Annotated in this window: 215 protein-coding genes, 4 tRNA genes and 1 pseudogene (2 of these 220 cut by a window edge); 163 read left to right on the forward strand and 57 right to left on the reverse strand. The window is 64.9% G+C overall.

From position 1 onward, the window contains the following. From CIMIT_RS01295 to CIMIT_RS01335, 9 genes are all read left to right on the forward strand, one after another. Positions 1-996 carry the 3' portion of a glutamyl-tRNA reductase gene (locus tag CIMIT_RS01295; protein WP_084674234.1) on the forward strand. Its footprint begins 330 nt before the window's first position, so the window shows 996 of its 1,326 coding nt (coding positions 331-1,326); its start codon lies beyond the left edge, outside the window; the stop codon is at positions 994-996. Continuing rightward, complete coding sequence (gene hemC, locus CIMIT_RS01300; RefSeq protein WP_038588031.1) at positions 996-1,880, forward strand: hydroxymethylbilane synthase; 885 nt, start codon at positions 996-998, stop codon at positions 1,878-1,880. The genes CIMIT_RS01295 and hemC overlap by 1 nt, the downstream gene beginning before the upstream one ends. A 188-nt stretch (positions 1,881-2,068) precedes the next feature. Continuing rightward, a complete protein-coding gene (locus tag CIMIT_RS01305; RefSeq protein WP_038588034.1) occupies positions 2,069-3,787 on the forward strand; it encodes a bifunctional uroporphyrinogen-III C-methyltransferase/uroporphyrinogen-III synthase in 1,719 nt (572 codons plus the stop codon). Positions 3,788-3,820: 33 nt separating this feature from the next. Then, on the forward strand, positions 3,821-4,819 hold the full coding sequence (hemB, locus tag CIMIT_RS01310; protein ID WP_095066799.1) for a porphobilinogen synthase: 999 nt from the start codon (positions 3,821-3,823) through the stop codon (positions 4,817-4,819). A gap of 5 nt (positions 4,820-4,824) precedes the next feature. After that, a complete protein-coding gene (locus CIMIT_RS01315; RefSeq protein WP_051904695.1) occupies positions 4,825-5,436 on the forward strand; it encodes a hypothetical protein in 612 nt (203 codons plus the stop codon). 9 nt (positions 5,437-5,445) lie between these two features. Then, on the forward strand, positions 5,446-5,943 hold the full coding sequence (locus tag CIMIT_RS01320; RefSeq protein WP_038588038.1) for a hypothetical protein: 498 nt from the start codon (positions 5,446-5,448) through the stop codon (positions 5,941-5,943). A gap of 9 nt (positions 5,944-5,952) precedes the next feature. Beyond that, entirely contained in the window at positions 5,953-8,514 is a 2,562-nt protein-coding gene (locus CIMIT_RS01325) for a heavy metal translocating P-type ATPase (protein ID WP_038588041.1), read from the forward strand. A gap of 25 nt (positions 8,515-8,539) precedes the next feature. Then, positions 8,540-9,586 carry a uroporphyrinogen decarboxylase gene (gene hemE / locus CIMIT_RS01330; RefSeq protein WP_038588044.1) on the forward strand — a complete coding sequence of 349 codons (1,047 nt, stop codon included), beginning with the start codon at positions 8,540-8,542 and terminating at the stop codon, positions 9,584-9,586. Positions 9,587-9,602: 16 nt separating this feature from the next. Then, positions 9,603-10,985 (forward strand): protoporphyrinogen oxidase, encoded by a 1,383-nt coding sequence (locus tag CIMIT_RS01335; RefSeq protein ID WP_038588047.1) that lies wholly within the window; start codon positions 9,603-9,605, stop codon positions 10,983-10,985. 111 nt (positions 10,986-11,096) lie between these two features. On the opposite strand, the gene CIMIT_RS01340 is transcribed toward CIMIT_RS01335, so the two are convergent. Continuing rightward, positions 11,097-12,407: an MFS transporter gene (locus CIMIT_RS01340; RefSeq protein ID WP_038588050.1), complete on the reverse strand. Its 1,311-nt coding sequence runs from the start codon at positions 12,405-12,407 to the stop codon at positions 11,097-11,099. Between the two features lie 59 nt (positions 12,408-12,466). Between CIMIT_RS01340 and CIMIT_RS01345 the strand changes: the two genes are divergently transcribed. The 9 genes from CIMIT_RS01345 to galE are packed head-to-tail and all read left to right on the forward strand — an operon-like array spanning position 12,467 to position 21,739. After that, positions 12,467-13,975, forward strand: coding sequence for a CAP domain-containing protein (locus CIMIT_RS01345; RefSeq protein WP_038588053.1), 1,509 nt, complete (start codon positions 12,467-12,469; stop codon positions 13,973-13,975). 33 nt (positions 13,976-14,008) lie between these two features. Then, positions 14,009-14,722 carry a DedA family protein gene (locus tag CIMIT_RS01350; protein WP_038588055.1) on the forward strand — a complete coding sequence of 238 codons (714 nt, stop codon included), beginning with the start codon at positions 14,009-14,011 and terminating at the stop codon, positions 14,720-14,722. Positions 14,723-14,747: 25 nt separating this feature from the next. Further along, on the forward strand, positions 14,748-16,079 hold the full coding sequence (gene hemL, locus CIMIT_RS01355) for a glutamate-1-semialdehyde 2,1-aminomutase (protein ID WP_038588058.1): 1,332 nt from the start codon (positions 14,748-14,750) through the stop codon (positions 16,077-16,079). After that, entirely contained in the window at positions 16,072-16,674 is a 603-nt protein-coding gene (locus tag CIMIT_RS01360) for a histidine phosphatase family protein (RefSeq protein WP_038588061.1), read from the forward strand. The genes hemL and CIMIT_RS01360 overlap by 8 nt, the downstream gene beginning before the upstream one ends. Before the next feature lie 14 nt (positions 16,675-16,688). Next, positions 16,689-17,273, forward strand: a complete 585-nt coding sequence (locus CIMIT_RS01365) for a TlpA family protein disulfide reductase (RefSeq protein ID WP_038588064.1) — start codon at positions 16,689-16,691, stop codon at positions 17,271-17,273. Next, positions 17,236-18,054: a cytochrome c biogenesis CcdA family protein gene (locus CIMIT_RS01370; protein ID WP_051904697.1), complete on the forward strand. Its 819-nt coding sequence runs from the start codon at positions 17,236-17,238 to the stop codon at positions 18,052-18,054. Before CIMIT_RS01365 ends, CIMIT_RS01370 begins: the two co-directional genes overlap by 38 nt. Continuing rightward, positions 18,055-19,683: a cytochrome c biogenesis protein ResB gene (locus CIMIT_RS01375; RefSeq protein ID WP_038588070.1), complete on the forward strand. Its 1,629-nt coding sequence runs from the start codon at positions 18,055-18,057 to the stop codon at positions 19,681-19,683. A 39-nt stretch (positions 19,684-19,722) separates the two neighbouring features. Continuing rightward, complete coding sequence (gene ccsB, locus CIMIT_RS01380; RefSeq protein WP_038588073.1) at positions 19,723-20,745, forward strand: c-type cytochrome biogenesis protein CcsB; 1,023 nt, start codon at positions 19,723-19,725, stop codon at positions 20,743-20,745. 13 nt (positions 20,746-20,758) lie between these two features. Continuing rightward, positions 20,759-21,739 carry a UDP-glucose 4-epimerase GalE gene (gene galE, locus CIMIT_RS01385; protein ID WP_038588076.1) on the forward strand — a complete coding sequence of 327 codons (981 nt, stop codon included), beginning with the start codon at positions 20,759-20,761 and terminating at the stop codon, positions 21,737-21,739. On the opposite strand, the gene CIMIT_RS01390 is transcribed toward galE, so the two are convergent. Beyond that, positions 21,736-21,993, reverse strand: coding sequence for a hypothetical protein (locus CIMIT_RS01390; RefSeq protein WP_038588079.1), 258 nt, complete (start codon positions 21,991-21,993; stop codon positions 21,736-21,738). The genes galE and CIMIT_RS01390 overlap by 4 nt on opposite strands. A gap of 39 nt (positions 21,994-22,032) precedes the next feature. Here CIMIT_RS01390 and CIMIT_RS01395 point away from each other — a divergent pair, with 39 nt between their 5' ends. Then, on the forward strand, positions 22,033-22,341 hold the full coding sequence (locus CIMIT_RS01395; protein WP_070763416.1) for a DUF4229 domain-containing protein: 309 nt from the start codon (positions 22,033-22,035) through the stop codon (positions 22,339-22,341). A 16-nt stretch (positions 22,342-22,357) separates the two neighbouring features. On the opposite strand, the gene CIMIT_RS01400 is transcribed toward CIMIT_RS01395, so the two are convergent. Then, complete coding sequence (locus CIMIT_RS01400; RefSeq protein WP_038588084.1) at positions 22,358-23,272, reverse strand: AEC family transporter; 915 nt, start codon at positions 23,270-23,272, stop codon at positions 22,358-22,360. Between the two features lie 86 nt (positions 23,273-23,358). On the opposite strand from CIMIT_RS01400, the gene CIMIT_RS11980 reads away from it, so the two are divergent. The 3 genes from CIMIT_RS11980 to CIMIT_RS01415 all read left to right on the forward strand — a co-directional run bounded on the left by CIMIT_RS11980 (position 23,359) and on the right by CIMIT_RS01415 (position 25,892). After that, complete coding sequence (locus CIMIT_RS11980) at positions 23,359-23,886, forward strand: hypothetical protein (RefSeq protein WP_051904698.1); 528 nt, start codon at positions 23,359-23,361, stop codon at positions 23,884-23,886. A gap of 11 nt (positions 23,887-23,897) precedes the next feature. Continuing rightward, a complete protein-coding gene (locus tag CIMIT_RS11985; RefSeq protein ID WP_144311790.1) occupies positions 23,898-24,203 on the forward strand; it encodes a hypothetical protein in 306 nt (101 codons plus the stop codon). Positions 24,204-24,740: 537 nt separating this feature from the next. Continuing rightward, on the forward strand, positions 24,741-25,892 hold the full coding sequence (locus CIMIT_RS01415; RefSeq protein ID WP_157727797.1) for an HNH endonuclease signature motif containing protein: 1,152 nt from the start codon (positions 24,741-24,743) through the stop codon (positions 25,890-25,892). On the opposite strand, the gene CIMIT_RS01420 is transcribed toward CIMIT_RS01415, so the two are convergent. Beyond that, positions 25,831-26,823 (reverse strand): 1,4-dihydroxy-2-naphthoate polyprenyltransferase, encoded by a 993-nt coding sequence (locus CIMIT_RS01420; protein ID WP_051904701.1) that lies wholly within the window; start codon positions 26,821-26,823, stop codon positions 25,831-25,833. The two genes, CIMIT_RS01415 and CIMIT_RS01420, sit on opposite strands and share 62 nt — an antisense overlap. 48 nt (positions 26,824-26,871) lie before the next feature. Here CIMIT_RS01420 and CIMIT_RS01425 point away from each other — a divergent pair, with 48 nt between their 5' ends. The 4 genes from CIMIT_RS01425 to CIMIT_RS01435 all read left to right on the forward strand — a co-directional run bounded on the left by CIMIT_RS01425 (position 26,872) and on the right by CIMIT_RS01435 (position 37,902). Then, positions 26,872-27,747, forward strand: coding sequence for a hypothetical protein (locus tag CIMIT_RS01425; RefSeq protein ID WP_038588090.1), 876 nt, complete (start codon positions 26,872-26,874; stop codon positions 27,745-27,747). Between the two features lie 267 nt (positions 27,748-28,014). Then, positions 28,015-29,061, forward strand: a complete 1,047-nt coding sequence (locus tag CIMIT_RS12690; RefSeq protein WP_051904702.1) for an adhesin domain containing protein — start codon at positions 28,015-28,017, stop codon at positions 29,059-29,061. Further along, positions 28,943-34,543, forward strand: coding sequence for a G5 domain-containing protein (locus CIMIT_RS01430; protein WP_158407424.1), 5,601 nt, complete (start codon positions 28,943-28,945; stop codon positions 34,541-34,543). The genes CIMIT_RS12690 and CIMIT_RS01430 overlap by 119 nt, the downstream gene beginning before the upstream one ends. 179 nt (positions 34,544-34,722) lie before the next feature. Further along, a complete protein-coding gene (locus CIMIT_RS01435) occupies positions 34,723-37,902 on the forward strand; it encodes an alkaline phosphatase (RefSeq protein ID WP_051904704.1) in 3,180 nt (1,059 codons plus the stop codon). Positions 37,903-37,909: 7 nt separating this feature from the next. Here the strand turns inward: CIMIT_RS01435 and CIMIT_RS01440 are convergent, their stop codons facing one another. After that, positions 37,910-38,623 (reverse strand): hypothetical protein, encoded by a 714-nt coding sequence (locus CIMIT_RS01440; protein ID WP_038588094.1) that lies wholly within the window; start codon positions 38,621-38,623, stop codon positions 37,910-37,912. A gap of 95 nt (positions 38,624-38,718) precedes the next feature. Continuing rightward, positions 38,719-39,867 carry an o-succinylbenzoate--CoA ligase gene (menE, locus tag CIMIT_RS01445; RefSeq protein ID WP_038588097.1) on the reverse strand — a complete coding sequence of 383 codons (1,149 nt, stop codon included), beginning with the start codon at positions 39,865-39,867 and terminating at the stop codon, positions 38,719-38,721. Between the two features lie 67 nt (positions 39,868-39,934). Between menE and CIMIT_RS01450 the strand changes: the two genes are divergently transcribed. The 8 genes from CIMIT_RS01450 (at position 39,935) to CIMIT_RS01485 (ending at position 48,420) form a co-directional block, all read left to right on the forward strand. Next, on the forward strand, positions 39,935-41,083 hold the full coding sequence (locus CIMIT_RS01450) for an ATP-binding protein (RefSeq protein ID WP_038588100.1): 1,149 nt from the start codon (positions 39,935-39,937) through the stop codon (positions 41,081-41,083). Between the two features lie 27 nt (positions 41,084-41,110). Then, complete coding sequence (locus CIMIT_RS11995; protein WP_144311791.1) at positions 41,111-42,178, forward strand: sensor histidine kinase; 1,068 nt, start codon at positions 41,111-41,113, stop codon at positions 42,176-42,178. Continuing rightward, positions 42,175-42,825 (forward strand): response regulator transcription factor, encoded by a 651-nt coding sequence (locus CIMIT_RS01460; protein ID WP_038588103.1) that lies wholly within the window; start codon positions 42,175-42,177, stop codon positions 42,823-42,825. The genes CIMIT_RS11995 and CIMIT_RS01460 overlap by 4 nt, the downstream gene beginning before the upstream one ends. 53 nt (positions 42,826-42,878) lie before the next feature. Beyond that, on the forward strand, positions 42,879-43,589 hold the full coding sequence (locus CIMIT_RS01465; protein ID WP_038588106.1) for an ATP-binding cassette domain-containing protein: 711 nt from the start codon (positions 42,879-42,881) through the stop codon (positions 43,587-43,589). After that, on the forward strand, positions 43,586-45,004 hold the full coding sequence (locus CIMIT_RS01470) for an ABC-2 family transporter permease (protein ID WP_038588109.1): 1,419 nt from the start codon (positions 43,586-43,588) through the stop codon (positions 45,002-45,004). The genes CIMIT_RS01465 and CIMIT_RS01470 overlap by 4 nt, the downstream gene beginning before the upstream one ends. 157 nt (positions 45,005-45,161) lie before the next feature. Continuing rightward, positions 45,162-46,496: a PepSY-associated TM helix domain-containing protein gene (locus CIMIT_RS01475; protein WP_051904706.1), complete on the forward strand. Its 1,335-nt coding sequence runs from the start codon at positions 45,162-45,164 to the stop codon at positions 46,494-46,496. 75 nt (positions 46,497-46,571) lie between these two features. After that, the gene (locus CIMIT_RS01480) at positions 46,572-47,933 is read left to right on the forward strand and encodes an AAA family ATPase (RefSeq protein ID WP_038588113.1); all 1,362 of its coding nucleotides are present in this window, start codon (positions 46,572-46,574) and stop codon (positions 47,931-47,933) included. Positions 47,934-47,967: 34 nt separating this feature from the next. Then, positions 47,968-48,420 (forward strand): hypothetical protein, encoded by a 453-nt coding sequence (locus CIMIT_RS01485; RefSeq protein ID WP_141757822.1) that lies wholly within the window; start codon positions 47,968-47,970, stop codon positions 48,418-48,420. A gap of 4 nt (positions 48,421-48,424) precedes the next feature. Here CIMIT_RS01485 and CIMIT_RS01490 read toward each other — a convergent pair whose 3' ends face one another. Beyond that, entirely contained in the window at positions 48,425-49,357 is a 933-nt protein-coding gene (locus CIMIT_RS01490) for a 1,4-dihydroxy-2-naphthoyl-CoA synthase (protein ID WP_038588120.1), read from the reverse strand. Between the two features lie 74 nt (positions 49,358-49,431). Between CIMIT_RS01490 and CIMIT_RS01495 the strand changes: the two genes are divergently transcribed. From CIMIT_RS01495 to CIMIT_RS01540, 10 genes are all read left to right on the forward strand, one after another. After that, a complete protein-coding gene (locus tag CIMIT_RS01495; protein WP_051904708.1) occupies positions 49,432-49,689 on the forward strand; it encodes a FeoA family protein in 258 nt (85 codons plus the stop codon). Then, positions 49,686-51,653, forward strand: coding sequence for a ferrous iron transport protein B (gene feoB / locus CIMIT_RS01500; protein ID WP_038588123.1), 1,968 nt, complete (start codon positions 49,686-49,688; stop codon positions 51,651-51,653). Before CIMIT_RS01495 ends, feoB begins: the two co-directional genes overlap by 4 nt. Next, entirely contained in the window at positions 51,654-51,902 is a 249-nt protein-coding gene (locus CIMIT_RS01505) for a FeoC-like transcriptional regulator (protein ID WP_038588126.1), read from the forward strand. A gap of 11 nt (positions 51,903-51,913) precedes the next feature. Beyond that, complete coding sequence (locus CIMIT_RS01510) at positions 51,914-52,876, forward strand: o-succinylbenzoate synthase (RefSeq protein ID WP_038588129.1); 963 nt, start codon at positions 51,914-51,916, stop codon at positions 52,874-52,876. 145 nt (positions 52,877-53,021) lie between these two features. Next, the gene (locus tag CIMIT_RS01515; RefSeq protein ID WP_038588133.1) at positions 53,022-54,602 is read left to right on the forward strand and encodes an SLC13 family permease; all 1,581 of its coding nucleotides are present in this window, start codon (positions 53,022-53,024) and stop codon (positions 54,600-54,602) included. 39 nt (positions 54,603-54,641) lie between these two features. Then, positions 54,642-55,223 (forward strand): hypothetical protein, encoded by a 582-nt coding sequence (locus CIMIT_RS12000; protein ID WP_051904709.1) that lies wholly within the window; start codon positions 54,642-54,644, stop codon positions 55,221-55,223. A 22-nt stretch (positions 55,224-55,245) separates the two neighbouring features. Then, positions 55,246-56,862 (forward strand): 2-succinyl-5-enolpyruvyl-6-hydroxy-3-cyclohexene-1-carboxylic-acid synthase, encoded by a 1,617-nt coding sequence (menD, locus tag CIMIT_RS01525; RefSeq protein ID WP_038588135.1) that lies wholly within the window; start codon positions 55,246-55,248, stop codon positions 56,860-56,862. Beyond that, positions 56,862-57,278 carry a DUF3592 domain-containing protein gene (locus CIMIT_RS01530; protein WP_038593682.1) on the forward strand — a complete coding sequence of 139 codons (417 nt, stop codon included), beginning with the start codon at positions 56,862-56,864 and terminating at the stop codon, positions 57,276-57,278. Before menD ends, CIMIT_RS01530 begins: the two co-directional genes overlap by 1 nt. A gap of 63 nt (positions 57,279-57,341) precedes the next feature. Continuing rightward, a complete protein-coding gene (locus CIMIT_RS01535) occupies positions 57,342-58,541 on the forward strand; it encodes a glycosyltransferase family 4 protein (RefSeq protein WP_038588138.1) in 1,200 nt (399 codons plus the stop codon). Between the two features lie 21 nt (positions 58,542-58,562). After that, on the forward strand, positions 58,563-59,279 hold the full coding sequence (locus CIMIT_RS01540; protein ID WP_038588141.1) for a metal-dependent transcriptional regulator: 717 nt from the start codon (positions 58,563-58,565) through the stop codon (positions 59,277-59,279). Here the strand turns inward: CIMIT_RS01540 and CIMIT_RS01545 are convergent. The 3 genes from CIMIT_RS01545 to CIMIT_RS01555 are packed head-to-tail and all read right to left on the reverse strand — an operon-like array spanning position 59,185 to position 61,696. Then, the gene (locus tag CIMIT_RS01545) at positions 59,185-60,054 is read right to left on the reverse strand and encodes a metal ABC transporter permease (protein WP_038588144.1); all 870 of its coding nucleotides are present in this window, start codon (positions 60,052-60,054) and stop codon (positions 59,185-59,187) included. The two genes, CIMIT_RS01540 and CIMIT_RS01545, sit on opposite strands and share 95 nt — an antisense overlap. Then, a complete protein-coding gene (locus CIMIT_RS01550) occupies positions 60,051-60,791 on the reverse strand; it encodes a metal ABC transporter ATP-binding protein (protein WP_038588147.1) in 741 nt (246 codons plus the stop codon). Before CIMIT_RS01550 ends, CIMIT_RS01545 begins: the two co-directional genes overlap by 4 nt. Further along, positions 60,788-61,696: a metal ABC transporter substrate-binding protein gene (locus tag CIMIT_RS01555; protein WP_038588150.1), complete on the reverse strand. Its 909-nt coding sequence runs from the start codon at positions 61,694-61,696 to the stop codon at positions 60,788-60,790. The genes CIMIT_RS01550 and CIMIT_RS01555 overlap by 4 nt, the downstream gene beginning before the upstream one ends. A gap of 123 nt (positions 61,697-61,819) precedes the next feature. Between CIMIT_RS01555 and CIMIT_RS01560 the strand changes: the two genes are divergently transcribed. Next, complete coding sequence (locus CIMIT_RS01560; RefSeq protein WP_038588154.1) at positions 61,820-62,509, forward strand: demethylmenaquinone methyltransferase; 690 nt, start codon at positions 61,820-61,822, stop codon at positions 62,507-62,509. Positions 62,510-62,516: 7 nt separating this feature from the next. On the opposite strand, the gene CIMIT_RS01565 is transcribed toward CIMIT_RS01560, so the two are convergent. Beyond that, positions 62,517-63,737 (reverse strand): geranylgeranyl reductase family protein, encoded by a 1,221-nt coding sequence (locus tag CIMIT_RS01565; protein ID WP_038588157.1) that lies wholly within the window; start codon positions 63,735-63,737, stop codon positions 62,517-62,519. Positions 63,738-63,904: 167 nt separating this feature from the next. Here CIMIT_RS01565 and CIMIT_RS01570 point away from each other — a divergent pair, with 167 nt between their 5' ends. From CIMIT_RS01570 to rplL, 17 genes are all read left to right on the forward strand, one after another. Beyond that, a complete protein-coding gene (locus tag CIMIT_RS01570) occupies positions 63,905-64,921 on the forward strand; it encodes a polyprenyl synthetase family protein (RefSeq protein ID WP_051904710.1) in 1,017 nt (338 codons plus the stop codon). Between the two features lie 83 nt (positions 64,922-65,004). After that, positions 65,005-65,087: transfer RNA gene (locus CIMIT_RS01575), tRNA-Tyr, on the forward strand. 308 nt (positions 65,088-65,395) lie between these two features. Next, positions 65,396-65,468 (forward strand) — tRNA-Thr (locus CIMIT_RS01580). A 34-nt stretch (positions 65,469-65,502) separates the two neighbouring features. Then, positions 65,503-65,574: transfer RNA gene (locus CIMIT_RS01585), tRNA-Met, on the forward strand. 76 nt (positions 65,575-65,650) lie between these two features. Beyond that, positions 65,651-65,726: transfer RNA gene (locus CIMIT_RS01590), tRNA-Trp, on the forward strand. A 24-nt stretch (positions 65,727-65,750) separates the two neighbouring features. Continuing rightward, on the forward strand, positions 65,751-66,071 hold the full coding sequence (gene secE / locus CIMIT_RS01595; RefSeq protein WP_038588163.1) for a preprotein translocase subunit SecE: 321 nt from the start codon (positions 65,751-65,753) through the stop codon (positions 66,069-66,071). Between the two features lie 138 nt (positions 66,072-66,209). Continuing rightward, entirely contained in the window at positions 66,210-67,154 is a 945-nt protein-coding gene (gene nusG / locus CIMIT_RS01600; protein WP_051904711.1) for a transcription termination/antitermination protein NusG, read from the forward strand. Between the two features lie 182 nt (positions 67,155-67,336). Then, complete coding sequence (gene rplK, locus CIMIT_RS01605) at positions 67,337-67,765, forward strand: 50S ribosomal protein L11 (RefSeq protein WP_038588169.1); 429 nt, start codon at positions 67,337-67,339, stop codon at positions 67,763-67,765. An 86-nt stretch (positions 67,766-67,851) separates the two neighbouring features. After that, a complete protein-coding gene (rplA, locus tag CIMIT_RS01610; protein WP_038588172.1) occupies positions 67,852-68,562 on the forward strand; it encodes a 50S ribosomal protein L1 in 711 nt (236 codons plus the stop codon). Between the two features lie 288 nt (positions 68,563-68,850). Continuing rightward, positions 68,851-70,395 carry a TIGR03773 family transporter-associated surface protein gene (locus CIMIT_RS01615; RefSeq protein WP_144311792.1) on the forward strand — a complete coding sequence of 515 codons (1,545 nt, stop codon included), beginning with the start codon at positions 68,851-68,853 and terminating at the stop codon, positions 70,393-70,395. Next, entirely contained in the window at positions 70,392-71,924 is a 1,533-nt protein-coding gene (locus CIMIT_RS01620; protein WP_038588175.1) for an anchored repeat ABC transporter, substrate-binding protein, read from the forward strand. Before CIMIT_RS01615 ends, CIMIT_RS01620 begins: the two co-directional genes overlap by 4 nt. Beyond that, the gene (locus CIMIT_RS01625) at positions 71,925-72,791 is read left to right on the forward strand and encodes a choice-of-anchor M domain-containing protein (RefSeq protein ID WP_038588179.1); all 867 of its coding nucleotides are present in this window, start codon (positions 71,925-71,927) and stop codon (positions 72,789-72,791) included. After that, on the forward strand, positions 72,792-73,565 hold the full coding sequence (locus CIMIT_RS01630; RefSeq protein ID WP_038588182.1) for an anchored repeat-type ABC transporter ATP-binding subunit: 774 nt from the start codon (positions 72,792-72,794) through the stop codon (positions 73,563-73,565). It begins immediately after the preceding gene. Further along, on the forward strand, positions 73,558-74,424 hold the full coding sequence (locus tag CIMIT_RS01635) for an anchored repeat-type ABC transporter permease subunit (protein ID WP_038588185.1): 867 nt from the start codon (positions 73,558-73,560) through the stop codon (positions 74,422-74,424). Before CIMIT_RS01630 ends, CIMIT_RS01635 begins: the two co-directional genes overlap by 8 nt. Next, positions 74,425-76,743, forward strand: a complete 2,319-nt coding sequence (locus CIMIT_RS01640; RefSeq protein ID WP_051904713.1) for a choice-of-anchor M domain-containing protein — start codon at positions 74,425-74,427, stop codon at positions 76,741-76,743. A gap of 220 nt (positions 76,744-76,963) precedes the next feature. Next, positions 76,964-77,485: a 50S ribosomal protein L10 gene (gene rplJ / locus CIMIT_RS01645; protein ID WP_038588188.1), complete on the forward strand. Its 522-nt coding sequence runs from the start codon at positions 76,964-76,966 to the stop codon at positions 77,483-77,485. Positions 77,486-77,549: 64 nt separating this feature from the next. Then, positions 77,550-77,939, forward strand: a complete 390-nt coding sequence (gene rplL, locus CIMIT_RS01650; RefSeq protein ID WP_038588191.1) for a 50S ribosomal protein L7/L12 — start codon at positions 77,550-77,552, stop codon at positions 77,937-77,939. 162 nt (positions 77,940-78,101) lie between these two features. Here rplL and CIMIT_RS01655 read toward each other — a convergent pair whose 3' ends face one another. Continuing rightward, a complete protein-coding gene (locus CIMIT_RS01655) occupies positions 78,102-83,210 on the reverse strand; it encodes a Rib/alpha-like domain-containing protein (RefSeq protein ID WP_038588194.1) in 5,109 nt (1,702 codons plus the stop codon). A 501-nt stretch (positions 83,211-83,711) separates the two neighbouring features. Between CIMIT_RS01655 and CIMIT_RS01660 the strand changes: the two genes are divergently transcribed. The 3 genes from CIMIT_RS01660 to CIMIT_RS01670 all read left to right on the forward strand — a co-directional run bounded on the left by CIMIT_RS01660 (position 83,712) and on the right by CIMIT_RS01670 (position 92,661). Further along, the gene (locus CIMIT_RS01660; RefSeq protein ID WP_038588197.1) at positions 83,712-84,638 is read left to right on the forward strand and encodes a PorA family protein; all 927 of its coding nucleotides are present in this window, start codon (positions 83,712-83,714) and stop codon (positions 84,636-84,638) included. Between the two features lie 407 nt (positions 84,639-85,045). Then, positions 85,046-88,543, forward strand: a complete 3,498-nt coding sequence (rpoB, locus tag CIMIT_RS01665) for a DNA-directed RNA polymerase subunit beta (protein WP_038588200.1) — start codon at positions 85,046-85,048, stop codon at positions 88,541-88,543. 110 nt (positions 88,544-88,653) lie between these two features. Then, entirely contained in the window at positions 88,654-92,661 is a 4,008-nt protein-coding gene (locus tag CIMIT_RS01670) for a DNA-directed RNA polymerase subunit beta' (RefSeq protein ID WP_038588203.1), read from the forward strand. A gap of 440 nt (positions 92,662-93,101) precedes the next feature. Here the strand turns inward: CIMIT_RS01670 and CIMIT_RS01675 are convergent, their stop codons facing one another. Beyond that, positions 93,102-93,731 carry a DUF1707 SHOCT-like domain-containing protein gene (locus CIMIT_RS01675; protein ID WP_038588206.1) on the reverse strand — a complete coding sequence of 210 codons (630 nt, stop codon included), beginning with the start codon at positions 93,729-93,731 and terminating at the stop codon, positions 93,102-93,104. Positions 93,732-93,949: 218 nt separating this feature from the next. Between CIMIT_RS01675 and rpsL the strand changes: the two genes are divergently transcribed. The 5 genes from rpsL (at position 93,950) to CIMIT_RS01700 (ending at position 99,527) form a co-directional block, all read left to right on the forward strand. Beyond that, entirely contained in the window at positions 93,950-94,321 is a 372-nt protein-coding gene (gene rpsL / locus CIMIT_RS01680; RefSeq protein WP_038588209.1) for a 30S ribosomal protein S12, read from the forward strand. A 6-nt stretch (positions 94,322-94,327) separates the two neighbouring features. Beyond that, complete coding sequence (rpsG, locus tag CIMIT_RS01685) at positions 94,328-94,795, forward strand: 30S ribosomal protein S7 (RefSeq protein ID WP_038588212.1); 468 nt, start codon at positions 94,328-94,330, stop codon at positions 94,793-94,795. 245 nt (positions 94,796-95,040) lie between these two features. Beyond that, entirely contained in the window at positions 95,041-97,161 is a 2,121-nt protein-coding gene (gene fusA / locus CIMIT_RS01690; RefSeq protein ID WP_038588215.1) for an elongation factor G, read from the forward strand. A gap of 350 nt (positions 97,162-97,511) precedes the next feature. Continuing rightward, positions 97,512-98,702 carry an elongation factor Tu gene (tuf, locus tag CIMIT_RS01695; RefSeq protein WP_038588218.1) on the forward strand — a complete coding sequence of 397 codons (1,191 nt, stop codon included), beginning with the start codon at positions 97,512-97,514 and terminating at the stop codon, positions 98,700-98,702. Between the two features lie 129 nt (positions 98,703-98,831). After that, positions 98,832-99,527 (forward strand): hypothetical protein, encoded by a 696-nt coding sequence (locus CIMIT_RS01700; RefSeq protein ID WP_038588221.1) that lies wholly within the window; start codon positions 98,832-98,834, stop codon positions 99,525-99,527. A 174-nt stretch (positions 99,528-99,701) separates the two neighbouring features. On the opposite strand, the gene CIMIT_RS01705 is transcribed toward CIMIT_RS01700, so the two are convergent. The 6 genes from CIMIT_RS01705 to CIMIT_RS01730 all read right to left on the reverse strand — a co-directional run bounded on the left by CIMIT_RS01705 (position 99,702) and on the right by CIMIT_RS01730 (position 103,020). Beyond that, entirely contained in the window at positions 99,702-100,262 is a 561-nt protein-coding gene (locus tag CIMIT_RS01705; RefSeq protein WP_038588223.1) for an Asp23/Gls24 family envelope stress response protein, read from the reverse strand. Beyond that, complete coding sequence (locus CIMIT_RS01710; protein ID WP_197697015.1) at positions 100,259-100,978, reverse strand: Asp23/Gls24 family envelope stress response protein; 720 nt, start codon at positions 100,976-100,978, stop codon at positions 100,259-100,261. The genes CIMIT_RS01705 and CIMIT_RS01710 overlap by 4 nt, the downstream gene beginning before the upstream one ends. Next, positions 100,962-101,915: an Asp23/Gls24 family envelope stress response protein gene (locus CIMIT_RS12005; RefSeq protein WP_051904714.1), complete on the reverse strand. Its 954-nt coding sequence runs from the start codon at positions 101,913-101,915 to the stop codon at positions 100,962-100,964. The genes CIMIT_RS01710 and CIMIT_RS12005 overlap by 17 nt, the downstream gene beginning before the upstream one ends. Beyond that, positions 101,915-102,115: a hypothetical protein gene (locus CIMIT_RS01720; protein WP_038588226.1), complete on the reverse strand. Its 201-nt coding sequence runs from the start codon at positions 102,113-102,115 to the stop codon at positions 101,915-101,917. The genes CIMIT_RS12005 and CIMIT_RS01720 overlap by 1 nt, the downstream gene beginning before the upstream one ends. Positions 102,116-102,211: 96 nt before the next feature. Then, complete coding sequence (locus CIMIT_RS01725) at positions 102,212-102,514, reverse strand: hypothetical protein (protein WP_038588229.1); 303 nt, start codon at positions 102,512-102,514, stop codon at positions 102,212-102,214. A gap of 2 nt (positions 102,515-102,516) precedes the next feature. Further along, on the reverse strand, positions 102,517-103,020 hold the full coding sequence (locus CIMIT_RS01730; RefSeq protein ID WP_051904715.1) for an Asp23/Gls24 family envelope stress response protein: 504 nt from the start codon (positions 103,018-103,020) through the stop codon (positions 102,517-102,519). Between the two features lie 639 nt (positions 103,021-103,659). On the opposite strand from CIMIT_RS01730, the gene rpsJ reads away from it, so the two are divergent. The 18 genes from rpsJ (at position 103,660) to glmS (ending at position 117,609) form a co-directional block, all read left to right on the forward strand. Next, positions 103,660-103,965, forward strand: a complete 306-nt coding sequence (gene rpsJ / locus CIMIT_RS01735) for a 30S ribosomal protein S10 (protein ID WP_038588232.1) — start codon at positions 103,660-103,662, stop codon at positions 103,963-103,965. A gap of 43 nt (positions 103,966-104,008) precedes the next feature. Next, positions 104,009-104,665, forward strand: a complete 657-nt coding sequence (gene rplC / locus CIMIT_RS01740; RefSeq protein WP_038588246.1) for a 50S ribosomal protein L3 — start codon at positions 104,009-104,011, stop codon at positions 104,663-104,665. After that, positions 104,662-105,330 carry a 50S ribosomal protein L4 gene (gene rplD, locus CIMIT_RS01745; protein WP_038588249.1) on the forward strand — a complete coding sequence of 223 codons (669 nt, stop codon included), beginning with the start codon at positions 104,662-104,664 and terminating at the stop codon, positions 105,328-105,330. Before rplC ends, rplD begins: the two co-directional genes overlap by 4 nt. Then, on the forward strand, positions 105,331-105,633 hold the full coding sequence (gene rplW / locus CIMIT_RS01750; protein WP_038588252.1) for a 50S ribosomal protein L23: 303 nt from the start codon (positions 105,331-105,333) through the stop codon (positions 105,631-105,633). It begins immediately after the preceding gene. Positions 105,634-105,659: 26 nt separating this feature from the next. Further along, a complete protein-coding gene (rplB, locus tag CIMIT_RS01755; protein WP_038588255.1) occupies positions 105,660-106,499 on the forward strand; it encodes a 50S ribosomal protein L2 in 840 nt (279 codons plus the stop codon). Positions 106,500-106,515: 16 nt separating this feature from the next. Next, entirely contained in the window at positions 106,516-106,791 is a 276-nt protein-coding gene (rpsS, locus tag CIMIT_RS01760; RefSeq protein WP_038588258.1) for a 30S ribosomal protein S19, read from the forward strand. 3 nt (positions 106,792-106,794) lie between these two features. Continuing rightward, positions 106,795-107,154, forward strand: a complete 360-nt coding sequence (gene rplV, locus CIMIT_RS01765; RefSeq protein WP_038588261.1) for a 50S ribosomal protein L22 — start codon at positions 106,795-106,797, stop codon at positions 107,152-107,154. Beyond that, positions 107,154-107,894 (forward strand): 30S ribosomal protein S3, encoded by a 741-nt coding sequence (rpsC, locus tag CIMIT_RS01770; protein WP_038588264.1) that lies wholly within the window; start codon positions 107,154-107,156, stop codon positions 107,892-107,894. The genes rplV and rpsC overlap by 1 nt, the downstream gene beginning before the upstream one ends. Before the next feature lie 4 nt (positions 107,895-107,898). Further along, positions 107,899-108,315 carry a 50S ribosomal protein L16 gene (gene rplP / locus CIMIT_RS01775; RefSeq protein ID WP_038588267.1) on the forward strand — a complete coding sequence of 139 codons (417 nt, stop codon included), beginning with the start codon at positions 107,899-107,901 and terminating at the stop codon, positions 108,313-108,315. Then, positions 108,315-108,545 carry a 50S ribosomal protein L29 gene (rpmC, locus tag CIMIT_RS01780; RefSeq protein ID WP_038588270.1) on the forward strand — a complete coding sequence of 77 codons (231 nt, stop codon included), beginning with the start codon at positions 108,315-108,317 and terminating at the stop codon, positions 108,543-108,545. Before rplP ends, rpmC begins: the two co-directional genes overlap by 1 nt. 2 nt (positions 108,546-108,547) lie before the next feature. Next, a complete protein-coding gene (gene rpsQ, locus CIMIT_RS01785; protein ID WP_038588273.1) occupies positions 108,548-108,832 on the forward strand; it encodes a 30S ribosomal protein S17 in 285 nt (94 codons plus the stop codon). A 101-nt stretch (positions 108,833-108,933) separates the two neighbouring features. Continuing rightward, positions 108,934-109,299: a DsrE family protein gene (locus tag CIMIT_RS01790; protein WP_038588276.1), complete on the forward strand. Its 366-nt coding sequence runs from the start codon at positions 108,934-108,936 to the stop codon at positions 109,297-109,299. Between the two features lie 11 nt (positions 109,300-109,310). Further along, positions 109,311-110,897, forward strand: a complete 1,587-nt coding sequence (locus tag CIMIT_RS01795; RefSeq protein WP_038588281.1) for a sulfurtransferase TusA family protein — start codon at positions 109,311-109,313, stop codon at positions 110,895-110,897. After that, positions 110,897-111,139, forward strand: a complete 243-nt coding sequence (locus tag CIMIT_RS01800) for a sulfurtransferase TusA family protein (protein WP_038588288.1) — start codon at positions 110,897-110,899, stop codon at positions 111,137-111,139. The genes CIMIT_RS01795 and CIMIT_RS01800 overlap by 1 nt, the downstream gene beginning before the upstream one ends. Positions 111,140-111,208: 69 nt before the next feature. Further along, complete coding sequence (locus CIMIT_RS01805; RefSeq protein WP_038588296.1) at positions 111,209-112,711, forward strand: SulP family inorganic anion transporter; 1,503 nt, start codon at positions 111,209-111,211, stop codon at positions 112,709-112,711. Positions 112,712-112,786: 75 nt separating this feature from the next. Then, on the forward strand, positions 112,787-115,318 hold the full coding sequence (nirB, locus tag CIMIT_RS01810) for a nitrite reductase large subunit NirB (RefSeq protein WP_038588304.1): 2,532 nt from the start codon (positions 112,787-112,789) through the stop codon (positions 115,316-115,318). A gap of 19 nt (positions 115,319-115,337) precedes the next feature. Continuing rightward, the gene (gene nirD, locus CIMIT_RS01815) at positions 115,338-115,682 is read left to right on the forward strand and encodes a nitrite reductase small subunit NirD (RefSeq protein WP_051904716.1); all 345 of its coding nucleotides are present in this window, start codon (positions 115,338-115,340) and stop codon (positions 115,680-115,682) included. Positions 115,683-115,740: 58 nt separating this feature from the next. Further along, the gene (glmS, locus tag CIMIT_RS01820) at positions 115,741-117,609 is read left to right on the forward strand and encodes a glutamine--fructose-6-phosphate transaminase (isomerizing) (protein WP_038588310.1); all 1,869 of its coding nucleotides are present in this window, start codon (positions 115,741-115,743) and stop codon (positions 117,607-117,609) included. Between the two features lie 13 nt (positions 117,610-117,622). Here glmS and CIMIT_RS01825 read toward each other — a convergent pair whose 3' ends face one another. Continuing rightward, positions 117,623-118,507, reverse strand: coding sequence for a carbohydrate kinase family protein (locus tag CIMIT_RS01825; protein ID WP_038588317.1), 885 nt, complete (start codon positions 118,505-118,507; stop codon positions 117,623-117,625). 24 nt (positions 118,508-118,531) lie between these two features. On the opposite strand from CIMIT_RS01825, the gene CIMIT_RS01830 reads away from it, so the two are divergent. Together CIMIT_RS01830 and CIMIT_RS01835 are read left to right on the forward strand one after the other, a co-directional pair. Beyond that, entirely contained in the window at positions 118,532-119,803 is a 1,272-nt protein-coding gene (locus CIMIT_RS01830; RefSeq protein WP_038588325.1) for a glycoside hydrolase family 32 protein, read from the forward strand. Positions 119,804-120,115: 312 nt separating this feature from the next. Continuing rightward, positions 120,116-120,910 (forward strand): sulfite exporter TauE/SafE family protein, encoded by a 795-nt coding sequence (locus tag CIMIT_RS01835; protein ID WP_038588332.1) that lies wholly within the window; start codon positions 120,116-120,118, stop codon positions 120,908-120,910. A gap of 15 nt (positions 120,911-120,925) precedes the next feature. Here CIMIT_RS01835 and CIMIT_RS01840 read toward each other — a convergent pair whose 3' ends face one another. Beyond that, positions 120,926-121,723 (reverse strand): formate/nitrite transporter family protein, encoded by a 798-nt coding sequence (locus tag CIMIT_RS01840; RefSeq protein ID WP_038588338.1) that lies wholly within the window; start codon positions 121,721-121,723, stop codon positions 120,926-120,928. A 281-nt stretch (positions 121,724-122,004) separates the two neighbouring features. Here CIMIT_RS01840 and rplN point away from each other — a divergent pair, with 281 nt between their 5' ends. The 3 genes from rplN to rplE are packed head-to-tail and all read left to right on the forward strand — an operon-like array spanning position 122,005 to position 123,271. After that, positions 122,005-122,373 carry a 50S ribosomal protein L14 gene (gene rplN, locus CIMIT_RS01845; protein WP_038588343.1) on the forward strand — a complete coding sequence of 123 codons (369 nt, stop codon included), beginning with the start codon at positions 122,005-122,007 and terminating at the stop codon, positions 122,371-122,373. 3 nt (positions 122,374-122,376) lie between these two features. Next, positions 122,377-122,691 (forward strand): 50S ribosomal protein L24, encoded by a 315-nt coding sequence (gene rplX / locus CIMIT_RS01850; RefSeq protein WP_038588348.1) that lies wholly within the window; start codon positions 122,377-122,379, stop codon positions 122,689-122,691. Position 122,692: 1 nt separating this feature from the next. Next, positions 122,693-123,271, forward strand: coding sequence for a 50S ribosomal protein L5 (gene rplE, locus CIMIT_RS01855; RefSeq protein ID WP_038588351.1), 579 nt, complete (start codon positions 122,693-122,695; stop codon positions 123,269-123,271). A 134-nt stretch (positions 123,272-123,405) separates the two neighbouring features. Here the strand turns inward: rplE and CIMIT_RS13130 are convergent, their stop codons facing one another. The 3 genes from CIMIT_RS13130 to CIMIT_RS01865 all read right to left on the reverse strand — a co-directional run bounded on the left by CIMIT_RS13130 (position 123,406) and on the right by CIMIT_RS01865 (position 127,613). Beyond that, positions 123,406-123,861 (reverse strand): IS1/IS1595 family N-terminal zinc-binding domain-containing protein, encoded by a 456-nt coding sequence (locus CIMIT_RS13130; RefSeq protein ID WP_456236324.1) that lies wholly within the window; start codon positions 123,859-123,861, stop codon positions 123,406-123,408. 274 nt (positions 123,862-124,135) lie between these two features. Then, on the reverse strand, positions 124,136-125,761 hold the full coding sequence (locus CIMIT_RS01860) for a GTPase (protein WP_038588364.1): 1,626 nt from the start codon (positions 125,759-125,761) through the stop codon (positions 124,136-124,138). Further along, positions 125,742-127,613: a GTPase family protein gene (locus tag CIMIT_RS01865; protein ID WP_231910322.1), complete on the reverse strand. Its 1,872-nt coding sequence runs from the start codon at positions 127,611-127,613 to the stop codon at positions 125,742-125,744. Before CIMIT_RS01865 ends, CIMIT_RS01860 begins: the two co-directional genes overlap by 20 nt. A gap of 174 nt (positions 127,614-127,787) precedes the next feature. Here CIMIT_RS01865 and CIMIT_RS01870 point away from each other — a divergent pair, with 174 nt between their 5' ends. After that, positions 127,788-128,570 (forward strand): formate/nitrite transporter family protein, encoded by a 783-nt coding sequence (locus CIMIT_RS01870; RefSeq protein ID WP_038588367.1) that lies wholly within the window; start codon positions 127,788-127,790, stop codon positions 128,568-128,570. Between the two features lie 22 nt (positions 128,571-128,592). On the opposite strand, the gene CIMIT_RS01875 is transcribed toward CIMIT_RS01870, so the two are convergent. The 3 genes from CIMIT_RS01875 to CIMIT_RS12520 are packed head-to-tail and all read right to left on the reverse strand — an operon-like array spanning position 128,593 to position 130,221. Continuing rightward, the gene (locus tag CIMIT_RS01875; RefSeq protein ID WP_038588370.1) at positions 128,593-129,072 is read right to left on the reverse strand and encodes a carboxymuconolactone decarboxylase family protein; all 480 of its coding nucleotides are present in this window, start codon (positions 129,070-129,072) and stop codon (positions 128,593-128,595) included. After that, positions 129,069-129,926, reverse strand: coding sequence for a formate dehydrogenase accessory sulfurtransferase FdhD (gene fdhD / locus CIMIT_RS01880; RefSeq protein ID WP_038588373.1), 858 nt, complete (start codon positions 129,924-129,926; stop codon positions 129,069-129,071). Before fdhD ends, CIMIT_RS01875 begins: the two co-directional genes overlap by 4 nt. Then, positions 129,913-130,221, reverse strand: coding sequence for a DUF6457 domain-containing protein (locus CIMIT_RS12520; RefSeq protein ID WP_038588376.1), 309 nt, complete (start codon positions 130,219-130,221; stop codon positions 129,913-129,915). Before CIMIT_RS12520 ends, fdhD begins: the two co-directional genes overlap by 14 nt. Positions 130,222-130,351: 130 nt before the next feature. Between CIMIT_RS12520 and CIMIT_RS01890 the strand changes: the two genes are divergently transcribed. Beyond that, positions 130,352-131,068 carry a DUF2786 domain-containing protein gene (locus CIMIT_RS01890; protein WP_038588380.1) on the forward strand — a complete coding sequence of 239 codons (717 nt, stop codon included), beginning with the start codon at positions 130,352-130,354 and terminating at the stop codon, positions 131,066-131,068. 25 nt (positions 131,069-131,093) lie between these two features. Here the strand turns inward: CIMIT_RS01890 and CIMIT_RS01895 are convergent, their stop codons facing one another. Continuing rightward, entirely contained in the window at positions 131,094-132,323 is a 1,230-nt protein-coding gene (locus tag CIMIT_RS01895) for an amidohydrolase (RefSeq protein ID WP_038588384.1), read from the reverse strand. A 307-nt stretch (positions 132,324-132,630) separates the two neighbouring features. Here CIMIT_RS01895 and rpsH point away from each other — a divergent pair, with 307 nt between their 5' ends. Genes rpsH through rplO form a run of 6 tightly spaced genes read left to right on the forward strand, consistent with a single transcriptional unit; the run spans position 132,631 to position 135,317 of the window. Further along, a complete protein-coding gene (gene rpsH, locus CIMIT_RS01900) occupies positions 132,631-133,029 on the forward strand; it encodes a 30S ribosomal protein S8 (RefSeq protein WP_038588387.1) in 399 nt (132 codons plus the stop codon). A 19-nt stretch (positions 133,030-133,048) separates the two neighbouring features. Then, complete coding sequence (gene rplF, locus CIMIT_RS01905; RefSeq protein ID WP_038588390.1) at positions 133,049-133,585, forward strand: 50S ribosomal protein L6; 537 nt, start codon at positions 133,049-133,051, stop codon at positions 133,583-133,585. Positions 133,586-133,587: 2 nt separating this feature from the next. Continuing rightward, positions 133,588-133,992 carry a 50S ribosomal protein L18 gene (rplR, locus tag CIMIT_RS01910; protein ID WP_038588393.1) on the forward strand — a complete coding sequence of 135 codons (405 nt, stop codon included), beginning with the start codon at positions 133,588-133,590 and terminating at the stop codon, positions 133,990-133,992. Positions 133,993-134,032: 40 nt separating this feature from the next. Next, positions 134,033-134,668 (forward strand): 30S ribosomal protein S5, encoded by a 636-nt coding sequence (rpsE, locus tag CIMIT_RS01915; RefSeq protein ID WP_038588395.1) that lies wholly within the window; start codon positions 134,033-134,035, stop codon positions 134,666-134,668. A gap of 6 nt (positions 134,669-134,674) precedes the next feature. Beyond that, the gene (rpmD, locus tag CIMIT_RS01920; RefSeq protein WP_038588398.1) at positions 134,675-134,860 is read left to right on the forward strand and encodes a 50S ribosomal protein L30; all 186 of its coding nucleotides are present in this window, start codon (positions 134,675-134,677) and stop codon (positions 134,858-134,860) included. Between the two features lie 7 nt (positions 134,861-134,867). Beyond that, on the forward strand, positions 134,868-135,317 hold the full coding sequence (gene rplO, locus CIMIT_RS01925; protein WP_038588401.1) for a 50S ribosomal protein L15: 450 nt from the start codon (positions 134,868-134,870) through the stop codon (positions 135,315-135,317). Between the two features lie 74 nt (positions 135,318-135,391). Here rplO and CIMIT_RS01930 read toward each other — a convergent pair whose 3' ends face one another. The 4 genes from CIMIT_RS01930 to CIMIT_RS01945 all read right to left on the reverse strand — a co-directional run bounded on the left by CIMIT_RS01930 (position 135,392) and on the right by CIMIT_RS01945 (position 138,880). Continuing rightward, positions 135,392-135,967: a DUF6891 domain-containing protein gene (locus CIMIT_RS01930; protein WP_095066743.1), complete on the reverse strand. Its 576-nt coding sequence runs from the start codon at positions 135,965-135,967 to the stop codon at positions 135,392-135,394. 329 nt (positions 135,968-136,296) lie between these two features. Continuing rightward, positions 136,297-136,983, reverse strand: a complete 687-nt coding sequence (locus CIMIT_RS01935) for a methionine ABC transporter permease (RefSeq protein ID WP_051904718.1) — start codon at positions 136,981-136,983, stop codon at positions 136,297-136,299. A 3-nt stretch (positions 136,984-136,986) separates the two neighbouring features. Beyond that, positions 136,987-138,033, reverse strand: a complete 1,047-nt coding sequence (locus CIMIT_RS01940) for a methionine ABC transporter ATP-binding protein (protein WP_038588407.1) — start codon at positions 138,031-138,033, stop codon at positions 136,987-136,989. A gap of 16 nt (positions 138,034-138,049) precedes the next feature. Next, positions 138,050-138,880, reverse strand: a complete 831-nt coding sequence (locus CIMIT_RS01945) for a MetQ/NlpA family ABC transporter substrate-binding protein (protein ID WP_038588410.1) — start codon at positions 138,878-138,880, stop codon at positions 138,050-138,052. A 340-nt stretch (positions 138,881-139,220) separates the two neighbouring features. Here CIMIT_RS01945 and secY point away from each other — a divergent pair, with 340 nt between their 5' ends. The 13 genes from secY to eccB all read left to right on the forward strand — a co-directional run bounded on the left by secY (position 139,221) and on the right by eccB (position 151,115). After that, on the forward strand, positions 139,221-140,549 hold the full coding sequence (secY, locus tag CIMIT_RS01950; RefSeq protein ID WP_038588416.1) for a preprotein translocase subunit SecY: 1,329 nt from the start codon (positions 139,221-139,223) through the stop codon (positions 140,547-140,549). Further along, positions 140,549-141,100 (forward strand): adenylate kinase, encoded by a 552-nt coding sequence (locus CIMIT_RS01955; RefSeq protein ID WP_038588421.1) that lies wholly within the window; start codon positions 140,549-140,551, stop codon positions 141,098-141,100. Before secY ends, CIMIT_RS01955 begins: the two co-directional genes overlap by 1 nt. A gap of 79 nt (positions 141,101-141,179) precedes the next feature. After that, on the forward strand, positions 141,180-141,989 hold the full coding sequence (gene map, locus CIMIT_RS01960) for a type I methionyl aminopeptidase (RefSeq protein WP_038588425.1): 810 nt from the start codon (positions 141,180-141,182) through the stop codon (positions 141,987-141,989). A gap of 38 nt (positions 141,990-142,027) precedes the next feature. Next, positions 142,028-142,864: a L,D-transpeptidase gene (locus CIMIT_RS01965; protein ID WP_038588430.1), complete on the forward strand. Its 837-nt coding sequence runs from the start codon at positions 142,028-142,030 to the stop codon at positions 142,862-142,864. A 190-nt stretch (positions 142,865-143,054) separates the two neighbouring features. Next, a complete protein-coding gene (gene infA / locus CIMIT_RS01970) occupies positions 143,055-143,273 on the forward strand; it encodes a translation initiation factor IF-1 (protein WP_038588435.1) in 219 nt (72 codons plus the stop codon). A 179-nt stretch (positions 143,274-143,452) separates the two neighbouring features. Next, positions 143,453-143,821, forward strand: coding sequence for a 30S ribosomal protein S13 (rpsM, locus tag CIMIT_RS01975; RefSeq protein ID WP_038588440.1), 369 nt, complete (start codon positions 143,453-143,455; stop codon positions 143,819-143,821). A gap of 3 nt (positions 143,822-143,824) precedes the next feature. Next, positions 143,825-144,220: a 30S ribosomal protein S11 gene (gene rpsK / locus CIMIT_RS01980; protein ID WP_038588443.1), complete on the forward strand. Its 396-nt coding sequence runs from the start codon at positions 143,825-143,827 to the stop codon at positions 144,218-144,220. A 27-nt stretch (positions 144,221-144,247) separates the two neighbouring features. Then, positions 144,248-144,853, forward strand: coding sequence for a 30S ribosomal protein S4 (rpsD, locus tag CIMIT_RS01985; protein WP_038588446.1), 606 nt, complete (start codon positions 144,248-144,250; stop codon positions 144,851-144,853). Positions 144,854-144,961: 108 nt separating this feature from the next. Next, the gene (locus CIMIT_RS01990) at positions 144,962-145,975 is read left to right on the forward strand and encodes a DNA-directed RNA polymerase subunit alpha (protein WP_038588449.1); all 1,014 of its coding nucleotides are present in this window, start codon (positions 144,962-144,964) and stop codon (positions 145,973-145,975) included. A gap of 54 nt (positions 145,976-146,029) precedes the next feature. Then, positions 146,030-146,521, forward strand: a complete 492-nt coding sequence (rplQ, locus tag CIMIT_RS01995) for a 50S ribosomal protein L17 (protein ID WP_038588451.1) — start codon at positions 146,030-146,032, stop codon at positions 146,519-146,521. Positions 146,522-146,708: 187 nt separating this feature from the next. Continuing rightward, entirely contained in the window at positions 146,709-147,578 is an 870-nt protein-coding gene (truA, locus tag CIMIT_RS02000; RefSeq protein WP_038588458.1) for a tRNA pseudouridine(38-40) synthase TruA, read from the forward strand. 43 nt (positions 147,579-147,621) lie between these two features. Next, positions 147,622-149,778 carry a DUF6541 family protein gene (locus CIMIT_RS02005; protein WP_051904720.1) on the forward strand — a complete coding sequence of 719 codons (2,157 nt, stop codon included), beginning with the start codon at positions 147,622-147,624 and terminating at the stop codon, positions 149,776-149,778. Between the two features lie 62 nt (positions 149,779-149,840). Continuing rightward, on the forward strand, positions 149,841-151,115 hold the full coding sequence (gene eccB, locus CIMIT_RS02010; RefSeq protein ID WP_038588463.1) for a type VII secretion protein EccB: 1,275 nt from the start codon (positions 149,841-149,843) through the stop codon (positions 151,113-151,115). A 257-nt stretch (positions 151,116-151,372) separates the two neighbouring features. Here the strand turns inward: eccB and CIMIT_RS02015 are convergent, their stop codons facing one another. Together CIMIT_RS02015 and eccD are read right to left on the reverse strand one after the other, a co-directional pair. Next, complete coding sequence (locus tag CIMIT_RS02015) at positions 151,373-152,557, reverse strand: S8 family serine peptidase (RefSeq protein WP_051904721.1); 1,185 nt, start codon at positions 152,555-152,557, stop codon at positions 151,373-151,375. Positions 152,558-152,559: 2 nt separating this feature from the next. Continuing rightward, positions 152,560-153,843 (reverse strand): type VII secretion integral membrane protein EccD, encoded by a 1,284-nt coding sequence (gene eccD / locus CIMIT_RS02020; RefSeq protein WP_038588470.1) that lies wholly within the window; start codon positions 153,841-153,843, stop codon positions 152,560-152,562. A 178-nt stretch (positions 153,844-154,021) separates the two neighbouring features. Here eccD and CIMIT_RS02025 point away from each other — a divergent pair, with 178 nt between their 5' ends. From CIMIT_RS02025 to CIMIT_RS02035, 3 genes are all read left to right on the forward strand, one after another. Beyond that, positions 154,022-157,690 (forward strand): type VII secretion protein EccC, encoded by a 3,669-nt coding sequence (locus tag CIMIT_RS02025; protein ID WP_038588475.1) that lies wholly within the window; start codon positions 154,022-154,024, stop codon positions 157,688-157,690. Beyond that, positions 157,687-158,652 carry a type VII secretion-associated protein gene (locus CIMIT_RS12015; protein WP_051904722.1) on the forward strand — a complete coding sequence of 322 codons (966 nt, stop codon included), beginning with the start codon at positions 157,687-157,689 and terminating at the stop codon, positions 158,650-158,652. Before CIMIT_RS02025 ends, CIMIT_RS12015 begins: the two co-directional genes overlap by 4 nt. Before the next feature lie 124 nt (positions 158,653-158,776). Beyond that, positions 158,777-158,971 (forward strand): WXG100 family type VII secretion target, encoded by a 195-nt coding sequence (locus CIMIT_RS02035; RefSeq protein WP_038593726.1) that lies wholly within the window; start codon positions 158,777-158,779, stop codon positions 158,969-158,971. Positions 158,972-159,798: 827 nt separating this feature from the next. Here CIMIT_RS02035 and CIMIT_RS02040 read toward each other — a convergent pair. Both CIMIT_RS02040 and CIMIT_RS02045 read right to left on the reverse strand, forming a co-directional pair. After that, positions 159,799-160,809 carry an AAA family ATPase gene (locus CIMIT_RS02040; RefSeq protein ID WP_038588480.1) on the reverse strand — a complete coding sequence of 337 codons (1,011 nt, stop codon included), beginning with the start codon at positions 160,807-160,809 and terminating at the stop codon, positions 159,799-159,801. Continuing rightward, complete coding sequence (locus tag CIMIT_RS02045) at positions 160,806-161,540, reverse strand: hypothetical protein (RefSeq protein ID WP_144311793.1); 735 nt, start codon at positions 161,538-161,540, stop codon at positions 160,806-160,808. Before CIMIT_RS02045 ends, CIMIT_RS02040 begins: the two co-directional genes overlap by 4 nt. Before the next feature lie 829 nt (positions 161,541-162,369). On the opposite strand from CIMIT_RS02045, the gene CIMIT_RS02050 reads away from it, so the two are divergent. After that, positions 162,370-162,912: a recombinase family protein gene (locus CIMIT_RS02050; RefSeq protein ID WP_038588485.1), complete on the forward strand. Its 543-nt coding sequence runs from the start codon at positions 162,370-162,372 to the stop codon at positions 162,910-162,912. A gap of 11 nt (positions 162,913-162,923) precedes the next feature. On the opposite strand, the gene CIMIT_RS02055 is transcribed toward CIMIT_RS02050, so the two are convergent. Together CIMIT_RS02055 and CIMIT_RS12020 are read right to left on the reverse strand one after the other, a co-directional pair. Beyond that, positions 162,924-163,286 carry a hypothetical protein gene (locus tag CIMIT_RS02055; RefSeq protein ID WP_038588488.1) on the reverse strand — a complete coding sequence of 121 codons (363 nt, stop codon included), beginning with the start codon at positions 163,284-163,286 and terminating at the stop codon, positions 162,924-162,926. Next, positions 163,283-164,821: a recombinase family protein gene (locus CIMIT_RS12020; protein ID WP_084674240.1), complete on the reverse strand. Its 1,539-nt coding sequence runs from the start codon at positions 164,819-164,821 to the stop codon at positions 163,283-163,285. The genes CIMIT_RS02055 and CIMIT_RS12020 overlap by 4 nt, the downstream gene beginning before the upstream one ends. Before the next feature lie 208 nt (positions 164,822-165,029). Here CIMIT_RS12020 and CIMIT_RS02065 point away from each other — a divergent pair, with 208 nt between their 5' ends. The 7 genes from CIMIT_RS02065 (at position 165,030) to CIMIT_RS02095 (ending at position 170,440) form a co-directional block, all read left to right on the forward strand. Further along, entirely contained in the window at positions 165,030-165,314 is a 285-nt protein-coding gene (locus CIMIT_RS02065; protein ID WP_038588490.1) for a WXG100 family type VII secretion target, read from the forward strand. A 371-nt stretch (positions 165,315-165,685) separates the two neighbouring features. Beyond that, positions 165,686-166,129: a 50S ribosomal protein L13 gene (rplM, locus tag CIMIT_RS02070; RefSeq protein WP_038588493.1), complete on the forward strand. Its 444-nt coding sequence runs from the start codon at positions 165,686-165,688 to the stop codon at positions 166,127-166,129. Further along, positions 166,129-166,677: a 30S ribosomal protein S9 gene (gene rpsI / locus CIMIT_RS02075; protein ID WP_038588496.1), complete on the forward strand. Its 549-nt coding sequence runs from the start codon at positions 166,129-166,131 to the stop codon at positions 166,675-166,677. Before rplM ends, rpsI begins: the two co-directional genes overlap by 1 nt. A gap of 127 nt (positions 166,678-166,804) precedes the next feature. Continuing rightward, on the forward strand, positions 166,805-168,148 hold the full coding sequence (gene glmM, locus CIMIT_RS02080; protein ID WP_038588499.1) for a phosphoglucosamine mutase: 1,344 nt from the start codon (positions 166,805-166,807) through the stop codon (positions 168,146-168,148). A 167-nt stretch (positions 168,149-168,315) separates the two neighbouring features. Further along, a complete protein-coding gene (locus CIMIT_RS02085) occupies positions 168,316-168,636 on the forward strand; it encodes a hypothetical protein (RefSeq protein ID WP_144311794.1) in 321 nt (106 codons plus the stop codon). Then, positions 168,633-170,159 carry a hypothetical protein gene (locus tag CIMIT_RS12785; protein WP_038588505.1) on the forward strand — a complete coding sequence of 509 codons (1,527 nt, stop codon included), beginning with the start codon at positions 168,633-168,635 and terminating at the stop codon, positions 170,157-170,159. The genes CIMIT_RS02085 and CIMIT_RS12785 overlap by 4 nt, the downstream gene beginning before the upstream one ends. After that, entirely contained in the window at positions 170,153-170,440 is a 288-nt protein-coding gene (locus CIMIT_RS02095) for a hypothetical protein (protein WP_038588507.1), read from the forward strand. Before CIMIT_RS12785 ends, CIMIT_RS02095 begins: the two co-directional genes overlap by 7 nt. A 122-nt stretch (positions 170,441-170,562) precedes the next feature. Here CIMIT_RS02095 and CIMIT_RS02100 read toward each other — a convergent pair whose 3' ends face one another. Further along, the gene (locus CIMIT_RS02100) at positions 170,563-171,417 is read right to left on the reverse strand and encodes a poly(ethylene terephthalate) hydrolase family protein (protein WP_038588510.1); all 855 of its coding nucleotides are present in this window, start codon (positions 171,415-171,417) and stop codon (positions 170,563-170,565) included. Between the two features lie 83 nt (positions 171,418-171,500). On the opposite strand from CIMIT_RS02100, the gene CIMIT_RS02105 reads away from it, so the two are divergent. From CIMIT_RS02105 to groL, 10 genes are all read left to right on the forward strand, one after another. Beyond that, positions 171,501-172,160: a hypothetical protein gene (locus CIMIT_RS02105; RefSeq protein WP_038588514.1), complete on the forward strand. Its 660-nt coding sequence runs from the start codon at positions 171,501-171,503 to the stop codon at positions 172,158-172,160. Positions 172,161-172,185: 25 nt separating this feature from the next. Next, positions 172,186-173,283: an alanine racemase gene (gene alr, locus CIMIT_RS02110; RefSeq protein ID WP_038593732.1), complete on the forward strand. Its 1,098-nt coding sequence runs from the start codon at positions 172,186-172,188 to the stop codon at positions 173,281-173,283. Between the two features lie 35 nt (positions 173,284-173,318). Beyond that, a complete protein-coding gene (gene tsaE / locus CIMIT_RS02115; protein ID WP_038588517.1) occupies positions 173,319-173,816 on the forward strand; it encodes a tRNA (adenosine(37)-N6)-threonylcarbamoyltransferase complex ATPase subunit type 1 TsaE in 498 nt (165 codons plus the stop codon). A 10-nt stretch (positions 173,817-173,826) separates the two neighbouring features. Then, positions 173,827-174,333: a hypothetical protein gene (locus tag CIMIT_RS02120; protein WP_038588520.1), complete on the forward strand. Its 507-nt coding sequence runs from the start codon at positions 173,827-173,829 to the stop codon at positions 174,331-174,333. Then, entirely contained in the window at positions 174,333-175,031 is a 699-nt protein-coding gene (gene tsaB, locus CIMIT_RS02125) for a tRNA (adenosine(37)-N6)-threonylcarbamoyltransferase complex dimerization subunit type 1 TsaB (RefSeq protein ID WP_038588523.1), read from the forward strand. The genes CIMIT_RS02120 and tsaB overlap by 1 nt, the downstream gene beginning before the upstream one ends. Before the next feature lie 2 nt (positions 175,032-175,033). Next, positions 175,034-175,528 (forward strand): ribosomal protein S18-alanine N-acetyltransferase, encoded by a 495-nt coding sequence (gene rimI, locus CIMIT_RS02130; RefSeq protein ID WP_038588526.1) that lies wholly within the window; start codon positions 175,034-175,036, stop codon positions 175,526-175,528. Between the two features lie 9 nt (positions 175,529-175,537). Then, positions 175,538-176,590, forward strand: a complete 1,053-nt coding sequence (gene tsaD, locus CIMIT_RS02135; protein WP_038588529.1) for a tRNA (adenosine(37)-N6)-threonylcarbamoyltransferase complex transferase subunit TsaD — start codon at positions 175,538-175,540, stop codon at positions 176,588-176,590. Positions 176,591-176,701: 111 nt separating this feature from the next. Further along, positions 176,702-177,184 carry a hypothetical protein gene (locus CIMIT_RS02140; protein WP_231910323.1) on the forward strand — a complete coding sequence of 161 codons (483 nt, stop codon included), beginning with the start codon at positions 176,702-176,704 and terminating at the stop codon, positions 177,182-177,184. A 184-nt stretch (positions 177,185-177,368) separates the two neighbouring features. Then, positions 177,369-177,668, forward strand: a complete 300-nt coding sequence (gene groES, locus CIMIT_RS02145) for a co-chaperone GroES (protein WP_038588532.1) — start codon at positions 177,369-177,371, stop codon at positions 177,666-177,668. Positions 177,669-177,690: 22 nt separating this feature from the next. After that, positions 177,691-179,307, forward strand: coding sequence for a chaperonin GroEL (groL, locus tag CIMIT_RS02150; RefSeq protein WP_038588535.1), 1,617 nt, complete (start codon positions 177,691-177,693; stop codon positions 179,305-179,307). 73 nt (positions 179,308-179,380) lie between these two features. Here groL and CIMIT_RS02155 read toward each other — a convergent pair whose 3' ends face one another. Next, positions 179,381-179,698, reverse strand: a complete 318-nt coding sequence (locus tag CIMIT_RS02155) for a WhiB family transcriptional regulator (RefSeq protein WP_038588538.1) — start codon at positions 179,696-179,698, stop codon at positions 179,381-179,383. 379 nt (positions 179,699-180,077) lie between these two features. Between CIMIT_RS02155 and CIMIT_RS02160 the strand changes: the two genes are divergently transcribed. Continuing rightward, positions 180,078-180,665: a sigma-70 family RNA polymerase sigma factor gene (locus CIMIT_RS02160; RefSeq protein ID WP_038588541.1), complete on the forward strand. Its 588-nt coding sequence runs from the start codon at positions 180,078-180,080 to the stop codon at positions 180,663-180,665. Beyond that, a complete protein-coding gene (locus CIMIT_RS02165; protein ID WP_051904724.1) occupies positions 180,649-181,623 on the forward strand; it encodes a hypothetical protein in 975 nt (324 codons plus the stop codon). The genes CIMIT_RS02160 and CIMIT_RS02165 overlap by 17 nt, the downstream gene beginning before the upstream one ends. A gap of 87 nt (positions 181,624-181,710) precedes the next feature. On the opposite strand, the gene CIMIT_RS02170 is transcribed toward CIMIT_RS02165, so the two are convergent. Next, positions 181,711-182,091 carry a DUF5319 domain-containing protein gene (locus CIMIT_RS02170; RefSeq protein ID WP_095066744.1) on the reverse strand — a complete coding sequence of 127 codons (381 nt, stop codon included), beginning with the start codon at positions 182,089-182,091 and terminating at the stop codon, positions 181,711-181,713. Between the two features lie 117 nt (positions 182,092-182,208). Here CIMIT_RS02170 and guaB point away from each other — a divergent pair, with 117 nt between their 5' ends. From guaB to guaA, 5 genes are all read left to right on the forward strand, one after another. After that, the gene (gene guaB, locus CIMIT_RS02175) at positions 182,209-183,732 is read left to right on the forward strand and encodes an IMP dehydrogenase (RefSeq protein WP_038588544.1); all 1,524 of its coding nucleotides are present in this window, start codon (positions 182,209-182,211) and stop codon (positions 183,730-183,732) included. Positions 183,733-183,750: 18 nt separating this feature from the next. Further along, positions 183,751-184,896 carry a GuaB3 family IMP dehydrogenase-related protein gene (locus CIMIT_RS02180; protein WP_038588547.1) on the forward strand — a complete coding sequence of 382 codons (1,146 nt, stop codon included), beginning with the start codon at positions 183,751-183,753 and terminating at the stop codon, positions 184,894-184,896. A gap of 35 nt (positions 184,897-184,931) precedes the next feature. Next, complete coding sequence (locus CIMIT_RS02185) at positions 184,932-186,224, forward strand: PAS domain-containing protein (protein ID WP_051904725.1); 1,293 nt, start codon at positions 184,932-184,934, stop codon at positions 186,222-186,224. Positions 186,225-186,384: 160 nt separating this feature from the next. Beyond that, the gene (locus CIMIT_RS02190; protein WP_038588550.1) at positions 186,385-189,468 is read left to right on the forward strand and encodes a Rib/alpha-like domain-containing protein; all 3,084 of its coding nucleotides are present in this window, start codon (positions 186,385-186,387) and stop codon (positions 189,466-189,468) included. Between the two features lie 43 nt (positions 189,469-189,511). After that, positions 189,512-191,065, forward strand: coding sequence for a glutamine-hydrolyzing GMP synthase (guaA, locus tag CIMIT_RS02195; RefSeq protein ID WP_407919537.1), 1,554 nt, complete (start codon positions 189,512-189,514; stop codon positions 191,063-191,065). A 15-nt stretch (positions 191,066-191,080) separates the two neighbouring features. Here guaA and CIMIT_RS02200 read toward each other — a convergent pair whose 3' ends face one another. Further along, positions 191,081-192,199, reverse strand: coding sequence for a PspC domain-containing protein (locus CIMIT_RS02200; RefSeq protein WP_038588567.1), 1,119 nt, complete (start codon positions 192,197-192,199; stop codon positions 191,081-191,083). A gap of 122 nt (positions 192,200-192,321) precedes the next feature. Here CIMIT_RS02200 and CIMIT_RS02205 point away from each other — a divergent pair, with 122 nt between their 5' ends. Next, entirely contained in the window at positions 192,322-193,527 is a 1,206-nt protein-coding gene (locus CIMIT_RS02205) for an ATP-binding protein (RefSeq protein WP_038588570.1), read from the forward strand. A 10-nt stretch (positions 193,528-193,537) separates the two neighbouring features. Further along, positions 193,538-194,206 (forward strand): response regulator, encoded by a 669-nt coding sequence (locus tag CIMIT_RS02210; RefSeq protein WP_038588573.1) that lies wholly within the window; start codon positions 193,538-193,540, stop codon positions 194,204-194,206. On the opposite strand, the gene CIMIT_RS02215 is transcribed toward CIMIT_RS02210, so the two are convergent. Further along, positions 194,203-194,610 carry a hypothetical protein gene (locus tag CIMIT_RS02215; RefSeq protein ID WP_038588575.1) on the reverse strand — a complete coding sequence of 136 codons (408 nt, stop codon included), beginning with the start codon at positions 194,608-194,610 and terminating at the stop codon, positions 194,203-194,205. The genes CIMIT_RS02210 and CIMIT_RS02215 overlap by 4 nt on opposite strands. A gap of 114 nt (positions 194,611-194,724) precedes the next feature. Between CIMIT_RS02215 and CIMIT_RS02220 the strand changes: the two genes are divergently transcribed. Genes CIMIT_RS02220 through CIMIT_RS02230 form a run of 3 tightly spaced genes read left to right on the forward strand, consistent with a single transcriptional unit; the run spans position 194,725 to position 197,918 of the window. Continuing rightward, positions 194,725-195,426 (forward strand): hypothetical protein, encoded by a 702-nt coding sequence (locus CIMIT_RS02220; protein ID WP_038593745.1) that lies wholly within the window; start codon positions 194,725-194,727, stop codon positions 195,424-195,426. Further along, positions 195,427-196,956: a Y-family DNA polymerase gene (locus CIMIT_RS02225; protein ID WP_038588578.1), complete on the forward strand. Its 1,530-nt coding sequence runs from the start codon at positions 195,427-195,429 to the stop codon at positions 196,954-196,956. A gap of 29 nt (positions 196,957-196,985) precedes the next feature. Then, the gene (locus CIMIT_RS02230) at positions 196,986-197,918 is read left to right on the forward strand and encodes a sucrase ferredoxin (RefSeq protein ID WP_038593748.1); all 933 of its coding nucleotides are present in this window, start codon (positions 196,986-196,988) and stop codon (positions 197,916-197,918) included. Here the strand turns inward: CIMIT_RS02230 and CIMIT_RS02235 are convergent. The 6 genes from CIMIT_RS02235 to CIMIT_RS02260 form a co-directional block, all read right to left on the reverse strand. Beyond that, the gene (locus CIMIT_RS02235; RefSeq protein WP_038588581.1) at positions 197,884-198,663 is read right to left on the reverse strand and encodes an HAD hydrolase family protein; all 780 of its coding nucleotides are present in this window, start codon (positions 198,661-198,663) and stop codon (positions 197,884-197,886) included. The two genes, CIMIT_RS02230 and CIMIT_RS02235, sit on opposite strands and share 35 nt — an antisense overlap. 131 nt (positions 198,664-198,794) lie before the next feature. Beyond that, a complete protein-coding gene (locus CIMIT_RS02240; RefSeq protein ID WP_038588584.1) occupies positions 198,795-199,475 on the reverse strand; it encodes a methionine ABC transporter permease in 681 nt (226 codons plus the stop codon). After that, positions 199,472-200,503 (reverse strand): methionine ABC transporter ATP-binding protein, encoded by a 1,032-nt coding sequence (locus tag CIMIT_RS02245; RefSeq protein ID WP_038588587.1) that lies wholly within the window; start codon positions 200,501-200,503, stop codon positions 199,472-199,474. The genes CIMIT_RS02240 and CIMIT_RS02245 overlap by 4 nt, the downstream gene beginning before the upstream one ends. Continuing rightward, on the reverse strand, positions 200,503-201,393 hold the full coding sequence (locus CIMIT_RS02250; protein WP_038588590.1) for a MetQ/NlpA family ABC transporter substrate-binding protein: 891 nt from the start codon (positions 201,391-201,393) through the stop codon (positions 200,503-200,505). The genes CIMIT_RS02245 and CIMIT_RS02250 overlap by 1 nt, the downstream gene beginning before the upstream one ends. Positions 201,394-201,424: 31 nt before the next feature. After that, positions 201,425-202,318, reverse strand: coding sequence for a MetQ/NlpA family ABC transporter substrate-binding protein (locus CIMIT_RS02255; protein WP_038588593.1), 894 nt, complete (start codon positions 202,316-202,318; stop codon positions 201,425-201,427). Positions 202,319-202,418: 100 nt separating this feature from the next. Next, positions 202,419-203,441: a helix-turn-helix transcriptional regulator gene (locus CIMIT_RS02260; protein WP_051904729.1), complete on the reverse strand. Its 1,023-nt coding sequence runs from the start codon at positions 203,439-203,441 to the stop codon at positions 202,419-202,421. Between the two features lie 88 nt (positions 203,442-203,529). Between CIMIT_RS02260 and CIMIT_RS02265 the strand changes: the two genes are divergently transcribed. From CIMIT_RS02265 to CIMIT_RS02280, 4 genes are all read left to right on the forward strand, one after another. Further along, a complete protein-coding gene (locus tag CIMIT_RS02265) occupies positions 203,530-204,087 on the forward strand; it encodes a mycothiol transferase (protein WP_038588596.1) in 558 nt (185 codons plus the stop codon). Between the two features lie 33 nt (positions 204,088-204,120). Continuing rightward, entirely contained in the window at positions 204,121-207,258 is a 3,138-nt protein-coding gene (locus tag CIMIT_RS02270) for an error-prone DNA polymerase (RefSeq protein ID WP_038588599.1), read from the forward strand. A 232-nt stretch (positions 207,259-207,490) separates the two neighbouring features. Then, positions 207,491-208,003, forward strand: coding sequence for a PH domain-containing protein (locus CIMIT_RS02275; RefSeq protein WP_051904730.1), 513 nt, complete (start codon positions 207,491-207,493; stop codon positions 208,001-208,003). Further along, positions 208,000-209,352, forward strand: coding sequence for a PH domain-containing protein (locus CIMIT_RS02280; RefSeq protein WP_038588602.1), 1,353 nt, complete (start codon positions 208,000-208,002; stop codon positions 209,350-209,352). Before CIMIT_RS02275 ends, CIMIT_RS02280 begins: the two co-directional genes overlap by 4 nt. Here the strand turns inward: CIMIT_RS02280 and CIMIT_RS12025 are convergent. After that, the gene (locus tag CIMIT_RS12025; protein ID WP_051904731.1) at positions 209,349-210,323 is read right to left on the reverse strand and encodes a chymotrypsin family serine protease; all 975 of its coding nucleotides are present in this window, start codon (positions 210,321-210,323) and stop codon (positions 209,349-209,351) included. The genes CIMIT_RS02280 and CIMIT_RS12025 overlap by 4 nt on opposite strands. A gap of 103 nt (positions 210,324-210,426) precedes the next feature. On the opposite strand from CIMIT_RS12025, the gene CIMIT_RS02290 reads away from it, so the two are divergent. Next, positions 210,427-211,071: an MOSC domain-containing protein gene (locus tag CIMIT_RS02290; protein WP_038588604.1), complete on the forward strand. Its 645-nt coding sequence runs from the start codon at positions 210,427-210,429 to the stop codon at positions 211,069-211,071. A 1-nt stretch (position 211,072) separates the two neighbouring features. Here CIMIT_RS02290 and CIMIT_RS02295 read toward each other — a convergent pair whose 3' ends face one another. Next, entirely contained in the window at positions 211,073-211,543 is a 471-nt protein-coding gene (locus CIMIT_RS02295; protein ID WP_038588608.1) for a tRNA (cytidine(34)-2'-O)-methyltransferase, read from the reverse strand. Positions 211,544-211,566: 23 nt separating this feature from the next. On the opposite strand from CIMIT_RS02295, the gene CIMIT_RS02300 reads away from it, so the two are divergent. The 7 genes from CIMIT_RS02300 to CIMIT_RS02330 all read left to right on the forward strand — a co-directional run bounded on the left by CIMIT_RS02300 (position 211,567) and on the right by CIMIT_RS02330 (position 218,191). Further along, a complete protein-coding gene (locus CIMIT_RS02300) occupies positions 211,567-212,430 on the forward strand; it encodes a bifunctional methylenetetrahydrofolate dehydrogenase/methenyltetrahydrofolate cyclohydrolase (RefSeq protein WP_231910324.1) in 864 nt (287 codons plus the stop codon). Between the two features lie 4 nt (positions 212,431-212,434). Continuing rightward, entirely contained in the window at positions 212,435-212,752 is a 318-nt protein-coding gene (locus tag CIMIT_RS02305) for a DUF3017 domain-containing protein (protein WP_038588614.1), read from the forward strand. Between the two features lie 65 nt (positions 212,753-212,817). After that, positions 212,818-213,666 (forward strand): CYTH domain-containing protein, encoded by an 849-nt coding sequence (locus tag CIMIT_RS02310; RefSeq protein WP_051904732.1) that lies wholly within the window; start codon positions 212,818-212,820, stop codon positions 213,664-213,666. Next, on the forward strand, positions 213,654-214,661 hold the full coding sequence (locus CIMIT_RS02315; RefSeq protein WP_169713226.1) for an ABC transporter ATP-binding protein: 1,008 nt from the start codon (positions 213,654-213,656) through the stop codon (positions 214,659-214,661). Before CIMIT_RS02310 ends, CIMIT_RS02315 begins: the two co-directional genes overlap by 13 nt. 60 nt (positions 214,662-214,721) lie before the next feature. Then, on the forward strand, positions 214,722-215,783 hold the full coding sequence (locus CIMIT_RS02320) for an ABC transporter substrate-binding protein (RefSeq protein ID WP_038588620.1): 1,062 nt from the start codon (positions 214,722-214,724) through the stop codon (positions 215,781-215,783). A 47-nt stretch (positions 215,784-215,830) separates the two neighbouring features. After that, on the forward strand, positions 215,831-217,522 hold the full coding sequence (locus CIMIT_RS02325; RefSeq protein WP_084674242.1) for an ABC transporter permease: 1,692 nt from the start codon (positions 215,831-215,833) through the stop codon (positions 217,520-217,522). Positions 217,523-217,531: 9 nt separating this feature from the next. Next, complete coding sequence (locus CIMIT_RS02330; protein WP_051904733.1) at positions 217,532-218,191, forward strand: metallophosphoesterase family protein; 660 nt, start codon at positions 217,532-217,534, stop codon at positions 218,189-218,191. Here the strand turns inward: CIMIT_RS02330 and metX are convergent. Then, positions 218,179-219,327 (reverse strand): homoserine O-acetyltransferase MetX, encoded by a 1,149-nt coding sequence (metX, locus tag CIMIT_RS02335; RefSeq protein ID WP_038588623.1) that lies wholly within the window; start codon positions 219,325-219,327, stop codon positions 218,179-218,181. The genes CIMIT_RS02330 and metX overlap by 13 nt on opposite strands. Further along, positions 219,328-220,650, reverse strand: coding sequence for an O-acetylhomoserine/O-acetylserine sulfhydrylase (locus CIMIT_RS02340; protein WP_038588626.1), 1,323 nt, complete (start codon positions 220,648-220,650; stop codon positions 219,328-219,330). It abuts the gene before it with no gap. Between the two features lie 216 nt (positions 220,651-220,866). Here CIMIT_RS02340 and ppc point away from each other — a divergent pair, with 216 nt between their 5' ends. Beyond that, positions 220,867-223,515: a phosphoenolpyruvate carboxylase gene (gene ppc / locus CIMIT_RS02345; RefSeq protein ID WP_038588629.1), complete on the forward strand. Its 2,649-nt coding sequence runs from the start codon at positions 220,867-220,869 to the stop codon at positions 223,513-223,515. A gap of 146 nt (positions 223,516-223,661) precedes the next feature. On the opposite strand, the gene CIMIT_RS02350 is transcribed toward ppc, so the two are convergent. Continuing rightward, the gene (locus CIMIT_RS02350) at positions 223,662-224,192 is read right to left on the reverse strand and encodes an ATP-binding protein (RefSeq protein ID WP_051904734.1); all 531 of its coding nucleotides are present in this window, start codon (positions 224,190-224,192) and stop codon (positions 223,662-223,664) included. A 5-nt stretch (positions 224,193-224,197) separates the two neighbouring features. Here CIMIT_RS02350 and bioB point away from each other — a divergent pair. Both bioB and bsaP read left to right on the forward strand, forming a co-directional pair. Further along, positions 224,198-225,094 (forward strand): annotated as a pseudogene (gene bioB / locus CIMIT_RS02355) (biotin synthase BioB); the annotation flags it as partial. Between the two features lie 14 nt (positions 225,095-225,108). After that, positions 225,109-225,336: a biotin synthase auxiliary protein BsaP gene (gene bsaP, locus CIMIT_RS13135; protein WP_456236326.1), complete on the forward strand. Its 228-nt coding sequence runs from the start codon at positions 225,109-225,111 to the stop codon at positions 225,334-225,336. Here the strand turns inward: bsaP and CIMIT_RS02360 are convergent. The 3 genes from CIMIT_RS02360 to CIMIT_RS02370 are packed head-to-tail and all read right to left on the reverse strand — an operon-like array spanning position 225,333 to position 227,046. After that, a complete protein-coding gene (locus tag CIMIT_RS02360; protein WP_144311795.1) occupies positions 225,333-225,959 on the reverse strand; it encodes a hypothetical protein in 627 nt (208 codons plus the stop codon). The genes bsaP and CIMIT_RS02360 overlap by 4 nt on opposite strands. Before the next feature lie 53 nt (positions 225,960-226,012). Continuing rightward, complete coding sequence (locus CIMIT_RS02365) at positions 226,013-226,696, reverse strand: ATP-binding cassette domain-containing protein (protein WP_038588635.1); 684 nt, start codon at positions 226,694-226,696, stop codon at positions 226,013-226,015. Further along, a complete protein-coding gene (locus tag CIMIT_RS02370; protein WP_038588638.1) occupies positions 226,693-227,046 on the reverse strand; it encodes a GntR family transcriptional regulator in 354 nt (117 codons plus the stop codon). The genes CIMIT_RS02365 and CIMIT_RS02370 overlap by 4 nt, the downstream gene beginning before the upstream one ends. 346 nt (positions 227,047-227,392) lie before the next feature. Between CIMIT_RS02370 and CIMIT_RS12030 the strand changes: the two genes are divergently transcribed. Beyond that, positions 227,393-227,666: the 5' portion of a hypothetical protein gene (locus CIMIT_RS12030; protein WP_051904735.1), read on the forward strand. The gene runs 674 nt beyond the window's last position; the window shows 274 of its 948 coding nt (coding positions 1-274); its start codon is at positions 227,393-227,395; the stop codon falls past the right edge of the window.

The raw sequence follows: 227,666 nt of genomic DNA on the forward strand, positions 1-227,666 counted from the left end.
GTGGTGGGCGAGCAGCAGATCATCGGCCAGGTGCGCGCTGCCTACGTGGATGCGGCGGAGCGCGGCACGGTGGGTCCCACCCTGCACTCGCTGGCGCAGACGGCGCTGCACACGGGCAAGCGTGTCCACTCGGAGACCACCATTGATGACTCGGGTGCCTCGATGGTCACCTTTGCCCTCGACGAGGCCCGCCGCATCCTTAACATCGAGGACTTTCAAGGCCGCACCGCGCTCGTGCTGGGGGCCGGGGCGATGAGCTCGCTGGCGGCTACGCACCTGGGCAGGCAGGGGATTGACCGGCTGATCATCGCCAACCGCACGCGCTCGCGCGCCGAGCGGGTCGCGGAGCACGCGCGCGAGGCGGGGGTGGCCGCCGAGGTGGTGGACTTCAACGCCCGCGCAGGCGCGATCAGCCGCGCCGACATCACGGTGTCTGCGACCGCCTCGGACGACTTCACCATTACCCCGGAGGACCTCTCGGGCCCGACCATGCTGGTAGACCTGTCGCTGCCGCGCGATATCGACGACGCGGTGACCGAGCGCGAGGGCGTCCACCTGGTCAACATCGAGTCCCTGCACGACTCCCTGCGCGATGCGGACAGCGAGGATTCGCGCGCCCTGGTCAAGGCCGAGACGATCGTGCGCGAGGAGGTGGACACGTTTAGCTCCGAGCAGCGCGTCCGCGAGGTCGCGCCCGCAGTTACCCGGCTACGGCGCACCGCTAACGAGGTCCAAGAGCAGGAGCTCGAGCGCCTGCGGGCGCGTCTGCCCGAGCTTTCCGAGGAGGAATTTGGGCAGGTCGCCAGGACGGTGAAGCGCATCGTCGATAAGCTTTTGCACACGCCGACAGTGAAGATTAAGGAGCTGGCCGCCACCTCTGAGACGGTCAGTGTGGAGACCGCGATTGAGGAGCTCTTCGGGCTTGGCCGGTCGTCGGTGGCCGTGGACGCGCAGCGTTTGCCGCGGCCGGAAGAACTGAACGCGAAGGAGAAATGATGCTCAAGATTGGAACCCGCGGATCCCACCTCGCCACCACGCAGGCAGGGCACGTGCGCGACGCGCTCATTGCAAACGGGACCGAGGCCGAACTGCACATCGTGACCACCGCGGGTGATGTGAATATGTCCCCGGTGGAGCGCATCGGCGTCGGCGTGTTCACCACGGCGCTGCGCGAAGCGCTCGCGAGCGGCGAGGTGGACATGGCCGTGCACTCCTTCAAGGACCTGCCCACCGCCCCGGATACGCGCCTGCACCTGGTCACCCCGGAGCGCGAGGACCACCGCGATGCGCTCATCGCCCGCGACGGGCTGACCTTCGAGCAGCTGCCGCAGGGGGCGAAGGTGGGCACCTCCGCGCCACGGCGCGTCTCGCAGCTGCGCGCGATGCGTCCCGACCTGGACATTCGCCCGCTGCGCGGCAACATTGAAACCCGCATGAGCTACGTTCAGCGCGGCGAACTCGACGCGATCATTCTGGCGTATGCCGGCCTGAGCCGCGGCGGGTATGCCGACCGCGCCACCGAGGTCTTTGACCCCGACACGCTGCTGCCCGCCCCGGCGCAGGGCGCGCTCGCCGTGGAGTGCCGCGCCGACGACGCGGACAACGTGCGCGCGCTCGACGCGCTCATCGACGAGGAGGCGACCGCATGCGCGGCCGCCGAGCGACAGGTGCTCGCCACGCTACAAGCTGGTTGCACCGCGCCTGTTGCGGCGTACGCCACGCGCGCGGAAGACGGGGAGCTGACCCTGCGCACCGGGGTCTTCGCGCTCGACGGTAAGACCCAGCTCGTTGAGACCGTGACCGGCACCGATGCTATCGAGGTGGGCACCCGTGCGGCCAAGGCGCTGCTCGCTCGCGGCGCCCGGGCGCTGATGGAATAGTGTCACGAGTTTGGTTTTCAACGGTCTTCCATCTTAAGGTGTAGTTACCATACGTCGGATAGCCCCGACGCAATTGGGGGCCACACAGCGCACCGGAAGGTGCGTGCGGGTGGCTCCTTGCATGCTGCGCGCTTTTCGCGTGCGTGCGCCGGGGCCACTATTTTTCGCGCCTTAGAAAAGATCGTTCTATGACATTGCCCTCGATTACGCCCCCGCCGGGGAAGGTCATCTTCGTCGGTGCGGGACCGGGCAACCCTGACCTGCTCACCGTGCGGGCTCGCGAGGTGATGGAAAACAATTCTATCGCCCTCGTTGATCCGGAGGTCGCTCAGGGTGCCCGAGACGTCGTCGCCGCCGCTTTGCCTGTGCCGAAGGCAAAGATGGACGCAGCCGACGAAGCTTATGCACGCCTGGTTGCTGAAGCGAAGGAGGCCGGTGCGCGTCGTAAGCCGCCGCGCCCCGAGGACCCGACCGCGGCGGAGATCGAGGAGGTCGCGCTGTCCGGGGAGGCGATCGTCGCAAAGCTGAAAGCAGCGCTTGACGAGGCCGCTGCCGCGATCGAGCGCGGCGAGGCCGGCGACGGCGACGTGCTCCGGCTTGTGCGCGGCAACCCGCTCACCCGCGACCAGGTGATGGAGGAGATCTCCGCCGTCGCCGCCGCCGGGCTGGAGTTCCAGGTGGTGCCGGGGATGAGTCTGCCGTCGACGGTTCCCTCGTTTGCGGGCATCGCGCTGGGCTCGACGTACACCGAGGCCGACCTGAGCCAAGAGGTGGACTGGGACATGCTCGCGGCCGCGCCGGAGCCGCTGGTGCTGCAGGCTAGGAAGGAGCAGCTGGGCGAGCTCGCTGAGCAGCTGCTCGCGCGCGACATGTCGCCAGCCACGCCGGTGGCCGTGACCACGAACGGCACGACGCGCCTGCAGCGCACCTTCGACGCCACGCTCGAGACGGTGGGCAAGCTGGACGCGGAGCTGCCCGGCCCGCTGGTGGTTACAGTGGGGACTGTGGCTGATGATCGTTCGAAGTACTCTTGGTGGGAAAACCGTCCGCTGTACGGCTGGCGCGTGCTCGTGCCGCGCGCGAAGAGCCAGGCGGGCCCGATGAATGCCCGCCTGAGCTCCTACGGCGCGATCCCGCAGTCGGTGCCGACGATCTCGCTGGAGCCGCCGCGCAACCCGGCACAGATGGACCGTGCGATCAAGGGCATCGTGGAGGGCCGCTACCAGTGGGTGCTGTTCACCTCCGTCAACGCGGTCGACGCGGTGTGGAAGAAGTTCGAGCAGCTGGGCCTGGACGCCCGCGCGTTTGCCGGGGTACACCTGGGCGCGGTGGGGCAGAAGACCGCCGACGCGCTGCGCGCGCTGGGCATGTTCCCGGAGCTGATCCCGCACCGCACGAAGCAAAACGCCGCGGGCATGGTGGAGATCTTCCCGGAGTACGTCGAGGACATCGACCCGGTTTCCCGCGTGCTGCTGCCGCGCGCCGACCTGGGCACGGACGTGCTGGTTGACGGCCTGGTGGAGAAGGGCTGGGAGGTCGACGACGTGGTGGCCTACCGCACGGTGCGCGCCGCCCCGCCGGCCCCGGAGACCCGCGACATGATCAAGACCGGCGGCTTCGACGCCGTGTGCTTTACCTCCGCGTCCACAGTGAAGAACCTCGTGGGCATTGCGGGCAAGCCGCACCAGCGCACGATCATCGCCTGCATCGGCCCGTACACGGCCGAGGAGGCCAAGGCACAGGGCCTGCGCGTGGATGTCGTGCCCGAGGTCGCCGATGTGCCCTCGCTTATCGACGCCCTGGCGGACCACGTCGCCTCCCTGCGCGCCGCCGGCCAGCTGCCGCCGCCGCGCAAGAAGCGCCGCACCCGCAAGAAAGCAGAGCCGGCGAAAGCCTCCGGCGAGTAGGAGCGAAAAGGCGCGGGGCCTATGATGGGGGCCATGTCTACCTACGATTTGCCCCGCCGCCCCCGCCGCCTCCGTCAGAACCCCGCGATGCGAGCGTTGACGGCGGAGACGCGCCTGCACCCGGCGGATTTCATTCTGCCCACGTTTGTCGCCGACGGCATCGAGGACAAGCGCGAGATCGCGTCCATGCCCGGCGTCTACCAGCACACCACTGACTCGCTGAAGGCCCTGTGCCACGAGGCGCTTGAGGCCGGCGTGAAGTGCGTCGACGTCTTCGGCGTGCCGCGCGATGAGGACAAGGACGCCACTGGCTCGGTCGCGTGGGACGAGGACGGGGTGCTCAACCGCAACCTGCGCGCCCTGCGCGAGGAGTTCGGCGACGACCTGCTGATCATGGCGGATACTTGCCTCGACGAGTTCACCGACCATGGCCACTGTGGTGCGCTGAGCACCGACCGCTTCGGCAACGAGATCGTGGACAACGACAAAACCCTGCCGCTGTACGCCAAGATGGCCGTGGCGCAGGCCGAGGCGGGCGCCCACATTGTGAGCCCCTCGGGAATGATGGACGGCCAGATCGCGGTGATCCGCGACGCGCTGGATGAGGCCGGCTACCAGGACGTATCGATTATGGCGTACTCCGCCAAGTACGCTTCCAAGTTCTTCGGCCCCTTCCGCGATGCGGTGGGCTCCTCGCTCACCGGCGATCGCCGTACCTACCAGCAGGACCCGGCGAACATCCGCGAGTCGATCCTGGAGACCCAGCTGGACATCGACGACGGTGCCGACTTCGTCATGGTCAAGCCCGCCCTGCCGTACCTGGATGTGCTGCGCGAGATCGCCGACATGTCTCCGGTGCCGGTGGCGGCTTACCAGGTCTCCGGCGAGTACGCGATGATGGCGGCGGCTGGCCGCAACGGTTGGATCGACTTTGAGGAGACGATGATGGAGTCGCTGGTGTCGATTAAGCGCGCCGGCGCGGACCAGATCTTCACCTACTACGCCATCGAGGCAGCAAAGGAAGTTCGGTAGCACCTATGGTGAGCCTCCCGCCACAGAACCCGCAGTCGCCAAGCCACATCGCTCCGGCGGCTGCGCCGCAGCCTGACCCGCACGGGAAGAAGGGCACGCCGCCGGAGTCGGTGCGCTTCATGCTTACCTGCTGGGCCGTGATGATCGCCGGGGAGCTGCTCCACCAGATCCTCACCGTCGTGGTCACGGTGCTCGACCCGGCCGCGCTACGCGAGAGCGCGAAGCAGGCGGCGGAGGGCCGGGGCGAAGAGCTGAGCGACGCGATGCTCACCTTCGGGATCTACGGCTCGGTGGTGCTCATGGCGCTCATCCAACTGGTCATCCTGGGCGTGTTCGCCTACGCCCTGCGGACAGTGGCCAAGCGCGGGAAGTGGGCGGCGAACGCACGCCGCCTGCTGCAGGTTTTTGCCGCCTTCTTCGGGCTGCGCGTCCTGACCCTGTTCATGATGACGCCGGCCTCCGCCACCGTGCCGGTGGCGCTCTACGCCGCGGACGGGGTCATCCAAATCATCCTTGGTGTCGCGGGCGTGCTCGGGCTGGTCTACTCTACCCGGAAGGAATCGGTGGACTGGGTGGAGCCGAAGAAGACACGCGAGCCCAGCGGAGATGGTGAGTAAGGAGCGCACATGGCGGGAATGTTTCCCACCTTCGTTGCTGACCCCAACGACAGGAACCGGCGTTTTCACGGGAAGGTAGGCCCTACCTGGCCCGCCAGCCTGCGCGCCGCCTACTACGTGGCTCTCGCCGGTGCTGTATTGCTCTTGCTGACCGGCATGCTCATGCTCGCCAGCGGCGCACCAAAGGACGCGAACGCGGAGTTCGCGCAGGCTTTTACTACCAACATGCGCATCGTCGCTGGGCTGGATATCCTGCTCGGGCTGACCATCGCCGGGTGCTCGGCCTTCTTCGAACGCGGCGCGAAGGCTCCGCGCCGCGTCTTCGCCGCGGCGGTCGCCGTTGCCGTGTTTGTGAACATGGCCGGCTTTTTCATCGGCGTGGCAGGCTGGGCCGCTTTTGCGGTGACCCTGGTCTTGGTTGCCGCCCTGTTCTTGGCGTTCCGCCCGGCGGCGAACGCGTACGTGGACGAGCGCAGCGGTGACCTCTGGCGCAGCGTGGAAGGGTAAGAAAAGGAAGTGTCTGCAGAACAGCACGCCGCGCTGGAAGAATCCATCGACGCCGCCCGCGAGGCGGCGCGCGAATGCGGCATCGACTTAGATACCCCGCGCATTGGCGCGGACGGCAACCCGCAGTATCCAAACACCTCCTACGCCTTTGAGATGGAGGGGCTGGAAGACGCCCCGCAGCTCAAAGACATTGAGGAGGAACTCGAGGCGCTCGAGGGGGTCTCGGCGCGCCTGGTCTACAGCACGAAGACCGCCTGGGTGACGGTGCCTAGCACCACACCGATCGTGGAACTGGAGGACGTCTTCGCCCGCTTCGGGGTCACGGCCAAGCTCACCGACTCCACCCTGCGCCGCAGCGTGCTCGGCCGGGCGGCGGCGACGCGACCCAGCCCACGCCGCAGCGTGCGGGGCTTAAGCGGCCGCCGCCGGAGGCTGCGCCGCGACGAACAGCTGAGCCTTCGCCGCGCCCGCGCCCAAGGATTCGTGCGCAGCTCAGGCGAGGCGGCGCGCCGCCTGCGCGAGCGCGAGGACGTACTCTTTACCGCCCGCGACCTGGTCACCCCTCTGCGCATGTGGGTCGCGGTCCTGCTCACCCTGCCGGTACTGCTGCTCACCTACGTCTCCGCGCTTCAATTCGACGGGTGGCACTGGCTCTGCTTCGCGCTGACTACTCCGGTGGCGCTGTGGTGCGCGTTCCCCTTCCACCGCGCGATGGCGGGCGGGGTGCGACGCGGTATCTCGGCCCTCGACGGCGCGAGCTCGATCGCGATTCTCGCCTCCTACGTTTGGTCCGCCGCGGTGCTCGTGTTTACGGACGTCGGCAAGCTTTCTTGGCGCAACTACGGCGGCTGGCTCCCGCTGCGGATGGTGGAAGAACCAGCGCTGTTCTTCGAGGTCGCCTGCGCGGTCACCTCGCTGCTGCTCGTCGGCCGTTTCTTCAGCATGCGCGTGCGCCCGCACCTGCAGCAGGAGCTTTCCGTGCGCGCGCCCGGCGCAGAGTCGGAGTACATGGTGCGCCGCCGCTCGCGCAGCGGCAAGGTGATCGAGGAGCCGCTGCCGGCCGCGGAGATCAACCGCGGCGACGACATCGTCATCGTCCCGGGCGCGATCATCCCCGCCGATGGGGAGGTCGTCGGTGGTTCGGGCCTGCTCGAGCCAGAGCTTATCGACGCCTACGAGTCCCGCAAGCTCAAAGTCGGCAGCAAAGTCTACGCAGGCTCCATCTTGCGCAAGGGCAAGGTGAAGATGCGCGTCTCCCGCGTGGGCCACGCCACCCGCTTGTCCACGGTGAACCGCTGGCTGGAGCGGGCCTCGCACCACCAGAACGCGACCACGATGATCTCTACGCAGGCGGCGAGCATGCTCATTCCGGCGGCCTATGTGCTGGCCGTGCTGGACTTCGGCATGTGGTGGCTGCTCACCGGTAACTTAAACGCCGCCTTTGCCACGGCCCTGGCGATCCTCGCGGTGGTGGCACCGGTCGCACTTGCCATCTCCACGGCGCTGGCGATCCGGCTGGGCATTGAGTCTGCGGCGCGAAACGGCATCCTCGTGCGTGACGGTTCGACCTTCCGCATCCTGGAGGCCACCGACACCGCGGTGTTTAACCGGGTAGGCACACTGGTGGAGCCGACGATGACGGTGGAGACGGTCACCGCCGAGTACGGCGAGGACCCGGACCTCGTCTTGTCCATCGCGGGTGCGCTGTCGGTCGAGTCCGATCACCCCTCCTCCCGCGCGCTGGTCAAGGCGGCACGCGAGGCGCGCGACAAGCGCGACAAGGACGACGGCGGGCCGAGCTGGATCGAGCTGACCCAGGAGGACACCACCCCGGACGGCTCTGTGCGCGGCCGCCTGACGCTGACCTACGAGGATCAGCACACCGAGAACCTCGAGGCGATGCTGTGGCGCCCGACGAACCTTTCGCAGCTCAAGGGCCGACTCTCGCTGGCGGCAACGGCCGGGGGCACACCCGTCGTGGTGCGCTGGAAGGGTCGCGACCGCGGAGTCATCACCCTGTACGACCCACCGAAGGAGGACGCGATCTCGGCGATCGACCGACTCGAGTCCATCGGGGTAGAAACCGTGATGCTCACCCGCGACACCTACCCGGTGGCGCGCCGCTTCGCCGACTTCCTGGGCATCTCCAAGGTGCTCGCCGGCATCACCGCCCCGGATAAGCCCCACGCAGTGCGTTCCCTGCACACGAAGGGCGCGACCGTGGCGATGGTGGGCGACCACTCCGCCGCGCGCACCCTGCGCGTGGCCGACGTGAGCATCCTGTACGCCGACGACTCCATCCTGGGCGCCGAAATCGGCAAGGTGGATCAGCTGTGTAACGTGCTGCTCATCCGCCGCGATGTGACCGCGGTGCCGCAACTGGTGGAACTCGCGCGCCGGGTGTGCCGCACGATCGACTCCAACATGCTGGTCGCCTGGACGTACAACCTGGTCGCGGTGCTGCTCGCCATCGCTGGCGTGCTGCCTCCGGTGGGTGCGACGGCGCTGATGTTGGGCAGCTCTTTAGCCATCGAGTTGCGTTCGGTCCGCGTGCGTCATTTCCCGGCCTAATTTTTCCCGCGTAAGCTGGGGGACCATGACCAGACGCGACCTTTCTTCTGCCCCGTTCATTGAGGCCGCAAACGGCCGCACCCCCTCGCGCACCCCGGTGTGGTTCATGCGCCAGGCCGGCCGCTCCCTGCCCGAGTACCGCAAGGTACGCGAGGGTATCCCCATGCTCGATTCCTGCTTCATGCCGGAGCTGCTCGCCGAGATCACGCTGCAGCCGGTGCGCCGCCACGACATGGACGCGGCGATCCTGTTCTCCGACATCGTGGTGCCGCTGAAGGCGGCTGGGGTGGGCGTGGAGATCGTGCCCGGCCGTGGTCCGGTGATGGAGCAGGCGATTACGACGCGTGCGGACGTCGATAAGCTGCCCGTGCTCGACCACAACGTGGACGAGGTGGCCAAGGGCATCGAGATTATCCTCGATGAGCTCACCGACACCCAGGCCCTGATCGGGTTCGTGGGCGCGCCGTTCACGCTGGCCAGCTACCTCATTGAGGGTGGGCCGAGCAAGAACCACGAGAAGACGAAGGCGATGATGCACGGCGATCCGGAGACCTGGCACGCGCTGATGCGCCGCCTCGTGCCCACGATCACTACTTTCCTGCGCACGCAGGTCGACGCCGGCATCGACGCGATGCAGCTGTTCGACTCCTGGGCCGGCTTCCTCACCGAGGCTGATTACCGCGAGCACGTCCTGCCGTACTCGGTGGAGATCCTCAAGGAAGTCGAGGGCGTGATCCCGCGCATCCACTTCGGCGTGGCTACCGGCGAGCTGCTCGGCGCGATGAGCGAGGCCGGCTCCGAGGTGATGGGCGTGGACTGGCGCGTGCCTCTCGACGTCGCCGCGACCCGGTTCGCCTCCCCGCGCGTCCTGCAGGGCAACCTGGACCCCGCGATGCTCTTCGCCGGTTCCGCTGTGGTGGAGGAGGAGATCCGCCGCATCAAGGAGGAGGCCGCCCGCGCCATCGAGGCGGGCGACGCCACCGGCCACATCTTCAACCTCGGCCACGGCGTGCTGCCGACCACCGACGCCGGTGCGATCACCGACGCCGTCGCAATGATCCACGAAGCATAAAAGAAGGAGCGCTCCATTGAATATCGCCATTGTCGGTGCAGGCCTTGCCGGGCTGACCGCAGCGTTTGAGCTGCGCGATTCCGGCCACACCGTGGACGTCTACGAGGGCGGCGACCGCATCGGCGGCAAGCTTTACACCGTGGCTTTCGACGGCGGGCCGACCGATATGGGCGCGGAAGCCTTCATCGCGCGTCGCCCAGAAGCCAAGCAGCTTGTCGACGAGCTCGGGCTCGCCGACTCCCTCGTCAGTCCCTCCGGCATGCGCTCGCTGCTCTACGTTGATGGCGAGACCCGCGCGATGCCAGCCGGCGGGGTGATGGGCATCCCGTCCACCTCGGAGCCGGTGGCGCACCTGGTCAGCGAGGAAACAGCTCGGCGCATCGACGAGGAAGGCCAGCGCGAGGGCTTCGCGTGGACCGTCGGCGGCGATATGAGCGTCGGCGCCCTGGTGCGCGAGCGCTACGGCGACGACGTGGTGGACAACATCGTGTCTTCCCTGCTCGGCGGCGTGTACTCGTGCACCGCCGACGACCTGGGCGTGCGCGCCACCGTGCCGCAGCTGGCCGAGGAGTTCGACCGCCTGGCCGCCGACGGCCCGGTGCACCTGTCCACCGCCGTGGCCAACCTGGAGGCGGCGCGCAAGAAGGCTGCGCCTTCCTCCGGCAAGCCCGCGCCGATCTTCGCCACCTTCCGCGAGGGCTACCAGGAACTCTACGAAGCACTTGCCGAAAAATCCGGCGCCAATATCTACGTCGACGCGTTCATCTCCGCGATCAGCTGCGAGGGCGAAGGCTACCGGCTCAAGGGCGGCGAGGATACCGTCTACGACCGCGTCCTTCTGGCCACGCCGGCACCGACGACCGCGCTGCTGCTGCGCGGCATCGCCCCGGAGGCCGCCGAGACGCTGCGCGCCGTCAAGCTGGCTAATTCCGCCGTTGTCGGCCTGCGCTTCGCCACCGACGAGGGCCTGCCCGAGAACTCCGGCGTACTGGTTGGCACCGACGCGGATGACGTCCACGCCAAGGCATTCACCCTGTCTTCCCGCAAGTGGCCGCACCTCGCGGAGCGCGGCGGGGCCCTGGTGCGCGCCAGCTTCGGCCGCTACGGCGATACCGTGGCGATGACCGCCAGCGAGGACGATCTCGTGGACTGGGCGTTGGATGATCTGCAGACCATCACCGGCTTCGACGGCCGCGCCGCTGGCGTAGAGGAGATCTTCGTGCAGCGCTGGTTCGGCGGCCTGCCGCGCTACGACGAAACGCACCTGGCCACGGTGGCTAGCGTCAAGGACGCGCTGGCGGATGTCCCCGGCGTTGGCGTCGCCGGTGCCTGGGTCGCAGGGGTGGGCGTGCCCGCCGTGATCGGCAACGCGCGTGAGGCGGCCCGCGAGCTGGTGTAGGGGGCTCGTTATGTAGCCAGGCCACCGGCTAGATAGCGATAGTTGGACCTCGATTATCCTGAAAATCCGGGGACTATCGAGGTCCAACTTGCGAACTTTGGCCGCTGCAACCTACCCGAGCGGCTTGCCCTGCTGCTCCGGCAAGACGAACGCCGCGGCCGCCGCCACCGTGAACGCGGCGGCGAAGACTGCGAAGACGCCGGCGTGGCCGCCGAAGGCCAGCACCGGCGGCACGATCAACGGGGCGAGGATGGACCCGACGCGCCCGAAGGCCGCGGCGGCACCGGTGCCAGTGGCGCGGATCTGGGTGGGGTAGAGCTCCGGTCCGATGGCGTAGAGGGCTCCCCAGGCACCCAGGTTGAACAGGGAGAGCAGGCAACCGGCGGCGATGATCTGCCAGGGCGCCGCGGCGAAACCGTAGAGCCCGGCCGAGATCGCGGAGCCGGCGAGGAAGACGGCCAGGGTAGTGCGGCGCCCCCACACCTCAATCAGCCAACCAGCCAGGGCGTAGCCGGGCAGCTGGGCGAGTGTGATGATCAGGGTGAAGCTGAAGGATCGGACGAGGCTGAAGCCTTGGTCGACAAGCAGCGAGGGGATCCAGGTAAACGCTCCGTAGTAGGCGAGCGAGACGCAGAACCACACCGTCCAGAAGGCGAACGTGCGGGCGCGCAGCTCCGGGCTCCAGATGTGGGTGCTTTCGCTAGCGGGTGCATCCGGAACCTCCACGGGGGCAAGCTGCTCCGGCGCCACGCCCTCCTCAAAGCTGCGCACGACCGCCTCGGCCTCTTCCTCGCGGCCGCGCGATTCGAGGAAGCGGACGGATTCCGGCAGTTGCATGCGCACCCACAGCGCGTAGAAGGCCGGGACGGCACCGAGTGCCAGGCCCCATCGCCAGCCGTTTTCGCCCTCGGCGACGACGAAGGTGCCGATGATGGCGGCCAGGATCCAGCCCGCCGCCCAGAATGCTTCCAGCCACACCACCATGCGCCCGCGCACTTTCAGTGGCGCGAACTCGCTGACCAGGGTGGAGGCGACGGGCAGCTCCGCGCCGAGTCCGAGGCCGGTGAGGAAGCGGAAGATGAGTAGGACGGCCACCGAGCCCGCGAGTGCGGAGGCCCCCGTGGCCAGGCCGTAGAGCAGCAGGGTAATGGCGAAGACGTTGCGTCGCCCGATCTTGTCGGCGGCGAGCCCGCCCAAAGAGGCGCCGATGGCCATGCCGATGAAGCCGACGGAGGCGATCCAGCTGGTGGTGGTTTTCTCCAGATCCCAGTGCACGGCGAGCGCGGCGATGACGAAGGAGACAAGCCCGACATCCATCGCGTCGAGGGCCCAACCGAGCCCCGAGCCAACCAGGAGTTTCTTGTGTTTTGGTGTGACGGGGAGCCGGTCGAGTCGTTGCGTGCGGGTCAGTGCCTGTGTCATGGAGAAAACTCTAGACCACACCTTGGGCGGGGCTGGGTAACGACTGCTAATCTGCTGGTATGAAGAAGCATCTGGGACTCGTGTTGGCCGCGACCTGCTCGGCGGCAATCGTGGTGGCACCGCAGGCAGCGGCGGAACCCGTGACGCAAGAGCGCTGCGTCGCGCTTGTCGACGCCGTGAGCAACGCCACCGGCGCACAGCGCTCCGCCGAGGACACCGAGCGCGCAGCGCAGGAGGCGCTCGCACAGGCGCAGCGCGACGTCGAAGCGGCAGAGCAGGAGCGCGCGGCCAGCGCGAACATGGTCGCAGACGCCGAGCGCGCGCTTGCTTCCGCGACCAAGGAGCGTGACGGGGCAAAGGAGGCGGTGCCGGAGGGGGTGACGGTGGCGTCGGCAAGCAAGGGGCTCGAGGACGCGAAGGCGGGCGCGGAAGCTGCGCGAACCGCGCTCGAGGACAGCAAGGGTGAGGCGCAGACGCAGTTCGATCGCGGCTCGCTCGGCTTCTTCGAGGCGATGGGGGCCGAGGACGCCGTCGCCGAGCTGCGCACTGACTACCGCTACCCCAACCAGGATCCGTTTAGCGGGCAGACCGGGTACCGCATCGCGGACGATACGCGCATCGGCGCCGCGGACGACGCGACGCATCTGGACAACATGAAGGCAGCGATCGCATGGCTGCCGGAGGCGAACGAGCTGCGGGAAAGCGACGGCCAGCCCGCACTGCCGGTCGCGGATGTCCTGATGGCGCAGGCGCAGGTGAACATCAACTGGTCGCAGCAGCTGCCGCGCGGGCACTCGGATAACGGGTGGGACAACCTGTCGTGGAACTACGAGAATCCTTTCGACGGGTGGTTCCACCGCGAACGTCCGATCTACTTCGAAGCGCAACAGCAGGGTAGGGACCCGTTCTCTGCAGGCGCGGGCCACTACATGGCACTGGTGAACCCTGACATGCGCGCGACTGGGTTTGCGGTGAACACGGAGGAGTTCTACCACGACGGCTACCCGTGGACCGTGGCGCACGCGCAGAGCTTCGCCTACGACTGGACGCCGGATACGACATATTCGGTTGCGGAGTACACCGAGCGCTTCAACGCGTACTACGATGGGCTCGTCGATGCCATCGAGCATGGTGACGCGGCGAAGCGAAAGGCGCTGGAGCAGCGCGAGGGCGAGGTGACCCACGCGCAGCAGATCCTCGAGGCGGCCTACGCGCTGGACGCGGCGGAGCAGATCGTGACCACGCGCGCCCAGGAGCTCGCCGCAGCGAGAAAGGCGCAGCCCGCCCGCGAGGCTGCTGCCGCGGAAGCACTTAATGAGGCGAAGCAGGTCGCAACCACGCGCGCGCAGGAAGCCGAGGCAGCCCGCGCTGCCGCCGCCGAGGCCCGCGCGAAGACCGAGGCAGCCGAGTCCGCCTACCAGTCGGTGAAGCAGGAGTGCGCGAAGCTGACCGGCGCGGACAAGGACGGCTCTTCGACCGGCGGCATCATCGCCGGGGTGGTACTTGGCCTGCTCGCAGTTATCGGGATCGTGGTGGCGCTGAACCCGGGGCTGCTCCCGCAGTTCTAACAAGCAGCGCCTAAGTAGGTAGACTTCCTGCCTATGTCGAGCGAGGAACACACCGGCCCACAGGCAGAGCAGGAGTGGTGGGAGCAGCCAGGCATGCCCTGGAACGAGAAGCCCACCAAGGCCGATTACTGGTGCCTGGGCTGGTTCGGATTCGTCGGCCTGTTCGGGCTGGCGATGATCCCGCTGCGCGCCTGGCTATTGGGCCTGGACCCGCCGATTCTTCTGGCGGTGACGGGATCTCGGATTGGTGCGGCGTCGACGGGTGCGTTGGCGTCGGTAGGCGAGGCCCAGCACTGGCTCTTCTACCTGCTCATTGGCTCGCTGGTGGCGATCAAGTTCGACTGGATCTACTGGTGGGCCGGCAAGCTGTGGGGCCGCGGCATCCTGGAGGTGCAGGCCCAGAATTCGAAGCGCACTGCGAAGAATATTGCGCGGGTGGAGCAGTGGGCGATGAAGCTGGGTTGGCTGGGCATCTTCTTGGCGTACGTGCCGATCCCGCTACCGATCGCGTTTGTGGTGTTCGTGCTGATGGGCATGACGAATATGCCGCTGTGGAAGTTTTTGGTGCTGGACTTCGTGTCCAAGACGATCTGGTCGCTGGGCTACTTCGCGCTGGGCTGGTCGATTGGCGAGCCGGTGGTCTTCGTGCTGGAGCAGTACGCGCGGGTGGCGAATTGGATCGCGATCGGCCTGCTGGTTGTCATCTTCATTGGCATCTTCCGCAGGCAGGGCAAACAAGCCAAGTAAGCCGGATGGCCTAGGATTGGCGGGTATGACTACTTCGGCCAAGTACCCAACGTCCGCTCATACCTCCCGCTCCGCCGCGCTGTGGGAGCGCGCGCAGCTGACCACGCCGGGCGGGGTGAACTCGCCGGTGCGCGGCTTCGGCTCCGTGGGCGGCCAGACGCGCTTCATCGAGAGTGCGCACGGCAGCTCGCTTATCGACGTCGACGGCAACGCCTATGTCGACCTCATCAATTCTTGGGGGCCGATGATCCACGGCAATGCGCACCCGGAGATCCTCGCGGCGGTCGAAGAGGCGATGGCCAAGGGCTTGAGCTTCGGTGCGCCGACTGAGGCGGAGGTAGAGATCGCGGAGATGATCGTGGGCCGTACCTCGGTGGAGGAGGTGCGCATGGTCAACTCGGGTACCGAGGCGACGATGTCGGCGGTGCGCCTGGCGCGCGGCTACACGGGCCGGTCCAAGATCATCAAGTTTGACGGCTGCTACCACGGCCACGTCGACGCGCTGCTCGCCGCTGCAGGCTCGGGTATTGCGACGTACTCGCTGCCGGACTCGCCGGGCGTGACCGGCGCGCAGGCCGCGGACACGATCGTGGTGCCGTACAACGACATTGAGGCGGTCAAGGCCGCGTTCGCGGAGAACGAGGGCGAGATCGCTGCGGTGATCGCCGAGGCGGCAGCCGGCAACATGGGCACGGTCGCCCCGCAGGACAGCTTCAACGCGAAGCTCAAGGAGGTAGCGCACGCCAACGGCGCGCTGCTCATCCTGGACGAGGTGATGACGGGCTTCCGCACCTCGTATGCCGGTTGGTACGGCGTGGACAACGTCGCCGGTGACCTGACCACCTTTGGCAAGGTCATCTCCGGTGGTCTGCCAGCAGCTGCTTTCGGTGGCCGCAAGGAGATCATGGAGCGCCTCGCCCCGAACGGCCCCGTCTACCAGGCGGGCACCCTGTCCGGTAACCCGGTGGCGATGGCCGCGGGCATGGCCTCGCTGCGCCTGGCCTCGGAGGAGATCTACCCGGTGCTGCAGCGCAACGCGGACACGCTGGCGAACATGGTCTCGGCAGCGCTGGAGCGCGAGGGCGTGGCGCACCACGTGCAGCGCGCGTCGACAATGCTGTCCTTCCGCTTCGCCGAAGGCGAAGGCCGCAACTTCGCGGACATGAAGGCGGCGGATACCTTCCGCTACGCCCCGTTCTTCCACGCCCTGCTGGACAACGGCGTGTTTGCCCCGCCGAGCCCGTTCGAGACCTGGTTTGTCTCCACCGCGCTGACCGACGAGGACTTCGGCCGCATCGAGGAAGCCCTCGTGCCTGCGGCGAAGGCCGCCGCGCAGGCGGTGGCGCCGAGTGAGTAAAACCACTGTCCACCTCGTGCGCCACGGCGAGGTCTACAACCCGAAGAAGGTGCTCTACGGGCGCATGCCCGGCTACCACTTGAGCTCGCGGGGCCGCTCGATGGCGGCTGTGACCGCGCAGTTCTTCGCCGGGCGCGACGTGACCTACCTGGCGGCGAGCCCCTTGGAGCGCGCCCAGGAGACGGCCGCGCCGATCGCGAAGGTCACGGGTCTTGAGGTCCAGACCCGCGAGGACATCATCGAGGCGGGCAACACCTTCGAGGGCCTGCGCACGAAGGGATGGCGCAGCCAGCTTCTACACCCAGTGCGCTGGCGGCACATGGTGAACCCCTTCGAACCGAGCTGGGGCGAGGCCTACGTGGACATCTGCGAGCGCATGTGCGCCGCGGTAGAAGATGCCCGAGACAAAGCGGAAGACCACGAGGCGGTGCTGGTGAGCCACCAGCTGCCCATCGTGATGGTGCAGCGCTACGTGCAGGGCAAACGTCTAGCGCATGCGAGCCGCGAGTGCGATCTGGCCAGCGTGACTTCACTTGTGTTTGACGGCGACGTTGTTGTTGACTGGTCGTATACCACCCCCGCCGAGAAGATTTGAGAGGTACCCACGTCATGCGCAGAAGCGTCCGCCTGCTCGCGGCCCCCATGGCGGCACTGCTGCTGCTCACCGGCTGCTCGTCCGACGGCGGGTCGGAGACCTTTGCGTTCCACTCGCCGGGCGGGCAGACCGAGATCTTCTACGAAGAGGCTGAGCGCAAGCCGGTGGAGGACTTCCACGGTGAATCGCTGAGGGAGCCGGGCGAGGAAATCCGCTTAAGTGACTACGAAGGCGAGATCGTCATCCTGAACGCATGGGGCCAGTGGTGCGCCCCCTGCCGCGCCGAGGTGGACGATCTGCAGGAGACGCAGGACGAGCTTGAGCGCCGCGGCACCGGCACGGTGCTGGGAATCAACGTGCGCGACTACCAGCCGGAAATCTCCCGCGACTTCCTCACGGATAACCACACGACGTACCCCTCCATCTACGACCCGCCGTTTAAGACCGCCTCCTTCCTCGGCGGCGTGCCCAGCTCGGTGATCCCCACCACGATCGTGCTGGACGCGCAGCACCGCCCGGCTGCGGTGTTCCTGCGCGAGGTGACCGCCCAGGATCTGCTGGATGTGGTGGACAGGCTCGAGCAGGAGGACGGCGCTTAAGGTGGGCGAGACGTTTGCGGACCTCGTAGCGAGCGGCCCGCTGCTGCTGGGCATGTGTGCCGCAGCAGCAGCCGGGCTGGTCTCTTTCGCCTCGCCGTGCGTGATCCCGCTGGTGCCCGGCTACATGTCGTATCTGACCAGCGTGGTCGGCGGCGAGATGCGCATGGATGAGCACGGCCCGCAGGTGCAGTCCCGCAAGTGGGCAGTCGCGGGCGCGGCAGGGCTCTTCGTCGCCGGTTTTACCGTGGTGTTTCTCTTAGCCACGGTGTCGGTGTTCGGGGCGATCAGTCTGATTAGGCTCAACGCCGAGCTACTCATGCGCATCGGTGGCGTGGTCACCATCGTGATGGGCATCGTCTTCTTAGGCGCCATCCCGGCCCTGCAGCGCGATACGCGCATGCAGCCGAAACGCGTAGCCAGCTGGCTTGGCGCGCCGCTGCTCGGCGGCGTGTTCGCCCTGGGCTGGACGCCGTGTCTGGGCCCAACGCTCGCGGCGATCATCTCGGTGTCGGTGGGCACGGAAGGCATGACCGCGGCGCGCGGCGTGTTGCTGGTGGTGGCGTACTGTCTGGGGCTGGGCCTGCCGTTCGTCCTGGTGGCGCTGGGTTCGGCGAAGGCGGTGCGCAGCGTCGATTTTCTGCGCCGCCACTCGCGCACAATTCAAATCATCGGCGGCGTGCTCATGATTCTCGTGGGCGTCATGCTGGTGTCGGGCCTGTGGGACCTGTTTGTTGGCTGGTCGAGGCAGTGGATCGTTGGATATGGAGCGACGGTGATTTAGGTGAAGCAAGTGTGGACGTGGCTGCGCAAGGCGTGGCACTGGCTGACCAGTATGCGCACGGCACTCGTGCTGCTTTTCCTGCTCTCGCTGGCCTCGATCCCGGGCGCGCTGTTGCCGCAGCGCAACGTGAGCGAGTCGCTGGTCAACGACTACCTCGACGCCAATCCGACGATGGGGCCGATCTACGATCGCCTGCAGCTTTTCGACGTCTTCAGCTCCACCTGGTTCGTCGCCATCGTCACCCTGCTCATGGTGTCGCTGATCGGCTGCATCATCCCGCGCTCGATCGACCACTGGCGCGCCTACCGCGCCCAGCCCACACGCGCCCCGCGTTACCTCTCCCGCATGCCGCTGCACGCACAAGGCGAGGTCGTCGGCAGCCGCGAGGAGGTCGAGGCGAAGGTCCGCGGCCTGCTGAAGCGCTGGCACGTGGCCGCCTACTCGCCAGAGGAGGACCGCGCGGGCACCTATTCCATCTCGGCGGAGCGCGGGTATACGCGCGAGCTGATGAATCTGCTGTTCCACATCGGGATTGTGGGCATGATCGTCGCTTTCGCCGCGGGCCGCATGGTCTACTACGAGGGCCAGGTCATTGTGGTGACGAACTCGGAGTCGGAGTACGCGGTGCCGGTGGAGCAGTCCACCGAGTTCTGCAATACTTCGCCCGCCAACTTCGACGTCTTCCGCGCCGGCCCGCTTTTCGACGGCACCGGGCTCACCCCTTTCTGCATCGATGCCAAAAACTTCCGCGCCGAGTACCTGAACAACGGCCAGGCGAACGGCTTCTGGTCCGACATCACCTACACGGATGACCTGAGCGCGCCGAAGGAGAGCTGGCAAAAGGCCACCCTGGCGGTGAACCACCCGCTGCGCATCCACGGCGACCGCGTCTACCTGCAGGGCCACGGGTTTGCCCCGCAGGTGACGGTGACGTGGCCGAACGGGGAGTCGCGCACGCAGATGATGCAGTTCCGCCCGAATGATTTGCAGACCTTCCTGTCCTCCGGCGTGATGCGTTTCGACCCGCCGGCGGGTATGTACCCGGACCTTCAGGAGCGTCGCCAGCACCAGATCGCCCTGGAGGGCAACTTCGCCCCGACAGCGCAGTGGGGTGGCACAGACGGTGACACGCTGGGCTCCGCCTTCCCAGCCATGGATAACCCGGCGATCTCAATGGACATTTACCGCGGCGACTCGGGGCTGGACTCGGGCCGCCCGCAGAACATCTTCGTGCTGGACCAGATGCTCATCGCCGATGGTCGCCTGCAGAAGGTGGAGCGGGTCAACCTCGCCCCGGGCGAGGAAGTCACCATTGACGGCGGGGTGAAGGTGCGCTTCGACGGCGCGGCCGAGTATGCCAACTACCAGATCTCGCGCGACCCGACGCAGATGTGGGCGCTGCTCGCATCCACGATCATGCTGGTCGCCCTGGCCGGCTCACTGACTATTAAGCGCCGCCGCATCTGGGTGCGCCTTACACCGGCCGCGGGAGGCGTCACCGCCGTGGAGATCGCGGGCCTTGCGCGCACCGACCGTGCTGGATGGGGCCCGGAGTTTCGGGAGCTTGCCGCCGAGATCCTTGGGCAGGCGGAGGAAGATGACCCCGAAGAGGTGGATGACCTCGGATAACCTTGGAAAACAAGGTGTCGATAAGGTAAGTTGACAACCATGCTTGTCAACACCACCATGGCGGAGCTGTCCGATCTCACGTTTCGCACTGCATTCATCATTTACATCGTCGCGCTTTTGATGTCGTGCGTGTACTACGGCCGCGTCCTCGCGGTCGTAGACGCGCGCCGTGAGCGCAGCGAGAAGCGCATGCAAGAGCATGCGGAAGCTAAGGTTGCGGTCGGCGCGGGCGGTCCCGCGGTCGTCGAGAAGCAACTGCCCTCTGAGCAGGACCTGGATGAGGCGTACGAGGCGCGGGTGGCGAACGCCCGCAAGTGGTCGGGCATGACGCAGGCCCTGGTGTGGTTCGGTGTGGCCCTGCACCTGGTGGCTTTTGTCACCCGCGGTATCGCGGCGCAGCGCTTCCCGCTGGGCAACCTGTACGAGTACATCCTGTTTATGACCGCGGTGATTATGGTGGCTGCCGCGATCGTGATTGGGCGCAAGGGCTGGCACACGATTTGGCCGTGGCTGCTGTTCCCGATGGTGGTGGCGATGTTCCTCAACTCGACGGTCTTCCACATGAAGGCCGCCCCGGTGGTGCCGGCGCTGCAGTCCTACTGGCTGCCGGTGCACGTGTCCACGGTGTCGATCGGTGCCTCGGTCGGTATCGTCTCCGGTGTGTTCGCGCTGCTGTACCTGCTGCGCATGTGGCAGCCGAAGGGGGAGGAGCACGGCTTCATTGGCAAGATTGTGCACCCGTTGCCGTCGGCAAAGACGCTGGACCAGATCACCTACAAGACGGCGATCATTACGCTGCCGCTGTTTGGCATCGGCATCGTCTTCGGCGCGATCTGGGCCGAGGTGGCCTGGGGCCGCCCGTGGAACTGGGACGCGAAGGAAACCGTGTCCATGATCACCTGGATCCTGTACGCCGCCTACCTGCACGCGCGCGCAACCGCGGGTTGGAAGAATTCGAAGGCTGCGTGGATTAACGTGTTTGCCCTGGCGATGACGATCTTCAACATGACGTACGTGAATACGGTCATCGCCGGCCTGCACTCGTACGCTGGTCTGAACTAGGGGAGCGCAGTACATGAAGGTCCTCATTACCGGTGGGGCCGGCTTTATCGGCTCCACCATCGCGTCCTGCTGCGAAGACAACGGGATTACCCCGGTGATCCTGGACGACTACTCCACCGGCCTGCGCGTCTTCGCCGAGCGCTTCGCCCACTACGAGGGCGACATCGCGGACGTGGCGCTGCTTCACCGCATCATGGACGAGCACCCGGACATCGAAGCCGTGGTCCACTGCGCCGCGAAGATCATCGTGCCGGAGTCCGTGGCCAAGCCGCTCAACTACTACGAGAACAACGTGGGCAAGGCGACCACCTGCGTGCGCGCGCTCGCCGAGCGCGGCGTGAAGCGCGTCCTGCTCAGCTCGACCGCGGCGATGTACGCGGCCGACGAGCGCCTGCTTGTCGACGAGCACAGCGCCTGCGACCCCTCCAGCCCGTACGCTGCGTCGAAGTGGATGCTGGAGCGCGTGCTTGCCGACGCCGCCGCGGCCGGCCTCATCCAAGCCACCTCCCTGCGCTACTTCAACCCGATCGGCGCCGACCCCAAGCTACGCACGGGCCTGCAGAACCCGGCACCCTCGCACGCACTCGGCAAGATGATTTCCGCCTACCAGGCGGGCGAGCCCTTTACCGTCACCGGTGTCGAGTGGCCCACCCGCGACGGCTCCGGCCTGCGCGACTACGTCCACGTGTGGGATCTGGCGCGCGCGCACGTCGCGGCGCTGCAGGCGGACCTTGCCGACTACGAGGTGATCAACCTGGGCACCGGCCAGGGCACGACCGTCTTCGAGCTCGCCGACGCGGTCGGCGAGGCGACCGGTACACCGCTAGAGATCCGCACCGCCCCGCCGCGCGACGGCGACGTCGCAGGTTGCGCTACCCGCACCGACAAAGCAGCCCGCCTGCTGGGCTGGCGCGCGGAGCGCAGCGTGGCTGATGGGGTGCGCGATTCACTTGAGTGGGCGAAGCGCCTGCCCGAGGTGCTTGAGCGGGGCTAGTTCTCGCCGTTTTCTTCGCGCCGGCGGCGGCGTTCTTCCTCTTCCCGGCGCTTGCGCTCCGCTTCCTCGCGGGCGCGGCGCTCCTTGAAGCGGTTCTTCTCGATGTTCCAGAGGAAGTCTTCATCATCGTCGGGCCCCTTAATCTGCGGGCGCTGCTGGGCCTGCTCGATGCGTTGCTGCGAGCCGGGCCCGAACGCGCGCCACATCAGGTAGATGGCAACGACGATGAGCACGAAAAGTAGTAGCCTTCCCATAACTTCCAACATACTTGGTTGCCGTCTAGGGTTAGGTATATGCGACAACAAGCCCCCGAGCTCGACCCCGCCGCCCGTTCCCGCGCTAACAAAGCTGCCGCGGTGTATGGCCTGTGCCGACTCGGGCTGTTCATCGCGCTGACCGTGGTGATCCAGGGGGCCGCGCTGCTCATCGGCGCTCCAGTGCCGCTGATCATGTCCGCACTGCTTGCCCTGATCGTGGCGTTCCCGCTGTCCATGCTGGTGTTCAAGCGTCAGCGCATCGAGGCCACTGAGGCGGTCGCCCAGTGGCGCGAGCAGCGCAAGGCACGCAAGGAGTGGATCGCCAGCGAGCTCGCTGAGCGCTAGTCTTAGCAGACTAGCGTTATCCGAAAAGTGCGGCGATGACCAGCATCGCCGGCAGCGAGAGGAACGTGGTGAGGAAGACGGTGTCGCGCGCGACCGTCTCGCCGACGCGGTAGGTGGCCGTGTAGTTGTACACGTTCTGCGCCGTGGGCAGCGCGGAGAGGATGAGTGCCGCGTAGAGCTGCGTGCCGTTCAGTCCCATGGCCGTGCCGACGAGCAGGGCGAGGGCGGGCATGGCGACGAGTTTGAGGGTGGTGGCGGTGAGCGTCGGCAAGCGCTCTTGCGAAAGCACACCATCTCCCTTGAGCGAGGCACCGAAGCTCATGAGAATCATCGGGATCGAAGCCCCGCCGAGGATCTCCAGCGGCGCCATCACCGGCTCAGGCACCTGCCAGCCGGAGGCCGAGACGGCGAAGCCCGCGAAGGCCGCGAGTACGACTGGGGCGGTGAGACCGGCGATAAAGGAGCTGCCGATCGAGCGCAGGCCTCCGCCCTCGGCGTTAAGCCCCGCGATGATGATGGGGGAGAGCACCGCCATTTGCAGGACGAGCGCGGGGATGACGTAGGTGGCGTCGCCAATCACGTAGGTGGCAATCGGCAGGCCGATGTTGACCGAGTTGTAGTAGCTTGACGACGCCGCCCCCGCCATCGTCTCGGCAACACTGCGGCGGAAGAACAGCGCGCTGAGCCCCCAGTAGATCGCCATCGTCGCCACCGAGGCAATGGCGATGACCCCCACCACGGGCGAGGCGAACGCCGAGGTGTCTGAGGTTGCCACGCTGGAGAAGATGAGCGCCGGGGTGGCCGCCCAGAACGCGATGCGGTTGAGTTGCAGGCGCGCCTCGCCTTTGCCAATTACGCCCTTCTGCGCGAGCAGGAAGCCCACACCGATCACGGCGAAGATGATGGCGAAGCCCGTCAACACGTCCAGCACGAGAAAAACAACCTTTCGCGAGACTTTCAGGATTACGTGAACATTGTTCCCTACGCTACTGGGCAGTGCGTCAAGGAGGTGCAAGCATGAATCAGCGCACGCGGCTGCTGGCCGTGAGTATTGCGGCCGGGCTCGGTCTGGCGGGGTGCGGCAACTACGTCAACGTCGAGGTCATCGGCGCATCTGGGTTCTCCCACAACGAGCAAGGCGAGATCATCGCTCACGTGCAGACCTGCGGGGAGTCCATCAGCCAGCTCGACATCGCGGCGGATCGGCTGGGGCTGGTTGACGACGAGCCAAACGAGGTCCTCGCACGCTACTTCGCCCCTGAAGCACAGTCCGGGCACATCCAGGTGAACCTGAGCGATCCCGCGCCGTGGGCGGAGCAATTGCCTCTCGACGCCACGTACCCCGACAACCGCGCCCTCCTCCTTACCCCCGCGCCCGACGACGATGGGGGCAACGGCGTCTTCCGCCCGGAGAAGACAATTGCGTCTGCGAGTGCGACGAAACGCGAAATCCTGGAGCAGCCAGCTGGTACCGTGCTGAGCGTAAGTGCCTACGATGGGAGTGTGCAGACGTGGACGGAAGAGGAGTTCAACGCGGCGTGCTAGCCGAGTCGGTTGTGTTTGTCCTCTTCGCCGTGGTCTCAGCTGCCATGCTGCTGGCGTCATCTTTGCTTGGCCCTGCTGGGTGGGCCGTGGTGCTGCTGCTCGGCCACCCGCTTTTGTCGCTGGCGCTTGCCGCCTGGGACACGGTGCGCTCTGAGAAGGTCAATTGGCTGTGGTGTGTCGTGCCGCCGGTGGTGCAGGCGCTCGAAATCCTCGTATTCATGAACCCAACTGCGTTGCCCTTCGTGGTGCTGGTGGCGCTCGGCGGCGCGCTCGGGCTTGGGTTGGGCTACGCAATCCTGCGAGCTCGCCGGGTTTAGAGTCCGCGGCCGCGGACTGTTTTGGGGCGTCCGCGAGTCTGCGGCCGCAGACTGTTTGAGGTTCCTCATCTGCCATTTCAAACTCGCGCGGTGTGCTTAAGCGACAAATGTCTCAATTTAATCACAACATGCGCTACCTGTTGCTCTCGAATATGTGTATGTATATAACGGAAGGCAAAACCGCCCACCCAAACCGCCGCGCCGCAGAATTGAGAGACCGTCATGGACCTTGTCATCCCGGAAGAAGAAAAACTCGCTGCTCAACTAGCAAAGAATATCCACGTCAACCACGATGATTCCACTGTTGCTCGCGCTCGAATGCTTGATGCCGTCGGACAGTTCGATGAGGAGGAGTGTGCGCCGCGCCTAGGTTCGAAAACTACCGCCGCTTGGTTAATACGTGATCTACGTATCCCCCGTAGTACTGCATTCGAGTATGTATTCGTTGCCAGAGGGATACGACGATATCGCATGCTTTATGAGTCATTCGAAAAAGCGCGGATTAGTTACACCACCGTCAGGTGGCTGTTGAACTACATGAATGAGGAGAACGAGGGCGAACTCGTCGCAGCCGCCGAGGCAATGTGTTTCTCCGAGCTTCAGCAGAAGCTTGCCGGTGTGGAGCCGAACGACGATAAAGACCCCACCGAGCCCTACTTCCGGCTCAACAAGCGCAAAGACGGGATGGTCCACCTCGATGTCCTCCTGCCAGCCGTCACCGGTGAGGAACTGCTCGCCGCGCTCAAACTCGCGCAGCTGGCCAACCACGGTCTTGACGGCGCGACACCCGAAGAGTTGGACGACCCCGAAGCGCTCGACGCGCTCCTGAAACAGGTGGAAGCCACCGAAGAAGCCTGCCCGGCGACGAAAGCTGCGCCTCCAGGTGCCAACCGAAAGAGCATCTGGGAGGACATCAAATCGACCGCCGAAGCGATTGACGGGGAGCACAACGCCTCGCGCTTCGGCCCACCTGAGCCCCGCAACTTTTACTCCGCCTTCATCGCCATGATCAACATGGTGCGCACCAGCCCCTCAAGCCCGCTCCGCACCCCAGGTGCGCACGTGAACATCATGGTCACCGAGGATGGCCGGGCTTGGATGCCCAACAACCTGCAGGCCAAATCCTCCGCGGTGGAAAGCTACATCGCCAATGCGATGGTCCGCTTCCACGTGCTGGATAGCCAGGGGTTGACGCTCAACGTGAGCCGCCAACAGCGCTTCGCCACGGACGGCCAGGTCGCCGCACTCCTGGCCAGCTGGGGCCACCAATGTGCCATGCCCGGATGTACGCATACCCGCTTCCTCCAGATGCACCACATCAAAGACTGGTCCCGCAACGGAGAGACGAACATGGACAACCTGCTCCCGCTGTGCTCCTCGTGCCACTCGCTCGTGAGCAACAACTCCGTGCATATCCGGCAGCGGGGTGGCGACATCCACTACCGTTTCGCCGACGGCACCCGCTTCACCGCCTACAACCGGGCGCACCCCACAGCCCCGCCGAAACCCAGCCCCCGCACGTGCGACGCCACCTGCACGGCCTGTACGGACGAAAAACAGCCCCAACAGTCTGCGGCCGCAGACTGTCAGGGCCAGGAAAACCGACAGCGCCAAGAGCGGCGCACACCTAGTGCGTCGTGTACGGCACCACCATGCCGGAACCCCAAAGCTGTAAACCCGTCACCGTGAGGGCGGCAGCGGTGAGGATGGACCACAGCAGCATGGCACGACCGTTCATACCTAGTACCGGGATGAGGTCCTTGCCCTGAGCGCGCTGACGTTGCACGGTCAAAATAGAGGACACAGCGAAAGGCAGCGCGGCAAACGCCACGAGCGCAAGCGAGTTGCCCAAAAGCAGCGTCACCGCAAACGGCGTCAGGGTCAGCACGGTAAACAGGCGGCGCGCACGCACCTCGCCGAGGCGTACTGCCAGGGTGTTCTTGCCTGCAAGCGCGTCCGAATCCAGATCGCGGATGTTGTTGGCCAAGTTCACCGACGCCGAAATCGCGCCAACCGCGATCGCCACCAGCCACCCCTCCGTAGTTAGCCAGCCCGCCTGGGTAAATTGCGTGCCCAGCACCGCGACGAGCCCGAAGAAGACAAACACAGCCAACTCCCCGAAGCCGTAGTAGCCGTAAGGCTTCTTCCCGCCGGTGTAGAACCAGGCCGCAGCGATACATGCCGCGCCAACCAACACGAGCCACCACGCGCTCATCACCGCGAGAATCACGCCCAGCACACCGGCAATAAAGAAGGAGGCAAACGCCGCGAGCTTCACGTCCTGCGGGCGCGCCAGCCCGGAGGCGGTAATGCGCGTCGGACCGGTCCGATCATCATCGGTGCCGCGCACCCCGTCGGAGTAGTCGTTGGCAAAGTTCACGCCGACGATCAGGGCCCACGCAACTCCCAGCGCCAGCAGGGCCTTGCCCAGGTGCATGCCGCCGTTGTAGGCCGCCAGGCCCGTACCGGCGATGACGGGCGCGAAAGCGTTCGCCCACGTGTGGGGACGCGCAGCCTGCCACCAGTCGTGAAAAGTCGCCGTCGCCCCAGACCCGCCAGAGCTACCCGCCCCAGAACCAGAATGCGCAGAGTCGTTTCCATTACCCGTCGTGTCAGTCATGCCTCCCATCATGCCCCGATTTGCCTCAGTCGGCTAAAGTTTTGGCACATGTGGATCGACTATGCGCTTCGGCAAGCTCTGGGCGGGGTTGGTGCATTGCTGCGCGCACCCCAGCTTCGGGTGGCCGCGCGCAAGTCTCCAGCACGCTTCCCTCAAGAGGGCAGCACGGTCATCTCGCTGACTTCGCATGGCCCGCGATTGAAGTCGGCGGTGGTGGCGATTTCCTCCCTGCTTGTCGGCACCAAGCGCCTGCCGGTCTACCTGTGGCTGGATAAAGAGGACTTCGAGGGCGAGTGGCCCAAAGGTCTGCACGCGCTCGTAGAGCACGGCCTCCAGGTGTGCTGCTCGGACGGGCACTACGGCCCGCATACGAAGTACTACGGCACCTTTCAGGAGTTCGCCGGCACCGGCACCCGCGTGATCACTGTCGACGACGACATGATGTACCCCAAGTGGTTCGCCGAAAAACTCCTCAACGCCTCCGACGCCGACCCGAACAATGTGGTGGCCTACCGCGCGCACGAGATCGTGCTGCACGACGGCCGCTTGGCTCCCTACAAGCAGTGGAAGTCCGTGCAGGATACGGATCCGGACCCGCGTCACTTCGCCACCGGGGTATCGGGGGTGGCGTACCCGCCGGCGATGGTGGATGCGGTCGCCGCGCAGGGCACTGCCTTCCTGGAGTGTGCCCCCCACGCCGACGACATCTGGCTCAATCGCTGCGCGCTGCGCTCGGGCCACTACGTGCGCCAGGTCTTCCCGCACCCGCGCGAGTTTTCTATGGTGCCGGCTTCCCAGGGCGTGGCGCTTGTGCGGGGCAATCTGCGCGGCGGCAACGACGCCCAACTGCGCGCCACCTATGCGCAAAAGGACTTGGGCTTGCTTATCGACGCCGCGTTGTCCCTCAACGAACCAGCCCACTAACCCCCGACGCACCGGGGCACTGCGCGGCAATGCCTACCTGTCGACCGCTGAGCATCTGAGCGGCGGCATGGGCGGGGGTGTTCGCCTCGACGATACAAAAACGTATTCCTGGACTTGTGCTTAAAGCACCCCTAAAATGTGATGTCATCTATCACCTCAGCTGTTTGGGCTAAAACTCTTCGGGCGAGGTGATGTGTACATAACCAAACACTGATAACGAGCCGCGCTTGCCAGGCCCTGTTCAGCGGCTTGATTGAGGAGTATCCCATGGCCGGATCATCTCGGCGTTTTCGTAAATCAACTTCTACAGGCATCGCAGCCTCATCCATTATCGCCCTCGCCCTTGGCGGCGTGAGCGTCGTCGCCCCGGGGCCGCTGGCGCCGCACGCTGCCGCTGCATCCAGTTACACGGGCGGCATCCGCGAGAGGTCCGGCGCGGTGGAGAAGGACGCCCAGAAGGCCTCTGACCTGCCGGCCGGCTCGTGTGTTGTCGATTCAACGGATGGGAAGGGCAGCCAAGCTGGTTTCCACTGGAACACCGTGGAGCCGGCTGCAGAGAGCCCCGACAAAAAACGGTGGGGCTTGAGCGTCGCCTTTGACAATTCAAAAGACCGCACGTTCGCCGATTGGGGCTTTACCCATTCAGGCCGCATGGGTGGGTACCTCGATCGTGGTCAAGTTCCCTCTATGAAGGCTGGCGAGACCTTTCTTCAAGGCGAGGTAGTCACTCATGCGGCCGACGAAAAAATTCGTATTGACGGTTCTGGCCAACAACGAAACCTGAACCTCTTCGCAGAACTGACCGATGCGAAAGTCAAGCAGTTCGCTGAGGCTACCGACGGTAACCCGGTACGTTATGCCTGGCAAGGCTACTATACGCAGGAAAACCCCGGAGCAAATAGAGCCACCAGGGGAGCGTCCTTTTCGGCCCTCGTGAACCCGTGGCCGAGCGAAAACATCGAATGTAACCCGATCACGGTCACGTGGGAATCCAAGGAAAAGCTGGTCATCAGGAAGGGCGAGGAGCTCAAGGTCGGCAAGATCAACATCCCGGCCGTGACCGGCGGCGGAACCGATGACTCCATGTCCCGCATGGTCGTGGAGGCCTACGACGCGCAAGGTAACTTCATCGGCACGAGCGACACTGTGGCTTCTGGTGGCGGCACGTCGAGCGTGCGCATCGACCAGGAGACCGGTGAGATCTTTTTACACCATGCCGGAGTACAAGGGCACGAACCTGAGCGCTCAGCAGGGCATGCGCTTCAACGTGCTCGCCAAGCCGCGTACGGTTACACAGCTCCAGGACGCTGCTAAGAGCAACAATGAGTATCTCGGGCATGATGGAGCCTTCGAAAGCTCGAACTCGCTGACGCGCTATAACAAGCCGAACTTTATTGACAAACACCAATGGAGCTTCGACGACACTCAGTTCCACGACCCGAAGTATGACCCTGACCAGCAGGCAATCATCTCCGGCGTGGAGGACAACAAACCCACCAAGGAACGCCAGGTGGTCTCGTTCAAGGAAGCCGGGGACAAGATTACGGACCTGGTGAAGAAGCGTGAGGACGGCGGCTTTGAGGCCGAGGTCAAGCTGGACAAGAAGAACGTCTACTCAGGCTGGGACGCCAAGATGGATCCCAAGACCTATGAGGTCACCGTCACAGCGCCCCTGAACCCAGCTCCTGGTACCTTTGCTCAGCCACGCGTCATTGTGACCTACTCCAACGGCTCGCAGGATATCATCCCGTTGCTTGTGACGGTGGATCACAACCACACCCAGGTTTCGGAGCTCAAGCTCGAGACCCCAGGCACCACGAAGGGTGTTCCGGGGCAAGACATCGAAGCACAGCTGACTGTGGGCAAGGTCATTGATGACTATGGCCCCTTCACCCCGACGTCTTATGAGGTAGTGGGTGGTGTGCCGGAGGGCTGGACGGTGACCGTGGATGAAAACGGTAAGGTCACCGCAAAGTCCCCGAAGGACGCGCCGAGCTTCTCGACGATCACCCCGAAGATCAGGGCTACCTACCCGGATGGCACGATCGACGAAGTCGATGTTTCCTTCCAAGTAGTCAACAACGTGAAGGTGCCGGACTACACCGCTGTCTCCGGCAAGGCCGAGGAGGAAGTGAAGCTTCAGCCGGTCATGCCCCCGGTTGGCCTGGGTGGCAAGGAAACCGACGAAGAGCCGAACCGCTACACCTTCGAGGACGGCACCACCGAGTACAAGGTGGGCGACTGGACCGTCACCATCGATGAGGACACCGGTGAGCTGACCTCCACCATCCCGAAGTCTGCTCTGCCAGGCGCGCAGCTCACCGTTCCGGTGAAGGTGTACTACCCTAGTGGCGCGAACCCGCAGATCGCTACCGGCACCATCAGCGTTATTGGCGACGGCTCCGGCGAGGACAACGCCTTCTACCGTCCCCAGCTCACTAAGGCTGGCGAGTCGGTGAAGTCGGACATCACGACCTTGTTGGATGATCCGAAGAAGGCCACATACAAGCTGCCTCCGAAGAAGCAGTGGCCTGCTGATTGGGAGTTCTCCATCGATGAGAGCGGTACCGTTACCGCAACCCCGGGTGAAAACGTGCCGAACGGTGCTACCGTCACCATTCCGGTAGAAGTCACTTACCCTGACGGCTCCAAGGCAAGCGTGCCGGCGGACTTTACCGTTGTTGACGCATACGCCCGCGCCAATCAGCCGTCTTACCCGACGGTGACTGGTGATATCGGCACCACGGTGACGAGTAAGGTCGACCGCACGTACTTGGATGATAATGCTGAACCACGCTTCTCCCTCGTGACTGACCCGAAGGATCCTGACTACATTGCGCCGCCGCGCAACCTCACCTGGGACCAGGTGAAGATTGATCCAGTCACGGGTGAGATCACCACGCCAATTGGAGCTAACGTCCTTCCTGGCTCTTCTGCGGATATTCCAGTTCGTGTGACCTACAAGGATGGTTCGCGGGACTTCACCATCGCCACCGTCGTGGCCAAGGGTAAGCACCGCCAGATCTACGAGCCGAAGTATGAGCTGAAGACCACGAAGCCTGGCGTCGAGAAGGCTTCCCCGATTTTGGATGACACCAAGGTTCCGGAGCGCGACCTAGCCGAAGACAAGTCGAAGCGTTTCAGCGCACCCGACACTGTCGAGGGCTGGACAGTCGAGGTCGACGAGTCCGGCATCGTGACGGCGACCCCGCCGGCGGACGCGAAGGCTGGCGACGGCATCCAGGTTCCTGTGGAGGTGACATACCTGGACGGTTCCAAGGAGACTGTGTTCGCACCGTTCAAGGTGATCGAGGAGCAGAAGGACGTCAACGAGCCGTATTACTCCGTGGAAGTTACGGGCCCAGGCGTCAAGGTCGACCGACCCATCAAGCCAAACAACATCCCGGCCGGGTCCAAATTCGCCTTCAGCGTCGACGGTGACAATCCGATCACCAAGACCACCGTTGACGGGTGGGACTACGAGATCAACCCGGACACCGGTGAGATTTCTGTGACCCCGCCTGCCAACGCGAAGCCGGGCGATAAGCACGACTACAAGATCACCGTTACCTACCCAGATGGCTCGGTGGATGATGTCCCCGTCAGCACCATTGTGAAGCTGACCAATAACTGGGAGTCTGAGCCGGTTATTCCGTCGCAGACGGTGTACCCGGGTGGTACGGCGACGTCGCCGATTGGCGTCGAAAAGCCTGCAGAGATCAACCTGCACCCGGATACCCCTTACACGATCAACCCGAAGGGCAAGGGTCTGGAGGCGACAGGTGAGAACAACGAGTTCGGCAACCCGACCTACAAGGTGAAGACGGCGAACGGCGACTGGCTCGTTGGCCTGGATGACAAGGGCAACGTCATCTCCACCGCGCCGGCAACCGCTAAGGCTGGCGACAAGATCGATGTTCCGGTCATCGTGACCTACGAGGACGGCTCGAAGGACAACGCTAAGGCCGTGGTCAACGTTGAGGATGTGCTGACGCGCGAGGTTCCGTTCAAGGTTGAGTACAAGTACTCCGACGAAATCCCTGCCGGCGAGTACAAGGTTGAGACCAAGGGCGAGCTTGGTGAAGAGAAGCTGAACGGGGAGACCCGTGAGTGGGATCAAACGAAGGCTCCGGTTAACGAGGTCATCGTCATCGGCACCAAGCCGTCCGCGACTTCCCAGAAGGTCGAGTGGAAGGCACCGATCCCGTTTGAGGTTGAGACCCGTCCGAACCCGGCGCTGAAGCCGGGCGAGATCAAGGTTGTCCAGAATGGCGTCCCGGGCGAGAAGACCTACACCGCGGACTTCACCTCCAAGGGCGATGAAGCAACGGTGAAGCCGGAGGAGAAGCAGACCAAGGCCCCGGTCAACCAGATCATCGAGTACGGTCCGACCCTCGAGGACCAGACGCTGACATCGACGAAGACCCGCGAGGTTGCGTTCGAGACCGAGTTCATCGTGGACAACACGGTGCCGGTTGGGCAGACAAAGATTGAGCAGGAGGGTGAGAACGGCGAAGAGCTGATCACCTCTACCCAGAAGGTCGAGAACGGCAAGCCTGTTGGCGAGCCGACGATCACCATCGAAGAGACGAAGGCGCCGAAGAAGCAGATCGTCCGTGTCGGTTCCATGACCGATGGCACGTACGAGCTGGAAGAGAAGCTGCCGATCCCGTTCGACACCCGGATTGAGTACGACCCGGAGATCCCGGCTGGCGAGTACAAGGTCGTCACTGAGGGCAAGCCTGGTGAGAAGATCACCAAGATCACCCAGAAAATTGAGAACAGCAAGGTTGTCGAGGCCACGCGTGGTGAGACGACCAGCACTGAGCCGGTCACCCAGGTGATCAAGGTCGGTACGAAGCAGGCAACCGCATCCGACAAGGTTGAGTGGAAGCAGCCGATCCCGTACCCGACTGAGCTGCGCGCGAACCCGAACCTTGCTCCGGGTGAGGTCAGGGTCGTCCAGGAAGGTAAGGACGGCGAGACAACCTATACGGCCACCTTCACGGGCACCAGCGGTGAAGCCGCAAAGACCGAGGAATCGTCTCGTACTGAGCCGACTCCGCGGATCGTCGAGTACGGCCCGGGCCTCGAGGACAACGCGCTGGTGTCTAAGACGACCCGTTCGGTCGACTTCGAGACCAAGGTCATCGAGGACCCTAACCTCGAAGAGGGCAAGCAGGTCATCGAGCACGGCGAATTCGGCGAGGAGGTTGTGACCACCACGCAGAAGCTTGTCAACGGCAAGCCGTCCGGCGAGCCTGAGGTGACAACCGAGCGCACCAAGGAGCCGAAGAACGCGGTGATCCGCATCGGCACCAAGAAGGTTGAGCAGCCGACGCCGCCGACCGATGAGCCGGAACAGCCGACTCCGCCGACGACGCCGCCTACCGACGAGCCGACGCCGCCGACTGATGAACCGGAGCAGCCGGAGGAGCCGACGCCGGATCCGTCGGTGCCTCCGAAGGAGGTCGAGCTGCCGTTCACCACGAGGATCATCTACGACGAGACGCTCAAGCCGGGCGAGGAGATCGTGGAGCAGGAGGGTGAAAACGGCAAGGTTGAGGTGACCGTCGAAAATGGCCAGCCTTCCGTAAAGACGACTAAGGAACCGATTCAGCGGATCGTCCGCGTCGGCACCAAGCCGGCGGATGGTGTTGAGTGGAACGAGCGGATCCCGTTCGAGGTGCAGGTCAAGCTCGATCCGACGCTCGAGGCTGGCCAGCACAAGGTCGAGCACGAGGGCAAGCCGGGCCTGGTGCACCACAAGTCTGATGGCTCGGAAGAGACCCTGATTGAGAAGCAGGATCACGTCATCCTTATCGGCACGAAGAAGCCTGAGGGCGAGCCGGAGGATCCGACGCCGGTTCCTGAGGGCGGCATTGAGATCGATGTCCGTTACACCACCCGGGTTGTGTTCGATCCGAACCTGGAGCCAGGCGAAGAGGTCGAGGACGTCGCAGGTAAGGACGGCAAGTACGTCATCAAGATCGTTGATGGCAAGCCTGTCGCCGAACTGGTGGAGCAGCCGGTCGAGCGCGTGGTCCGCGTGGGCAGCAAGCCGTCGAAGCGCACCAGCTGGACCGAAGAGCTCGCCTACGACTACGAGATCGTAGAGGACCCGAACCTGGAGTCTGGCAAGCACGAGATCGTGCAGCCCGGCAAGCCAGGCGAGCGGATCCACCGCGAGGACGGCAGCGTCGTCGAGGTTCCTGCGCAGAAGCTCATCATCAAGGTGGGCACGAAGAAGACGGAACCGACTGCGCCCACCGAGCCCACCGACCCAACGGAGCCGAGCGTTCCGGCTGATCCGCAGGATCCGTCCAAGGGTTCGTCTGAGAAGGCGAAGCGCTGCGTCGCCAACGCGTTTGCGGCAAACAGCCCGATCCTGTGGCTGCTGCCAATCGGCCTGCTGGCCGGTGTTGGCTACGGCGTGAACGAGGCATTCGGCCCGCAGATCCAGCAGGCGGTTGGCCAACTCAACCGCCGCGTGCAGGAATCCCTGCCGGAGACCGACTTCGGTCGGGGCGGCCACGGCCACAACTTTGAGCAGCCCGAGTGGATGCGCGAGCTGCAGGCACAGGCCGACGCCGTCAACCGCCAGTTCGCGGGCTACGGCGAGCAGCTGCAGCCGCTGGGCATCGCACTCGGTGCCATCGCCGCGCTCAGCCTCACCGGCGTGCTCATCGCGCAGGCCTGCCGCGAGGAGGGCTTTGACAACGGCTTGACCGTGCTGGGATCCTCGGCGGAGGGCAAGACCTCCTCTGAGAAGGACGGTTCTTCCTCCCAGAAGTAATCCGCGCTAAGCACAAATAAAGGGCGCTACCCGGCTACTCGGGTAGCGCCCTTAACTACGTTTTTGTCGTCACCTAAAGTTCATCTGGGTTTTCCGTATTGGAAATTTGCTGGATTTATGGTGTGTGGCGGTTGAACAACCATCCAATTTTCTTGGCTTTTCATGTGAAGGAACCCCACATGCGTATTCCGTTTAAAACTCTGACCGCCGTGGTCAGCGCTTCCGCGCTGGCTCTGGCGAGTCTCCCCACAGCTTCCGCCGCACCGGCAGAGCAGAACTTTAACGGCAAAGAGTCCTGTGTGACCCTTGATGCTAAAGGCAACTTGGTGCACGTCCCGCAGCCGGGGGATTGCACCCAGTTTGGCAAGGGCGGGCAGGGCAACACCGACGCCCAGGCCCGCAACGTGATCTTCATCCTGGGCGATGGCATGGGCCACCAGGAGATCACCGCAGCGCGTAACTACCTCAAGGGTGCGAACGGCCGCTTCGAGGGCCTGGACGAGCTGACGGCTTCGGGTGCGTACACCACCTTCGCCGTCTCCCAGGAGGGCAAGCGCCAGTACGTGACCGACTCGGCGGCGTCCGCCACCGGCTGGTCCACCGGCGCGAAGACCTACAACGGTGCGCTCTCTGTCGACGCGGCGGGCACACCGCACGAGAACCTGATTGAGATGGCGAAGAACGCCGGCATGCGCACCGGCAACGTCTCCACCGCCGAGATCCAGGACGCCACGCCGGGCGCGATGCACTCGCACATTTCCCAGCGCGGCTACTACGCGCCGTCGGGCGAGAAGAAGGTCGTGCAGGGCAAGGAGGCGCGTGAGAACGGCGGCCTGGGCTCGATCTCCGAGCAGATCATCGACACCCGCGCGGACCTCACCCTTGGCGGCGGCCGCAAGTACTTCGACACCGAGGTGCAGGCGGGCGGCGAGAACCGTAACCCCTTCCTCACCGAGAAGCACGACGGCGGCGCGGAGTGGGAAGCCGGCAAGACTGTGCGCGAGAACGCGGAGGCCAAGGGCTACACCATCGTCGATGACAAGGCTGGCCTCGACGCGATCACCGTGGCTAACCAGGACGCGCCGGTCCTCGGCCTGTTCAACGACGGCAACATGACCCGCCGCTACGAGCAGACCGTCCCGGGCAACGCCACCGACAAGGAGCCGGAGACCTGCACCCCGCAGGACACCGGCAACGAGCCTACGGCGGCGGAGATGACGAAGAAGGCAATCGAGCTTCTCGACGACCCCTCGTCCGACAAGGGCTTCTTCCTCCAGGTGGAGTCTGCCTCCATCGACAAGGCGGACCACGCCGCTGACGCCTGCGGCATGATCGGTGAGACGGAGCAGATCGACGAGGTCATCAAGGAAGCCCTCGACTTTGCCAAGAAGGACAAGAACACGCTCATCGTGGTCACGGCTGACCACGCACACACCGCAGAGATCGTGCCGGACGGCCGTCCGTCGGTATCCGCAGTGACCCGTCTGAAGTCGCAGAAGGATGGCGGCGCGGTGATGTCCGTCGGCTTCGGCACCCAGCCGTGGTCCATCAATGAAAGCGGCGAGCTGGAGACCAAGTCGATGATGCACACCGGCACCCAGGTGCGCATCGCTGGCTTCGGCCCGGGCTCCGAGAACGTCAACGGTCAGCTCGACCAGACTGACGCTTTCTACGTCATGGCGAACGCGCTCGGCCTCAACGGCGGCACCGAGGGCGGTCAGGATCCGTGGGAGATCAACAAGGGTAACAAGGTCATGTCGCTGGCTACCCGCTCCAAGGCGAAGCCGGGCGACCAGCTGTGCTACCTCGTCTCTGAAGGTGCCGCACCGAAGGTCGGCGACTGCGCCCAGTTCGGCACCGCCGGTCAGGGCATCGATAACGCGAAGGCGAAGAACGTTGTGCTGCTGATTGGCGACGGCACGGGAGACTCCGAAATCACTGCCGCCCGCAACTACCTGAAGGGTTCCGCGGGCCGCTTCGACGGCCTGGACAACCTGGACTACACCGGCTACCTGACCACCTTCTCCCTGGACAAGGAGACCGGCCTGCCGAACTACGTCCCGGATTCCGCCGCGACCGGCACCGCCTGGAACTCTGGCGTGAAGGCCTACAATGGCGCGATTGGCGTCGATAGCAAGGGCAAGCCGGTTGCTACCCTCGGCGAGCTGGCCAAGGCGAAGGGCATGAAGATCGGTAACGTCTCCACTGCGGAGATCCAGGACGCCACCCCGGCGGCCTTTGCCGCACACGCGCTTGATCGCTCCTACTACGCGCCGTCTGGTGATAAGAAGGTGGCGCAGGGCGAGCAGCTGCGCGAGAACGGCGGCCTCGGCTCCATCTCGGAGCAGATCGTCGACCTGCGCGCCGACGTCACTCTCGGCGGCGGCATGAAGTACTTCAACACCGAGGTCGTGCAGGGCGGCCAGTGGGGCGAGGACGGCAACACCTGGACCGCAGGCAAGACGGTGCTGGAGAACGCGAAGGACAACGGCTACCAGGTCGCGACCAATCTTTCCGAGCTCAACGCCGTTGACAAGGCAGACGCAGAAAAGCCGGTGCTGGGCCTGTTCTCCGAGGGCAACATGCCGCGTACGCTGAACCAGTCCATCCCGACCACCGACGGCGGCGACATGGCTCCGGCGACGTGTGTGGCAAACCCGGAGTTCACCGCGGAGACCCCGCGTCTGGCAGACATGACCACCAAGGCGCTGGAGCTGCTGCAGAATGACAAGGGCTTCCTGCTCCAGGTCGAGTCCGCCTCCCCGGATAAGGCCGACCACGACGCAGACGCCTGCGGCCTGATCGGCGAGGTTGGCCAGCTCGACGAGGCCGTCCAGGCCGTGCAGCAGTGGGTGGAGAAGACCGGTGAGGAAACCCTCATCGTCGCGACCGCAGATCACGCACACACCGCGCAGATCACCTACGAGGACAGCAACACCGCTGGCCGCGTGACCCAGCTGACCACGGTCGAAGGCTCCACCATGGCGGTCAACTTCGCCACCTCTAAGACCAACGAGGACGAGGACGCCCTCGGCGGCCAGCAGCACACCGGTGCCCAGCTGCGCGTCGCAGCTTCCGGCCCGGGTGCGGCCAACCTGACCGGCCAGATCGACCAGACTGACCTCTTCTTCGCCAGCCTGAACGCGCTCGGCATCGACCCGATCAACCACAACCTCACCTTCGAGAACAAGATGAAGCAGGCCGACGAGCAGCCGGGTACCACCACTGGCTCCTCTGCCGAGTCGCCGTGGCTGATCGCGTTGCTGACCATCGCGGGTCTGGCGGGCCTGCTGTCCCTGATCGCCCTGCTGCTGCCGCAGCATGTAGATAGGGTGCTCGGCCCGATCGCCAAGTTCTAAGCGCTACTTACTTGCCCAGCATCGGTAGCTTCGGCAGCTTCAGGCCGAGCTGTGGCAGGGTAAGCAGCCCGAGCAGCGCCAACAGCGCTGCGACGACCCCACCGATGATGGCTGGAACGTTCAGATCTGGCTTCGCGGTGGGGTATTCCACATTCGCCTGGGTGCCCTTGGCGCAGGCTGCGGCAGCGGCGACGTCGGCGTCGCTAAGCTGCATCTGCTTGATCGCGATCTTCCCGGCAGGCGTGGTCGACCAGGCGTCGTACAGTGCGGCGTCGCTCTTCGCTACAGCGAAGGGCAGCTCGAGGGGCTTCGTCTCGGGGCCGACGTGCCAGGAATCCGTGTTGATGTCCTCCAGCGTGCGCTCCGTCGTCGGCTGGGTCTCCTTCAGCGTCTTCTGCGCGCTCGCGTACTTCTCAACGAGCTGGGCCGGCAGCACCTTGGTCCAGTCAGCCTCCTCGCCCTTGAGTGCCTTCTCGTTTTCCGCGATGACGCCGGGGTAGACGGACTCGACTGCGGCGACGAAATCGCGGGCTTGCTCGTGCTCGCCGATGGCCTTTGACTCGTCGAAAAGCGAGGAGATGAACTGCTTCTCGCCGGCAGTGAGGCTGACCGCACAGGTGCCGTCTTTGTCCTTCTCGGCGACGGTTGCGGCATGCGCGGGTGTGGCGAATGCGGAAAGCGCGATCGCGGATGCGGCGACGCAAGCGGTGAGACGTTTCATGGTGTCCTCCTTGGGTGAGGGATGGGTATGTACAGCCCAAAGTGTGCAGGACACCGTGTTGCGAGAGCGTAAACGCGGAAAAACTAGCGGAAAAACTAGCGCCCGCCGAAGAGCTCCGCCACCGCCGCGCGATCCACCTTGCCCGGGCCCAGCTGGGGGAGTGCGGGGATGGGGCGCAGCTCCTTTGGCACCTGCCAGCGGGGCAGGTCCTCGAACGCGTCCATCAGCTCGGCGACTGACGCGGAGCCGGTGTAGGCGGCGCAGATGCGCTGGCCGAAGCGCTCGTCGGGCACGCCGACGACGCAGGCACCGGTCACGCCGGGCTGGGCAAGCAGGAAGTGCTCGAGCACCTCCGGTTGCAGCTTGAAGCCCCCGGAGGAGATCACGTTGTCCAGGCGGCCCTCGACGGTAAGGGTGCCGCCATCGATGTGGCCGGCGTCGGAGGTAGTGAACCACTGCTGGCCGTCGGCGTCAGTGGTAAAGGGGTTCGGCTCCACGCGGCCGCGGTAGCCCTTGGCCACCATCGGGCCGCCAAGGATAATGCGGCCCCCGTCGACGCGTACGCGCGCGCCCGCGATCGGGGTGCCGTCGTAGACGCAGCCGCCCGCGGTTTCCGAGGAGCCGTAGGTGGTCACCACGTTGATGCGCAGCTTGCGCGCGGAATCCAAAAGGCGCGGGTTGGTGGCGGCGCCGCCGACGAGGACGGCGGTGAAGCGTCGTAAAGCATCGATGCCCTGCAGGCTCGAGGTGGCCTTGGCCAGCTGGTGGGGCGAGATGGCGGTGTAGCAGCGCTCGCCGGTCGCCGCGAGCTCCTCGGCGCGCTCGGCGAACTGGTTGATGCTGAAGCCGTGGGAAAGATCCAGGTAGGCGGGCTCGACACCCGCGACCATGCTACGTACCAGCACCAGGATGCCCGCGATGTAGGCGGCGGGCATGGAAAGCAGCCACTGACCCTGGCCGCCGAGTGCCTGGTGGGTCGCGTCCGCGCTGGAAATGAGGTTTGCCGCGGTGAGTAGGGCACCCTTGGGGCGGCCCGTGGACCCGGAGGTGGCGACGACAAGCGCCACGTCATCGTCGATAGGCTGGCCCACGCCCTGCGTGTTGCGCAGCAGGTCCGCGCGCGTCGGGTCGTCGGCGGGCACGGGCAAAAGCGCGCGCTGGCCGGTGAGCGCCTCCTCGAGGGCGGGCATAATCGCCAGCGGGTTTGCGGGGTCGACGGGCAGGATCTCAAGGCGCTTGGTCACGGAAATAGCCTAGCAGTGCTTATACCTCTTTATGACTCGGCGAGTCATAAAGAGGTATAAAGGTGGCATGCAGCCCAGCCCGTACACCCCAGGCGAAATCGCGCCCGAAGTCTTCGGCCGCGAGCAGATCCTTGAAGACATCCGCCGCGACCTCGCCTTCATCATCGTCGAGCCGCGCTTTGTCGGCCGCATCCAAGTCTTCGCCGGCCCGCGCGGCGTGGGCAAAACGAGCCTCCTGCGCGCCGCGCAAGCCGACGCCGCGGCCAAGGGCTTCGACACGCTCTGGGTCACCGCGGGCGACGGGCCGCTGCTCGGGGCGCTCGTGGAAGCGCTCGAAGAGGTCTCCAGCACCTGGCAGGGCTCGCTTGTCGACGCCCTGCGCACCCTCATTACTTCCGCAAAAGTCGAAGTCGCCGGCGTCTCCGTGAGCGGGACGGCCCCGCGCACGAGCCCGGAGACGGGCAGCCAGGGCCGCCGGCTGCAAAAACTGCTCGCCGCCGCAGGCGAAGCGGCTCAAGAGCGCTCCCGCGGGCTCGTGCTGTTCATCGACGAGATCCAGAGCGCGGACGCCGACGGCATCAAAGCGCTCGCCTACGCCTGGCAACACATGCAGTCCGAGCAGCGCGACCTGCCCATGGCCGCCTACACCGCAGGCCTGAGCCACACCCAGGACGTGGTGACGGACGCGGTGAGCTTCGCCGAACGCTTCGGCTACCAGCACCTGCACAACCTCACCCACGCGCAGGCGAGCAACGCGCTGGATAGCCTCGCCGCGGCGAAGGGGGTCCGCTGGTCCGCCGAGGCACTCGAGGCGGCACTCGGGTTCGCGGGCGGCTACCCCTACTTCATGCAGGTGATCGGTGATGAGGCATGGCGCGCCGCCGGCTTCCCCGGTCCCGGCACCGTGTTGGAAGTGCCGCAAGTTGAGGCAGCGGGCGAGGGTTTCAACCAGATGCGCCAGACCTTCTTCCGCGCCCGCTGGAAGAAGGCCACACCCGCGGAAGCGCGGATGCTGCGCGCCATGGCTGCCACTGGTGAGGCTGTCGGAGACAGGCCTGTCAAACGCAGCGCGATCGCCGAGGCAATGGGGCGCGAATCCAACGACCTGAGCATGGCGCGACGCTCCCTGCTAGACAAGGGGCTCATCGACACCTCTAGTTACGGTTACCTGGAGTTCACCGCGCCGGGTTTCGCCGAGTTCGTGCGGGGGCTGTGAGCGGTGCGGTGGCGTACGGTCGACGCAGTGCTCGCCGCACCTGCCGCAGTGCTGGCGCTGGTATACACCGTCGGCGCGTGTGCGGACCCGAGCGACGTGTTCGGGTGGGCGCAAGCTTTGTTGTCCTGGGGTTTCGTCGCGGCGTTCGGGGCGTTGCGGGCGCGGGTGAGGTGGGCGTCGGCAAGCATGATTGCCCTGAACGCGACCTGGTCGGCGGTGTGGATGCTCGCGCCGATCAACCTGGGCTACACGGTGTGGGTGCTCGCCGTGCCGGTCGCCGTGTTCGTCGCGCGGAGGTTTGCGGGCGGGCGCTTCGCTTACGGCGTGCTTGCCGCGGCGATGGCGTGGTCCTTTGCCTCGCCGTTTATGTGGACGTGGGACGAGAGTCTTGTCCTGTTCTACCGGCGCGGGATCGACTGGGGGCTCACGCTTGCGGCGCATTGGGCGGTGTGCGCGGTGGCGTATTTGGTGGCGGCGAATCTGGCGCAAGAGGATCGGGCCAAGCGGGAGCGGCTACACAAGGCGCGCGAGGATGAGCGGCTGGCCATTGCCGGCGATGTGCACGACCTTCTGGGGCACACGCTCACGCTGATCAAGGTGCAGGCCAACGCGGGGCTCGCGGCGGGCAACGAGCGCGAAACGCTGACGCAGATCAGCCAAGAGGCGGGTGCTGCGCTTGCAGACATGCGACAGCTCGTGCGGGGTCTGCGCGACGGGGGCGTAGTGCTCTCGCCGACCGCTGGCGCTGAGGAGCTGCCAGAGCTTCTGCGCCGCTTCCAGGAGGCGGGGGTCAACGTGTCGCTTGAGGGCACCCTGCCGCAGGTCCCCGCCGTGAGCAGCGTGGCTGCTTACCGCATCGTCGCCGAAGCCGTGACCAACGCCGCGCGCCACCAACAGGACCCGGAGGTGCGTGTGCGAGTCGATGCGGGGCAGCGGTGCACCGTGACCATCACCTCGACCGGGCCGATCCGTCCACGGCCCGGCACCGGCACAGGCCTCGAGGGCTGCCGCGAGCGCGCGGCGAGCACGGGTGGCACGCTTGAGACCATGCAGCACGGAAACACCTTTATTGTGCGCGCGGAGCTGGGCCGATGATTCGCATCTTGCTTGCCGACGACCAACTGCTCCTCCTCTCCGCCCTGTCCACCATCCTCTCCACGCAGCCGGATATGGAGGTGGTTGCCACAGCAAAGGACGGGGCCCAAGCGGTGGAGCAAGCGCGGGCGCACCGCATCGACGTGGCGGTGATGGATATTCGCATGCCGGTGCTCGACGGGATCGCGGCGGCGTCGGAAATCCTGCCCTTGGGCACGCGTGTGATGATGCTGACCACGTTTGACGACGACGCGCTGATCCAGTCCGCCATCGCCGCCGGCGTCCACGGCTTCCTGCTCAAAGACGCTGACCCGGAGGTGCTCGCGGACGCGGTACGCACCGTCGCGAGTGGCGAGTCCGTCCTGGCCAGCGGGGTAACGGGGCGTGTGATGCAGTGGGCGCGCGAAGGGGCAGGCGAGCCTCCGGCCAGGGCACAGATCGACGGGCTCACCGCCCGCGAGCTGGACGTGCTCGCCGAGGTCGGCCGCGGGGCAACCAACGCCGAGATTGCGCAGCAGTTGTACATCGCGGAGACCACCGTGAAAACGCACGTGTCCAGCCTGCTGTCCAAATTAGGCGCGCGCGACCGGATCGCGCTGGTGCTCATCGCGCAGCGCGCCGGCATCTCCTCCCACGGGAGGAGCTAAGTTCCGCCCGCGGGGCGATGTGGCGTCGGCGTCGGGTCGCGAGAATCGGGGGCATGACTTCATCACAGCTGGCCTGCGAGGGCGTGTCCGTTTCCTACGGCAGCCACCGCGTGCTTACCGACGTCTCCCTGCTCACCACCCCCGGCCGCGTCCACGCCCTGCTCGGGCCCAACGGTGCGGGCAAGTCGACGCTCATGAAGGCCCTGCTCGGGCTCCTCGCGCCCGACGCCGGCGAGGTCACGCTCATGGGTCAGCCCTTTGCACGGGCGAATCTGCGCCACGTGGGAGCCTCCATCAACGACCCCGCCTTCTACAGCCACCTGAGCGCTCGCAACAACCTGCGTGTGCACACCACACTGCTCGGCCTGCCCGAGTCGGAGGCGGACCGCGTTCTGAAACTTGTGGGGCTGCAGGACGCGGGTAAGAAGAAGGCGGGCGCGTTCTCCACCGGTATGAAGGGCCGGCTGGCGCTGGCGCAGGCTCTGCTCGGCGAGCCCGAGGTGCTCATTCTCGACGAACCCCAGAACGGCCTCGACCCCGAAGGCATCGCCCACCTGCGCGTCTACCTGCGCGAATACGCCGCAGCGGGGCGCACCGTGCTGGTTAGCTCCCACCAACTCGGTGAGGTCCTGCACATGGCCGTCGACGCCACCGTCATCGCCGGCGGCGAGGTGCGTTTTGCAGGTGAGCTTGCCGAGCTGGGCCCGAACCTGGAGGAGTCCTTCTTCCGGCTCACCTCCGACGGGAACGGGGGAGCCCGGTGAACTACCTGCGCTCTGAATGGATCCGCTCGCGTGGCTCGACCCTGTGGTGGCTCGCCGGGATGGGCCTACTGCTCGGCTGTGTTTTTGCCGCCTTTTCGCTCGCGGGCCAGGTCGAGACCGCGCACGACCTAATGAACTGGCAGGGGCTTTTGGTTACCGCCCTTGCCGCGCCGGTTGCGGCACTGTTTGCCGGCGTGGTGGAGGCCCGCGAGCGCAAGGCACGCTCTGGTGGGACCGATTGGCGTCCGGTGGACCCGCGCCGGGTGCGCGCGGCTCGCCTCGTTCTCGTGTGGACTGCGCTCGGTGCGTTCTGCTTCGCGGACTTCGGGGTGAACTGGCTGGTTGCCTCCGTCTTCGGACTTGATGGCGTAGGCGCGGTGTTCGCCGTCGGTGCCGCCGTCTGGGTCGGTATGTGCGGTGTGGCTGGCGTAGCTGCCGCACTGGTGCGTCGGATCGGGATGCTGCCCACCTTGCTCGTTGCGCTGCTCTACCAGGTCGAGCTCGGGTACTTCTGCGACCGCGAATGGTGGTGGGCCAACCCCGCAGCTTGGCCGCTGCGCCTCGAACTGCCACTGATGGGGCTGCAATTCAACCTGCTGCCGCTGGACCCCGGCTCTGCCCTGGACGGCCAGTCGCCGTGGGCGCCGCTCGCGCTGTGCCTCTTGCTCGCCGCGGTCGGTGCTGTGTGCGCGGTGTGGACGCCACCGCGTAGGCAGCGCATGCGGCGCAAGACCACACACGTCGTGGCCGCTCCGCAGGAGTCGCGGCATGCAGTGACGCGCCCGCCGCACGTGAGTTTCGTAGCGGCGCTGCGGGGTGTGCAAAGGGCGGGGAGTGTGGCGTCGTTAAGCGTGCTGCTCCTGCTCACTGCGCTGGTGATGCTGGTGGCGATGCGCTACCCCGTCGACGTGCGGCGCGCGTTGAGTATTTACCTGATCCTGCCGGTCGGCGCGGGACTGCTGCCCACTCTAGTGTGGCCGCGGCTGCGACCCGCGTGGCAGCTCATGCGCGTCGAACACCCGCGCGTGGCGACCGCGCTGCTGGCGTGGGTGTGCGCGGTGGTGGCGCTCGTGGTGCTGTTCGGGGCGCTGACCGGCGGAATCGGGCTCATCGGTGCTGTTATCGCGCTGCTGACGACCAGCGCGCTCGCCCTGTGTGCGCTGGCTATTACTGCGCGCTTCGGTATTGCGTGGACGCTCGCGGCGACGCTTGCGTGGACCGTGCTTTCCGTAACCATCGGCGGCGACGTGTTGGCGGGCAGCTGGTTGTGGGTGCTCGCCGTGCCGGCCTGGGCCGAGACCGCGACCAGCCCGCTGCGCGTGGGGGTCGCGCTCGTGGGCGGGGTAGTGCTTGTGGCCGGGGCGTGGGCTGGCGCGCGCCGGGTGCTGGTGGGGCAGCGGGCTGGGCGTTCATAAAGACCGCCTGCGGCGGGGGTAGGGGAGCGCTCGCTGTAAACAGGTAAAACGACGAAAGTTTACCCCCGAGGGAACCGGAGAGATGTGATCTGCGACTACTTGGTGTCCCTCACGATCAACCGAAAGTATGAATGTGACAGCACCAACAAAAGCGGCGATGCGAAAACCGGCGGAGGCTTTGAGTACGCATCGCTCACCGAGGAGCGGGCTCCCCGCCTTCGTTCGCCGCATCCACTTCTACGCAGGGCTCCTCGTCGCCCCGTTCATCCTCGTCGCTGCCATCAGCGGCGGCCTCTACGCGCTAGCTCCCACGATGGAGAACGTGTTCTACCGTGATGTGCTCACCGTCGAGACGCAAGAAACTTCCACGCCCCTTGCCGACCAGGTTGCCGCCGCGCAGGCTTCGCACCCCGAGATGGAGGTCGCGCAGGTCTGGCCCTCTTCCACTCCAACCGAGTCGACGCGCGTGCTGCTCATCGACGAATCGATCGCCGACAACGACGAGCTACGCAGCGTCTTCGTGAACCCCCACACTGGTGCTGTGATCGGCGACGAGCTGAGCTACTCGGGCGTGGGTGAGCTGCCAATGCGTCACTGGATCTCCGCGCTGCACAAGAACCTCCACCTGGGAACGCCGGGTGAGCTGTACTCGGAGCTGGCGGCTAGCTGGCTGTGGGTCATCGCGCTTGGTGGCCTGTACCTGTGGTGGCGCACCGCCGGCAAGAAGGTGTTCACTGGACTGAAAAACACCTCGGGCAAGCGCCGTCGCGTGCTGAACCTGCACGGCGTGGTGGGCACCTGGCTGCTCGTCGGAATGCTTGCCCTTTCCGCAACCGGCATCACCTGGTCCCTGTTTGCGGGGCAAAACGTGGATAAGACTGTCGAATGGCTCGGCGGCGACGCGGAGCCAATCGAGACCACGGTCAGCAGCACTCCGGGGAATCCGCTGACTGACCAGCAGGTCGCAGAGCAATCTGCTGTCGTACTGGACGCCGCCCGCGCTGAAGGGCTGACCGGGCAACTGCGCCTGTTCATCCCGGAGGACACCTCGCAGGCATGGCAGGCCAGCGAGCGCTGGACCCCCGGCCGCATTACCTCCGACGCGGTGAGCGTCAACGGGGCGACCGGCGAAGTGGTGGATAAGCTGCCGTTTTCTGAGCTCCCGCTGTTCTCCAAGCTCACGTCCTGGGGCATCTACCTGCACATGGGCGTGATGTTCGGCCTGCCGCTCCAGCTCGCGCTCTTCGCCCTGGCTGTGGGGATCTGCGCCATGATTGTCATGGGTTACATGCTGTGGTGGCGTCGCCGCCCGACGAAGGGCGCGCTCGCAGGCGTGCCCGGCCGGGCAGACCTGACCGGTACCGACTGGGCTGTGCTCGCAGTGTTCACCGTCGCCGTCGGGGCGTTCCTGCCGCTGTTCGGGGTGAGCTTCGTCGCGATGCTGGTGGCCGACCGTCTGCTGGCAAGGCGTCGGGGCGCATACGCGGCCTAGTTTCCCAACTTCTTTGTGGGGCCTGTTCCACTATGCTTCTAACGGAAATAGCCTGATGGATAAGGAGGCTGGACGTTGAGTGCGGATACAGCGCATCTCAGTGAGCTACGTTTAGGCGCTTTCAAGTCGTTCCATGATGCTGTGGTGCCTATCCGGCCTGTGACATTTCTGACGGGTCTGAACAGTTCCGGTAAATCGAACGTCTTGGATGGGCTCGAAGTGCTCGCCCGACTTGCAACAGGCCTAGACATGGTCGAGGCACTGGACGGGGCTGGATCTATTCGAGGGCCAGTGCGCGGAGGTTCCCGGGGGTGTGCGCCGCATGGAGCAAAGAGCTTTTCTATCGGCTGCACAGTGGTGAATCCTGCGACGAAGGATCAGTACGTTTACGATGTCGAGGTCCAGGTGGAGCCCGAACTTCGGCTGGTATCCGAGAAGCTGACTGGGCCGGGGTTAAGCGTGAAAAGTGGCACCAAATCGCCACATGCAAGCTTGTTTCAGACGAAGAAGCAAGAGAATGCTGCTGCGTTTATTACCGCAGAGGTTTTCAGCGGTAAGCGAGGAGCAGATCCAAGCTTCCATTTCCGCGATACCAGGCTGATCCTCGTGCAAATTCTGCAGACCCTGCCTGGCTCCAACCGAGCCGAGAAATCGGTCATTGAAGCGGCAGAGACTGTGCGGGGGGTGCTGCAGTCTGTGTACCACCTCGACCCAGTTCCTTCTCTGATGCGAAACTACGTCCCTAAGGGCAATGATGAGCTGCGGCGCACCGGCGAGAATCTTTCAGCCACGCTCCTACAGGTTCAGCAGAGTACGCCCGAGATCTTTGCGGAGATCGAGCAGCTTGTGAGCGACGTCGCCGGAAAGAACATTCAAGGATTGAGTTTCTCCAGTTCTGATCTGGGGGACGTGATGCTCGCCTTGGCTGAAAAAGCTTCGGGCCGGACACCCGCCAGAGAAATGAGCGACGGCTTATTGCGTTTTCTCGCTATTGCGACAGCGCTGAAGTCACCGACGGACAACCTGGATGTGAACTTGCCGGGAGTCGCGGTCGGAAACGGGCCCAGTCCTGCAGTGCAGCTGGTTATCGAGGAGATTGAGAATGGCCTACACCCCTCGCAGGCGCAGCGAATCATCTCGCTACTCGAGGCAGCGGTGGCAGAGAAGGGGACGCAGTGCCTGGTGACCACTCACAGTACGGCGATCCTTGACGGCATCGAGGGGCGATTCAATGACAGTGTGCTCGTCTGCTTCCGCGATGAACAGACGGGGCAAAGTCACGTGAGCCAGTTGCAAGATCTGCCCGACTACACCCGAGAGCTGTCGAAGCAATCTCTTGGCAAGGCAGTTTCGGATGGCAAGCTCATCGATGATTCATCGACTGAAACACGCTTCGCGGATCTGAATACACTATTCGGTATTAAAAGCGGGGCTTGAGATGTCCCGACGTGCGATCTTTATCGATACCAGTGTGCTGAGCAACCTTTTGCGCATACCGGGCAAGAACCAGGACATGGAGAAAGCGCAACAGGACTTTGTTGCACTTCAGGAGGATAATTCGGTTCAGTTCGTGCTACCGGTGACGACGGTCATCGAGACGGGGAACCACATCGCCCAGATCAAAAACGGTGATAGTCGGCGTGATATTGCTCAGCGATTCGGCAAAATGCTCGAGAGTATTTGTGAACGTGAAGCTCCATGGGTTCTGCACGACTTCGAGTGGGGAGAGTCGTTTCTCCGCTCTTTCCTCGACGGTGCCAATTCCCAAAGAACCTGGTACGACCTTGCCCAAGAGCGAGTCGGTGGGGGCGATCTGTCGATCCTGGTTGAAGCCAATATGTACCAGAACCGGTTGCAGATTGACTGCGAGATCTGGACTTATGACGCAGGGCTGAGGGCATACGCCCCCACCACAACTCCTTAAACCCCTAGTAGTAGAACGGGAACTCGTCCCAGCGCGGGTCGCGCTTTTCCAGGAACGAGTCGCGGCCTTCGACGGCCTCGTCGGTCATGTAGGCCAGGCGCGTGGCTTCACCGGCGAAGACCTGCTGGCCCATGAGCCCGTCGTCGACAAGGTTGAACGCGAACTTCAGCATGCGCTGCGCAGTGGGGGACTTGCCGTTGATCTCGCGCGCGACCTGGATGGCCTCGTCCTCCAACGCCCCATGATCTGCGACGATGTTCACCGCGCCCATGCGCTGCATCTCCTCCGCGCCGTAGGTGCGGCCGAGGAAGAAGATCTCGCGGGCGAACTTCTGGCCCACCATCTTGGCCAGGTACGCGGAGCCGTAGCCGGCGTCGAAGGAGCCGACGTCGGCATCCGTCTGCTTGAAGCGCGCCTCCTCGCGGGAGGCGATCGTCAGATCGCAGACCACGTGCAGCGAGTGCCCGCCGCCGGCGGCCCAGCCGCCCACCACTGCGATGACCACCTTCGGCATCGTGCGGATCAGGCGCTGCACCTCCAGGATGTGCAGGCGCCCGCCCTCCGCCTTCACACGCGCAGTGTCCACCGTCTCGGCGGTCTCGCCGCCCGCGTACTGGTAGCCGGAGCGGCCGCGGATGCGCTGGTCGCCGCCGGAGCAGAAGGCCCAGCCGCCGTCCTTCTCGCTCGGCCCGTTGCCGGTCAGCAGGATTACGCCCACGGAGGGATCGCGACGCGCGTGGTCGAGCGCCTGGTAGAGCTCGTCGACCGTGTGGGGGCGAAACGCGTTGCGCACTTCGGGGCGGTCGAAGGCGATGCGCACGATGCCGTCGGCGCGGGTTTCGCCCACGTGGCGGTGGTAGGTGATGTCGGTGAAGTCGAAGCCTTCGACGCTGCGCCACTGGGTGGGGTCGAAGGGCTGGTCAGTGGTGTAACTCATGGGGGAGAGCCTACCTACCCCCGTATGCAGGTTAGGTATTGCTTACCTAAACCATTGGGGAGTTTAATGGAACTATGAGATCCCAGACCATCACCGCAACCCCCACGCTGTGCCCGCTTTGCGACGTCCACGTCGGCCAATGCGCCACCATCTGCGCCGTCAACGCCGCACCCCAAGCAACCCGCCGACTCAGCGAGCTGGGCCTGCGCCCCGGCGCGCAAGTCACCATCGCGCAAAAGACCTCCGGCGGTGGCCGCGTGGTCAAACTTGGCAGCACCCGCTACGCGCTCGGCACCGAGGCGCTGCGCCAAATTGAGGTTGAAGCCCGATGAGCGAGCTGCACACCGTGCCCTCCTGCTGCGCGCCAGCCCCCAACGGCACGGTGAAAGGCCAGCCCACCGTCGCGCTCATCGGCGCGCCGAACGCGGGCAAGTCGACCCTTTTCAACGCGCTGACTGGCGCGAAGGTGAAGACAGGCAACTGGCCGGGCACCTCCGTAGAGGTCTCCCGCGGCGTGTGGAAGCACGAGGGTGAGGCGTTTAACGTCATCGATTTTCCGGGCGCGTATTCGCTCGATCCGCAAAGCCCCGACGAGGAGCTCACCCGCGAACTCCTGCTCGAGCGCCCCGCGACCGAGCGCCCCGACCTGGTCGTGGTGGCGGTCGACGCCTCCAATATTGCGCGCGGGCTCTACATGGTCGCGCAGCTGGCGGAAGTGGAGTACCGCATCGTGATCGCGCTGACCAAGATGGATGTGGCCGAGGCTGCTGGCGTGCCGGTGGACCCGGCGGCGCTGGCATCCGCGCTCGGCGTGCCCGTGGTCGCGGTGGATCCGCGCAAACGGGAGGTGGGAAGGCTGCGTGTAAGCGTCGAGAAGCAACTGGCCCTGCCCGCTTACACCCTGCGCCCCACCGAAGAAGCAGATGAGTTTGCCCTGGCAGACGCCCGCTTCGCGTGGGTCGATGCGGCGCTCGAGCGCGCCAAGCTTGGCGACGAGCCCCGAGAGACCACAACCGAGCGCATCGACAAACTCGTGCTGCACCCGGTCGCCGGGCCGCTGATCTTCCTCGCCGCGATGTGGCTGGTCTTCCAGATCACCACCACGGTGGCCGCGCCGCTGCAGGATGGGCTCGAGGCCTTCTTTACGGGGCCCGTCTCGGGTGTGGCCGCGAGCCTTTTGCCCGATATCGGCTGGCTGCAGGGCCTGGTCATCGACGGGCTGATCGGCGGCGTGGGCATGGTGCTCACCTTCGCCCCGCTGATGGCGCTCATGTTTTTGTGCCTGGCGGTGCTGGAAGACTCCGGTTACATGGCGCGTGCGGCCGTGGTTGCCGACCGTGTGATGCGCGCGATGGGGCTGCCGGGCAAGGCGTTCATCCCGCTGATCGTGGGCTTTGGGTGCAACGTGCCCGCCATTTCCGCGACGCGCGTGCTGGGGGATAAGCGCCACCGGCTGCTCACCGCGCTGCTCGTGCCCTTTACGTCTTGCTCGGCCCGGCTGACCGTGTACGTCATGCTGGCGGCGACCTTCTTCCCGGAGCACGCGGGCTCGGTCGTTTTCCTGATGTACCTGATCTCTATCGCGCTGGTGGTGTGCACCGGCATCGTGCTGCGCCGCGTCCTGTGGGCCACGATGGGTGCGGCCCCGCTCGTCATCGACCTGCCGGCCTACCAGCTGCCGGGCGCGCGCCTGGCGCTGAGCGTGATGTGGGTGCGCCTGCGCGGCTTCTTGGAAACCGCGGGCAAGATCATCGTGATCACCGTGGTCGCGGTGTGGGCGCTGCAGTCCACGCCCGCGAACTTCGCCGCCGACGACGCGCCCGCCTTCGGCGAGGTCGCACCCCAGGAGTCGGTCTACGGCGCAGTCTCCGAGACCATCGCCCCAGTCTTCGCGCCCGCGGGCTTCGACTCCTGGTCGCTCGCCGGCCCCTTGATCACCGGGTTCGTGGCCAAGGAGGCCGTGATCTCCAGCTGGGCGCAGACCTACGGGCTGGGCGAGCCGGTGACCGCGGGTACCAGCACCACTGAGGACGCAGCTGCGGCCATCGAGACAACTGACGCCTCGCTGGCGGCCGCCATCCGCGAGGACTTCGACGCCGCTTCCGGCGGACACGCCACCGCCGCGGTGTGGGCCTATATGCTCTTCCTGCTCGCCTACACCCCGTGCGTGGCCACGCTCGCCGCACAGCGCCGCGAGATTGGGCTGAAGTGGACCGTCTTCGGCTTCGTGTTGCAGCTCGCCATGGCGTGGGTGCTGGCGGTCGGCGCCTTCCAGATCCTCAAGGTGGTGCTGTAAATGGCGAGCCCGATGCGCGCAGTCATGTCCGCCATCGAGGACGGTGCCGTCAGCCGCGCCGACATCGCCGCGCGGGCAGGGGTGCGGCGGGAGACGGTGGACGCGGTCGTCGAAAAGCTGGAGGCCCTTGGGCATCTGCAGCGCGAGTACCTGCAGGATTCCTGCGCGGGCGGCTGCGGCGGCTGCCCGGCCAAGGGCGCGTGCCAAGCATCGCAAGGGCCGGTGGCCCTGGTGCTGGGGCGGCGCTAACATGCGAGGGCATGTTGCCCACCGCTGAAGAAATCCTGGAGCGCGCGCACGTCGTCGCCCTCCCCATGGCCGTGCGATTCCGCGGCATCACCACCCGCGAAGCCCTGCTTATCGACGGCCCCGCCGGCTGGGGCGAGTTCGCGCCCTTTACCGAGTACGGGCCGAAAGAATCCGCTGCCTGGCTGCGCGCCGGGATCGAGGCCGCATTCGAGGGCCTGCCCGAAGCCACAGGCACAGTCGAGGTCAACGGCACCGTCCCCGCCGTGCCCGCCGAGCAGGTCGAGGCGGTGCTCGCGCGCTACCCGCAAGGGGTGTCCACCTTCAAGATTAAGGTGGCCGAGCCAGGCCAGTCGCTTGCCGACGACACCGCGCGCCTTTCCCGCGTCCACGCCCTGCGCCCCGACGCGCGCCTGCGGGTCGACGCCAACCGGGCCTGGAGCGTCGACGAGGCCTGCGCGGCGATCGCGGCTTTCGCCCGCATCGCGGAGCTGGAGTACGTCGAGCAGCCCTGCGGCAGCGTCGAGGAGCTCGCCGAGGTGCGTCGGCGCGTGCGCACCCCGATCGCGGCGGACGAGTCGATCCGCCGCGCCAGCGACCCCTACCGCGTCGCCGAGCTGGCCGCGGCGGACGTCGCCGTGTGCAAGGTCGCCCCGCTCGGGGGAGTGCGGCCTTTGGCGCGCATCTCGCGTGAGCTGGGCCTGGACATCACCGTGGCCAGCGCGCTCGATACGGCGGTCGGCATGGACGCCGGCCTGGTCGCGGCGAAGCTCACCGGCTCGCGCGCGGCCGGGCTGGCCACGCAAAACCTATTCGTGGAAGACGTCGCCGAGCCGCGTCCGCTTGTCGACGGCCGCCTCACCGTCCGCCGCACCACCCCCGACCCGGAGCGCCTCCACGGCCTGCGTGCGGCACCCGAACGCGAAACGTGGTGGTTCCAGCGGGTGCGTGCATGCCTCCCCTACATACGGGGGTAGCAGGTGTGGGGTACGCGGGGGAGCCACTGCCCAAATGTTTGGTTTTACACCCGGTGCGTTAAAATTTTCAGTACAGGTGAATGTGAAAAATCACACCAAACACCCTGTAAACGCTGTATTGGAACGGTAGGAAAGTAGGTGGGGCATGTCTACCCCCGTTGTGCACGATTCTTCCGCGCTGTCGGATGGTGATCTGGCCAAAGCCCCAGAACCAGGCGAATGGCGCCGACAACTCATCGGCTTGATTGTGGGCGTGGCGCTGGCCGCGCTCATTTGGTTTATCTTCCCGGCGAACGCGCCTGAGACGGTCGCCCAGTCCTCCGGTGCTGACCCGGAAGCGGAGTACACCGCACAGGCGATGCGAGTCGTTGCAGCAACCACCGCGCTTATGGCCGTGTGGTGGATGACCGAGGCGATCCCGCTGGCTGCGACCGCGCTTTTGCCCATTGCCATCTTCCCGGTCATGGGCGTGGCGGAGTTCTCCAAGGTGTCCTCCCCCTACGCCTCCGCCACGATCTTCCTGTTCATGGGTGGCTTCCTCATGGCGCTTGGCCTGCAGCGCTGGAACCTGCACCGCCGACTCGCGCTCGTGGTGGTCAAGATCGTCGGCACCAGCCCAAAGCGCATCATCTTAGGCTTCATGCTGGCCACCGGCTTCATGTCCATGTGGGTCTCTAACACGGCAACCGCCGTGGTCATGCTGCCGATCGGCACCTCGGTGCTCATGCTCACCGCCGATTCCGTGGGCGGGATGCAGAACCAGAAGAAGTTCGCTACCGCGCTCATGCTCGCCATTGCCTACTCCGCGTCTATCGGCTCGTTGGGCACCCTGATCGGTACCCCGCCGAACGCGCTGCTGCAGGGCTACATGAAGGAAGCCCACGACATCAACATTGGCTTCGGGCAGTGGATGATCGTTGGTATGCCGGTGGCCATCGTGTTCACCGTCATCGCATGGCTGGTACTGATCACCGTGTTCAAGCCGGAGATTGACCAGATCCCGGGCGGCCGTGAGCTGATCCAGGACGAGATCCGCAAGCTCGGCCCCTGGACCTTCGCGCAGATCGCCGCCGGCATCATCTTCGCGCTCGCGGCCCTGACGTGGGTCTTCCTGCCGCTGGCGCGCGACCACTACGGGTGGGACTTCCCCTACCACGACGCCATCGTGGGCATCATCGCCGGCCTGCTCATGTTCATCGTGCCGGGCATGAAGAACGGCAAGCGCCTGCTTGATTGGGAGACCGCGAATGAGATGCCGTGGGACGTACTCCTGCTCTTCGGCGGCGGCCTGTCCTTGTCCGCAATGTTCACCTCTACCGGCCTGTCCCTGTGGATCGGTGAAGCAGCGAAGGGACTGGCTGTGCTACCGACATTCCTGCTCATCTTCGCGATCGCCGCGCTGGTGCTCATCCTCACCGAGCTGACCTCCAACACCGCAACCGCGGCGACCTTCCTGCCGATCATGGGCGGCGTCGCAGTGGGGATCGGGCTGACCGAGGCCACCGACATGAACATCCTGCTGCTGGCCATCCCGGTCGCGCTGTCCGCAACCTGTGCCTTCATGCTGCCGGTGGCGACCCCGCCGAACGCCATCGCGTACTCCTCGGGCTACGTCACCATGGGCGAGATGATCAAGGGCGGCGTGTGGCTCAACGCCATCGCACTGGTCCTGATTGCTCTGGCCACCTACTTCCTCGCAGTCCCCGTCTTCGGGTTGGTGCTGTAGATTACAACCCCGCTACAACTGGCGCGTTAGGCTATCTGCATGGATAACCAGACGCGCCAGTTTGGCGTTCCGGAGGAAGAACCGCGCAAACCCCGCCCGAAGCAGTATTTCCCGGACGCTGCCGAGCAAGCACGCCAGCAGCAGCCGGAGTACCCGCAGCAGCCCTACCGGGACCAGTACCGGGAGCAGTACTACGACTACGGGCAGTACGAGCAGCCCCAGTACACGCAGCCGAACCCGCCCGGCCCGCCGCCCGCGCCGGAGGAGCGCTCCAACACGCTGGCCACGGTGCTCGGCGTCCTGCTCGCCATCGCGCTGGCCGCCGGCATCGTCTTATTCTTCTTGTGGCGGGGCGCTTCCGCTGAGGCCTCGAAGCCGCCGGTGACCGTGACGAATACGCAGACGGAAACCATCACCACGACCGCGACTACTACGAAGCGGCCCTCGCTCTTCGGCGACCGCGACAGCAGGGACACTCGCGACGCAGACCGCGAGGAGCCACTTCCCACTGAGCTGCCCGAGGCACCGCCGGTGGAGGTCCCCGACGACGTGCGCGAGAGCGCCCAGGACATCTTTGACGAGCTGCGCCAGGGGGCCGAAGGGCTGCTCCAGGGCCAATAGGCGCGGGCTAGAATAGGCCACCATGGAATCGCTTGAGCTGGCCCGCATCATCGCCCAACGCCTGGCAGACAACGTCACCGACGTGGTCATGAGCCCGGGCTCGCGCAACTCGCCGCTCGCGTACGCACTCTTGGCGCGCCGGGACATCCGCGTGCACATGCGTATCGACGAGCGCTCGGCCGCCTTCACCGCCTTAGGCCTCGCGCGTGTGCAGCGCCGCCACGTCGGCGTGGTCATGACCTCCGGCACCGCGGTAGCCAATGCGCTGCCCGCCGTGGTGGAGGCGCACATGTCGCACACCCCGTTGGCGATCATCAGTGCGGACCGGCCCGCCCACCTGGTGGGCACGGGGGCCTCGCAAACCATTTGGCAAGACGGTATCTTCGGCCGCTACGCCGCCACCCAGCAGGTGGCAACGCGCGAGGAGGCCGAGGCCGTCTCCTTTGCCGCCGACCAGGTGCACATCAACGTCGCGCTGGACACCCCGCTCGTACCCGAGACGCTGCCCGCCCCGGTAGGCGAGCCGCGCCGGGTCGGCCCGGGCCGACTTGAGACCGCGCCTACCTGGGCCGACCACGGCGCAGTGGACGTGGATCTGACTCGCAACACCCTGGTCATCGCCGGAGACGAAGCCTGGGACGTGCCCGGCCTAGAGCACGTGCCCACCATCGCGGAGCCGACCGCGCCCGCCCCCTTCCACCAGGTGCACCCGCTGGCGGCGCGCTTCTTTGCTAAAAGTGAGGTGGCAATCTCTCACGACGGCGGCGACTTCGCCGCGGAGACCAAGCCGGAGCAGCTCATCGTGGTGGGGCACCCCACCCTGCACCGCGACGTCATGGCGCTGATGGCTGACCCGGATATCGAGGTCATCGGTATCTCGCGCACCGAGACCTTCACCGGCCAGCCGGATCGCCGCGGCTCAAGGGTCAATGCCACGGGCCAGCCCACGGACAGCTGGATCAAGATCTGCGAGGCCGCGGGCGAGGTCGGCGCCCAGACCGTGCGCGATGCGCTGCAGGAGGACAACTTCGGGCTGACAGGCATGCACGTTGCGGCCGCGGTGTGCGACACACTCGGTGTGGGCGACACGCTCGTTGTCGGCGCTTCCAATCCAGTGCGCGACGTGAGCATGGTGGGCATGCCTTTCGACGGCGTGTCGACCTATGCCGCGCGCGGAGCCGCGGGTATCGACGGCACGCTCTCCCAAGCCGTCGGCATCGCGCTGGCCACCCAGTCGCTGCACCCGGACGAGATCCGCGCTCCGCGCACCGTCGCCCTGGTCGGCGACCTCACCTTCCTCCACGACATCAACGGACTCCTCATCGGCCCCGACGAGCCACGCCCGGGCAACCTCACCATCGTGGTGGCCAACGACAACGGCGGCGGCATCTTCCACACGCTGGAGGCCGGCGCGGAGTCGGTGGCGCGCGACTTTGAGCGGGTGTTCGGGACGAGCCATGACGCGGGCGTCGAAAAGCTGGCCGAGGCCTATGGGGCGGCCTACGCGCACGCAGGCACCCTGCCGGAGTTGCTGGAGACCTTGATCGAGCTGGAAGTGCAGCCCAACCCGATCACCATTGTCGAGGTGGACACCACGCGCGCGACGCGGCGGGCGCTGGCGCAGAGGCTCACCAAGTGATCCAGTGGCAGCGGCGCGCGGGGCAGCTGGTGCTGGGGCTCTACCTGGCCGCCATGCTGGGCGCGGTGGCGATGGTCGGTGGGGCCGCGATGAACGACGCGCGCATCATGGCCGATCCCGGGCGCGGCATCGCCACAGTCACCGGGGTCAGCGCCATGCGCACCTCGATTGAGTACCAGGACGCCGAAGGCCGGCACTTTTCCCCGCCGAGCGGGCTGCTCTACCCCTCGGGGCTGGGGGAGGGCCAGCAGGTCTGGGTGACGTACGCGAAGAGCGATCCCAACCTGGTCAAAGTGGAGGGGCGCGGCTGGGCGCTCTCGCTCATTCCCGCCGCCTCGGTAGCGGTGGTGGCAACAATAGTGTTCGCGGCCGCGTGGCTGGCGGTGCGCCGCTGGGTGCCGCAGCGTTCACGTTGAGTTATCACAAAGTTTGCCAGGCGGTTGAGTGGTGTTCGCACGGACATGGGAAGGTAGCAAAGTATGCGAGTCGGAATAGTCGCGGAATCATTCCTCCCGAACATCAACGGAGTAACCAACTCGGTGCTCCGGGTGCTCGAGTACCTCAAGGCCAATGGCCACGAAGCACTGATTGTCGCCCCGGGCGCGCGCGACTTCCAGGAGGAAGTCGCCGACTACCTCGGTTTTCCCATCGTGCGCGTGCCCACCATGCGCGTGCCGCTGGTGGACTCGCTGCCGATCGGCGTGCCCACCACGAATGTCACCGCTGCGCTCGCGGACTTTGACCCGGACATCATCCACCTGGCCAGCCCGTTCGTGCTCGGCGGGGCGGGTGCGTTTTCCGCGATGCAGCTGGGCGTGCCCGCGGTCGGTCTGTACCAGACCGACGTGGCGGGCTTTGCCACCAAATACCAACTCTCCGCCGTGGCGGCACTGGCCTGGGACTGGACCCGCAACATCCACAACCGCTGCCAGCTCAACCTCGCGCCGTCTTCGGAGGCGATCCGCGAGTTGGAGGCCCACGGCATCAAGAACGTGAAGCGCTGGGGCCGCGGCGTAGACGCTGAGCTGTTCCATCCGACCAAGCGCTCGGACATGCTGCGGCACCAGTGGGACCCCACGGGCCGCAAGAAGCTCGTCGGCTTTGTCGGTCGCCTGGCCAGCGAGAAGAGCGTGTGCCGCCTGGCGGTGCTGGAGCAGGACCCGGACATCCAACTCGTCATCGTGGGCGACGGCCCGGAGCGCGACGCGCTCGAGCACCTCATGCCCTCGGCTGTCTTCACCGGCGCGCTGTCCGGTGAGCAGCTGGCCCGGGCGTACGCCTCACTGGATCTGTTCGTGCACACCGGCGAGTTCGAGACCTTCTGCCAGGCCATCCAGGAAGCGCAGGCCTCGGGCGTGCCCACCATCGGTCCGAAGGCCGGCGGGCCGATCGATTTGATCCAGGACGGCGAAAACGGCCTGCTGCTCGAGGTCGACACCTTCAGCGAGGAACTTCCCGACGCCGCCCGCTACCTGCTCGACCCCGCCCGGCTGGACGAACTCAAGCACAACGCGCGCGAATCCGTGGCGGATAAGACCTGGGACGCGCTGTGCGAGCAGCTGCTCGGCTACTACGAGGAGGCGCGCGCGGGCTACCGAAGCAACGTGGTCAACCTCTTCGGGCGCGATATCACCCTGCCGAAGTGGGCGGGGAGGCGTCGGAAATCGCGCGGGGCTTAGGGCCGGGTAGACTGGCCGACTATGTCAGTATCGGACCTGTCTGCAAGCACCCAGGATTACCTCAAGGCGATCTGGGAGCTTGAAGAGTGGTCGGACCAGCCCGCTACCACCTCAATGATCGCGAAGGCGCTGGGCGTGAAGCAGTCGACGGTGTCCGACACCGTGCGCAAACTGGCTGACCAAGAGCTGGTCTCGCACAAGCGTTACGGCTCCGTGCAGCTGACGGAGCAGGGGAGGGCGCACGCGCTGCAGATGGTGCGCCGTCACCGCCTGATCGAGACTTTTCTGGTGCAAGTACTCGACTATTCCTGGGACGAAGTCCACGACGAGGCCGAACAGCTCGAGCACGCCGTCTCCGACCTCTTAGTGGAGCGGGTGTCGGCGCTGCTGCACCACCCGACCCGCGACCCCCACGGCGATCCGATCCCCGCCGCCGACGGCTCAATCAACGCCCCCAAAGCGGTCACCCTGAGCACGGTGGAACCGGGCAGCGACGTGGTCATCGAGCGAATTTCCGACGAAGACCCGGAGCTGCTGCGCTTCCTGCACGCCCACGGCCTGAACGTCGGCTCGCACCTCCACGTGGCCGAGGGCGCGCCCTTTTCCGGGGCAGTGGAAGTGCAAAACGCGGCCGACGGCGTGACTATTCCGCTGGGGCGTGCTGCGACTGACGCGGTGTACGTGAGCGCGCCCGGGCACGCACCAGCCCCCGGGGCCCAAAAAGATACACGAGCGTAAACACGCAAGCCTGCGCGAGCACCATCATCGCCCCGGTAGCGGTGTCCAGGTAGTAGCTGCAGTACAGGCCCACCACCGCGCAGCCGGCGGCCATGGCGGGGGCGATAAGCAGCATCTTCCCAAAGGAATCGGTGAGCAGGTACGCCGTCGCGCCGGGGATGATCAGCATGGCAACAACCAGGATCACGCCCACGACCTGCAGCGCCACCACCGTCGTGAGCGCGAGCAGAGCGAGCAGCCCGGCACCGAGTGCGCGCGGGCTCAGCCCGATCGCGTGCGCGTGGATGGGATCAAAGGCGTAGAGCGTCAGATCCCGCCGCTTGAGTAGCAGCGCGCCAAACACGAGCACGGCAAGACCGATTACCTGCAGCATCTCCGCGCGGGACACGCCCAAAATGTTGCCAAAGATGATGTGGTTTAGGTCCGTGTGCGAGGGCGTGACCGAGATCAGCACCAGCCCGAAGGAGAAGAGCGAGGTAAACACGATGCCGATCGCGGCGTCCTCCTTGACCCGCGAGGTGTTGCGCACCAGGCCGATCAGGGCGACCGCGAGGAAGCCGAAGAGCACGGCGCCGACGGCGAAAGGTGCGCCCACGATGTAGGAGAGCACCACGCCGGGCAGGACCGCGTGGGAGACCGCGTCGCCCATCAGCGACCAGCCGACCAGCACGAGCCAGCAGGACAGCATCGCGCAGACGATGGAAGCAGTCAGCGCGGTGGCCAGCGCCCGGCCCATGAAGCTGTAGTTCAGCGGATCCAATAAGAGTGACATCATGCGTGTTCCTCCGTGTGCGTTGGGGTCATGCCGAAGCCGCGGGCGAGGTTTTCCGGCCGCAGCACGTCCTCGGTGGGGGCGTGCATGAGCACGCGCTTATTTAACAGGACGGATTCCTCGGCGAGCGCGGGCAGGGCAGCGAAGTCGTGCGTGGAGACAAACAGCGTGGTGCCTTCGTCGACGAGTTCGCGCAGCAGTGCGGTGATCGTCGCTTCGGATTGCTTGTCGACGCCCGCGAACGGCTCGTCGAGAAGCATGATGCTCGCGCCCTGCGCAATGCCGCGGGCGACGAAGGCGCGCTTCTTCTGCCCACCCGAAAGCTGGCCGATCTGGCGATCGGCGAAGTCGGTCAGGTGCGTGCGCTCCAGGGCCTCATTGACGGCGTCCTCATCGCGACGGTGCGGGCGGCGTGTAAAGCCCATGTGGCCGTAGCGGCCGGTCATGACGACTTCGCGCACGGTGATTGGGAACTGCCAATCCACCTCTTCGCTTTGCGGGACGTAAGCGACTACCTGGGCCTTGCGTGCGGCGGCGGGGTGCGTGCCGTTGATCTGCACTGTGCCCGTATCGGGTTTGACCAGCCCCATGATCGCCTTGAACAGGGTGGATTTGCCAGAGCCATTCATGCCGACGAGCCCGCAGGCGCGGCCCGGGGCAATGGCGACGCTGGCTAAGTGCAGGGCCTCCACATCGCCGTAGCGGACGGTCACGCCCTCAACGCTGATCGCGGGCGTCATGATGCTTGCCCCGTCAGGCCCTCGATGATGGCGGAAGAGTCGTGCTTGATCAGGTCCAGGTAGGTGGGCACGGGGCCGTCCTCAAGAGAGAGGGAATCGACGTAGAGGGTGTCGCCGAGTTGGGCACCCGTGGCGTCGACAACCTGCTGCATGGCCGCGTTGGAGACGGTCGACTCGCAGAAGACGGTGGGCACTTCGTTGTGCTTGACAAACTCGATGGTGCGCGCGATCTGCTGCGGGGTCGCCTCGTTTTCTGCGTTGACCGGCCAGATGTACTGCTCCTGCAGCCCGGCGTCGCGGGCGAGGTAGGAAAACGCGCCCTCGCAGGTCACCAGCGCGCGCTGCTGCTCGGGGAGTGCCGAAAGTTCGCGCGTCATCTCGTCCTGGACTTCCTGCAGCTGCGCCTTGTAGCTCGCCCCGTTTTCCGCGTACTGCTCGGCGTGCTCCGGGTCGAGCTCGCTGAAGGCGTCGACGATGTTGTCCACGTAGGTCTGCACATTCTTCGGGCTCATCCAGGCGTGCGGGTTGGGTTTGCCGGCGTAGGCGTCCTCGGTGATGTCGATCGGCTCGATGCCCTCGGAAACCACGGTGTGCGGGACGTCGAGCTCTGCCACGAACTGGGCGAACCAGTTCTCCAGGTTGAGACCGTTGTCCAGGATGAGATCCGCCTCGGAGGCCTTGGCGATGTCACCCGGGGTGGGCTCGTACCCGTGGATCTCGGCACCAGGTTTGGTGATGGACTCCACCCGCAGGTGTTCGCCGGCGACGTTGGCGGCGATGTCTTGGATGACGGTGAAAGTGGTCAAAACGACCGGTTCATCGCCGGAGGAGGGGGTGTTTGCGCAGCTTGTCGTGCCGCATGCGAGGAGGAGGGCGGCGCAGACGCCGAGTGCCCGTCGGATCATGGTGTGTCTTTCTCTTTCGATGTGTCTTGGTAGAGGGAAGTTTAAACTTCGGTGCAACGAAGTTGCAAGAAGCGCTCCGGCGAACACCCACGGAAGTGGGGTGGAGCCGTACAATGCATTCCTATGGCCAAGGCAGATCTGGAGAAAAAGCCCTTCGACGTCGCCGGCATGTTTGACGGCGTGGGCGAAAAATACGACCTCACCAACACCGTCCTGTCCTTTGGACTGGACAAGTACTGGCGGCGTCGTACGCGCAGGCGTCTCCGGCTCGCCCCGGGGGAGAAGGTGCTTGACCTGGCCGCGGGCACCGCGGTTTCTACCGTCGAGCTGGCCAAGTCGGGTGCCTGGGTGGTTGCCTGCGATTTCTCCCAGGGAATGCTTGCCGCCGGCCGTGACCGCGACGTGCCCAAGGTGGTGGGCGATGCGATGCACCTGCCTTTTGCCGACGCCACCTTTGACGCCGTCACCATCTCCTACGGCCTGCGCAACGTCTACGACTTCGAAGCGGGTCTGCGCGAGATGGCGCGCGTGACCAAGCCAGGCGGGCGCCTTGTAGTCAACGAGTTTTCCACCCCTGTCGTGCCCGGCTTCCGCACCTTCTACAAGGAGTACCTACCGGTCGCACTGCCGCTTTTAGCCAAGGTCTTTTCCTCCAACGCGGAGGCCTACGAGTACCTCGCTGAGTCCATCCGCGCCTGGCCGGACCAGGAGGAGCTCGCCGCGGCGATCAACCGCAACGGCTGGCAGGACGCGGGCTGGCAGGACCTAAGCGCCGGCATTGTGGCGTTGCACAGCGCGACGCGGGCTGGCTAAGCGCTGGTTAAGCAGCGTCCCACAGCGCGCTGCCGCGCGGCACGACTCGCCCGGCTGCGCGCCAGGCGCGGGCGACGAGGTCGGTGTCTTCTTCTGTAATCAGGTTGCCCATCAACCGTGCTGCAGCGGGCATGAGGTAGCGCCCGCCAGGCCCGCGCAGCGCGAGCGGGCCCGCCGCAGGCAGGAACTGCGGGTAGGTCAAAAGGCGTGCCGCCGTCCGGGCCAGCGCGAAGGCGTCGCCGTAGGCGCGGCGCAGCGCGTAGGGCCACGCGAGCGTGAGGTCGGCGCGCTCGGCGAGTAGCTCGACCGCCATGACCGCCGTTTCCATCCCGTAATCGATGCCCTCGCCGTTGAGCGGGTTGACGCAGGCTGCGGTGTCGCCGATCAGCGCCCAGTTCGGCCCCGCCACGTTGGAAACCGCACCGCCCATGGGGAGCAGGGCCGAAGTGACCTCCTGTGGTTCGCCTAAGCCCCAGTCGAGGGACTGCTCGCGGGCGTAGTGGGCAAGCAGCTTCTTCGTGTTCACCTTGGCTGGGCGCGCGTCGGTAGACAGGGCGCCGCAGCCAAGGTTGACCGTGCCGTCGCCAAGCGGGAAGATCCACCCGTAACCCGGCTGGATCTCACCAGCCGGGTCGCGCAGCTCCACGTGCGAGTGCATCCAGGGCTCTTCGCTGTGCGGGCTTGTGCAGTAGGAACGGGCGGCGATGCCGTAGACCTGGTCCTTGTGCCAGGTGCGGCCGAGGCGCTTGCCGAAGGGGGAGCGCACCCCGTCGGCGACGATCACCCAGCGCGTGCGCACCGGCCCGCGGTCGGTGTGGACTGCGGTGATTGTGCCGTGGGCATCAAAGTCGGCGTCGCGTGCCGCGCACCCGGTCCAGACGGTCGCGCCGGCGGCGGTGGCTTGGTCGATGAGTGCGGCGTCGAAAAGCTTCCGCGGGCTCGCCGAGCCCAACGTGCCGTAGTGGCTGTCGGGCCAGGGCGCGGTGACATCGCCGCCGTAGCCGTGGAGCTTGAGTCCCTGGTTGCGGTAGGCGGGCAGTACCTCTTCGAGGCCGAGCGTGCGCAGCGTGTGCACCGCGCGCGGGGTGAGTCCATCGCCGCAGGTTTTGTCGCGGCCGTGCTCGGCGGCGTCGACAAGCAGGGTGGAAAAGCCGGCACGCTGGGCGGCAATCGCCGCGACCGCACCCGAAGGGCCCCCGCCGACGACAACGCAATCAAAGACATCCATCACGGCCAACATTGTGCCAGGCTTGCCAGCCCGCACTACCCCGGCCCCGCTGATACACGCAGGGAGCGTGTTGCACTACGGTTGAGGGCACTACTCGTGGGTCGCTGCGTGCTGCCATAAAACTGGTGCGCGGCGGCCGTCTCGCCCAACCTTAAAGGATGGTATCGATGACCAACGCCAACCACGCGTCGCAAAGCCATGCGTTCACCATGGATCTTGGCGACGACGCCCTCAACCAGCGCATCGCGCACGGGATGGGCGAGGTGGAACGCGTGCTGCTCGAGCGGCTCTCACAAGGCGAAGACTTCATCACCGACAAAGTCACCCACCTCGCCGTCGCCGGCGGCAAGCGCTTCCGTCCGCTCATGGCGCTTTTGTGCAGTGAGTTCGGGCCGCACCCGGAGGCCGAGAACGTGGTCAAGGCTGCCGCGATTACCGAGATGGTGCACCTGGCCACCCTGTATCACGACGATGTGATGGATGAGGCGGACCGGCGGCGCGGCGTGGAATCCGCCAACAGTCGCTGGGACAACACCGTAGCCATCCTTGCGGGCGACGTGCTGTTCGCGCACGCCTCCCGGATCATGAGTGAGATCGACACCGCCACCGTCGCCCACTTCGCCGATACCTTCCAAGACCTGGTCACCGGCCAGATGCTGGAGTCCATCGGCGCGCGCGGCGGGGACCCCATCGAGCACTACCTCAAGGTGATTGAGGGCAAGACGGGCGTGCTGATCGCCTCCGCCGCCTACTTGGGTGCTACGCACGCCGGGGCGAGCCGCGAGGTGGTGCAAAGCTGCCAGCGCCTCGGTGCCGCGGTCGGCATGATCTTCCAGATCGTCGACGACATCATCGACATCTTCTCCGACCCGGAGCAGTCCGGAAAAACCCCCGGCACCGACCTGCGCGAGGGCGTGTTCACCCTGCCTGTCCTCTACGCCATGGCGGAGGACTCCGAGGCCGGCCACGAGTTGCGCGAGATGCTCACCGGGCCGCTGCACACCGATGCGGAGGTCGAGCGTGCCCTTTCCCTGATCGGCCAGACGCAGGGGCGGGCACGCGCGCTTGACGACGTCAACGCCTACCTCGCCGCCGCCAACCGCGAACTCGACACCCTGCCCCAGGGGCCCGCCACAGAGGCGCTGCGCCAGCTGTCTCGCTACACCATCGACCGGGTTGGTTGATTCTGGAATTTGTCGATTTGACCTGCTGATTTGTTGTTTACTGGCAGGGGTGTTGTAAGGTAGTCAACGCACTTAAGGTGCACGCCAGGTTGCCCGAGCGGCCAAAGGGAGCGGACTGTAAATCCGCCGGCATTAGCCTTCAGAAGTTCGAATCTTCTACCTGGCACAGTGTTTACCCACTGCCTCTATGTGAGGTAGTGGGTTTTTGCGTGTGTGTGGGTTTGCGTGTGTGAAAAATTCGACCACTTTTCCAGTTGTATAGACAAGTTTCCTGGGGGAATGTGGCGGGGTGAAAAAATCTTTCACGGTTCTTCGCGGGGTGCCCGGGAGGGGCGGTTTATAGTGCAGATAAACATGCGTGAAAATGTATGCTGTACAGGCGATTTGTGTTCTATAAGTGGTTCGGGTTAATCTTTTCAAGGCTTCAACGGAGCGGGTCACACCGAAAGGTAAGACTCACAACAACGAGGCTGTGCCCCCTTAGCTCAGTCGGCAGAGCGTTTCCATGGTAAGGAAAAGGTCGACAGTTCGATTCTGTCAGGGGGCTCTGTTGTTTGCCGGGGCCTTCCCGGTAGGCGCAGGGCGGTGTAGCTCAGTGGTAGAGCAAGCGACTCATAATCGCTGTGTCGAGAGTTCAATTCTCTCCATCGCTACTCAACCTTTGAAGCGGGCGCGACGGTGTCCGTGGTAGGGTTAGGCTCCTGTACGTGCAAAGCAATGCAGGGACCTAGGGGCGTGGCGCAATTGGTAGCGCAACGGTCTCCAAAACCGTAGGTTGCAGGTTCGAGTCCTGTCGCCCCTGCCAAAACATCAACGTGGAGGAGTTTTCTTGACTAACCCCAACGGTCAGAACCCAGCACAGCCGACCGGCAAGCGTCAGCTGCGCGGGGTTTCTCCTGTTTCCACGGACGCTTACGAGCAGAAGCGCACGCCCGCGCAGCCCGACACCGACGAGGATTCGAAGAAGGGCAGCGTCGCCGCGTTCCCCGGCGAAGTCGTCGAGGAGATGCGCAAGGTCATCTGGCCGACCGGCAAGGAAATGCTGAACTACACGCTGATCGTGTTCGCCTTCCTCATCGTGCTGACCATCATGGTGTGGGGCACTGATCGCCTGGCCGCAATGCTGGTTGAATGGATCTTCATCCGTTAGCTATAATGCTTGAAGGTTAATTAATATCCCGCCGCCTCGGAAAGACTCGAGGGGCGGGATAAGTTTTTGGCCCGCACTCGTACCCGCCAAGGTGGGTACGCTTGGGTGGGACGTGTAAAGGATCGAAGGAGACTGACCATGGCAGAGGACAACGAGCTGGAGATGATCGGGGAGGGCGCGCCCGTGGAGGCGCAGACCGATCCGGAAACCAACCCGGAAACCAACGCGGACGACGCCACGCAGGAGCCTGACGCAGAGGCAGCAGAGGCCGAGCGCGAGGCAGAGCTCGACATGGTCGAGGAGGGTGCCCCGGTTGCGCCGGAGACTGATCCCGAGACCGAGCCAGCGGCTGAGACTGCAGCAGAAGGCGAGATCGCGCAGGGTGACGTCGACGCTGCGGCTTCCGCGCTGGGCGACGACGAGGCGGCCGAGGCGGACGCCGAGTACAAGCGCCGCCTGCGCGCCTACGTGCGCGAGCTGAAGAAGCTGCCGGGCGATTGGTACATCATCCAGTCCTACTCGGGCTACGAGAACAAGGTGAAGACCAACCTGGAGATGCGTATCCAGACCCTCGAGGTGGAGGACTCCATCTACGACGTGGTCGTGCCCATCGAGCAGGTCATGGAAAAGAAGGACGACAAGCGCAAGCTGGTTAAGCGCAAGCTGCTGCCGGGCTACGTGCTCGTGCGCATGGAGATGAACGACGCGGCGTGGTCCGTGGTTCGCGAGACTCCGGGTGTGACCAGCTTCGTGGGCAATGAGGGGAATGCGACGCCCGTCAAGCACCGTGACGTCGCTAAGTTCCTGATGCCCAAGGCCGCCCCGGTCGAGGGCCAGTCGGCGAAGACCAACGCCGAGGGCGAGACCGTCGTGGATCTGCCGCAGGAGGAGAGCACACCGAAGATCTCGCACGACTACAAGGTCGGCGAGGCCGTCACCATCCTGTCCGGCGCCTTCGCTTCTGTCTCCGCGACCATTTCAGAGATCGACGACGAGACCGGCAAGATCCAGGCGCTCGTGTCCATCTTCGGCCGCGAGACCCCGGTGGAGCTGACCGCAGACCAGATCGAGCGGATCATGTAACAGAAGCGTTTTGCTTCTGAGGCTCTACCTGCCGTAAGCTGATACGTCGCGCGTGCCCACACGTGGGTAAGGCGCGACGTTTTTGTTCGTCTCCCCGGTGGCTCTGAACGAAATAGGGCATCCGGAGGCGCGCCACCAAGCATCGTGGGTGGAGCGTCGTACCAAGGAATTGAGGTTTAACGATGGCAAAGAAGAAGGTCACTGGCCTGATCAAGCTGCAGATCGAAGCAGGCATGGCGAACCCGGCTCCGCCGGTTGGTCCGGCTCTCGGTGCGCACGGCGTGAACATCGTCGAGTTCACCAAGGCCTACAACGCCGCTACCGAATCGATGCGCGGCAACATCATCCCGGTGGAAATCACCGTCTACGAGGACCGCTCCTTCGACTTCATCCTGAAGTCCCCGCCGGCAGCTTCCCTGCTGCTCAAGGCTGCGGGTATTCAGAAGGGCTCCGGCGTCCCGCACACCCAGAAGGTCGGCTCCGTCACCTGGGATCAGTGCAAGGAGATCGCTGAGACCAAGAAGAAGGACCTCAACGCCCGCGACATCGAGGCTGGCGCTGCGATTATCGCTGGTACCGCCCGTTCCATGGGCATCACCGTCGAGAAGTAAAACCTACTCGACGTTTCCCCGGTGGGAGGGCCGGCCAGGCCCGGACCACCACTCCTTGAAATCACATTCGAAGAAAGGAACGCAACATGGCTAAGAAGTCCAAGCGTTACAACGAGACTCTCGCACAGGTCGACCGCAACGCCCTGTACCACCCGCTCGACGCCGTCAAGCTGGCGCAGGAGACCTCCTCCAAGAACTACGACGCCACCATCGACGTCGCCATGCGCCTGTCCGTCGACCCGCGCAAGGCAGACCAGCTGGTTCGTGGCACCGTCAACCTGCCGCACGGCACCGGTAAGACCGTCCGCGTCGCCGTCTTTGCCGAGGGCGAGAACGCCACCAAGGCAAAGGAAGCTGGTGCCGACATCGTTGGCACCGACGAGCTCATCGAGCAGATCAACGCTGGTCAGCTCGACTTCGACGTTGCGATCGCAACGCCGGACCAGATGGCCAAGGTCGGCCGCGTCGCTCGCGTGCTCGGCCCGCGTGGCCTGATGCCGAACCCGAAGACCGGCACCGTCACCCCGGACGTGGCGAAGGCTGTCTCCGAGTCCAAGGGCGGCAAGATCGCCTTCCGCGTCGACAAGGCTGCGAACCTGCACGCGCTGATCGGCAAGGCTTCCTTCACCGCTGAGCAGCTCGCCGAGAACTACGGTGCCCTGCTTGATGAGGTGCTGCGTCTGAAGCCGGCATCCGCCAAGGGCATCTACCTGAAGAAGATCGTGGTTTCCGCGACCCAGGGCCCGGGCGTCCCGGTTGACCCGTCCGTGGAGAAGGACTACGCCAAGAAGGCATAAGTCCCACGCACGTAAAGCGCCCCGGTGCCAGACTCTGTGTGTCTGGTGTCGGGGCGCTTTTGGTTTTGAGGTTTTTGGTGGCTGGGTTGTTCTAAATGGAGCTAGCTCCATTTGGGGTTGCGGTTGAGCGGCGACCTGGGGTTTTGCAGGCGGGGTTGGTCTAGATGGAGCTAGCTCCGTTTGGGGATCGTTTCTTGGGGGAGCCACCCGCGGTGAGGAATAGGCCTGTGGACAGGCTGTGCGGTTCAGGATTTGCCACAGGCCGTTAATGAAAATAATGTTCATTAAGTGCGAAACTCTGAAAGTGTTCGGCGCGTTGTGGCGTCGATAATGGCGATCCTTGTCCTGGTGCTTACCCTGCCGCGCGCCGCCGCGGCCGAATTGACCTTGGAGACGGGCCACGTTGACGCGTTCGCGGTGCATCCAGATGGCGACACGATTGCGCTGAGCCTGCAAGAGGACGTCACCGGCACGCACGTGCGTCATGCGCCGGAAGATGTGGAGCTCGTGGTGGGGGATCATGCCTACACGGAAGAGACTGCGGGCGTCGAGGGTGTCGGAGCCTCCGGCTATCTTTTGCCGCAGACTCAGCAGACGGACCTGCTCTGGCCGGGCTGGGACACTCAGGCACTCGCGGGGGCGAGCGAGATTGACATCGAGTTCCTCGAGGTGGACGGCCCGGGCGAGATCTACCTCTTCCAGGCACAGGGTCTCGGGGGTGTCGGACCGGTGCTGGCAAGCGGTGCACTAGAGGTTGCTGCGGGCGAGAAGATCCACCAGGATGCCCCCGCGCACGCGCATGCGAACTGGCTCTTTACCGAGCCCGGCACCTACACCATGCGTGTGGTGGCGCACGCGGACGGCGCGACGTCGAACGAAGCGACGTACACCTGGCGTGTAGGCGAGCAGGCTGAGGCGGCAGAAGTCGCGACACTGGCGGAAACCGACGCACCTGAACTCCAGGTCGAAGAGCACGCGAACGAGGTAGCGCCGGAAACGATGCAGAAGACGGAGACTGCAGCGTGCAAGCCAGGTCTGCGCCCGCAGGTCAAAGATGACCGCCAGGTACCAGCTACCTGGAATGACCCGGCTGACATGATCTTCGGACTCGGGGAGGCGGCACAGACTGATTTGCCCGAGGCGGTCGGCCCGATCCCGGCAGGCAAAGCCTGGATGATCGGCGCAACCCAGCAAGCGGGGGTTCCCTGGTTGGGTGCGAACACGCAGCACGAATCGCTTCTCGAGCACACCACAGGTGACGTGACCTGGGAGGTCACCAGCTTCGACGGGCCCGGCAGCATGTTTGTCTTCACCCAGGGCGGGCTGGGCGCGATCGTGGGCGAGGAGTGGTTCCGTGCTGAAAACGGCAGCGCGCAAGGTAGCCACACCATCCCCGCGAACTCGCACGTCCACCCCAACTGGGTCTTCAGCGCCCCGGGCACCTACCACGTGGGTATTCGCCACACCGCTACCGCTAAGGACGGCGGCGAGCTGAGCGGCGTCGCGACGCTCACCTTCGAGGTGGGAGGCGTCGGCAACGCCGACGACGGACACTTCGACTTCGGTTCTGTTTACGATGCGGAGGGCGATTGCGGTGAAACGCACAAGGCTGGCAGCACGGGTGGCGCAGGCAGCGCGAGCGGCGAGGGCACTGCTGAAACTGCCAGCACCACCGCCACGCGCACCGGCGCGCTCGCCGAGACCGGCACGACGGTGATGACGCTGCCGATCGCGGTGTTGGGCCTGGGCATCCTGGTTTTCGGCGGCGGGATGCTGTGCCTGGATACGGCGCTGCGTCGTCGGCTGCTCGCGGCATTCGGGGTCGAGCAGTGAGGTCGATACACGTAGCCACAATCGCTGCCGTTGCCCTCGCGCTCAGTGCGTGCGGCACGGCCCACTCCGTTGACACAACGCAGCTCCGCGTGGTGGCGTCCACCTCCATCCTCGCGGATGTGGTGGCAAACGTCGGCGGGGAGCACGCCGAGGTCACGCCGCTCATCGGCGCGGGCGTGGACCCGCACACCTACGAGCCGAGCCTGCATGCCACCCGCGACATCGCGTACGCCGACGCCGTGTTTACCAACGGTCTGCTTTTGGAACCACAGTCGCTCGTCCACACGATCGATTCCACAGCAGGCGAGGACACCCCGGTGGTGGAGGTCGCCGAGCAGGCGCAGCGCTACGGGTTTACGCCGATCCGCCTGGTGGAGGACGCCAGTCTGGACACCGTGTGGCTGGGTCTGCGCGTGGATACGGGCAAGGCATTGCCCGCCACCGGCATCACTGAACTTTCGCTTGTGAGCGCCCGCGGCCCCGGCGATATCTTCGCCTTCATCCTCGGCACCTTTGGCACCCCAGAGGTGGTTTTCGATTCGCATGACGGCATCGATGCACGCGACGCCACCACGCTGCCTGTCGACGCCCACACCCACGTCAGCTGGGCCTTCTCCGAGCCCGGCGTGTACGAGATCACGCTGCGCGGCCAGGTACGCAACGCGGTCGCCGACGAGGAAGTGCGCGGCAGCGCGGAGCAAACCTTCACCGTGGTGGTGGGCCAAGACCCCGCCCAGGTGACACCGGGCAAGAAGGTCCTGGACCAGGGGCACGTGGACATCACCACCGTGTTCCGCGAAGGCGCAACCCGCCTCACCCTGCGCCACGACGACCTGGGCGACGTGGACCCGGCCGACGCGGTCATTGCGGTGCCCACGACCACGTTGCAGCCGGTCCCGCCGGAACGGACCTTTCGCTTCCTCGGTGACCCGGGCGACGAGACCTACCTGCTTCCACAGGCGGTGTTGGGCAACCACGTCCACGGCGAGCTGGACCCGCACTTCTGGCACGACGTGCGGGCCATGCAGGCGGTGGTCAAGATCGTCCGCGACACGCTGAGCAGCGCTGATCCGGCGCACGCCGAAGACTACGCGCGCAACACCGACGAGTACCTAGAAGAGCTGGACCGCGTGGACGAGGTGATGCGTGAGGCCGTGGCGCAGATCCCGGAGTCCAACCGCAACCTGGTGACTACCCACCACGGCTACTCCTACCTGGGCGAGGCCTACGGGCTGCGCATCGCCGGCTTTGTCACCCCGAACCCGAGTGTGGAGCCGAGTCCGCGCGACGTCATCGCCTTTACCCGCACGCTGGAGAACCTGCACGTACCCGCGGTCTTTTTGGAACCGCAGGTGGCGGGCGCGAGCAGCGTGCTCACCGAGACCGCAGCGCAGCTTGGCATCGAGGTGTGCCCGATCCGCGGGGACACGCTTGACCCGCCGGGGGCGGGGCCGGCGGGGACGTATGTGCGCCTTGTGGAGGAAAACGCGGCGTCGATAAGCAGATGCTTGAGTGAAAGGAAACCATAAATGAAAATGCAAACGATGCTCCTGGCGGCGGCGATTGCGCTTGCGCCCGCGGCTGGCGCGCAGACTGATCCGGCGCTGCAGCAAACCGTCAGCGGCGACGAGCAGATCGCCCACGGTGATGCGGTGATCGCCGCAGGTCACGTCGATCTTGGCACGATGTTCGTCGACGGTGATCTCACGATGCTCGCGCGCGATGATTCGCAGGACCCGCCCGTGTGGCGCGAGCTTAACGACGTGGTGTTTCAGGTCTCCGACGCCGCGAAGCAAACCCTGCCCGATACCGGGGATTTCGACTTCACCGGCGCGGGCGCGGGCGAGGACGTGTGGGTGATCCCGCAGACCGAGGTGCAGGGCGTGCCCTGGCTGGGCTGGAACACGCAGGCGCCGTCGTTGCTGGAGCGCTCCTCCAACGGGGTGAGCCTGGAGTTCGGCGGACACGAGGGCGAAGGCGAGTTTTCCCTGTTCCTGCAACCCGGCGGGTTCCACGAGCCGCAACTGCTGTGGACCTCACAGGTCGACGGCACCCAGCCGATGTGGGTGGAGCCGAACACACACACCCACGCCAACTGGGTCTTCACTGAGCCCGGCGTGCACCTTGTAGGCGTGCGCGCGGTGGTGAAAGACAACGACGGCGTGACACATACCGATGAGCAGATCGTGCGCGTGGCGGTAGGCGACGGCACCGATCCGGCGCAGGCGCGCACCGCCACGTTTGCAGGCCCCTTCCGCGGAGGGGAGGCCGCAGCGGAGGAAGAGACACAGGGTGGCGGACAGTACACCGGTCTGCTCGTTGCGCTCGGCATCGGTGCGCTGGTCATCGCGCTTATCGCGCTGCTGCTCGTGCGCGCCCGGAAGGGGAGGGCGTAAGTGAGCGAAGAAGCGTTGATCCAGGTCACCGGGCTCGACGCCGGCTACCCGGGGCGCAGCGTGATGCGTGGGGTTGATCTGTCTATCGAGCGCGGCCAGTTCGTCGGACTGATCGGCCCGAACGGCGCGGGCAAGACGACGCTTTTGCGCGCCATCCTCGGGCTCATCCCGGGCGCGCGGGGTACCGTCAGTGTCGCTGGCGCGCAAGGTCGGCAGGTGCGCAAGCGTGTCGGTTACGTCCCGCAGCGCCACGACGTGGCCTGGGATTTTCCCATCGACGTCGCTGCTGCCGTGGAAAACGCCACCCTGGACCTGCGGCCCTGGTACAAGCGCGCGGGCGCGGATACGCGGGCGGCGGTCGCCGAGGCGCTCGAGTACGTGAACCTCGCCGATCTGGCCCGCCGCCCCATCGCGGATCTCTCCGGCGGCCAGCGTCAGCGCGTGCTCGTCGCCCGCGCCCTGGTGCGCAAGCCGAAGGCACTGCTTCTCGACGAGCCGTTTACCGGCCTCGACATCCCGTCCACAGAGCAACTCCTGGGGCTGTTCCGCGAGCTCGCCGACCAGGGTATCGCGATTGTGATGTCTACCCACAACATTGTCGAGGCGGTCGACGCCTGCGACCGGCTCGTGCTGTTCAACCGAGGCATCGTCGCCGACGCCGCCCCGCACGCGCTCACCGAACGAGAGGCGTGGATGGACACTTTTGGTGTGGGGCCGGATTCCCCATGGCTCGCCGGACTACAGACGCACGTACGGGAGGCCGCCAGTGCTTGAGATCGGTTTTCTGCAATTCCTGGCCGATGTAGCTAACCCCCAACTGGCGTTTCTGCCGCGAGCACTCGCCGCGGCGGTGTGCGCCTCGGTGCTGTGCGCCGTCGTCGGTTGCTTCGTGGTGCTGCGCGGCATGGCGTTTATCGGCGACGCGGTTGCACACGCCGTCTTCCCGGGCGTGGCCGTGGCCTTCGCGCTGCACGCCTCAGTCCTGCTCGGCGGGGCAGTGGCCGGGGCGTTAGTGGCGATCCTGATCGCGGTGTTGTCACAGCGCAGGACGATTAAAGAGGACGCGATCATCGGCATTGTGTTCGCGGCCGCCTTCGCGCTGGGCTTGGTCATTATTTCGCGGGTGGAGGGCTACACGGCGTCGTTAAGCGCCTTTCTTTTTGGCTCCCTGACTGGCGTAAGCCCGCGCGACCTCTGGGTCAGCGGGATCACCGGGGTGCTCATCATCGCGGTGATGGTGGCGTTGCGGCCCTGGCTGACCGCGGTGGCGCTCGACCGCGAGACCGCCCGCGCGATGCACCTGCCGGTCGCCGCGCTGGACCTGGCGCTGTACTTGTGCGTGACGGCCGCGGTGGTGGTTTCCGTGCAGACCATCGGCAACATTCTGGTCATCGCGCTACTCGTCACGCCGGCTTCTGCCGCCCGACTGTTTACCGACAACCTGGAAACCATGATGGTGCTCGCCGCGCTCATCGGGATCGCGGGCAGCGTGCTCGGCGTGTGGCTCGCCTGGTCCTTCGACTCACCCACCGGCGCCACGATCGTCTTGTGCGTGACCGCCATCTTCGGCCTGAGCTGGTTGTTCGCGCCAAAGCGCGGCGTGCTGCGCACGATCCGGAAGGAGACCGTCTAGATGCGATTTGTAAGACTCGTCGCCGCGGTGGCGCTCATCGTGGCTAGCGCCCCGGCAGCGCTTGCCGCAGAGCTCACCGACACCGGTCACGTCCCCGGCGACGTCGGCTTCGGCGTCGACCTGCCTGCCGACACGGAATGGGAAGGCGAGGCGGGGAAGACCCACCCGTGCGCGGGTCGAAAGCTGCTCTACCACTCGCACAACGACGCCCTTTACGGCACCAGCGTCGAGGGCGAACTCAAAGTCATGGCCGTGGACGGACAGCAGGTCGTGGACCAGGATGCCATCTGCTTCCGCCTGCCGCGCGACGCCGACGCAGAGGGCAACGAGGTCTCCCGCATCCAGATCCCCGACGATGGCTCCCTCGACTTCCTGGGTACCCCGGGTGGGAGCGTCTGGATCGCCCCGCAGTCCGTGGAATGGAGCGACAACTGGCGGCCCATCTGGTCCGGCATCGGCGCATTCGACCCCGCCCACGAAGGCGACCCGGAGGCCATCCCGTCCAACTATAAGGACGACCTGATGTACTTCGACCTGACCGAGATGGAGGGGCCAGGCGACGTACAGATCTTCTTCAAAAACGCGATCTCGCCTGCGGAAATCCTATTCAACAGTGCCGACCTTGCCGCCCGAAGCGTCGAGTACGAAGTCGGCGGGCACGGCCACTTCAACTGGACATTCAGCAAGCCCGGCATCTACGCCATGACGTGGCAAGGCAGGGCAGTGCTTGACGACGGCACGAGCCAGCTCACCGACCCCATCACCCAATACTGGCTCGTCGGCGACGATAGCGACGTCGGCTTAGCCGATGGCACCACCACGGAGCTGCGCGAGGTGAAGCACTATGTCGGCGGGGACAAGGGGAAGCCGGCTGAGCCTTCGACGTCTGTCGAACCTGCGCCTACTGAGCCGTCGGTGCCGCCTGCTCCAGCTGAGCCCACGCCGTCCGCTTCTGCGAAACCGGCCCCCGACGCCCGCTGCGAAGCCGCGAGCGCGCTGCGCACCAAACCCTCGGCGCTGATTAGTTCGGGGCATATGGATATGGGCCTCGTGGATGAGGGCGGGCTCGCCGCCAAACTCATCGACGACAGCGACCCCCGCGCACCTACCCCGCGCGATTCCGGAACCTTCCTCTTCGAGGTTCCCGATCCTGCGAAAACAGAGATTCCCGCAAACTTCCGCAGCACTTTTCCAGGCGAGCCGGAATCCATGTGGGTCTTGCCGCAAGCACAGGTGAAAGGACTGCCGTGGCTCGGCTTTTCCACCACGCGCCTGTCGGGGGACAGCCTGCAACAGGGCAGCAAAATCACCGTGACCATGCGAGATGTGCGCGGTCCGGGGCGGATCTTCACCTGGCACGAAGGCGTTGGCGGGGCGAAGTTAGAGCTCGACTCCGGCGACAGTTCGCGCACTCTGGAGTACGGGCTCAACGACCACGACCACCAGGCCTTCGGCTTCACCAAGGCAGGGTTCTACAGCGCGACCTTTAGGTTTGCCGGGACGGACGCCGCGGGCGTACCGTTTTCCAAAGACCTCACCGCCACGTTCGCGGTTGGTGATGGTGCAGTGCAACAGGCTAGGGAGTACGCAGCAAACGGGTACGCCGCGCTGGACGGAGTCGACTTGGATGCCTGCGGCACAACCGCAACGGAGCAGACTGGTGAGCCTGATTCTTGGATGGGTGCCCTGGCGAAGGGCATCCGCGATATAGATAAGGAATTCGCCTCGTTTGGCGAGAAGGCTGGGCCTTTCTTCGCACACCTGCTGGGCCGCAGCGGAAAGGCGGAGTCTGCGACGCAGACTGCTACACCGCGGAGCACGACTGCTGCTGCGCGGAAGACCGCTGCTGCACAGCGCCCTGCAGAGCAAAAGTCTGCGACGCAGACTGCGCGCCGGGCGCTGGCGCAGGAAAAACCAGCGGAGCACGCGAAACCAACGGCGCAGAAGAAACCATCTGGCCAGGCGAAGAAGACTGCGCAGGCCAAACCGAGTGTGACCGCGAGCGCGAAGCAAGCTGCGAAGGCGGCGACGTCTGCGGCGTCGACAAGCACTGCCACTGCTGGTGGTGGGATTGTGTCCTCCTTTGACGGGACTGACCCCAACAGCCTGAACGCGGCCGAGGACGACGCGGACGAGCAGCAGATTGTCGCCGCGCAGGGGATCACCGCTGGCGGGTTCTGGGGCGGACTGATCCTGGGCGTGGGGCTGATGGCGCTGCTTGGTGGCATTGTCCTGTTTGCCGCGGCGGCGAAGATGCTCCGGCACGCATCGGGTAAGTCGCCTAGACGCGATTTGGAATACGCGCCCACAACCAGCTAAGCTACGGCACGAAGTTTGAACGGGTGCAAACCCGCGCTCAAGTTTCACCGAAGACCGTCGGTCACTCTGCGCACGCAGAGTCGAAGGTATCCCACTCCAGGGATCGACCCACGCAGGAGGAACGTGGCTTGCCTTTCAGGTGCCTCGTGCTTCTGCACGGGGCACTTTTGTGTCCCGGGCGGATTGAAGGACATGAAGAATTGGAAGGAGGCGTGTGTACATGGCTAATCCGAAGAACACTGCGGAACTTGCAGCTCTGAAGGAAAAGTTCGAGGCTGCTAGCTCGATCGTGCTGACTGAGTACCGTGGCCTGACCGTTGGTCAGCTGCAGGAACTGCGCGGTGAGCTCGGCTTCGACGTCGAATACCACGTCGCCAAGAACACCCTCATCAAGATCGCTGCTAACGAGCAGGGCATCGAGGGTCTCGACGATCTTCTTGTCGGCCCGACCGCTGTCGCCTTCATTAAGGGCGAGGCAGTCGACGCTGCGAAGGTCATGAAGAAGTTCAACAAGGATCACGACGCATTCGTGATCAAGGGCGGCTACATGGATGGCAAGGCCATCGACGCCGCTCAGGTTGACGCCATCGCCGAGATGGACAACCGCGAGACCACTCTTGCAAAGCTCGCTGGTGCCTTCGAGGGCTCCTTGGCAAAGGCCGCCGGCCTGTTCCAGGCTCCGGCGTCCAAGACGGCCCGCCTTGTTGCTGCGCTGCAGGACAAGCAGGACGACGCCGCATAACGCGAACTAACTACACACACCAAACATTCGGGCTAAATCGCCCACCAACAGAAAGGATGCCACCATGGCTAAGCTGTCTAAGGACGAGCTCATTGAGCAGTTCAAGGAAATGACCCTCATCGAGCTTTCCGAGTTCCTGAAGGAATTCGAGGAGGTCTTCGACGTCACCGCTGCTGCACCGGTTGCTGCTGTTGCTGCTGCTCCGGGCGCTGCTGGCGACGCTGCCGCTGAGGAAGAGAAGGACGAGTTCGACGTCGTTCTCGAGGACGCTGGCGCCAAGAAGATCGGTGTCATTAAGGCTGTCCGCGAGATCGTCTCCGGCCTGGGCCTGAAGGACGCTAAGGAAATGGTCGAGGGTGCACCGAAGGCCATCCTCGAGGGCGCTTCCAAGGACGACGCTGAGGCTGCTAAGGCTAAGCTCGAGGAGGCTGGCGCAAAGGTCTCCCTCAAGTAAGAGCCTTTCGCTTCTCGACGTCACCCCCGCACCGGTATCCACACCGGCTGGCGGGGGTTTCGCGTGTCTGGGGGCTTACGCGCGCACGTCAAATCCCCTGCACGATCATCTCAACGATCGCGCAGGGGATTGCGGTGGGCTGCCTAGGCCCACCGGTGGGGACTAGCTTTCATCCTCCTCGTTCTTCTTCGCGTCCTCCTTTGCAGAGGACCCTTGCGACTTGTCACCTTCGCCGCCGATCTTGGAGCTCAGCCCGTCGTAGCCCGGGGCACACGCCTGGGCGATCTGGTCGGCGATGAGCAGACCGAGCAACGTGATCGCCAGGCCAGCTGCGGCCGTACCGAGCTCGCGGGCCGGGAAGTTCTTACCCAGCGCTTGAGCGAGCTGCTCGTTGAAGATACCCATCTGCTGCTGGATCTGGGTGTTAACCTGCTCGATTGCCTTACCAGCTTGGGCGCGGAAGTCCTCCAGGCCCGGGATTGCAACCTGGGTGGCCACGCCCAGCGGGATCAGCAGGAGCAGCGGGATACCAACACCTGCGAGACCAGCGACGCAGCGCTCGCTCAGCTCGGATGAGCCAGTCTTGGTCTCACCACCGGTTTGGGGGCTGCGGACCTTCAGGACAACCACTCGGGTGCCATCCTTGGTCTCGACGATGTAGGTGCCGTCGGCCCAATCCTTCGGGATGGTGATGATGATGTCGCCGTTCTTATCCTTCGTTGGGTTCAGCTCGGAGATGTCCTTGACCGAACCGTCGGGGAAGCGGATCTGCAGATCCTTCGGATCGACGTCGCCGCCGATGATGACGGTGTCGCCCGGCGAGACCTCGACCTCCGTGCCATTGCCTGCCTTCTTCGGCACCCGGACCGGGACGGTGATGGTCACGCTGGAGCCATCCGGGTAGGTCACCACGACCGGGATATCGTAGTTGCCGCCCTTAGCGTCCTTATCCGGGGTGACCGTGACCTCGCCGGTGTTGGGATCGACCTCGACCTTGCCCGGGAAGTTGTGCTCGCCCGGCTTGAAGGTGGTGTCGTCCGGCAGGTCCGTGCCGTCCTTGTTCTTCGGCCCCTTGATCACGGTGTCCTTCTCGCGCGGGGTTTCCGTGCGATCATCACCGTAGGTGGGGTCGTTCTTCTCGCGGTCGGTGGAGTCGCCACCATCGTTACCGTCGTCGTTACCGTTGCCACCGTCGCCAGGCGTGCCCGGGTTCTCGTCGGAGCCAGGCGAGGTGCTGGTGACCTTGAGTACCGGGGTGAGCGAGGCGTTGGAGCCGTCTGGGTAGGACACGATGATCGGGATCTTCACCTCGGTGCCGTTCGGCGTGTCCTTCGGGCTAGTGATGGTGAAGTCACCAGTTGCTGCATCGCCCTCGATGCTCCAGCCGGAGGGGAAGCGCGGGAAGATGAACTTCGTGCCCTCCGGCAGCTCGCGGTCGCCGGACTGCGTGAACTTCACCGGTGTGCCCGCCGGGCCTTCACGGTTCTCGTAGCCCGGCGTGTTGTTATCCGCATCCGAGGTGGTATCCGTGCCCTTATCGCCCTTGTCGTCAGGAATCACCTTGACGGGCACTTCAACGGTGTCGGTGGAGCCGTCCGGGTAGGTGATCTCGACGATCACTTTGTAATCGCCAGGCTTGGCGTCCTCGTCCGGAGTGACCGTGATCTCGCCGGTATCCGGGTTGACCTCCACAGTGCCAGGGAGGTCCGAGTCGTCCTTCTCAAACTTGGTGTCGTCCGGCAGGCCAGAGCCGTCCGGGTTGCGCGGCGGGTCGATCTGCTCCGTCTCGCCCGGCTTCACCTTGGTGTCGTCCGGGTAGATGGGATCGTTGTCCTTCGCATCATCGCTCGAGCCAACGACCTCGAACTTCGCGTCCACGACCTCGCGGGAACCATCCGGGTACACCACGGTCACGGGGATGGTCATGGCAGTGCCAGGCAGTGCAGACTCCGGCGGAGTGACGGTGAAGTCTCCGTGCTCGTTCGGCTCGCCGAAGCTCCAGCCGGCCGGTGCCTTCGGCAGGACGAACTTGGTGCCTTCCGGCAGTTCGCGGTCGCCATCTTGCTTCAGCTCGGTCTCGCTGCCTGCCGGCCCGCTCGCCGGGGTGTAGGCCGGGTCGTTGTCGGCAGCGTCCGTGGAGCCGTCGTCGGAACCGTCGCCGCCGTCGCCGTCATCGCCGTCGCCGTCAGAACCATCGCCGCCGTCATCGGAGCCACCGTCACCATCACCATCATCGGAGCCGCCGTCCCCAGGCGGGGTGATGGTGGCGTCGTCCGGGACGCGGACCGGCACGTCGATAGTCTCTTGCGTGCCGTCCGGGTAGGTCACCTCGACCGGGATGCGGTAGTCGCCCGGGGTGGCGTCCTCATCGGGGGTCAGCGTGACCTCGCCGGTGTCCGGGTCGATCTCAACCTTGCCCGGGAAGTCGGGGGCATCGCTGTCGCCAGGAGCGAAGGTGGTGTCCTTGGGAAGTGGGGAGCCGTCCGGGTTGGTGGGGGCGTCGACAAGCGTTTCCTTGCCGCGCGGTGCCTCGGTCTCCTTGTAGGAGGGGTCGTTCGCGCCGGCGTCGTTGGAGACGATGAAGATGGCTTCTGTCTTGTCGCTCGTGCCGTCCGGGTAGGTGAAGAGGACCGGGATGGTCACGCGGGTGCCGTCGAGCGCGTCGGCGTCCGGGGTGACGGTGAAGTCACCGACCTCGTTCGGCTTCCCAAAGATCCAGCCTTCAGGCGCATCAGCGACGGTGATCTTTGTGCCCTCCGGCAGCTCGCGGTCACCATCCTGGGTCACCTTGGTTTCCTTGCCAGCCGTGCCCTCGGTCGTGCCGTAGCTCGGATCGTTGTCGGCGGCTTGGTCGGAGGAATCGTCATCGCCGCCGCCGGTGTCCTCCGGAACAGTGACGGTGACGGTCGGGGTGTCGGTGGAGCCGTCCGGGTAGGTCACCTCGACCGGGATCTCGTAGTCACCCGGGGTGGCGTCCTCGTCCGGCGTGACGATGATCTCGCCGGTGTTCGGATCGACTTCGACCTTGCCCGGCACATCGTGCTCGCCGGGCGCGAAGGTCGTGTCATCCGGAAGGTCAGAGCCGTCCGGGTTCTTCGGCGGAGCGATCTCGGTCGACTCGCCGGGCGGGGTCACCGCATCCTCGTAGCGCGGATCATTCTCGTCCTTATCCAGCGGCAGCACGGTAAACGGCGCGGTGACCGGCTCCTGGGAGCCATCCGGATAGGTAACCAGGACCGGGATGTTTACCTTGCCCGGGCGTGCGTTCTTCGCCGGGGTGACTGTGAAGTCGCCGCCCTCGTCCGCCTCGGTGGCGGTCCATCCCTCCGGTAACGTCGGCTCGAACTTCGTGCCCTTCGGCACGTCGACGGTCTGGTCGACCTTCGTGCCCACGCCAGGCTTGCCCTGGGCCGGCTGGTAGTAGGGGTCGTAGCTGTCTGCATCCGACTTGTCAGGGTCGTCAGGGCCACCCGGGGTGTCGGGGCGCGCCGGGACGGTGACCTCGACGTTCACCGTGTCAGTGGTGCCGTCCGGGTAGGTGATCAGCACCGGGATGTCGTAGTCGCCCTCACGCGCGCCGTCATCCGGGTGCACAGTGACCTTGCCGGTGTCCGGGTCAACGGTGACGGTGCCGGGGAACTCCGGCAGTGTGGTGCCGTCCGGTCCGGTGACGGGCACCGATGGGTGCTGCTCGTATGAGGTGCCGTCCGGCAGCGGGGTGCCGTCGGTGTTCTTTGGTGGGCCGATGACGGTGTCTGTACCGCGCGGGGTCTCCACGCGGTCGCCGTAGGTGGGGTCGTTCGCGTCGTTGTCCGGGGTGCGGTCGTCTTCGCCCGGCTTGACCGTGTGGCCGGTGCCGTCCTGGTTGGTCGCCAGCGCGAAGTGCACGTTTGACCAGTTGCCGCCGCCGTCGCGGCGCGGGGAATTCGGCGTGGGAGTATTCGGCCGGTGTGCCTGGCCTGGCACGTGCCCGTTGGGGTAGGACTTCTGATCGCTTAGCGACGCCTGCGCGTGCCCCGCCTCGGTGTAGACATCATTGCCCACCGGTGCCCGGAACTCAGGTGTGTTCCAGGCGGACAGGTTGGTCTTGATGTTGCCTTCGCCGTCCTCGACCCACATGTAGACGTAGTCGGCGTGACGCGCCTGGTCGAAGGAGGAGTGCAGGGTGTAGGTACCGTCGTCGCTGACCTTGGCGGAGTAGACGGTGAAGTTCTCCGGATTTGCGCGCACGTAGTCTGCCATGCGTTGCATGCGCGACTGGATGTTGGCGTGCCGGCGGTTGTTCTTCGGGTTCGTCTCGCGACGGATGGCGTCGAGGGCCTGGTACGCAGCGTCGTTCGGCACTGCCTGGTAGACGGTGTGGCCCTTCGCTGGGGTGTCGGTGCCGTCGAAAAGCACGCCATTGTCCACGTTGATGTTGTACGCATCGCGCTTCCAGACGTTCTCGGTGTTGTTGCCCTTCATCGAGTCGTTCCACACGCGCCCGGAATAGGTGCGAGGGATCGCCTTGTCCGCGGTGGCGGTGAGTTGACCCTTGAGCAGCGTGGCGGCGGGCGAGACCTGGTAGACCTTGACCAGCGTTTCGCCCCACAGCGGCCCGCGGGCATCGTTGACGGCCACCGGGTGGATGGACCAGTTCATGTTGCGTGAGTCGGCGACGCTGCCGCTGTACCACGCGCCACCCGGGGTGACGCGCACCGCGGCCATCGGTTCGCCGATCGCGGGGTTGTCCGCCACATTGTCCTGGCCAATGAGCAGCTGGACGTCTGCGGAGCCGTCCTTCCAGGTGCCTTTGGCAAGCGTGGGCTTGCCGTCTTTGAAGGTGAAAGCGTAGACGGTGTTGCCTTTGTCGTCTTCGTGGGTGGTTGCCTTGTGAATGCGGGACATCTTGCCACCGCCGGTGTCGTAGCGCATGTAGACGTCGATGCCTGCGGGCACGGGGGTGTCGCGCCAAGTGCTGCGCATGTCATCGGCCTCCATCGTGCCGCGGTCTGCGAAGGAGAGATAACCCCAGACCACGTTGCGCTTGCCATCCAGCTTGCCTTTCGTCACTCGCTCGCCGGGAGCGATGGCGTCGGCGGCAACGATGTTGGCCGGATCCCACTCGCCTGCGCCCGGCGCCTCGGCGGCGTGCGCGGCGGGGGAGAAGCCAGCAGTCGGTGCGGCAACGGCGGGAAGAGCTTGTGAGCCGACCGCGAGAGCCATCGACGCGGCGAGCATGGTGAGGCCGCGGCGGCGGCCCTTGCTGTAATGCGGTGATGTGGATGTCATCACATACTCCTTAAGGTTTTCTGGCGGGGTGCCATTTCACATTAAGCATTTCTTAGACAGGTGTGAATGGTGGAGCGGTGTTGCGGGGGTAATTTGTGGACGCGTGTATGGGTAGGGGCTGCTGAAAAGTGGCGCTCATCACGGATTTTGTGCAGTGTGTCGCCTGCAGCGCGCCGGAATGGCGGGGGTAATTGCGTGTGCAATAATATTAGGAGTATGAAATGGTAGTGAGTAAACCCCAGGTAGTGGCCGGTAAGTTGTATGAGAGGTACGAAAATTCCCACGATCTAGGGTCATGTAAAAAATACATTTCCTGTAAAAAATACGTAGCGAATGTTTTCCACCTCGATATATGGGAAAATCCTTAACGTAGCCTTGGCTTCGATATTTTCAGGTCTTCTGTAACGCGGTCTCAGCGCTACCTTATTGTCTACACCTGTCTTCCTTGTTCTTGCGACGTACCCTCGGGCGTGCGCGCCGGCGTCCATTACACTTTTGGCCATGCTGCCTAAATCCCGGATCCTTTCCGCGCTCCTTGTCGGCCTCGGCCTTGCGCTCGTGGTCGGCAGTCTGCTCGCGCCGCGCTTCCTGCTCGGGGATGGGCGTTTGCCGCTTGACCTGGAGCGCACCACTTGGACGCTGCATGACGAGGACGGCACCCGCGAGGGGGAGCGCGCCCCGGTCACGCGCCAGCTCCATATGGAGATCCAGGACCCAGCCAATGATGACGTGGCCAGCGTGCGCATCGGTGACACCCTGCGCGCCGGAACCGCCGAGAGGGACTTTGACAACCTCGTCACTGCCTCGACGTGGTCGATGGTGCTCGACCGGCTCACCGGCGAGGTCGCGCTGCCCGCCCAGGTGGCCTTCGTGATGGGCATGCCGCCGGTGGAGGTGCCGTTAGATGCCCCGTGGCTGAAGCTGCCCTCGGATGTACAACAGCAGGACTACGCCATCTTTGATCCGCAGCTGCGCGGCGGCGCGCCCGCGCAGTTCGCCGGCGAGGATGAGATCGCGGACCGCACCGTCTATACCTTTACTCAACACATCGAGCCCACGAACCTCGCGCTGCGCTACGCGGATGCCTTCAATACCAGCTCCACTGAGGTTGACGATGAGACCGTGCGGACCTTCCGCTATTACGCCGCAGATCGCGAGTACCAGGTCGACCAGATCTCCGGGCTAGTCGTGGGTATCAAGGAAAAGGTCGACGTCTTTTACGCGGACAACGAGGGCGCGCACCCCACCAACGTGATTACCTACGACGCGCAGATGGACCCCGCGGACACCGAGGCTATGGTGCAGCAGCTGTCGCGCGTCTACTCGCAGTCAGTCTCGCAAAAGGCCACGTGGGCGGTGCTTGCTCTGGGCGTGCTCATCGCCCTTTTGGGCCTGGTCGGGGCGTTCCGCCCGGCTCGTGAGCACTAAGCGCGCCCGGCGAGTTTGTTTTCTCCGCCACCTGTAGTGGTAGGCTTCCCCGCAGCGGCGTCGCCAGAGGGGTTCTGGCAGCGAGAGCAAGCTTTTCGACGGCACGGCTTCGCTCCTTTACCGCAAAGATGGCACGGGGGTGTGTCGTCTCTTTACAAACGTGGAAGTGTGCTATAGGCTAAGTCGTTGCGCTGGAAGCCGTCTCCAGTGTGCGCGTGCGCCTTGCATGAGGCGCTCGTCGAAAAGCGGGCCTTTGGGCAGCAATGATTTCGGCGAGTGCTGATTTGACAAGGTGATTTTGTCATCTCTGGGGGCGGGTCTTCTGAAGCAGACCGAAATGCTAACTTACCCAGCGGAAACGCCGCTTGCCTGCAGAGCCAGAGTGGGCACAGCGGCCTCCGCCTTAGGTGCTGGAAGGACCCAACTTGGCAGTCTCAAACCAGACCATGTCAATGGCTGAAATTCCCGGGGCCCCCGAACGTTACTCGTTCGCCAAGATCGAAGAGCCGATCACCGTCCCGGGTCTTCTTGATGTACAGCTTGAATCTTTTGCTTGGCTCGTCGGCACGTCCGAGTGGCGTGAGCGCGAGCAGGAGCTGCGCGGGGATGAGGCGCGCGTGAAGAGCGGCCTCGAAGACATCCTCGACGAGATCTCCCCGATCCAGGACTACTCGGGCAACATGAGCCTGACGTTGTCCGAGCCGCGTTTTGAAGACGCGAAGTACACGATCGAGGAGGCGAAGGACAAGGACATCAACTACTCCGCGCCGCTGTACGTCACCGCGGAGTTCATCAACAACGATACGCAGGAGATTAAGTCCCAGACCGTGTTCATCGGCGACTTCCCGCTGATGACGGACAAGGGCACCTTCATCGTCAACGGCACCGAGCGTGTCGTCGTCTCCCAGCTCGTGCGTTCCCCGGGCGTCTACTTCGACGAGACGATTGATAAGTCCACCGAGCGCCCGCTGCACGCAGTGAAGGTGATCCCTTCGCGCGGTGCGTGGCTGGAGTTCGACGTGGACAAGCGCGACACCGTTGGTGTGCGCATTGACCGCAAGCGTCGTCAGCCGGTGACCGTGCTGCTGAAGGCCCTGGGCTGGACCACCGAGCAGATCACCGAGCGCTTCGGCTTCTCCGAGCTCATGATGTCCACCCTGGAGAACGACGGTGTGGCAAACACCGACGAGGCGCTGCTGGAGATTTACCGCAAGCAGCGCCCGGGCGAGCAGCCGACGCGCGATCTGGCGCAGTCCCTGCTGGAGAACTCCTTCTTCAAGGCGAAGCGCTACGACCTGGCTCGCGTGGGCCGCTACAAGGTCAACCGCAAGCTCGGTCTGGGCGGTGACCACGAGGGCCTGATGACGCTGACCGAAGAGGACATCGCCACCACGCTCGAGTACCTCGTGCGTCTGCACGCCGGCGAAACCGAGATGACCTCCCCGTCCGGCGAGATCATTCCGATCAACACCGACGACATTGACCACTTTGGTAACCGTCGTCTGCGTACTGTTGGCGAGTTGATCCAGAACCAGGTCCGCGTTGGCCTGTCCCGTATGGAGCGTGTTGTGCGCGAGCGCATGACCACCCAGGACGCAGAGTCGATCACGCCGACCTCGCTGATTAACGTGCGTCCGGTTTCCGCGGCCATCCGCGAGTTCTTCGGCACCTCCCAGCTGTCGCAGTTCATGGACCAGAACAACTCCCTGTCTGGCCTGACGCACAAGCGTCGTCTCTCCGCGCTGGGCCCGGGCGGTCTGTCGCGTGAGCGCGCCGGCATTGAGGTGCGAGACGTGCACCCCTCGCACTACGGCCGCATGTGCCCGATTGAGACCCCGGAAGGCCCGAACATTGGCCTGATCGGTGCCCTGTCCTCCTACGCACGCGTCAACCCCTTCGGGTTCATCGAGACGCCGTACCGCAAGGTGGACAACGGCCAGCTCACCGACCAGATCGACTACCTCACGGCTGACGAGGAGGACCGCTACGCCATCGCGCAGGCGGCCACCCCGATGACCAAGGACGGCGAGCTGACTGGCGAGCGCATCGAGGTCCGCCTGAAGGACGGCGACATTGGCGTTGTCGGGCCGCAGGGCGTCGACTACCTCGACATCTCCCCGCGCCAGATGGTTTCCGTGGCAACGGCCATGATTCCGTTCCTGGAGCACGACGATGCCAACCGTGCCCTCATGGGCGCGAACATGCAGAAGCAGGCCGTGCCGCTGCTGCGCGCCGAGGCCCCCTACGTGGCCACCGGTATGGAGCAGCGCGCCGCGTACGACGCGGGCGATACCGTCATTTCCCCGCTCTCGGGCGTTGTGGAAACCGTCACGGGTGACTACATCACCGTGCTGGGCGACGACGGCACGCGCGACACCCAGCAGCTGCGTACCTTCCACCGCACGAACCAGGGCACCTGCTACAACCAGACCCCGATCGTGTCCGCTGGCCAGCGTGTTGAGGCCGGCCAGGTCATCGCTGACGGCCCGGGCACCAAGGACGGCGAGATGTCGCTGGGCCGCAACCTGCTGGTTGCGTTCATGCCGTGGGAAGGCCACAACTACGAGGACGCCATCATCCTCAACCAGCGCGTGGTGGAGGAGGACATCCTCACCTCCGTGCACATTGAGGAGCACGAGATTGACGCCCGCGACACCAAGCTCGGTGCCGAGGAGATCACCCGCGAGATCCCGAACGTCTCTGAGGACGTGCTGAAGGACCTCGACGAGCGCGGCATCATCCGCATCGGCGCGGACGTGCGCGACGGCGACATCCTGGTCGGTAAGGTCACCCCGAAGGGTGAGACCGAGCTGACCCCTGAGGAGCGTCTGCTGCGCGCCATCTTCGGCGAGAAGGCCCGCGAGGTGCGCGATACTTCCCTGAAGGTGCCGCACGGCGAGACCGGCAAGGTCATTGCAGTGCGTCGCTTCTCCCGCGAGGACGACGACGATCTGTCCCCGGGTGTCAATGAGATGATCCGCGTCTACGTGGCGCAGAAGCGCAAGATCCAGGACGGCGACAAGATGGCCGGCCGCCACGGCAACAAGGGTGTTGTGGGCAAGATCCTGCCGACCGAGGACATGCCGTTCATGGAGGACGGCACCCCGGTGGACATCATCCTGAACACCCACGGTGTGCCGCGTCGTATGAACATTGGCCAGGTCCTCGAGGTACACCTCGGCTGGCTGGCTAAGGCCGGCTGGACCGTGAACCCGGACGATCCGGCCAACGCCGCGCTGCTGGAGACCCTGCCCGAGAAGCTGTACGACGTGCCGCCGGAGTCGCTCACCGCAACGCCGGTGTTCGACGGCGCGTCCAACGATGAGATCGCGGGCCTTCTGGCCAACTCCAAGCCGAACCGCGACGGCGACGTCATGGTCGATGCGCAGGGCAAGACCACGCTGTACGACGGCCGCTCGGGCGAGCCGTACAAGTACCCGATCTCTGTCGGCTACATGTACATGCTCAAGCTGCACCACCTCGTGGACGAGAAGATTCACGCTCGCTCCACCGGCCCGTACTCCATGATTACCCAGCAGCCGCTGGGCGGTAAGGCACAGTTCGGTGGCCAGCGCTTCGGCGAGATGGAGGTGTGGGCAATGCAGGCATACGGCGCTGCCTACACCCTGCAGGAACTGCTCACCATCAAGTCGGACGACGTGGTCGGCCGTGTGAAGGTCTACGAGGCAATCGTCAAGGGCGACAACATCCCGGACCCGGGCATCCCCGAGTCCTTCAAGGTGTTGCTCAAGGAGCTGCAGTCGCTGTGCCTCAACGTTGAGGTGCTCTCTACCGACGGCAGCGCCATGGAGCTCGACGGCGACGACGATGAGTTTGATCAGGCCGGCTCCTCGCTGGGCATCAACCTCTCGCGCGACGAGGGCTCTGCGGCGGATTCCGTCTAGACGCCAGGCGGGCGTCGAAAAGCATGCGCTTTACGACGCCTGGAAAGACAACGAGAAGAAACTATCCACACGCAATCCTCCCCAGCTGGGGGAGGTGAAAGGGAATTTACGTGTTTGACGTAAACCTCTTCAACGAGCTTCGCATCGGCCTGGCCACTGCCGAAGACATCCGTAAGTGGTCCCACGGTGAAGTAAAGAAGCCGGAGACTATTAACTACCGCACCCTCAAGCCCGAGAAGGACGGCCTGTTCTGCGAGCGCATTTTCGGCCCCACCCGCGACTGGGAGTGCGCCTGCGGTAAGTACAAGCGCGTCCGTTACAAAGGCATCATCTGTGAGCGCTGCGGCGTCGAGGTGACCAAGTCCAAGGTGCGCCGCGAGCGCATGGGCCACATCGAGCTCGCCGCTCCCGTGACCCACATCTGGTACTTCAAGGGCGTGCCCTCTCGCCTGGGCTACCTGCTTGACCTTGCGCCGAAGGACCTCGAGCGCATCATTTACTTCGCTGCCAACATCATCACCAGCGTCGACGAGGAGGCACGTCACAACGACATGTCCACCCTCGAGGCGGAGATGCTGCTGGAGAAGAAAGAAGTCGAGGAGGACGCTAACTCCGAGATCGCCGAGCGCGCCCACAAGCTGGAGGAAGACCTCGCCGAGCTCGAGGCTTCCGGGGCGACCGCCGCTGCCCGTAAGAAGGTGCAGCAGGCCGCGGATAAGGAGATGACCCACATCCGCGAGGCAGGCGAGCGCGAGGTTGAGCGCCTCGAGGAGATCTGGCAGACCTTCCAGAAGCTGGCTCCGAAGCAGATGATTATCGACGAGGTGCTCTACGAGGAGCTCGTCGACCGCTACGAGGACTACTTCACCGGCGGCATGGGCGCCGAGGCGATCCAGACCCTGATCCGCAACTTCGACCTCGAGGCCGAGGCCGAGGAGCTGCGCACCATCATCGCCGAGGGCAAGGGCCAGAAGAAGGTCCGCGCGCTCAAGCGTCTCAAGGTTGTCGCTGCGTTCCAGCGCTCTGGTAATGATCCGGCCGGCATGATCCTGGACGCGATCCCGGTGATCCCGCCGGAGCTGCGCCCGATGGTGCAGCTGGACGGTGGCCGCTTCGCCACCTCCGACCTGAACGACCTGTACCGTCGCGTGATCAACCGCAACAACCGCCTCAAGCGCATGATCGATCTGGGCGCGCCCGAGATCATCGTGAACAACGAGAAGCGCATGCTGCAGGAGTCCGTTGACGCGCTGTTCGACAACGGCCGCCGCGGCCGTCCGGTCACCGGTCCGGGCTCCCGCCCGCTGAAGTCCCTGTCTGACCTGCTCAAGGGCAAGCAGGGCCGCTTCCGTCAGAACCTGCTGGGCAAGCGTGTCGACTACTCCGGTCGTTCCGTGATTATTGTCGGCCCGCAGCTCAAGCTGCACGAGTGCGGTCTGCCGAAGCTGATGGCACTCGAGCTGTTCAAGCCCTTCGTGATGAAGCGCCTAGTGGACAACGACTACGCGCAGAACATCAAGAGCGCGAAGCGCATGGTCGAGCGCCAGCGCCCTGAGGTGTGGGACGTCCTCGAAGAGGCGATTTCCGAGCACCCGGTGTTGCTCAACCGCGCACCGACCCTGCACCGCCTGGGCATCCAGGCCTTCGAGCCGAAGCTGGTCGAGGGTAAGGCCATCCAGCTGCACCCGCTGGCCTGTGAGGCCTTCAACGCCGACTTCGACGGTGACCAGATGGCAGTCCACCTGCCGCTGTCCGCAGAGGCGCAGGCCGAGGCCCGCGTGCTCATGCTGTCGTCCAACAACATCCTGTCCCCGGCATCCGGTAAGCCGCTGGCGATCCCGCGACTGGATATGGTGACCGGCCTGTACTTCCTCACCATGGAGAAGTCCACCTCCGAGGTCGGCGGCGAGGGTGCATACGCGCCTGCCGACGAGAACGGCCCGGCACGCGGCGTGTACTCCTCCTACCGCGAGGCCATCATGGCCTACGACCGCGGCGTGCTCGGTCTGCAGGCTCCGATCAAGGTCCGCATCGACCACCTCCGCCCGACGGTTGAGGTGGAAAAGGAGCAGTTCCCGGACGGCTGGACCAAGGGTCAGCCGTGGATGATGGACACCACGCTCGGCCGCATCATGTTCAACGAGCTGCTGCCGTACAACTTCCCGTACCAGGAAGGCGCGATGGTGCGTAAGGGCGGCGGCTCCGGCAAGGTGCTGCTCGGCGACATTATCCAGGGCATGGTGGAGAAGTACCCCATGATCACTGTTGCGCAGACCCTGGACAAGCTGAAGGACGCCGGCTTCTACTGGTCCACCCGCTCGGGCGTGACCATTACGATGTCCGACGTGCTCGTGCTGCCGAACAAGACCGAGGTCTTGGAGCGCTACGAGAAGGAAGCCGAAGAGATCGAGCGCAAGTACTGGGAGAAGGGTGCGCTGACCGAGGAGAACCGCTACGACCGTCTGGTCGAGCTGTGGCAGGACGCCACCAACAAGGTCGGCCAGGCCGTCGAGGACCTGTACCCGGACGACAACCCGATTCCGATGATCGTGAAGTCCGGTGCTGCCGGTAACATGCGCCAGATCTGGACTCTGGCCGGCATGAAGGGCATGGTTGTGAACTCGCGCGGTGAGTACATCACCCGCCCGATCAAGACCTCCTTCCGCGAAGGCCTGTCCGTGATGGAGTACTTCAACAACTCCCACGGTTCCCGTAAGGGCCTGGCCGATACCGCGCTGCGTACCGCTGACTCCGGCTACCTCACCCGTCGTCTGGTGGACGTGGCCCAGGACGTCATCGTCCGCGAACTGGACTGCGGCACCCACCAGGGCGTCAAGGTTCCGGTTGCGGTGCCGCTCACAGGCTCCGAGGACAAGTTCGCCCGCCACGAGCTGGTCGAGACCTCCGTCTCCGGCCGCGTACTGGCTTCCGACGTCAAGGACGCCGAGGGCAACGTGCTCTTTGAGGCCGGCACCGAGCTGTCCGAGGAACGCATCGACACGCTCGTAGAGAAGGGCGTCACCGAGCTCAAGGTCCGCTCCGTGCTGACCTGCCAGACCCCGACCGGTGTCTGCGCTAAGTGCTACGGCAAGTCCATGGCCTCTGGCCAACTGGTGGATATCGGCGAGGCCGTCGGCATCGTCGCTGCACAGTCCATTGGTGAGCCGGGTACCCAGCTGACTATGCGTACCTTCCACCAGGGTGGTGTCGGCGGCGACATTACCGGTGGTCTGCCGCGTGTGCAGGAGCTGTTCGAGGCCCGCGTGCCGAAGAACTGCGCCCCGATCGCGTCGGTGGCCGGTACGATCTCGCTGGAGGACGAGGGCAACTTCTGGACGCTGACCATCCACCCGGACGACGGCTCCGACGACGTGGTCTACGAGAAGCTGTCCAAGCGCCAGGGCCTGGCCCAGGTACGCCGCCCGATGGAGTCCAACCCGGACGCCATGATCGAGCGTTCCCTGCGCGAGGGCGACCACGTGGAGGTCGGCGATCGCCTGCTCCGCGGTGCAGCGGATCCGCACGACGTGCTCGAGGTCCTCGGCCGCCGCGGTGTGGAGAAGCACCTCATCGACGAGGTCCAGGCTGTCTACCGCACCCAGGGTGTGTCGATTCACGACAAGCACATCGAGATCATCATCCGCCAGATGCTGCGCCGCGGCACGGTCATCGACTCCGGCTCGACCGAGTTCCTGCCGGGCACGCTGATCGACCTCGCCGAGGCACGCCAGGTCAACGCCGCCACCGTCGCGGACGAAGGCCAGCCGGCAGAGATGCGCTCCGAGATCATGGGTATCACCAAGGCCTCCTTGGCTACCGAGTCCTGGCTGTCGGCCGCCTCCTTCCAGGAGACGACCCGCGTGCTCACGGACGCCGCGATCAACAAGCGCTCCGACCAGCTCATCGGCCTGAAGGAGAACGTGATCATCGGTAAGCTGATCCCGGCCGGTACGGGCATCTCCCGCTACCGCAACATCCAGGTCAAGCCGACCGAGGCTGCGCGCTCCGCCGCGTACTCCATCCCGAGCTTTGGCGAGGGCATCTACGGCGACGAAGGCTTCGGCGAGTACACCGGCGCCTCCGTCCCGCTCGACGAGTACGGGCTCGACCAGATCTAGCCTTCTGGCTGACTGCTAGGTCTATTCGGTCTGCTATCCCGCGGCCCGGCTCCCTTCGTGGGGGCCGGGCCGCTGGCGTTTTGAGGTCTTCCACGGCCAAGAATTGTCGGCCGGGAAGCGATCCCGAGAGGTAGCCGCAAATGGAGCTAGCGCCGTTTGGGGAGATCGTTGGCAGGCGACCTGGGGTTTTACGGGCGATGCAGGTGCAAATGGAGCTAGCTCCGTTTTGTTATGTCCATAGAGTTTTTGGACACTTTCTAGCGGGTCAGGGCTATGCGAATCGTGGCGGCATGAGCGGCTTTAGTGATGCCGAGTGGGAGGCGATGCGCCAGCGCGCAGAAGAACTGCGCCGCGAAAAAAGGGCCGACCAGCTACGCCATCCAAGAACTCAACGACGATACCCGGCCGCGCATTCGCGAGCTTATTCGCCGCGCCGTTCACTAAACACGTGCGCCGCGGGCGGCGCGGACGATGCCTACCCCGCCCATGAGTGCGAGCCCGCGCACGCGTATGACAGGCGCATCCACCGGAAGGTCTGCGAGCGCGATGGTGCATGACGGGTGGGTTTCCACGCCGAATCCGCCCATGATTCCCAGGCCGGCGTCCACCACCCGCACGTCTTCCGGCACGATGATTTCGATGCCGCCCATGACTGCAAACGCGTTGATGATGGTCTCGTGTGCGCTCAGCCGCGCTTCGCGCAGGTCGAGGGAGTTGCCGCCCATGACCGTGATGGACGTGTGATTCGGAGCGACGAGCCAATCACCGCCGCGTTCGCTGCCGCCCATGATGGAAAGACTAAACGGGGAACCGCCTGATTCGCCGGTGGCGTAGCGAGCCATGGTGCCGTCTTGCCGGGCGGTTTGGTTGTGTTGGGTGGTGACGGGGGAGAGATCGTCGATAAGCGCAGGAAGCTCATCAACAAAGGTGGCTCCGTAGAGGGCAGCGGATCGCTCGTCGAACTCGGTGATCGTGAGCTGGCCATCGACGAATGCGTCGTGGAGGGTGGCTTCAGCACGAGCACGCTCGGCACTGCTGAGTCGCTTGCGGGGGAGGTTCGGCTCGCTCATAGAACGCAGATTAGCACGGATTTGCCGTGGCACCTTGGCATGTTGTACCCTTGACGAGGTTTCGCTCGCGATCGTTCGCGTGGCGGAAAAATACGAACTCCAAGCGGTTTCGTGTAAGCGCTGGTAGTTCATGCATCGGCAGGGCCCCGAAGAAGAGCCCTCATTTTTGCATGTGCGGCCACCTTCCACACGGATCGCGAGAACAAGAAAGAGCGTGAATGCCTACTATTCAGCAGCTGGTCCGCAAGGGCCGCCACGATAAGAGCCAGAAGGTGGCTACCGCTGCGCTGAAGGGCTCGCCCCAGCGTCGCGGCGTGTGCACCCGCGTGTACACCACCACCCCGAAGAAGCCGAACTCGGCACTGCGTAAGGTCGCACGTGTGCGCCTGACCTCCGGTATTGAGGTTTCCGCATACATCCCGGGCGAGGGCCACAACCTCCAGGAGCACTCCATGGTGCTCGTGCGCGGTGGTCGTGTGAAGGACCTCCCGGGCGTTCGCTACAAGATCATCCGTGGCGCGCTGGATACCCAGGGCGTGAAGGACCGTAAGCAGGCTCGTTCCCGTTACGGCGCAAAGAAGGGACAGTAATCAGATATGCGTAAGCAGCAAGCTCCGAAGCGTCCCGTAGTCAAGGACCCGGTATACCAGTCCGAGCTGGTGACCCAGCTGGTCAACAAGGTCCTCAAGGACGGCAAGAAGTCCACCGCCGAGCGCATCGTCTACGGTGCCCTCGAGCAGTGCCGCGAGAAGACCGGCACCGACCCGGTCGGCACCCTGGAGAAAGCTCTGGGCAACATTCGCCCGGACCTCGAGGTTCGTTCCCGCCGCGTTGGTGGCGCTACCTACCAGGTGCCTGTTGAGGTCAAGCCCGGCCGTTCCAACACCCTCGCACTGCGCTGGATGGTTACCTTTACCCGCCAGCGTCGTGAGAACACCATGGTTGAGCGCCTGGCTAACGAGATCCTCGATGCCTCCAACGGCCTCGGCGCATCCGTGAAGCGTCGCGAGGACATGCACAAGATGGCTGAGGCCAACCGCGCCTTCGCCCACTACCGCTGGTAATACCTGCGCGCACGGTAGCTATGACACCCGGACGTCACCTGCAACAAAGCAGCAGAAGCAAACTGAATACCTGCTTCTCGCAGTCGCGTTGTGAGGTGGCACCCGGGTGTTTCTCATAGTGATGAATGCGACTTATCCTGCCATTTGCTTCAAGAAGTGGCAGAATTGACAAAGAAATTATTCGCCATAGGCGCACGCTGGGTTTCGGCCCAGCGCGTCGACGACTTTTAAGTTGGGGTAATAACGTGGCACAAGAAGTGCTTAAGGACCTGCACAAGGTTCGCAACATCGGCATCATGGCCCACATCGATGCTGGTAAGACCACCACGACCGAGCGCATCCTGTTCTACACGGGTATCAACCGCAAGGTTGGCGAGACCCACGACGGTGGCGCAACCACCGACTGGATGGAGCAGGAGAAGGAGCGCGGCATCACGATTACGTCCGCTGCCGTGACCTGCTTCTGGAACAACAACCAGATCAACATCATTGACACCCCGGGTCACGTGGACTTCACCGTTGAGGTGGAGCGCTCCCTGCGCGTGCTCGATGGCGCTGTCGCCGTCTTTGACGGCAAGGAGGGCGTCGAGCCCCAGTCCGAGCAGGTGTGGCGTCAGGCTGCTAAGTACGACGTGCCGCGTATCTGCTTCGTCAACAAGATGGACAAGCTGGGTGCGGACTTCTTCTACACCGTTGGCACCATCGTTGACCGCCTCGGCGCTAAGCCGTTGGTTATGCAGATCCCGATCGGTGCGGAGGACAACTTCGACGGCGTCGTTGACCTGATCGACATGAAGGCTCTCCTGTGGCCGGGCAAGGTCGAGACCGGTACGCCGCCGCAGATCGTCGATATCCCGGAGGATCTCCAGGAGCTCGCCGAGGAGTACCGCGAGAAGCTCCTCGAGACCGTTGCAGAGTCCGACGAAGAGCTCATGGAGAAGTACTTCGGCGGCGAGGAGCTGACGAAGGAAGAGATCAAGGGCGCTATCCGCAAGCTCACCGTGAACTCCGAGATCTACCCGGTCTTCTGCGGTACCGCTTACCGCAATAAGGGCGTTGAGCCGATCCTGGACGCCATTGTTGACTACCTGCCGAGCCCGCTCGATGTGGGCGAGGTTCAGGGCACCGCGGTCGACGGTGAGACCCCGATGACCCGCAAGCCGTCCGTCGAGGAGCCGTTCTCCGCACTGGCGTTCAAGATCGCCGTGCACCCGTTCTTCGGTAAGCTCACCTACGTGCGCGTGTACTCCGGCCAGGCTATCCCGGGTGAGAACATGCTCAACTCCACGAAGCAGAACAAGGAGCGCGTGGGCAAGCTCTTCCAGATGCACGCGAATAAAGAGAACCCGGTTGAGCATGCCGACGCCGGTAACATCTACGCGTTCATTGGTCTGAAGCACACCACTACCGGTGACACCCTGTGCAACCCGGATCACCCGATCATCCTGGAGTCCATGGACTTCCCGGATCCGGTTATCCAGGTGGCTATCGAGCCGAAGACCAAGGCTGACCAGGAGAAGCTGGGTACCGCTATTCAGAAGCTCGCCGAAGAGGATCCGACCTTCACCGTCCAGCTGGACGAGGAGACCGGCCAGACCGTCATCGGCGGCATGGGTGAGCTGCACCTCGACGTGCTGGTCGACCGCATGAAGCGCGAGTTCAAGGTCGAGGCCAACATTGGTAACCCGCAGGTTGCCTACCGCGAGACCATCCGCAAGAAGGTCGAGTCTCTCGACTACACCCACAAGAAGCAGACTGGTGGTTCCGGTCAGTTCGCAAAGGTCATCGTCACCGTCGAGCCGTACAACCCGGACCCGGAGACCCTGGAGGAGGGCGAGTCCGCTTCCTACAAGTTTGAGAACGCCGTCACCGGTGGTCGCGTGCCGAAGGAGTACATCCCGTCGGTCGACGCTGGTATCCAGGACGCAATGCAGTACGGCTTCCTCGCTGGCTTCCCGCTGGTCAACATCAAGGCGACCCTGGAAGACGGCGCATACCACGAGGTTGACTCCTCGGAGATGGCCTTCAAGATGGCTGGTTCCCAGGTGCTCAAGGAGGCAGTGGCTAAGGCGAAGCCGGTCCTGCTCGAGCCTGTGATGGCTGTCGAGGTCGTGACGCCGGAGGAGTACATGGGTACCGTTAACGGTGACATCTCCTCCCGCCGTGGCCAGGTCTACGCAATGGAGGACCGCTCCGGTGCCAAGCTGGTGAAGGCGAAGGTTCCGCTGTCCGAGATGTTCGGCTACATCGGTGACCTGCGTTCTTCGACTGCTGGCCGTGCGAACTTCTCCATGGTCTTTGATTCCTACGCTGAGGTTCCGCAGAGCGTCGCGCAGGAGATCATCGACGAGCGCAACGGCAACTAGTCGTTCGCCCGAAAGTGCTACTCCCTGACGGCCCAACCGCGTGCCAGCGGTGGGGCCGGGCGACGGGGGTAGTCACAACTCGCCGGTGGGTAGCGGTCGGGCTGAGGCTTGCAACGCTTGTATGAGCTGCGGCGTTGGAGCTTGAGTCGGCCGTTACGCACTAGGTGGATCCGGATTTTCTCGGATCGGCCGGTTTGAAAAACGGTCACGAACTATCTAGGATCAGGTAACTGGCACATTGTGAAATGGTCATTGCTCTCGGTTGCGTGAAAGCGTCGCCAAGAGCAGGGCAAATGTAAACTACGTGGCTGCGAAGGTCGTAGCCACCATGAAGTCCAGGAGGACAATCAGTGGCAAAGGAAAAGTTCGAGCGCTCTAAGCCGCACGTGAACATCGGCACCATCGGTCACGTCGACCACGGCAAGACCACCACCACCGCCGCGATCACCAAGGTGCTGGCAGACCAGTACCCGGAGGAGAACAAGGCCTTCGACTACGCGATGATCGATAAGGCTCCGGAGGAGCGCGAGCGTGGTATTACCATCAACATCTCCCACGTGGAGTACAACACCCCGAAGCGCCACTACGCACACGTTGACGCTCCGGGCCACGCCGACTACATCAAGAACATGATCACCGGTGCGGCACAGATGGACGGCGCTATCCTCGTTGTCGCTGCGACCGACGGCCCGATGCCGCAGACCCGCGAGCACGTGCTGCTCGCTCGCCAGGTTGGCGTTCCGTACATCCTCGTTGCACTGAACAAGTGCGACATGGTCGACGATGAGGAGATCATCGAGCTCGTCGAGATGGAGGTCCGCGAGCTGCTGGCTGAGCAGGACTACGACGAGGAAGCTCCGATCGTCCAGATCTCCGCTCTGAAGGCTCTCGAGGGCGAGGAGAAGTGGGTACAGTCCGTTGTTGACCTCATGCAGGCCTGCGACGACTCCATCCCGGATCCGGAGCGCGAGACCGACAAGCCGTTCCTGATGCCGGTGGAGGACATCTTCACCATTTCCGGCCGCGGCACCGTCGTGACCGGCCGTGTCGAGCGCGGTGTCCTCAACGTCAACGATGAGGTTGAGATCATCGGTATCCGCGACAAGGCCACCAAGACCACCGTCACCTCCATCGAGATGTTCAACAAGCTCCTCGACACCGCCGAGGCTGGCGACAACGCTGCACTGCTGCTCCGTGGCCTCAAGCGTGAGGACGTTGAGCGTGGTCAGGTCATCATCGCTCCGGGTGCTTACACCCCGCACTCCAAGTTCGAGGGTTCCGTCTACGTCCTGTCCAAGGATGAGGGCGGCCGCCACACCCCGTTCTTCGACAACTACCGTCCGCAGTTCTACTTCCGCACCACCGACGTGACCGGTGTTGTGAAGCTGCCGGAGGGCACCGAGATGGTCATGCCGGGCGACAACGTCGACATGTCCGTCGAGCTCATCCAGCCGGTCGCTATGGACGAGGGCCTGCGCTTCGCTATCCGCGAGGGCTCCCGCACCGTTGGCGCTGGCCGCGTCACCAAGATCCTCGACTAATTCCAGCCGGTGATCTGGTACTGACCAGAGGCTAGTAGAAGGGCCGCTTCCCGTAAGGGGAGCGGCCCTTTTCGCATGCCTGTAGCGCAACGCAAATGCACCGGTGCGAGGCCACTAGAATGCAGCGATGTGGACTACAACGACCCAACACGGATCCCGAAGCTGATTGACGCGCTTCAGCGAGCGTGGGAAGGACAACCAGACTTGAGCCTTTCCGCGCTACTCGGAACCCTGCGCAATCGCGGTGCCGAGTGGGGGACGAGCGATGAGGAAGTGCTCGAGATCCTCAACGCCATGGAGGCTGAGCATCCGTCCCTGGTGCGCTGGCCCGCTGAGTTGCCGGTGACGGTACAAACCACTGCACCGGAGCACCGGGTCACCTTAAGCGGTTCCGACGTCGTCGTGCGACCCGTGGGGGAGGGTTCAAGGATGCCGAGCGCATGGAAAGCCACGCATTTCCGCGCAGTGGGGCCGGGGCGAAGCCTCATCGTGACTGATACGGAGGGGATCGAGCACAGGCTCGGTGTAGCCACGCTTGTGCACTCCCTGGATCCGGACGAGGCACCTCCGCTGGAAGACCTGGGACAGCCGGACGTCGGTGGCGCTAGGTGGTTTGTGGGTTTTGAAGACGGATCCCGCGCGATCGTTGGTCAGCGGATCACCTTGTGGAGGCCAGAGGGTAGAAGGGCGACGTCGCAGGAGTTGTATAAGTTTGCGCGCATACTCTCCTGTGAGGAGGGGGCTGAGATGCACTTTGCCCCAGCTGGTGGCGGTAAGCCGGTTTCACTGGGGCGGGTAGCGCGGGTCGTGCTGGTAGATCTTTAGAGGGTGTTCCAGGATGTTCCTCGCGCAACAGTAAGCCTGGAAATGCAAAACACCCCAGCAGCCGGCGGTGAGCCGGGCTCGCTGGGGTGGGGCCGCACATATGGTGCGAGGTGGCCTCTAGGCGGTGAGCCGGGCTCGCTGGGGTGGGGCCGCACATATGGTGCGAGGTGGCCTCTAGGCGGTGATGCGGTCGAGTTGCAGCTCCCACACGGTGTCGATTTCCATCGTGTGGTTTGCCAGGCGGAAATCCTCGTCTGCGGCTTCCAGGAAGCGCGTAAGATCCTCGTAGGAGTAACTGGGATCCGCGGTGACCGTGAAGCGGGCGGTGGGTCGGTTGCCCACGACCGCGACCTTGCTTTTGGCCTGATTAATCATCTCGGATTTTTCCAAGAACTCGCACGCGGCAGACGCCACGCGGGCGACGTTAATCGTGCTCTCGCCGTGCTGGGAATCCGCGGTAAGGATGTCGCGGGTGCTGAAGGCACGGCTTCGGATATTAGCCAGGAAGAACCACGCACCGAGCACCAGCAGCACCACGAAGGCTGCGATCAGCGCGTTGCGGTACCAGGTCTCGTCAGGGACATAACCGAGAGATTCGCGGTCGAAACGATTGAGGTACTCGCTGACGTAAGGGATTTCCCAGTAGTAGGCCACGGGGACTAGGCCCGCAGCCAGGAGCAGCAGGCCGGTCAGGAAGACAACCAGCCGGTCGAAGAAGGAAAGCGTCTTGCTCATCGTTGTACCCCCTGGGTCTGCTCTGGAAGCGGCTGGACCGCGGTGGACCCTGTGTCTGCCGTGGCAGGCGTGACAGCTGCATCAGCCCCGGCAGACGTGCCAGGCGAGCCTGCTGTCGTAGCTGGATCCTGTGCCTTGGGGAGCACCTTGACCGAGATCGCCGGCGGCGTCTTGAGCCCCTGGAGCTCGCCCTGCAGCGTGTACGCGAGGCGTTCCTGCAGGGAGGCACCAGTGCCATCGTCTTCTACCTGGACGCGCAGCTTCTTGCGGTCCGCACGGGACTGGATACGGGAGTTGCCCACCTCGGAGCGGGTCACGTTCGTCGCCTTGCGGGCGATGTCAACAGGCCGGGTCCAGATTGAGGCCTGTGAGTTCACACGCACGTGGGTGTGCGCCCGCGGCATGAAGGCGTAAATGATCAGGAACAGCCCCACGATGGCGATGATGATGCCGACGGTGACTGCGGGGACGTCGATAACCGCACGGCCAACGAACTCGAAGACGGGACGCAGCCATGAGTCAGAGGAGTCGTCGTTCTGGAAGTAGTACCAGAGGTCGCGGCCAACGACGCCGGCGCAGGCGAGCAGCACGATTGCGATGAGAATCGTGAGCCAGCGGGCGGCCGGGTTGGCGCGGGGCTCATCACCCGGGTGCGGGCCGACCGGCTGCGTAGGCTCCGGCTGGCCCGCGGGCTGAGCGTTAGCGGGTGCGGTCATAGTCATTCACCACCGGAATAATAGAGATCTGCTTGAGCGGTGCCGGGCGCGGTGCACGCGGGCGTGCAAGCGGTGCCGGTGCAGGAGGCGCAACCTCGCGTAGCGGCGTCGCGTTGACTTTGATCTTGGTCAACGGGCGCTTCGGCGCTGTGCGCACCGGGGTCAGCTGCGCCGGGGCAGAAGCAGTCACCTTGGTCAGCGGGCGGCGCGGCGGTACATCGGCGCGGCGAACTGCCGCAGGCTCCGGTACGCGCACGCGGCGCAGCTGCGTCGGCGTGACAGTAAACGGTGCGGGTACGCGTGGCTCGGGCGTGTCAGGCGTCCACGGTTTGGCCGGAGCGGGCGTGTCCACGGGGGTCAACCGGAGCGCGTCCGGGGCGAAGCCCTCGGTGCGCACCTTGGCCGGTCGAGGTGTCTTTACGCTCTGCACTGCAGCCGGGCGAGGGGCGTTGAACTCCCACATGTCGTCCTCCAGCGAGCGCGCGTGGATTTCCGTAAGCGGTGCACGCTGCTTTGTGCGCGGGGACTCCACGGACAACTGGTGGACGCGGATCGGGGTGGGGATGGCGAACGCGGAGTGGCTCGCCACCTCGTCCCAGGTCACGCGGCCGTCGAGGCCCTGGGCCTCAACACTGGCGACGGAGACGTTCACGCGGGAGACGTCGAGGCCGGTCAGGGTGCGCACGTGTGAGATGACGGTCGCGCGGACGGCGTCGGTAATCGCCGCAATTGGCGCTGGGTAAGCGGTCGCGATCTCGGCCTCGATCGCTGCGACACCCGACTGGCGGTCGAGGTGGACATCAATCCTGGGGAAGCTGCGGCCGGCGAGCCCAGCCAGCTTCGCGTCCACCGCAAGGGTGCCTGGCACCGACGAGGCCGCCACCTCAGCAACGCGCTCTACCGCGCGCTCGCTGATGTGGTAGAACGTCGTACCCATTAGCTACGGCCTTTACCGGAGTTGGTGTTGAAGATCTCGGCAATGTCGAGGCGGCCGTCCAGCTGCGCGCCAATGACGCCGCCGACCACGCTAAACAGCAGCAGCCACAGAAGACCCAGCCAACCGCCGAAGGTCACAAAGAACGCGATAACCACGCCGATGATGGCACCGGTTACCGCCTTATTGGAAAAAGCATTCATATTAAAACCACATTTCGGAGGTATTGGTGGCCGCGCGCGGCTCCCCTGCATATGGAGAGAGGGGAGGGGCACGCAGCCGTAGGTGGGGTCGGGTGCCTACTGCGCATCAGCGACGACGACATCGACGAACGGGAGATCCGACGCGCCTAAAACCGCGGAGCGGACATCTGCAGCCACGGACTGGATGTCGCGCCCCGAGGCGGTATCAAAGACGATGTGTACTTCGATGCCCCGTTCGCCGTCGCGGTAGGCCTGCCGCAGCCCGTCAATGCGGGCATTGGGAAGCAGCAGGGCCACCTCGCCGACGCGGCCGCGGTGCAGGCCGGCGACACCAGGAACGCCGAGCGCACTGTCGCGGACGGCTTCCCCGACCTCAAGGGTGATGGGGGTCCGCGCCATGACTACTGGCCCAGAGCCTGGTTGTTCGGCTGGAACTCGTCCTGATCAGTGGCCGTCTCCTGCTCCGGCAGGTGCACGTCGTGCACGGTGACGTCGACGCGGTCGACGATCAGGCCGGTCATGCGGGTCAGTGCGACGGTGATGTTCTCGCGGATAGCGTTTGCCAGCTCGTGGATTGCCACGCCGTACTCGGCGATGATGGCGACAGCCACGGAGGTGTGGCCGTCCTCCACGACGACGTTGACGCCCTGCTGGACGTTGGTGGAGGAGGTCAGCGACTCGCGGACCGCGCCCCACATACGGGCAGCGCCGCCGCCCAGGTTGTACACACCGGAGACCTCACGGGCAGCGATGCCGGCGATTTTGCCCACAACGTTGTCGTCGATGACGGTGGTGCCACTGTCGGACTCCAGGTTCTCGTTACGCGGACGGGTCTGCTCGGTGTCGACGTCGGTAGCGGAATCGGTGGTTGCCAGGGTGTTGTCGTTCAGAGTGTGATCGGCCATGACGGTCCTTCCTTCACTGCGGATTTTGTTCCTATATATAAGGGCCCGGTACATCGGCGTTGCGAACGCCGCAATCCTCGGGGACCCGGGCTCTCACCAACTCTACACAGTTTCTTAAGACTCGCCCGGGCTGAAGCGGTGCCGGCAGGGAATTGGTACCGTTTCGCAACATTCTTTTCGACGGATGGTGGGGGACGGGCGGGCGTCGAAAAGCTGAGCTTGCGCTTTATAACGTGACGTGCTTTAATACTCGGGTTGCCGAAACATGGCGCGCAAGCGCGATGGTCCGGCAAACATGACACCTTCGGTAGAAGGACCTTCCCCTTGGGGAGGGCCGGAGAAGGCGCCATGGCAAATAAACAGCGGCAGTACGCAAGGGTCACGCACCCTTCCGAGTCTTGCACCCCGGCCTTTGGGTCGCGGCGGAAGCACTGATTGCGCAGCAGTTATTTGCGGTGCCTTTCATCTTCCGGAAGTGTCAAGAAGTCAATGAAACGACACTGGCGTTGAGCCATGGGCCCAGCCCGGACAACGTTATAGAGAAACTAGAAGCTACAAACCCCACCGCTTCGATTTGATTCCGTTCGACTTTCGAGCGGAGCGAGGAGTCGAACGTGGGGATGCGAGGAAGAGGTAAGCGTGGCGGGACAGAAGATCCGCATCAGGCTCAAGGCCTACGACCACGAAGCGATCGACGCATCTGCGAAGAAGATCGTTGCTACGGTCACCCGCACGGGTGCCCGCGTCGTTGGACCGGTGCCGTTGCCCACCGAGAAGAACGTGTACGCCGTTATTCGTTCTCCCCACAAGTACAAGGACTCTCGCGAGCACTTCGAGATGCGCACTCACAAGCGCCTCATCGACATTCTCGATCCGACGCCGAAGACTGTTGACGCGCTTATGCGCATTGACCTTCCGGCGAGCGTCGACGTGAACATCCAGTAAGCAGTAGAGATCCCCGAACTTTTAAGTAGTGGAGAACCAATACATGTCTGAGAATCAGATCAAGGGCATTCTGGGCAAGAAGCTCGGCATGACCCAGGTCTTCGACGAGGAGAACCGTGTAATTCCGGTCACCGTCGTCGAGGCCGGGCCGTGTGTGGTCACCCAGATTCGTACCAAAGAGACCGATGGCTACAGCGCCATCCAGATTGCTTACGGCGACATTGACCCCCGTAAGTCCAACAAGCCGCAGGCTGGCCACTTCAAGAAGGCTGGCGTGACGCCGCGCCGCGTTGTTGCGGAGATCCGCATGGACGACACCTCCGAGTACGAGGTCGGCCAGGAGTACAACGCAACCATCTTCGACGGCGACACCTACGTCGACGTCGTCGGCACCACCAAGGGCAAGGGCTACGCCGGCGCGATGAAGCGCCACGGCTTCGCCGGCCAGGGTGCCGCACACGGTAACCAGGCAGCACACCGCCGCGTCGGTGGTATCGGTGGCGCTGCTACCCCGGGCCGTGTCTTCAAGGGCAAGCGCATGGCTGGCCGTATGGGCGGTAACCGCGTTACTACCCAGAACCTGAAGATCCAACGCATCGACGGCGACAACAACCTGATCCTGGTCAAGGGTGCTATCCCGGGTGCCAAGGGCAGCGTTGTTACCGTCAAGACCGCAGTGAAGGGCGGTGCTCACGCATGACGAACCTGACGCTTGACGTCCACACCGCTGACGGAAAGACCAACGGTTCCGTAGAGCTTCCGGCAGAACTTTTTGACCGTGAAGCTTCCATCCCGCTGCTGCACCAGGTTGTGACCGCACAGCTTGCAGCCGCACGTCAGGGAACGCACGCTACCAAGACCCGCGCCGATGTGCGCGGTGGTGGCAAGAAGCCGTTCCGCCAGAAGGGCACCGGTCGTGCCCGTCAGGGTTCCATCCGCGCTCCGCAGTTCACCGGCGGCGGCACCGTTCACGGTCCGCAGCCGCGTTCCTACTCGCAGCGCACCCCGAAGAAAATGATTAAGGCAGCTCTCGTTGGTGCCCTCACCGACCGCGCGCGCAACGCTCGCATCCACGTCGTTGAGGACCTGGTCCCGGGTCAGAAGCCCTCGACCAAGTCTGCACGCGCCTTCATCGAGCGCCTGACCGACCGTAAGTCCGTTCTGCTGGTCATCGGCCGTGAGGACGTCAACTCCCGTCTTTCCGCAAGGAACCTGCCGGGCGTTCGCATCCTTGAGCCGGGGCAGCTGAACACCTACGACGTCCTCAACGCAGACGACGTGGTCTTCTCGGTCGAGGCACTGCACACCTTCATCAACCGCGACGCGGCAAAGGCATCCGCCACCGCAGCGGAGGAGGAGAAGTAAATGGCTAAGACTGCTAACCCGCGCGACATCATCATCGCACCGGTCCTCTCTGAGAAGACCTACGCGCTGATGGAGCAGAACACCTACACGTTCTACGTCGCTCCGTCTGCTAACAAGACCCAGATCAAGATCGCCGTGGAAGAGATTTTCGGCGTCGACGTCGCATCGGTGAACACCGTCAACCGCGAGGGTAAGCGCAAGCGCACCCGCACCGGTTTCGGTAAGCGTAAGGACACCAAGCGCGCCTACGTCACTCTCCGCGAGGGCAGCGACTCCATCGACATCTTCGGCGCTTCCGCTTAAGAAGACTCGATAGAAAAGGACACAATATGGCTATTCGTAAGTACAAGCCGACAACCCCGGGTCGCCGCGCCAGCTCCGTTTCCGAGTTCGAGGAGATCACTCGCTCGACTCCGGAAAAGTCGTTGCTGCGCCCGCTCCCGAAGAAGGGTGGCCGTAACACCCACGGCCACATCACCACTCGTCACCGCGGCGGCGGCCACAAGCGTCGCTACCGCGTGATCGATTTCCGCCGTTCCGACAAGGACGGCGTGCTGGCGAAGGTCGCGCACATCGAGTACGACCCGAACCGCACTGCAAACATTGCACTGCTCCACTACTTTGACGGTGAGAAGCGCTACATCATTGCGCCGAAGGGCCTGAAGCAGGGCACCGTTATCGAGTCGGGCGCAAACGCGGACATCAAGGTTGGCAACAACCTGCCGCTGCGCAACATCCCGACCGGTACCACCATCCACGCTGTGGAGCTCAAGCCCGGTGCTGGCGCCAAGCTTGCCCGCTCCGCTGGTGCTTCCATCCAGCTGCTGGGTAAGGAAGGTTCCTACGCCGTGCTGCGTATGCCGTCCTCCGAGATCCGTCGCGTGGACATCCGCTGCCGCGCAACCGTCGGTGAGGTGGGCAACGCAGACCAGATCAACATCCGTTGGGGCAAGGCCGGCCGTATGCGCTGGAAGGGCTGGAGGCCCACTGTCCGCGGTGTTGTCATGAACCCGGTCGACCACCCGCACGGTGGTGGTGAGGGTAAGACTTCCGGTGGCCGTCACCCGGTTTCTCCTTGGGGCCAGAAGGAAGGCCGTACCCGCAACCCGAACCGTTACTCCAACAACATGATCGTGCGCCGTCGTCGCTCGAAGAACAAGAAGCGCTAAGAGGAGGTAAACAGACATGCCACGCAGCCTGAAGAAGGGCCCGTTCGTCGATGAGCACCTCCTCAACAAGGTGGATGCTCAGAACGAGGCCGGTACCAAGCAGGTCATCAAGACCTGGTCCCGCCGCTCGACCATTCTCCCCGATTTCATCGGTCACACTTTCGCCGTCCACGACGGCCGGAAGCACGTCCCGGTGTTTGTCGACGAGTCCATGGTCGGTCACAAGCTCGGCGAGTTTGCACCCACCAAGACCTTTAAGGGTCACGTCAAGGCAGAGAAGGGACGTCGATAAGCAATGGCTGACACAATCACCACTGCATCCGCGACTGCCAAGTTCGTCCGCACCTCCCCGATGAAGGCCCGCCGCGTGCTGGCCCTCGTCCGCGGGAAGTCCGTCTCCGAGGCCCTCGCAATCCTGAAGTACGCACCGCAGGGTGCGGCCAAGGACGTCGCGAAGGTTGTTGCATCCGCAGCCGCCAACGCCGAGAACAACTTCGGTCTGGACCCGCGCACGCTCGTCGTGTCCGAGTGCTGGGCCAACGAAGGCCCCACCATGCGTCGCTACCAGCCGCGCGCCCAGGGCCGTGCCTTCCAGATCCGGAAGCGCACCTCCCACATCACCGTCGTTGTCGAGTCCAAGGAAGGGGCTAAGTAATGGGCCAGAAGATCCACCCACACGGCCTGCGCCTGGGTATCACCGCTAACTACAAGTCCCACTGGTACGCCGACAAGAACTACGCTGACTACGTCCACGAGGACATCAAGATCCGTGAGTTCCTGTCCAAGGGCCTCGAGCGCGCCGGCATTGCCGACGTCGTCATCGAGCGCACCCGCGACCGTGTTCGCGTCGACATTCACACCGCCCGCCCGGGCATCGTGATTGGCCGTCGCGGCAGCGAGGCAGAGCGCATCCGCCGCGAGCTGGAAAAGCTCACCGGCAAGATGGTCGCCCTGAACATCCTCGAGGTCAAGAACGTCGACGCCAACGCCACCCTCGTTGCTCAGTCCATTGCTGAGCAGCTGGTCAACCGCGTCGCGTTCCGTCGCGCAATGCGCAAGGCCATCCAGTCCGCAATGCGCAACCCGCAGGTCAAGGGCATCAAGGTGATGACCTCTGGCCGTCTGGGCGGCGCAGAAATGTCCCGCGTCGAGCGCTACCACGAAGGCCGTGTGCCGCTGCACACCCTGCGTGCGGAGATCGACTACGGCACCGCAGAAGCCCACACCACCTTCGGCGTCATCGGCGTCAAGGTCTGGATCTACAAGGGCGACGTCGTTGGCGGTGTCCGCGAGTCCGAGCTCAACGCTCCGTCCAACGAGCGCCGTGGTCGCGGCGACCGCCGCCCGCGTCGTGGCGGCCAGCGCCGCCAGCGCGCCGAGAAGAAGGAGGGCTAAACACATGCTTATCCCTAAGCGCGTGAAGTACCGCCGCCAGCACCGCCCGACCCGTCGCGGCGTGTCCAAGGGCGGGAATACCATCAACTTCGGTGACTGGGGTCTGCAGGCACTCGAGCCGGCCTACATCACCAACCGTCAGATTGAGGCATCCCGTATTGCCATCAACCGTCACGTCAAGCGTGGCGGCAAGGTCTGGATCAACATCTTCCCGGACCGCCCGCTGACCCAGAAGCCGCTCGGCGTGCGTATGGGTTCCGGTAAGGGCCCGGTGGAGAAGTGGGTTGCCAACGTGAAGCCGGGTCGCATCCTGTTTGAGATGTCCTACCCGAATGACGAGGTTGCCATCGAGGCTCTGCGCCGTGCGGCTGCGAAGCTTCCGTGCAAGACTCGCATCATCAAGAAGGAGGACCAGTACTAATGGCGAACGGTACCCCCGCATCTGAGTTCCGCGAACTCACCGATGAAGAGCTGAAGAGCCGCCTGTCCGACGCGAAGGAAGAGCTGTTCAACCTGCGCTTCCAGCTCGCGACCGGCCAGCTGACCAACAACCGCCGCATCTCCACCGTGAAGCGCGACATCGCACGCATCTACACCGTGCTGCGCGAGCGTGAGCTCGGCCTGTCCGTCGTCCCGGGAGCTGAGGCTTAATCATGAGTGAGGCAAACGTGACTGAACAGAACACCCAGAAGGCAGTGCAGAAGCGCCGCCGCGGCTACGTCGTATCCGACAAGATGGACAAGACCATTGTCGTCGAGGTCGAGGATCGTAAGTCCCACGCCCTTTACGGCAAGATCGTCCGCACGACCAACCGCGTCAAGGCTCACGACGAGGACAACACCGCCGGTGTCGGCGACCTGGTCCTTATCGAGGAGACCCGCCCGCTGTCCAAGGACAAGCACTTCCGTCTCGTCGAGATCGTCGAGAAGGCTCGCTAGTTCTTAGCCAGCCCGAGCCGCACCCCCAAGCTGGGGGGTGCGGCTTTTTGCATGCTTTACGACGCTCACACGCCTGAAAACTTCTGCGTAGAGTGGGGCGCATGTCTACCGGAAAATTTTGCGTCACCATTGCCCACGCCAAGAACGACACCGACCTGGCCACCGTTGGCTTCGTCGTAGCGAACGCTGCGGCCGGCTCCGCCCAGGACACGATGGTCTTCCTCTCCTCCGAGGGTGCCTACCTTGCAGTCGACGGCTACGCCGACGACATCCACGAGGAGGGCTTCGCACCGCTCAAGGAGCTCATCGACAATTTCATTGCTGCCGGCGGCACTCTCTACGTCTGTGCACCGTGCATTAAGAAGCGCGGCTACACCGAGGACCAGCTCATCGAGGGTGCCCAGATCGTGGGCGGCGCGAAGCTCGTCGAGTTCCTCGCGGACGGCACACCGAGCGTCTCCTACTAGGCGTTTTCGCAGTGCCACAGACACAACATCCGTACCCGCCCCACACGAGCTTCGACGGGGGAGACCTCGACTGCGGCAACGGCCTGCTGTTGCTGATTCGTCAGCACATCGACCCGTTGGATGAAGGCCAGCTGCTGGAGATCGTCTCCTACGAGCCGACCGTGCCAGTCGACCTGCCCTCGTGGTGCCGACTCACCGGCAACGAGCTGGTCAACGTGATCGAGGAGCCCGACCAGGGCCGCTGGCGCTTTTTGGTGTGCAAGGGGGCTTTCACGGAAGCGCCCACGGAAACGCCAACCGCGCAGGAGCCCGCTCCGAAGAAGCGCGCCAAGAAGCAGCGCAAGCGCCCGCAGATGCCGGTCACCCAGGAAGTGGTCACCCCCACGGTGCCCACGGAGTTTCCTGCGCCAAAGCCTGCACCCAAGCTCGCGCCGCTTTCGGTCGTGACCATGGGGTCGTGGCCGCGCAAGCCGTGGCTGCTTCACGCGGTCCACGAACACCTCGCCGGCAGGCTGCCGGAAGAAGAATTCCAAGCCACAGCGGATGATGCGGTGCAGCTGGTGCTCGCCGCACAGCAGCGCGCGGGCGTGGACGCCGTCACCGACGGGGAGATGCGCCGCGATAACTACTCCAGCTTCGTCGCAGGACGGCTGCAGAACTGCCAGCTCATCCCCATTACGGACCTGCTGCCTTACGTGGAGGACCCGGAGGAGTTCGAGCGCGAACTGCGCGCTCTGGACGTGCCCGCCGGCGAGGTGCGCCACCCCGCGGTCTTCGGCCCGCTGGGGCGCGATAAACCGCTTGTGGCGCACGAGGTGCGATACCTCCAATCCATCACGGATACACCGGTGAAGGTGTGCCTGCCGGGGCCCTACCTTTTGACCCGCACGATGTGGATGGAGTGCGTCTCTGACCGGGCGTACGACACCCGCGAGGAGATGGCCACCGACATTGTGCGCGTGTTGCGCGAGGAGCTCCACGAGCTGTACTCGCTGGGCACCGCCATGATCCAGATCGACGAGCCGGTGCTCACCGAGGTGGTCTACGGCCGCCACGACGGCGGCGGACGCACGTTCATGTGCGGCGCACTCGACGAGCTTGCTGGCAGCGTGGACGAGGAGCTTGCTTTTGCCCAGTCGCTGCTTGCGCAGCTCACCGAAGGCTTCGACCCGGAGCGGCTGGCGCTGCATGTGTGCCGCGGCAACTGGACCACGGACGAGTCGGCCGCGCTCGAAGGCGACTTTGGGCCCTTTGTGGACCTGTTCGCTTCGCTGAACGTAGGCACGCTGACTTTGGAACTCGCCACCCCACGCGCGGGCAGCCTGGACGCGCTGCGGAAGATACGGGACGACCAGCGCGTCTGCGTCGGGGTGCTCAACCAGAAGCAGCAAGCTCTTGAGCCCACTGAAGACGTCGTTGCTCGTATCGCGGCTGCCGTGGAGGCCTTCGGCAAAGACCGCGTGCTGCTCAGCACCGACTGCGGGTTCGCCACCTTTGCGGACAACCCGATCGTGGCCGATACGCTGGCACAGCAGCAGCTGGCGCAGATCGTCACGGCCCGCGATGCATACCTGCAGCAGGCGGGGGACGCGCAGTAGTGGAGACACAGCAGGAGCCGCCCACCTCGCAGCACTATTGGGATGCGCAAGATATCGCGTGCGGTGATGTGCTCGTGCGGCTCTTCCTGCTCTTCCGCGACCAGCTTGCCGCAGGCGAGGTGCTCCACCTGCGCTCGGTCAACGAGGCGATTGACATTGACTTGCGCGCCTGGTGCGGGCTCACTGGTAACACGCTTGTGTACGCGCAGGCCCCTCACTATTACTTGCGTAAGGCGGGGTAGGGGCGGGCGTCGAAAAGCGAGCGGGGCTAGAGTATGTGGGTCGTTGTACCCGCTACCAAAGAGGAGATCATGGCTGCCACCGTGCTGACCGCGCAGGAGGGCGTGCGCTACGCGCCGCGGCCCACCGTGCGCGAGGCCCTAAGAAACCCGCGCATCTTGAGCAAGGAGGTGCTGGCCGGGCTGGTGGTGGGCATCGCCCTGATCCCGGAGGCGATTAGCTTCTCCATCATCGCCGGGCTGGACCCGAAGGTGGGGCTGTACTCCTCCTTCATCATGGCGATGGTGGTGGCGATTACGGGCGGTCGCCCCGCGATGATCACCGCCGCCACGGGCGCAGTCGCCCTGGTCATCGCGCCGCTGGTGCGCGAGCATGGCTACGAGTACATGCTGGCCGCGATCATGCTCGCGGGCGTGTTCCAGATCGTGCTGGCAGTGCTCGGCGTGGCGAAGCTCATGCGCTTTATCCCGCGCAGCGTGATGGTCGGCTTTGTCAACGCGCTGGCCATCATGATTTTCTCCGCGCAGCTCGGCGAGCTCTTCGGTGTGCCCTTCGCTGTCTACCCGCTGGTGGCGCTGGGGCTGGCAATCATGGTGGGAATGCCGAAGCTTACTGAGGCGGTGCCCGCGCCGTTGGTGGCAATCGTGGTGGTTACGGCGCTGTGCATGGCCTTTGGCATCGACGTGCCGCGGGTGGGCGACCGCGGCGAGCTGCCGGACACCCTGCCGGAGCTGGTGCTTCCGCACGTCCCGCTGTCCTTGGAGACTTTCCAGATCATTGCGCCCTACGCGCTGGGCGTGGCGCTGGTGGGGCTGATGGAGTCGCTGATGACGGCCAAGCTTATCGACGAGATCACCGACACCCACTCAAACAAAACCCGCGAAGGCTTCGGCCAGGGCACCGCGAATATCGTCTCGGCGCTCTTCGGCGGTATGGGCGGCTGCGCGATGATCGGGCAGTCCATGATCAACGTGAAGGCCTCCGGGGCGCGCACACGCCTGTCCACCTTCTTCGCCGGTGCGTTCCTCCTGGGGCTCATGCTCCTGCTCAACGACCTGGTCGGCCAGATCCCGATGGCCGCGCTGGTCGCGGTGATGGTGATGGTCTCCGTGGGCACCTTCGACTGGCACTCGGTCAAACCCGCGACGCTGCGGAAGCTGCCGGCCTCCGAGACGGTCACGATGCTGATCACCGTGGCGGTGGTGCTGGTGACGAGCAACTTGGCCATCGGCGTGGTGGTCGGCGTGCTGGTCGCGTCCGTGGTGTTTGTGCGCAACGTGGCGCACCTGGTGGAGGTCACGCGCGAGGAGGCCGACGGCGTGGCCCACTACGTGGTGCGCGGACAGCTGCTCTTTGCGTCCTCGAACGACCTGACCACGCTGTTTATGTACTCCTCCGATCCGGATGAGGTCGTGGTGGATTTGACCGAGGCGACACTGTGGGACGCCTCGACGATCGCGGCGCTCGACTCTATCGAGCAGCGCTACGCGCAGTACGACAAGCGGGTGCGGTTCGTCGGCATGAGTGATCAGGCGAGCGCCTTCCACGGCCGCCTCACGGGGGCGGTAGGTTAAGCAGCTTCCAAGCGTACGACCATTTCCACGCGTAGTCTCGTGAGTAAGTCCCCCGACATCGAGAAGGACAGATTCATGACTACGCAGACCACTCACGCAGAGATCCTGGTCGTCGGTTTTGGCATGGTGGGCCACCGCTTCGCCCAGGAGCTTTCGCAGCGCCGCCCCGAGGCGCAGATCACCATCATCAACCGTGAGACCGAAGATTATGCCTACGACCGCGTCCAGCTCTCCAGCTACGTAGGCAACTGGGACCGCGAGGCCCTCTACCTGGACCGGCTGCCGGACAATGTCACGGTGGTGCCGGGGCGCGCGGTGTCGATCAAGCCGGAGGTGCGCGAGCTCGTGCTTGCCGACGGCAGCGTGCTCTCCTACGAAGAACTCGTCCTGGCCACCGGCTCTCGCGCTTTCGTGCCGCGCCTGCCGGGCAATGATCTGCCGCAGGTGCACGTTTACCGCACGCTGGATGACATGGACGGCATCCGCGCCGCGATCGAGGGCGTGGTGGGTGCCCACGGCGAAGCCACCGCGGTGGTCATCGGCGGCGGCCTGCTCGGCTTGGAAGCGGCCGGCGCGGCACAGCACATGGGTGCCAAGACGCACGTGGTGGAGATGGCACCGCGCCTGATGCCGTTGCAGGTGGACGATGCGGGCGGCGAGATGCTCTCGCAGGCGATCCGCCAGATGGGGGTGGACGTCCACGTCGGCGCGACGACGCGGGCGATCACGCCTTCCACGGAGCGCGAAGGCGCGGTGACCCTGGACCTGGGTGAGGAGGGCGTCATTGAGACGGATCTGGTGATCTTCTCCGCCGGTATCCGCCCGCGCGACACGATGGGCCCGGACGCAGGGCTGGAGCTCGGCCCGCGCGGCGGCTTCCTCACCGACCGGCAGTGCCGCACCTCGATCGAGCACATTTCCGCGATTGGTGAGTGCGCGGCCGTCGACGGCAAGACCTACGGTCTGGTCGCGCCGGGCAACACGATGGCGGAGATCGTGGCCGCGCGCCTCGCAGGCGAGCCTGCGCCCGACTTCGAGGACCCGGACATGTCCACCAAGCTCAAGCTCATGGGCGTGGACGTGGCCTCCTTCGGCGACGCCTTCTCCACTGAGGCGGACCATAAGGAGCTGCACATCCAGGACCCGGTGTCCGGTGTGTACAAGAAGCTCATTCTGGACGCCGAGGGCAAGCGACTCATCGGCGGCATCCTGGTGGGCGAGGCGTCGAACTACTCGGTGCTGCGCCCGATGGTCGGCTCCGAGCTGCCGGGCGACCCGGTGAGCCTGATCGCGCCCGAGACGGGTGCGGGTACCACCGCGATTGGCGCGGGCGACCTGCCGGACGAGACACAGATTTGCTCTTGCAACAACGTGTCCAAGGGGGATGTGCGCGAGGCAATCGGGCAGGGCTGCCACTCGGTGGAAACGCTGATGGGTGCCACCCGCGCAGGTACCTCCTGCGGCTCGTGCATCCCGCTGATGAAGGGCATCCTGGAAGCCGAGGGCATCGAGCAGTCCAAGGCGGTGTGCCCGCACTTTAGCCAGTCGCGCGCCGAGCTCTTCGAAATCGCTCGTTCCACCGGGATTACGGATTTCCCCACCTTCATCGAGCGTTTCGGCACCGGCGGCGGTTGCGAGGTGTGCAAGCCAACCTTTGCCAACATCGTGGCTTCCATGCACACGGAAAGCCACGTGCTGGAGGGCGAGACCGCGGGCCTGCAGGACACCAACGACCGCATGTTGGGCAACATGCAGAAGAACGGCACCTACTCCGTGATTCCACGCCAGCCGGCCGGCAACATCACGCCCGCCCAGCTGCAGGAGATGGGCAGCATCGCCGAGGACTTCGGCCTGTACTTGAAGATCACGGGTGCCCAGCGCATCGCCATGTTCGGCGCGCGCACGGAGGACCTACCGGAGATCTGGCGTCGCCTGATCGACGTCGGCATGGAGTCCGGGCAGGCTTACGGCAAGTCCCTGCGCGCGGTGAAGTCCTGCGTGGGCACGGACTGGTGCCGCTACGGGCAGCAGGACTCGGTGGCCATGGCGATCAACCTGGAGCTGCGCTACCGCGGCTTGCGCTCGCCGCACAAGCTGAAGATGGGCGTGTCCGGCTGCGCCCGCGAATGCGCGGAGGCGCGCGGCAAGGACATCGGCGTGATCGCCACGGAGCAGGGGTGGAACCTGTACGTGGGCGGCAACGCTGGTGCCACGCCGCGGCAGGCGGAGCTTCTGGCCAAGGACCTGGACGATACGACGCTGATTCGCTACATCGATCGCTACCTGGCCTTCTACATCCGCAACGCGGACCGGTTGCAGCGCACTGCAGCCTGGCAGGCGGACGTCGAGGGCGGCTTGGACCACATCCGCGATGTCGTCGTTGACGACTCGCTGGGCATCGCCGATGATTTGGAGTCCTTTATGGACAACCACGTGGCCAACTACTCGGACGAGTGGCAGGACGTGCTCAATGATCCGGAGAAACTCAAGCGTTTCGTGTCCTTCATTAACGCGCCGGATACACCGGACCCGACGGTGCAGTTTGAAGAGCACCCGCAGGGCGGGCGCAAGGTGCCGCTGATGACCCCGACCGTGGGCGCGAACTAAGACAAGGGAGTACAGGAAAATGGCTGACACAGTAATTTGCGCGCTGCGGGATCTCTCGGTGGGCGTTGGCGCGGCGGCACTTTTGCCCGGTGAGCAGCAGGTGGCGATCTTCCGCCTGCACACCAGCGACGGCGAGCAACTGTTCGCGGTGGACAACGTGGACCCGTATACCGGCGTGGGCGTGATCTCGCGCGGAATCGTCGGCGAGGTCGATGGGCGTCCCACGATTGCTTCGCCGCTGCTGAAGCAGAGGTTCTTCCTTGACGACGGTGCGTCGCTGCAGGGCGATGACCACGCCCTTGCCACCTTCAAGGTGCACCTGGACGGCGAAGGCGAAGAGGCAAAGGTGGTCGTGTCCAATTAGGTCCCATTAGGCGCGCGCGAAGTCGGGGAAAACACCTGTCCCGTGTATCGTTGTCGGTATGTGTGGAATCGTTGGATATGTAGGTGACCCGGCGTCGGGTGAGCACGACGCGCTGGGCGTCATCATTGAAGGCCTGCGCCGTCTGGAGTACCGCGGCTACGACTCGGCTGGTGTTGCGGTGATGGGGCAGGACTCCATTGAATGCCGCAAGAAGGCAGGCAAGGTGGCCGACCTGGAAGCGGAGATTGAAAAGGCTCCGCTGCCGACCTCCCACCTCGGTATTGGCCACACCCGCTGGGCCACCCACGGTGGGCCGACCGATGCGAACGCGCACCCGCACGTAGTGGGCGGCGGTCGCCTCGCGGTGGTGCACAACGGCATCGTCGAGAACTTCGCCACCCTGCGTAACCAGCTGGAGGCCAAGGGCTACACCTTCATCTCCGACACGGACTCCGAGGTGGCGGCCACCCTGCTGCTGGACGTCTATGACAACGAGGCCGCAGGCGACCTCACCAAGGCAATGCAGCTGACCGCCAACCGCCTCGAGGGCGCGTTCACGCTGCTGGCCATCGAGGAGGACCACCCGGACCGCATCGTCGCCGCGCGTCTGAACTCCCCGCTGGTCATCGGCCTGGGTGAGGGCCGTAACTTCCTCGGCTCCGACGTTTCCGGCTTCATCGAGTTCACCCGCGACGCAGTCGAGGTTGATAACGGCCAGGTCATTACCCTGACTGCGAACGATTACCAGATCACCACCTTCGACGGGGAGAAGGCAGAGGGCAAGCCCTTCCGCGTGGAGTGGGATGTCACCGCCGCGGAGAAGGGCGGCTACAACTCCTTCATGGAAAAGGAGATCCACGACCAGCCCGCGGCAGTGCGCGATACGCTCTACGGCCGCTTCGATGAGAGCGGTGCGCTGACGCTGGACGAGCTGCGTATCGACGAGTCGACGCTGCGCTCCATCAACAAGATCATCATCGTGGCCTGCGGCACCGCCTCCTACGCGGGCCAGGTGGCCCGCTACGCCATCGAGCACTGGTGCCGCATCCCGACGGAGGTGGAGCTCGCGCACGAGTTCCGCTACCGCGACCCGATCGTCAACGAGCAGACGCTCGTGGTGGCTGTCTCCCAGTCCGGCGAGACCATGGACACGCTCATGGCGGTGCGTCACGCCCGCGAGCAGGGCGCGAAGGTCATCGCGATCTGCAACACGGTGGGTTCTTCCATCCCGCGCGAGTCCGACGCGGTGCTCTACACCTACGCGGGCCCGGAGATCGCCGTGGCTTCGACGAAGGCATTCATCTCTCAGATCGTCGCCTCCTACCTGCTGGCGCTGTACCTCTCCCAGGTGCGCGGCAACAAGTACGCGGACGAGATCCGCTCGGTGGTGGAAGAGCTGCAGACGATGCCGGACAAGCTGCAGAAGGTCCTGGGCAACGAGGACCAGGTCAAGCAGCTGGGCAAGGACCTGGCGAACTCCAAGTCCGTGCTCTTCCTGGGTCGCCACGTCGGCTTCCCGGTTGCACTCGAGGGTGCGCTGAAGCTTAAGGAGGTGGCGTACCTGCACTCCGAGGGCTTTGCCGCCGGCGAGCTCAAGCACGGCCCGATCGCGCTGGTGGAGGAAGGCCAGCCAGTCTTCATCATCGTGCCGTCCAAGCACTCGCGTAATAACCTGCACGCCAAGGTCGTCTCCAACATTCAGGAGGTGCGCGCGCGTGGTGCCGTGACCATCGTGATCGCGGAGGAGGACGACGAAGACGTCACCGCTTACGCCAACGAGGTCATCCGCATTCCGGAGTCCGCTGGCCTGTTGCAGCCGCTCCTGTCGACGGTGCCGCTGCAGATCTTCGCATGCGCGGTGGCCGAGGCTCGCGGCCTCAACGTGGACCAGCCGCGTAACCTGGCGAAGTCCGTGACCGTGGAGTAGTTCTCCGCAGGTGTTACTCGCCCCGCTGGAAGGAAAGTACCTCTTCCAAGCGGGGCGTTTCTGCGCCGGTGCGCGACACGGTCAGCGCGGCGGCGTGGACCGCGAAGGAGAGAATTTCTTTCCACTGCTTCTCGCCGAGCTCGAGCAGGCCCGCGCGGTCGAGGCCGCGGTGCTGGAACTGGTAGGTGAGGGCGGCCATGATGGTGTCGCCCGCGCCAATCGTGTCGGCCACCTTAACCTTTGGAGCGGGAACGGTGCACGTGCCGAAGGGGGCGCGCACGCTGATGCCCTCGCCACCCAGGGTGGTCACCACGACAGGGACCTGCGAGGTATCACCCAGGAAGTCGACCTCCTCGTCGGAGAGCTTGAGCACTGTGATGTCGTCGAGCATGCCGCGCAGGAAGAGGCGGTGTTTCTCCGACGCGAAAGCGGGCCGGATATTCGGGTCCAAGCAGACCACGGCACCCGCCTTGGCGGAGGCGGAGGCGGCCTCGGCGTAGCGCAGCGAGGCCGGCTCGAGCGCGAGCGACAGCGTGCCGAAGACAGCGTATCCGCCGCTCACCAGGGTTGGGGTGGCCAGCCGGTCGGCGGTGCCATCGACGTAGAAGGTGTAGGTTGCGGAGCCGTCCGCGGCCAGCGCGGTCACGGCCAGCGTGGTGGGTTCTTGGCCTGTGGGGCAGTTGGAAAGGTGCACGCCGGCGTCGATAAGCGACTGCCTGATTGCCGTGCCGAAAGCATCGTTGGACAGCCGTGACTGGAACTCCACATCCGCGCCGAGGCGGCCGAGGGCGCGGGCGACGTTGAAAGGGCCGCCGCCGAGCGCGGGCTGCAGCGGGGCGAGTGGGTCGGCGGTGGTGGGCACGAGGTCGACGAGCGCTTCGCCGTACACGGTGATCATGCTCCCCACCGTAGACTATGCAGCATGACGTACCGGCCGAAATTCCACCTCACCCCGCCCCAGGGGCGCCTGAACGACCCGAACGGGCTGACCCTGATCGGCGACGAGCTCCACGTGTTCTACCAGCACGACCCCTCGTTTCCGCGCACCCCGAAGCGCACTGGGTGGGGGCACGCGGTCACGCGCTTAGGTGATGGCCGCTATTCCCACCTGCCGGACGCGCTCTACCCGGACTTTCCTTACGACGCGAACGGCTGCTACTCCGGTTCATCGGTGGTGCACGAGGGGCGGATGCGCCTGTTTTATACCGGCAACCTGAAGGTGGACGGGGAGCGGGTGACCAGCCAGAACATCGTCGATGTGGAAGATGTGCAGGGCCCGCTGGGTGGGGTGTATCGACGCCGCGAAAATAACCCGGTCATCGAGGGGTTCCCCGAGGGGTACACCGCAGATTTTCGCGATCCCCATGTGTCCCAGGCCCCGGACGGGTCCTGGCGCATGGTCATCGGCGCGCGCCGGGAAAACAACACGGGCGCCGTGGTGGTCTACACCTCCCATGATTTGGATACGTGGGAATTCGCCGGCCCGATCGAGTTTTTCGGTCTGGATTACAACACGGCTTCGGCGTACATGTGGGAGTGTCCGAACCTTCTGCGTATGGAGGACCAAGCCACCGGCGAGGTGCTCGATGTGTTGGTCATTTGTCCGCAGTTCTTGGATTCCGACGAGTGCGGCTACGTCGTCGGCCGGCTCGACGGTCTGCGCTTCGAAGTGATCACCGGGTTCACCCCGCTCGACTACGGGCATCAGTTCTACGCCCCGCAGCTCATCCCATACCGCTCTGGTGCGCTCATGCTCGGCTGGATGGGCCTGCCCGCGCGCGACGACACCCCTACGCTTCAGGCCGAGGGCTGGGTCCACCAGCTCACCCTGCCGCGGGAGCTCAAGCTTATCGACGCCACGTTGCACACCACCCTCTGTCTCCCCAAAGCTCAGGATGAGATGGTGGTCTGGCGCTGCGAGCTCGGGCCCGAGCGGCTGGAGGTGGAGCTTGTTGATGTGGAGGGCAACGTCGGTGCGACGGTGTCGTGGGCGCCGCAGGAGCAGGCAGCGCGCGGCACGCTCTCGCTGACCGTGGACGGCCTGGTGCGCTGGGCCGAGACTGCAGCGGGCGAGCTGGTATGCACGGCCGATGGTGCGGCGGTGGAGCTGACCGCCGGTAGTGGGGAGGCGGCGTTCTCCTCCGCCGTGTTCGCCCCACACGGAAATGAATGGGCATCCTTCCGTTCCGTATAGCACCGAATGGGGCAGGTATATGTTTGGTCAGCAGAGGAATGGCTCTCGCGTAGTTGACTTGGAAAATCCCCTACTTTTTCTCAGCTGAGCAGGAGATGTCCGGCGGTGCTGGAGCACCCGAGCGGCGCGGGCACTGACGGTAAACCCGTCGACGTGCCGATGCACACCGGTTTCGACACTGTAAACCTCTAAGGTGCGCTGCTCGCCATCTTTGGGGGGAAGCCCACTTTCGGGGAGGTGTGCTTTAACGTAGAACCGAAGTCGGCACCAGAGGCCGCAGGCACTTCAGGAATACACAAGGAGTAGAAGACTATGGAACCGGTCAGCGCACTGCTGCTGTTTGTGATGGCCATGATGGCGGGGGCGATCAACTCAGCGGTGGGCTCCGGTTCCTTGCTTACCTTGCCGGTGCTCATGGCGCTCGGGCTGCCACCCGGGGTGGCGGTGCGCACCAACACCACCGGCATGGTGTTCGCCTCCGCCGGCTCGGTGCTGGGGTACCGCAAAGAGATCGCGCGGGAGCTGCCGTACCTTGGGCCGATGGTGGTGGTCACCATCGTCGCTTCGGCCACAGGCTCGTTGCTACTGCTCGCTTCCCCGTCCAGCACGCTCGACTTTGTCGTGCCCGTGCTGATCGTGGTGGCGCTTTTGATGGTGATCTTCCAGCCGAAGCTGACGGCGTGGCTTAAGCGGCGCACCACAGCGGGTGCTGCCGCGGCGGGGGAGCCCGTCGGTGAGGCGTGGAAGCGTCCGCAGCTGATCGCGCCGATGGGCGCGGCCGCCATCTACGGCGGCTACTTCACCGCTGCTCAGGGAATCTTGTATATGGCGATCATGTCGGTGGCCACGGGGCGCTCGCTGAAAGACGTCAACCCGGTGAAGAACTTTCTCTCGCTCTTTGTCAACGTCACCGCAGCCTTGGTGTACCTGGTGGCATGGGCCTTCTTTGGCGCGGAGATCGTGTGGGCCGGGGTGGCGATTGTGGCCGTTGGCGGCCTGATCGGGGGAATTGGCGGCTCGCAGATAGCGAAGCGCCTTCCAAACTCCGTGCTGCGCGGCTTCATCGTCGTCGTTGCGTTGGTCGCGCTGGTGCGGCAGTTTGTCTAAGGCGCTTTTGCGGGGTTAGTTGGAACGGACTTTGGGTGCGGCACCCTTGTTCAGCCAGGCGTAGACCCCGCCCATGAGCAAGCCGCCGCCGACGTAGTTACCCAGCCATACGAACAGCCAGTTGGACAGGCCGTTGACCAGGGTGAAGCCCTCGAAGTGCTCTGGGCCGATGCCGTAGCCGGACAGCGAGAAGATCACGAAGGAAGCGATGGAGTGCTCATAGCCCATCGCGGCGAACGCCGGGATGACCAGGACGATGGCGAGAAGTTTGGCGGTGTAATCCTTGCCGGCCTGTACTGCCATGAGGATGCCGATGTTAACCACGATGTTGGCAAAGATGCCCTCGAGGAACAGGTGCCAGGGGTCCTTGGCCAGCTTGACGTTGGTGAGCCCGGCGAGAAAGTTCTCCGGGTCCACCGCCTCAAACGCGGTGGATTTGGTGATGAAGTACGCGGTGAGCAGGACGCCGAGCAGGTTGAACAGGGTGCACACGACAACGAGAACGAAGCCGTTGAGCCAACCCAGCCGTTTGGTGGTTGAGCCGTAAGTGGCAAACATCATGTTGCCGGTGGCGAGTTCGGCACCGAGGACGACCATGACGTACAGTGCCGTAGCGAAGATGGCGGCGAAGACAAATTTGCCGAAGCCAGGTGCCTCAGCCTCGACCGCTGTGGCCGCCACGGCGGCGAATGCGGTAATGATTGTGAGGAACAGCCCGGCGAGCATGGAGCGTACGGCGAACTTGGGGAGTTCGTTGTTGAAGAGGTACGCCTTGAAGCCGATTGATTCGGCCAACGTGCTGTCAAAGTTCATAGGTAACACCATACGTGGTTTTGATTGGGGTTACCAATTGAAAACGGGTGATGTCCGCCACCGGCTGTGGGGCGGATGGGATTTGGTGTTTCCCCACCACACATGCTTTAATACTGCAGTTGTCTCTCGCTGGTCGGGCTTGCAGCGCGTTTCCGAGTTGGAAGTCCGAGACCCTTCGACCGTTTACGTGGTTCGTCGATAAGCGAAGGCACAAGAGCACATGACCACGTGCGTACAGGACGGAAATCTGACGCACATCGATCCAGGTCAGGAGACCAACTGTGATTCAGAAGGAATCGCGTCTGAAGGTCGCCGACAACACGGGCGCACGCGAAATTCTGTGCATCCGCGTCCTCGGCGGCTCTGTTCGACGCTTCGCCGGCATCGGCGACACGATCGTCGCCACCGTGAAGGAAGCTGCCCCGGGCGGCAACGTCAAGGAGGGCGAGGTTGTCAAGGCGGTTATCGTCCGCGCAACCAAGGAAACCCGTCGTCCGGACGGCTCCTACATCTCCTTCGGCGAGAACGCTGCCGTTCTGATCAAGAACGACACCGAGCCCCGCGGCACCCGCATCTTCGGCCCCGTTGCCCGCGAGCTGCGCGACAAGAAGTTCATGAAGATTGTTTCTCTCGCACCGGAGGTGATCTAACTAATGAAGATCAAGAAGGGCGACATGGTCCAGGTCATCGCCGGTAAGGACAAGGGCGCACAGGGCAAGGTCATCGAGGCCTACCCGAAGCGTGACAAGGTCCTCGTCGAGGGCGTCAACCGTGTGAAGAAGCACGTCGCAAACTCCTACAACGAGCGCGGCGCAGAGTCCGGCGGCATCGTCACCCAGGAAGCAGCAATCCACGTGTCCAACGTGATGCTCCTGGACTCCGACGGCAACCCGACTCGCGTCGGCTACCGCTTTGACGAGGACGGCAAGAAGGTCCGCGTTGCCAAGTCGAACGGGAAGGACATCTAGCATGAGCGAGAACTACACTCCGCGTCTGAAGACCCGCTACCAGGACGAGATCCGCACCAAGCTGAACGACAAGTACAGCTACGACAACGTCATGCAGATCCCGGGTCTGACCAAGATTGTTGTCAACATGGGTGTTGGCGACGCTGCGCGTGACTCCAAGGTCATCAACGGCGCACTCGAGGACCTCACCGCGATCACCGGCCAGAAGCCGCAGCTGCGTCGCGCGAAGAAGTCCATCGCAAACTTCAAGCTCCGTGAGGGCATGCCGATCGGCGCGAAGGTCACCCTCCGTGGCGACCGCATGTGGGAGTTCCTCGACCGTCTCCTGACGGTTGCGCTCCCGCGTATTCGCGACTTCCGCGGCCTGAACGACAAGCAGTTCGACGGTGCAGGCAACTACACCTTCGGCCTGTCTGAGCAGACGATGTTCTACGAGATCGACATTGACAAGATCGACCGCCCGCGCGGTATGGACATCACCGTCGTCACCACCGCCACGAACGACGAGGAGGGGCGCGCTCTGCTGACGCACCTCGGCTTCCCGTTCGCGGACAAGGACGGCAAGATGAAGCAGGCTTAAGCCTCTGCTTGTGAAGCCTGTTTAGGCTTTGGCCCCCACCTCGGCACTTTGCCAGGTGGGGGCTTTGGCGTTAGGGGGCTTTGGCGGAAGGGCGGGTTAAGCGACAAAATGTGTGCTTTTCTCGGCGTGTCGACTTAAGTGACAAAATGTGTGCTTTTTGGAGGGTGGGATGGGTGGTTTGTGGGTGTTGTGCTGGGGTTATGTTCGTCCTGCCCAGCCGTGTCGGATGGCCCAGGAGGGGTTGAAGTCGGTGTCGATGCCGGTGTCGTAGCCTTTCGGCCGGCCGTCGGGTGAGTTGGCTTGGTCGCGTTGAACCAGAAGTAGGTAAACCAGCGGATCAGTGTGCGCCTGGAGACGTTGCGTACAGCAGCTACAGCATCGAGGGGGCGCTGGCCGGTGATCCAGTCGATGAAGATGGCAAACCGGTATGCGTTGGTCTTAGCCGAGTTGGGGTTGGTGAAGGTGTGCCCGCAGTGTGTGCAGCGCCATCGCTGTTTTCCGCTGGAGGTGGTGCCCATTTTTGTGCTGGAGTGCTGACATGCCGGGCACAGGGGTCTATTGCGTTTTCTCTTTCTGTGTTGAGTTGGCATGCAGGCTGGTTTAACAGCCTGTGCCCCTAGCACATCCAACGCTTGAAGTGGTGGACCTTCCGGTCTATGGTCGGGAATCCCGATTCATTGAGCATTATCCCGCCGTATCCCCAGGCAGTGCCGGGAATCCTTAGCCGAAAAAGCACACATTTTGTCACTTAACCCGGAAGGGCGTGAAAGATTTCGCATAGATAGGCTAACTATATTGCATTTGCCCAGGTCGCCTCGAACCGGCGAAATCGCGTTGCGGGAAAATTCACGCCTTTCGAAACGCCTACCCCCGCGCGAAAGCGAGCCGCTGCGCAAAGCGCGCGTAGTCCTCGCGGACTTCGCTGAGCGGGGCCACCACGGTCTCCTCGGAAGCGATGGCAATCTCCCTCCGTAGCGCCGCCTTCGTGCGCCTGCGCACGCCGGAGCCAAGCATCCCGCCGAAGACGGCGCTGATCAGGCCGATAATCAGCCCGGTGAGCAGGCCCGCCATGATGAGCAGGGTGGGGATCGGCCACCCCTCGACATCCGGGACCAGGTCAGTGCCGAGCAGGGGAGTAAGCATCCCGGGGACAAACGCCACAAGCAGGTACCACAGCACGCCGATCAGCGCGGCGACCAGGGCGAGCCACTGCACGATGGTCAGCAGCGACCAGGCCTTCGACGGCTGGGCCGGGACGCGAGTGCGCGCAACCGCTCGGTCAAGCGCCTCGGGCACCTGCTCGGAAGCCTGGCCCGCGCGGTCGGTCACCGCTGCGGCCCACTGCTCGGGCAGCCCGGCCGAAATCGCCTCGGCGTAGTCGCGCACGCCCCGGTTGGCTACGGCCTTGGAGGCGGCGTCGAGTTCAGGCATGGAAGAACGGTGTACACCCACCTCGTCGGACTGCTCGCGCACGCCCATGCGCTTGAGCGGGTCCGGCCGGAAACGGGTGATCCAGGAGGTCAGCAGCCAGCCGGTGCGCTCGCGCAGGCGCTTGCGGTACGCGGCGGCGGCGTTGTTGGCCAGGCGGTCGGCACCCGCTGCCTCGGCGAGGGTCGCGTCCATATCGCGTTTCGCCTGCTTGTCCGGGCGAGTCTTCTTCTCCTGCTTGGCAAGCTGCTTGCCGGTGGCGGGAGGGAGTAAGTCCGCGGTCGCGGACTGGATGTCTGCTTCGATGCGGGCGGACTGGGCGGTGCGGGCGCGCGCGACGCGCGTGATGGCGGCGCGTAAGTCATCGACCCCGGCGCCGGTGCGGGTGGAGGTGGGGACGACGTGGGCGTTGGACAGACCGTCGTCAAGCAAAAGCCCTTTGAAGGACGCGCTGACGGTGTCGACGTCGCCGGGGGCCAGCAGGTCGGATTTGTTCAGCACGGCGAGCGTGACCGCGGCGTGGCCTGCGTGCGGGCGGATGAACTGCTCGTGGATCACGCTGTCGGCGTACTTTTCGGGGTCCGAGACCCAGACGAGCACGTCGACCTGGCCGGCGAGGCGTTCGGCGATCGCGCGGTTGGCGGCCTCGACCGAGTCGAAGTCGGGCAGGTCGAGCAGGATGAGCGGGCCCGCGTCGGGAGCGAACTCGCCGGGGCGGGCGCGGCGGTCCTCCACGCCGAGCCAGTCGAGCAGCTCCTCGGAGCCAGCGGGTTCCCAAATAGCCGCGAGCGGGGAGGACGTAGTCGGGCGGCGGGCGGCGGCCTTGCCCAGATCCTCGCCGACGATGGCGTTAAACAATGAGGTCTTGCCGGAACCGGTCGCGCCGAAGAAACCGACGACGGTGTGCTCGGCGGACAGCGCGCGGCGCTCGGCACCGGCGCGGGCGACCTTCTCCAACCGCTCGCGCTGGGCGGGGGAGAGGTAGCCGCGGCCGATCTCTGCGGCCTCCTCGAGCGCGGTGAGGCGCTCGCCGAGGGTGGGCTTAGCGCTCAGCAGTGCCATTGGCGTCTCCCTCCGGGGCCGGGCGGGTAAACGTGCCGCGTAGCTGGTCGAGTAGGCCGCGCAGCTTGGAGTCGGTCTCGGCGTCAGTCTCAGGCGTGGGCGCCTCAGTAACTGCGGGTACGGCTGCTGCTGCCGGCATCGTCTCGGGGAAGCGCGCGCTGGCTTGGGTGCGAGCCTCGGTGGAAAGCGCGTGCAGCTCGGCAGCGTCGGTGCCAGCGTGCAGTGGCGCGGTGATCTCGCGGTAGCGCTCGCGCTCGCTACCAAGCAGCGCCTCGAGGCGCTCGTTGAGGTCGGCGCGCGCATCCGCGGCCATGCGGCGGACGGTGTCCTCGCCGAAGATGGTCTCCAGCAGTTTCTGGCCGACTACCGCGGAGCCGCCCGCGATGGCGATCTCGCCGCCGGTCAGCCCGGCGGTGGAGGCAAAGACCACGAGCATCAACGCGACGGTCAGCACGTTGAGGCCGAAGGACATCACGCGGGCGCGCTGGCGCTTCTGGCCGGCAGTGTCCTGGATGCGAGTCAGCAGTGCCTGTTGCCACTGGCGCACAAGCGCTGCGGCGTCCTCGGAGATCGACTCGCTCGCCCGGGTCAGGTGCGGATCCGCCTGGGCGCGCAGCTCAGGGGCGACGGCACCCACGTGCGACCAGGATTTCGCGGCGGCGGTTTCGGCCGCGTCGACGATCACGGCGTGCAGGCCCGACTCGATCTCGGTTTCTACCTCGCGCAGCGGCGCGGGCTGGCCGGTGAAGAAGCTGCCTACCTTGTCCACTGCCTGGCTAAACCAGCGCTCGATTCCGCGGAAGGCATCTGAGGTGCCCACCACGTCCTGCCAGCGGTCGAGGACTTCGGTGCGCAGAAGCTTGCCGTCGCTGGTGGCGTCGATGATGTGGTCGCAGGCGCTGCGGTAGTGCTCGTCGATCGCGGTGTCGATCTGTGCGGCAAAGGCCTCCTGCTGCTCGCGGCGTGCACCAAGCTTCTCGACGCGCCCCAGCACCCCGCCCAGCGCACCGGCCACCGTCTTGCCCGCTACCTCGCGGCGCGCGGCGGTATCGCCGGCCAGCCGGTTGAGGTACTCGCGCAGCTCGGCAACCAGCTCGTCCGGCAGGAACTCTCCGCTGGCTTGCCCGCCGAGGTCGGTGACGAAGGGGACCTCGAAGACGGTTGCGCCGCTCAGCCCCGCCTCGTCCATCATGCGGCGCAGGTCAGTCGGCACGGTCTTGGCGGAAGCCTCGTCGAGGCGGTTGAGCACGACGACGACCTCGATGCCGCGCCCGGCAGCGTCGTGGAGGAAATTCCACACCAGCTGATCCGCGTAGCGTGCAGGCGTAGTGACGAAGATCCACAGGTCGGCAGCGGCGAGCAGCTGGGAGGCCAGGGCCCTGTTGTGGTCGTCGATGGAGTCGAAATCGGGGGCGTCGACAAGCGCGAGCCCCTCGGGGATAGTGGAAGTCTCGACCACCCGCAGCGTGGTGGACTGCTCGTCGCCCGCGCCGTGGGAGCGGGCAAGACCTGGCAGGACCTCGGGCGAGTTGAACCAGTCCGCGTTGGCGGGGTTGGCCACCAGCACCGGCTGGCGAGTGGTGGGGCGGATCACGCCTGGGTTGGAGACGCGCTCGCGCAACACCGCGTTGACCAGCGTGGACTTGCCGGAGCCGGTGGAGCCGCCGATGACGGCGAGCAGCGGGGCGTCGAGGTTGCTTAGACGCGGCAGGATGTAATCATCGAGTTGGTTGACCACGGCGCGGGCGTCGGCAGCCGCGGCCGGATCGCTCGGCAGCGCGGTGCCGGCGAGTGCCTCGCGCAGCTCGCGCACCGCGGCGATCAGCTCGGCAGGGGATTGGGGAGTGCTCACACCCACCATTCTGGCACAGGGCGCGGGCACGGAAGCGGGGGGTCACGCTGGCGGGATCACCCCCGTGGATACCCCTGCTGCGGGCGAAGGATTGGCGGCCGATGCGTTAGCATCATGCACTGTATTACACGCAGATGTACGCAAACTGGCGCGTACGCGAGCTAAGGAGGAGCGATGGCGCTCAACGACACAATGCAGGCCGCGGCAAACAAGAAGGAGGAATTGCTGGACAACGAGCCCGGCCGCTTCTTTGTGCGGTCGATCCTCGGCGGCATCTACCTGATGGTCGGCACCGCGTTCGCCGCCGTCGTGGGCAACATGACCGAGCAGCTCTTCCCCGGCTCCGGTGCCGTGGTCTTCGCCATGCTCTTCGGCCTGGGCCTGTTCGCCATTATCGTGCTCGCCGCAGAGCTGGCCACCGGCGACATGATGTTCTCCTCCTGGGCCGCCACCGTGCGCCAATTCTCCTGGGGCAAGGGCATCTGGATCGTGGTCGTGGCCACCGTGGGCAACCTGGTGGGCGCGCTGCTCATCGCCTGGATCTTAAGCCAGTCGGCCAAGTTCGGCTCGTTGGATAACACCCACCTGCTCTCCACACTCGTAGAAGGCAAGCTGAACAAGGGCCCGTGGGGCACCTTCGTCGAGGCTATGCTGGCAAACTTCGTGGTCAACATGGCCATCGTGGGCGCGCTGCTGTCCAAGGAAGTCATCTCCAAGTTCATCGTGATCCTGCCCACCATCGCCATCTTCGTCGGCCTCGGGCTCGAGCACGTGATCGCGAACTTCTGCCTGATGGGCATGGCGCTGTTCGCCGACCCGCAGCCAGACGGCTTCACCTTCGGCGCGGTCGCGCTGAACTGGGGAATCGTCTGGGTGGGCAACTTCATCGGCGGCGGCCTGGGCATCGGCGCGGTTTACGCCTGGCTGAACAAGACCAACACCGTCTACAAGGACTAGGCGCCCGGCCGCTTATCGACGTCTAACGCTTATCCGCCGGCGCAAGATCGAACTCCGTGACCCGGAGCACCTTCTTCGGGTCCTGCTGGAACGCGATGCCCAAGCGGTTAAAGCTGTTGACCCCAACCGCGCCAACGATGAGCGCGCGCACGTACTCTTCGCCGAAAGCCTCCGTCGCGCGCTCCCACAGGTCCTCAGACAAGGACTCCGGTGTGTCCTCCAGCTCGGTCAGCGCGTCGGCCAGCTCCAAAACCAGCGCCTCGGTCTCGCTGAACTCGCGCGCGTGGCGAGTCCACTGCTCTACCTTGAGGATGTAGTCCTCGCTCCAGCCGTACTCGCGCGCGTTGCGGCGGTGAATCGCCGTGCACACCGGGCACCCGTTGACCGCCGTTGCCCGCACGCACACCAGGTGGGCGTGGTCCGGGTCGGTGTTCTCCCGCAAGTACTGCATGGGCGGGTAAAACATGTCGATGATTTCGTTGGGTACGTGGCGCGGAGTCATGTATGGGATTCTACCGAACGCAGCTTGCCTGCGTACAGATTGAACCGGCGGTTTCGCACAAATCCTGCCAGCGCCATGTTCGCCTCGCGCGCCAGCTCCACCGCGAGCGAAGAGGCCGCGGAGACCGCCACGAGCGCGGGGAACCCCGCCACCGCCGCCTTCTGCACGAGCTCGAAGGAGGCGCGCGAACTCATCACCAGGATCATGTCGCGCGCCGGGAGCGCGCCGTCGAGAAGCAAATGCCCGATGACCTTATCGGCTGCGTTGTGTCGGCCGATGTCCTCGCGCACCACGATCGGGTTGCCTTCCAAATCAAAGGCCCCGGCGGCGTGAATGCCGCCGGTTTTACGGAACTGCTTCTGCTCGGCGCGCAGCCGCTCGGGTAGCTCGACGATCAGCTCCGGATCCAGCTCGATCGGTGCAATCGGCGTGCGCACCTTGTGTAAAAGCTCGCTGATGGACTGGGAACCGCAGACTCCGCACGCGCTGGTGGTGGGGGTGAGTCGGATGAATTCCGGCGTGACCGGTGCCGCCGTCTCGGCGAGTTCCATGTCCAGCAGGTTGTAGGTGTTTTCCCCGCCTGGGCCGACCGCGCCCGCGCAGTAGCGGGCGGTGCGCACATCTGCCGCAGAGGTGATCAGCCCCTCGGAGAAGCACCACCCGTGCGCGAGCTCCACGTCGTGTCCCGGGGTGCGCATGGTGGAAGTCAGCGTCTCGCCTTGCGCGCGGATCTCTAAGGGCTCTTCCACCGTGACGGTGTCCGCGCGGGTGTCGGTATAGAACTTCGGCCCGTCCGAGCCCTCCTCGGCGAGCGTGACCTTGGTGACGGCGAAGCGGCGGTTAATCCTGCTCATCCGCGCCCCCTGTGTCGTAGCGCTTGAGCAGCTCGCCGGTGCGCGCGATCAGCGCGCGGACCTTCTCTGCCTGCGCGGTCTCGTCCTGGGGTAGGTCGGCCTGGCCAGCGGCGAGGCCGACGAGGAAGGCGGTGGTGGGTGCGGCCGGGCGCGACGGGCCGTTGTGGGCGACGTCGGCAGTCAGCTTGAGAATGTCGCCGACGAGCTCGCGCACCAGCGCCGGCGAGATGCCGAATTCCTCTGCCAGCGCCGCGAGCCAGGCGTGGGTGGATTGGAGGCTTTCCTCTCGTGCCATGGGTGCTCCTTTTTCGTTGATCGTGTGTGTCCCACAGTAGCCACCGGCGCGCTTTTTGTAGGGGTAGCGCGAATAGGCGATGTGTAGTAAAAATAAACGCACCAACCATAACTTACGAAAGGTAAAGCTCATGAAAGACATCCACAAGCTCAAGGCTCGCGTCCAGAAACTGCTACGGCAGGCGGCGGATAGGGAAGGCACACCGGAGGGTGACTCCTTTTACGCTAAGGCCTTCGACCTCATGGCCGCCTACGGGCTGAGCGAGCGCGACGTGACCAGCGTTGGTCAGGGCAACACGATCGAGCGCCGCACCTACGACATCAGCGGTGCGTACACCGACATGCAGGCCAAGCTGCTTTTCGCCATCGCCGACAGTCTGCACTGCACCGGCTTTTATAATCGCGCCTTTAACTCCACGCGCGTCAAGCAGGCCACGCTCTTCGGCCATACCGACCACCTGGCTCGAGTCGACGCGCTCTACAGCCTGCTCGTCCCGGTCATGATGGCCGGCGCGCGTCGCCTACACGCGACGCACCTGGGCGAATCCATCATCGTGACCCGTCGCTCGTACATGACCGGCTTCGCCACCCGCATCGGCCAGCGCCTCGCGCAGTCCGAGCGCCGCGTCACCGACACTTCGCAGGCGTACGCGCTTGCGCTTATCGACGATGCGGAGCAGGCCCGCAACGCCCTCGCCGACTTCGCCGCAGACCGTGGCCTCCACCTGCACGCGGACACCTCGAAGCGCTCCTTCGATCCGGACGCCTACAGGCAGGGCCATGAGGCGGGCGATGCCTCCGATATCGGGCAGCAGCGGGTGCGAGCACGGCCCGCCCTGCCGTTCTGACGCGGGCGTCCGCTAGTCGCGGACGTTAGCTGCGGGCCAGCCAGGCCCCCGCCGCCACGATCATCGCCTCTGCCCCGCGGTCCAGGGTGGGCTGCAGGTCGGGCGCAAACTCGGGTGAGTGGTTTCCAGGTGCGTCGGGGTAGCTGGCGAATCCGCCCAGACCCCAGTAGCTGTAGGAGGTGCCGAGCGCGTCGGGGATGACGGAGAAGTCCTCCGAAGCCGGGACGCGTCCTAGGTTGGCTACTTCGCCGAAGTGGGCCTCGAATGCGGCGCGGACCTGTTCGGTGGTTGCTTCGTCGTTGTCGGTAAGGGGGTAGACGTCGTAGTACTCAAACTCGGGCTCGCGTGGACTGCGCGCAGCAAGGCACTCCGCGCGAACGATGCGCTCGATCGCCTCTTTGAGGTGGTCGCTGACCTCCTGCGAGTACGCGCGCGTGTTGATGAGCAAGGTGGCGGAGTCCGGGATGATGTTGGACTTGAAGCCGGCGTTGATTGCGCCGACGGTCAGCACCGCCGTCTCCGCCGCGGCAATCTCGCGGCTGACTACGTGGTGCAAGCGGGTGACGATGGTGGAGGCGAGCAGTACCGGGTCGACGCCCTTTTCCGGCATCGAGCCGTGCGAGCCTGACCCGTGCACCGTGACTTTTGCGGAGAAAGCCTGCGACAGTACGGGGCCGGCCTGGGTCCCGACCGCGCCGCCGGGGAGCGATGAGAGCACGTGCTGGCCGAGGTAGACATCGGGGCGCGGGATGGCCTCGGTGATCCCGGCCTCCACCATCGCGCGAGCCCCCGAGGCGGTCTCCTCCCCGGGCTGGAACACGCCGACGAGCGTGCCGGACCACGCATCGCGGTGCGCGTGAAACGCGTCCAGTGCGCCCAGCAGTGAGATGAGGTGGACGTCGTGGCCGCAGGCGTGCGCGACCGGGTATTCCGTCCCGGAAGTCTTGTCGACCTGGGTGGCGGTGGAAGCGTACTCCTTGCCCGAGGACTCGCGGACCGGCAGTGCGTCGATGTCGGCGCGCATCGCGACGACGGGGCCAGGGCCGTTCTCGATGGTGGCGACGACGCCAGTCTCGCTCAGTTGGGTAAACGAAATCCCGGCCGTCTCGAGTTCCTGCATGATGCGCTGCGTGGTTTGGACTTCCTGCATAGAGAGCTCTGGGTGCTGGTGGAACCAGCGGTACGCCGCCTCGCGCGCTTCGCGGGTGCTGTCGAGGTGGTGCAGGATTGGTTGCAGGGCGGCCTGGGGATTCATGGCAGCGAGTGTACTCGTGGGCGTCGATAAGCGATTTGCCCTGCGCGGTGGCCTGGGTATAGGGTTATCCGTCGGACTTGTGTGAAAACCACAAGCCGACAAGACCAAATGTACATCCAACTTTGTTGCAGGCCCCCCGCCGAAATGCGGACCGCGTGCAAGGGAGGCGGCGAGCGCCCCACGTTACTGAGCGTGGGGAGCGTGAAGTAGCCCCCGACAGACCATGCGGAAAACGCGACCTTTATGGGTCAGGTGGGTAGATGAAAATCACAGGGAACCGCAACGAGAAAGGAACCGGTCACTCGCTATGACCATGACTGATCCGATTGCGGACATGCTCTCCCGCGTGCGCAACGCAAATAACGCGCGCCACGAGACCGTGTCCATGCCGTCCTCCAAGATCAAGGTGAACATCGCCGAGATCCTGAAGCAGGAAGGCTACATCGCTGACTACAAGGTTGAGGACGCCAAGGTGGGCAAAGCCCTGACCCTGGACCTCAAGTACGGCCCGACTCGCGAGGCTTCCATCGCTGGTCTGCGCCGCGTTTCCAAGCCGGGTCTGCGCGTGTACGCAAAGTCCACCGACCTGCCGCAGGTCCTTGGCGGCCTGGGCGTGGCCATCATCTCCACGTCGCACGGTCTGCTGACCGACCGACAGGCCCAAGAGAAGGGTGTAGGCGGGGAAGTCCTCGCTTACGTCTGGTAAAGGGGAGGTTGAATAGACTATGTCGCGTGTAGGTAATGCACCCATCGCAATCCCGAACAACGTCGAGACCAAGATTGACGGCCAGACCGTCGAGGTGAAGGGCCCGAAGGGCACCATGACCGTCGACATCCCGGCCCCGATCACCGCAGCCGTCGAGGACGGCCAGATTGTGGTGTCTCGTCCGGATGACCACCGTAAGAACCGCTCGCTGCACGGCCTGTCGCGCTCGCTGATCAACAACCTCGTTGTCGGCGTGACCGAGGGCTACAAGATCAACATGGAGATCTTCGGCGTTGGTTACCGTGTCCAGCAGAAGGGCAAGGACCTCGAGTTCTCCCTGGGCTACTCCCACCCGATCCTCATTGAGGCTCCGGAGGGCGTCGCATTCGCTGTCGACGGCAACACCAAGTTCTCGATCGAAGGTACCGACAAGCAGCAGGTTGGCCAGATTGCGGCGAACATCCGCCGTCTGCGCAAGGATGACCCGTACAAGGGTAAGGGTATCCGCTACGCAGGCGAGCAGGTACGTCGCAAGGTCGGAAAGACGGGTAAGTAATCATGAGCAATACTGCAGAGAACACCAAGCGCACCCCGGTCGGCAAGGACATCTCGTCCCGCCGCCGCGAGGCTCGCGCACGTCGCCACAACCGTATTCGCAAGACCCTGCGTGGCACCCCGGAGACCCCGCGTCTCGTCGTGCACCGCTCCTCCCGCCACATCCACGTCCAGGTCATCGACGATCTCGCCGGCCACACCCTCGTTGCCGCATCGTCGATGGAGCCGGACGTGCGCAACCTGGACGGGGACAAGAAGGACAAGGCAGCCAAGGTTGGCGCTCTCGTCGCAGAGCGTGCCAAGGCAGCCGGCATCGAAGCCATTGTCTTCGACCGCGGCGGCTACAAGTTCCACGGCCGCATCGCAGCTCTTGCACAAGCAGCTCGTGAAGGTGGTCTGAAGTTCTAATGATCACCGCAAACATCACCATCAACGGAAGGATCGCGTAATGGCCGAACGTGAACGGCGTGACGGCGGACGCTCCGCCGACAACCAGAACAACAAGGGAAACCGTAACGAGCGCGGTGGCCGCGGCCGCCGCGACGACCGCCGCAACCAGAACGACGACCGCGATAAGTACATCGAGCGCGTCATCACCATTAACCGCGTCGCAAAGACCGTTAAGGGTGGCCGCAACATGTCGTTTACCGCGCTCGTTGTCGTCGGCGACGGCCAGGGCATGGTCGGCGTCGGCTACGGCAAGGCGAAGGAAGTCCCCGCCGCAATCCAGAAGGGTGCAGAAGAGGCTCGCAAGAACTTCTTCCGCGTCCCGATGATTGCTGGCACCATCCCCCACCCGGTCCAGGGCGAAGAGGCCGCAGGCGTTGTCATGATGCGTCCGGCAGCTCCCGGTACCGGTGTGATCGCCGGCGGCGCAGTCCGTCCGGTGCTCGAGTGCGCAGGTATCCAGGACATCCTGGCCAAGTCCCTCGGCTCCGACAACGCCCTGAACGTGGTTCAGGCAACCGTTGCCGGTCTGAAGGAACTGGTGCGCCCCGAAGAGGTCGCCGCAAAGCGTGGCAAGGACCTCGAGGACGTCGCTCCGGCCCGTATGCTGCGCGCACGTGCAGGACAGGAGGCGTAAACCACAATGGCACTGAAGATCACACTGCACCACGGCAAGGTCGGCGAGAAGCCGCAGACCCGCAAGAACCTCGAGGCTCTTGGTCTGCGCAAGATCGGCCAGTCCGTGATCAAGAAGGACAACGCCGCAACCCGCGGCCAGGTGCTCAAGGTTCGTCACCTTGTCACCGTCGAGGAAGTTGCAGGGGAGTAGATAGCACATGGCTGACATCATCAAGCTTCATGATCTGCGCCCGGCAAAGGGTGCGAACAAGGCGAAGCACCGCGTTGGCCGCGGTGAAGCCGGCAAGGGCGGCAAGACCGCCGGCCGCGGTACCAAGGGTACGAAGGCTCGCTACCAGGTTTCCGCAGCGTTTGAGGGCGGCCAGATGCCGCTGCACATGCGCCTGCCGAAGCTGAAGGGCTTCAAGAACCCGAACCGCGTCGTATTCCAGGTTGTCAACGTGAACGACCTGGCCAAGGCCTTCCCGAACGGCGGCGCCGTGTCCATCGAGGACATCGTCGCTGCTGGCCTGGTTCGCAAGAACCAGCCGGTCAAGGTCCTGGGCAACGGCGACATCGACGTCAAGCTCGACGTCACCGCCAACAAGTTCTCCAAGTCCGCAGCCGAGAAGATCAAGGCTGCAGGCGGCTCCACCACTGAGGCGTAAGCGCCTCTCAGGGTCTGAGAACGCTTGAGCCCGCCGCCCCTGTGTAAGGGGTGGCGGGTTTTTTGCGTTGGTGGTTAGTGGTTTAGCGGCAGCTCAAAGACGACGTCTGTGCACTCGATGCGTGCGTTTGCGTCGCCGTCCCACACGGGGCTGAGGCCAACCTCTTTGAGCGCTTCGACTACTAGGGCCGCAACTTCGGCATCTGCCTCCAGGCTTGGGTTTTCTCTGTCCCCGAAGCCGAAGTAGAGGAGCCCGCTGTGGATGAGGCTGTCTACGTCCTGCTGGGTGCAGTAGGCGTAGCCTCGGTGGCCGGCCTCCTCCGCGTGCCTGCCCGCGTCCTCGACGGCCTCGGCCTTGGTGTAGGCCTCATCAAACGAGAAAGCGATGCCGCGCTTTGCCAGCGCCTCGTGCAAAACTTCGATGCGCTTGGCGTCCTCGGATGCCTCTGGCACGAGGCGTGCGTATTCTTCGCTGACTTCCTCTATCAGGGGCGCCGGGTCGGATTCCAGCTCGTCTTCCAACCACGGGGCGATTTCATCGGGGTGCCACCCGTGGCAGAGCAGGAGAGCAATCTGACTGGTGGGTCCGGCCGCCTCGTACATGCCGTCGGCGGGTGGGAATTTGCTTTTGGCCATGGCGTGGGAGCTCATGCCCCTGCAGCGTAGCGAAAAGAGGGTACGGTGGCCGCGGGTTGGGCGCGGTCAGGTCAGAGCAGGTCGCCGGGCGCGGCTAAACAGCGCAAGTTGGAGCTCGATTATCGCTCCCCGGGGCGGGATAAACGCTGTCCTACTTGCGCTATCTGCGTGAAATGACCGCAAATGTCGAGACCGGGTTGTCGAGAACCCTTACAAAAACCAATGAACTCGACCTGCCGGTCTCGACATCTAGCGCGGCTACGGTCAAGCAGCCTCGACCAAGCAGACCCGCAAAGAAAAACGCCGCCGCAGTCCATAAAGCTGCAGCGGCGCATACACGAAACCTACGCCCGCGCCCGGTGCGCGAGCCTGTTGCCCAGCGACTGGATCGCTTGGACGACGATGATCAGGATGATCACCGTGGTGAGCATGGCCACCGAGTCGAATTGCTGGTAACCGTAGGAGATCGCCAAGTCACCCACACCACCGCCGCCGATGGTGCCGGCCATGGCCGTGGCGGAGATCAGGCCGACGGTGGCCGTGGTCACGGCGAGAATGATAGAGGACTTGGCCTCGGGGAGCAGGAAGTAGCGGATGGTTTGGCTCATGCTGGCACCCATGGAGTCGGCCGCCTCGGTGATGCCTGGGTTGACCTCGAGTAGGGACTGCTCGATCAGTCGCGCGATAAACGGCGCGATGTACAAGGTCAGGGGCACGAGCGCGGCGGTGGTGCCGATCGCGGTACCGGCGATGACGCGCGTGAACGGAGAGATCGCCACGAGCAGGATGATGAACGGCAGCGAGCGGATCACGTTGACCACCACGTTGAGGATACTGTAGATCACCGCGTTGGGCTTTAAGCCCCCGGGCCGGGTGATCACCAGCGCGAGCGCCAGCGGGATGCCGATGAGTGCGCCGATGAACAGGGAGATGCCGACCATGTAGACGGTCTCGCCAAACGAGTCGACGTACATCGATGGGGTGACGCGGGAGCCGGTGGTGTCGCGCCACCAGGAGTTGAGCTGTTCCATGGCTTATGCGTCCTTTCCAGTGATGCGGTTGACGGTGACGCCGTCGAGGCTCTCCAGCCAGGTCACCGCGTCGTCAAGCGGCCCGTTAGAGCGCAGCCCGAGGATGGTAGCACCGACGCTGGTGTCGGCGAGTTCCGTTTCGGCAGAGGACAACAGGTGCGCCTCGACATCGAAGCGGCGCGCCAGTTCACTAAAGACGTCGGCGACGGCGCTGCCGGTGTGGATCAGCTGCACGACCTCGTCGTAGTCGCCGCGGTGAATCGTGGCGCGCACGCTGTCGGGGACCGCGCGGGGGATCACCGTTTCCACGAAGCGCTGGGTAAGCGTGGCCTGCGGGTTGGCAAAGACCTCGGCCACCGGCCCGGACTCGACCAGCCGGCCGGCCTCGAGTACGGCGACGGAGTCGGCCAGGCGTGCCACCACGTCCATCTGGTGCGTAATCAGCAGGATGGTCACGCCGAGTTGTTCGTTGATGTCGCGCAGCAGCTCGAGGATTTGGGTGGTGGTGAGTGGGTCGAGGGCGGACGTGGGCTCGTCGCAAAGCAAAATGCTCGGGTTGGTCACCAGCGCACGCGCGATGCCGACGCGCTGCCGCTGACCACCGGAGAGCTGGCGCGGCTTGTGGTCCGCGCGGTCGGAGAGCCCGACCATCTCGAGGACTTCGGCGACGCGGCGCTTCACCTCATCCTTCGGCGTCTTGGACAGCAGAAGCGGCGTCGCGACGTTCTCCGCGACGGTCTTGGTCTCCAGCAGGTTGTAGTTCTGGAAGACCATGGAGACCTCGCGGCGCAGCTCGCGCAGCTGCTTCGGGCTCAGCTCGGCGGGCTGGCGGCCGAGCACGGTCACGGTGCCCGAGGTGGGCGTCTCCAGGCCGTTGACCGTGCGGATCAGCGTCGACTTGCCCGCCCCGGAGGTGCCCACGACTCCGGAGATGCCGCCGGTGGGCACGGTGAAGGTGATGTCTTCGAGCGCGGTGAACTCGCCTTTCGCGGTGTCGAAGACTTTGGACACGCGCTCGAAGGCGACCGCGGTGCCGGGGGAGTGCGTCATGAGCTACCTTTCCGGGCTACTGCAGGGATTCCGGCAAGAACCAGTAGTTGTTCTCGTTGTTGGCGTCGAAGTACTCCTTGAACTCGTCGGAGCGGTAGGCCTCGGCGACGGCCTCGGTCCACGGCTCGTCGACCTTGTCCTCGGTGGTCACGGCCACGAGGATGAGCTCCGGGCGCAGGTTCTCCTGGAAGACCTGCAGCTTGGGGTCCAGGCCCGCGGAGTACGACATGGAGCCGGGGATGACGGCCCAGTCGAGGTCCGGCAGAGAGCGCGAGAGGTTTGCGGAGTCCATCGGGGTGATCTCGAGGTTGTGCGGGTTGTCCGCGATGTCGGACTCGGCGAGCAGGGTCTCGTCGGCGTCGTCGCGCAGGGTGATCCAGCCGGCGTCGACAAGCAGGTGCAGGGCGCGCGACTTGTTGGAACCGTCCATCGGGATGCCCACGGTCTGGCCGTCGGCGACCTCCTCGATATCGGTGTACTTGTCCGAGTAGAGGCCCGCCGGGACCGTCGGAACCTCGGTAATGGAGGCGAGGTTGCCGCCCTTTTCCTCGTTAAACACGTTCATCCACGCGGTGTGCTGGTCCACGTTCAGGTCCGCGGAACCCTCGTTGAGCGCGATGTCGGCCTGGGTGAGGTCGGTAAAGGAGGTGTATTCGACGGTGTAGCCGTCCTTCTCCAGGATCGGGCCCACGGCGTCCTGGAAAAGCTCGGAGTAGGGCCCCGGCGAGGTGGCGACGCGGATGGTCTGCGAATCGCCCTCGGCGGTGTCGCTCGACTCATCGCCGCAGGCGGCCAGGCCCAGCGTAAGTGCGGTGACGGTGGTCAGTGCTGCGATTTTCTTCAGCATGTTGGTCCTTTCAAAGGAAGTTCTATTCTCAACATACGGAATGATAAACCTCTTGGTATGTAAACTCAAGACAGCTCGGTCTACCACGGGGCTTTTGCATCTCGACGCCCACACGCCCCACCTTGCCGCAACCTGAAAAAGTGCTAGCCCGCTTCGGGTGAGGTTGGAGCAGCCTTAAACCGTGACTCGACTCTTGGGTTTCGTGTTCGGGCTGGTAGGGTAGTGGGGTCAAATATGTACGGGTGAGCTTTTGCATGCCTTTTTGGTAGGTAGGGCCAGCTCGTGACGAATTCTGTTCGCGATCTCCTGCTTAAGTTTGCAGTGGGAGCCAGGAGGCTTTGTGTCCGCTATCTTTCAGGCGTTTAAGGACCATGATCTGCGCCGCAAGATTCTGATCACCCTTGCGCTGATGATTCTCTACCGCGTCGGTGCCCAAATTCCTACCCCGGGCGTGGACTACAGCTTGATCCAGTCCCGCCTGCAGGATATTTCCCAGGGCGACCAGGCGACGATGTTCTCCATCATCGGACTCTTCTCCGGCGGTGCGCTGCTTCAGCTGTCGATCTTCGCGATCGGCATCATGCCGTACATTACGGCGTCGATTATCGTCCAGCTGCTCACCGTGGTGATCCCGAAGTTCGAGGAACTGAAGAAGGAGGGGCAGGCCGGCCAGGCGAAGATGACGCAGTACACGCGCTACCTCACCGTGGCGCTGGCGCTGCTGCAGTCCGCGGGCATCGTGGCGCTGGCGGACCGCGAGCAGCTGCTCGGCCAGGGCATGCCGGTGCTGATCGAGGACCGCAACGTGTGGACCCTCGTGATGATGATCATCGTCATGACCTCCGGTGCGATCATCATCATGTGGCTCGGCGAAATCATCACCGAAAAGGGCGTGGGCAACGGCATGTCCCTGCTCATCTTCGCCGGTATCGCAACCAAGCTGCCGTCCGAGGGCGCGATCATTCTGCAGAACTCCGGCGGCGTGGCACTCGCCATCGTGATCGCGGCGCTCGTCGTGTTGGTTGTCGGCATCATCTTCATCGAGCAGGGTCAGCGCCGCATTCCGGTGCAGTACGCCAAGCGTATGGTGGGCCGTCGCCAGTACGGCGGGTCCGCGACCTACCTGCCGCTGAAGGTCAACCAGGCGGGCGTGATCCCGGTCATCTTCGCGTCCTCGCTGATGTACGTGCCGGTGCTGATCACTCAGATCGTCACCATGAATGACCCCACCCCGCCGGATAATTGGTGGATGAACAACGTGATGGCGTGGCTGCAGAACCCGGGTTCCTGGCAGTACATCGTGGCCTACTTCGTCATGATCATCTTCTTCTCCTACTTCTACGTCTCCGTGCAGTACGACCCGGTCGACCAGGCGGAGAACATGAAGAAGTACGGTGGGTTTATTCCGGATATCCGCCCGGGCCGCCCGACCGCCGAGTACCTGGCGTACGTGATGAACCGCCTGCTCGTCGTCGGCTCGCTCTACCTGGCCTTCATCGCGGTTCTGCCGAACCTGGCGCTGGACGCGGGTCTGGCCGGCTCCGGCCAGATGGGTATGAGCGCGTTTGGCGGTACGGCTATCCTGATTATGGTGTCCGTGGCCCTGACCACGGTCAAGCAAATTGAATCCCAACTCCTGCAATCCAACTACGAAGGACTTCTGCGATAATGCGTCTCGTACTTCTTGGCCCCCCTGGTGCTGGCAAGGGCACCCAGGCCGCAATTCTTTCCGAAAAGCTCGGCGTCCCGCACATCTCTACCGGCGACCTGTTCCGCGCCAACATCGGCGAGGGCACCCCGCTGGGTGTAGAAGCCAAGAGCTACATCGACGCCGGCAAGCTCGTGCCTACCGACGTCACCGCGCGCATGGTGGAGTCCCGCCTTCAGGAGGAAGACGCGAAGGACGGCTTCCTGCTCGACGGCTTCCCGCGCACGGTGGAGCAGGCGGAGATCCTCACCGAGCTGCTGACCAAGGCGGGCCAGAAGTTGGACGGCGTGCTGAACTTCGTGGTTGACGAGGACGTGGTGGTCGAGCGCATGCTCGCCCGCGGCCGCGCTGACGACAACGAGGAAACCATCCGCACCCGCCTCGGCGTCTACCGCGACGAGACCGCCCCGCTGATCGACCACTACGGCGAGGAGATCATCTCCATCGACGCTGTCGGCGACGTGGACGAGATCAACGCCCGCGCGATGGACAAGCTGAACGCGCTGAAGTAGCAGCGTCAAAGAAGGGGGCCGGTGTATCGCCTACACCGGCCCCGTTTTTCGTTTTCACGACTTAAAGGAAGGCAGGACAATGGGATTCCGGAAGCGCAAGATTGCCGCGAAGACGGCCGCGGAGTTGGGCGCGATGGAGGCCGCCGGACGCATCGTCGGCCTGGCGCTGAACGCAGTCAAGGCGGCCGCCCGCCCCGGGGTAAGCACGCTCGAGCTGGACGAGGTGGCCGAGTCCGTGATCCGCGAGCACGGCGCAACCCCGACGTTCAAGGGCTACCAGGGCTTTCCGGCCTCCATCTGCGCCTCGGTCAACGAGGTTGTCGTCCACGGCATCCCGCATGCGGACACCGTGCTCGCGGACGGCGACCTGGTCTCCATCGACTGCGGTGCCACCCTCGACGGCTGGGTGGGGGACTCGGCGCTGAGCTTCGGTGTGGGTGCGCTCGCCCCCGAGGTCGACGCGCTCAACCGCGCCACCGAGTGGGTGCTCCACGAGGGGCTCAAGGCAATGGTGCCGGGCAACCGGCTTACCGACGTCTCGCACGCGCTCGAGCAGGCCACCTACCGTGCCGAGGAGCGCTTCGGTGTCACCCTCGGCATCCTCGACGGCTACGGCGGCCACGGCATCGGCCGCACCATGCACGAGGATCCGTTCCTGGCCAACGAGGGCAAACCGCACCGCGGCCCGGTCATCCAGGACGGCTCCGTGCTCGCGATTGAGCCGATGCTCATCTTGGGCGGCGAGTTCGACTCGCGCGTGCTTGCCGACGACTGGACGGTCGTCACCGCCGACGGTTCACCCGCCGCGCACTGGGAGCACACCGTGGCCGCCACTGCCCAGGGTCCCCGCATCCTGACCCCGCGCGAGGCAAACTCTCCGCGCGCCTAACTGTTCAAAACTGCCAGAAGGTGGTTAGACTGCTGTCTATGTCTTACAAACCTCGTCACGCGAAGCCCTCGGCCACCAAGCGTCGTGCCGCCGCCTTCGCCGCTGCCGCAGGCGTGTTTGCCTCGCTTGCTGTCAACCCGACCACCGCAGAAGCCGCGCCGGCACCTCAGCAGCCTGTCGGCGGGTCTTCCATCGCCCAGCTGTCTTCCAACTCCGGCCTGGACGTGTTCCTGAAGAGCGCGAACACCCAGCTGGAGAACCTGGGTTCCAGCACCGACCAGGCAGTGCGTGACGCGGCCTGGAACCTGCGCAACAGCCTGCGCGCCCAGGCTGACGGCCTCGCCGCGATCAACCCGGACCTGCCGGCGCAGGCCAAGGCGTCGATCGACCAGACCGTTGAGCGCCTCTTCCCGGGGCTTATCGCCGAGCGCACCCCGAAGCCGAAGCCTAAGCCAAAGCCGAAGCCGCAGCCGGCTCCCGCCCCGGCGCAGGCTCCGGCCCAGCAGCAGCGCCCGGCCTTCGACTACGGCCCGTGCCCGAAGGATGCCAAGGCCTGCGTGGACGTTGACGGTCGCCGCTCCTGGCTGCAGAACAACGGCCAGGTCTACTACACCGCTGACCTCGTCGGCCCCGGTCGCCCGGGTCAGGAGACCCCGCGCGGTACCTTCTACGTCAACCGCAAGGTCAAGGACGAGATCTCCTACGAGTTCAACAACGCCCCGATGCCGTACGCGACCTACTTCACCTACAACGGCATCGCCTTCCACCAGGGCGACCCGACGATCCTGTCCGCTGGCTGCGTCCGCATGTACCAAGCTGACGCGCAGCGTTACTTCAACGATCTGCAGATCGGCGACAAGGTCTTCGTCTACTAATCGCGCCTGAACGCAAAACCCCGCCTCCCGCGTGTGTACCGGGAGGCGGGGTTTGTGTTGTCGCAGGTAAATGGCTATAGTTGTCGTTTGGTGTGCAAGCACTGCAAGTTTTGCTATGTTTGGCACCGTGTAGCAGACGTGAAAAACGACTAGTACCTGCATAAATGCGGGGCAGTAGGAAGTGGATTGAATGGCAAAAGAAGGCGCAATTGAGGTCGAAGGCCGCGTAATCGAGCCGCTGAAGAACGCAACGTTCCGCGTTGAGCTTGATAACGGGCACACCGTCCTTGCTCACATCAGTGGCAAGATGCGCCAGCACTACATCCGCATCCTCCCTGAGGACCGTGTCGTCGTGGAGCTTTCCCCGTACGACCTGGACAAGGGACGTATCACGTACCGCTACAAGTAAGTACGTAAGCCTCCTTACCCAGGCGCGGCACGCACTGTGTCGCGTCGTCTACCTCCGGCCACGGTGGCTGGAGCCGCGTGAACCACAACCCATCCTCCGGCTCGGCCCGGACAAAGCGTTGTTTGGCGTGGACGGGTAGGGAGAAAACCACCGTAACAACCCGAAAGGAACGTAGCCACATGGCACGTCTCGCTGGTGTTGATCTCCCGCGCAACAAGCGCATGGAGATCGCTCTCACCTACATTTACGGCATTGGGGCAACCCGTGCTAAGGAACTGCTCGAAAAGACCGGCATTTCTCCCGACCTGCGTACGGACAACCTGAGCGACGATCAGCTCGCAGCTCTGCGCGATGCAATCGAGTCCTCCTACACCGTTGAGGGCGACCTGCGTCGTGAGGTGCAGGCAGACATCCGCCGCAAGATTGAAATCGGCTCCTACCAGGGTCTGCGCCACCGTCGTGGCCTGCCCGTCCGCGGCCAGCGCACGAAGACCAACGCGCGTACCCGCAAGGGCCCGAAGAAGACTATCGCAGGAAAGAAGAAGTAACCTATGCCACCGAAGACTCGTTCCGGCGCGCGTCGTCGCGTCGTAAAGAAGAACGTGGCCGCAGGCCACGCCTACATCAAGTCCACCTTCAACAACACCATCGTGTCCATCACGGACGCCAACGGTGCTGTCATCTCCTGGGCCTCCTCCGGCCACGTCGGGTTCAAGGGCTCCCGTAAGTCCACCCCGTTCGCTGCGCAGATGGCTGCCGAGAACGCTGCCCGCAAGGCAATGGATCACGGCATGAAGAAGGTTGACGTCTTTGTCAAGGGTCCCGGCTCCGGCCGCGAGACCGCTATCCGTTCGCTCCAGGCTGCTGGCCTGGAGGTGTCCTCGATCTCGGACGTGACGCCCCAGCCGTTCAACGGCTGCCGTCCGCCGAAGCGTCGTCGCGTTTAAGGCAGAAAGGAAAAGAGGTAAAACACCATGGCTCGTTATACCGGCCCTGCTACCCGTAAGTCCCGTCGCCTCCGCGTCGACCTCGTCGGCGGTGACATGTCCTTCGAGCGTCGCCCGTACCCCCCGGGGCAGGCTGGCCGCGCTCGCATCAAGGAGTCCGAGTACCTGCTCCAGCTGCAGGAGAAGCAGAAGGCTCGCTTCACCTACGGCGTGATGGAGAAGCAGTTCCGTCGCTACTACGAGGAGGCCAACCGTCTCCCGGGTAAGACCGGCGACAACCTGCTGATCCTGCTGGAGTCCCGTCTGGACAACGTCGTCTACCGCGCTGGTCTGGCTCGCACCCGCCGCCAGGCTCGTCAGCTTGTTTCCCACGGTCACTTCACCGTGAACGGCAAGCGCGTCGACGTCCCGTCGTTCAAGGTGACCCAGTACGACATCATCGACGTCCGCGAGAAGTCCCGCAGCATGCTCTGGTTCGAGGATGCTCAGGACAACCTGCTCGACGCCGTCGTCCCGGCATGGCTCCAGGTCGTTCCGGACACCCTGCGCATCCTCGTGCACCAGCTGCCCGAGCGCGCTCAGATTGAGGTGCCCCTGCAGGAGCAGCTCATCGTCGAGCTTTACTCGAAGTAATCACTTCGTCTCGCGCCCGTTGCTTATCGACGAAGCGTGGCGCGAAAACTTCCAACATCATCCGTTCCTACCGGCTTCATATAGCGGGAGCCGACAAAGGAGAAGTTCATGCTCATCTCTCACCGTCCGCAGTTGACCGAGGAGTACATCGATACCAACCGCTCGAAGTTCGTCATCGAGCCGCTCGAGCCTGGTTTCGGCTACACCCTGGGTAACTCCCTGCGCCGCACGCTGCTGTCGTCCATCCCGGGCGCTGCGGTGACCTCTATCAAGATCGATGGTGTGCTCCACGAGTTCACCACCATCGCTGGCGTGAAGGAAAACGTTTCCGAGATCATCCTCAACATCAAGGACATGGTCCTGTCGTCGGATTCCGACGAGCCGGTCGTCATGTACCTGTCTGTTGAGGGCCCCGGCGACGTCACCGCGGGCGCGATCGAGCCGCCTGCCGATGTGGAGATCCACAACCCGGATCTGCACATCGCCTCCCTGAGCGAGGGCGCTCGTCTGGAGATGGAGCTTGTTGTCGAGCGCGGCCGCGGCTACGTCCCGGCTATGCCGAACTCGGGCGGGGAGCCCGGCCGTATCCCGGTCGACCAGATTTACTCCCCGGTCACCCGTGTCGCCTACAAGGTTGAGGCGACCCGTGTCGAGCAGCGCACCGACTTTGACAAGCTGATCATCGACGTGGAGACCAAGAACTCCATGGCAGCACGCGACGCGCTGGCGTCGGCAGGTTCCACCCTGGTGGAGTTGTTCGGCCTGGCCCGCGAGCTGAACACGGAGTCCGAGGGCATTGAGATCGGCCCCTCCCCGCAGGAGACCGAGTACATGGCCGCGTACAACACGCCGATCGAGGACCTGAACTTCACCGTCCGCTCCTACAACTGCCTGAAGCGCCAGGAGATCCACACCGTCGGTCAGCTCGCAGAGTGCACCGAGTCTGAGCTGCTGGATATCCGCAACTTCGGCCAGAAGTCCATCAACGAGGTCAAGATCAAGCTCGCTTCGCAGAACCTGACCTTGAAGGATGCACCGGAAGATTTCGACCCGACCCAGATCGAGGGCTACGACGCCGAGACCGGCGACTTCGTTGACCCGAGCGGGGACGAGACCGAGTAAAGCCGAGTCCATAAAAGAGCACGCGCTCAACTAACGCACACGAGGAGTACGAAAATGCCTACCCCGAAGAAGGGCGCCCGTCTCGGAGGGTCCGCTAGCCACCAGAAGCACATTCTGTCCAACCTGGCTATGGCTCTCTTCCAGCACGGTGCCATCACCACGACCGATGCGAAGGCACGCACGCTGCGTCCCTACGCTGAGAAGCTGATCACCAAGGCAAAGAAGGGCACCATCGCGGATCGCCGCGCCGTTGCCGCTGAACTGCCGAACAAGGAGATCGTTGCTTACCTGTTCAACCAGCTGGCCCCGATGTTCGAGGGCCGCGAGGGCGGCTACACCCGCCTGATCAAGCTGGAGAACCGTCCGGGCGACAACGCTCCGATGACGCAGATCTCGCTCGTCCTCGAGCAGACTGCCGCCAACGAGGCTGAGCGCACCGCCCGCGCCGCAGCTTCCAAGAAGGCTGAAGAGGAGAAGGCCGTGGAGGCCGAATCCGCTGAGACTTCTGAGTCCGCTGAGGCTGAAACCGAGGCCAAGGAGGACTAGCTCCCTCTCGCCTTGTCGCTTGGGCCCCACCCGCATCGTTCGGGTGGGGCCTTTTGCGCTTCTCTGAACAGCGCAAGTTGGAATTCGTTTATCGCCGATTTCCGGGGTTAAACGATGTGCAAGTTGCGCTGTTTAGCTTTTAACGCCCCAGCGTCACGCCTACGCTCCACCTGCTAGCCTTATCCGAATGACCACATCGGCAGTATCGGGCACGGACATGCGCCTGCGCCTGGACATCGCCTACGACGGCACGGACTTCCACGGCTGGGCTCGCCAAACCTCGGGGGTGCGCACCGTGCAGGAGACCATCGAGGACGCGCTCGCGCTCGTGCTGCGCATTCCGGTCACGCTCACGGTGGCAGGGCGCACTGATGCCGGCGTGCACGCAAGTGCGCAGGTCGCGCACACGGATGTACCGCGGGCCGCGCTGGATCAGCGCTCCCTCGACGGCGACCCCACCAAACTGGTACGCCGCCTGTCCAAGTTACTGCCCGACGACGTGCGCGTACTCAACGTCAACGAGGCACCAGACGCCTTCGACGCCCGCTTCGCGGCACTGCACAGGTCTTATACCTACCGGGTGACCACCAACCCGGCCGGGGCCCTCCCAACACGTCGCGCCGACACGGCCGTGTGGGGTAAACCCGTCGTCATCAACCGCATGCAGCAGGCGGCCGACTTGATCGTCGGGCTGCACGACTTCGCCGCCTTCTGCAAGCCGAAGCCACACGCGACCACGATCCGCGACGTCCACGCCTTTACCTGGCACGACGTGAGCACGCAGCACGAGCGCGACGTTTATGAGGCCCGGATCACCGCGGATGCTTTCTGTTGGAATATGGTCCGCGCACTCGTGGCTACCTGCCTGAAAGTGGGGGAGGGCAAGCGTGAGGATGAGTGGGTCGCGCAGCTGCTCGAGGTGACGAAGCGCGACTCCCAGGTACCGCTCGCCCCGGCGTGCGGGCTAACGCTGACTGGGGTGGAGTACCCGCACCCAGACGCGTTTGCGAAGCGGGCCGCCGTGACACGCGACCGGCGCACGTTGCCGAAGCACTAAAGGCTTAGAATATTTTTCACGCGAACACACTCGAGGAGGACTCATGACACCAGCGGCGGCAGCTGTGTTTGCCATACCGTTCTTCCTCCTCCCGGGGCTGGTATTTAACCTCGTCGCAGGCGTGAAAGGCCCGCATGCGATGGCCACGGCGCTGCCGGTGAGCTTCGGCATCTTCGGCATGAGCGCCTGGATGTGGGGCCTGACCTCTGCGCCACTGAACTTGTGGACCTACGCGGTGACCTTGGTCTTCGCATTCGCGACGGCCGCGGTGTGGCGCTACGCCTTCGCCCGCAAGGCGCGGCGCGGCGGGCGCATCTCGTGGCGTCGCGCGCTGTTCCCGGGCGAGTGGAAGAAAGGCAGCATCTTAGACCCCTTCTGGCTCTTGCCGACGGCCGGTGTCGTCGCCGGGTCCTGGATGCTCATCTCGGACCGTTTGGGTTGGCTGGTACGCGCCCCGCACGGCACGTACAACATCGTGCAGGGCTGGGACGTGCAGTGGCACGCCAACCTGGTGCGCTTCATCATGGACGCTGGCGTCGCCTCGCCAACGCGGATGGGCGAGCTACAGAACGTCGAGACCCACGCCAACCTGCTGTATCCCTCCGCGTTCCACACAGGCATCGCGCTGTTCGGTGAAGCGGCGGGGCTGGATCCGATCCCGGCACTGAACATCGGCATGATCGTGCTCACCGGCATTGCGCTGCCTATTACCGCGGCGTGCCTGGCGTTCGCCTTTACCCGCTCGCGCGGGCTGACGGCGCAGATCGCGGCCGGGCTCGCCGCCATCTTCGTCTACGGCGCGCCGCAGCTTGCCTGGGTGAGCGACTTCGTCGGCATGTGGCCCTACCTGTTCGCCATGTCGCTGACCGGCACGGTGATCTACCAATTCACGCGCCTGCCCGCCCGCCACGCGGGTGCCCTCCCGGCCACGGTCGGGCTGCTCGGCGTGCTCACGGCGCACCCGGCGGCGCTGACCGTCGTGGTGCTGGGCGTGGGCCTGTACTGGCTCACCTCCACGCTGATTCACCCGGAACGCGGCCGCCTTGCCGACACAGTGTGGATGGCTGTCCCCGGTGCCGTCGCCGCGCTGATGTACCTGCCGCAGGTGTTCGCCGGTTCGGCGCAGGCCGAGGAGGTCTCCGGCTGGGCGCCGAAGGAAAGCAAAGACTTTGACAGCGGGTGGGATATCGCCTTTTCCATGCAGACTCGCCATGTACTGGAGTTCTTCCCGGACTACGACGCGACCGTGTGGCTGTGGCTAGCCGGTTTCGGCGCGCTGGTGTGCTTGCTGTGGCGTCGCCAGGTGTGGCCTGTGCTGTTCTACGCCCTGTCGCTGACCATCACCGCCAACGCGATCGCACCCGTGGCGGGCCCGCTCAGCGGGCTGCTCACGCTGGCTGGCAACCTGCACTACAACACCGCCCACCGCCTGATCTTTCCGGTGGTGCTGGCCGTGCTGGTGGCTGCCGCGATCGGAGTTGCCGCTATGGTGCGCCTGTTCACACTCGCGCCGGTTGCTGCACGCTTGGGGTCCAAGGCGTGGGAGCGGGGGACGGGTGTGGCGTCGATAAGCATGGCCCTTGTGGTGGCGATGATTGCCGCGCCGACGGTGCGTGACACCACAGTGGCCGGCGCGCAGTCAGCGTTTCTGGACGCGCGGGTGGAGGACCGCATGGTCAGCGACGACGACCTGGCGGCCTGGGATTGGCTGGCCACGCAGCCTGCAGCTTGGGAGGGCACGATCTTTGGTGACCCCGCCGACGGGCACAGCTGGGGGTACGCCTACAACGGGCTGCCGATGCTGTCGCGTCACTACCTGTGGCCGACCGGCGGACGGGGGTCGAATACGGACATTGCGTACTGGCAGGCGCGCGAGATCGGCGAGGGCCTGCGGGGTGACGCGGACGCGGAGAACGTGGTGGATCGGGCCGCAGCCGAGCTGGGGATCAAGTTCTACATGCTCAGCCCGTCGGCGTTCTGGCCGTTCCAGCTCGAGCGCCTGCAGATGCAGCGTGGCTTTTGGACCTCGCGCGGGCTCACGCCCGTCTACCGCAAGGGCGATGTGGTGATCTTCGCGGTAAACAAGGAGTTCACCCAGGACGAGCTTGAGCGCATGCTTGCCGACGCCCACTCGCACGGCTCCGACGACCTCTTCGAGCAGGCACCTTCTGACACTGCGGAACTTACGCCCCTGCAGTAAAATGAAGCGGTCTGGCTCGGGGGGAGCCAGTGACCGCACAAAACGTATGGGGGGATACACCTATGGCGCGCTTGCTGCCAACAACAAAAACACAGGTTTCCGGGCACCGCTTTTTGCGACGCAGGGTGGAGCACGGCCTGATCCTGGGTGATATCCGAATGATTCACGACCCGCTTTCCTCGCGGCGTCGCGCCATGATTTTCGGGGTAGTGGCGGTGGTGATGATCTCTGGTGTCATGGGGCTGTTCGCTTGGATGCGGCCGAACCCGAACCCGGGCGAAGCGGCGATTATCCGCGCGGCCGACGGGAGCCTGTTCGCGCGGGTGGACGAGACCGTGCACCCGGTCACCAACCTGACCTCGGCGCGGCTGATCGTGGGCGGGCCGGAAGAACCGGTGCGGGCGGGCGATGAGCACTTGGCGACGCTCGCCCGCGGCGTGCCCGTTGGCATCGGGGTGGCACCTTCGGTGTTCGCGCCGGAGGACGCGGCGGAGACGTACTGGTCGGCGTGCACGGTGCCGGGGTCGGACGCGGAGCCCGAGGTAGTGGTGCGCGCGGTGGACGCGCAGGTGCCGTCGCTCGGGCCGGAGTCCGCGATCGTTGCGGAGGTGGATCACCGCGACTGGCTGGTCACCGCGCAGGGGCGCGCGCAGCTGCCGCCGTCGACAACCCCGGACGGCCGGATCGTGCGCCGCGTCTTAGGGATTGATGCGTCCACACCGCGTTGGCGTCCGCCCGCGCAGCTTTTCGGAGCGCTGCAGGAGCAGCCGTCGTTTGCGCTGCCGGATCCGCTGCCGCGCGTGCTGCGTACCGGCGAGCGGGAATGGGCTGAGACCTCCGGCGGCGTGCAACCGATTACCAGCGTGCAGGCGGAGATTCTGCTGGAGGCGGGCGCGCAAGTCACGGAGGTGCCCGCCCAGGCTGTGGCGGAGAAGCCCGACGCGGAGAACCCAGCGCCGATCCGCTTGCCCGAGCACCGTATGCGCCTGCTCGACCCAGCGGGCGAGCCCGCAGACGAGCCGGAGGCGACCTGTATTACAGAAGACGGCGGGGCGGCGACGCTTCCCGCATCAGAGGCGATGGTCGGCCACGTGCGCCTCTCCGGTGCGGGCCCGGCGTCGTATTTTGTCGGTCTGCCGTCCGGCGCGGTGGCCGTAGACACCGGCAACGGCTACCACGTGGTGGATCAGACCGGGCTGCGCCACGGGGTACCCGATGAGGCGACCCTTGAGGCTATCGGTGCTGCCAAGGTGGAGCAGGTGCCGTGGCGGTTGGTGCAGCTGCTGCCGCGCGGGGAGGCACTAGAGCGAACTGCGGCGCTCACGGCGACGTACTAAGTCTTGACTTGGCTCAAATTGATGCCGAAGCGTTGGGCCGGTTTTGGGCTCTTCCGCGGCCGGAAAAGCCGACAGCGAAGCACACCCGACGGCGCTGGTCTAAATGGAGCTAGCTCCGTTTAGGAAGATCGGCGTCCCGCGACCTGGGGTTTTGCGGCCGGGGTTGGTCTAAATGGAGCTAGCTCCGTTTAGGAACTTCGGTGACTGGCGACCTGGGATTTTGCAACCGGCGCTGGTCCAAATGGAGCTAGCTCCATTTAGGAAGATCGGCGACCCGCCACCCGGGCTCGCACCAGCGGTGCCGCGAACAGGCAGACCAGCAGCATCGCTGCAGCGAGCAGCACGTTGCCCAACTTGCCTACTGACGCCGACACCTGCTCCTCGGCAGGGCGCAGGGCAAGCGGTTCGGCGTCCGAGGAAGATGCCGGCGGCAGCTGGGTCACTGCCGCCAGCGGGTCGAGCGCGCCTCCGCTCGGTTGGGATGCGGCGTAGAGGTGCGCGCGCACTTCGGCGGGGTGCAGGTGCGGGTAGCGCTGCATGAGCAGGGCCGCAGCACCGGTAACAACCGGGGCGGCGAAGCTCGTGCCCGCGTACGGGGCGGGCCCGTTGTCGCTGTGGGTGCCGGTGGCGAACCCGGTGCCGTCGGAAGCCAGCGCGAGCGGGACTGTGCCCTGCGCGGACAGCGCCGGGCCGGGCACGCGGATGGAGTAGCCGGCGAGTGTCTGCGCGTCCTCGCGGGCGGCGACGGCGAGCACGGTGGGCGAGTGCGCGGGGAAGACGGTGTAGCCCTGGGCGCACTCGCCGGATTCGTTGCCGGCTGCGGCGACGACCACCACGCCTTCGGCCTCAGCGTGGGCAAGAGCAATGTCCAGGGGCTGGGTGTCGATGCGCTCGGCGATCTCGGGCGGTTGGCAGGAGACGACGGAGATGTTGATGATGTCGGCGCGTTCGTCGATGGCGTTGTGGATGGCGTCGGCAAGCGTGGCCAGCGAGCCTGCGTTGGGGTCGTCGCTTTCGCGGTCGCGGTAGTGCGCGGAGGTCTGGCGGATGGCGATGAGCTCCGCGTCCGGGGCAACGCCGTGGGTTTTCCCGGCGATGATGCCGGCGACGACGGTGCCGTGCGAGTCGCAGTCGGCAAAAGGGTCGGGGTTGTCGTGGTCGACAAAGTCGCGTCCCCGGTCAAGGCGGGTGAGCTCCGGGTGCGGGTGGACGCCGGTGTCGATGACGGCGACGCGCACCCCAGCGCCGGTGGCGAAGCGGTGTGCGCGGTCGACCGGATCGGTGCGCGCCTGGCGGGCTTGCTCATCGACGTTTAGCGGTGCAGGCGGGCTGGCGTGGACGGGCACGGCGCAGGCGTAGTCCTGGGCGTGTGCAGTCGGGGCGAGAAGCGGTAGCGGGGCGCACAACAGCGCGGCTGCGGCAAGAGCGGTGAAGCGTTTCATGCTCACAGCCCCCTGATCAGCGCGAAGAGTCCTGCGATGTGGAGCGCGAGCGGGAGTGCGGCGATGATGGCGGCGGTCTCCGCGCGCTCAAACCACACCACGGTGGTGGGCTCCAGCTCCGGGACGTTGCGTACCCAGATCGCAGCGGTCGCGGCGGTAAGCGTGGCAAGCAGCGCCATGGCGATTGCTACGGGGTGCGGGTTGTCGGTGCGAGCCACGGCGAGCGCGCACGCGCACACCGCGCCGAGGGCGGCGGTGACCAGCGCCGCGCGCGGTACCGGGTAGTGGTGGCGGGTGGCGTAGATGCCCAGTGCCCCGGCGGTACACACGCTCAATGCGCACACCCAGGCCCCGCCTGCCCAGGCAATGGCAAAAAGTGCAGGCAGCATGCTGGCGGCCACCGCACAGGAGATGGCGGCGACGAGCGTGATCGCACGTTGGCTGCGCTCGTCGACATCAGGCTGGTAGCCGTCGGCAGTCGCGAAGGCTTCGCCCGCGGTGGGCACGCGCGGGACCTTCAGACCCGCGGCGCGGGTGGCTACAGCCGGGGTGGAGAGGACGGTGAGGAGTCCGGCGAGCACCGTCAGCGCCGCCGGGGCTTGCGCGCTCGGCAGCCACACCCCGCACGCCCCGATGCTGAGCAGGACGCTTAACGTGACCGTGCACGCGGAGGCGAAAGGCCCGGCCAACCCGAGTACGGCACCGAGGACGACGAGCGCGCAGGCAGTGGCGGCTCCCGCGAAGACGCCCAGCGCCACATCGACGGGCTCCCACGCGCCGGGCAGACCTGCGACCCAGCAGGCCACCGAAATCGCCGCCACACCCGGCAGCGGGGCGAACAGCGTGGAGACGCGCGACAACACGGCCAGCGCAAACACGGCGAGCGCGCCCACACCGAGCGCGACAGGAAGGGAGGTGAACATCCCGGCGAGGACAGCCAGCCCGAGCACACCGGCGAAGCTGGCCAGGTGGGCCAGGCCCGTGGTGTCGCGGGTGCCGACGGCTGCCGCGGCGAGTGACTCGGCGGCGTCGCGAACCACTGGCGGCTCGATTGACTCTTGGGGCCTCAGGACGGTCACGGCGCCGTCGCGAAGCTTGAGCTTGTGCAGCGGGGTGTGCATATCCAGCGGCGCGCCGCCGACGGTCGAAGCCTCCCACGGGCGGTGGATGCGCGGCAGGTCGACGAATGTGGCCAGCTCAGGCAGCACTTCCGCGAAAGTCGACGAGGTGGGCAATACCAGGTCGATGTCGCGGTGGAAGGACACGGCGGAAACGCGCACGGTCATGCGAACAATGTGATGGGCAGATGTAGCTACCAAGGAAAACCCCCGAAAAGTGTGTGCGCGAACCCCCATTTGCCGCGCGGTGTTTCCAAGTATGGCGTAAACTGCCGGGCACGTCCACAGCTCGCACGTCTGGTTCGGGGGAACCAGCGGCTGTGGCAGATCTTGGGGGGGATTTTTCGTGCTCGGAGTCGACCACAATCCGGTACTCGTGCCCACGCGCATGCCGCTTGCCGACGCCCCGCCGCTGCCCAGCGGCGCACTCCACGCAGAAGCTGTGCCCAACGCGCAGAAGCACCAGCCGCTGCCTCTGCTACGTATCCTGCTGCCGATCGTGATGATGGTGGCCGTCGGCGCGGTCATGGCGCTGATGTTGCTCTCCGGTAGGGCGATGGGGCCGATGATGCTGATCTTCCCGCTCATGATGGCCTTCGGGCTCATCGCCATGTTCCAGCCGCAGGAGCAGCAGAGCGATATCGACGAGACGCGCAGGGTCTACCTGCGCCACCTGGACGCGCTGACCAAGCAGGCTCGCGCCAACGCGGTCAAACAGCGCGCCCACTTTTCCTACCTGCACCCGGAGCCGGCGATGCTGCTCACCGGGGTGGACAGCGCACGGGTGTGGGAGCGCGGCACGGACACGCCAGAGGCGCTGCAGGTGCGGTTGGGCACTGGTGCGATGGCGCTGTGCACGCCGGTAGAGGTGGACGATCCCGGCTCGCCGGAGGACCTCGATCCGGTATGCGCGGTGAGCTTGCGTCGGGCGGTCGCGGCGGTGGGCACCGTGCCCGGGATGCCGATCGTGGTGCAGCTGGCCGCCTTCCCCGCCATTACGCTCGCAGGGCCGCGCGCCCACGACGTGGCCAGTGCAGTGGTGTCGCAGCTGGCCTTCTTCCACGGCCCGGAGACAGTCGGCCTTGAGCTGGAGCATGCGGCAATGCCGTGGGCGAAGTGGCTGCCGCACGCGCGCGAGCCGGAGCGCGCCCAGTTCCGCGTGGTGGTGGCGCAAGCGCGCCGGGGCGCGGACGATTCGGCGTTCGCGCCCGCGCACGCCAGCGCCGATTGCGTGATCACGGTGGACGAGGACCCGGAGGCCTTCGTCAGCGAGCACGCCTTCCACGTCGTGTGCACAGACGAGCTGGCCGCGGTCACCGAGTCGGGCCGCGAGTATCTCGGCGTGCCCGATCCTTTTAGTGCGGAGGAGGCGGCACTGATCGCGCGCCACTTGGCCTTTTATCGACGCCCCACCGGTACCAGCAATGTGCGAAAAACCGGGGGCGACCTGCTCGCCATGCTGGGCATCGACGACATCGACGTGCTCGATGCAGCTACGATGTGGCCGGGCAGGGAGGGCACCCGCCAACGGCTCACCGTCCCCATCGGGGCCACGCCCGAGGGCGAGCCCGTCTACCTGGACCTCAAGGAGGCGGCCCACGGCGGCATGGGCCCGCACGGGCTGTGCATCGGTGCTACGGGATCCGGGAAGTCGGAATTGCTCAAAAGCCTGGTCGCAGCGCTCGTGGCGACGCATTCGCCAGAGGAGATCAACCTGGTGCTCGTCGATTTTAAGGGCGGTGCGACCTTCCTAGGCTGCGAGGGCCTGCCGCACACCTCGGCGGTGATTACCAACTTGGAGGACGAGGCCGTGCTGGTCGAGCGCATGTATGACGCGATTTCGGGGGAGATGCACCGTCGCCAAGAGCTCCTGCGCACCGCGGGCAACTACGCCAACATCACCGATTACACCGCCGCCCGCCTGCGTGGGGAGGAGCTCGCCCCGCTGCCCGCGCTGGTGATCATCGTGGACGAGTTCTCCGAGCTGCTCACCCAGCACCCACACTTCGCAGAACTCTTCGTGGCCGTGGGCAGGCTCGGCCGCTCGCTCGGGGTGCATTTGCTTCTGGCCTCCCAGCGCTTGGAGGAGGGCAAGCTGCGCGGGCTGGATTCGCACCTGTCGTATCGCATTGGCCTGAAGACCTTCTCTGCCGGCGAGTCGCGCCAGGTCCTCGGCGTGCCGGACGCCTACGAGCTACCGGGCGAGCCCGGCTCGGGCTTTCTCAAGGCGGGCTCGCCGGACCTGGTGCGCTTCCGCGCCTCCTACGTCTCCGGGCCGCTGACCCGGCGCGTTGCGGCGCGCGGTAGCTCGGAGGTTCCGACAGTTCGTCTCTTTGATGGCTGGGAGACGGCAGCCGCCGAAGCGGCGGCAGTGGACGCGGTGGACACCGTTGAAACCGTGGAGACGAGCACGACCTTTGAGGCGATCGTGGCCAAAGCGGGCGAACTCGCCGCCGCAGGCGGGATGCGTGCACACCAGGTGTGGCTGCCGCCGTTGCCGGATACGCTCGCGCTGCACGCGGTAAGCCCCGACAGCCCCGACAGCCCCGTCGCGCAGACAGGCGCGGCGCTCACCGCGCCCGTCGGGCTCATCGACCTGCCCTACCGCCAGCGCCAGGATCCACTGGTCGTCGACCTCGGCGCGTCTGGCGGACACATCGCGATTGCGGGCGGGCCGCAGACCGGCAAGTCCGCCGCGCTGCGTACGATCGCGGCAGCACTCGCACTGGCGCACACGACCGACCAGCTGGCCATCTACGGCATCGACGCCGGCTCGGGCGGCCTCGACGACCTGGAGCGCCTCCCGCACGTCGCGGGTGTCGCGCTGCGCACGGACGAGGAGCGGGTGCGCCGCGTCGTCGATGAGGTGGTGGAGCTGTTGGACGCGGGGGAGGGGCACCGTGGCGTCGAGAAGCATACGCTGCTGCTTCTCGACGGTTGGCACACCCTGTGCGCACCCGACTCCAAATTCGAAGACTTGAAGGAGCCGCTGGCGCGCATCGCCTCCGAAGGCCCCGCTGCGGGCGTGCACCTGGCGGTGACCACGCAGCGCTGGAACGCGATTCGGCCAAACGTGCGCGACCTGATTGGCACCCGCTACGAGCTGCATTTGACCGAGCCCATGGACTCGCTGATCGACCGTAAGCTGCAGCAGAAGCTGCCCGCGAAGCCAGGTCACGGGCTGACCCCCGACGGCACGCACATGCTGTTCGCGCACGCGAATGCGCAGGATATTGCACACATCGCCGCGACCGCCGCCGGTCAGGAGCCGGTGCCGAAGCTCAAGGTGCTGCCCACACACGTGCGCACCGCGGAGCTGCTTGCGGGAAGTCCGCACGCTCTCCCGATCGGGGTTGGCGGGCCGCGCCTTGCGCCACTGCACAGCCAGTCCGGGCACCTGCTGGCTATCGGGGCCGGCGGCGCCGGCAAATCCACCGTGATCGCCAGCGCCATCACCGCGATTCAAGCGATGGATCGCGAAGATGCCCGCATGGTCATTTGCGACCCGCGCCGGGCCCACCTCGGGCGCGCCGCAGACGACATGACGGCCGCTTACGCCGCCTCGTCCACCGCCATTGCCGAGGCGATCCGCGCGCTGGTGACCACGATGCGCGATCGGCTGCCCGGCTCAGACGTCACGCCCGCTCAGCTCGCTGATCGTTCCTGGTGGACCGGGCCTGATATTTACCTGGTCATCGACGATCTTGAGCTCGTCGGCGAGGAGCACTTGCGCGAGGTGGTCGCGCTGCTGCCACACGCGCGCGACATCGGCCTGCACGTGGTTGCCGCCCGCAAGTTCGGCGGGGTGGCGCGCGCGATGTTCGGCGGCTTCCTCGGCGCGCTCAAGGACACCCACCCGGACGTGCTCATCATGGACGGCACCCGCGAGGAGGGGGCGCTGTTCGGCGTGAAGCCGAAGCCGCAAGCCCCTGGCCGCGCCACCCTGGTACAAGCCGGGTCTGTGCAAGGCACCGTCCAGCTGTGCGCGCCCTACGAGGAAGGAGCAACCCTATGACCCGCGCCGAGACCCCACACGACACAGATACCCTGCAAGTGCGTGTCACCGAGGAGGCGACTGTCTTTAGCGGCGCCGCGAACCTGCGCCGCTGTGACGCGCCCACACCTCTGGAAATCGCCACCTATATTCGCAGCGTCTTCGGCGACGAGCCTCACGGCGCGCACGTGCACCTCATCGCCCAAGAGCAGGTGATCCACCTCATCGACCAGGCGCTCGCGGACTGCGGCATCCACCTCACCGCCGAGCTGCCCGCTGATGAGGCACCCACCACCACGCTGCCCGCTGTGCATACGCCAGAGCCGCTGCCGGTTGCGCGCCCGCGCGATACCAGCGAAGACCACGAATCACGGCGCGCCGTGTGGCTCATCGTCGGCCTGGTCGTCGTGGTGGCGGCCGCCTGCGGCCTCGTGTTGTGGTGGACGTTCGGGCCTTCGCTTGACGACGCCCACGAGACCGCCCCAGAACGAGCTCCCGCCCCGCCGAGCCCAGCTGTGTCGAGCTCAGCTGCGCCCGAACCGGAGCCGGAAGTGCTCGAACAGGACGGGCTGAGCGTGCAGCTACCCGCCGGGTTCAGTATCGAAGAGGACGGGGACATGTGGCGGGCGGTAGGACCAGACCCAAACTTCCGCCTGCAGCTGAGTGTGGACGAGCGCTACAACGTGCCCGCCCAAGCGCTCGCGGAGCAGCTGCGCGAAGACATCGAGCGCGACCCCGAGGTGGAACTGGTGGGCACCGACGGGCACGCCGTGACGTATCTAGAGCGCGCGGCGGACGGCTCGCAGGCGCTGTGGAAGACGTGGCCTGACGGTGCCGTACAGCTCTCGGTGGGGTGCCACACACGCTACGAGCCGACCAAAGTGCAGCAGGCGACGTGCACGATGGCGATGAATTCTGCCCGCTATAACCCGGAAAGCCGCAGCTCACAAGACCATGAGGGGGTGGTTGCCTTGGAAGGTTAAAAATTTTTCGCCTTTGAAGGGAACCGCAGGGCGTGTTTCAACGTCCAATATATGAACGGGAAACCGCCGCCGGCGGCCACTGTTTACAACCACACACATTCCACGCTTTCTATGAGGGGGAACCATGAGCAATTTTCAGACCGAAGCCGATGTGATGCGCTCCACGGCCGACCACGCCGACAACGTGAACGCCGACGTCAACCGTGAGATCGATCGCATCCAGGGGGTCGCCGAGTCTGTCCGTACCTTCTGGCAGGGCAGCGCTCAGCGCAGCTTCGATGGACTGATGGCAAGGTACGACGATGCAAACCGCGCTTAAACATTACTAAAGGAATTAGCGTTATACAGCTGATTCGTAGGGGTAGTGGTTGTGTCGTGCTTTGGCAAGACAGTCGCGCCGGGCTGGGATATACTCCTCGTAGCCACCGGGGAACTACATCCCCCGTAGCCCGGTGGTTAGGTGTTGCGTTGTAGCTGCCCATCCCCCGGGCGCTCCGCTTCACCGTCCCCCGGTGCTAGTTCGGGGATAGCCTAGGTGCCCACAGTGTGGGTATCTTCTCTGCTCTCTAGATCCCAGGGTGTAACCGCTAGTACCCCTTATTCTTCGGCGGTGTCTGTCTCTCTGGTCTTGACAAACAAAAAACGGGGCACTAAGGCCCCGTTATGCTGTCTCTCTTCGGTCTGTCAAACTCTAGCGCCGGTGACTCTTGTTCACCGGCGATAGTGGAACGAAACAGCCCGTCGAGCTGGGTAGCTCTACGGTGGTGGTACAAGCATAAAAAGGGGCCCACTAAGGGCCCCTTGTTTTCTCTCCGGTGTGTATACCACCCTGCCGGTGGCTCTAGTCCACCGGCGGTACAAACAGTAAGAGCCCGGCTTTTTCACCGGGCTCCAAAACAAGCAGCCGGTAAGGCTGCTGGTGTTGTACAGCGGCCAAAAAGGCCGCTGGTTATTCTCTTGTGTTTATCGGAAACAGCTTGCTGCTGTTTCCTCTTGGTATTCACTAGCCGAAGAGAAGCGGTAGCTTGTAGCTACCGCCTGGTAGGTGTGTGTGGGGATGAGAGTATAGAGAGAAGGGGGTTCAAGGTACAGGTACACCCCCTTCTACCTGGGCTTATGCAAACAGGATGAACCCTGGGGGTTCACCTACACAACGGCTGCTTGCAGAGCAGGCCCGGGTGAGTACATACCACCGGCGCTGTTGGTGCTCTGGACTAGCAGCCCGCCCTTCTCGAGCTGGGTAAGTTTCTTGGCCCTGATGCTGTTCTCCGCCAGGCCAGCCCGTCCCGCGATGTCGCGGGCTACCTCAGCCTTGTTCTTCCCTGCTGAACCAGCGGCAAGCTGGGCTACTCTAGCGTTCTTGTCGAGCGCCTGCGCAGACCGTTGGCGGGTCTTGTCCGCTGCCTGCTCCTCCGCTTGCTCATCACGCACCATCGCCTGATCAACGATACGGTACCGGCGCTGCACCCCCAGACCGTCGCGCGACTTGGAGCGCAGCACACGCAGTGAGTCACCGTAGGCGTTAGTGCTAGTCCGGTAGATCTCTACTTCGCACCTAGCGAAGTGAGAAGCACCAGAGTTACCCATCACCCTGTGGCTAGGCCCGGTGGGGCCTACGTAGTCTGAAGCGTGCGCTACCAGGATCACCGGGAGACCGAACGGGGCCACCCGTTCCTGCCAAAGCTGTTTCCACGGTGGCTTTTCCATCTCATCACCGTCGAGCACACCGCTAGCATGATCAATCACCACCAGGCCATGCCCGGCGCGCCGGGAATACTCGTGAACCGTGTTCCACCACGCCTGGGGCTTAATACCCACGCCGGTAAGAAAGTCCACGTCTGCTCGAGCTTCCAGAGCGCCCAGGCGCTCCCTGTACTCGAGTTCAGCGCCCGCGTCGGAACACAGCACCAGCACACGCACGCCGCGCGCGTTAGGCTTAATGCCCAGGAAGTCTCTTCCGTCGGTTAGGCTGGCGATAATGTGCGCCACCGCTAGCGACTTACCGGCGCTAGAAGCGCCGTACAACAGCGTGTTAGTCGAGTGGACAACACCGGGAATCACCCACCGTTCCTCCTCTGTCCTGGGCTTAACGTTGTCGATGTGTACCACGCCCAGCTGCTGCTCGAGCAGCGCGAGTTCCTGCTGTTCTCCGGTCACGCGAGCACCTGCTTTCCCTCGGAATCTAGGCTAATCACCACAGGCTCCCTGTCGCTGTCGCTCCACTCCACCAGCGCCGGGGCTAGCGGATTACCGTGCTCATCCACGGGCCCGGGGTACTCAACGCCGGGGTACTGCTCCGGATCCCTGTTCAGCACAGCCAGCACCGCGCTAGTCGCGCTCTTGTGGCGGTTGTAGTCCCTTGAGCACGGTACAACGTTCTCAATAACGTGGCCCGCTGTTCCGGGCACCGACAACGGCTGAACGTGGTCGAAAGTCCTGCTGTTCGGGTAGCCCGGCTCCCGCCTAAGCTGTACGCCGGTGTGAAAACACTCCCACGGGTTAATCCCGAGATCATCCCAGTACACCAGTAGTTCTGCCCTCGTGAACTTAATCGCTGGTAGTCCTGCTTCACGTGCCCTACGATGGCCCCGCTCCAGTGCGTATGCCAGCCCGTCGGCGGCTGCTCTGCTGGTCTGTAGCTGCTTGTTGGCGCAGGTGCGACAACGGCCAGCGCGCCCGTCTAATAGTCGCTTGTCCGGCTGAAAGTCGGTGTTTAAGTCCTGCTCTACTCCGCAGGTGTTACAGATCTTCCTCCCTAGCTCTCGTAGTTCCTGATTCTTTTCTCTGATTAGTGCCCTGTCCACCGTGACTACCCCTGCTGGGGCGGCGTCTCCGGCGTATTCGGCTTGCTCTTTCTCGGTACGTGATGTACCTTCGGTGTTACACAAAATTACTGATCCTCCTCTGGATCTCTCGTGCGCGGGTGGCACCCCGCGCGTGGTTAAATTTGATACCTGCTAGACCGTCGCTTGTTTCGCTCCACTATTGAGTTTTCAGACAACACGGCCAGCACTAGACCGGCCCACCCCTCGACAAGACAGTCGGGGGGATTTTTTAGTGTAGCACACACCCCCAAACTGGGGCAAATTGCACCCGCACGCCTGTTCTATAGGCAGTCTATGGACTTAAAACCCGCCCACGACCGGGCACCCGCCATCACCTACGGTCAAGCAGGCAGGGGCGGGGGTATACCCCGTGGGGCACCCCACCCCCGCTTCGCTGGCACGCACGCAATCTTGCACCCCTGAAACTCTGCACTAGCCCCGTACCGCCGGGGCGCTCGAGGGTTAACCACCGGAGCTCCAGCACCCGTGCCCGTAGCACGCGCTCTAGCACGCCTGCACGCCCGTACAAGCGCCTAAACTGCTGCACCCGGGGAGAAGTGCCACCCGGTGCCCTGCACCCGCCCAGCGGGCGCGTAGCCACCCTCTAGACCCGGTGTAGCTGCACTGCACCCGCGCCACTAGCCCTGCTGCCCAGCGGTACCCCTGCCAGGCCGGTGTACTCCCGCGCCGGGAGCGCGAGCAGCAGACACTAGCCCGGCGCGCTCTCTCCACTCCCAGTGCCGGTGTCAAACAGGGGTACACCCTAGATAGACAAACTCGACACCCCGAAACAGTGTCTAAATAGAGTCGTAAACTCATTTATTGACACACTGCCCAACAACATCTAAGATCCTATTTAGACAACGACACAACAACCAACCAGGAAGTCAAAATGCGTATCGGGTACAAGCGAGTTAGCACCGTAGACCAGAACACCGCCCGCCAGCTCGAGGGCGTCGAGGTGGACAAGGTGTTCCAGGACAAGGCCAGCGGTAAGTCCGCTAACCGTCCCCAGCTGAACGCTGCTCTCGATTACGTGCGTGAGGGTGACACGCTGGTTGTCCACTCGATGGATAGGCTGGCACGCAACCTTGAGGATCTACGCGCTATCGTGCGTGACCTTACGGGCCGGGGTGTGCGCGTCGAGTTCGTGAAAGAGTCCCTGGCGTTCACCGGGGAAGATTCACCCATGAACGTGCTGCTCTTGTCCATGCTGGGTGCCGTAGCAGAGTTTGAGCGCTCCATGATTCTCGAGCGCCAGCGCGAGGGTATCGCGCTAGCTAAGGCCGCTGGCAAGTACAAGGGGCGTAAAGCTGCTCTCACCAACGAACAGGCCGGGGAACTACGTGCCCGGCGCGCTGCTGGTGAGTCTGTCGCCGCGCTTGCACGCGAGTACGGGGTTAGTCGCCAATCAGTGTACAACTACACCGCGTAGCGGTACCACCCCTAGTGCTCCCCGGTAGCGGGGGGCACTTTTTGTATGTCCGGGTGTGGGCTAGGCACAAGCTCCCCATCCAGCTCAATCAACAGCCCGTCCCTGATCATGCACCCCACGAACTCCGCCGGGCTAATCCCTACTTCAGCCGCCGCCTGCTCTACGGTGATGTACTCATCCTCATCCACCGGGGGAGCGGGAAGTACGCTGGGTGCTCCCCACACCTCGATAACCAAGCTGTCATACGCAAACAACAGGCGTGCTGTCCACTCGTTGGCCTTGATAAGGCCGTTCAGGCGCTCTGTTCTGCCCGTGGCGGTGTCTCGTACCACCAGCACACCCTCAGCGCCCCACAGGCGCTCGTAGGCCATCATTCTCGCGCCCCCTCGATCTGCTGGCGCTGCTCTTCGCTTAGCCCGGCCATAAACTCTTCCTGCTCTAGCTTATGGACGGTAGATAGGTCAACGGGTTTTGTCTTAGGCAACAGCTTTAGCTCTGGGGGCAAAATAATCTCGTGCTCTTGGATAGGGCGGTGCCACCTGCTGCCGGGCTTAAGCTGCCGGGCCCGGAACTTGATACCTGCCGAGGTGAGCAGCAACCTACGGCCCTCGGTGTCCAGCTGCTCCCACCGCTCCCCGTAGGTCTCTCCGGTGTCTATCCACTCCACACCGTCTTGAGACTGTACGGCGCTCTCTAAGCCCTTAATCTTGTTGCCCAGGTTGGTTAGTTGTTCGAACAGGCTAGCGCGCGTGGCCTTGTCGGGGGCGGTTGGCAGAAACTCTGTAATCTCTGCGTACGCTGCTCTTGCCTGCTCCAAAGACTCTTCGGTTGTGCCAATGGTGCTGAGTCGCTTCTCTAGTATCGGTAAATCGGCAACATCATCCAAAAACATCTCTTCCAGAGCAGCGTGTGCTTCCCGGGCGGAGACATAAATGGTTTTGTCGTGCCGACGGCACTGGTACTTGAATATAGATTCAGAACCGTTGTACCGGTTGTAGTGCATGTTCTCACCACATTCCCAGCACACGATAACGCCGCTCAGCGGGGATATTTTGGCCTTAGTAGCTACACGGGTTCTCCGGCTGGCGCGTAGTTCCGCTATCCGGTTGTAATCTTCGATCGAGATAGACGGCTCACAACGCTGTATCGGTTCCCCGTGATCATCCAGCACCGGCTTACCCTCGTACATAGTCCAGCCAAGATAGACCTTGCTGGTCAATAGCGTGTTGATCGTGGAGTAGTGCCAGCCCTTGGTGCCCCTGCCTGCTTCCTGTCTGGCGGTGGGAATTTCCTTGTCCTTGAGATCTCTAACTATGTGGGCGATAGGGCGATTCATTAAGGCCTGCTTGTAGATCCACTGGAGCACTTTCTGTTGCTCAGGATCTTTAATTAGCTCCTTGCCACCGCCCTCCCTATCAACGGCCTGGTAGCCGTACGGGGCTACGCCACCCTGGAACCGTCCCACCTTGCGTAGCTGTTTCTTGCCCGCTAGGGCGCGTTCGGTAATAGCTTCCAGCTCTCCCTGAGCTAGTCCGGCAATGATGTTTGCCAACATCTGCCCAGACCAGTCGGATAGATCAATGTGTTCAGCCACGCACACTAGCTGCTTTTCGTGTTCTTGTGTCCAGATAAACAACTTGCTCAGGTTGATCGAGTTTCTAGCCAACCTGTCCAGCTTCCACGCCACAAGAATGTCCCAACCTTGTGAACCGTCCTCGGTCAAAAACTTCCCCAGCTCTGGCGTATCGAACGGGGAAACGCTGCCGGAAACGTCCCCGTCCTCAGCCCACGCCACCACCTCGTGGCCGTTGTCCTTGGCCCAGCGGGAGATTAATTCTCGCTGGCGCTCCAAGCTCGTGGACTCATCTCGCAACCGGGATAGGCGTATCCGCCCTAAAACTCTTGCCATGTTTTAGATAGTACGCAAGCCCTGTACGACGATGCGCAGCGTCGACTGACTGAGGCGCTGACTGACATCTCGCACAACATCCGCGACAACGCCAAGCACTACGAGCACGCCGACGTCTCTACGACCGAGAGCCTGGACAGCCTCTCAGGCTCCGCTGGCCTGGCCCTGTAATTCAAGAACACACACGCACCGAAAGGACACTGCTGACATGCACATTAAGTACGACTTCGGCCAGATCGGCAACACCGCGCAGGATATCCGCAGCTCCGCGGCCAACATCAACGGCCAACTGAACGAGCTCAAGGAGGTCATCCGCCCGATGACCCAGACCTGGGAAGGCGAGGCGGCCACCAGCTACATGGCGCACCAGGCCAAGTGGGACCAGGCCGCGGCTGACCTCAACGAGATCCTCAACCAGATCGCCAACACCGTTGAGGACGGCAACAACACCATGCACGCAGTCAACAACGCCGCGGCGAACAGCTGGGGCTAGCGCCTTGACTGCTCGCCGGGCTGGGTATTTAGGAAGGAGGTGAGGCCAACTACCTGCGCTGCTGCGGGGGAAGTGGCGCGGGTACACACCTGCGATTGTTCGTTAGTAAACATAGCTTCGGCGCCGCCGTCGGGATTGGGGGATCCCGCGGCGGCGTTGGGCTGTCTTCGGCAGGGGAGGGGACAACGCGGCGTCGGCAAGCGAAAGCTCTTTTTGGAGCTGGGCCGGACTTCGCGTAAGCTTATCCCCCTGTGTGTCCTGCCAACTTCTAGTTGGTGCCACGCCCATCGGGTCTCCACCGGCCGCCGTTGGGGGTGTGGGCACAAAAGATATGGCCGGCAGCCATCTAGACAGACTTTAAGGAGTCATGCATGTCTACTTACCACCCGAAGAGCGGTGACATTACCCGTAAGTGGTACGTCATCGACGCAACCGACGTGGTGCTGGGCAAGCTTGCTTCCACCGCAGCTGACATCCTGCGTGGCAAGCACAAGCCGCAGTTCGCACCGAACGTTGACACCGGCGATCACGTCATCGTGATCAACGCCGACAAGATCCACATCTCCTCCAACAAGCGCGATCGCGAGATGCGTTACCGCCACTCCGGCTACCCGGGTGGTCTGAAGTCCATGACCCTGGGCCGCGCGCTGGACGAGCGTCCGGACCGCGTGATCGAGGAGGCTGTGAAGGGCATGATGCCGCACAACAAGCTTTCCCGTCAGTCCATCAAGAAGCTGCACGTCTTCGTCGGCGATGAGCACCCGTACGCTGCTCAGAAGCCGGAAACCTACGAGTTTAAGCAGGTGGCACAGTAATGACCGAGCCGAACACCAACGCAGAGAACAACGTTGCAGACGCTGGCGACATCGACGCCGCCACCGCCGCAACCGAGGAGTTCAACTACACCATCGGCGATGCAGTCGCACCCGAGGTTGACGAGTCCGAGGAGGCCGTCGCCGAGCCGGTGAACCTGCACGAGGGCCCGATCCAGACCGTGGGCCGCCGTAAGCGCGCCATCGCGCGTGTGACCGTCACCGAAGGCGACGGCACCATCACCGTCAACGGCCGCGAGTTCGAGGACTACTTCCCGAACAAGCTGCACCAGCAGGACATCCTGTCCCCGCTGACGCTGCTCGAGCGCGAGGGCCAGTTCACCATCAAGGCCACCCTCAACGGTGGCGGCCCGACCGGCCAGGCTGGTGCACTGCGTCTGGCTATCGCCCGCGCACTCAACGTGTACAACCCGGCTGAGCGCCCGACCCTGAAGAAGGCTGGCCTGCTCACCCGTGACGCACGTGCCGTCGAGCGCAAGAAGGCAGGTCTGCACAAGGCCCGTCGCGCACCGCAGTACTCCAAGCGTTAATCGCTTCCACTGCCAGGTGCTACGCCGCCGCCCCTCTCGCTGGGGTGGCGGCGTTTTGCCGTCTATAGGGGTGATTGGGCAGGCCCCGTGCCTGACCAGTGTCGGCCAGTACTGCATAATTGTGCCTATGACTCGAATGTTTGGAACTGACGGCGTCCGCGGGCTGGCAAACGAGAAGCTCACGGCGTCTTTGGCAATGAAGCTCGGCGCGGCAGCCGCGACCGTGCTCACCCGCGACCGACGCTCCACCAAGCGCCGCCCAACCGCACTGATCGGGCGCGACCCGCGCGTCTCCGGCGAGATGCTCGCAGCAGCGATGGCGGCGGGCATGGCCTCGAAGGGCGTCGACGTGCTGCGCGTCGGCGTGATCCCCACCCCGGGCCTGGCATTTCTTACCGACGACTACGGTGCCGACATCGGCGTGATGATCTCCGCTTCGCACAACCCGATGCCGGACAACGGCATCAAGTTCTTCTCCGCCGGCGGCAAGAAGCTGCCGGATGCCGTGGAGGACGAGATTGAGCAGACCATGGCCACCCTTGACGAGACCGGTCCGACCGGCACCGGCATCGGGCGTGTGATCGAGGAGGCTCCCGATGCGCAGGAGCGCTACTTGGCGCACCTGGCTGAGGCGATGACGACGGATCTGACCGGGATCAAGGTCGTCGTCGACTGTGCTAACGGCGCGGCTTCCGAGGTCGCACCGAAGGCCTACGCCGCCGCCGGCGCAGAGGTGGTTGCCATCTACAACACCCCGAACGCCTTCAATATCAACGACGGTTCCGGCTCCACACACATGGACCAGGTACAGGCCGCCGTCGTCGAGCACGGCGCCGACATCGGGCTTGCCCATGACGGCGACGCGGACCGCTGCCTCGCCGTCGACGCGGAGGGCAACATTGTCGACGGCGACCAGATCATGGCCATCCTCGCCACCGGTATGAAGGAGCGCAACTCCTTGACCGACAACACGCTCGTTGCCACCGTGATGAGCAACCTGGGCCTGAAACTTGCCATGGAGCGCGAAGGCATCCACGTTGAGGAGACCGCGGTGGGCGACCGCTACGTGCTCGAAGCGCTCAACCGCGGCGACTTCTCGCTCGGTGGCGAGCAGTCCGGCCACATCGTCGTACCCTCGCACGCCACGACTGGCGACGGGACGCTGTCCGGCCTGCTTCTCATGGCCCGCATGGCGGAGACCGGCAAGACGATCGCTGAGCTCGCCGCTGTCATGCAAGTGCTGCCGCAGCAGCTGATCAACGTTCCGGTCTCTGACAAGTCCGCGATCATGAGCGACCCGGAGGTCATCGCGGCAAAGGAAGACGCTGAGGCTGAGCTGGGGGATACCGGCCGCGTCCTTCTGCGCCCGTCTGGCACCGAGGAGCTGTTCCGCGTGATGGTGGAGGCCTCCGATGAGAAGCACGCCCGCGAGGTCGCCGGTCGCCTCGCGGCAGTCGTCGCTGCGGTGTAGTCTGCGGGCATAAGGACCTCGTCCCCGTAAAGCGTTTATGGGGTTTGAAGAAAAATTTTTCGGGGACGAGGGAACCGTAGGGGGTCTGGCTGCGTCTAATAAGGGCCAGGAAAAATTTTTAGATAGAGCCCACAATGGTGGGCCGGGGGAATATCGGGGGTGGAATTATGAGCGCATCGGAACGTGGCGTTGATGTCGACGTCGACGCAGTACGCGCACGCTACACACGCGCTATCGGTGCCTATCGCGCTGCCAGGGACGAACTCGCGGCGAACCCGGCGCAGGTCGCGCCGGACAGTTTCGGGCAAGGCTTTACGCACCAGGGCGCGCGGATCGCGGCGGCGCTGTCGCGCATGGACGAAACGACGGCCGCTTACCTGTCCGCGCGGGCGCGGAACTGGGAACAGATCGTGCGGCTGAGCGGTGACGTCGTGCACGCCGATACAGGTAACGCCGCCGGTTTTGCTTTCCGGGAGGCGCAGCTATGAGTGCCGTTGAAGCAGAAGTACAGCGCGTCATGTCGCTGATCTGCACAGCCCCCGCCTCGCCGGGGAAGCAGGCGGTGGCGCAGGGGATAGCCGACGATCTCCTGCAACAGATTGACCGGCTGCGCGGTCAGAACTTACACGGGTTCGCCTCCACGGGCGCGCAGCTGCAAGGCCGTTTCCAGCTTAGCGGGAGCGGCTCAGTGTATACGGGCCTGGATCGCTCGAAAACCAGGGCCGACGGCCCGATCGCGGACTTCATTTTCGGCGAGCCCGGGGCCAATCCGGGGGCCGAGGAGCGCTGGTTCGAAGAGCTGGGCATCACACAGCGAGAGGCCGAAGACGCCAACCGCGAGGCCGAGCACTTCAACCACGTCGACGAGGTCGGCTGTCAGATCCAAGCGTGCTGCAAGACGATCGAGGAGGTTTGCACCACCGGCGACATCGCCATGCAGGAAATCCTCTCACCGGCGTGCCGGATGCTGGAAATGATTGTGAAGTTTGGGTTCCCACAGCTGACCGACCAGGTCATCGACGTGGCAATCGGCGCACTCACCCAGGCGAGCGCGACGGCGAAGGACCGCAACTGCGTCATCGAGGACTGCCTCGAGGCCATCGCGAAGTGCGTGGAAGACGTCGCCGTGCAGCAGCCCGAGCCGCCGGTGGAGTACGACGGCAGCTGCGAGTGCGAGGGTGGCGGTACAGCAGCGACCGAGCCGGCGCAGACGCCCGCACCGAAACCGGCACCGAAACCAGCGCCTGAGCCTGCGCCGGAGCCGCCGCCCAAGCCCGCTGCGCCTGTTGATCCGCCTGCACCGCCTCCGGCACCGGAGCCGAAGCCAGCGCCGGAGCCGAGGGTGACGGAGTGCCCACGGCTGGAAACGCGCTGCGTCGACACCGCAAGTGTTGGCACCGCGGCCGCTTCCGCCGTTGCGGGGTTGGTCGGACAGCCCGCACCGGTCAATGTTGAGCTCAACTTCAACTTCGACATCGATGGCGCAATCAACGCAGGTATTGAAACCGTGGACTGCGAGACAGTAGAGCAGTTCCAGCCTCCAGCACCGCAGACCGAGACCGCCGCGTGGGTGGGCACGCTGGTGCAAGCCGGTGCGGCGGCAGTACTCGAGGGGCTGGACTGCTTCGCCGCCTCGCTGGAAGCGGTCGCGGAATGCCCAGGGGCCGAGTGCTGCACGCACGATGTGCCTGAAAACCCGGAACCGGAGCCTGAGCCCGAATGCCCGGAGCCTGTGCCCGAGCCGGAGCCAGCACCCGAGCCCGAGCCTGTGCCCGAGGATGGTGTGATCCCTCCACCGCCCGAGCTCTCACAGGTAGAGGAACCGGCCCCGCCGCCGAAGAAGCTGGAACACATCGAGAGTCCAGCCACCGAGGTAGCCCAGGTGCCGCCGGATCCGGCACCGGCCGATGCAACTGAAGACGCCAAGCAGACCGAACACACTGACAACGACACACCGGCAGCTGCGGACTCTGCGGAGCCGTGGGCCATGAAGAAGACAGGGGAATGGTGATGGATTTCGCAGAGTTTGCCGAGCAGTACCGGCGACGCACAGAGAAGCGCATGCTGGATTTCGAAGCGATGCTTCGTGACAACCAGCGCAAAATGGCCCAGACCGCGAAGTACCACGCGATGGCACAGGCGAACCCGGACAAGCCGCCGCTGGTTGTGCCGCGCGGCGAGTACAGCTACCCGCTACGGAATTCGAAGTTGCTGCAGCCTCCGGAAGACGGCAAGAAGCCGATCCGTGCGGTGCTGCGAAGGGAACCACCGAACGGGAGGCGTCCGCGGTAGGGGGCGTGAAAAATTCGACGAGGGGCTTCTCGCGAGCTGGGGTTATGCAAAAAACGGCCCGGAAAATGTTGAATCTTTCACGGGCTCACCGCAACCCGCGACAAACCCCAACAAACCAAACCCTAGAACAGCGAGAACCCGCTATCGTCGCGGCTTAGCCCAGCAGCCTCCGCCAGGTCATCACCCACCAGGGATTCGACGCCGCTGCCCGCGGCCTCGGGGTCGGAGTAGGCGGCGTACTTCTTCTCGCCAGCGAGCTGGTGCAGCAAGAAGCCGGTGACCAGGCCACGCGCGGTTTCCTGCACGTCGCGGTTGGATTTGCCCAGGCCGAGGACGCGCTTGAGCAGGCCGTCCTCGGAGAACTCCTGCTGGTCGCCCTTCTTAATAGTGCGGTAGCAGGCCTTGCCGGCCCAGTTGTAGGCCAGCTTCGCCGGGTTGCCCGGATTGAACAGGGCGTCAGCGTCCACACCGGGCCCGATGATCAGGCCGGGGACGAACAGGGAGCGGGCCGCCTGGGTAGAGGAGGGGGCGACGTTGGCGGGGTAGATGGATGCCACTGCGTGGACCTTTTCGTTGTCCACGGCGGCGAGGACGGCAGCGCCGCCGCCCATCCCGTGGCCCACGATGCCGAGCTTTTGCGGCGAGACGGTGATGTTGCCATTGCCCAGGCGCACGCCTGCGCAGATCTGCAGTGCGGTTTCTAGGTCGGCGGCGAACCCGGCGTGGTCCGGGCGCAGCCCGGTCTCTGTGTTCGGCGCTGCGGCGACGATACCCCAGCTGGCTAGGTGACGCAGGAAGCGGTGGTAATCGTCGACGTTCTTCGTCCAGTCGTGGCCGAAGGCGACTGCGGGCAGGTCGCGCCCCTCGGCGGGGGTGTAGACCTTGCCGGGCAGCCCGGTATAGCCCAGGTCGCCTTCGAGTACGCGGTGCGGGCCGCGCTTGGACAGTTCGGAGAAATTCTTCAGCTTCGCAGACACGCAGACAATGGTACTCGAGCACGCTTGGGCGCGTGGGCAACGCGTAGGTTAGTGTGGGCCGGAAAATGATTGGAGGATCGCTGATGCTTGGTGCGCTTTCGCTGGCGTTTGTGGATTCGGTGAACCTGTTGCTCATCGGCGTGATCGTGGCGGTGGGGATCATTGTGCCGCGCCATCAACCAAAATATGCGGCGATCGTGGCGCTGCTTATCGCGGGCGATTGGCTGGGGGTGGCAAGCCTGGCGCTGCTCATGCTCGCCATTTTCGACGGCCTCGGTCCCGTCGTCCAAAGCTTCGTTGAAGGCCCTATTTTTGGCATCCTCCTGCTGGTCACGGGTCTACTCACCGGGGTGCTGGCGCTCAAAGGCGGGGATAACTCGAAGCTTATCGCCACGGTGCTGCGACCGCTGCGTAAGCCGAACGCGCTGACAGTACTCACCGGCTTCGTCCTGGGCCTGGTGCAGTCGGCCACCTCCATTCCCTTTTATGGCGGGCTCGCCCTGCTATCGGCTGCGGGCATCGATCCGACGCTGCGCTACACCTCCCTGATCTTGTACGCGACGGTGGCGCTGTCCTTGCCAACCGTTTCGGCGCTGCTCGTGGGGTGGGTGCGCGCGAAGCCGGACAGTGCGGCGGGTCGCGGGTTTGCGTGGGCGCGCAAGAATCCGCGCCCGGTCACCCTGGGTGCTACCTGGGCTGTTGCTGCCATGCTGATTCTTCTGGGTGTGCTCCACCTGTTCTAGGTGCGCGATGGTGCACAATATGGCCATGCACCCTCTGGTTACTCGGATTGATCTGGACGCAATCGCGCACAACACCCGCTGCATCAGAACACATGTCGGCGACCGGCAGCTGATGTGCGTGATCAAAGCGGATGCGTACAACCACGGCGTCGACGCCTGCATGCCCGTGATGGAGGCCAACGGCGCGGACGCGTTCGGCGTGGCCACCTTCGCCGAGGCGCGCGAGGTGGCCCGCCTCACCACCAAGCCTGTGCTCGCCTGGCTGTGGGCACCAGGGGAGGAGATCCCCGCCGGCATCGAGGTCGGTGCCCCAAGCATTGCGCACCTGCGCTCGCTTATCGACGCCGCGCCAACCCTCCCTACCCCGATTCCGGTCCACCTCGTCGTGGACACGGGGATGAACCGCTCCGGCATCGACGAGGAAGCCTGGGATGAGGCCTTCGCCCTCGCCGCCGAAGCAGAGGCCGCAGGCACGCTGCGGGTAAAAGGGCTGATGAGCCACCTCGCCTGCGCAGATACACCGGAACACCCCTTTACCCAGGAGCAGCTCGATGCCTTCGAGCGTGCCACCCAGGCCGCGCACCGTGCGGGCCTGCACCCGGAGGTTACCCACATCGCGAATTCGCCCGGGGTGTGGACGCGAAAGGACGCGCACCTGGACCAGGTGCGGCCTGGGGTGAGCCTGTACGGCAGCGAGCCGGTTGCCGGCCAGGACCACGGCCTGCGCCCGGCGATGAGCTGGGTGGCGCGCGTGGTGGCGGTCAAGCCGATTTCGCGCGGCGAGTCCGTGAGCTACGGGTTGTCCTGGCAGGCCCCGGAGGATGGCTACACCGCGCTCATTCCGGCTGGTTACGCCGACGGGATTAGCCGCTCGTGGCAGGGGCGCTTCGGGGTGACGATCAACGGGCAGTGGTACCCGCAGGTGGGACGTGTGTGCATGGACCAGATCGTCGTGTGGTTGGGCAGCGCGGAACCGCAGGTGCGCGCGGGCGACGAAGCGATCCTGTTCGGGCCGGGCGGAATGAGCGCGGACGAGCTGGCCACGGCCACCGGCACGATTAGCTACGAGGTGCTGTGCGCGCCCAAGGGCAGGACGGTGCGGGAGTATGTTGGGCGGGGGTAAACGGGGCGTCGAGAAGCGATACGCGAGGAGGACACGTGCGAAGAGTGTGTGAGACTGCGGCCGAGACCAAAGCCCTGGGCCGTGAGCTCGGCGCGGAGCTTAGCGCGGGCGATGTGGTGATCTTGGACGGGCCGCTGGGCGCGGGCAAGACGACGCTGACGCAGGGTATCGCCGAGGGACTTGGGGTGAAGGGGCGGGTGACCAGCCCAACCTTCGTGATTGCGCGCGAGCATGCTTCGCGGGTTGGCGGCCCGTCGCTGATTCACGTGGATGCCTACCGGCTGCTTGGCGAGGGTTCCAGCGGCGACCCGCTCGGCGAGCTCGACGCGCTCGACCTGGACACGGAGCTCGACCACGCGGTGGTGGTCGCCGAGTGGGGCGGGGGACTGATTGAGCAGCTCAGCTCCGCGTACCTTCTTGTGTCGCTGGACCGCGAAACGCTGGTGCGAGAAGACCCGGAGTCGGAAGGGCGCATCATCACCTGGCAGTGGCAGGGCACACCGAAAACTGGCAAAGGAAACGCAGGGATGTAGGCTTTAGCCCATGCTAAAGCTCTCCAACACCAATCGTGGATGGGTAGCGCTGGCCTGCGCTCTGTGGGTCGTGCTGCTCGTCGCCATGATCTTCATCCCTCTGTCCAACAAAAACGCGCAGGCAGCAAACATCACGCCGACGAACTCCCTGACGCGCTCCGTGGCCCAGCTCAACCCGCAGGGCGACGCCTTGGCGGCGCAGATGATCGACGCCTCGCGGGTGTACGACGCGGAGAAGTACGTCGGGTTCACCACCCTGTGCCCGGCCGAGCCGGACGAGCTGCGCGACAGCAAGCTGGAGGCTTTCCACGCCACCGCTGACGAGCTCGAGCTGGACGAGAACACCGGCTACATGGTGCTTTTGCCTGCCGACGAGAACGCGAAGGCCGACTTTGACAAGGTCGACCTGCGCAACGTGGACATCTGCCAGCAGCCTGCAATGGCGGCGTACCCGCTGCAGAGCCCGCTGATCGTGGCGAAGCAGAACGGCCAGTGGGTCATGGGGCTGACGCAGTAATGCGAGTACTCGCCCTCGACACGGCCACTACCGAGCTTGTCGCGGGCTTGGCCAACGTCTCCGCCACCGTATCCGGTAGCGTCGACGAACCAAACGCCGTCGACGTCATCGCCGAGAAGATCATCTCTACCCGCGCCCACAACGAACTGCTGGTTCCGACCATTGCGGAACTGCTCGAGGGCGCGGGCCTTGCCTTTTCGGACCTCGAGGCGATCGTGGTCGGCTGCGGCCCCGGCCCGTTTACCGGGCTGCGCGTCGGTATGGCGACCGCGCAGGCGCTGGGCCAGGCGCTGGGGATTCCGGTCTACGGTGTGGTCACCCACGACGCGGTGGCAAAGGGTGTGGACGCGGAATCTGCACTGATTGTTACCGACGCCCGTCGGCGCGAGGTGTACTGGGCCCGCTACGAAAATGGCCAACGTGTGGCTGGCCCCGACGTGGTAAAGCCCGCGGAGCTCGATTGCCCGCCCGTGGCCTTCTGCTCGGTCCCGGAGCAGCTCGCCGCGCAGCTGAGCGTCGATGCGAATGAAGTGACCTACCTTCCGCCGCGCACCGCAGGCCTGGTCGCCGCCGCGGACTTTTCGGCCCCACCGGCTCCGCTCGTGCCGCACTACCTGCGCCGTCCCGACGCGGTCCCGCCGAAGCAGAAGCCGCGCTCGCCCGCGCTGCCGGACATTGACCTGAAGAAGCTGAGCTAGCAGTGGAATTTCGTGAGCTTAGCCCGGCACACGCCCCGCGCATCGCGGAGCTGGAGGCGCTCCTGTTCCAAGGTGACCAGCCGTGGACCGAACCGATGGTGCGTGCGGAGCTTTCCCAGCGCTACACCTTCTATGTCGGCGCCTTTGAAGACGGTACCGACTCGCTCGTCGGGTACGCGGGCGTGGCCATGCTGGGACCGAAAGAGGATCCGGAGTTTGAGATCCACACCATCGGCGTGGACCCCGTCTACCAGCGCCGCGGCGTGGGCCGCGCGCTGATGGACCAGCTCGTGCACACCGCGGATCTGCTGGACGGGCCGATGTTTTTGGAGGTCCGCACGGACAATGTGCCCGCGCTGCGCATGTACGAGGACTACGGTTTTGTCACCACCGGCGTGCGCAAGAACTACTACCAGGCTTCCGGCGCGGACGCGTATGCGATGATGCGCCCGCGCAACAGCGAGCGGGCGGGCACCGGCAACGAGACAGAAAGGTAAGGGACACCCATGATCGTGCTCGGGATTGAGTCTTCCTGCGATGAGACGGGTGTGGGCATTGTTCGCCTGCATGAGGACGGGACGATGGAGGTCCTTGCGGACGCGGTCGCCTCCTCGATGGCACAGCACGCCCGCTTTGGCGGCGTGGTGCCGGAGATCGCCTCGCGCGCGCACCTTGAGGCCATGCCGCAGGTGATGGAGGCCGCGCTCAAGGAGGCCGGCGTGGACAAGCCTGATGCGGTGGCGGCTACCGTCGGGCCGGGTCTGGCGGGCGCGCTGCTGGTCGGTGCCTCGGCGGCGAAGGCCTATGCGGCCGCGTGGGGCGTGCCCTTCTACGGGGTCAACCACCTCGGCGGTCACGTCGCGGTGGCGAACCTCGAAGGTGAGTCCGCGCTGCCGCATTCCGTGGCCTTGCTGGTCTCCGGCGGGCACACGCAGTTGCTCGAGGTCGAGGCGGTGGGCCGCCCGATGCGGGAGCTGGGCTCGACGCTTGACGACGCCGCGGGGGAGGCCTACGACAAAGTCGCCCGTCTCCTCGGCCTCGGCTATCCCGGCGGTCCGGTGGTGGACAAGCTGGCGCAAGCCGGCGACCCGACCGCGATCGCGTTTCCGCGCGGGCTGTCGAAGGCCCAGGACTTGCGCGGCGAGCACCGCTACGACTTCTCTTTTTCCGGGCTCAAGACCGCGGTGGCTCGCTACGTGGAAGCCGCCGAGCGAGAGGGTCGTGTAGTGAGTCTGGAGGATGTCTGCGCGTCTTTCCAGGAGGCGGTGTGCGACGTGCTCACGGCGAAGGCAGTCATGGCCTGCGAGGATACCGGCGCGTCGACGCTGCTGCTCGGCGGCGGAGTAGCGGCGAACTCCCGGCTGCGTGCGCTTGCGGCGGAGCGGTGCGCCGAACGCGGGATTGAGCTGCGCGTGCCGCGCTTTGGCCTGTGTACGGACAACGGCGTGATGATCGCGGCGGTGGCCGGCCAGCTCATCCATGAGGGGGTGAAATCCTCGCCGCTGTCGGTGGCAACGGATACCTCGCTCGAGGTGGAAACGCCGCTCGTCGGGGCCTAAAACTAGGTCTGTGACGTGCTGGGAGACTTCTCGCGCTGCGAGGATGGGTGCAAGCGGCTATCTTCACTAGCAAGTAGGCCCTTTTGATACACCACGGAGGACGCAGCGGCCATGAGTGAGCTTTCCCACACGCCGGAGTACACCACGAACGCCGAGCAGGCGGACCGGGAGCGCTTCGGTTTCCTGGTGAATCCGGACCTGACCTACCGCCGCATCGTGTTTGATGAGGACACGGCGCGCGACTTCCTCGGTGGTGTTGAGGATGACTTCGTGGACGTGGCGTTCGAGCAGGAGGGCAACCGCTTCCACGCGCTGTTCAACCCGGAAGCTCGCGTGCAGGGCGCGGAGCCGAACCCGGTGGCCTCGCTGGCGCGCAACACCGCGGACACCAACAACCCGGCGTTTCTCACCGATCCGACGCGGGCGATCTGCGGGCCAGTGATCTTTACCAACCGCGAGGGCAAGAGTGTGGAAGAGCGCACCATCGCGTCGGTAGACCAGGCGATCCGCGCGGTGGAAAACTATCGCGAGGACAATCCGGAGGAGTACGAGCTCTGGCGCAACGCCGTGCGCAATGCGACGCACACCCAGTAGTCTGGCGTTGCCGGGGGAGTGATGTTGTGGCTTAGCACTCACGTGGGTAGAGTGCTAACCAGGTTGTGTAGAGCACAGTTGTTCACCCGCGACGACGGCTGCGCATCGAGACAATCGTTACAACTGCAAATCTGCGAAAAGATTGCAACGCAACATCTACGAAAGGTCACCAAGGTAAACGATTATGGCAAACGTCAATATCAAGCCGCTGGAAGACAAGGTCCTCGTGCAGATCGCTGAGGCTGAGACCACCACCGCCTCTGGCCTGGTTATCCCGGACTCCGCTGCAGAGAAGCCGCAGGAAGCCGTCGTCATCGCTGTTGGCCCGGGCCGCCTGGACGACAACGGCAACCGCGTCGCCCCGGACGTGAAGGAGGGCGACACCGTCGTGTTCTCCAAGTACGGCGGCACCGAGCTGAAGTACAACGGCGAGGAGTACCTCCTGCTGTCGGCTCGCGACCTGCTCGCTGTCGTCGAAAAGTAAACGAAGGGGGCTGAAGCCACCAATGGCAAAACTTATTGCATTTGACCAGGAGGCCCGCGAGGGTATCCAGCGTGGCGTGGACATCCTCGCCGACGCAGTGAAGGTCACCCTTGGCCCGCGCGGCCGCAACGTGGTCCTCTCCAAGTCCTGGGGTGGGCCGACCGTGACCAACGACGGCGTGACCATCGCTCGCGACATCGATCTGGAAGATCCCTTTGAGAACCTCGGTGCGCAGCTGGTCAAGTCCGTCGCTGTGAAGACGAACGACATCGCCGGTGACGGCACCACCACCGCGACCCTGCTGGCGCAGGCACTCGTGGCAGAAGGGCTTCGTAACGTCGCTGCGGGCGCGAACCCGATCGAGCTGAACAAGGGCATTACCGCCGCCGCCGAGAAGGTCGTTGAGGAGCTGCGCGAGCGCTCCACCCCGGTGTCCGCTTCCGCAGAGATCGCGAATGTGGCCACCGTTTCCTCCCGCGACCCGGAGGTCGGCGAGATGGTTGCCGGCGCGATGGACAAGGTGGGCAAGGACGGTGTGCTGACCGTCGAGGAGTCCCAGTCCATCGAGTCCTACGTGGACCTGACCGAGGGTATTTCCTTTGACAAGGGCTTCCTGTCGCCCTACTTCATGACGGACCCGGACGCAGGCCAGGCCGTGCTGGACGATGCACGCGTGCTGCTGGTGCGCAACAAGATCTCCTCCCTGCCGGACTTCCTGCCGCTGCTGGAGCAGATCGCCGAGTCCTCGGTGCCGCTGCTGATCATCGCAGAGGACGTCGAGGGAGAGCCGCTGCAGACGCTCGTGGTCAACACGATGCGCAAGTCGCTGAAGGTCGTTGCTGTGAAGGCTCCGTACTTCGGCGAGCGCCGCAAGGCCTTCATGGACGATCTCGCCGTGGTCACCCAGGCCACCGTGATCGACCCGGAGGTAGGCGTCAACCTCAAGGACGCCACCCTGGAGCATCTCGGCCGTGCACGCCGCGTCACCGTGACGAAGGACGACACCGTGCTTGTCGACGGGGCGGGGACGCTCGAGGCCATCGAGGATCGCCGCGAGCAGATCCGCCGCGAGATCGAGACGACCGACTCCACCTGGGACCGCGAGAAGGCAGAAGAGCGCCTGGCGAAGCTGTCCGGTGGTGTGGCCGTCATCCGCGTCGGTGCCGCGACCGAGACGGAGGTCAACGAGCGCAAGCTGCGCGTCGAGGACGCCATCAACGCTGCGCGCGCTGCCGTGCAGGAGGGTGTGATCGCCGGTGGCGGTTCCGCGCTCGTGCAGATTGCCAAGGAGCTCGAGGCTTACGCCGAGGAGTTCACTGGCGAGCAGAAGACCGGCGTGCTGGCCGTTGCCCGCGCGCTGCGCAAGCCCGCTTTCTGGATCGCCGACAACGCGGGCCTGGACGGCTCCGTGGTCGTGTCCAAGATCGGCGAGCTGAGCAACGATGAGGGCTTCAACGCCGCGACCCTGGAGTACGGCAACCTTGTCGAGCAGGGCATCATCGACCCGGTGAAGGTGACCCACTCCGCTGTGGTCAACGCCGCCTCAGTCGCCCGCATGGTGCTCACCACGGAGGCCTCCGTGGTGACCAAGCCGGCGGAAGAGGAAGAAAACGCAGGCCACGCAGGTCACGCGCACTAGGCTTTCCGCCCGTGCAGCAGCGCTGCCGGAACCCCTTGCGATCAATGAGGGGCTCCGGCAGCGCTTTTGGTTTTTACTTTGCGGAAGCGGCGGCGGGAACCTTTAGGGCACCGCCGTGGCCGCTGCGCAGGATGGCCTGGCGCTCGGACTCGCTCATGCCGCCCCAAATGCCGTAGGGCTCCGCAACGCGCAGGGCGTGCTCGCGGCACTGCTCGAGCACGGGGCAGGAGTAGCAGATAGCCTTTGCGCGGTTCTCACGCTGGGTGCGTGCGCGGCCGCGTTCCCCGTCTGGGTGGTAGAAGACCTCAGATGCTTCGCCACGGCACGCGCTATGCAGCTGCCAGTCCCAGAAATCAGCGTTCGGACCGGGGAGATATTGCGGCAGGGACATGGTGGTAGAGACTCCTTGTAGAAACTATTGACATGTGCGTGCTTGTCCGGCGCGCAGCGCCGGTGCCGAATCCGAAGTGTTCTCCCCGTGGGTAAACGATAGGTGTCCTGTGAGTGACCGCTGTCTGTATTTGGCCGCTGAAGCATGGACTGGCCGTGTGTGAGCTGGGAAAACGCAGAAGGTAAACCGGTGATGAACTTTAGGGGAACCTTGGAGATGTTGCGGAAAATACTTTCTTTTGGGCAGGCGTCATGTCGCCCGTGCAGGGGACTGCGGTTACACTCCCTATGATTGTGACGAAAGTGCGAGCGCTACTGCGGCGTTTGATCGTGGGCTGTGCACGGTATGCAGGAAATGTGCGAGGGAGGAAGGGAGACGGATGGCCACGCCGGAAGTCAACGACGAGTTAGCTCGGCTCGTTCCCCTCGCCGTCGACGGTGACGAGCGGGCACTGCAGCAGGTAATTCGCTTGATCCACCCGCTGGTGCTGCGCTATACCCGTGCCCGCATCGGGGGCGGACGTATGCCCACCGCCGAGGATGTGGCCCAGGACGTTTGCCTGGCCGTGGCGACCTCGATTGACCGCTACCGGGACCAGGGCAAACCCTTTATGGCGTTTGTCTACGGGATCGCGTTCAACAAAGTTGCCGATGCACACCGGGCGCTGTCGCGGGATAAACTTACGCCCACTGAAGAAGTGCCTGAGACCGAGTCGCACGGGGAAACTCCAGAGGAATTTGCCCTGGTAGCGGATGGTAGTAACAGAGTGCGTGAGTTACTCGATGTACTCAGTGACAAGGCCCGTGACATCATTATCCTGAGAGTCTTCATGGGCCTTTCCGCAGAAGAAACAGCGCAAATTGTGGGCAGTACCGCGGGAGCGGTGCGCGTCGCCCAATTCCGTGCGCTTGCGACGCTGCGCAAACACTTGGAGGAAGGGGAGTTGCACGATGGCTCGGCGCAGTGACGGACATGGCTATGGAGACGACTACGGGCGTAACGAGGCGGACAACGTGACTGAAGAGTTTGCCGCTGTGGCGAACGAGGACGCGTTCCTTGACGCACTCGCTGCTGGCGTCGACCCTTCGGACGGGAGCGACCCCCTCGCGGCGATGCTGCTTGAGCTGAAGGCCGACATCGACCGGCCGATGCCCGCACCGCCGCGTGTGGAGGCAGCACGAGATACCGCAGGGGACACGGAAGAAGCAAAAGACACCACCGTGGTGCCGCTGCGCCGCAAGCTGTTTGGCCGCCGCAGCGCGGGCGAGCGGCGCGGCCGCACCCAGCCGAGCCCCTGGGTGGCCGGTCTCGTTGGCGCTGCAGCGGCGACCGCCGTGGTCACCGGTAGCGGTGCGGCGCTCTACAATGCCACGCCCGGCTCCCCGCTGTGGGGGCCTGCGACCGCGGTCTTCGGCGACCGGACCGCGGCGGTGGAGCTTGCCTCCACGCTCGACGAGCTGCAGGCCGCGAATGACTCCGGCGACCGAGACGCGGCCAGCGCACTGTTCGACCAGGCGCGCAAGCTGCTCGCCTCGATGGAGCCGCGGGCGAACCAGGGCCGAGAGGGGCGTGACGCGGAAGCGCCTGAACCGATCGTGCGTACCAAGGTCAGCACCGTAACGGTTACTCCGCCCCCGCCCGAGCCAGAGGTGATCACGGAGACGGTGCAGCCGAGTCAGCCCGCAGAGCAGAGCCCGCAGCCGAGCCAGGCACAGCCTCCCGCGCAGGAGCCGAGCGCGTCGCGGGAAGCGCCGGTGCGTCCCAACCCGCTCGAGAGCCCCTCGGCGTCGACGCCCGCCCCGGAAGGCGAGTCAGAGGAGACTAGCGACGCGGGGCACACACCCCAGGAAACGGTGGTGCCCGGCGCATCGGAGCGCAACACCGCACCGGGTGGCGGCACCCTGGGTGAGGCGCAGAACTACTAGCGGCGTGAACTAACAAAAACAGCCCCGCACACTTTGGGAAAGTGTGCGGGGCAGGAATGCGTAAGCGCGCCGTCGATAAGCGGGCCCTTAGCGCGCCTCGAGGCCGTCGAGGAAGCCTAGGGCGTAGTCCCAGGACACGTAGGCGTCGTAAGCGATCTCGGCGCTCGGCTCATGCACGGCCGGGAGCTGGTTGCGCAGGGTAGCCAGCATGTTCTGCTCCATGATGTCCCAGTCGTAGTAATGCCACTGGTCGCAGTCCTCGCACATGAAGTAAATGCCGCGGATACCGCGCGGACGCAGGCGGCGCTGGCAGTCGCGCACGTACTGCAGGTCGCGCAGCACATCGGTGCGCTCCTGCGGGGAGAGTGGTTCCGGCAGCGCGTCATCCTCAATAAACGACGCCGGATCATTCGGATCGTCCGCGAACGGATCCTTGGGCATCATGTCATCAAAGTTCACGCCACCCACACTATGTGCTTTTTCAATCCCTGCCAATTCCCCCGCCTAGGTACAAGTCGGGGTGAGGATATATCATGGCTGAAAGCAAAAAGGTGCGGCCCGCGCGGGAGAGGAGAAGCAGTAATTATGGCAAACGAACGAATTCTTACAGGTGGGGACGATCCGAACAAGGTCGCACTGCGCGGCCTGACCTTCGACGACGTGCTGCTGCTGCCCGCGGAGTCCCACATCGTGCCTGCTGAGGTCTCCACGACCTCGAAGTTCAGCCGCAACATCACCCTGGGCATGCCGATCGCGTCCGCCGCGATGGACACGGTGACCGAGTCCCGTATGGCGATCGCGATGGCCCGCCAGGGCGGCATTGGCGTTCTGCACCGCAACCTGAGCGCCCAGGATCAGGCGGAGAACGTGGATGTGGTGAAGCGCTCCGAGTCTGGGATGGTGACCAACCCGGTCACCGCGACGCCTGACATGACCGTCAACGACGTGGACGCGCTGTGCGCCCGCTTCCGTATCTCCGGCCTGCCGGTCGTGGATGATGAGGGGCGCCTGGTCGGCATCATTACTAACCGCGACATGCGTTTCGAGCGCGACTACGAGCGCAAGGTTGCCGAGATTATGACCGCCATGCCGCTGGTTGTCGCCGAGGAGGGCGTGACCAAGGAGGAAGCACTCGAGCTTTTGTCCGCCAACAAGGTGGAGAAGCTGCCGATCGTGTCCAAGGACGGCAAACTGGTCGGTCTGATTACCGTCAAGGACTTCGTGAAGACGGAGCAGTACCCCAACGCCTCGAAGGACGCGAACGGCCGACTGCTGGTCGCCGCTGGCATCGGTACCGGCGAGGACTCCTACGACCGTGCGGGCCTGCTGGCTGAGGCTGGTGTGGACGCACTCGTGGTTGACTCCGCGCACGCACACAACAATCGCGTCCTTGAGATGGTCGCGCGCGTGCAGAAGGACTTCGGCGACCGCCTCGACGTCATCGGCGGCAACCTGGCCACCCGCTCGGCCGCCCAGGCCATGATCGACGCGGGTGCAGACGCGATCAAGGTGGGCATTGGCCCGGGCTCGATCTGCACCACCCGCGTGGTCGCCGGTGTTGGCGCGCCGCAGATCACCTCGATCCTGGAGGCCTCCGTGCCTGCACACAAGGCTGGTGTGCCGATTATCGCCGACGGCGGCATGCAGTTCTCCGGTGACGTCGCCAAGGCGCTTGCTGCCGGCGCGTCCACCGTCATGCTGGGCTCCATGCTTGCCGGTACTACCGAGGCACCGGGCGAGATCGTCGTGGTTGGCGGCAAGCAGTACAAGCGCTACCGCGGCATGGGCTCCATGGGTGCGATGCAGGGCCGTGGCCTGACCGGTGAGAAGCGCTCCTTCTCCAAGGACCGCTACTTCCAGGCTGATGTGACCAGCGAGGACAAGCTGGTGCCGGAGGGCATCGAAGGTCGCGTGCCCTTCCGCGGTGACCTGGACTCGATTACCCACCAGATCGTCGGCGGCCTGCGCGCGGCGATGGGCTACACCGGTTCTTCCTCCATCGAGGAGCTGCAGACGAAGCAGTTCGTGCAGATCACCACCGCTGGTCTGCGCGAGTCCCACCCGCACGACATCACCCAGACCGTCGAGGCACCGAACTACCGCCACTAGGAGTGAGCTGCAACAACCATGCACGAATATGTCGAAATAGGTAAAGGTCGCGAGGCCCGCGCCGCCTACGATCTGCACGATCTTTCGCTCGTTCCGGCGCGCCGCACGCGTTCTTCCAAGGTGGTGGATACCACCTGGCACATTGACGCCTACAGCTTCGACGTGCCGCTGGTCTCGCACCCCACCGACGCGCTGGCCAGCCCCGAGTTTGTCATTGAGATGGGCAAGCAGGGCGGCCTTGGCGTGCTGAACGCCGAGGGGCTGTTGGGCCGTCATGCCTCTTTCTCGGACGCGATCAAGCGGGTCATCGGCGCGGCAAGCATTGAGTGGGATGACCTGGAATCGCTGCTGAAGTCCCAGTCCAGCGGGACCGCCATCCTGCAGGAGCTGCACCAGGCGCCGCTGGACATGGATCTGTTTGCTGAGCACATGGCGCGCGTGCGCGACTCGGGCGCGACCGTCGCGGTGCGCGTGAGCCCGCAGAACGCGCGCGAGCTGGCACCGCAGTTGGTCAAAGCGGGCGCGGAGCTCCTGTTCATCCAGGGCACGATCATCTCCGCCGAGCACGTGCAGCAGGGCGGCGAGCCGCTGAACCTTAAGGAGTTCATCGGCACGCTGGATGTGCCGGTGATCGCCGGTGGCGTGTTTGATTACAGCACCGCGATGCACCTGATGCGCTCCGGCGCGGCCGGCGTGATTGTCGGCTCCGGGCAGTCGAACCAGAGCATGTCGCTGGACGTGCCGCTGGCCACCGCGATTGCCGACGTCGCCGCGGCCCGCCGCGACTACCTGGACGAGACCGGCGGGCGCTACGTGCACGTCATCGCTAATGCGCCGGTGGACACCTCCGGGCTGATCGCGGTTGCGCTCGGCGTGGGCGCTGACGCGGTCATGCTGGGCGAGCCCCTTGCGCGTGCCAGCGAGGCCTCGGGAGAGGGCGTGTACTGGGAGTCCGCGATCGCGCACCCGCGTTTCCCGCGCGGCGAGATGCGCCAGGTGGTGCCCGCCGAGCAACGCGAGTCGCTGCAAACGGTGCTGCACGGGCCTTCGCACGATCCGTACGGGACGATGAACCTGGTTGGCGGTCTGCGCCGGATCATGGCGAAGTGCGGATACGAGGACGCCAAATCTTTCCAAAAGGTAAGCTTGACTGTCCGAAAATAAAAAGATCCTGTTAGTTCCTGCTAGATTGTGTAATCATGGCCTACGAAGTGATTATTGACCGGGATGTGACCGATGGTCCGCAGCACCTGGTCGCGGTTGATGACATCTTCTTCTCGGTCACTGATGCCAAGGGCATCATGACCGACGTGAACGAAGTGTTCATGCACTATGCCCAGTATCCGCTGGAAGAGATGATCGGCAAGCCGCACAATCTCATCCGCCAGGTGGAGATGCCCGGTGGCGTGTTCAAGGCCATGTGGGACTGGATCGAGGCAGGCAAGCCCTTCGTTGGCTACGTGCGCAACCTGGCCAAGAGCGGTTCTGCCTACGACGTGCTGGCGACTGTGACGCCGCTGTCGGGCGGGCGCTACCTGTCGGTGCGTACCCGTCCGATGACGGACTACTTCCAGACCGCCGCCGCGGTGTACCAGGAAGCCAACATTGTCGAGCACCAGGCCAAGCGCGACGGTGTAGGCCGCCGTCGCCGCGCGGAGCTGGGCTGGGAGCGGATCTGCGAGCTCGTCCCGGACTACGACGCGTTCATGTCGGAGGTGCTCCCCGCCGAGGTTGCCGCCCGTGAGGAGGCTGGCTTCGTCCTGCCGGAGGGCGAAGGCGAGGTGTACGAGGCGACTGCGGCGCTGTACAAGGAGCTGGAGACCTTCATGGGCATCCAGACCTCCATTAAGAAGTCCGCTGAGGAGCTCCTGGTTGCCTGCGACACGCTGCTGCAGGAGAACTCTGTGACCAACCAGGTCAAGAGCGAGATGGAAAACGTGGTGGCGGAGGGCGCGTCGCGCACGCTGCTGCTCGCACCGCTGCAGGTCTGGGCAACGATGCGCGGCATTATCGACGAGAACGCGCAGTCGCTGTCCGAGGTGGCCGAAGAGCTGCAGGCGCGTGCGGCGAAGGCGCGTACCGCGATTGCGCTGGCGCGTCTCCAGGCTGCGCAGACGGCGACCTTCTCCGCGGAGGAGGACCGCATCGAGTCGATGCGCATGCTGTACGAGGCGATGGAGGTTGCGTTGCGCGACATGGACAACGCGGTCTTCCTGCACTCCTCGCTGGCCAACCGCGTCGAGCTGAAGGTGAACTCGATTTCCGAGCTGACCAAGATGCCGCTGGAGATGATTCGCCGCTGGTCGCAGTCCACGGCGAAGCAGCCCTTCGGCGAGAACATCGATCCGCTGGTCACGCAGGTGGAGCACGCGATCCAGGCGGCCGACGCCTCCATTGAACAGCTGCAGCTGTCCTCGCGGGATTTGGACGAGGACCCGTCGGTCGACGGCGTACACGAGGCGCTCGAGCGCCTGCGTAAAGCGGTGTTCTAAGGGTCTACGCAACAAAAACGTTTAAGGGCTGTGGAGTCGACTCCGCAGCCCTTAATGGTGTTTTAGGCAAACTGCTACTAATTTGTATAGGTGGCCAACACGTCAGCTCCTTTTCGCGCGCGTGTGAAGGCGTTGCCGCAGAAGAGCAGGAGAATTGCAGATGGTTTCCCGGGTTGCCCGTTCCGCACTTGCCGTGCTCACGACCTGCGCATTGTGCGCCCCCACCAGTGTTGCGTTTACGGCTATCGCGTCGGAGGAGCCTAGCGGCGGCACCGACATCCTGCTCGAACAGACTGGCACCTTTGCATACCCGTTGTTCGCGTCCTACAGCCCCGAGTTTGGCAATTGGCTGTATCTGATCCGTTCGGAGGTGGAGCGGGGCATTGGGTTTCGCCCGCCGGTGTACGCGAAGTTTTCCCCGGAGTACCAGCTGATCGCCCCGCCCAAGGGTATTACGTACAAGAAGGTTGACGGCCCGGAGTGGCTGGACGTGGATCCGGACACCGGCCGGGTGAGCGTGACCAATGATTTGCTTGAGTACAAGAAGCTGCGCTACAGCAAGAAAGCGGTGCCGGAGAAGCTTTATACGCTGACCGTAGACGTGGACTTCCCCGACGGGAAGACGTGGACGCAGTACATCTCCGTCGCGCTGTTTAACAACTGGACCAGCTACTTGCTGTACAACAACCCGGCCACGCTGGAAGAACCGCGCTTTCCCCGCCGCCCCCTACACCTGACACCGGGGCAGACGCTTACGCTCACGCGCGAGGACATTTCCTGGAAGGACCCGCAGGTTACGTGCGGAGACAAGCCGGGGGCCGAAGACGTAAAGTGCATCGAGCGCGAGATCCCTGGCTTCTGGCCGAGTGGGGTGTGGGACGCGGATCTCACCGTGGAACCGCAGCCGCACGTGGACAATCCGCTGCTGGATTACGTGACCACCGAGGTCATTACCGACGATGAGGGCGAGTTCCAGGAACTCAAGATCCACGCGCACAAGAAGCTGGAAGAGCTGAATATCCAGGGCTACCGCGGAGGCAACGTCCCGATCCGCTTCCGGTGGTCGCCGCATGAGGGGCAGCAGTTCACATGGTCGGAAGGCGACGTGTGGGACGTGGTGCCGCTGTACGTCTTCTTCAACCGGCTGCCGGACGATGACAACTACGTTGTCCGCCCGGCCGAGCGCATCTCGACGGTCACTGGGCGCTCGGCGGCAATCCCACTGCCCACGTTCGACTCCGCGGGTATCGACGGCCTGCCGGAGCAGCCCGTCGACCCGGAGTTTTCGGTGCTGGACGGCGACAGCGCCACCTACACCGATTGGATCAGCGTGGATGCCGCCAGCGGCCAGCTCGTGGCGCGCCCGCGCACAGCGGAGCACCTGGGGGATCACGAGGTACCAATGCGGGTGACGTTTAAGGACGGGACCGTCTCGCCTGAGTTTCACGTGCCGGTGCATGTGGCGCCCTTGGCGTCCACGGCGCAGCCCGCGTGGGCCAACGCGCAGGTGGCGCGCGGCACGACGCGCCTGGAGGTGCCGCAGTCGGGCACGCTGCTGGACGGGGCGCAGGTCACGGCCCGCACCGATGCGGAGGGCTTTGCAGCCGTCGCACGCCCAGGCGGCGCTCTTGAGGTCACTGCGCCGGCGAACGCCCCAGTTGGCACGACCGCGACGTTTACGGTGACCACGCGGTATCCGGATTCCACGGAGGCAGTGCCTGGAAGCATCGGTACCGACGAATTCACCGTCACCGTCGTTGCGCCGGAGGGCGATACCGTCGACGCGGTGCGCTACCCGGCCCAGGAGCTTATCCGCGGCGAGTCGCTGACGGTGCCAGCACCGCAGGTGCGCAACGTGACATTCGCGCCGACCACGGATGCCGACGGCACGCCAACGCCAGCATGGGCGCAGGTCGCTCCCGATGGCACGGTGGTGCTCACCCCGAGCGCGAAACTGCCGCGCGGGGAGACCACGGTGCCGGTGCGCGCCGAGGACGGCCGCGGCGAGGTTCGCGTCGTGGAAATCCCGGTCACGCTGCGCACAGTCAGCGAGCGCTTCAACCCGTCGTGGGCCGACACCTCCGCGCCGTGGGGCGAGCAGCTCACGGTGCGCAACTCCGGCGATGCTATCGATGCGGTGGTCGAGGCATCGCTTCTCGACGCCCCGTCGTGGCACACCGCCGTCGACGGCGACACCGTCGAAGTCACCCCGGGCCCAGACGCGAAGCCCGGCGACACGGCGCGCCTGCGCATCACCGCGACCTACAGCGACGAAAGCACCGACACGCAGGTGGTGACGGTGCGGATGCGCTCGCTGGCAGAAAGCCTCTCGGTGAACTGGGAGGACGTCGCCGGGCCGCGCGGGCACCTGCTGCGCGCCGCGAACACGGGCGATCCGCTGCCGGAGGGCACGGCCATCTCCGCCTCCGGCCCTTCCGAGTGGGGCATCGAGCTTATCGACGGCGCCGGCACCATCACCCTCACCCCACCGGAAAACGCCAAGGCGGACGAGCACGCCGCAGTGCAGATCTCGCTGTGGTTCCCGGATGGCAGCCGCGCGGATGCGGAGTTCAACGCGAAGGTCACGCCCGGCGAGGCACTGGAGCCCACGACAACTGTGCCTGCGCCGAGCGCGGAAACGAGCACTGTGCCGACGGCTGTGCCACCTGCGACACCGACTGTGGCAACGAGTGCGGCAACGAGTGCGGCAACGAGCGCCCCGTCGGCAACGGTGAGCACGTCCGCAACCACGGCGACGCCGACCGCAGCACCGCAGCCCACGACTGCGGCACCAACCACCCCGAGCGCGCCGACCGCGCCGACGGAAGCGCCGACGACGCAAGCAACCCAGACAACCCAGACAACCCAGCCAACCCAGCCAACCCAGACAACCCAGGTGCAGACGCCACTACCGGCGGTGCCTGGGGAGGGGTCGAGTGGGACGTCGATAAGCAGGGGCCTTGCGCTCGCGGTGAGCCCGCTCATGCTGCTCATCCCGATTGCGCTGGCGCAGCAGACCGCGGTGCCGGGGCTCACGCCTGCATTGGAGCAGCTGGACGCGCAGCTGCGCGCGCTGCCTCCCGAGGCGGTGCGCCCGCTGGATCGGGCGCTGGCTGGCTCAGGTTTCAACCTGGGCGGGGCTGCCGCCGCCGGCGCGGTGGTGACCAGCAGCATTGTTGCGCTGAGCATTGTGCTTGCGGCGGGCCAGGCGCAGGGGCAGATAGGATCGACGGCCGCGGAGTAGGCTGCGTCGTCACGCGAGTGGGCAGTGGGCTAGAATCTGTCCCGTGACTACACCGCAAACACGTCCCGTATTAGTCGTCGACTTCGGCGCCCAGTACGCGCAGCTCATCGCCCGCCGTGTGCGCGAGGCGCGCGTGTACTCCGAGGTCGTCCCGTCCACAATCTCCGCCGCTGAGGTGCGCGAGAAGAACCCGGCCGCGCTGGTGCTCTCTGGCGGCCCGTCCTCGGTCTACGCCGAAGACGCCCCGCAGCTGGACCCGGAGATCTTCGAGCTGGGCCTGCCGATCTTCGGCATCTGCTACGGCTTCCAGGTCATGACGCAGGCGCTCGGCGGCAAGGTCGCTGAGACCGGCGCTCGCGAGTACGGCCGCACCAACATGGACATCTCCGGCGGCGTGCTGCACACCGGCACCCCGGATGCGCATCCGGTGTGGATGTCGCACGGCGACTCCGTCACCGAGGCACCGGAGGGCTTCACCGTCACCGCGTCCACCCCGGGCGCGCCCGTGGCCGCCTTTGAGTGCGTGGACAAGAAGCTCGCTGGCGTGCAGTACCACCCCGAGGTCATGCACTCCCCGCACGGCCAGGAAGTGCTCACCCGCTTCCTCACCGAGGTTGCTGGTCTGGAGCAGAACTGGACCGCGTCCAACATCGCGGAGCAGCTCATCGAGCAGGTCCGCACGCAGGTAGGCGAGGGCCACGCGATCTGCGGCCTGTCCGGCGGTGTGGACTCCGCCGTCGCCGCGGCGCTGGTGCAGCGCGCAATCGGCGACCGCCTGACCTGCGTGTTCGTGGACCACGGCCTGCTGCGCCAGGGCGAGCGCGAGCAGGTGGAAAACGACTTCGTCGCCGCCACCGGCGCGAAGCTGGTCACCGTGGACGAGCGCGAGGCCTTCCTAGGCAAGCTCGCCGGCGTGACCGAGCCGGAGGCGAAGCGCAAGGCGATTGGCGCGGAGTTCATCCGTTCCTTCGAAAGGGCAGTAGCGGGTGTGCTCGAGGGCCAAAGCGTCGACTTCCTTGTCCAGGGCACCTTGTACCCGGACGTGGTGGAGTCCGGCGGCGGCACCGGCACCGCGAACATCAAGAGCCACCACAACGTCGGCGGCCTGCCGGACGACGTGGAGTTCGAGCTGGTCGAGCCGCTGCGTCTGCTGTTCAAGGACGAGGTGCGCGCCGTCGGCCGCGAGCTCGGCCTGCCCGAGGTCATCGTCAACCGCCAGCCCTTCCCGGGCCCGGGCCTGGGCATCCGCATCATCGGCGAGGTTACCCAGGAGCGCCTGGAAACCCTGCGCGCCGCCGACGCGATCGCGCGCGAGGAGCTGACCAAGGCCGGCCTCGACGACCAGATTTGGCAGTGCCCGGTCGTGCTGCTTGCCGACGTCCGCTCGGTCGGCGTCCAGGGCGACGGCCGCACCTACGGCCACCCGATCGTGCTGCGCCCCGTCGCCTCGGAAGACGCGATGACCGCGGACTGGGTGCGCCTGCCGTACGAGACGCTCGAGGTGATCTCCACCCGCATCACCAACGAGGTCGCTGATGTGAACCGCGTCGTGCTGGACGTGACCTCCAAGCCGCCGGGGACCATCGAGTGGGAGTAATCCCGCGAGCCTCCCTTAGTAATCCGCGGACACGGAACCGATGCGCTGCTTCACGTTAATCGTGAGAAGCTCGCCGTCCTTGTCCGCGTTTTGCTTTCCTTCTGGGCAGTTGGCGCTGCCAATGGTGGCATCGCAATTGACCACGAACGGGACGTCGTTAGGGAGTTTGAGGTCGATCTTGCCGATGCCGTTGCGCAGTTCTATTGTCACGGGCTCATCAAGCGGCTCGATGCGCGAAATGTCAATCCGAGCCTCGCCGATGTTGTGCTTGTATTCCCGCATAGCCTCCGCGCTGTAGGCGGAGACATTTGCAACGCCGTAGTCCCCGATTGCGCTGGTGCGCAGCATGCTAAGTACGGGAATCGCCCACAGGATCGCTGCTGTCGCGACGATAGCGACAGGGATCCAAAGCCAGTAGCGCTTCTTGGTTTGCGCAGGTTCCGGCGTCGGCTCGGACGGATCCGGCAGGTGCCACAGACCCGGCGCCGCGCCTAGCGGGTCCCACTCTGGCGGGGCAGCCGGGTGCGGGAAATCCGGCGGCGTGCTCAGATTCGCGGTGGCGGACTGCGCGTAGGGGCTCTCGGATGGAGTGCCGGTGTTGGTGTCGGCGTCGGGGGCGGGGGACGGGTGGGCGTCGTCAAGCGGGCGCCCCTGCTGGGGCACGAGCAGACCCGCGGGCGGCTCGGGGCAGCGCTGGTAGAGCAAGTACCAGCCCAGGCCGAAGAGCGCGAAGGTAAGTACTGCGCTGTAGACGGTGGTGCCGTCGCTGGCATAGGACAGCGAGGGGAAGAAGATGACTATGCCGATCAGGAGCCAGATGGCGAGGCTGCGTTCATCCTTGCCCGTTTCCGACTCGCGAGCGACATTGCCTTCGCCGGTCGCCAGGGCGGACAAAGGGCTGAATGGGACGCCGAAGCGGGGCATGTTGATCCAGCACAACAGGTAGAGGAAGACGCCGCCGCCGAAGCAGAGGGTGAGTGCGACGAAGGCGATGCGGATGATAACGGGGTCGATGTTGAAGCGGGTGCCGAAGCCCTCTGCCACGCCGGCGATGACCGCTTTGCCGCCCTGATCCTTCGGGATGCGGGGCGGGCGGGATGCCCACATCTTAGAGAAGGTGTTCGTCGTGTCCATGCCTCCATTATCGCGGGGAAATGAGGGCGCGACCATCGGGAAATGCCCTGAAATTTGTCCGCGCGCAAAACTCAGGGTTGTCCCCGATTCGCTTTGCGGGCGCGGGTGGAACAATGAGGGGTATGTCGAAACCCGCCCCGTATGCAGCCCCGCCACCGGCGCTGTACCCGCGCTTTACCCGGAGTCGCCGCAACCTTATGGTCGCTGGCATCGCCTCCGGGCTGGCGCGCTATTTCGGGGTGGAGGAGCGCTGGGTGCGCCTCTTTTTCATCCTGGCCTCGTTCGCAGGCGGCGTCGGCGCGCTGGCCTACGCGGCGCTGTGGATGACCACCCCGCTGGAGCCGAAGTCGGTAGACGACGAGCCTGCGTTTGTGCCTGAGCCGCCGAAGACGAAGGGCTGGGCGCGCGTGGTGAACCTGGTGCTGGTGGTGGTGGCGATCGCGGGCGCGCTCGTCTCGTTGAAGGCGTCGAGTGGCGTGGGGACCTCGGTCGTGTTCTTCGTGGGCCTGTTCATCGTTGGTGCGGTGCTCGCGCTGCAGGCGTACGACCGGGAAATGAGCTCGACTGCCAACATGCTCACCTTGTCAGTGGGCGCGTTGCTGGTTATGGGCGGGGTGCTCGCAATAGCGGTGTTGGGCGAGAGCGCCGGGATCGCCGGCGTGGTAGTCGCCGTGCTGGTCACCGTGTGCGGCGTGGCGGTGCTGGTCATCCCACTGTTGATGCGCCTGACCTCGTCGCTGCTTGCGGAGCGCGAGGCGAAGGCGGTGGCGGATCAGCGCGCGGAGATCGCCGCCCGCCTGCACGATTCGGTGCTGCAGACCCTCGCCCTGATTCAGAAGCAGGCGGATAGACCTGAGGAGGTCGCCCGCCTTGCGCGTGGCCAGGAGCGCGAGCTTCGCGCCTGGCTTTTCGACGCCTCCGAGCACGCCGCATCCCAACCGTCCACCCTCTTCCAGGCGCTCAACCTGGCAGCCGGGGAGGTCGAGGACACCTTCGGCGTGGTGATCAGGCCCGTGACGGTGGGCGAGGACCCGGCGTTGACGGAGGACAACGAGCCGCTGGCGTTGGCCGCGCGCGAGGCGATGGTCAACGCCGCCAAGCACAGCGGCACCGAGACCGTCGATGTCTACGCCGAGCACCTCGGCGGCGAGCTCAGCGTGTTCGTGCGCGACCGAGGCGTGGGCTTTGACCAGGACGCGATCCCCGAGGACCGCCACGGGGTGCGCGATTCCATCGTCGGCCGCATGGCACGCGCCGGCGGCGCCGCCCGGATCACGTCAGCGCCGGGTCAGGGCACAGAAGTAGAGCTGACGGTGTCACCCAGTTAGCCTTATGGGTATGGTTCGCGTCTTTCTCGTTGATGACCACTCCGTCTTCCGTGCCGGCGTGCGTGCTGAGCTGTCGGAGAAGACCGACAGCGTTGACATCGTCGGCGAGGCCGGCACCGTCGCCGAGGCGATCGAGGGCATCCGGAAGACCGCACCGCACGTCGTGCTGCTCGATGTGCACATGCCCGACGGCGGCGGCCTAGCCGTGCTGCGCGCGGTCCAGCGGGAAGACGCGGGCGTGAAGTTTCTGTGCCTCAGCGTGTCCGACGCCGCCGAAGACGTCATCGCCCTGATCCGCGCCGGCGCGCGCGGCTACGTGACCAAGAACATCGACGGCGCGGAGCTCGCCGAGGCCGTCGCCCGCGTCCACGGCGGGGATGCGTACTTCTCGCCGCGCCTGGCCGGCTTCGTCCTCGACGCCTTCGCCTCCGGTGGGGTGGTCGAGGACCCGGCGGGCGAGCCAGTCAAGGTGGAAGACCCGGCCGTCGACGCGCTGACCCGCCGCGAGCTCGAGGTCCTACGCTTGCTCGCGCGTGGCTACACCTACAAGGAGATTGGCAAGCAGCTGTTCATCTCGGTGAAGACGGTGGAAACGCACGCGTCGAATATCCTGCGCAAGACGCAGACCTCCAACCGCCACCAGCTCACCCGCTGGGCCGCGGACCGCGATCTGGATTAAGCGTAGGCGAGCCGCCGCGACCCGTCGACGTGCGGAAACAGCAGCCACGCGAGCGCGAACAGCCCCACGAACGCAACCAGCGCGCCCCACGTGGGCCACTGCGCAAGTGGCGCGAGCATGAGCAACAGCCACCACAGCATCAGCGGCACGAGCATGCTTATCGACGCCACCGTGGACGCCCCCTTCCGCGCCGCGTACTCACGCATCTCGCGCCGGTAGGGGTGCGCAAACGTCACCCCGAGCGCAACCGCTATGCACACGAGCGCAAGCCCGGCCCGGACCGCGATCGGGGCAGCAGAGGCCATGACGGCGACCGAACCCGCCGCCCCGGCGGCGCCCGCGGCGCGGACGGCAAGCGGGGTCGGGATGGGGGTGACACGGGAGCGGATGTCGGCGGGCATCATGGGCAGTTACTGTAGCAGGTGGGCGTGGCGTCGATAAGCGATGGCCTTGGCGTTCGAAAGTGCTTGCGACCTTGGTGGTTGCTCGTGTTCGGGGTGGGGTGCATACTGTTCGGTGTGAACGGAACACCTATTCGACAGGCTGCTGGCGGAGACCGGCATGCCCAGATCGCCCAGCTGCGCGCCCGGATGGCGGAGCTGGGCGGCGACGCTGCGCCGCAGGTCGTGGCGGGCGAAGGTGTACTTTCCGTGCCTGGCGGGTTGGCGCAGGTGCTGCCGGGCGGGGGCTTGCCGCGCCGCGCCGTCACACAGATGAGCGAGACTCCCGCGCTGGTGGTCGAGCTGCTCGACCGCGTCGCCGGGGCAGGGGGCACGGTGGGCGTGATCGGGTGGCCCGAACTGTCGTATGCGGGCATGTCGGCAGGCGCGCTCGAGCGGGTCATCGCGGTGCCGGAGCCGGGCATCGAGGACCTTACCGTTGCCGGTGTGCTCGCCGAAGGCCTTGACCTGGTGGTGCTGCGCACCCGGACGGAGCTGCGCCTAAGCCCCGTGCGTGCCCGGCCGCTGCTCGCGCGGCTACGCAAGGGTAATGCGGCGCTCGTGGCGGTGAACGTGGCCGTGCCCTCGCCCGCGCTGCGGGTCAGTGGGCAGGTCGCGCAATTCCACGGGATTGGTCGGGGCACAGGACGCATCCGGGGGATCGACGTGCGCGTGCGCGCCACCGCGAAGGGCTGGCCGGGCGCGACGGCAACGCTCACGCTCGGTACTGGGCCGGCACGTGAGGCCGTGGTCGAGCGCCACCTGAAGGCGGTGCCCTAAATGCGGGTGGCGGCGCTGTGGTTCCCTGACTGGCCCGTGCAAGCCGCCACCCTGGACGCAGGCGACACGCTGCGCGAGCCGGTGGCGATTGCCGCCCAGCACCGGATCAAGGTCTGCTCCCAGGCCGCGCGCCGGGCGGGGGTGCGCCGCGGGATGCGGGTGCGCAACGCCCAGGCGCTTGCGCCCGAGCTGACGGTGGTCGACGACAACCCGGACCGCGACGGGCGCATGTTCGCCGCGCTCGCCGGCAGTCTTGACGACGTCGCCGCCTCCGTCGAGGTCCTACGCCCCGGACTCGTCGCCGTGGACCTGCAGGCCGCCGCCCGCTTCCACGGGGACGAGGACACGGCACTGGAGATGCTGTTAGACGCCGCCCAACGCAGCGGCATCGAGGCCTTCGTGGGCGCGGCCGACGAGCTGGCCACCGCCGTGATCGCCACCCGCAGCTCCGAACTCGTGGTACCCGGGGCCTCCGCACAGTTCTTGGCCGAGCAGCCGCTGGGCGTACTCGTCGCGGAGGTCGCACTCGGGGCGGATATCGCGACCGTCAACGCGCTCGGCCAGCTGGGGATTGCTACGTTAGGCCAGCTCGCCCAGCTGCCGCCGCAGGCGGTGACCACCCGCTTCGGTGCCGGCGGGATGCGCATCCACCGCATCGCGCGCGCCGCCCCGGACCGCCGAGTTGCCCCCGAACTCCCGGCTGCGGACCTCGCGGTCGGGCTCACCCCGGAGGACCCGATCGAACGCGTCGACGCCGCCGCCTTCGCCGCCCGCGCGCTCGCCGCCACGCTGCACGAAAAGCTCGCCGAGCACGGCGCAAGCTGCCTGCGCCTGAAGGTGATCGCGGAGCTGGCCACCGGCGAGCGCGTCGAACGCGTCTGGCGCACCCGCGAGGCGCTTTCCGAGTCCGCGACCGCAGACCGCGTCCGCTGGCAGCTCGACGGCTGGCTCACCCGCGGCGGCACCGGCGCGATCACCTCGCTCATCTTGGAGCCACTCGAGCTGTCCACCCCCGAGGAGCGCGAGCTCTTCCGCAGCAGCGCGGGCGACGGGGCCCGCCGCGTCATCGAGCGCGTGCAGTCCCAGCTGGGCATCGACGCAGTAGTACAGCCGCGCGCCGTCGGCGGCCGCGGCGTGGCCGAACGCATCGCGTTTTCCCCCTTCGGCGAGCAGCCGGAAGCCACCGCCGCCCAACCCTGGCCAGGCGCGATCCCCGCACCGCTGCCCGCCCGCCTCGGCGGCGGCATCGACCACCCGGCCTCGCGCATCATGCTTATCGACGCCCACGCACACCCAATCACCGTCACCGCCGAAGCCCTCCTGTCCGCCGATCCCTACGCGCTGGCCTGGGGAAAACACAAGTATCTGGTCACAGGCTGGGCCGGACCCTGGCCCGTGGACGAGGGCTGGTGGGGCGCGTCCGGGCAACGCGTGGCGCGGCTTCAGGTCGTGGGGGAGTCGGGCCGTGGGGTGGAGGCGTGGCTGTTGGTGTGGACCCGGCGCAGCTGGCGCGTCGAGGCTGTGTATTAGGGCACCCTAAAGGTTGTATGGTGGTGGGCATGAGTGAGGAAACTTTGACCAGCGCACCGGACGTGTTCTGCTCCGACGTCCAGGTTGAGTCGCTGCCCGGCACCGCGAAGCCGGGTTCGACGTACGTGCTTTTCGAGTGGCCGCACGCCTGGACCCACGACGTCCTCGACGGCGGCACGCTCGGGGAGGAGCTCACCGAGAAACTCAAGGCGCACCTGGCTGAGTACGACGCCTCCCTGCTGCTCATCCGCCACCCAACGCGGGAGGGCCGCCAGATCGAGGATCACCACGTCTACCTCGTCTTCGCCGAGGAGGCCGCGACCGAGGTCATGCACATCGACGCGCCCGAGGAACTGCTGGGTCTCGACCTGTCCGGCCCCGGCAAGAACGAAGGCGCGGTCGCGCGCACTAAGCCGCTGCTGCTCGTGTGCACGCACGCCAAGCGCGACCGCTGCTGTGCGGTCAAGGGCCGCAGCCTGGTCAACAAGCTGGTAGAGAAGTACCCGTTCGGCCAGGGCAACGATGTGGTGTGGGAGACCTCGCATATCAAGGGCCACCGCTTCGCTCCGACGATGCTGCTTCTGCCCTGGGCCTACAGCTTCGGCCGGATGACCTTCGAGGCCACCGACGCCATGCTGGAGGCGGCGCTGCGCGGCGAGTACTTCGTCCCCGGCAACCGGGGCCGCGGCACGCTGAGTGCGCCCGCCCAGGCCGCCGAGGTGGCGGTCGCGGCGGAACTGTCGCGTGCGGGTGAGCAGGTGCGCTACGGCGAGTTGGAAGTTGCGGATGTGGCGGTGGCGGGTGATGGGGGATATGTGCGCGTCGATAAGCAGGGAGCCTCATACACCGTGGAACTGGCACGCAAAGAGGTGACCGGGGTTGTGCCCTCGTGCGGTAAGCCCGCGAAGGCCGACGAGAGCTGGGTGCCTACCGCGGTGACAGCGCGTCCGCCACGCGACTAATCACGTGGTCCGTGGCCTCGCGGACGTCGGCCGGAGAGTGGTCGAAGCTGTAGGAGTGGTCCGCGATGGCGTGCATGGACATGTCGTTCCACGAGTCGCCGAAGGTGTAGAGCTCCACGTCGGCGCGGTCGAAGCCGAGGCGCTCGATGAGCTCGATAACGCCCGCGCCCTTCGTGCGGCCCGGGGCCATGATGTCCACGTACTCCTGGTTTTGCGCCACGGTGTAGTCCCCGTCAAGTGACTCGGCCCAGGCCACGACCTCGCGGCGCAGCGACTCGTTGTCTGGCACCCAGAGCGGCACGACCGCGAACTCGTGCTCCGGGATGTCGGCGCGGGTCATGGGGGTGAAGTGCTCGGTGAAGTGGCTGATGCCGCCGGTGTTGTCGGCGAAGACGCCGTCGATGGGGCCGATTGTCGTGCCGTAGACAGCCAGACCGGCGCGCTCGCCGAAGGCGTCGATCGCTTTGTGGAGCACGTCCGTGTCGATGGTGTAGCCGAAGATGAGCTCGCGGTTATCGCCCGTGGCGGCGGAGGCACCGTTGGAAAGGACCTGGTAGTCGAAGGTCAGCCCGCTGCCGCGCATCCCGTACGCCAGGGCGGAGCGGGAACGGCCGGTGGCGGAGATGGCGAGGTGGCCGGCCTCGCGCCAGGCCTGGATGGCGGCGAGGTCGGCAGGGGTGAAGCCGCCGTTGGGGTCGCCGGGGTGGTGGAGGGTGCCGTCGAAGTCAAAGGCCGCGATCTTCATACGGGCAAGTCTACGGGGTGTGCGAAACGGGCTTCGGGAAACGTAGACAGCGCAAGTTGGACAGCGTTTATCCCCGAAAATCGGCGATAAACGAGCTGCAACTTGCGCTGTTTACGGGGCCCGGCGGACACCTACCGGCGCATGACCTTCTTCGACAGCACGTTGCCCAGCAGCTGCGCGAGCTGGACGATGAGCACGATGACGATCACGGCCGCCCAGGTCACTTGCGGCTCGAACTGGCGGTAGCCGTAGACGATGGCGAAGTCACCAAGGCCGCCGCCGCCGATGTAGCCGGCCATCGCGGACATATCGATCACGGCGATGAAGATGAAGGTGTAGCCCAGGATCAGCGGGCCGAGCGCTTCCGGCAGGATGACCGAGGTGATGATCTTCCACGGGCCTGCGCCCATGGAGCGGGCCGCCTCGATCACGCCCGGGTCGATTGCCACCAGGTTCTGCTCCACGATGCGGGCCACGGTAAACGTGGCGGAGAAACACATGACGAACGTGGCGGCACCGCGGCCGATCGTCGTGCCCACCACGGACAGCGTGATGGGGTAGAGCATGGCGATCATGATGATGAACGGGATCGGCCTAAAGAAGTTCACGGCAATGTTGATGATCCAGTACACCGGGGAGCTCTGCAGGATGCCGCCGGGCCGGGTGGTGTAGAGGAAGATGCCGAGCAGCAGGCCGAAGATGCCGCCGACGACCATGGTGATGCCCACCATCCACAGCGTGTCGCCGATGGATTCGACAAAGGTGGGGCCGAGGCGGTCCCAGTTGGGCTCGGCGAGGATCATTTCGTTCATCGGGTGATCTCCTCAATGTCGGTGGTGGACTGCAGGGTGTGGAGGAACTCGTTGATGGCTTCGTTGTCGCCGTTGAGCCGCACGGTCATCTTGCCAAAGGAGTGCGACTGCAGGGTGGCGATGCCGGCGTGGACCGGCTGGATGCTCACGCCGGCCTCGCGGGCCTTGGAGGCGGCACCGAAGAAGCCGGAGTCCTCGGAGAGGTCGACGGTGAAGAGGCGGCCGGGTGCGGCGTCGAGAAGCTCTTGTGCCTCGATTTCGTTGGGGGTGTTGCGCAGGCTGGTGGCCACGAAGCGTTGCGCCACGGCGGTCTGCGGGTCGGAGAAGACCTGGTAGACGCTGCCGTATTCGACCACTTTGCCGGCCTCCATGACGGCGACTTTGTCGGCGATGGAGCGGATGACGTCCATCTCGTGGGTGATGACCACGATCGTGATGCCGAGCTCTTCGTTGACGCGCCGCAGCACCTCAAGCACTTCTTGGGTGGTCTCTGGGTCGAGGGCGGAGGTCGCTTCGTCGGCAAGCAGCAGTGAGGGGTTGGTGGCCAGGGCGCGCGCGATGCCGACGCGCTGCTTCTGCCCGCCCGAGAGCTGCTCGGGGTAGTTCTTGCCGCGCTCGGCCAGGCCCACGAAGTCGAGCAGTTCCTCGACGCGACGTGCGCGCTCTTGCTTCTCGACGCCCGCGAGCTTCAATGGGTACTCAATATTGCCAGCGGCAGTACGCGAATTGAAGAGGTTGAACTGCTGGAAGATCATGCCGACGTTGCGACGGATGCTGCGCAGTTGGCGTTCGGACTTGCCGACGACGTCGGTGCCGTCGAGAAGCAACTGCCCGCCCGTGGGGGCGTCGAGGCCGTTGATCAAGCGGACCAGCGTGGATTTACCGGCACCCGAGTAGCCGATGACGCCGAGGATCTCGCCCGGCTCAACGGTGAGCGTGACGCCATCGACGGCGGTGACTTCGCGGTTGCCGGATTTGAAAACCTTGGATACGTCCCGGAACTCGATCCGGGTGCCGGTAGCTGGCATTACTTGTACTCCTCCACAAGCTCATCGAGGATCGTGTTCAGCTCCTCCGGGGAGCGCTTGACCTGCACGGCGGTGCCGTTGGAGTCCTCGTTGAGGGCCTCGGTCACCGCGTCGGACTGCCACGCCTCGACGAGCTTGGCGTAGGTCTCGTTGTCTACGTCCTCGGCCTTGACGGTGAAGACGTTGATGTAGGGCTCCGCGAGCTCCGAGTTCGGGTCGTCGGCGGCCACAGAGGATGCCGGGTCGATGCCGCCGCGCTGCAGCCAGTTGTTGTTGATCACGGCCGGGCGGCCCTCGTTGTACGCGTTCGGCGTCTGGGAGGCGTCGACTGCGACGACCTTGACCTTGGAGGCGGCCTCGTCGATGTCGACTGGGGTCGGCGTGAGCTTCGACGTGCCCTCCTTCAGTTCGAGCAGGCCAGCCTGGACCAGCACGTTGATGGCGCGGCCCTGGTTGGACGGGTCGTTCGGGATGGCCACTTCCTGGCCCTCGATACCGTCGAGGGAGTCGTGGTCCTTCCAGTACAGGCCCAGCACGTTGATTTCGCCGGAACCGATGATGCGCAGATCCTCGCCGGAGTCAGCGTTGTACTGTGCCTGGTAGTTGATGGTCTGGAACTTCGAGACCTCCATCTGGCCCTCGACGTGCGCCGGGTTGACCTGCGGGTACTCGGAGAAGCGGACGATGTCGAGGTCGATGCCGAGCTTTTCAGCTTCGTCCTCGAAGGCGGTCCAGGCCAGCATGTCAGCATCCGTGGTGCCGATCTTCACGGTGACGGCCTCGCCGTCGGCACCGCCCGCCTCAGAGGCGGAATCGGAGGAGCAGGCCACGAGGCTGGTCGTGGCGACAACGGAGGCCGCTGCCGCGGCAAGGATACGGTTGAAGCGCATGTGGTTGATTCCTTCGCTTAAAGGGGCGGGGTTACTTCTGTTCCTGCAGGCGCTGCAGAATGTCGTTGAGCTCGTCGGCCTGGCGGGTGACCTCGACGGCGGTGCCGCGGGAGTCCTCCTGGACGGCCTCGGTCACGGCCGGGTCGTGCCACAGCTCAACCAGCTTGGTGTAGGTCGGGTTGTCCTTGTCCTCGGCGCGAGCGGCGAAGACGTTGATGTAGGGCTCGCCCTGCTCGGAGCCCGGATCGTCCTGGAAGATTGCGTCGCCCGGCTCGATGCCAGCGCGGTCCAACCAGGAGTTGTTGATGATCGCCGGGCGGCCCTCGCCGTATGCCGACGGGGTCTGGGAGGCATCCACCGGCACGACGGAGACCTTGGACGCCTCAGCGTCGATGTCCACTGGAGCCGGGGCGAGCTCGTCTGCGCCGTCCTTCAGCTTGAGCAGGCCAGCCTGGACCAGCACGTTGATGGCGCGGCCCTGGTTGGTGTCGTCGTTCGGGATGGCGACCTCTTCGCCCTCAATGCCGTCGAGGGAGTCGTGGTCCTTCCAGAACAGGGCCAGCGGGTAGATCTCGGAGGAGCCGACGATCTGCAGGTCATTGCCGGAGTCCGCGTTGTAGGACGCCAGGTAGAGGATGTGCTGGAACTTGTTCAGATCCAGCTCGCCCTGCGCGAGCGCCTCGTTGACCGGCGCGTAGTCGGAGAACTGGACGATGTCCAGGTCGATGCCCTCCTCCGCGGCCAGGTCGGAGAAGACGGACCAGGCCTTCTGGTCGGCGTCGGTGGTGCCGATCTTGACGGTGACGTTCTCGTCGCCGCCGGCCTCGTTGTTGGTGGCGTCGTCCGACTCGGTGGAGCAGGCGACGAGGCTGGTGGCGGCGAGAGCGGAGGCCGCGATCGTGGCGATGGTGCGCGAGATACGCATGGAGTCTCCTTTGTTGAGTACGGGAATTGTTGACGGATAGAAATCTAGCACCCAATGTACCGCTTAGTCTATTTTCGCGGGATACTGCTTACTAAGCTGTCTATCTTGTCTTTGGGATTGGTCCATGCGTATCTTTGCGAGCTGTGTTTGCTTCGGCATTTTGCGCGTCCGTTGCAATGCGACGCAGTGCGTCGCGCAGATGGTCGGCTTCGGGGCTGTAATCCATGAGTAGTTGAGTGTCTAAATCGCGACATACCCAGAGCAAATGCCATGCAAGATCGTCCCAGTCCGGCGCACCGGTGATGAAGCTAGAGCCGTGATCAGTAGCTTCGATCTCTGAGCGGTACGAGGAGGGGATTCGGGCGGCGACCTCTTCCGGTGCCGCTGTGAGTTGGACGCGAGCCACGCAGCTGAAACGTTGCGCGATATTGGTGCTTAAAGCTGGAGGTGGGGCTGCGCGAGGGCTAAACGTCCATGTAGTGACGTGGGGCTCTGCTATCCGGTCGAGTCGGAACGTTCGCCAGTCGTTGCGGCCTCTGTCGAAGGCTTGGAGGTACCAGTACTCTCCTTGGGTTAAGAGCTTGGCTGGCTCAACCTCGCGCTCCGTAGGGGTGGCGGACGGTTTGTGGTACGTAAAGCGCACCAGTACGTGATCTCGGAGAGCGTTGGTGAGCTGCTGGAGCAGCTTTAGATTGCTTTTTTGTTGTTGCTGGGTAGTGGAACCCTCGTGATTGAGTGTGGCCGAGGCGCCTGTGAGCGTATGCGTGATGGCTCGCAGGCGTGGCGGCATGACGTGGTCGAGTTTGGTAAGGGCTCGGAATGCGGCCTCGCCGAATTCGTCGGTGCCGGAAAGGGCGTTCATACGCAGACTGGCCACGAGTGCGATGGCTTCGGAATCGTCGAGCAGGAGTGGCGGTAGATGTCGGCCTGCGCCGAGCTGATAGCCGCCGTCAAGACCGCGGCTCGAATGGACTGGATAACCGAGGTCTCGCAAGCGAGTGATGTCTCTGCGAACCGTGCGTTCCGTGACGCCGAGTTTCGCTGCGAGCTCGTGTGCCTGCCAAGTGGCGCGCGCTTGCAAGAGTCCGAGGAGTTGGAGGGCTCGCTGTGTTGTATCCGCCATTGCTCTATTGTGCTTCACACTGCGGACAAGAGCTGTCCGGAAGGTATTTTAGGGTATCGGTGTCATCGTTCGACAGAAAGGAAACCTGATGTACTTCCCGCGCAAGGACAATGAGCTGGATACTCTGTGCAACTACCTCGATGCGCAACTCGATGCGGTCCGTGCCAGCGCCTACGGGCTTGATGATGCCGCTGCGCGCCGCACACCACTGCGTAGTGATCTGAGTGTCAGTGGCATTCTCAAACACGTCACGTTTGTGATGGCACAGTCGCTCTCCCGAGCCGGAAACGAAGGTTACAAGGATGCGGCTGTGGACTTTGTCTCGAGCTTTGTGCCGACCGAGGAAGAAGTGCTGGAGGTTTTGTTGGAGCGCTTCGATGTGGTTCGTGCTGACTTTATGCAGATGAGTCGTGGCGGCGACTTGGAGGCGGAGCTGCCTGTCGGCCCCTTCCCCTGGTATGGCATGGATGAGGCGCGTCCGGCGAAGCTGCGTTACCTCTATGTGCACTATGTGGAAGAGTTCGCGCGGCATGCGGGACATGCGGACATCATGCGCGAGGAACTCGATGGCGCGCAGGCGGCTGAGCTTCTTGCCGCAACCGAGGGGTGGGAGCCTAACGAGTACGTCACCCCCTGGGCGAAGTAGCACGGAGGTTCGAAGCCTGTTAGCGTTTCGAACATGCGATTCAATGGAGGCGCGCCACTTTCGTGGTCCAAGCTGGAGCGGATTCTCTCCGGCAGGGAGACGGCTGCACCTGTGCCGGTGCAGCATACCGCGCCTGCTCAGAGCCCGCAGCGCGTGTCGAGCACCTCGCGCGTCCCGTTCGCCGAGCTCCACGCCGTGAGCGCCTACAACTTCCTCTCGGGTGCGAGCGAGCCGGAGGAGATGGTCGCGCGAGCCGCGGCACTGGGCGTCGAGACGCTCGCGCTGCTGGACAGGGACGGTTTTTACGGGGCGGTAAAGTTCGCGGAGGCCGCCGCGGCTGCAGGAGTGGGTACCGTCTTCGGCGCGGAGCTGACCCTGGACGGGCGCGTCCTCCCCGTCATCGCACGCGGGCCCGAGGGCTACAAGCGCCTGTCGCACCTCATGGCGGAGGCGCACATGGCAACGCGCGAGAAGGATAAGGTGGCCTACCCGCCGTTGGAGCTGATCGGCGAGGAACTCGGCGGGACCTGCGTGGTGCTGGCGGGCTGGCAGTGGGCAGAGGAAAAGGGTGCCATCGATCGTCTGGTCGATGCGTTCGGGCCCGGAAACGTCGTGCGCGAGTATGAAGCGTCCATGACCCCGCAAGACGCGGAGCGCCACGAGCTATTAGACCGATTCGACGCGCTGCCCGCCATCGTGACCGCAGCGCCGGGCGCGGCCACCCGTGCACACGCACGCCTCGCGCAGGCGAAGTGCGCGCTGGCCAGGCGCGACTCCCTGGCCCAGGCGAACGGGCACCTGCACCCGATGGGCGCGAACTGGCTGCGCTCCGGCGAGCAGCTTTTACGCATGCTCCCCGGGTGCGAGGACAAACTGGCCTACACGCTCGAGCTTGCTCGAGCGTGCGCGTTCACGCTCAACTTGGTTGCCCCGGAGCTGCCGCGCTTTGCCACCCCGGATGGGCGCAGCGAGATGGAGCACCTGCGCGCACTCACCCTCGCCAGCGCGAAGCTGCGCTACGCCGCCTGGCCCGATGAGGTACGAAACAGGGCACTCACGCAGATCCGCTACGAGCTAGACGTGATCGAGGAGCTGAACTTCCCCGGCTACTTCCTCATCGTCCACGACTTCGTGGAGTTCTGCCGCCGCGAAAACATCCTCTGCCAGGGCAGGGGCTCGGCGGCGAACTCGGCGGTCTGCTTCGCACTCGGCATTACGAACGCGGAGCCGATTTCGGCTGGGCTGCTCTTCGAGCGCTTCTTGTCCCCGGACCGGGAGGGCCCGCCGGATATCGATATCGACATCGAGTCCGGCCGGCGCGAGGAGGTCATCCAGTACGTTTACGCCAAGTACGGGCGCGACAACGCCGCGCAGGTGGCCAACGTGATCACGTACCGCCGCAAGGGCGCGGTGCGTGACGCGGCGCGTGCGCTGGGGTACGCCCAGGGGGCGGCGGATGGGTGGGCGAAGGGGGTGGAGGAGGTGCCGCGTGGCGTCGAGAAGCTTGCGGCACAGTTCGAGGGCCAACCCCGCCACCTGGGGATCCATTCGGGAGGCATGGTGATCTGCGACCGCCCCATCGCCGACGTGGTGCCCGTGGAGTGGGCGCGTATGGAGGGCCGCTCGGTGGTGCAGTGGGACAAGGACGACTGTGCGTCGGCCGGGCTGGTGAAGTTCGACATGCTGGGCCTGGGCATGCTCGAGGCGCTGCACCACATGATCGACCTGGTGCGCGACACCACCGGCCGCGAGGTCCGCTTGTGGGAGCTTTCGCTTGACGACGCCCGCGTGTACGACATGCTCTGCCGCGCCGATGCCGTCGGCGTCTTCCAGGTGGAATCACGCGCCCAGCTCGGCACCCTGCCCCGGCTGAAACCGCGCGTGTTCTTCGACCTGGTCGTCGAGGTCGCGCTGATCCGCCCCGGGCCGATCCAGGGCGGGTCCGTCCACCCCTACCTGCGCAGGCGCGATGGGCTCGAAGCGGTGCAGTTTGACCACCCCGTGCTGGAGAAAGCGCTGGGCAAAACGCTCGGCATCCCCTTGTTCCAGGAGCAGCTCATGCAGGTCGCGGTGGATGCCGCGGGCTTTTCCGGCCGAGAGGCGGACGCGTTGCGTCGCGCGATGGGCTCGAAGCGCTCACCGGCGAAGATGGCGGCGCTCAAAGCCCGCTTCTTCCGCGGCTGCTGGGAGACCAACCAGATCGGCGAGGAGGTGGCGGAGAAGCTGTGGGCCAAGATCGTCGCCTTTGCCGCCTACGGGTTCCCGGAGTCGCACTCGCAGTCCTTTGCCTCGCTGGTGTACTTCTCCGCGTGGTTCAAGTGTTACTACCCGGCGCAGTTTTGCGTGGGCCTTTTGCGCGCCCAGCCGATGGGTTTCTACTCGCCGCAGTCGCTGATCCAGGACGCGCGGCGCCACGGGGTGCGTGTGCTGCCGGTGAGCGTGAACGAGTCCGGCTGCGAGGCGCGCTGCCTGGACAACGAGACGATCCGGGTGGGGCTCAACCTGGTGCGCGGCTTAGGCGAGGCGGCCGCCGAGCGCATCGAGGCCGCCCAACCCTTCAGCGGGATCCCGGACCTGTCGCGCCGGGCGGGACTCAAGATGGAGCAGGTGGAGGCCTTGGCGCGCGCCGGGGCGCTGGACTGCTTCGACGTGGATCGCAGGCAAGCACTGTGGCAGGCGGGCGTGGCCGCCACCGAGCGTAACGGGATGCTGCCCGGGCTCTCCGCGATCAGCGCTCCCGCGCTGCCGGGGATGAACGCCTTCGAGCTGCTCGCCGCCGACGTTGCCGCAACTGGGGTGACCCCGCAGATGCAGCCGATGGAGGCGCTGCGCGAGCAGCTGCAGGCTGCGGGCATCATGCGCGCGGCGGATCTGAAGGGCGTAGAAGACGGCACGCGCGTGCGCATCGCCGGAGTGGTGACGCACAGGCAGCGTCCGAACACGGCCCAGGGCCTGACCTTCTTAGGGATGGAGGACGAGACGGGGCTGCTCAACGTGATGGTCTCGCCTGGGCTGTGGAAGAAGCAGCGGGTGCTCGCGCGCACGGCGCGGGCGCTGATTGTGCGCGGCATCGTGCAAAACGCGACGGGCGCGGTCAGCGTGGTGGCTGACAAGCTCGAGCCGCTCGAGCTGGCCGAGTGGTTCTCGCGCGGCTCGCGTGACTTCCGGTAGGGGAGCGGTGTCGTAAACTCGTGAATATGGAGCAGGGGGGCAGCGACCGGATGCACGGGAATACATTTCTGCGCTCGAAGAGGAAGCCGAAGCAGTACGCCGAGGAAAGATCGAAATTGTTTCCCCTAGATGAGCTTGAGTCCGAGTGAGGTGTGTACAGCTGAAAGTCCATCAGCCCTAACATCACCGACTCGCAGCAAGACCAAGCGCGTTCTTTGGTAGGTTGACCACCATGTCAACCACCCCGATTCCGCCCGAACCCGCAGTCCCGCAGCTGCCGACATCCGTGGAGCAGATGCACCGCGTCTCGCCGAAACTGATGGTGCCGAAGCTGGTCTCCAACACGATTTGGGCGCTGATCGTGCTGGGCTTTTTGGGGTTCGCCTGGTGGAAGTGGGGCTGGGGCTGGGCCATCCCGCTGGGAGTGTGCGCGGTCTATTTTGTCTGGCAGTACTTCCTCATCCCCTTCCAGGTGCGCAACATGGGGTGGCTGGAAACCGAGGAAGACCTGGTGCTGAGCAAGGGCAAGATGTGGCACACCATGACAGTCGTGCCTTACGGGCGCGTGCAGTTTGTCGACGTCACCTCCGGCCCCATCTCCCGCGCCCTGGGTCTGAAAAAGCTGGAGGTCAACACGGCGTCGACAACCTCGGACGCGAGCCTGCCCGGTCTGCCCGCAGACGAGGCGGACGCACTGCGTGACCGCTTGGCCGTCAAGGCGCGCGAACGGATGAGCGGCCTGTGAACCAGTACCGCCGCGTCCACCGTTTAAGTCCCCTGCTGCGCGTGTGGGCGACGCTGCTTGCGTTGCTCGCCATCGCCGCGTTCAACTTCACCATGCCCATCTACAACTGGCTCTCAGAAGGCGACTACGGGCTTACCGCGGCCGCGTGGGCGCTCGGCACCGTAGTGCTGGCCTTGCTCGTGCTCTTCGGGGTCTCGCAGTTGTGGTGGGCGCGGACTGGGTTTCGCGTGGACGACGAGGAAATCGAGATGCGCCGCGGCGTGCTCACCACGCAGATCCGTACCGCGCGCTACGACCGCGTCCAGGCTGTGGACATCGTCGAGCCCTTCGCCCCGCGCCTGTTCGGGCTGGCCGGGGTGCGTATCGAGGCGGCCGGCGGCGCGCAGGCTAACATTGAGATCGCCTACCTCCCGCGCGCCGAGGCCGAGGCGCTGCGCAAGGAGATCCTGGCGCGCATGCAGGGCCAGGACCTGCTTGACAACCTTGACGATGCCACCTTCGACGTCCCCAATGCAGCCCCCGCACTCGTCGACCCGATTCCGATCAAGCGTTCCCTGGCCGCGGCGGCGCTGCAGTTTTCCACCCTGTTCACGGTGGCGTGGGCGACCATCCCGGTCTGGTCCGGCTTAAGCATCGCCGCGGTCGTGCCGGTGCTGGTGAGCTTCGTGCCGCAGATCTGGCGCACGATCGACCAGTCGTGGCGCTTCCACTCGTCCGTTGACGGCGAGGTGATCAACTTGACGTACGGGTTGGCAAATCGGCGTCGACAAGCGGTGCCCATCGACCGCATCCACGCAGTCCAGCTCAAGCGACCGATGCTGTGGCGAGTGTTCGGCTGGTGGCAGGTCTCGGTGACAGTGGCCGGCTACGGCTCCGAGATGAACAAGGCCTCGGGCACCTCCAAGCTTTTGCCGGTGGGCACCTACGCGCAGGCCGCGCAGGTCATCGACGCGGTCGGCCCGCTCACAGCCCAGGAGCTCACCGGGCCCGTAGCAGCCGACGCGACGTTTTCCGCGCGCAGCCCGCGTAAAGCCCGCTGGGTCTCGCCGGTGGACTGGCGGAGCCAGAGCGTCGCCGTGGACACTACCCGCGGCACAGCGCGCGTGACGTTTGGGCGGCTGACCCGCCGCTTCCAGGTGGTCAAAATCCCGCACATCCAGGAGCTCACCTTCAAGCAGGGCCCGCTGCAGCGCCGACTCGGCCTCGCGCACGTGCGCTTCGACCTCGTGCCCGGCGCGGTGCGGATGACCGCGCGCGATGTTGAGGACACGCAGGCCCGCTCGCTTGTCGACGCCCTACGCACCCGCACCCTGCCCGCCCTGGAACCGGCGGACGTTCCCGCTGATTAGCCGTGGATGGTCAGCCCCCAGTACTCGATAGCCCCGCCGATCTCCATCGCGCCCACGAGGGTCTTGTTGGCGTCGGAGACATTGGAGTTGACGCCGACCGCCCACACGCCTGAGTTGTCGACGGCGAAAATCGCGCCACCGGAATCGCCGCGGTCGGTGATGCTGCGGAAGTAGAACAGTCCACTGTTGCCGATGCTGTCGAACTCGCCGCAGGAGTAGCCGGTGGTGGCGCCAAGGCGGCAGATCATCATGCCGCGGGCCTGCGCCTCCTGCGGGGTGATCCAGCCGCGCAGTGGCAGGTCGAGCGGGAGTGTGGAGGAATACTGGGCGTTGCCGGTGAGCTCGATGAGCCCGATATCCGCGCCGATGACGCTGCCGTCGGCGCTCTGCTCTAGGTAGGATTCCACCATCTCACCTGCGTAAGCCCAGTTGCCCTGGGTGTCCTCCACGTAGAACTGGTCGCCGCGCCCACCGCAGTGGCCGGCTGTGATGATGAAGACGCGCTCGCCCCGGGACGCCAAAAAGCCCGTCGAGCAGTTCATATTCCCCGTCTCGTTGTAGATCCGTCCGCCCGGTACGACCCCGCCGGGCTGTTTCAGCCACTCCCAGTCCACGGAGTTGTGGTAGTACACGCCCCGGTTGTCGTCGCGGCCGCTTTGTCCGGAGGAGTCGTTGCGGGGATCGATGACCTCGCGCTGGATCGGCGGCTCCGCGTGCTGGCTGGGGTAGCTCTCGTAGCTCCGGTGGTCCTGGTAGTCGGGCTCTGTCTGGTAGCGCGATTGCTTGGTGGCAGAGGTGCTGGGCTGTGGCGTGTAGGAGTCCTGCAGCATGTCCGCAATTTCTGACACGGCAGCGTCCTGCTCGGCTTGGTAGGCCTCCAAGTCAGCATCGGAGGAATCCCCGCAGGATACAAGCAGCGCTGAGGCAGCAAGTGCGGCGATCAGGCGGAAACGTGACGCGGGAGAATGCATGGCGGGGCTCACTTGGGTGTGTCGGGCCAGGAACAGGCACAGATTTTAACAGTTGCATGGAAAAGCGATGGAGGAATGCTTAACGTAGGTAGCCTTGGCCAGCATGAACCGTGTACTGAGCGTGAATATTGCCCGCCCGCAACAGGACCCCGGCGGGGCGGCGCGGCAAAGCGGCATTAATAAACAGCCAGCCGCACGCCTCGACGTGGTGGCCCCGGGGCCGAACTACGGCGACGGCAGCGGCGTGGTCGGTGACGTCATTGGCGACACCGCTCACCACGGCGGCGCCCAGAAGGCGGTGTATGCCTTTAGCCGCGAGCGCCTCGACTGGTGGGGCAACCAACTGTCATACCCACTGGACAACGGGATGTTCGGCGAGAACCTCACCACCGAAGGTATCGACTGGACCGCGGTGCTGATTAACCAGCGCTTCCGCATTGGCGAGGTGGAACTTGAGGTCAGCGTGCCGCGCTCGCCGTGCCGGACCTTCGCGGCGTGGATCGGCGAGCCGCAGTGGATCAAGGCCTTTACCAAAAGCGGGGACTGCGGTTGCTACTTCCGCGTGAACAAGGAAGGCGCGATCGCGCCGGGAGACACGATCGAGGTACTCGACGAGCCTGACCACGGATTCACCATGGGCGAGGCCTTCCGCGCGAAAATGGGGGATAAGGATCTCTCCCGACGCCTGTGGGAGCTGCGCATCATGCCGCCGCTGTACCAGGAGCGCCTCGACGCGCGGTTTGGGTGAGCTACACCCCGCCCGCAAACCCCATCTGCCGCCAGGCTTCGAACACGGCGACGGCTGCGGAGTTGGACAGGTTCATCGAGCGCCGGCTCGGCAGCATCGGGATGCGCACCTGATCGGTCACCTTCGGGTGGTGGCTGTGCGCCTCCGGCAGCCCGGTCGGCTCGGTACCGAAGAGCAGCGCGTCGCCGTCCTGGTAGGCCACGTCCTGGTAGTAGGAAGTGGCCTTAGTGGTAAACGCGAAGATGCGCGCGTCGCCGAGAGCTGCGAAGCAGGCCTCGATATCCGGGTGGATCTGCACATCGGCGAGGTCGTGGTAGTCCAGGCCTGCGCGCTTGAGGTGTTTGTCATCGAAGTTGAAGCCGAGCGGCTCGACTAGGTGGAGCACCGCACCAGTATTCGCGCAGAGCCGGATCGCGTTGCCGGTGTTGCCTGGGATGACGGGGTTATCAAAGATGACGTGAAGTGCGCACACACCGACAGTCTAGGATGGGGTGCGTGACTGCGATCAAATTGGACGGAAAACTCTACCGCGAGGAGATTTTCGCGGATCTGAAGGGACGCGTTGCTGCGCTGAAGGAGCGGGGCGTCACCCCGGGGCTGGCCACCGTGCTGGTGGGGGAGGACCCGGCGAGCCAGAACTACGTGCGCATGAAGCACCGCGACTGCGAGGAGCTCGGCATCGCCTCCATCATGAAGGAGCTACCCGAGGACACCACGCAGGAGCAGCTCGAGGAGGTCATCCGCGAGCTGAACGAGGACGATGCCGTCACCGGCTACATCGTCCAGCTTCCCCTGCCGAAGCACCTGGACGAAAACCGCATCCTGGGTCTTATCGACCCGGACAAGGACGCCGACGGCCTGCACCCGGTCAACCTGGGCAAACTCGTGCTCAACGAGCCGGCACCGTTGCCGTGCACCCCGAACGGCTCCATCAAGCTGCTCGAGCGCTTCGGCGTGGACCTTAACGGCGCGATCGTATGCGTGATTGGCCGCGGTGTGACCGTCGGCCGCCCGATCTCGCTCATGCTCACCTCCCGCGATGTCAACGCCACCGCCGTGCTCTGCCACACCGGCACCAAGGACCTCGCCGCAGAGACGCGCCGGGCCGACGTCATCATCGCGGCAGCGGGCAAGCCCCACATGATTACGGCCGACATGATTAAGGAGGGCGCCGCGCTTCTCGACGTCGGCGTGTCCCGCGTTGACGGCAAAACCGTCGGCGACCTGCACCCGGATGTCTGGGAGAAGGCCGGTTGGGTCTCCCCGAACCCGGGCGGTGTCGGCCCGATGACGCGCACCTTCCTGGTCCGCAACATTGTGGAAAGCGCCGAGCGCGCCGCCGGTCTGGCCGAGGCCTAAATTCGTGCTCTCACTCGACAACCCCCACGACCGCGGCAACCCGCCCTCGCCCCTGCCAGAAATGGTGCAATGGGCGCTGGTGGCGTTGTTTGCCGTGGGGTTTGTCGCCTCCGGGCTGTTCGCGGCCACGGAGCACTGGCGCCGCGCCACCTTCACGCTGGGGGCGTCGATGCTGTGGCTGGCGGCGCTGCGGTATCTGTGCGACTCGCGAATCCTCGGCTTGCTCGCGGTGCGCTCACGCAAGGCCGACGCGGCGTTCTGCACGCTGTGCGGGCTAGGGATGGTCACGCTCGCGTGGACGGTGGACTCGCTGGGGTCTTAACCGGAAAGAATTTACATAAGCTTCACGTCTAATTTGGGTGAAGGTTACATTGGCTGCCTAACGTCATGCCGGTGTTTTTCAAGAAGAAACGGGCAATCCCCGCGCTAGCTGTATGTATCGCGTCGGTGCTTTGCGCTGTGCCGGACGCGGGCGCTGCGGCGGTAGCTACTCCGGACTACCAGGTCAAGCTGCGATTAAGCGATGCAGCAGTTGATGCTCAAGGTGCACCGTCTCCGCAGTTCCGTTCATACTTTGACGTGTTGAGCGAGTCCGGATCGGAGCAAGCAGTCTATTTCGACACTGCCGACGGGATGCTGGCTAACCATGGATGGACGGCGCGTCTGCGGCATAAAGACAGTGCGGAAAATTACGACATTACGTATAAGTATCGCCTTCCCCTGGGGGATAACTCCCTGTCCAAGAGCACCGTGGAGGACGGCTTGGACCGGGCACGAAAGCAGAACTTCGACTCATCAGATACGAACTACGACGCCCAGGTCAACGCAAGCTTTGCAACGTCGACGTTGGACTTCAGCAACAAGAAAAGCGCCGCGTGTGTCACTTCGCAGTGCGAAATTCCTTCGGTAGACGACGCGGTAGCGATTGTGGCTGACCTGGAGCCCGGGAAGCTGAAGAAGGCAACGGGTACCACGCTTGCAGACGTTGATCTGAAGATGTCTCGTATCGTCAACCAGCAGACATGGCGGGTTGAAGTGGGAGGCATCAAGACTGACCTCGAGGTGGCCAAGTTCGGTGACCAGGTGTGGGTAGAGATCTCAGAAGAGGACTCTTCTCGAAAGGACGCGATCCGCAAGCGCGAGACGCTGATCGCGGAGCTTGAAAAAGTCGGACTGCTTGAGCACGAGGACGCTTTTAAGACAGGCACAGTGCTTGCAAGCGGGTGGCAACAGTGACGGCCGCTAAGGAAACTGCAACCGCGCAGGTTGAGTTGGAGAACGTCAGGCGTGAGTTTGCTGATGGCACGGGGTTGCATGCGACGTCGATAAGCATTGCGAAGGGCGAGTTTGTATCGATCCTTGGGCCCTCCGGCTGCGGCAAATCGACGCTGTTGCGCTGCATTGCTGGGCTGGAGACCCCGGATGCCGGCACGATCAGGTTTGCCGGCCGCGAGGTGTTCGGTGAGAAGACGAATACCCCGGTGAATAAGCGCAATCTGTCGATGGTGTTCCAGGATCTGGCGCTGTGGCCGCATATGACGGTGGCGAAGAACGTGGAGTTCCCGCTCACCACCGGTTCCGCAAAGGTAGATGCGAAAGAACGCCAGCGGCGCGTGGCGGAGGCCATGGACATGGTCAACATTTCCTCGAAGGCCGAGCAGCGGCCGAACGAGCTGTCCGGTGGTCAGCAGCAGCGCGTCGCTATTGCGCGGGCGCTGGTCTCGCAGCCAGATTTGCTGCTTATGGACGAGCCGCTGTCCGCACTGGACGCGGCGCTGCGCACTCAGATTCGCAGCGAGCTGACCCGGCTGGCCTACGACCTGAACCTCACCGTCATTTATGTCACGCACGACCAGGCCGAGGCCCTGGCGATGTCGGATCGCGTCGCCGTGATGGACGCGGGCGAGGTGCGCCAGTTCGCCGCGCCGGTGGAGCTCTATGAGCACCCGGCCGATGCGTTCGTGGCCGGGTTCGTGGGCGTGACCAACACCCACGCAACGCTGCCGGACAACCGGCCCGAAAACGTCCAGGTCACGGTGCTGGAAGATGGAAAGCGCCCGGTCTCGTATCCGGAGAACTCCATCCTGGGTGAGGTCGTCGAGCGCCAATACACCGGCGGCCGGTACGAAATCCGCTGTCTTGTCGACGGGGCACCCGAGCCGTGGCTGGCGTACACCCGCGCGCCGATTGGGCGCGGCGACACCGTCCTGCTGACCGTGACCAACCCGTAAATTCACGTTTCCTCACAGGCGCGTCTGCCTGCGAAGACCAAAACTCTCAAGGAGAAGAAGATGAAGAAGTTTGCTGCCGTTATCGCAGGTGTTGCTGCGGCGCTGACCATGACCGCTTGCGGTTCCGTCGAGTCCGTCGACGAGTCCGCGGAATCCACTGGCGCTGCGCAGAGCGAAACCTCCGCCGCCAAGTGGGAGGCACCGGAAGGGCTTTCCGGCGAGCTGGACTACTACTCTGCGAACCCGCAGGGGCTGACTGACGCGCTGGTCGAGGCGTTCGAGGAGCGCACCGACGTCAAGGTCAACGTGTTTGCTGACACCACCGGCAAGATCACCGCCAAGCTCAAGGCGGAGGAAGCCAACCCGCAGGCGGACGTGGTCTACCTCGCGTCCTGGAAGGCGGCCTCCAAGCAGGCGGAAGATGGCGCGCTGGAGCCCTACAAGCCGGCCAACATCGAGAACTCCAACCCGGACTGGAACGCCCCGGACGACACGTTCCACGGCCGCGACGGTTCCGCACTGACGCTCATCGCCAACACCGACGTCATCGACGAGGCACCGGCCGACTGGGAGGACCTGGCCGACCCGAAGTACAAGGACCTGGTCATCATGCCGGACCCGCGCGAGTCGGGTACCGCGGCTGACCTGCTTGCCGCCATGGTCGCCGAGTGGGGAGAGGACAAGACCTGGGAGCTGTTCGACAAGCTCTTTGACAACGGCATGATCGTTGAGGGTGCGAACGGCCCCGCGCTGGACAAGGTCACCTCCGGCTCCAAGGGCGTCGTGCTGGGCGGCGTGGACTACTCCGGCTACTCCAAGAAGGACAAGGGAGAATCCCTGGAGATCAACCTGCCGCTGTCGGGCACCACTGTGTCCCCGCGCCCGGTCATGATCATGAAGACCTCCGACAACAAGGAGGCCGCGAAGGCCTTCGTGGACTTCATGTTCTCCGAGGAAGCGCAGGAGATCTCCGCATCCAAGTACATGATCCCGGCGAACCCGGAGGTCGCGCCGAAGGAAAGCCCGAAGCTCGCCGAAATCGCGCAGATCTCTGACGACTGGGAGGCCATCTCCTCCGAGTCCAAGAACGTCCGCGAGCAGTTCGCGGAGCGCTACCTGTAAAACCCTGCGGCGCGTGATGCGCTGCCTGTGCGAGAAGCGAGAGACACTTGACGACGACCACCGCGCCGGCCTCCAGCCAAGCCCGCCCCACCAAGCGCCGCAGGCGCAGTAGTCCTGGCATCTACCCGGTGCTGCTGATCCTGCTCGTGCTCGTCGCCGCCCCACTTGCATCGGTACTGGTCACCGCGGTGACCGGGTATCGCGAGGAGCCCTCGGCGTTGGGGACGCTGGCGGAACCCGAGATGCTCGGGGTGCTCGGCAACACGGTGGTGCTCTCGCTGATCGTGGTGTTCTTCGCCACCCTCTTCGCGGCCCCGCTCGCCCTCTTCCGAGCGTGGACGCCCATGCGCAATGCAGAGTGGGTCGAAGTGCTCATCATGGTGCCGTTCATGACCCCGCCGTTTGCCGCCGCAATGGCGTGGATGGATTTCACCCGCGTGCGTGGCGTGGCCGAGATGCTGCTGGGTGAGACACTCGGCGGTTTTGCCCACGATGCGATCTACTCCGTGTGGGGCATGGGGTTCATCATGGCCGCCGAGCTCTTCCCCTTCCTGTACTTGATCTTGCGAAACTGTTTCGCGGCCATCCCCGCTTCGCAGCTGGAGATGGCGCAGGTGGCGGGCGCATCCCGCTGGCAGCAGTGCTCGCGCATCATCGCCCCGATGGTGATTGGGCCCTATTCGCTGGGCGCGCTCATCGTCTTCATCAAGGCAGCTGGCGAGTTTGGTACGCCAGTGACCTTGGGCAACGCGATTGGCTACAAGGTGCTCGTGTCCTCTATCTACGAGGACGTCACGATCGACCCGCTCAGCTTCTCCAACGCCGCGGCTACCTCCAGCGTGCTGTTCGCCCTTGGTGTGACCGCGTGGGCGATCCAGCAGTGGGCGAGCCGGAAAGACCTCACCGGTGGTGGGCGGGCTGCGCGGCCGGTGCGGCTGCGGGCGTCGAGAAGCGCAATGGCGCTGGCGTGGATCTACAGCTTCGTCGTGTTTGCGCTTTCCGTGTTCATTCCATACATCTCGATTGTTCTGGCGGCGATGACGATCCTGCGGTCTAAGGCACCGACACTCGATAACCTCACGTTTGACTACTTCGGGATCGTGCTAGCGATGCCTTCCGCGCAGGAGGCGCTCACCCGTTCTATCGTGCTGGGCGCGATCGGCGCGACCACGGCCGTGCTGCTCGGCCTGGCGGTCACGCTCATGACGATGCGGAAGTGCGGCGCGCTGGTGAAGGTAGCCGATTTTCTCGCCGTTGCCCCCGACACGCTGCCGGGCATTGTCCTGGCCATCGGCTTTATTCTCCTGTGGAACTCGCCGAGCCTGCCGTGGACGCCGTACGGCACGCAGTTCATCCTGGTCATGGCATTTACGGTCCTGTTTACCCCGATGGCGGTGCAGAACGTGAAGACTTCTGCGGCATCCATGTCTCCCGCCATGCTCGAGGCTGCCGCGATCTGCGGTGCTACGCCGTGGCAGACCTTTGCCCGCGTCACCGTGCCGTTGCTCGCGCCCGGGCTGTTCGCCGGTTGGCTGCTTGCCTTCTTCGTGGGCATCCGCGAACTGGTGATGTCCTCGCTGATCCGACCGAGCAACATCAACCTGCTCGCGCCCTGGATTATGAACCAGTACGACCAAGGCCATCGCGCGGAGGCGATGGCGATGACGCTGATCGGCGTGGGCACCTCCACCATCGTGCTCGTGTGCGTGCGTTGGTGGCAGTCCCGCCACGCGCGTTAGCCTGGGGTAATGACCGCACCACTTCTCGTCCTCGCAGACATCCACCTCGGCCGCCCGCAGTCGGGCGCGAAGAAAACCGGCCCGGGCATTGACTGGGCGCTCGGTGCACTGCAGCGCGGGGCGCAGGCCGGGGCTGGGCATATGGTGATGCTTGGCGACGTCATCGACCGCAAAAGGTTCACCGACGCCACCTTCGACGAGGTCACCCGCTTCTTCAACCGCGCCTGCGAGCTCTTCGACACGACCGTCTTCATCGCCGGCAACCACGACGTGCACCACGACCTCTCCGACGTGATCCCGCGTGGCGTCACGGTCGCCGGTCCGCACCCGCAGACGCTTCGGGCAGGCGAGTGGGCGCTGCACACCGCCGCCGTCGAGGTCGACCGCGACCCGCGCCGGCTGGTGCCTTCGTTCCCGCAGCCTATCGACGGCGCGCCAAACCTCGGACTCCTGCACACTTCCGTCACTGGCGAGTATTCCAACAACCCTTGCCTGCCCTGCAGCGTCGAGGAGCTCGAGGCCTGCGGATACGACGCGTGGGCACTCGGGCACGTCCACGAGCGCCTGCAGCTCGAGGCGTCGGTGCCCATCAGCTGGGTGGGGATGGGCAGCGCGAGCCTGTGCGCCGCGCTTGACGACGCCACCGTGGCCGTCTCCTATATGTCGTAGTCCCCGCGCGTGACCGCGACGTCGTGCGCGGACGGGGTTTCGTGCGTCAGCGCGATGAAGTTGCGCAGCACGCGGTCCATCTGGCGCGCCTCCACGAGGAAGGCGTCGTGGCCGACGGGGGAGGACAGCTTCGACATTGCCAGCAGGTTGCCCAGGTTGCGCGAGAGGTGTTCCTGCTGGTGATAGGGGTAGAGGATGTCGGTGTCCACGCCGACGATCATGGTGGGCACCGTCGATGAGGCCAGCGCCTTGTTCAGCCCGCCGCGTCCGCGGCCCACGTCGTGGCGGTTGAGCGCCTCGGTGAGCGTGACGTAGGAGGCGGCGTCGAAGCGCTCGGTGAGCTTACGGCCCTGGTGCTCCAGGTAGGACTGGACGGCGAAGCGCTCGCCGTCGGCGCGGTAGGGGCCGAGCGGGTTCTCGCCGGTCTGGGCAGAAGTGCCGAAGCGTTCGTCGATCTCCATCTCGCCGCGGTAGGTCAGGTGCGCGAGGCGGCGCGCGGCGGCCAGACCCGCGTCGGGGGAGTGGCCGGTGCCGTGGTAGTCGCCGCCCTGCCAAGCCGGGTCGTGGGTGATCGAGGTGATCTGCGCGGTCTGCACGCCGATCTGCCAGGCGCTCGCCCGCGCGGATACGGCGATGACCAGGGCGTAGTCCACCTGCTCCGGGTGGAGCAGCGTCCATTCGAGCGCGCGGGCGCCACCCATGGAACCGCCGAGGACGGCGTGGACGCGAGAGAAACCGAGCTCGCCTAAGAAGCGGTGTTCGGCCTGCACCATGTCGCGGATGGACACGGCTGGGAAACGCGAGCCCCAGACCGTGCCGTCGGCGTCCGGGTGCGCGGAGGCCGGGCCTGTTGACCCGTAGCAGGAGCCCAGAGCGTTGGTGCAGATCACGCACCACTGGTCCGTGTCGAGGGCCTTGCCAGGGCCGATAGCCTCGGACCACCAGTCGGCAGCGTCCGTGTCGCCGGTTAAAGCGTGCTCAACAAGGAGGATGTTGTTGCTGCCGTGGGGGTCGCCGGCCGGTTCGCCCCAGCGTCGATAAGCAATCTGCACTTCGTCGACCTGGGCACCGGCCTCGGTGTGCACCGAGCCGATATCGACGACCGCGAGCTGACCTTCCGGGGCGAGAGTGCGCATCTAAATCGCCGCGAAACCGCGCTTGAGGTCGTCGATGATGTCGGTGATGTCCTCAATACCAACCGACAGGCGGACCGTGGCCTGGCTAATGCCCGCGCGCTTGAGCCCCTCCGGGGTGGACTGCGAGTGGGTGGTCGACGCCGGGTGGACGACCAGGGAGCGGACGTCGCCGATGTTGGCCAGGTTGGAGTGCAGCTTCAGCGCGTCGATGAACGCCCAGGCGTTGGTGCGGTCGTCCGGATCGCCCGCGACCTCGAAGGAAAGCACGGAGCCGGTGTGCTCGATGCCGAGTTTCTCCTTGACGGCCTTGTACGGGGAATCCGGCAGGCCGGCGTAGTTGACCTTGGCCACCTTCTCATGGCTGGCGAGGAACTCGGCGACGGCCGCGGCGTTCTCGTTGTGCTTGTTCACACGCAGCTGGAGCGTGTCCAGGCCCTGGAGCGCGACCCACGCGTTGAACGGGGAAATCGCCGCACCGGTGTCGCGCAGCAATCCGGCGCGAGCCTTGAGCGCGAAGGCGGGCGCGCCCAGGTCGGCGTACTTCAGACCGTGGTAAGCCGGGTCCGGGGTAGTGAAGTAGGGGAAGACGTCCTTGCCGTCGCGCTGGACGGTCCAGTCGAACTTGCCGCCGTCGATGATCGCGCCGCCGATGGCCGCGCCGTTGCCGGTGTAGAACTTCGTGGTGGAGACCACGACGATGTCGGCGCCGAGCTCGAGCGGACGCACCAGGGCGGCGGTGGCCATCGTGTTGTCCACGATCAGCGGCACCTGGTTCGCGTGCGCGACCTCGGCGACTGCCGGGATGTCCAGCACGTCGGCGATCGGGTTGCCGAAGGTCTCCGCATAAAAGGCCTTGGTGTTGGGCTCGACGGCTTCCTGCCAGCTGGCCGGGTCGTCCGGGTCATCTACGAAGGTGACGTTGATGCCCAGGCGCGGCAGCGTGACCTCGAAGAGCGTTTCCGTGCCGCCGTAGAGGCGCGGGGAGGTGACGATGTGGTCGCCGGCCGAGGCGAGGTTGAGGATCGCGGCGGTCTCCGCGGCCATGCCGGAGGCGAAAGCGACGGCGGCGACGCCGCCTTCCAGGGATGCGAGTCGATCTTCCAGCGCCTGCTGGGTCGGGTTGGTCAGGCGTGTGTAGATCGGGCCCGCGTCCGAGAGGTTGAAGCGGTTCTCCGCGTGCTGCGCGTCGTCGAAGACGTAGCTCGTGGTCATGTAAATCGGCTGGTTGCGCGCGCCGGTATCGGAGTCGACGGTTTGGCCTGCGTGGATGGAGCGGGTGGCGAAGGACCACTCGTTGGCGTTGGAGTTGTCGTAGTTGCTCATGGCATCCGACCGTAATGTGCGGTCGGTGCAAAATGAACCAAGCGGTCTGTTTTGCGAGTTAAGGGGCTGAATAAAAATCCCGCAGATGGCGCTGCTTGCGATGGTGTGACCTCCGTTTCCAAGACAGGAGGTGTGATCTCAGCTACTTTAGCTAGCACGTCACGTCCGCGCCGCTTGAGTGCCGCTTGAGCTGCGCCTTAGCCGAAGGAGACCCCCGTGTCCGTCCAGCCCGCCGATCACGTCCGCGAAGATATTCGACTTTTGGGCCGGGTGCTCGGCCGCGTGCTCGCCGAGCAGGAGGGCCAGGAGATCTTTGACCTGGTCGAATCCACCCGTCGCACCGCCTTCGACATCGCCCACGGGGATGCCGCCCCAGAAGACCTGCTCGCCGTCTTCCGTGACATGGACATCACCAAGATGAACCTGGTTGCGCGCGCATTCAGCCACTTCGCACTGCTGACTAACCTGGTCGAGGACCTGGACGACGAGAAGGCGGCCGCGCCGGTCTCGCTGCGTACCAGCTTCGCGCACCTGAAAGACAGCGGCGTGGACGCCGACAAGGTCGCCGAACTTATCGCCGGGGCGCAGGTCTCCCCGGTGCTCACCGCGCATCCGACCGAGACTCGCCGCCGCACCGTCTTTGACACTCAGACGCACATCAAGCGCCTGCTGAGCGAGCTTCACGCTGGCGCCGACCCAGCCGCCATCGAGCGCGAGATGGAACTGCGCATGACCCTTTTGTGGCAAACCGCGCTCATCCGCATCGCGCGCCCGCGCCTGGAAGACGAGATCGACGTCGGTCTGCGCTACTACAAACTCTCCCTGCTCGAGCAGATCCCGGCGCTTAACCGCGCGATCCGCTACGAGCTGCGCGACACCTTCGACCGCGACCTCGCCCTTACCCCCGTGATGCGCCCCGGCTCCTGGATCGGCGGCGACCACGACGGCAACCCTTACGTCAACGCCGAAACGCTCACCTACGCCACCCGCCAGGCCGCCGACACCGTGTTGAACCACTACCTCGACGAACTGGGCGAACTCGAGCGCGAGCTGTCCCTCTCTGACCGTTACTCCACCTGCTCGGCGGAGCTTTCCCAGCTTGCCGACGTCGCCAACAACACAGCCGAGTCCCGCGTCGATGAGCCCTACCGCCGCGCCATCTACGGCATCCGCCATCGCGTCGCCGCCACCCGCGACGTACTCGCCGGTTCGGCAAGCGCGGGCACACCCTACGCCGACCCCGGCGAACTGCTCGCAGACCTGGACGTGATCGACGCTTCCCTGCGCGCCCACGGCGGCGCGATTATCGCCAACGACCGGCTGAACCGCCTGCGCTCGGCCGTGACCACCTTCGGCTTCCACCTCTACACGCTCGACCTGCGGCAAAACTCCGAATCCTTCGAGAAAGTCGTGGCCGAGGTGCTCTCGGTCGCCGGCGTGTGCGAAAACTACGCCGCGCTTGCGGAGGAGGACCGCGTGGAGGTGCTCGTCGATGAGCTGCGCACCCCGCGCCCGCTGCTGCGCGCCGAGGCGCAGCTTAGCGACGACACGCGCAAGGAAATGGGCATCCTCACCGCCGCCGCACGCGCCGTCCGAGACCTGGGACAAGGCGCAATCGCGCAGTGCATCATCGCCATGACCGGGACCGTTTCCGACATCCTGGAGCCCATGGTCCTGCTCAAAGAAGTCGGCCTGGGCAGCGTCAACGTCGTCCCGCTGTTTGAGACCATCGAGGACCTCGCACACGGCGCCCGCATCCTCGAAGACCTCTGGTCGCTGCCGTTCTACCGCGAACACCTGCGCGCCCGCGGCGACGTCCAGGAAGTCATGCTCGGCTACTCCGACTCCAACAAGGACGGCGGCTACCTGCAGGCCAACTGGGCGCTTTACGACGCCGAACTCGCCCTCGTCGAACTCTGCAACCGCCACGGCATCCGCCTTCGGCTCGCGCACGGCCGCGGCGGGGCTGTCGGCCGCGGCGGCGGGCCCACCTACGACGCCATCCTCGCCCAACCAAAGGGCGCCGTCGACGGCTCCATCCGCATCACCGAACAGGGCGAGATCATCTCCGCCAAGTACGGCTCGCCCGAGACCGCACGCCGCCACCTCGAGGCCTTCGTCGCCGGCACCCTCGAGGCCTCCCTGCTGGACACCGAGCCGATCGCCGACCCAACGCGTGCCTACGACATCATGCGCACACTCGCCGCCTACTCCGGCGAAAAGTACAACGAACTCATCGGCGACCCCGGGTTTATCGACTACTTCACCCAATCCACCCCGCTGCACGAGATTGGCGAGCTCAACCTCGGCTCCCGCCCCGCCTCGCGCAAACAAACCACCGCGATCTCCGATCTTCGCGCCATCCCCTGGGTCCTGTCCTGGGCGCAGTCGCGCACCAACGTGCCCGGCTGGTTCGGCGTCGGCACCGCGGTCGAGCGCTGGGCAGGCGAGAGCGAAGAGCGCTGGGACGATCTGCGCGAGCTCTACCGCGACTGGCCATTCTTCCGCTCCGTGCTGTCCAACATGGCCCAAGTCATGGCCAAGGCCGAGCTGTCGCTCGCCCGCCTCTACGCCGACCTGGTAGAAGACCGCGAGGTGGCCGAGCGCATCTACACGCTTATCGCCGAAGAATTTGAGCGCACCAAGCAGGTCTACTTCCGTATCACCGGACACGCTGACCTGGTTGCCGAGAACCAGCGCCAGGCCCGCTCGCTCAAGCGCCGCTACCCCTACCTGCTGCCGCTCAACGCCGTCCAGCTCGAGTTGCTTCGCCGCTACCGCGCCGGCGACGAGACCTTCCTCGTCTCCAAGACCATCCAGGTCACCATGAACGGGCTGGCCACCGCGCTGCGCAACGCGGGGTAGGTTTTGGCGGCTGGGGCGCGGGGCGGACCCCTGCAACCCGCCCCAGAAGCAAGAAAGAGGCAAGAAAACGTTTCTCCAGGTAGGAGAGTTTTTGGAGTGGTTTTCGGGCTGTTTTGGCACCTTTTCCCGGTTACGGAGCAAGAAAACTACTCGGCCCAGAAAGGGACATAGCGGCGGTTGCGAGCTCCGGCATTCGGGTCGTAGAGCCGGATGAGGCCTTCATCCACCGTGGCGTTAATGAGACGGGTCGCCTGGGCTGTCTGCGTATCCCTGAGACCGAAGCGACTTCGCACCGATGCATTCGTGACGGCGCGATTATCCAGAAACCCAAGACACGCATGCTGGTAGACAGCTTCGATCTTTTCATCTGTAGTCATCAGCTTGAACGGGCGGTAGGCACTCAGCGTGACGGTGGTTGTGCCATTTGATCGAATGAGCGCCGGCGGAAAGTGCTCTGCCTCCAGCGATGCAACGATCTTGTCCCAACCGCTTCCACGTTGCTCGACGAAGTGTGCCAGGCGAAGCGCTTCGCCGAGGCATGGATTGCGAGTTGTAGAAGCCGAATCAATAAAACGCTGGGGATCGACCAACGGGGTTCCAGGGTTGGTCACTTCGACACGATCACTGAAAACTTCAACGGTTAAGTATTGACCGCGCTGCTCCAGGTCCTGGTGCATGAGCGCAAGGGAGCATCTCCCTGAAGACCGGTGGCTGTCCTGAGGACTGCCACTTCTGCTCCCAGTCTGGCCTGTTCGAATCACCCGCGCGCGCCGTGACACTGGACATCGCCGAACTTGTCGAGGCCGCCAAGCATTCCGAGAAGATGGGTGCTTCCGAGTTCTGCATCGTCGCCGCAGTGAAGGGCCCGACCCAGCAGCTGCTCGACCAGGTTGCCGAGGCCGTAACCGCTATCCAGGAAGAGGTGGACATTTCCATCTCCGTATCACTTGGCATCCTCACCCGCGACCAGGCTCGCCAACTGGCTAAGATGGGCGTGCCGCGCTACAACCATAACTTCGAAACCGCCGAGTCGTTCTTCCCTAACGTGGTCACCACCCACACCTGGCAGGAGCGCAAGGACACGCTGGAGAACGTGCTGGCAGAGGGCATGGAGATCTGCTGCTGCGGCATCATTGGCCTGGGCGAGTCCCTGGAGCAGCGCGCCGAGTTCGCCACCCAGTTGGCCGAAATCCAGCCGCATGAAGTGCCGATGAACTTCCTCGACCCACGCCCAGGCACCCGGTTCGCCGACCGCCCGCTGGTGCCGCAGGGTGAGGCGCTGCGCGCCGTCGCCGCGTTCCACCTGGCCATGCCGTCCACCCAGCTCCGTTTTGCCGGTGGCACGGAGCTCGCGCTTGGCGACGACGGCACCGAAGCCGGCCTCATGGGCGGCGCGAATGCCATTATCGGCGGTAATTACCTGACCACGTTTGGCCGTCCGATGGAGAAGGACCGCGACGCCGTCGACCGTGTACTGGACGGCGGGGCGAAGCCAGGCTTGAGCCTGAACATCACCCCGGTGGGGCAGAAGCAGAACTCCGGCCACGGAGTCCTGTACGACACCATCAAGTCGCTGTAGTCGGCCGGGCCCTGATGAAAAACCCGGATTCAACGGAACTCGCCGACGCAGTCCTCTCCGGCGAGATCGCCTGGCCGCTCAACTCGGCAAGGCCCTACGATGCGCCGCGCATTTGCCCGCTATGCCAGCGGCGCATGGTGGTAAAAATCAGCCCGATGGCGTGGGAGGCTGCTTGCTCCCACGCCATGGGCTGCTGCGCTCCGAGTGGTTGGAGAAGTAGCAGAGGCGGGAGTGGCTGCTAGCGTACGAAGCGCTTCGTGTTGCGAATCACCACCGCGCTGACGGCGAGTGTGGCCAGGCATGCGGCGCTTACGCCACCGACGGCGGCGGTGTCCCAATCGCCTACAGGGGACTCAATAGCCCAGTACAGCGCGACCGCGATGAGGAACGTGGCAAATGCGGTGATGAGACTGCGTCCCGCACCGAAGGATGCGTAGACCAAACCGAGCGCAACCCCCACGATGGCGGCCACGAAGAAGAACGCGATGTGGAGCAGTACCGTCCACCCCATCGACGTGGTGTCTTGTCCGACGTTCGCCACGATGTAGGGGTCACCGTTAGTGTCCACCCAGGGCACGTCTGCGCCGTTGGTGAAGAGGAACAGGTCATAGGCCTGGTAGTACGGGCTCTTGAACTGGTTGTAGATCGAGGATGCCGCGGTGGCCCCTCCAAGTACCACCGCAGCAATGACGGCGGTGATTGTTGCCGAGTTCATCCACGCGGAAAAGCTCGCGCCAAGCTGGTTTAACGCGCTCCACTGCGTGCCAGCGAGGATAAATAGGGCGGTCAGGGCGAAGCCGCCGAAGATGGTCCAGAGGGAACCGTCTCCACTGTAGAAACGGCCCAGCGGGACTAGGACCAGCAAAACGGCCAGTGTTGCCAGGTAGGATAGCGGCTTGAAGGGGCTGAGGAAGAGTTTCATCGTGCGGGCCTTTCCGTCGCGAGGAGGTCAATGAGTTCGGCATCGTCCGGATACTCGATGGGCAGGTGGACATCGGCCTCGCCGATAGGTTCGGCGAACGTCGCGCGTGTCGTGGGGCCGAGGCTCGCCGTCTCGGCGACGGGGAAGCGGGCGATAAGGTCTTTGATCTCGGCGGTGGGGCCGGTGACCGTCGGAAAACGCAGGCGGGCGTCGTCGAGTGGGACAGGGCGCGAAACCACCCGATCAAACACTTGGATGACATGGGTGGCAAGACCCACGAAGTCCTCCGGGCGATGCGATGCCATCACTACGCTGCGCTGCGGGTTCTCCGCGATGTAGTCGATCAGCCGCTGGCGGACCTGTTTGCGGGTGGTGGTGTCGATGCCATCAAACGGCTCGTCGAGGAGTAGCAGGTCCTTGCCGATGACTAGGGCCACCTCAATGGTGAGTAAGCGGCGCTGCCCAACGGAGAGATCTCTGATGCGGTTGTTGGGGAACTCGAGCTCTACATGTGGGTGGATGGCCGCGACTGCGCGCAGGTGATCGTCCACGGTCGTGCCTGCAAACTTGGCATCCGCACCAGCCGGAACGAACGCGGCGTGCGGGTTCATGAGCGTGTGGAGGTAGTGAGTTTTGCCGGCGGCGTTTGGGCCGACCAGCGCGTAGAAGCCGGGGTTCATTGCGTGCGCTCCTTTTCAATCATTGCGGTCAGCTCCTCGGTGGTGATGCCGAGTTGGTTGGCCTCATGGACAAACGGTTGGACAAAATCGCGGGCAAATGCCTCACGACGCGTACCTAATACCTGGTCACGCGCACTCTCTAGGACAAACATGCCGAGCCCGCGACGCTTTTCCAGCAGGCCTTCGTTGAATAGTTCGGTGAGCGCCTTGGCGGAGGTTGTTGGGTTGACGGAGTGATATGCGGACAACTCGTTGGTGGACGGCACCCGGTCGCCGGGGGCGAGGGCGCCAGCGCCGATGAGGTCACGTAACTCATCAGCAATCTGTTGGTATATGGGTTTGCCACTCATGTGGGTAACTATATAACTAGTATGTTTGGAGTGTCAATAGGTGGAGACTCAATGCCCGTGCCTGGAAGACGAAATCGCTGTTGGACTGCGCTACTACTAACTCTCCCTGCTTGAGCAAATCCAGACGCTCAACCGCGCTATCCGCTACGATCTGCGTGAGACCTGCTGCCGCTCAACGCCGTGCAGCTCGAGTTGCTGCGCCGCTACCGCGCCGTCGACGAAACCTTCCTCGTCTCCAAGACGATCCAGGTCACCATGAACGGGCTGGCCACCGCGCTGCGCAACGCGGGGTAGGTTTTTCCCCGCGCGAGGGAACCGAGACCTGGTTTTCGCCGTCAAACTAGGTATGGGGATTGACAGGGAAAACCAGGTCGAGCTGCAGCGGTGGGAAGAACGGAAGGGGGAGCTGCGGCGGGAGATCGTCGATAAGCGCACGCTGTCGCGGGAGGCACTCGTGTATCTCGCTGAGCACTATTTGGCGCTGAGCTCAGTGATCTACTACCCGCGTAGCGCGTGGGAGGAGTTGCGATACCATGAGCGGCAATGGCTGCGCGTTGAAGCCGCTGGCAGGACAAGTAACAGCGCGATCCTAGTTGGACGTTCGGCTGCGCGGATGCACG

The organism is Corynebacterium imitans, from assembly GCF_000739455.1.
Classification (GTDB): Bacteria; Actinomycetota; Actinomycetes; order Mycobacteriales; family Mycobacteriaceae; genus Corynebacterium; species Corynebacterium imitans.

Excerpts from the sequence above, each read along its gene's own strand:
- hemC (WP_038588031.1), top strand. The coding sequence starts at position 996 with ATGCTCAAGATTGGAACCCGCGGATCCCACCTCGCCACCACGCAGGCA.
- CIMIT_RS01305 (WP_038588034.1), top strand. The coding sequence starts at position 2,069 with ATGACATTGCCCTCGATTACGCCCCCGCCGGGGAAGGTCATCTTCGTC.
- hemB (WP_095066799.1), top strand. The coding sequence starts at position 3,821 with ATGTCTACCTACGATTTGCCCCGCCGCCCCCGCCGCCTCCGTCAGAAC.
- CIMIT_RS01315 (WP_051904695.1), top strand. The coding sequence starts at position 4,825 with ATGGTGAGCCTCCCGCCACAGAACCCGCAGTCGCCAAGCCACATCGCT.
- CIMIT_RS01320 (WP_038588038.1), top strand. The coding sequence starts at position 5,446 with ATGGCGGGAATGTTTCCCACCTTCGTTGCTGACCCCAACGACAGGAAC.
- hemE (WP_038588044.1), top strand. The coding sequence starts at position 8,540 with ATGACCAGACGCGACCTTTCTTCTGCCCCGTTCATTGAGGCCGCAAAC.
- CIMIT_RS01340 (WP_038588050.1), bottom strand. The coding sequence starts at position 12,407 with ATGACACAGGCACTGACCCGCACGCAACGACTCGACCGGCTCCCCGTC.
- CIMIT_RS01345 (WP_038588053.1), top strand. The coding sequence starts at position 12,467 with ATGAAGAAGCATCTGGGACTCGTGTTGGCCGCGACCTGCTCGGCGGCA.
- CIMIT_RS01350 (WP_038588055.1), top strand. The coding sequence starts at position 14,009 with ATGTCGAGCGAGGAACACACCGGCCCACAGGCAGAGCAGGAGTGGTGG.
- hemL (WP_038588058.1), top strand. The coding sequence starts at position 14,748 with ATGACTACTTCGGCCAAGTACCCAACGTCCGCTCATACCTCCCGCTCC.
- CIMIT_RS01365 (WP_038588064.1), top strand. The coding sequence starts at position 16,689 with ATGCGCAGAAGCGTCCGCCTGCTCGCGGCCCCCATGGCGGCACTGCTG.
- CIMIT_RS01370 (WP_051904697.1), top strand. The coding sequence starts at position 17,236 with ATGTGGTGGACAGGCTCGAGCAGGAGGACGGCGCTTAAGGTGGGCGAG.
- ccsB (WP_038588073.1), top strand. The coding sequence starts at position 19,723 with ATGCTTGTCAACACCACCATGGCGGAGCTGTCCGATCTCACGTTTCGC.
- galE (WP_038588076.1), top strand. The coding sequence starts at position 20,759 with ATGAAGGTCCTCATTACCGGTGGGGCCGGCTTTATCGGCTCCACCATC.
- CIMIT_RS01390 (WP_038588079.1), bottom strand. The coding sequence starts at position 21,993 with ATGGGAAGGCTACTACTTTTCGTGCTCATCGTCGTTGCCATCTACCTG.
- CIMIT_RS01395 (WP_070763416.1), top strand. The coding sequence starts at position 22,033 with ATGCGACAACAAGCCCCCGAGCTCGACCCCGCCGCCCGTTCCCGCGCT.
- CIMIT_RS11980 (WP_051904698.1), top strand. The coding sequence starts at position 23,359 with ATGAATCAGCGCACGCGGCTGCTGGCCGTGAGTATTGCGGCCGGGCTC.
- CIMIT_RS01415 (WP_157727797.1), top strand. The coding sequence starts at position 24,741 with ATGAATGAGGAGAACGAGGGCGAACTCGTCGCAGCCGCCGAGGCAATG.
- CIMIT_RS01420 (WP_051904701.1), bottom strand. The coding sequence starts at position 26,823 with ATGACTGACACGACGGGTAATGGAAACGACTCTGCGCATTCTGGTTCT.
- CIMIT_RS01425 (WP_038588090.1), top strand. The coding sequence starts at position 26,872 with ATGTGGATCGACTATGCGCTTCGGCAAGCTCTGGGCGGGGTTGGTGCA.
- CIMIT_RS12690 (WP_051904702.1), top strand. The coding sequence starts at position 28,015 with ATGGCCGGATCATCTCGGCGTTTTCGTAAATCAACTTCTACAGGCATC.
- CIMIT_RS01435 (WP_051904704.1), top strand. The coding sequence starts at position 34,723 with ATGCGTATTCCGTTTAAAACTCTGACCGCCGTGGTCAGCGCTTCCGCG.
- CIMIT_RS01440 (WP_038588094.1), bottom strand. The coding sequence starts at position 38,623 with ATGAAACGTCTCACCGCTTGCGTCGCCGCATCCGCGATCGCGCTTTCC.
- CIMIT_RS01450 (WP_038588100.1), top strand. The coding sequence starts at position 39,935 with ATGCAGCCCAGCCCGTACACCCCAGGCGAAATCGCGCCCGAAGTCTTC.
- CIMIT_RS01460 (WP_038588103.1), top strand. The coding sequence starts at position 42,175 with ATGATTCGCATCTTGCTTGCCGACGACCAACTGCTCCTCCTCTCCGCC.
- CIMIT_RS01465 (WP_038588106.1), top strand. The coding sequence starts at position 42,879 with ATGACTTCATCACAGCTGGCCTGCGAGGGCGTGTCCGTTTCCTACGGC.
- CIMIT_RS01475 (WP_051904706.1), top strand. The coding sequence starts at position 45,162 with ATGCGAAAACCGGCGGAGGCTTTGAGTACGCATCGCTCACCGAGGAGC.
- CIMIT_RS01490 (WP_038588120.1), bottom strand. The coding sequence starts at position 49,357 with ATGAGTTACACCACTGACCAGCCCTTCGACCCCACCCAGTGGCGCAGC.
- CIMIT_RS01495 (WP_051904708.1), top strand. The coding sequence starts at position 49,432 with ATGAGATCCCAGACCATCACCGCAACCCCCACGCTGTGCCCGCTTTGC.
- feoB (WP_038588123.1), top strand. The coding sequence starts at position 49,686 with ATGAGCGAGCTGCACACCGTGCCCTCCTGCTGCGCGCCAGCCCCCAAC.
- CIMIT_RS01505 (WP_038588126.1), top strand. The coding sequence starts at position 51,654 with ATGGCGAGCCCGATGCGCGCAGTCATGTCCGCCATCGAGGACGGTGCC.
- CIMIT_RS01510 (WP_038588129.1), top strand. The coding sequence starts at position 51,914 with ATGTTGCCCACCGCTGAAGAAATCCTGGAGCGCGCGCACGTCGTCGCC.
- CIMIT_RS01515 (WP_038588133.1), top strand. The coding sequence starts at position 53,022 with ATGTCTACCCCCGTTGTGCACGATTCTTCCGCGCTGTCGGATGGTGAT.
- CIMIT_RS12000 (WP_051904709.1), top strand. The coding sequence starts at position 54,642 with ATGGATAACCAGACGCGCCAGTTTGGCGTTCCGGAGGAAGAACCGCGC.
- menD (WP_038588135.1), top strand. The coding sequence starts at position 55,246 with ATGGAATCGCTTGAGCTGGCCCGCATCATCGCCCAACGCCTGGCAGAC.
- CIMIT_RS01535 (WP_038588138.1), top strand. The coding sequence starts at position 57,342 with ATGCGAGTCGGAATAGTCGCGGAATCATTCCTCCCGAACATCAACGGA.
- CIMIT_RS01540 (WP_038588141.1), top strand. The coding sequence starts at position 58,563 with ATGTCAGTATCGGACCTGTCTGCAAGCACCCAGGATTACCTCAAGGCG.
- CIMIT_RS01545 (WP_038588144.1), bottom strand. The coding sequence starts at position 60,054 with ATGATGTCACTCTTATTGGATCCGCTGAACTACAGCTTCATGGGCCGG.
- CIMIT_RS01550 (WP_038588147.1), bottom strand. The coding sequence starts at position 60,791 with ATGACGCCCGCGATCAGCGTTGAGGGCGTGACCGTCCGCTACGGCGAT.
- CIMIT_RS01555 (WP_038588150.1), bottom strand. The coding sequence starts at position 61,696 with ATGATCCGACGGGCACTCGGCGTCTGCGCCGCCCTCCTCCTCGCATGC.
- CIMIT_RS01560 (WP_038588154.1), top strand. The coding sequence starts at position 61,820 with ATGGCCAAGGCAGATCTGGAGAAAAAGCCCTTCGACGTCGCCGGCATG.
- CIMIT_RS01565 (WP_038588157.1), bottom strand. The coding sequence starts at position 63,737 with ATGGATGTCTTTGATTGCGTTGTCGTCGGCGGGGGCCCTTCGGGTGCG.
- CIMIT_RS01570 (WP_051904710.1), top strand. The coding sequence starts at position 63,905 with ATGACCAACGCCAACCACGCGTCGCAAAGCCATGCGTTCACCATGGAT.
- nusG (WP_051904711.1), top strand. The coding sequence starts at position 66,210 with ATGGCAGAGGACAACGAGCTGGAGATGATCGGGGAGGGCGCGCCCGTG.
- rplK (WP_038588169.1), top strand. The coding sequence starts at position 67,337 with ATGGCAAAGAAGAAGGTCACTGGCCTGATCAAGCTGCAGATCGAAGCA.
- rplA (WP_038588172.1), top strand. The coding sequence starts at position 67,852 with ATGGCTAAGAAGTCCAAGCGTTACAACGAGACTCTCGCACAGGTCGAC.
- CIMIT_RS01625 (WP_038588179.1), top strand. The coding sequence starts at position 71,925 with ATGAAAATGCAAACGATGCTCCTGGCGGCGGCGATTGCGCTTGCGCCC.
- CIMIT_RS01640 (WP_051904713.1), top strand. The coding sequence starts at position 74,425 with ATGCGATTTGTAAGACTCGTCGCCGCGGTGGCGCTCATCGTGGCTAGC.
- rplJ (WP_038588188.1), top strand. The coding sequence starts at position 76,964 with ATGGCTAATCCGAAGAACACTGCGGAACTTGCAGCTCTGAAGGAAAAG.
- rplL (WP_038588191.1), top strand. The coding sequence starts at position 77,550 with ATGGCTAAGCTGTCTAAGGACGAGCTCATTGAGCAGTTCAAGGAAATG.
- CIMIT_RS01655 (WP_038588194.1), bottom strand. The coding sequence starts at position 83,210 with ATGACATCCACATCACCGCATTACAGCAAGGGCCGCCGCCGCGGCCTC.
- CIMIT_RS01660 (WP_038588197.1), top strand. The coding sequence starts at position 83,712 with ATGCTGCCTAAATCCCGGATCCTTTCCGCGCTCCTTGTCGGCCTCGGC.
- CIMIT_RS01675 (WP_038588206.1), bottom strand. The coding sequence starts at position 93,731 with ATGAGCGAGCCGAACCTCCCCCGCAAGCGACTCAGCAGTGCCGAGCGT.
- rpsL (WP_038588209.1), top strand. The coding sequence starts at position 93,950 with ATGCCTACTATTCAGCAGCTGGTCCGCAAGGGCCGCCACGATAAGAGC.
- rpsG (WP_038588212.1), top strand. The coding sequence starts at position 94,328 with ATGCGTAAGCAGCAAGCTCCGAAGCGTCCCGTAGTCAAGGACCCGGTA.
- CIMIT_RS01705 (WP_038588223.1), bottom strand. The coding sequence starts at position 100,262 with ATGAGCAAGACGCTTTCCTTCTTCGACCGGCTGGTTGTCTTCCTGACC.
- CIMIT_RS01710 (WP_197697015.1), bottom strand. The coding sequence starts at position 100,978 with ATGACCGCACCCGCTAACGCTCAGCCCGCGGGCCAGCCGGAGCCTACG.
- CIMIT_RS12005 (WP_051904714.1), bottom strand. The coding sequence starts at position 101,915 with ATGGGTACGACGTTCTACCACATCAGCGAGCGCGCGGTAGAGCGCGTT.
- CIMIT_RS01720 (WP_038588226.1), bottom strand. The coding sequence starts at position 102,115 with ATGAATGCTTTTTCCAATAAGGCGGTAACCGGTGCCATCATCGGCGTG.
- CIMIT_RS01725 (WP_038588229.1), bottom strand. The coding sequence starts at position 102,514 with ATGGCGCGGACCCCCATCACCCTTGAGGTCGGGGAAGCCGTCCGCGAC.
- CIMIT_RS01730 (WP_051904715.1), bottom strand. The coding sequence starts at position 103,020 with ATGGCCGATCACACTCTGAACGACAACACCCTGGCAACCACCGATTCC.
- rplC (WP_038588246.1), top strand. The coding sequence starts at position 104,009 with ATGTCTGAGAATCAGATCAAGGGCATTCTGGGCAAGAAGCTCGGCATG.
- rplD (WP_038588249.1), top strand. The coding sequence starts at position 104,662 with ATGACGAACCTGACGCTTGACGTCCACACCGCTGACGGAAAGACCAAC.
- rplW (WP_038588252.1), top strand. The coding sequence starts at position 105,331 with ATGGCTAAGACTGCTAACCCGCGCGACATCATCATCGCACCGGTCCTC.
- rplB (WP_038588255.1), top strand. The coding sequence starts at position 105,660 with ATGGCTATTCGTAAGTACAAGCCGACAACCCCGGGTCGCCGCGCCAGC.
- rpsS (WP_038588258.1), top strand. The coding sequence starts at position 106,516 with ATGCCACGCAGCCTGAAGAAGGGCCCGTTCGTCGATGAGCACCTCCTC.
- rplV (WP_038588261.1), top strand. The coding sequence starts at position 106,795 with ATGGCTGACACAATCACCACTGCATCCGCGACTGCCAAGTTCGTCCGC.
- rpsC (WP_038588264.1), top strand. The coding sequence starts at position 107,154 with ATGGGCCAGAAGATCCACCCACACGGCCTGCGCCTGGGTATCACCGCT.
- rplP (WP_038588267.1), top strand. The coding sequence starts at position 107,899 with ATGCTTATCCCTAAGCGCGTGAAGTACCGCCGCCAGCACCGCCCGACC.
- rpmC (WP_038588270.1), top strand. The coding sequence starts at position 108,315 with ATGGCGAACGGTACCCCCGCATCTGAGTTCCGCGAACTCACCGATGAA.
- rpsQ (WP_038588273.1), top strand. The coding sequence starts at position 108,548 with ATGAGTGAGGCAAACGTGACTGAACAGAACACCCAGAAGGCAGTGCAG.
- CIMIT_RS01790 (WP_038588276.1), top strand. The coding sequence starts at position 108,934 with ATGTCTACCGGAAAATTTTGCGTCACCATTGCCCACGCCAAGAACGAC.
- CIMIT_RS01805 (WP_038588296.1), top strand. The coding sequence starts at position 111,209 with ATGGCTGCCACCGTGCTGACCGCGCAGGAGGGCGTGCGCTACGCGCCG.
- nirB (WP_038588304.1), top strand. The coding sequence starts at position 112,787 with ATGACTACGCAGACCACTCACGCAGAGATCCTGGTCGTCGGTTTTGGC.
- nirD (WP_051904716.1), top strand. The coding sequence starts at position 115,338 with ATGGCTGACACAGTAATTTGCGCGCTGCGGGATCTCTCGGTGGGCGTT.
- glmS (WP_038588310.1), top strand. The coding sequence starts at position 115,741 with ATGTGTGGAATCGTTGGATATGTAGGTGACCCGGCGTCGGGTGAGCAC.
- CIMIT_RS01825 (WP_038588317.1), bottom strand. The coding sequence starts at position 118,507 with ATGATCACCGTGTACGGCGAAGCGCTCGTCGACCTCGTGCCCACCACC.
- CIMIT_RS01830 (WP_038588325.1), top strand. The coding sequence starts at position 118,532 with ATGACGTACCGGCCGAAATTCCACCTCACCCCGCCCCAGGGGCGCCTG.
- CIMIT_RS01835 (WP_038588332.1), top strand. The coding sequence starts at position 120,116 with ATGGAACCGGTCAGCGCACTGCTGCTGTTTGTGATGGCCATGATGGCG.
- CIMIT_RS01840 (WP_038588338.1), bottom strand. The coding sequence starts at position 121,723 with ATGAACTTTGACAGCACGTTGGCCGAATCAATCGGCTTCAAGGCGTAC.
- rplX (WP_038588348.1), top strand. The coding sequence starts at position 122,377 with ATGAAGATCAAGAAGGGCGACATGGTCCAGGTCATCGCCGGTAAGGAC.
- rplE (WP_038588351.1), top strand. The coding sequence starts at position 122,693 with ATGAGCGAGAACTACACTCCGCGTCTGAAGACCCGCTACCAGGACGAG.
- CIMIT_RS13130 (WP_456236324.1), bottom strand. The coding sequence starts at position 123,861 with ATGCCAACTCAACACAGAAAGAGAAAACGCAATAGACCCCTGTGCCCG.
- CIMIT_RS01860 (WP_038588364.1), bottom strand. The coding sequence starts at position 125,761 with ATGGCACTGCTGAGCGCTAAGCCCACCCTCGGCGAGCGCCTCACCGCG.
- CIMIT_RS01870 (WP_038588367.1), top strand. The coding sequence starts at position 127,788 with ATGGCGCTCAACGACACAATGCAGGCCGCGGCAAACAAGAAGGAGGAA.
- CIMIT_RS01875 (WP_038588370.1), bottom strand. The coding sequence starts at position 129,072 with ATGACTCCGCGCCACGTACCCAACGAAATCATCGACATGTTTTACCCG.
- fdhD (WP_038588373.1), bottom strand. The coding sequence starts at position 129,926 with ATGAGCAGGATTAACCGCCGCTTCGCCGTCACCAAGGTCACGCTCGCC.
- CIMIT_RS12520 (WP_038588376.1), bottom strand. The coding sequence starts at position 130,221 with ATGGCACGAGAGGAAAGCCTCCAATCCACCCACGCCTGGCTCGCGGCG.
- CIMIT_RS01890 (WP_038588380.1), top strand. The coding sequence starts at position 130,352 with ATGAAAGACATCCACAAGCTCAAGGCTCGCGTCCAGAAACTGCTACGG.
- CIMIT_RS01895 (WP_038588384.1), bottom strand. The coding sequence starts at position 132,323 with ATGAATCCCCAGGCCGCCCTGCAACCAATCCTGCACCACCTCGACAGC.
- rpsH (WP_038588387.1), top strand. The coding sequence starts at position 132,631 with ATGACCATGACTGATCCGATTGCGGACATGCTCTCCCGCGTGCGCAAC.
- rplF (WP_038588390.1), top strand. The coding sequence starts at position 133,049 with ATGTCGCGTGTAGGTAATGCACCCATCGCAATCCCGAACAACGTCGAG.
- rplR (WP_038588393.1), top strand. The coding sequence starts at position 133,588 with ATGAGCAATACTGCAGAGAACACCAAGCGCACCCCGGTCGGCAAGGAC.
- rpsE (WP_038588395.1), top strand. The coding sequence starts at position 134,033 with ATGGCCGAACGTGAACGGCGTGACGGCGGACGCTCCGCCGACAACCAG.
- rpmD (WP_038588398.1), top strand. The coding sequence starts at position 134,675 with ATGGCACTGAAGATCACACTGCACCACGGCAAGGTCGGCGAGAAGCCG.
- rplO (WP_038588401.1), top strand. The coding sequence starts at position 134,868 with ATGGCTGACATCATCAAGCTTCATGATCTGCGCCCGGCAAAGGGTGCG.
- CIMIT_RS01930 (WP_095066743.1), bottom strand. The coding sequence starts at position 135,967 with ATGAGCTCCCACGCCATGGCCAAAAGCAAATTCCCACCCGCCGACGGC.
- CIMIT_RS01935 (WP_051904718.1), bottom strand. The coding sequence starts at position 136,983 with ATGGAACAGCTCAACTCCTGGTGGCGCGACACCACCGGCTCCCGCGTC.
- CIMIT_RS01940 (WP_038588407.1), bottom strand. The coding sequence starts at position 138,033 with ATGACGCACTCCCCCGGCACCGCGGTCGCCTTCGAGCGCGTGTCCAAA.
- CIMIT_RS01945 (WP_038588410.1), bottom strand. The coding sequence starts at position 138,880 with ATGCTGAAGAAAATCGCAGCACTGACCACCGTCACCGCACTTACGCTG.
- CIMIT_RS01955 (WP_038588421.1), top strand. The coding sequence starts at position 140,549 with ATGCGTCTCGTACTTCTTGGCCCCCCTGGTGCTGGCAAGGGCACCCAG.
- map (WP_038588425.1), top strand. The coding sequence starts at position 141,180 with ATGGGATTCCGGAAGCGCAAGATTGCCGCGAAGACGGCCGCGGAGTTG.
- CIMIT_RS01965 (WP_038588430.1), top strand. The coding sequence starts at position 142,028 with ATGTCTTACAAACCTCGTCACGCGAAGCCCTCGGCCACCAAGCGTCGT.
- infA (WP_038588435.1), top strand. The coding sequence starts at position 143,055 with ATGGCAAAAGAAGGCGCAATTGAGGTCGAAGGCCGCGTAATCGAGCCG.
- rpsM (WP_038588440.1), top strand. The coding sequence starts at position 143,453 with ATGGCACGTCTCGCTGGTGTTGATCTCCCGCGCAACAAGCGCATGGAG.
- rpsK (WP_038588443.1), top strand. The coding sequence starts at position 143,825 with ATGCCACCGAAGACTCGTTCCGGCGCGCGTCGTCGCGTCGTAAAGAAG.
- rpsD (WP_038588446.1), top strand. The coding sequence starts at position 144,248 with ATGGCTCGTTATACCGGCCCTGCTACCCGTAAGTCCCGTCGCCTCCGC.
- CIMIT_RS01990 (WP_038588449.1), top strand. The coding sequence starts at position 144,962 with ATGCTCATCTCTCACCGTCCGCAGTTGACCGAGGAGTACATCGATACC.
- rplQ (WP_038588451.1), top strand. The coding sequence starts at position 146,030 with ATGCCTACCCCGAAGAAGGGCGCCCGTCTCGGAGGGTCCGCTAGCCAC.
- truA (WP_038588458.1), top strand. The coding sequence starts at position 146,709 with ATGACCACATCGGCAGTATCGGGCACGGACATGCGCCTGCGCCTGGAC.
- CIMIT_RS02005 (WP_051904720.1), top strand. The coding sequence starts at position 147,622 with ATGACACCAGCGGCGGCAGCTGTGTTTGCCATACCGTTCTTCCTCCTC.
- eccB (WP_038588463.1), top strand. The coding sequence starts at position 149,841 with ATGGCGCGCTTGCTGCCAACAACAAAAACACAGGTTTCCGGGCACCGC.
- CIMIT_RS02015 (WP_051904721.1), bottom strand. The coding sequence starts at position 152,557 with ATGAAACGCTTCACCGCTCTTGCCGCAGCCGCGCTGTTGTGCGCCCCG.
- eccD (WP_038588470.1), bottom strand. The coding sequence starts at position 153,843 with ATGACCGTGCGCGTTTCCGCCGTGTCCTTCCACCGCGACATCGACCTG.
- CIMIT_RS12015 (WP_051904722.1), top strand. The coding sequence starts at position 157,687 with ATGACCCGCGCCGAGACCCCACACGACACAGATACCCTGCAAGTGCGT.
- CIMIT_RS02035 (WP_038593726.1), top strand. The coding sequence starts at position 158,777 with ATGAGCAATTTTCAGACCGAAGCCGATGTGATGCGCTCCACGGCCGAC.
- CIMIT_RS02050 (WP_038588485.1), top strand. The coding sequence starts at position 162,370 with ATGCGTATCGGGTACAAGCGAGTTAGCACCGTAGACCAGAACACCGCC.
- CIMIT_RS02055 (WP_038588488.1), bottom strand. The coding sequence starts at position 163,286 with ATGATGGCCTACGAGCGCCTGTGGGGCGCTGAGGGTGTGCTGGTGGTA.
- CIMIT_RS12020 (WP_084674240.1), bottom strand. The coding sequence starts at position 164,821 with ATGGCAAGAGTTTTAGGGCGGATACGCCTATCCCGGTTGCGAGATGAG.
- CIMIT_RS02065 (WP_038588490.1), top strand. The coding sequence starts at position 165,030 with ATGCACATTAAGTACGACTTCGGCCAGATCGGCAACACCGCGCAGGAT.
- rplM (WP_038588493.1), top strand. The coding sequence starts at position 165,686 with ATGTCTACTTACCACCCGAAGAGCGGTGACATTACCCGTAAGTGGTAC.
- rpsI (WP_038588496.1), top strand. The coding sequence starts at position 166,129 with ATGACCGAGCCGAACACCAACGCAGAGAACAACGTTGCAGACGCTGGC.
- glmM (WP_038588499.1), top strand. The coding sequence starts at position 166,805 with ATGACTCGAATGTTTGGAACTGACGGCGTCCGCGGGCTGGCAAACGAG.
- CIMIT_RS02085 (WP_144311794.1), top strand. The coding sequence starts at position 168,316 with ATGAGCGCATCGGAACGTGGCGTTGATGTCGACGTCGACGCAGTACGC.
- CIMIT_RS12785 (WP_038588505.1), top strand. The coding sequence starts at position 168,633 with ATGAGTGCCGTTGAAGCAGAAGTACAGCGCGTCATGTCGCTGATCTGC.
- CIMIT_RS02095 (WP_038588507.1), top strand. The coding sequence starts at position 170,153 with ATGGTGATGGATTTCGCAGAGTTTGCCGAGCAGTACCGGCGACGCACA.
- CIMIT_RS02105 (WP_038588514.1), top strand. The coding sequence starts at position 171,501 with ATGCTTGGTGCGCTTTCGCTGGCGTTTGTGGATTCGGTGAACCTGTTG.
- alr (WP_038593732.1), top strand. The coding sequence starts at position 172,186 with ATGCACCCTCTGGTTACTCGGATTGATCTGGACGCAATCGCGCACAAC.
- CIMIT_RS02120 (WP_038588520.1), top strand. The coding sequence starts at position 173,827 with ATGCTAAAGCTCTCCAACACCAATCGTGGATGGGTAGCGCTGGCCTGC.
- tsaB (WP_038588523.1), top strand. The coding sequence starts at position 174,333 with ATGCGAGTACTCGCCCTCGACACGGCCACTACCGAGCTTGTCGCGGGC.
- tsaD (WP_038588529.1), top strand. The coding sequence starts at position 175,538 with ATGATCGTGCTCGGGATTGAGTCTTCCTGCGATGAGACGGGTGTGGGC.
- CIMIT_RS02140 (WP_231910323.1), top strand. The coding sequence starts at position 176,702 with ATGAGTGAGCTTTCCCACACGCCGGAGTACACCACGAACGCCGAGCAG.
- groES (WP_038588532.1), top strand. The coding sequence starts at position 177,369 with ATGGCAAACGTCAATATCAAGCCGCTGGAAGACAAGGTCCTCGTGCAG.
- groL (WP_038588535.1), top strand. The coding sequence starts at position 177,691 with ATGGCAAAACTTATTGCATTTGACCAGGAGGCCCGCGAGGGTATCCAG.
- CIMIT_RS02155 (WP_038588538.1), bottom strand. The coding sequence starts at position 179,698 with ATGTCCCTGCCGCAATATCTCCCCGGTCCGAACGCTGATTTCTGGGAC.
- CIMIT_RS02160 (WP_038588541.1), top strand. The coding sequence starts at position 180,078 with ATGGCCACGCCGGAAGTCAACGACGAGTTAGCTCGGCTCGTTCCCCTC.
- CIMIT_RS02165 (WP_051904724.1), top strand. The coding sequence starts at position 180,649 with ATGGCTCGGCGCAGTGACGGACATGGCTATGGAGACGACTACGGGCGT.
- guaB (WP_038588544.1), top strand. The coding sequence starts at position 182,209 with ATGGCAAACGAACGAATTCTTACAGGTGGGGACGATCCGAACAAGGTC.
- CIMIT_RS02180 (WP_038588547.1), top strand. The coding sequence starts at position 183,751 with ATGCACGAATATGTCGAAATAGGTAAAGGTCGCGAGGCCCGCGCCGCC.
- CIMIT_RS02185 (WP_051904725.1), top strand. The coding sequence starts at position 184,932 with ATGGCCTACGAAGTGATTATTGACCGGGATGTGACCGATGGTCCGCAG.
- CIMIT_RS02190 (WP_038588550.1), top strand. The coding sequence starts at position 186,385 with ATGGTTTCCCGGGTTGCCCGTTCCGCACTTGCCGTGCTCACGACCTGC.
- CIMIT_RS02200 (WP_038588567.1), bottom strand. The coding sequence starts at position 192,199 with ATGGACACGACGAACACCTTCTCTAAGATGTGGGCATCCCGCCCGCCC.
- CIMIT_RS02205 (WP_038588570.1), top strand. The coding sequence starts at position 192,322 with ATGTCGAAACCCGCCCCGTATGCAGCCCCGCCACCGGCGCTGTACCCG.
- CIMIT_RS02210 (WP_038588573.1), top strand. The coding sequence starts at position 193,538 with ATGGTTCGCGTCTTTCTCGTTGATGACCACTCCGTCTTCCGTGCCGGC.
- CIMIT_RS02215 (WP_038588575.1), bottom strand. The coding sequence starts at position 194,610 with ATGATGCCCGCCGACATCCGCTCCCGTGTCACCCCCATCCCGACCCCG.
- CIMIT_RS02225 (WP_038588578.1), top strand. The coding sequence starts at position 195,427 with ATGCGGGTGGCGGCGCTGTGGTTCCCTGACTGGCCCGTGCAAGCCGCC.
- CIMIT_RS02230 (WP_038593748.1), top strand. The coding sequence starts at position 196,986 with ATGAGTGAGGAAACTTTGACCAGCGCACCGGACGTGTTCTGCTCCGAC.
- CIMIT_RS02235 (WP_038588581.1), bottom strand. The coding sequence starts at position 198,663 with ATGAAGATCGCGGCCTTTGACTTCGACGGCACCCTCCACCACCCCGGC.
- CIMIT_RS02240 (WP_038588584.1), bottom strand. The coding sequence starts at position 199,475 with ATGAACGAAATGATCCTCGCCGAGCCCAACTGGGACCGCCTCGGCCCC.
- CIMIT_RS02245 (WP_038588587.1), bottom strand. The coding sequence starts at position 200,503 with ATGCCAGCTACCGGCACCCGGATCGAGTTCCGGGACGTATCCAAGGTT.
- CIMIT_RS02250 (WP_038588590.1), bottom strand. The coding sequence starts at position 201,393 with ATGCGCTTCAACCGTATCCTTGCCGCGGCAGCGGCCTCCGTTGTCGCC.
- CIMIT_RS02255 (WP_038588593.1), bottom strand. The coding sequence starts at position 202,318 with ATGCGTATCTCGCGCACCATCGCCACGATCGCGGCCTCCGCTCTCGCC.
- CIMIT_RS02260 (WP_051904729.1), bottom strand. The coding sequence starts at position 203,441 with ATGGCGGATACAACACAGCGAGCCCTCCAACTCCTCGGACTCTTGCAA.
- CIMIT_RS02265 (WP_038588596.1), top strand. The coding sequence starts at position 203,530 with ATGTACTTCCCGCGCAAGGACAATGAGCTGGATACTCTGTGCAACTAC.
- CIMIT_RS02270 (WP_038588599.1), top strand. The coding sequence starts at position 204,121 with ATGCGATTCAATGGAGGCGCGCCACTTTCGTGGTCCAAGCTGGAGCGG.
- CIMIT_RS02275 (WP_051904730.1), top strand. The coding sequence starts at position 207,491 with ATGTCAACCACCCCGATTCCGCCCGAACCCGCAGTCCCGCAGCTGCCG.
- CIMIT_RS12025 (WP_051904731.1), bottom strand. The coding sequence starts at position 210,323 with ATGCATTCTCCCGCGTCACGTTTCCGCCTGATCGCCGCACTTGCTGCC.
- CIMIT_RS02290 (WP_038588604.1), top strand. The coding sequence starts at position 210,427 with ATGAACCGTGTACTGAGCGTGAATATTGCCCGCCCGCAACAGGACCCC.
- CIMIT_RS02310 (WP_051904732.1), top strand. The coding sequence starts at position 212,818 with ATGCCGGTGTTTTTCAAGAAGAAACGGGCAATCCCCGCGCTAGCTGTA.
- CIMIT_RS02320 (WP_038588620.1), top strand. The coding sequence starts at position 214,722 with ATGAAGAAGTTTGCTGCCGTTATCGCAGGTGTTGCTGCGGCGCTGACC.
- CIMIT_RS02330 (WP_051904733.1), top strand. The coding sequence starts at position 217,532 with ATGACCGCACCACTTCTCGTCCTCGCAGACATCCACCTCGGCCGCCCG.
- metX (WP_038588623.1), bottom strand. The coding sequence starts at position 219,327 with ATGCGCACTCTCGCCCCGGAAGGTCAGCTCGCGGTCGTCGATATCGGC.
- CIMIT_RS02340 (WP_038588626.1), bottom strand. The coding sequence starts at position 220,650 with ATGAGCAACTACGACAACTCCAACGCCAACGAGTGGTCCTTCGCCACC.
- CIMIT_RS02350 (WP_051904734.1), bottom strand. The coding sequence starts at position 224,192 with ATGCACCAGGACCTGGAGCAGCGCGGTCAATACTTAACCGTTGAAGTT.
- bsaP (WP_456236326.1), top strand. The coding sequence starts at position 225,109 with ATGAAAAACCCGGATTCAACGGAACTCGCCGACGCAGTCCTCTCCGGC.
- CIMIT_RS02365 (WP_038588635.1), bottom strand. The coding sequence starts at position 226,696 with ATGAACCCCGGCTTCTACGCGCTGGTCGGCCCAAACGCCGCCGGCAAA.
- CIMIT_RS02370 (WP_038588638.1), bottom strand. The coding sequence starts at position 227,046 with ATGAGTGGCAAACCCATATACCAACAGATTGCTGATGAGTTACGTGAC.